We start from the raw sequence: 230,686 nt of genomic DNA on the forward strand, positions 1-230,686 counted from the left end.
CGATACGATCTCTATCTACGCGTTTACCGTCCTCGAACGCGATTACTATCGGTTCGGCGCAGCGACGTTCTTCGGCAGTGCCGGGCGACTTGTCGTGACACTCGGGCTTGCCGGCGGCACGCTCGCGTTGCTGTGACCAGAGCGTCGCTCCCACGCCGAAACCAACCCCCTTTTGACCCGTCGGTGGCACACGAACAGGTATGAGCAACGACGAGTTTCCGACGGACCAGCCGGCGGTCGTGACCTGTGGGTTGCCCTACGCAAACGGTGACTTGCACGTCGGCCACCTCCGGACGTACGTCGACGGGGATGCGCTGTCGCGCGCCCTCCGACGGATCGGCCAGCAAACGGCGTTCGTTTCGGGATCAGATATGCACGGCACGCCAGTAGCAGTCAACGCTGCCGAAGAAGGCGTCGCACCGCGAGAGTTCGCACTTGACTTCCACGAGACCTACGCCGAGACGTTCCCGCAGTTCAACATTGAGTTCGACAACTACGGACACACAGACGATGAGACCAACGTCGAACTCACGCAAGAGTTCGTCCGGTCGTGGGTCGAAAACGACCACGTCCACGAGAAGGAGATCGAGGTCGCATGGGACACGGAGGAGGACCAGCCTCTCCCCGACCGCTACGTCGAGGGGACCTGTCCCTACTGTGGGGAGCAGGCCCGCGGCGACGAATGTGACGAGGGGTGCCAGCGCCACCTCGAACCCGGCGAAATCGAGGACCCGGTGTCGACGCTGACCGGGAACCCCGCCGAGTACCGCACCCGCGAGCACAAGTTCCTCCGCCTCGCTGACTTCCAGGAATACCTCCAGGGCTTCCTCGACCGTCTAGAGGGGACCGACAACGCCCAGAACCAGCCCCGCGAGTGGGTTGAGGGCGAACTACAGGACCTCTGTATCACGCGGGACATGGACTGGGGCGTCGATTATCCGGAGGATGTCGACGGCGGCGACGAACTGGTGCTGTACGTCTGGGTTGACGCGCCCATCGAGTACGTCGCCTCGACGAAACAGTACACCGAGCGCGTCGGCGACGACGAGTACGACTGGGAAGCGGTCTGGAAGGTCGACGGTGAGGAGCACCACGGCACCGAGTGGGACAACGAGTGGGCCGACGACAGCGGCGAGATAATCCACGTCATCGGCCGCGACATCATCCAGCATCACGCGGTGTTCTGGCCCGCGATGCTTCGCGGCGCGGGGTACAACGAGCCCCGGTCGATTCTGGCGACCGGGTTCGTCGGTATCGACGGCAAGGCGCTGTCGACTTCGCGTAACCGCGCCGTCTGGGCCGACGAGTACCTCGACGCTGGCTTCCATCCCGACCTGTTCCGGTACTACATCGCCACCGGCGCACAGATCGACACCGACGTGGACTTCTCCTGGGACCGCTTCCAGGAGCGGGTGAACGGCGAACTCGTTGGCAACGTCGGGAACTTCATCTACCGGTCGCTGCTGTTCGCGGAGCGCAACTACGACGGGACGCCCGACACTGCCGTTAGCGATGACGTGCGCGGGCGAATCGAGGACGCGATTACGGACTTCGAGACAGCCGTCCGAGAGTACGACATCCGCGAACTGGCCGAAATCGCTATCGAGCTCTCGAACTACGGCAACGAGTACATCCAGCGCAACGAGCCGTGGAACCTCGTTAATGACGACCCCGACCGGGCCGAACAGGTCATCCGCGACTGCGTCCAGCTGACCAAGGCTGTCGCGGTGCTCATGCAGCCCGTGCTGCCGGGCAAGGCCGAGCGCCTCTGGGGCCAGCTCGGTGAGCAGGGCTCCGTCGCCGACGTGACCCTCGATAGCGCACTCGAATCACCGCCGGCTGAGTTCGGCGAGCCTGCGGAACTGTTCGAGCAGGTCGAGGACGACCACATCGAGGCACTCAACGAGGAACTGCAGGAGCGAGTCGAGGAGGCAAGCGACGATGCAGATGGCAACAGCGATGGCGATGACACAGATGAAGGGGACGACGGCGACGTGGACACCGCCGACCTTCAGCCACTCGTCGAGGACCGCATCAGCTTCGAGGACTTCGAGGGCGTCGACATGCGCGTCGGCGAGATCCGCAGCGCCGAGCCGGTCGAGGGCGCGGACAAGCTCTTGCGTCTGGAAGTCGATATCGGCCACGAGGTCCGACAGGTCGTCGCCGGCCTGCGACAACTCCACGACGCCGAGGAGCTTCCCGGCACGCGCGTCATCCTGCTTGCGAACATGGAGAAAGCCGAGCTGTTCGGCATCGAATCCAACGGGATGGTGCTGGCCGCCGGCGACGAGGCGGACCTGCTGACGACCCACGAGGACGCTCCGCTGGGGACGCGCATTAAATAACCGCAGTCGCCAGCGCTTTTGTAGTCACGGCACGTACCGCGGAACATGGATGACGACGGGGCCGCACGAGACGATGCGGCCGCTACGGGTGACACGTTCACCGAGGAGTACGAACTGGCGACAGACGCCGACGTGATTCGGGTCGAGGACGACCCCGACAGTGACGCCGCCGACGAGGAGGGCGCAGTCGCCGGCTCCTTTGCCCCGGACCTGGAGGTGACACCCGACGCGCCGAAGCCCGAAAATGTGGTTTTCGTCGCACTGGGGGTCTGCATCGCTATTCTCGCGCTCGGGCGGATGTTCCTCGGAGCGGAGATGTACACGCCGTCCACACTCGGTGGCGTGGTCCTGTCCGTTGCGCTCGGCACCGCAGTACTGTACGGGTTCTTCGTCCGGACAAGCGACGCGTGAGGCTGCACCGATGCCTGTGGCGTGTCGCACCTGACCCCGACACTTAATCCTGCTCCGACACTAGGTCGGGGCATGGTGAACCCGCTGGCGATAGTTGCCCCGCTGCAGGCCGAACCACTGTTAGGTATGTCGCTCTCCATTCTGCTGTTTCTGGCCGGCGCGGGCCTCATCGTGGGCGAAGCGCTCGCCCCCGGGACCCACTTTTTCGTGCTCGGCGTGGCCCTGCTGACAGCGGGGCTGGTCGGGCTGTTCATCCCAGCGAGCCTGGGTATCCTCGCGCCACTCATCCTTACTGTCGTCGTGCTTGCAACGACAGCGGTCACGCTCTGGGGATATCGAAAGCTCGATTTCGCTGCGCCAGGCCGCGGCCAGACGCTCAGTTCCGACTCACTTACCGGCCAGTTCGGAACCGTTACCGAGCGCGTGACCCGGAGCGACGGCGAGGTCAAACTGGAAGACGGCGGTTTCAATCCGTACTATCAGGCTCGCAGTTCTGGCGACCCCATCGAGGAGGGGACAGAAGTCATCGTCATCGACCCCGGCGGCGGGAACGTTCTGGACGTCGAGCCGGTAGGGTCGGGGGCAGATGAAATCGACCGCGCGCTCGAACGTGACAGAGACCGGAGCGATGCGGACACTGAACCGGAACGAGAGTCCGAGCGGGCATAGGTGTGCAATTCGGTAGTTTGTGACATGGACACCGAAGCCTTTTCATTGCGCGCTCCGGAGTTCTGATTGTCATGTCCCCCGCGATAGCACCGCTACAGCCTGGAGGACTCATCGGCTTCGTTACCGTAATCTTCCTCCTGATCGCCATCGCGCTGGTGTATTCCAGCGTCGTGATCATCCGCCCGTACCAGAAAGGTGCCTACACGGTCCTCGGTACCTACCGCGGCGTCCTCGACCAGGGGATTCACTTCATCTATCCCTTCGTCTCCGATGTGACGCGGTTCGACATGCGTACCCAGACGCTTGATGTGCCACGGCAGGAGGCTATCACCCGCGACAACTCGCCGGTGACCGCCGACGCCGTCGTCTACATCAAGGTGATGGACCCGAAGAAGGCGTTCCTCGAAGTCGACAACTACGAGCGTGCCGTCTCCAACCTCGCCCAGACGACCCTCCGTGCCGTGCTGGGTGACATGGAACTGGACGACACGCTGAACAAGCGGGGCGAAATCAACGCCCGAATCCGGAAAGAACTCGACGAACCCACCGATGAGTGGGGTGTCCGTGTCGAGAGCGTCGAGGTCCGCGAGGTCAACCCGTCCAAGGACGTCCAGCAGGCCATGGAGCAACAGACCTCCGCCGAGCGGAAACGCCGTGCCATGATCTTGGAAGCCCAGGGTGAACGGCGCTCCGCCATCGAGACGGCGGAAGGTGACAAGCAGTCTAACATCATCCGTGCCCAAGGTGAGAAGCAGAGCCAGATCCTGGAAGCCCAGGGTGACGCAATCTCGACCGTCCTGCGTGCGAAATCCGCCGAGTCGATGGGCGAACGCGCTGTCATCGACAAGGGAATGGAGACGCTGGCCGAAATCGGCCAGGGCGAATCGACGAAGTTCATCCTCCCACAGGAGCTCACTTCGCTGGTGGGCCGCTACGGCAAGCACCTCCAGGGGTCGGACGTCAAGGAGAACGGCCACTCGCTGGAAGCGCTTGACTTCGACGACGAGACCCGCGAGATGCTCGGTCTGGACGATATTGAGAAGATTCTCGGTCAGATCGATGAGGAAGCTGAGGTCGATGTCGAGGCGATGGAAGAGGAAGCCCAGAAAATCAAACAGGGGCAAGACAGTGGCCTCGACAACGCTGACGACGTCATCGAAGAGATGGACGCCGAGATAGACGGCGATTCGGGCACGACGGACGTGGCCGGCGGCCCCGACGACACGACGCGAACGTCGGAAGTCGACAAAGACAACTAACTGAGAATCAGGCGAAGACGTTTTATTACCGACCCACCTTTTCGGTAGCAATGACACGTGAGGGCGACGTTGACGAGGACAAGCGAGCGACGCTCCGTCGCTTCGCTGCCCTCGGTGCAGCGAGCCCGTTTGCCCGCTTTGGCGACAGCGGGAGCGAGAGCGATGCGCCCGATGCCATCGCCGGGTACGTCTCGGCACACCCCGGGACCCACTTCTCGAAGCTTCGCGACGACCTCAAACTTGGGACTGGTGAGGCCCAGCACCACCTCCATCGACTGGAAAACGAGGCCGTCGTTACCTCACAGAAAGATGGCGACTACCGGCGGTACTTCCCAGCCGGCCAGTTCTCCGAGTTCGAACAGGTAGCGCTTGGTTACCTGCGGCGATCGACGGCCCGCGGGATGCTCGTCACACTCCTCCGTCGCCCGGACGTGACGGCGTCGGAACTGGCCACCGAACTGGACGTTTCACGGCCGACAGTGAGCAACTACGCCGCCGATCTGGAGTCAGCCGGGCTCCTGTCCAGAGCAGACGGGTACGCGGTTACTGAGCCAGAGACCGTGCTGACGCTACTTATTCGGTATGCCGACTCGTTCGACGACGATGTCGCCGCGCTGGCCGGCGAGGCCGACTCACTGCTGCGATACGACCCGTGACACCTGCGTCGGTACTCTGCTCGCTATGGGTTCGCTTGCGTCTGTGTCGCCGTTACATCTCTTTGTCGACACCAGTAATTTCGAACCTTGCACCACCTGATTCGCTGTCGGTCACACTGATATCCCAGCCATGGACGGCGGCGATATCGGCCACGATTGCGAGGCCAAAGCCAGTGCCTTCAGACGCAGTCGAGTAGCCCGCCTCGAACACCGTTTTTCGCTCGTCTTCGGGGATGCCTGGGCCGTCGTCAGCAACGTAGAAGCCGCTGGCGTCGTCGATATCACCGACAGTAACCGTTACTCCGCTGTCGTTCTCAGCCCCGCCGGACTGTCCCGACCGTCCTATCGAGCCATGCTCCATGCTGTCTTGCTGCACCTGAGAAGGCAGGGATTCCGACCCGTGTGCTATGCAGTTCCGAAACAGATTCCCAAGCAGCCGCCGCAACCGGCCGGGATCAGCAAGGACGATGCTATCAGTATCGGGCTCCAAGACCGCGTTCTCCGTCTCGATAGTCTCCCAGCAGGCAGTTGCGGCGGTTCGCAGGTTGACAGGCTCGGTGGTCGTCGCCTCGCGGCCGTCCCGTGCCAGCGTCAGGATATCGTCGATAAGCGTTTGCATCCGTTCATGAGCGGCATCAATGCTGTCTAAGTGCTCGTTGGTCACTTCCTGCTGGGCCAACTCCAGATGGCCCTGTGCAGTCGTCAGTGGGCCCTGCAGGTCGTGGCTGACGACGCTGGCAAAGGAGTCCAGCCGCTCGTTCTGAATGCGGAGCCGGCGTTCGCGCTCCTTCTGTTCGGTGATGTCCTGGAAGAAGCCCCGAACGGTCCGCTTCTCCGCGCCCTCGACGCGTTTGCCGTGGGTTCGGACCCACCGATGATCACCTGTCGCAGTGATGAGTCGGGCCTCGATATCGTACGGTTCCCCGTCTTCGAGTGCCGCATCGACGGCGTCCGCAACCATCTCCCTGTCTTCAGGATGATAGAAGGACAGCCCGTCCTCGACTGTCGGCTCGAAGTCGTCGCCGACCTCGTGGATGCGGCGGGTGCCCTCTGTCCAGGTCAACATCCCGGTTTCGTCGAACTCCCAGGCACCGAGGTCACCGAGCTCCTCAGCCCCGGCGAAGAAGTCCCGTAACTTGGCGAGGTTTTGTTCATGCTCAATGCGCTCTGTGACGTCCTGACAGTGCGAGAAGATAGTGACAACATCGCCCGAATCGTCGGTGACGAGTCGGTTGTGCCACTCGACCATGATACACTCGCCGTCTTTCCGGACGTTCTGATCAACGCTATGATAGCCGCCAGCGGCCTCACTGAGTTCGGATGTAACCTGGGCGACGTCGGCGTAGCTTTCGTCGCTGACAAATACCTCCCACGTTTCCCCGACCAGTTCGTCCTTCGTGTAGCCGAAGATATCTGTGAGGGTGTCGTTGACGCGGATGATTTCGAAGTCCTGAGTATACTCAACGAACCCGAGCGGCGACTGGTCGATAAACAGCGAGAGCCGGTCTTTACTCGCTTCGAGGGCGCGCTGTGACCGGTACTGTTCGACGGCGTTGACGATCCGGTTCGCGAGAAGGGCGTAGTGGCTGGTGTCGGATGTTTTCTGTAGGTAGTCAGTGACACCTGCAGAGATAGCGTCACTGGCGACGGCTTCGCTACCACGGCCCGTGTACAGAATAAACGGGAGGTCAGGATAGTCCTCGCGGACGGATTCGAGGAAGTCGATGCCATTCTCGCCCGGCATTTCGTAGTCAGAAACGATACAGTCAATTGCCTCCGTTTTGAGCAGACGCAAGCCTGCTGTGGCACTCGTTGCAATCTCAATATCGAACTTGACCCGCTCTCGCTTGAGGAACGCCGCTGTCGTCTCTGCGTACTGTCGGTCGTCGTCGACATGAAGCACCCGGATGGCGGAACCAGCCTCGCCCATTGATGCGATTGACTACGGCCTCAATGGTTATCAATATAGACATTGTATTTTTCCTATATTTCCTGAGGTATCAAGGTAAAGCGGCTGAACCGAAGAGTGAGCGACGGCACCAACTGTTCTCTACGCAGGCCCACATCGGGCCTGTGTGGATGGTCTGGTGGAGGTCCCGATGTATCCGCGTCGGAGTCAGTGCTAGTTCAGGCTTCAACCATCCACGTTGTCGAGGAGGAGTAGCCCCACTTTTCGACGGCCAGATCGTGGTCGCCGTCGGCGATGGCGGTCATGTTTGTGCCGACTTCCTTGGCCGAGAGGCCGAGTTCGTCGCCGATAAGTCGGGATTTGAAATACGTCTGGTCGTCAGCATTGGAACGGAGATACTCCAGAATACGTCGCTGCTTGTCCGAGAGCGGACTGTCGGGGGCTTGTGCGGTGGCGCTCATTAGTACAGTTACTAGCAGTACCGAGACACCCTTATTGGATTTGGTACAGACGGTTAATGGCTCGCCTTCTGGCGGTTTTCTTTCACTCGAAGTGGGGATACTGCCGCGAATTGGGCCACGCGACGGCCGGTTGGTACAGGCGGGAAACACCGTCCGTTGCTCGTCGTCGCCTCGCAGTTTGGACGGCAGCGGTCGCTCGCTCCGGCAGTTCTTTAATAATGGGCTGTTTTGTGGCCGAACGGAGGTATATCACATTGGAAATCTCGGATCAACTGCTGTGTCTGTTCAGTGCCGATATCCGCGACGAGGGGGACCGGTATGTCGTTGAGGTCCCGCGTCGAGAGATCGAGACGGGCGCAGTCGACTCAGGCAGCACCTACCGCGTTGCGCTCATCTCCGCAGATGAGGGGACAGAGACGGATGAGGAGACGGTGTCAGACACGCCGCCGGACCAGCCACAGCCGCCGGTCGAACCGGGTGAGACGCGCTACGTCGAGATCGAAGATATCGGCAAGCAGGGCGACGGCATCGCTCGCGTCGAGCGCGGCTACGTCATCATCGTTCCGGGAGCCGAAATCGACGAACGAGTCAAGATCGAAGTTACCGAGGTCAAGTCGAACTTCGCGGTCGGCGAAATCATCGACGACGTGTGACGCTACTCGTAAGGGCTGCCATCGGGGCGCTTTGCCCCTTCGGAGTCGTGAACGACGACCTGTCCGGCTGATGGATCGACAGGTCGATAGGTGTCGCGGACGCCAATTGCTTCCGTCAATTCTCGAACGGCGCGTTCTTTGAGCGCTGCGGCCAACTCTTCGGCGTCGGATCTGGAGATGTCCCGGCCGAGCCCCTCACACTCGTGGGCCCGGACTATCCCTTCTTCGCCGACGGCTTCGCCCATCGGCTGGCTCGTCCCGCCGAGCGCGACGCTGAACGGGTAGGTCCGGCAGATAAGCGGACGGTCCCCGTGGACCGTACAGGCACCTGTGCCGTCGTCGCCCTCGGCGTAGAAGGTACAGTCGCCGCAGTCGTCGGTCTGGAGCGCCCACTCGAACGTCTCACCTTCGGGGCCGTCCGGCCCGTCCGCCAATCCGTACGGCATCGGCCGGGCAACGTCGCGGAAGTCGTACTCGCCGGCAGCCTGTAGCTGCCGAATCTCGTCAGGAAACACCGTCGCAGTGTGGGGTTCAGCATCGGTTTCGGCCGAATCAGCGTTTTCGCCAGACCCATCAATGGGCCCGCCAACCTCGTCGGTACTCTCTCCGCCCTCGCCACACGCCGACTCGGCCTTGCAGCAGGCTCCACAGCGGGTGCATTCGAACCCGATAGTCTCGATTGCGTCGGCCAGTTCCGACTCCTCAAGGGCACGGGCCCGTTCGAGTTCGGTTTCCAGAGAGTCCACAGCCCTGATAGCGGGCCGATGGGCAAAAAGGCGTCACTCCGCTGCATTCGGTGCGGCTCGCTCACTGTCCCATGAGATAGCACCCTCGACAGCCAGTTTTTTAAGATGGGTCAGCACCGTCCCGCGTGCCAGATCGCGCACGCCGGTGAGGTCCTTCTCGTAGGCGGCTTCGAGGATTTCATCCAGCGTAGCGGCCCCGTCGTGGACAGCGTCTCGAACACGCCGTTCGCGCTCCAGTCGGTGGTTGATGAGTCGTGCACAGGTCTCCCGCGGCGTCTCGATACGCGGGCCGTGGCCCGGTAACAGCACGTCGGGGTTTCTGGCGTGGAGTCGCCGAAGTGACGCGAGATAGGCCCGAACGTCGCCCTCGGGTGCGCCGACGACGACGCTACCCTCGGCAACGGCGAGGTCACCGGAGACAACGGCTCCATCCGTTCCGAAGGCGACGTGTTCCGGCGCGTGCCCCGGCGTATCGATGACGGTCACTGGGCCGGTGTCGGTTGGAATTGTCGTCCCGCCGCTGAACAGTCTGTCGGGGGTAACGCCGGTCGCGGCTTCGAACGCGCTCGCCCGACCGCGATGCGCCCAGACCGTTGCGCCTGTCTCTCTGGCATAGTGTGCAACGGCACCGGCGTGGTCAGGGTGGTGGTGCGTGAGTGCAATGTGTGCGAGGGACCGGTCGCTGAGAAGCGAATCGAGCGCATCGTCGGTGTCTGGAGGGTCCACGAGAAGAGCCGCCTCATCGCCGCAAACGTATGCCGCCGTGCTGCCGGTCGGTGCCCGTGTCGGGACGGACACATCGGCCCGGTGCCAGTCCATACCGATGGGTCAGACCGTGAGGAAATAAACCTGTTTGCGTGCGTCGGTGAAACTGTACCGCGAATCAACCAGCCCGGACTCCTCCAGCCGGTTCAGTGCATATCTGACAGTGCGATCCGGGAGCAGTGAGCTCTCGGCTAAGTCTCCCTGTGACAACGGGGCATCGTCTTCCAGTACCTTCGCAACGAGCTTCGCGCTCGGCGGGAGTTCCCGTAGGGTGTCGCGGAACTCCTCGTCAGTGAAAGGTGCTGGTGCAGCGTTTTCAGTTAATGCGCTCATAGTGGTTGATATTCAAGACTTACTGGTAAAACTTGGCTATATCCATGACCAAACAATACAGATTCTATGAAGTGTTTAATGTTCCCTTATACATGGCCGCCATCGTGCGGTTCTCGTCTCTATCCGAAAATCACACCCAGACCTATCAGGGTAGCGAGTGCGACCGGAGCCGGCATAGTGGGAAAAACAGTCTGGCAGACGAAAGGGGATTCCAGTATCGTTTTATCCCCCGAGGGGTGAGCAATACACCGTGAAAGGGCAGGAGTGGTATCAGGCCGACACCGTGGCCGAAGAGTACGAGGCCAAGCGGTTCTCCCGTGGCGGTCGGCTGATCGACCGACGAGAGAAACAGGCCGTCCTCAACGCAATCGGCCCCGTGGCCGATAAGGACGTGTTAGAAGTAGCTTGCGGGACCGGACGGTTCACTGTGATGCTGGCCGAGCGCGGCGCGAACATCACTGGACTGGACATCTCAGGACCGATGCTCCAGCAGGGCCGTGAGAAGGCACAGGCGACCGGTGTCGATGACCGCGTCGAGTTCATGCGGGGCGACGCCGCCCGACTCCCGTTCCCGGACAACCATTTTGACACTGTGTTTGCGATGCGCTTTTTCCATCTGGCGGACACGCCGGCGGCGTTTCTCGCAGAGATGCGCCGCGTCTCGAAGGAACAGGTCTTCTTCGATACGTTCAACCGGTTTTCGACCCGATCGATATACAACTGGGCGCTCCCGATGGGATCGCGGCTCTACTCGCGCTGGGAGATCGACCGCCTGTTAGACGGGGCCGGACTGGAACTGACTGACGCGAACCACGACTGGCTGCTTCCGTACGGCTTCTACCGGAAGATTCCGAACGAACTGGCCGCCTCGTTCCGGTCGCTCGATACGGCGCTCGGCGGCACGCCGCTCGGCGAAAAGCTGGCCTCGGTGTCGTACTGGAACACCCACGTATGACATCCTCCCTGGCGTGAACGCCGGGGTTTCCTCCGTGAGAGCCTCAGTCGGTCTAACACTCGCCAGAGGCAACATTCCCGTCGCAGTGGACGGTACTCGGGTCTGTGCGCTGTTCTTTGGGACTATCCCTCGCGGGAGAGCGTGGCAACTCCGACCAGTTGTGGTCGTCCCACTCGAACCGCACGGGCCGTGCCATCGGCCTGACTGCTTGTTCTGTGTGCCGCTCTAAGAACGTCTCCGACGCCGTGAGGTCGGCGTGGCCCTCAAACCCACACGGACAGGTGAGCGCGTCCTGATGCCGCATCGTTCGGTCTGTTGAACCGCACTGCGGGCACTCCTGACTTGTCCACGCCTCTGACCGGACCTCAACAGAGATGCCGTATTCCTCGGCGGTACAGACCAGTCGTTCGGTAAACTTCTTGAACGACCAGAAGTTGTGGGTCTTGGCGTTCGTCTCGACCGACCAGTGCGTGTCCAGTGCGTCGGTCAAGCCACCGATATACACCGTGTTCACGCCCTCGGCGTACAGTCGATCCAAAAGGTCACGACACAGTGCTTCTTGAGCGTGGTCGCGGCGACGGGTTCGCTTGCGGTACAGCCGCCGGATACGCTTGCTACTGTATCGACCCCTACAGAGTTTCGACTGCATCCGGGCGATTTCTTGCGTCGTCTCACGGAACCGCTGGAATAGCTTACGACCTTCGTACAGGTGTTGCTCGCCGGTCGTTGTAGTACAGGCAACGAGGTTGTTCGCACCAATATCCAGAGCGGCCGTTTCGTCGGCCAGTGGAGTGTCCCGTGCGTCGTCAGAAACAGTCACGGGCTGCGAAGCTCGGAAGGTGCAATCAGTCTCGTCGTACCACAAATCCAACCGGCCATGGTTGTCGTAGTCGGGCCAGTTCGGGTTGCCAGCGATCTCCAGCCGGAGCCGACCAGTGTGATCGTATCGGTCTTTCAACTCACTCCCAACCAGTATCTCAAGTCGAGAACGGTCGCCCCACTCGACGGTGTATGCATCGTTGCGAATAACACCTTTGAGAACACGCCCATCATCTTCGTTGTCGAGGCGAATCTTCGATTCGCCGACCATTGGAAATCTTCGATTTCCAAGACCACGGAAGCCCGGCGGTTCCGGGTGTTCCGTGACCGACGTGTTTGACTCATCGTGGTACTGGTCTTTCAGTTTGAAGAACCCGCGCCACGTTTCGCTGTTTTTGCGTATTACCTGTTGGGCGGTGGACGCACCAAGCACGCCTTTGTATTTGCCTTCGAGTCGGCCAGTATCGGCGTCCCATGCACCCTCGTCCTCGAAACCGTCTTCGTCGTTGTACCGCATGAGACGCTGGTAGTTGACTTCGTTCCAGAGAGCGGCGGAGGCATCCAACAGGTCCCGTAGCAGTTGCTCTCCATCATCGGAGAGAGGTCGCACAGCGAACGTGTTGGTGCGCTTCATCAACCATTTCCAATATGTCTTCTTGGAACTTGAACATCAGCCAACCACGGTGAAAGTAAAACTCAATCAGCTCGTGGGAGACTCAAGACCAGCAGTGACACAATGGTTCTCACCGGAGCTTACGCGATTCACGCCCGCCGTGAACAGCGTGGCGTCAGAGACGCCACAGGTAGACGGCGCGAAGCGCCGTCGACGGCGGTACTCTCTCGCTGGCAAAAGGTTGCCGTCCGTCTCCCGCGACTTTTAAGCGCCTTCGCCGTCCTATCCAGAGGTATGGATATCTCGGTAGTGGTCCCGACGTTAAACGGCCGGGAGGAGCTGACCGGCTGTCTGGACGCACTTACCGAGCAGGTCCCCGATGCCGAAGTGATTGTCGTCAATGGCCCGTCAGCCGACGGGACAACGGGTATGGTCCGCGATCGGGACGACATCTCTATTCTCGTCGAAATCGCCGATCGCTCGGTGACGGTCGCCCGCAACGCCGGGATCGACCGAGCCACAGGGGACGTTATCGCGCTCGTTCATCAATCACTCTCAGTCGAGTCTGGCTGGGCTGACGCCGTGAAAAACGGGCTTTCGGGGGCCGCACAGGCTATCACCGGGCCGACACACCAGCAACTGTGGGCCGGGATGACGACCGAAACGGAGGAGACGCGGACGATAGCCGGCCGCGACGTGACGTACTTTAATCCCGGCAACGTCGCGTTTGATGCCGAGGTGGTGGAAGCGCTCGACGGGTTCGACGAGTACCTGAACGTCGGCAGCGCCCGGGACTTCGCACACCGCATGGCTGCCGGTGAGTACGGCGTCGACTGGAGCACGGAAATGTGTGCCAGCCGCGAGTTTGAGGCTGATGGCGGCATCGCAGAGACCGACTGGAACTGGAAGTACCGCTCGCTCGCCTACCGGCTGGTGAAGAACTACAACGTCCGGCCGACCGTAGTGCGGCGAATCCTCAGTCACGCGGTCGGTGATGCGAAGGACGCGCTGGTCGATGTCGTGCGCGGGGAGACGACGCCGTCGCAGTGGCTCGGCACTGGGCAGGACGTGTTCGGTGGCGTCGGCTCCGGGGTCGTCGACGGGTTCCGGGCACGCGTGACCGACCGGACGGCTCGCCGGAATCCGAACGGTCGCTCCGCGCGCACGAACCGCGCGGTGACCGTGTACGACTGGCGGTAGCTAGGGTTGGCGGTAACCGATACTGGCCGCAACCGTTCGACTGAGGCAGGAGTGCCGATAGTTAGGGGGCCAGCGCCTCGATGACGCGGTTTGGATTGTTCGAGAACACCTTCCGCATCGCGTCTTCGGGGACGTCCAGTGTCAGAATCTCCATCACAGCCACGTTCGGGTGGACGCCGGGGACGCCGCTCCCGAAGAGGACGCGGTCGGGATGTTCTAAAACTGCCCGTTCCATCGGCCCTCGGTAGCGGACCGCGCTGGTGTCGAGATACAGATTGTCATGGACCTCCAGCAGGTCGATGGCCCGTTCCATCAGGTCCTTCCGGAGCGGGTGCGCGCCGAAGTGCGAGAGGATAACCGGAAAGTCGTACGCTAACAGCGACTCGGCGACGGCTTCGGGTTGGAACCTGTCGCCGCCGTGAACGATGACGGGCAGCGACACCGACTCGAGCTCTGCGAGCACGTCCTCGTCTGGCAGCCCGTCGGTCGGCGGATGGAGCTTGAAGCCGTAGAACCGGTCGTCGTATGCGTACTGTTCGATATCAGCAGGCGAGGTGTGTGCCTCCGTGCGACTACTTGCGAGGTTGCGAAGCGTCGAACCGGGGCCGGTCCCCGGGTCCCGAGCACCGTTGACTCTGGCGAAGGCGACCATCGGTCGTTCGACGGTCATCCGGGCGACAGCGTTGTTCGCTTTCAGATACGAACCGTCCCGCTCACCAGGAAAGACGACGGAGCGGACGACACCGGCCTGGTGCATCTCCCGCTCCAGTTGCTCCGGGTCACCCATGCCGTCTCGGGGCCGGCGATGCTCGTCGGGCTCCAGCTGTGCATGCACGTCAACGACCCGAAACCCGTGCTCCAACTCCAACATCTACTATACGGTCTGTATACCCCCATGCTAAAAGGTGTGCAGGTCGGGCCTGGATTACGGGGACAGCACGGCGCTGTCACCCGACAAGCTGTCCGCAGTGTTAGAAAGATTTATATAGAACCGCTTGCCTTGTCTTAAGTGAGGTTCAACACATATGTCATCTGGCCAGCGACGCATGGGCGGCCAGCCTCTTTTCATCCTTGATGAGGACGCCCAGCGCACACACGGGAAGGACGCACAGTCATCGAACATCTCCGCCGGAAAGGCCGTAAGCGAGTCCGTACGGACCACGCTCGGTCCCCGCGGCATGGACAAGATGCTCGTCTCCGACGATGGTGATGTGGTCATCACTAACGACGGGGCGACCATCCTCTCCGAGATGGACATCGAACACCCCGCGGCCCAGATGATCGTCGAGGTCGCCCAGACACAGGAGGACGAAGTGGGCGACGGAACGACGACAGCGTCCGTGCTGGCCGGGGAACTGCTGACGAAAGGTGAGGACCTGCTTGACGACGATGTCCACCCGACAACAATCGTCGAAGGGTACTCCGCCGCGGCCGAACTCGCACAGGACGCGATCAACGAGCTCGTCCTCGATGTCGACCTCGACGACGAGACGCTCGTCGAAGTCGCCGAATCCTCGATGACCGGTAAGGGCACCGGTGACGTCGAGGCCGGGGAACTCGCTGAAGTCGTCGTCGACGCCGTCCGTCACGCCAAGAGCGACAACGGCGTCCGCCGGGACAACATCGAAGTCCACACCCAGACGGGTGCGGCTTCCTCCGCAACCAAGCTCGTTGAGGGCGTCATCGTCGACGAGACAGCCGTCCACGACAACATGCCGACCTCGGTCGAGGACGCGTCCATCGCGGTCATCGACACCGAGCTCGACGTCCGCGAGAGCAACATCGACGCTGAGTACAATGTCTCCAGCGTCGACCAGCTCAACGCCGCGCTCGACGCTGAAGAGGGCGAACTGCAGGGCTACGCCGAAGATGTCCTCGAAAGCGGCGCTGACGTCGCGTTCGTCACCGAGGATGTTGCCGACCGCGTCGCCTCCCAGCTCGCCAAGGAAGGCGTCTTCGTGGCCGAGAGCATCAGCTCCTCGACCGCCAAGGACATCGTCGAGGCTACCGGCGCAAAGCGCGTCGGCTCGCTCGAATCCCTTGACGAGGACGCGCTCGGCCACGCCGACAGCGTCAACGTCGAGAAGCAGGGCGACGACGACATGACGTTCATCACCGGCGGCGCGACCGCCGAGTCCGTCACGGTCATCGCTCGCGGCTCCACCGAACACGTCGTCGACGAACTCGAACGCGCGCTCAACGACGCGCTCGACACCGTCATCGCCGCGCTCGATGCCGGCGGTGTGGTTCCCGGCGCAGGCGCGACGGAAATCGCCATCGCCGACCACATCCGCTCCGAAGCGGCGTCCATCGAGGGCCGCAAGCAGCTCGCCGTCGAAGCGTTCGCCGACGCCGTCGATGTGCTGCCCCGCACCCTCGCGGAGAACACGGGCCTCGACGCTATCGATGCGCTCGTCGACCTCCGTGCAGAACACGAGAGCGAGGGCATCGCTGGCGTCATCAGCGAAGGCCAGACCGGCATTGTCGATGACCCCGTCGAGTACGGCATCATCGACCCTGCCGCTGTCAAGCGCGAAGCCGTCGGCTCCGCCACCGAGGCGGCGACGATGATCGTCCGTATCGACGACGTTATTTCGTCGAGTTAAGCGAGATAGCGGTACAGGCGCTCTAACCTGTTTTCTTTCGGCGAAACCGAACAGCGGTGCGACCGCCGACAGAGAAGACGCCGCTTACTCGTTACTGGGCTCGACGGACAGCGTCAGCGTCACATCATGGCCGTCAGCGAGCGCGTCGACGAGGCCCCGGTCCACGTCGCCGGCCGCGGCGTCGGCGTTGACCATCACGGTCCGGTCGTCGACGTAGTCGCTCGTCCGCAGGACGTGGCTACGGTCATTTTCGAAGGACAGGTCGGGGTGACCGGTCCCGGTCACAGTAACGGTCTGCTCGCCAACTTCGATAGTCGCTGTAATCGCCGCGTCGGCATCCTGACAGGCCGTTACGAACTCGCTGTCGAAGTCGCTGGGGACGCGGTCGGCCTCGATAGCGAGGATGCAGTCACCTGCAGGTGTCAGAAAGTCGTCGCTTGTTACTTCCAGCGTGCTGGCGTGTTCGCCGGAGACGTTCTCGTGGCCCTGTGCACGGATCACTTCCTTGAGTGTCATACCTCCCGGTCACTGCCGGGCGTACTTCAGCGGGACGACTCCGACCGGACGACGGTAACCGTCACCGCACCGCAGGCACATTCGTGGGCTTCGCGGCGGCCGGCCTCGGTCTCAAACACCAGTGCTGGCTCCCCGAGCGAGCGCTCACAGTGTTGGGCCTCGCAGGTCGGTGTCGCCGCCTCGTGCAGTTCGGCAATCATATCTGGATAGTAGGTGGCTACCTATGTCAAAGCGAGCCATCCCCGGAGTGAAAGTGAAAGTGAAGGCGTGGGGCAAAGGATATGCCGCCACGGAACGGGCCACAAGGTATGTCGCTGGAGTGGCGCGGCGCGGCGGTTGCGCCGGACGACGAGATGCCGTCCCCGGAGGCGTGGAAACCGGTATCGGTGCCTGGCCGGCCCGAACAGTTCGCCGGTGCCGAGGCCGTGGCCTACGAAACGACGTTCTCGGACCCGCGGGACGAGAGCGACGCACACGCCCTGCTTGTACTGAGCGGAACGTACGCGCACACACGCGTGTGGTGCAACGATGAGTTGCTCACCAGCCACGACGCCTACTTCGAGCCGCTTCGGGTCCGACTCCCCGAAAGCGAGGAGTACCGGATCGTCGTGGAGTGTCGCGCGCCCGAGGACCGCTTCGGCGGTTTGCACGCGACTGACCAGCTTCCGCCGGAACGCTGTGTCCCGGGCGTTTGGTGGGACGCGACCCTTGAAACCCGACCGGACCCATGTGTGAGCGAACTCTCGGTCCAACCACAGCTGTCGGAAGCGGACGTAACCGACGCGTCGGTGGACGTGTCGGCGACCATCCTGACTGACGAGCCACTTGACGACCGGATTACGCTCTCGCTTCGGCCGGAGGGTGACGTTCGTGGCGGCGGGATGATGGACCGGGCCCGCGTCTCGACCGACGAGGAGACGACGACGGTGGCCTACACGATGGACGTGCGCGATCCGTCGCTGTGGTGGCCCCACGACCGCGGTGAACAGTCCCGCTACGTGCTCAGGGCAAAACTCGGCGACGACGAGCACTCGGTGACGACGGGACTCCGTACCGTTTCGTACGACGGTGGCCTGCGGGTCAACGGCGAAGATGTGCCGGTTCGCGGCGTGACGCTGCTGGACCCGACCGCTGAGGACGTCGAGCGGGCCGTCGACGCCAATGCAAATCTGGTTCGGGTACGGGCGCAGGGGACGCCGCCCGAAGTGGCCCGGACCTGTGACGACCACGGCGTCCTGCTCTGGCAGGACCTCCCGTTGTCAGGCCCCGAGCCGTTCGACACTGAGCGGGGCACTGCCCTCGCGGCTCGGCTCAATGCGACCTACGCACAGCATCCCAGTTTCGCGGCGGTCAGTGTTCACGACGAGCCAGTGACTCCGTACGCTGACGGACTGGGCTCCGGGTTCCTCGACAGGCTTCGCTTCCGGTGGCGTTCTTGGCGTACCGGCTACGACAGCACGGACGCCGAGTCGGTGTCGTCGGCTGTCGACTCCGTCCCGACGTTCCCGGTCGTCGGCCCGCCCGGAATCGACCCCGATGCGGTCACGTTGTACCCGGGGTGGCGGTACGGCGATGCAGCAGACCTCCCATGGCTCTATTCCAGATTCAACGTCAGCGATGTCGTTGCCGGCTTTGGCGCCGGTGCGCTGGGAACGCCGGACCCAGGCGATAGTCCCGGATTCGATAGCGCCTGCCACGACCGCCACGTTGACGGTGGAGTTGAAGCATCACAGGCGTATCAGGCCAGTGTCGTCCGCGGGGTTGCTGAGACGCTCCGGCGACGCAACGCACCGCTCGTCATCGTTGATAGCCTCCGAGATGTCGGTGACGCCGGCATGGGTCTGCTCGCCGCTGACGGGACCGAGAAGGAGGCATTCAGTGTTCTCGCCGACAGCTACGAGCCCACGCAGGTGGTGCTCTCGAATGCAGCGCCCGGCGAGCAAGATATTGTTGTCCTCCACGACCGTCCAGAAAAAGCGGACCTCACCGTCGAATGGGACTGCAACGGAAACCGCGAACAGGCCGAACACACGGTCGGCCCGTTTGCCCGCGTCACCGTCGACACACTCATTCTTTCAGCCGATGACGATGTGACGCTTGCCGCCACCGACGGCCAGACTGTCGTGAAAAACGAGTACCGTATTAGCGAGTAATACAGGTGCGTGATATACCATGGAAAATCGGTGCGATAGCGACCGTCTCACCCCTGAAATATGGCGTGTGAGAGGTTGACGCGGTATTCAATGCACCGGAATGTTTAAACAATATCCACCTCTATTTGTAGACACCAGAACGCTTCCGCGTTCAGGCAGTATCGCTTTCAGCCCAACATGAGAGGGAACCCTTGTTATTGGTGTCAGCCCCTCAGTAGTGGGCCGACTGTCTGTGCTGAAGCGGTGATGGCATAGAGGATTCAACAATGGCAGACTCGATAGACGAATCAAAGAACGTTACAGTAACAGAAGAGGATCTTGAAAACAAATCGAAAGGCGAGCTTATCAAACTCGCCGGCCAGCTTCGTGACCGACGAAACGAGCTGAACCAGATGGCATCCGAGCGGGCCTCTGCCCGCGACGACCTGAACGCGAAGACTCGCGAGAAGGTCGACGAAGCCCAAGAACACCGCGAGAAGCGCGACGAGCTCAACGAGCAGGTCCAGGAACACAAAGACCAGCGTAACGAGCTCAATGCGGAAGCGAACGAGCTGTTCGACAAGGTCGACAACCTGAAAAACGACCTCGAACTCGACGAGGGGACGTCAGTCGAACAACTCAAAGAGGAAATCGAAGACCTCGAATTCAAGCAACAGACCGAGGTGCTCTCCTCGGAAGACGAAAAGGAGCTCATCGAGAAGATCGAGACCAAGCGCGAAAAGCTCCAGGAGAAACAGGAGAAGCTCGATCAGGGCGGCGACCTCGAAGAGCTCAAAGAGGAAGCGGAAGAGGTCCGCTCGGAAGCCTCAAAGCACCACCAGAAGGTCACGGAACTGGCCGACGAGGCCCAGAAGCACCACAACGAGATGATCGAGGCCTACCGCGAGGCCGACGAGATCCGTGACGAGGCCGACGAGAAGCACGAAGAATTCGTCGATGCCCAGGAAGCGGCCGACCAGCATCACGAAGACTTCGTCCGCGTCCAGAAGCGCCTCCGCGAACTCGACAAGAAGGAAGAAGAGCAGGAGCGCTCCCAGCGCGAGGAGAAGCAGGAAGCCGCTCGCGAGGAAGCCGAGGAGATTTATCAGAAGTTCAAGGAAGGCGAAACCCTCGACACCGAGGACCTGATGAAGCTCCAGAAGGCCGGCAAGCTGTAAGTCTGTAGGATTTTCTCTCTGTTTTTACTGACCATAGATGCATCACTCATTCGGCCTGCTCCAGCTCGGCGCGCTCTCGCTCGTCCCGACAGCCCTCGGTGGGGTCCTGTTCGGCCTCGCACTAGCTGCGCCGCCAGGCCCGATGAACGCCGTTATCGCCGAGGAAAGCGCCTTGCGGGGCTGGCGGGCCGGCTTCTTCGCCGGTCTCGGCGCGATGACCGCTGACGCCTGTTTCCTCGTGCTCGCCGTGCTCGGTGCCGCCACAGTCATCACCGAGACGCCGGGCGTTCAACGCGTGATGGTCGGTGCCGGCGGGCTCCTGATGCTCTGGTTTGCCTACGGCGCAGTTCAGGAAGCCAATACAGTCGTTACCGAGGGGGACTCGTCAGTCACGGCTGGGGATAGCCGTGGCTTTCGCAAGGCCCTCGTCTTGGCGCTGACAAATCCCTATCAGGTCATCTTCTGGCTCACCGTCGGCATCGGCCTCCTCGAACCCGGTGTGGTCGACGTGTCGTCGTACGTGCCTGCGGTCGGGACTGACACGCTAACGATACAAACCGGTCATCCGGTGCTATTAGGTGGGTTTTTCGGCGGTATCGGCCTCTGGATTACGGGGTTTCCGGCAGCGATTGTTGCTGCGAGAACGCGTATCGAACGGCTCGCACCGCTGATCGCGTGGGTCAGCGCCGCTGTTCTCGCCGGGACTGGCGTCCTGTTCCTGCTACGAGCGCTATGAGTCGCCCATCCCGGTCGCCACGTCGTCAAGATCGTCTTCGACAGCCATATCCGCGACTTCCATCGTCAGCCACTCTTGGAACCAGCGGGTCCGCTTGAGTCGCTGGTGGACGATAGACTCTGCTGTGTCGCTCTCGACGCGTTCGCGTGCGTCCTCACCGCGTTCGATGACACGGTCGACCATCTCGGCTGCGTCCATGTGCGTCCGGGACTCATAGCCCATACGCAACAGCATCAGGGCGGTCCCGTTCGCGCCGACCTTATCCAGGATATCCGCCTCAATGAGACACTGTACTTCTAGGGCAGGTCGTCCAGCGGCCCCTGGTACGAATGGACCTCAACGGCGGAGCAGACCTGTTCGATAAACGATTCGGGGTAGTCACCGTGTGCCCGCAGATACTCGCGTGCGATCCGAGCGCCGGCTTCCGCATGGAGGTCTTGCTCGGCTTCCAGTTTTGCGATGTCGTGAAACAGCGCTGCCACGCGAGTCACGTCCACGTTCGCCCCCTCCTTGCGGGCGATTTTTGTCGCGATGTCGACGACGTTGAGGATGTGGTTGAAGCGGTACTCCGCGGAGTGCCACGGGTACCAACGCATACGGCCGCCCTCTTCTTCGTTTTCGACACTCGCCGCGAGATAGTCGTGGACGAATTCCTTCATTTCCTCGAACGCGTCGGCTGAGACAGGTGACTCCCTAATCTCGACGCCCACAGCACCACCTCCGGAGACGGATTTCGATATTCATCTTACACATATAGACGTACGTTCGACTCTTTAGCGTTACGACAGGGAGAACGGCTGCCACACCTGGCATTTCTGGATGCAAACAGTGTCACAAAACCGGTCTTCGGAGCAGTTGTCTGAGCGGCGGACAGCCACCCTCACTGTCCCCGATTCCGTGTCAGTAGGACCGCTGTTGGGCGACAGTCGCGACTGGTTCTCAGCGGCTGGGAACATTAGTCTGGCTTTTTACAGCTAATAGATAAATCGACACATATGCCTCTCCAGCTACTTCACATGCCCGTCGGCGACGTGTCGATCGTGACCCACGCGATCAGCGAACACGCGGTGACTGACGTGCTCGTCGGCGTCGGTATCGCCCTGTGTCTGTTCGGACTGTACTACAAGCTGATACTGCTCCCCGCGAATAGACAGGAATCGTCACAGCGCCCGGGGGACAGTCGCCGCCGTGATTACAGGTAGGCGGCGTCCCAGCGCATCGGCTTGCGAACGTTCCCGCAGTTGTCACATTCGATGCGGCCCATTGAGTCCATCGCGTTCGCCAGCGTCTCGCAGTTACTGCAGAAGTAGCCATAGCGATCGCTGCCTTCCTCTGTGACGTGGACCACGTGGAACGGCGCCATCGACCCGGACTCGTGGTTGTTATGATCGACATAGACTGTCCGACCATCGCCAGTTATCCGCTCACGACCGAGTTCGTCTGCATCGGTGTAGAGGTTCTCGACGTAGGTCCGTCCAGCGATGTCGACTTCACCCGTGCCAGCGCGTTCGAAACCGCGGTCCTCGTAGAAGTTGTTGCCTTCGACGTTGTCGGCCAGCACGCGCCCCTGGAGTGTCTCAGCGCCGCGGTCATGGAGTTCCCGGTGGGTCTCATCGAACAGCGCTGACCCGATCCCCTCGTCGCGGTATGCCGGGTCGACGTGCAACCAGAGAATCGTCCCGATACTGTCGCCCGACAGAACGCTCTCTGAGAGGCCGACCACCTGCCCGTCCTGTTCGCCGACGAGAATCAACCGATTACTCTCTTCACTGAGTATTTCGTTGATACGATCTTCGTCGTACCACTCCTCGATAGCGCTTGTAATCGCCTTCGGTCCCAGCGAGTACGACGCCTCTAACGAGCGACGCGCCACGTCACGGATAGCCGGCCGGTCCGACGGCACTGCCTCCCTGATTTTCATATGCCACTAGTTGGCACGGAACATCATAAAGATACAGCTCGGTGTCAGAATTTGGGACACTCGTTGGGCTATTCATGCGAGGGCGCTACAGTTTGTGACCTTGGCTGGGACGTGTCTGTCCACTACCCACTGCTATCGTTGCTCCCCCGAAGAAATGCAGCCGCTGTTCGTGCTCTGTCATCAGATACTTCGGGCAGATTCGAAGCATGAGGACTCGAATCTGCTCGTCCTTTGGGTTCAACCGCCGGGATATCTGCTGCTCGCGAGTTGTTTGCGGTAGAATAGTCCCGGGCGGATTCGAACCGCCGTCAAGGGCTCCAAAGGCCCTTATGATTGGCCACTACACCACGGGACTGCACTCACTGTATTCGGAATAATCGACGGAACGCACTTGAACGCTTCGAGAGCGAGCGGTCAATCGCTGGTGACTTCGGCCTCTACTTCGAGGAGGCCACAGACATCACCCTCGGGGTCGAAACAGTCGGGACACTGTGGTTTACGGTCGATGATCGTATCGAGGCGATCAGCGACTGTTTCGTCGATGACGCCCTCCAGTTGCTTTGCCTCGGCTCGGAACTCTTCGACCTCGAGCACTTCGATGAGGAACCGCTCGATGATACAGTAGTTCTGGAGCGCCTCACGAGCCTGTGCGATACCGTCATCAGTGAGATCGACACCTTTGTACTTCTCGTGGTTCAGCAGCCCCCGGTTTTCGAGTTTGCCGATCATCTCGTTGGCACTCGCCGGGCTGACATCAAGCATATCAGCCACGTCGCCAGTGGATGCTGGACCGTCTTCTTGTTGCTGCGTGAGATAGATCGCTTTCAGATACTGGGCCTGCGTGTTCATTGATAGTCCTCCATCAGGTCAGTCACGTCTTCGACACCCGCCGCCTCGTCCTCGCGGATATCCGATAGCACAGCAAGCAACCGCTCGCGGTCGATGGTGAATGTCACGTCCGATGCCTCGATTGCTTCGATGAGGTCGTCGTAGAACTTGTACGCCGTCTCCTCGTTACAAAGCTGGTCATACAGCACGCCATCAAAGTCCTTGTCGGCTTCGTACTGGGCCTCGACCAGCATCTCGATTTCTTCGAACGGGACAGTGTCCGCTTCGAGGTCGTCGATGAGCGACTCCAGTTGCCGGCGGTGCTCAGCTGACTCCGTCTCAGCGTGTTCGAGGAGGTCGAGTACCGCCTGCTCGTGCTCACCGCTCGTTTCCTCGGCGTGCTTGGCCGACCGTGCCTCGACGACCTCTTCGAGGACGATGCCAATCTGTAGCAGCCGGGCGAGCTGATGGTCGGACGCCACCGGCTGTGTGAGACTCACGGCAACACCCCCACTCGGCGCTGTGCTGCGGTCATACACGTAGTTCGGGGAGGCCCGGACTTAAGCGGTTCCCTGTCGCCGAGCCGGCGTATCCGACTCAGTCACGGCCACCGTTCCCCTTCCCGGCTACTGCCTGTCCATCTCAACACTGTCAGCGACTGCCGAATTGTCAGTGATGCAGGTCTGCGGCCTAAAAGCGGATTGTCTGTCACCACGAGTATCTGCTCACTCACGAGAATACCGTCGGAGAATGGCTCCAACGGGGTGGGAGAAGCAGACGATTACTCTTGGAGACGGCGGGAAAGTGGACACTCCCAAGCCGTTGTTCGTGCGTTACCGCTCACTCACGAAGCCGCTCGTAGATCAGCTGGTCGAGGTCCTCGCGGAGTTCGTCGACCTGCACTTCTTCGAGTACCGGGACATAGAACCCTTCGACGAGCATGTTCTTCGCTCGCTCCGGGTCGACACCGCGGGAGGTCATGTAGAACATGTCCTCTGCGTCGACCTGCCCGACCGTTGCGGAGTGGGAGGCCTCGGTGTCGTGGTTGTTGATGATGAGCTTCGGCGACGCGTCGGCCTCGGAGTCGTCGGAGAGCATGAGCGTGTTCTCACGCTGGTACGACGACGTGTCCCAAGCTTCGCGTCCGACATCCTGAACGCCTTCGTACACCGAGCGGGCGTCGTTGTCGAGGACGCCGCGGGTGACGAGATCGGCGATGGTGTGCTCGGCCTCGTGCCAGACACGCGACGCGATGTCGAAGTGCTGGTCCTCGTGGCCGAAGAACGCACCCAGAATCTGTGATTCGGAGGAGTCACCCAAGAGTCGGGTTTCGACGTTGGACTTGGTCAGGCGGGAGCCGATGTTGCCGTCGATCCAGTTGACCGTGGCGTAGGTGTCGGCGTGGCCGCGCTTGACCTGGAAGTTGTAGGTCTCCTCTGAGAGGTTCTGGAGCGCGCCGTACTGGACGTAGGCGTTCTCCTCGGCGACGACCTCGACAATACCGGAGTAGTACTGATCAGCGTCAGTTGTCTCGCCGGTCCCCTGACGTTCGAGGATCGTCACTGACGAGGACTCCTCAGCGAGGACGAGCGTGTAGTTGAACAGCGACTGGCTGTTCATCGTCGTCCGGATCTTCACGTCCTCGGCGTCAACGCCCTCAGGGACGTAGACGACTGTCCCAGCCGAGAACAGGGCCGTCGACAGCGCGGTGAGGTAGTCTCGCTGCGGGTCAACGACGCTGCCGAAGTGGTCCTCGACGAGGTCCGCGTGCTCGTCGAGCGCTTCGCTCCAGGACAGCACTTCGACGCCCTCTGCGTCGACGCGGTCCTTGTCCTGTGCGTAGTCGAGCGGGTCGACCAGCGACTCATATTCGAGCGCGTCCAGATTCGTCCAGGTGCGACCCGGCGTCCGGATGACATCCGGCATCTCCAGATCCTCGAGCGCTGCGAGCGCGTCCTTTCGCGTCTCGAGCAGCCACTCGGGCTCGCCGAGATCGTCTGAAATCTGTTCTACCTGGGCCTCTGTGAGATTGGCGTGTACCTGCGTACTCATGGTTATCCGAGCGACCCCTCCATCTCAAGCTCAATGAGGCGGTTCAGCTCAACGGCGTACTCAATCGGCAGTTCCTCCGTAATCGGCTCGATGAAGCCGGCGACGATCATCTGCTTTGCGTCGTCGTCGTCCAGTCCGCGGGACTGGAGGTAGAAGACGTCCTCGTCGCCGATCTTGCCGACGGTCGCCTCGTGGGCAACGTCGACCTTGGACTCCTGAATCTCCATGTACGGCATCGTGTCCGACGTGGACTCGTTGTCGAACATCAGCGCGTCACACTCGACGGAGGTCGAGGAGTCCTCGGCTCCGTCAGCGATGTGGACGAGACCGCGGTAGTTCGTGCGGCCGCCGTCCTTCGCGATGGACTTGGACTCGATTGTGGACTTCGTTTCGGGTGCGTTGTGATATACCTTCGCGCCCGTGTCGATGTCCTGCCCCTCGCCAGCCATGGCGATGGTGATGTGGTTGTCCGTCGCGCCCGGACCCTTGAGAACGGTGGAGGGGTACAGCATCGTGGCCTTCGAGCCCATGCTGCCTGAGACCCATTCCATCGTGCCGTCGGCCTCGCAGATGGCGCGCTTGGTGTTGAGGTTGTACGTGTTCTTCGACCAGTTCTGGACGGTCGAGTACTGAACGTGGGCGTTCTCCTTGACGAACACTTCGACGCCGCCGGAGTGGAGATTGAACTCGGAGTACTTCGGGGCGGAACAGCCCTCAATGTAGTGAACTTCGGAGTTCTCCTCGGCGATGATGAGCGTGTGCTCGAACTGGCCCATGCCGTCGGAGTTCATGCGGAAGTACGCCTGCACGGGCATGTCAACCGTGGTGTCCTCGGGGACGTAAACGAACGACCCGCCGGACCAGATAGCGCCGTGTAGCGCCGCGAACTTGTTGTCGCTCGGCGGCACGGCCTTGGTCATGAAGTACTCTTTGAGGATGTCTTCGTGTTCCTGGACAGCCTTGTCCATGTCACAGAAGATGACACCCTTGTCTTCCCAGCGCTCCTGCATGTTCTGGTAGACGATCTCGGACTCGTACTGTGCGCCGACGCCCGAGAGCGCGTTCTTCTCGGCTTCCGGGATGCCGAGCTTGTCGAAGGTGTCCTGGATCTCATCAGGGAGGTCATTCCAGTCGTCGACCCCGCCGCGGGTCTCGATATCGGGACGGATGTACGGAACGATCTCGTCGACGTCGACCTCGGAGAGGTCGGGCGCGCCCGGCCAGCCGTCCGGCATCGGCATTTCGTGGAACTGCTCGAGTGCGCGAAGGCGGCGCTCGAGCATCCATTCCGGCTCGTCCTTGTCTTCGGAGATGACCCGGATGGTCTCCTCCGTGAGGCCCTTCTCGGCTTCGAAGGCGGACTTCTCCTCTTTCTTGAACTCGAAGCGCTTCTCCGTGTCGGTTTCTTTGAGGTGGTCTTGATCTGAACTCATAGTGTGTGTAGTGTTATCGCTGTGTACGGAAGGGCGTTACGCGGCCTCGTAGGCTTCCTCTCGGACCCAGTCGTATCCCTCGTCTTCGAGCTTTTCGGCGAGTTCAGCGCCACCGGAGGTGGCGATCTGGCCGTCAAGCATCACGTGGACGTGGTCGGGTTCGACGTAGTCGAGGATACGCTGGTAGTGGGTGATCTGGAGGATGCCCGCGCCCTGCTCGTCACGGAGCGCGTTGATACCGTTGGAGACGTCCTGCAGTCGGTCAATGTCCAGCCCGGAGTCGATCTCGTCGAGCACGGCAACCGAAGGCTCGAGAATCGCGGCCTGGAGGACTTCGTTTTGCTTCTTCTCGCCGCCCGAGAAGCCAGCGTTGAGATACCGGGACGCGAACTTCTCGTCCATGTCCAGCTGCTCCATCTTCTCCTGGAGGATTTCTTGGAACTCGGCGACACCGATTTCGCCTTCTTCGACGTTGCCCTCCATCGGGGAGGTGTCGTAGCCGGCAGCGTCCTCGTTGGTGTCGCCACCCTCTGCGTCGGCTTCTTCTTCCTCGTCGTCGTCCTCGAAGAGCTCCTCGCGCTCTTCGAGCTTGGCGTTGAGCGCGGTGCGGAGGAAGTTCACCATCGTGACACCTTCGATCTCGGCCGGGTACTGGAAGCCGAGGAAGATGCCGAGCGCGGCGCGCTCGTTCGGTTCGAGGTCGAGCAGGTTCCAGGTTCGGAGATCCTCCGGGATCTCTTCGTCACCGAACTCGTCTTCTTCGAGGTGGATGAGTACTTCGCCGTCGGTTACCTCGTAGGCAGGGTGGCCGGCGATGATCTTCGCCGTTGTGGACTTACCCGAGCCGTTGGGACCCATCAGCGCGTGGATCTCACCGGACTCGACTTCGAGGTTGACACCGCGGAGAATCGTTTCACCGTCCTCTTCTGCGACTTCTGCGTGGAGATTGTTGATTTCGAGTTTCGCCATAGGTATCTCTTAGGTCAACCGAAAGAAGGTACGTTTCACCCATGAAGCTTTCGCATTGCCGTGAACTCAAATTCAGTATATAGAAACAATATTTCTTACAGCAGTAAGCGCCCGCCTGCTGTTGGTTACATGAAACTCCCGAGTCCTGTCTGTTCCTGCCCGGATTTGACCTCCTCCCAGGAGATGTCCATCGCCTCCAGAATGCGGGCAATCGGCCCTTTCAGGGTCTTATCGAGCATCTTGTCCCAGTCGATTTCGAACTCTTCGGGAATCTGGTCTGCGTACTCGAAACAGATCACGTCGGGGTCTCGCCGGAACTCGCCGTACAGCGGGTCCCGCTGGGGGTCCAGACCTTCCTCTTCCTCGATACGCTGGAAGAAGTCCGAGTGGACCCGGTCGAGATACAGCCGCTTCGGTTTGGACCCGCTCTGGAAGTTCGTCCCTAGGTAGGAGGTTGGCGTACTTCGCGCCCCGCACCTGCGCGGTGTCGGTGTCGTAGTTATCGAGTTTCTTCCCGATACCGCCGGGGATACCTACATCGTCGTAGTTGACATTGCCGTCCTGATAGTCCTCGATGACGTCGCTGACGTACTGCTTGATCGACTCGGCGTCCTCGCCGCGGACGATGCGGTCGATGACTTCCTTCTGGACCCGTTTCGTGATCGGCGCGATATCGGACCGCTGGTATTCGAACCCGGTGATATCGATGTCGTCGACGTGTTTGCCTTCTTTCCAGACGATGTTGCCCGCGTAGCGCTTCTTCTTGCCCGCCTGGAAGAACCGCCGGTAGAGCTTTTCGAACTCTATCTGGAACCGGTGCTCACTCGCGTTGAGCCGCTCCATCGCGAATTCGTCGTAGGAGTCATTGATCGTCTCCTCCAGTTCGAATCCCTTCTGGATGGTCGCGGCGACGAGTTCGAGTTCGTCGTCACCCATCTCCGGGTGTTTCTCGCGCATCTCGTCGGTGACCGTCGCGTCCCCATCGACATCCTCCGGGCCGATATCCCCGAGCTGGAGCATGACGGAGTCAGTGTCGCCGTAAACGACCTCGTACCCCTCGTCGGCGACGACTTCGTCGGTGTAGTCGATGACCTCCCGACCGGTGGCGGTGACCGCCGCGCCCATTTCCTTGTCGTATAGGCGGAAGCGGTCCCACCCCAGAACGCCGTACAGGCTGTTCATTATCACCTTCACCGCTGCTTGCTGGCGGTCGAAGCGCTCGTACTCCGGATTGTCTGGGTCGAAACTGTTTCGCTGTTCTTTCTTCTCCTCGCGTTCTGAGAGGAGTTCGTCGACCATCTCCCGGATGACGCCGTCCGGTTCCTTTCGGAAGTGGGTGCCATTAGGTGCGCGGTAGGTGTCGCCGTCGTAGATCTCCGGATCAACTTTCGTCTCCGGACTGGCGTTGGTCGTCACCATGCACATCGGGTACAGCGACTTCAGGTCCAGCACGGTAACGTTCTCGCGGACGCCCGTGATGGGGTCGAACACTGCGCCACCCTCGTAGTCCTCGCTCTCCTGTTGGCCCTTCGAGGGCAGTGCGAACTCGCCGTGGAGCTTGTGGAGGACGTACATGTCGACAGCGTCGCCGGGGGTGGTGGCGTCCTCGAGCTTACACCCGACGAAGGTACGGACCTCGTCCCAGAAGTCGATGATATCCTGTTCGCGGTCGAGTTCGACACAGAGCTCCACGTCCCGGAGGTTGTACTCCAGCAACTGCTCGGGGTCCTGTTCCCAGAGGTCGCCGATGTCGCCGGTGTAACGCTCCTTGCCGACGCCGAGTTCTTGTTCGCCGACGGCGTCAAGCCGGTAGGATTCGAGTTCGGTGAACTGCGTTCGCTTGTAGGCATAGAGGAGATCGAAGACGACACGGCCTTTGATATCGGGGCCGCCCCAGCCTGAGCGCCAGACCTCGTCGACCCGCGAGAGGCGGTCTATCTGGAGGTCGAAGTCGTGGTTGTAGCTCTGGAGTTCCTCCAGTCGGTCGAGAAAGTACGGTGCGTCGAAGTCGTCGAAGTTCCAGCCTGTCAGCACATCCGGGTTGGTGTCAACGATGTAGTCGACGAAGGCTTCCAGCATGGCCTCCTCCTCGTCGAAGACGCGCACGTCGGCCTCGAAGTCCTCCCGGATCGGGTCGTAGCCGGCCAGCGCCTCGGGACCGTTGACGCCGTCGGGGGACTCGTACAGCCAGACGATGTACTCGTCGCGGTAGGAATCATGCGAGGTGAGACAGATGATCGGTTCCTCGCCGTCCTCGGGGAACCCCTGTCTGTCGTCGACCTCGATGTCGAAGGTGTTGACCCGCGGGTCGGCGTGGGCCTCGACCGGCTGAATCTCCTCGTGGTGGACTTTCAGGCTGTCATCGTCGAGTTCGCGGGCGGGGACACGAACGCCACTCGTGATGTCCTTGTCGATGAGCAGGCGGTTGGGAAAGAGAATGTCCGCCTCGTAGTGGTCGAAGTCGTCACGGATCTGTCCCACGTCGCGTGGTGTCTGGCCGAATATCTTCGTCAGGCGCTCGCCCCGAATCGATTCGTAGGGTTCGCCAGCGTCGGCTTCTTCCCAGCCGGCGATGCTGTCGTACTGCCGGAGTTCGTGCTCGGTGACGCTGTCGGTCGGCGCGTAGAAGTAGGGTTGGAAATTGAAGACACGCGCGTGGACCGGCTCGTTGTCGTCGGTGCGCCCGAAAACGTGGACGACCGGGAACTCGTCGTCGCCCTGCCCCTCGATAGTGTAGTCGACCTGCGTGACGACGAACTCGACGGTCTCCTCAACCGGTGGGAACTGGCGCTCGTCAAGATCGACGACGCTCGTTCCGCCGGTGTCGCTCCCACCGTTGCCCGCGATGGCCGCCGCTTCGTCGGCGACCGGGCGATCCTCCTCCGCGTCTTGCTCGAAGTCCCCCAGCGTGCCCTGGGTCCCGTCACTCATTCTTGGCCATGCTTCGAGATGCCGCATAAAAACACCGACGGTCGACGGGGTATTGCCACAGGCAGAAAGTATATGCCATCGAGTAACATACCCAAGTTTGACGGCCAATGTCGCACCACGCATCCCCCCACGGCGAGGCGGATAGGTCCGAAGAACTGCGGTCGGAGCCGGCGCTCCCGGACGCCATCCAGACGACCGAGACCTACGAGACCGAGGAGGGGACAGTGTTTTACGATGCAGAGAACCCTCTGGCGTGGCTACAGACTGATACGGCGCTTACCTTACAGGAGATCGCCTGACAGGAAGTACTTTTAGCGTCCACACGTCGTAGCTAGTGTGATGGATATCCCCGGCGAGGACGACCCGAACGAGAGCGGCGGTGTCCTCTCCGAAAAGAGCGAGTATGAGCCCGAAGAGTTCGACCCGGAGAGCCTCGGGCCGGACGTGCCATCGCCGTCGGGCGGCGATTACGACGGCGACGCCACGGGACTGTTCGTCAAACTCGTCATCGTCTTCAACGTCGCGCTGCTGGCGCTCTCGCTCGGCCCAATGCTGGCCTACTTCGAGGGGCAGGTCGACCTCGGAATCCGGATCTTTCTCGTCGGCGTCATCGCCTTCGGCTACGGAACGTTCCGGTACGTCCAGTTCGAGCGGGAGCGTAAATCGGACGACGAGGACGAACCAACCGAGACAACGAATACCCAGCCCGACGGCACGGAGTCAAGCGACCACAACGGCTAACCGGCCCGATCAGCTACGAACAGCCATATGCGTACTGTGCGGGACGACGACGGCACGCGCTACTTATTGCTGAAGGAGTCCACCGAGTCAAGTCTGGTCCGGAACCCCGAAACCGGCGAACAGCAACACCTCCCGAACGCGACTCTCGAACCCGTGGATGGCGAATCACCGCTGGCTACAGCCGCCGAAGCGGTTCCCGACGCCGCTCGTCGCGTCCTCACAGCGGCCCACGACGACCGGGCACTTGGCCTGCTTGTCGAACTCGATGAGCGTGGGCCACTCTCCGTGGCGGAACTGGTTTCGGCCTACGACCTCTGTGAGAGCGACCTGCACGGCTTGCTGGCCGAGTTCCGTGCCGCTGGCCTACTCGTTGAAGCCACAGTCCACGGCCAGCGAGGCTACGACACGACTGAAACAGCCAGCGATGGGCTGGCACATCTCCTCGACTGAGACCAGTTCAGCGTCGTGGCTGTGGTCAGGCTAGTTCCGCGACCGTTGCTTCGACCCGCTCGACCCGCGAGCGGTTGGTCGTGGCGTCTTTCTCGACGCGGACGAGGTCGTCTGCCGCACCGACGAGTTCCTCGTCATGGCTGACCACGAGAATCTGCTCGACGCCGACCTCATCGCGCATGTACTCGACGAGGTCGAGCAGTTGCGTGACGTGCCCCGAGTCGAGGAACACCGTCGGCTCGTCGAGGATGAGTGGGGGCATCGGCGCGGCTCCCTCGATGCCTTCGGCGAGCAACCGATAGATCGCACACCGAAGGCTGAGGTTGAACAGCGCCCGCTCGCCGCCGGAGAGCTGTTCGGGCTCCAGCGGCTCGCCGTCCTTCTGGTACACCGTCAGCTGGTACTGCCCGTCAAGTTCGATGTGGGAATAGGAGTCGTTCTGATACACCAGATCGAACGTCTGATTCAGCATCCGTTCGAGCGTCTCGACGTTGCGCTGGCGCAGTTCCGCCCGAAGTGTGCCGTACATCTCCTGTAGCTCCTCGGTCTCCTCGTATAGCGTTTCGAGTTCCTCCAGGGTCGCTTCGAGGTCTTTACGCCGGTCCCGCAGGGACTCTAGTTCCTCGATTTCGTTCGTGACGCCACCGATAGCGTTCTGGAGTTCGTCGCGTTTCTCGCGTTTCTCTGCCAGTGCCTCCGCTGCCTGGTCGATGTACTTTTTCGCCCGCTGCTTCTCGCTTCGAGCCTCTTCGATGCGTTCCTCGTCGAACGACTCAGCCAGCTCTTGCTTGCGCTCGCGCTTCTCTGCGAGCTGGTCGCGGCGCTGGTCGTTCAGTTCGGCCTGCTGACTGCGCTTCTCGCGCAAGCGTTCGATGTCATCAGTGCAGTCGCCGATCTTCGCAAGCAGGTTTTCGACCCGCTCTAAGCGCTCAATCGACTGTTTGACCTGCTGGCGCTCTTGATTGCATTCGGCGACGATCGAGCGACAGTCCTCGGCCTGCTCGCGGGCTTCGGTGGCCTTCTCGCGCTTCGTCTCGGCCTCGGACTCGTGGTCCGCCGCTTCCTCGCGGAGCGTCTCGATGCGCTCCTGATCCGCGTCTAGCCCGTCTTCTTTCTCCTCGACCAGTTGCACGATGTTCGAGCGGTTGTTCTCAAGCGTCACCAGTTCGTCCGCGGTCTCGACCAGTGCCGTCGCCGCCTCGTGTTCTGACTGCAGGTCCGACACCTCCTCGCGGGCATCCGCGAGCATTCCCTCCAGCTCAGCGATCTGTTCGCGGTCGTCCTCGATGGAGTCGACGTGTGGCGACTCGGCCACGTCCTGTCCGCACTCGGGGCACTTGCCGGCCTCCAGCAGCGCCTCCGCCTCGGTCAGCGCCTCGCGCTTGCTCTCCAGTTTCGTCTCCAGTTCGGTCACCCGCTGTCTGGCGTCTTCGAGGTCACTGGCGACTGATTCTTTGTACGACTGTGCCTCTTCGCGGTCAGTCGGCGCGTCCTCGAACCTGGCTTCAAGCTCGGCGATCTGGTCGTCGATGTCGCTGATCTGCTCCCGCCGCTGGGCGATGGTCTCTCGCGCTGCTTCGATATCTGTTTCCAGTTCGCCGGCTTCCTCGCGCTTGTCCTCGGCTCGGGATTCGAGGTCAGCAGCGCTCTCGGCCAGCGCGTCGGCAGTGCTGCTGTGTTCTTTCGCGTCGACGCGCTGGTCCTCGATTCGGCTCTGCAGTTCATCGTCGCGGGACTGTAGTTCGTCGAGTCGCGCATCGACAGTTTCGGGGTCCGTCTCCGAACTGTCGAGGTCGGTTTCGGCCACCGTTTCCGAGAGGTTCGCCTGCAATGTCTCCCGACGGTCCTGCAGGTCGCTGATCTGCTCTTTGAGCCCGGTTCGTTCCGTCTCCGTCTCGGTGATGGTCGTCTCCAGTTCCTCGATGTCGTCTTCCAGCGCCGACAGTTCCTCGCGTTTCTCCTCGTACTCTTCGAGGACGGACTCGGCCTGCGTGAGCGTCTCCTCGGCAGTGGCCTTCTGATCCTCGATATGCTCGATTTCGTCCTGCAGCTCCGATTCCTTCGTTTCGAGGCCGTTCAGGCGCTCGTGAAGGTCTTTCTCTTCTTTCTCCTGAATCTGATCGTCGAGTTGTGAGAGTGCTCCCTGTTTGTCGTCACGCACGCGACCGACGCCGACGCGGGCGTCGCTAGCACGCTCGCGGTACTCCTCCAGCTTTCCCAGTTGCAGGAGGTCATCGAGCATGTCCTGGCGGTCGCTGGGGGAGGCGTTAATGAGCTTGTTCACCTCGCCCTGCCGGACGTAGGCGCAGTTGACGAACGCCTCGCTGTCCATCCGCAGGAGTTCAGTGATGCGTCGGCGCACGTCGCGCGCTCCTTCGTAGTTCCCTTCAGGTGTCTCCAGTACACACTTCGCTGTCGTCGGTTGCGCGCCGGTCGCGCGGACCCGGCGCGTGAGGTGATAGTCGCCGCCGGCGTGGGAGAACCACAGTTCGACGGTACAGTCGTCGGCCCCGATGGTAACCACGTCGCCAAGGTTCTCATCCAGCGCCTTCGAGCCGTACAGCGCGAAGAAACAGGCCTCAAGCAGGGACGACTTCCCGCTCCCGTTGAGTCCGTGGATGACGGTCACGCCGTTATCCAGACGCAGATCGGCATCGTCGTAGCACTTGAAATTGGATAGCTTGACACGCTGGAATTTCATTGTCGACCCTCCATTACAGGAACTCCTCGACGCTCGCCTGGCCGTCGTCATCGGCCCCGTCCACCGGTGCCTTGTCGTCGGCCTCGTTCACCGCTGCTCCGTTCTCGGCGTCGTCCTCAGCTGTGTTTGCGTTCGCTTCCGTGTCGGACGCGCCATCACTCGCAGCCGTTTCTGTGTCGGCTGCGAGGGCGTCCGAATCCTCGGACAGCAGTTCACGCACGTACCGTTCGACCTCGTTTTTTACGTTCGCGTCGGCGACCTTCGAGGCGCGGATGGTCTCGTCGATATCGTGGGCGGCCTCGCTCAATCCGAGGTCGCGGATGCGCTCGGTGACGGCGTCGTCGGGGTCGGCGAAGCTGATATCCGTTTCGCGCTCCTCGGCCGTTATTTCACGGTGGTCAGTGACGCGTGCCACGAGCGCCCCCCGGTCGAGCGCGAACGATTCGACGCTGGCCGGGGTCACCGGGTCGCCGTCGCCGCTGATGGAGACGATGACCACGGCGTCTTCCAGATCGTGCTGGCCGACGCGGCTCCGAACACGCTCGACCCCTTCCTCAGGGCCGAGTTCCACGTCGACAAAGACGAACTCGCGGGTGTCGAGGCCGCGGCGGGTGATTCGGACCTCGTCGTCGAAGGTGACGATGTTGTAGCCGCGGTCCTCACGTTCGCTCGCACTCGCGCGCTCGGTCGACCCACAGTAGGTGACCCAGGCGTCTTCGACCTGCTGTTTACCGGGGTCGTGGTTGTCGCCGAGCAGCATCGCGTCGAACTCGACCGACGACTCGGTCAGAATTTCTTCGGCGTCCCAGTCACCGTAGTCGAAGGGCTGGAACAGGCCGTGGGTGACCAGCGCGGCGCTGTCCGCGTCGTGTGGGGCGAAGTTGTAGTCGAGGTCGTCGCGCTGCGAGCGCGGGACGAAATCGAGGCCGTAGAAGGCAGTCTCGCCGATGACGGTCGGCTCGTCGCTCAGCCGCGTCGCCAGGCCGAGCGACTCGTACAGGTCGAGCCACTGGGCGTCGCGTTTGGCCTCGTGGTTGCCCACGACGGCAAGGAGCGGAATATCGGCTTCAGAGAGTTCTTCGAGAACGGTCAGCGTACCCATGATGTCGGTCAGGGCTGGGCGGCGGTCGTGGAACAGGTCACCGGCGTGGACAACGGCGTCAGCGTCGTCCGCGATGGCGTCTCGGACCACCTGCCGGAACGCATCAAGGAAGTCGTCCCGTCGGTCAGGGACGTTGTACTGCTGATACCCGACGTGGGTATCGCCGGTGTGTATCACCCGTGTCATTTGCCCACCGGTAAGCCAGCGCCACCTAAAGAGGTATCGTGACCGGAGTGAAAGTGGTTGACGGCAATACAGTCGACGCGGTTGCTACGACCCATCGCTGGGTCCCGCTGCGGCGTCCCGGTACCGCCGGAACGCTCGCAAAGCCGCCCGCCCCTCGTCTGCCAGCCCGCTCACCTCGTGTTCGGCCTGCGCGACGGCCGCTCCAAGTCGCCCGACGCCGAACGTCTCGACGAAGGCGACTGCGTCGTCTAAGTCGTCAGTTGCCCGAGTCGCTCGTTCGATGACCGTCCGGTAGTCAGCGTCGCCGCCCGTCTCATGGGTCCCCATCCGGCCTGCGCTACTACCGCCCTCCCGGTCGGCTACTCGGGTAGCCCCGTCCCCGTCGTCGCTGTTGTCACCCTCCTCGTCAGCGAGTGCTGCGAGTGCCGCTTTCACCTGGTCGCTATCGGCCATAGAACGGCGTGGTCTCGGTATCCGATATAAACGTTTGCCGACTCCGGGTCAGGTACTGGCGCGTTCAAGACAACTACTCAGTTCGAACTGGTTGAAAAAGCTCACAGTTTAGTGAGGTGATGCTTTTGCTAGAACTAACGGCCCAGCACCGGTGCCACTCGATGAAAAGCCACTATCGGATTTCACCACCATGCCGCTACGCAAATTCCGCTCCGACGAGGAAGCACTCTCGTCAGTCACAGTCGTCGCGTTGCTTATTCTGGTAACCCTGCTCATCTCCCTCGTCCTCGCGCTGTTCATCCTCGGCATGAGCGGGTGAGGCGGGGAAGCACCGTCTGGCAGTGGCCGACGCGTTTCCCGTAGTACGCCGTCCGAGCGTTCAAATACTAGCACGGGACCAGCGCCGGGCATGACAGATATCGAAACACTGGCCGAACGGCTCCGTACGGTCGAACGCGCGGTCACGGATGGAACGACGGAGTTCCCGGAAGTAACGAACCTCGCAGAACTGGAGAACCGCATGGACACCGTCGAGCAGCGTATCGACGACATCGACGAGCGGACGGCCGAGATCGAAGCGGCCACGCAGGCCCTCCGCGGCTACGTGGGGAACATCCGCACGGTCAACGAAGACATCGAACAGCGCGCCGACGCGGCACTGGCGGCAACTGACAGACTAGAGGATCGGCTCGACGAGGAGCTGTCGTCGCCGTCAGCATCTGGCCCACAAGCGGCGGGGACCGACCAGTTACGGGCGGAGACGGCACAGGGCCATCCAGGCTTGTCAGATAGGGGCGACCACACAGAAACGAACGCCACGACCGAGGAACCAACCGATTTCTCCGCCATCACCGACGGCGGTGATCCCGACGACGAGACTCCTGATGCGGGGATCGTCGGGCGCATCCGCGCGCTGCTGTGATATACCGGCTGGTCCTCGCTGTCGCGGTCATGACCGCACTTGTCGGTGCAACAGCGCCGGCACTGTCGACGGCCCGAGCGGATGCAACCAGCGGCACGATGGAGCGTCAACTGAACGAACTGGGGGCCGAATTGACCACTTTAGTCGAGACTGACGACGCGACGGTGAACGGCGACGCGCGGCGCGCAGTGGAGATACGACTCCCCCAGCGGACCTACACGAACGCCGGCGTCAGTCACCTGCAGTTCGCCGAGCGGGCCGGTGTCAGCGTCGCGACTTGGACAGTCGAGTCCCGGAAGCAGACCGAGCGGCTGGTGGGCATCCCGATCCGACCGACAGCGGGGACCGACCGACTCGAAGAACCCGGTACACATCGGCTCGTGTTCGTGCTGGCGCGGTCGGATGATCAGCGGATACTGCGGTTCCATCGGTTTAAGTCCGAAGCCGCGGCGAGGCGTAGCCATGCGTGAGTGGCTCTTTGGATCATCGACAGCGCCTGAGTGTCGCTGTGAAACGGCCATTGAGGGCGGTCGACTGGTGGTGACAGCGGGCGAGTGTCCGGGCGGCGGCGACCTCGCCGCGTCGGCTGACTGCCGGGCGACAGTCATCGATTCGCTCTCCTCGGCCAGTGTCGATACTGTCATCACGGAGCAAGCAGGACAGGAGCGAGTGTACAGCAATCGAGCGGCAGCGGTGCTCACCGCGGCTGGCCGGTTCGCGACCAGAGTCGCCTCGCTTGACGACCGCCTTGGAGACCGTGCCCGCCGCGACCCTGTCGCTGCCGCCGCGGAGGCAGTCGGGAGAGCGGGGCCGGTCGCTGACCTGGCGGCGGAGACCGGGTTGGCGGTCGCCACAGAAGGCTTCGATACCAGTGAGCAGGCGCTCACTGCATACACTGGGCCAACGATTAGCGATGCCCGTGTCGGGGCAGCGCCACCAGCGGATTCGGCGCTCCGGGACCAGCAAACGCTCCCGACAGAGGCCGTCGTTCGGCGATACGACACGCACGGCGACCAACTACCGATGTATCATATCGAGCCCCGCGAACAGCGGTTCGACGCGAACACGATGGAGACGCTTGTCGAAGCGTACGAGCGAGTCGCGACCGCTGCCGTCGACGGCGGCTGTCACCCGTACGACGCAGCTACCGCGGTGGCCGACGATGGCTCGACGGCAACCGCTGTCGGGGCTGTACTGGAGAAGCACACGGGCGGGCTCGGGATTCTTGAAGATATCTTCGCCGATCAGCGGGTGTCAGACGTGTTCGCGACAGCCCCGGTGAGCAACACCCGGCTCCGAGTGCGTTGTGACGGTGAAACCATGCGAACGAATGTTCGCCTGACGCCGTCGGGCGCGAACACCCTGGCGTCGACGTTCAGACGGTCGAGCGGCCGAGCGTTCTCGCGAGCGAATCCGACGCTCGATGCGACAGCGACGGTGGCTGACCGGCAAATTCGCGTCGCCGGTGTGAGCGAACCGGTCAGTGACGGCCTCGCTTTCGCCTTTCGCGCCCACGACAGCGACGTGTGGCGGTTGACTGACTTCGTCGAGAACGGGACGATGCCGGCCGCCGTTGCCGCCCTGCTCTCTGTCGTCGCGGAGCGAGGCGGGGCCTGTCTTGTCGCCGGCCCTCGCGGCGCGGGCAAGACGACGACACTTGGGGCGTTGCTCTGGGAGATCCCCCACGAGGTCCGGACCATCCTGATCGAGGACACACCCGAGCTTCCGGCGTCGTCCCTGCAGTCCGACGGACGGGACGTGCAGGCGCTTCGAACCGCCAGAGGAGATGGGCCGTCGATCGACGCAACAGAGGCCCTGCGGACCGCGCTCCGACTCGGCGACGGCGCGCTCGCCGTTGGAGAGGTCCGCGGCGAGGAGGCGGGCGTTCTCTACGAGGCGATGCGTGTCGGTGGCGGCGACGGGGCCGTCCTCGGAACGATTCACGGCAACGGCCCCGAAGCCGTTCGGGAACGACTGGTGTCGGACCTCGATGTTCCCGTCCAGTCGTTCGCCGCGACGGACCTCGTGGTGACGATGGCTCCGCCCACGTCGGAACACGGCCGCGGTATCGCATCTGTCGCAGAAATCGTTTCTCACGGTGACGATGTCACTTTTGAGACACTCTACGAGCGCGACGGGTCGACAGTGACGGCTACCGGCTGTCTGGAGCGGGGTAACAGCCGTCTGGTGGCGGCACTCGCCACGCCAAGCGAGTCCTACGCCGAGGTACTCGACGCTATCGAGACACGAACCGAACGATTCGAGGAGTCGGTGGCTGTCGAGACGCGTGCGAACGAGCCGCCCGCAGACGAGGTCCAGCCGTGAGCCACGCCAGCGGTTCAGACGACTCCGGTGATGACGCGAACACGCCACCAGTTACACTGCTCACAACCGCGCTCGTTGCGGCCTGCCCGGGCACTGTCGAGGTGCCAGAGGACTACCGGCGGGCGTGTCGGCTGCTCTCGCTGTCGGTCCCGCCAGAGACGGTGCTGGCTGCCAGTTACGGCGTCGCACTGTATGGCTCTCTGCTCGCCCTGCTCGTCGCTGTAACGGTGACCGGATCGCTGGCGACGACTATCAGCCTCGGATTCCTCGCCCTGTCTCTGGGTGCCGCGGCGCTGGGACGGTACGGCATCCCCTTCGCGGCAGAGGCGAAGCGTATCCGAACGCTGGGGGCCGCGCCCTCGCTCGTCACGACGCTGGTGCTCGGTGCGACGCTGTGGCCCAGCGCTGAGCGGGCGGCGGCGTTCGCCGGACGGACTGGAAACGGCCTGCTTGCCGAACGGCTGGACTACCACCGGCAGCGAGCCGCAGGCACGCAACGGAGCGGTCTGGGAACGTTCGCGGCGTCATGGAGCGACCGGTTCCCAGCGCTCGAACGTGCAGTTGGGCTGGTCGAGAACGCGACGGGGGCTCCAGCCGAAGAGCGGCCCGAAGTTCTCGAACGCGCGCGGCGATATATTCTCGATGGGACACGCGACGAGATGGCGGCCTTCGCGGCCTCACTCCGAGGTCCGGCGACCGGGCTGTACGCGTTCGGTGTTCTCCTGCCGCTGGCGATGGCGTCGCTGCTGCCTGCCGCCGCTGCCGCGGGTGTCCCAGTGACCGCCCCTGTGCTGATCGGAACCTACGGCGTCGTGTTGCCCGCCGCGCTGCTGGTCGCCTGTTGCTGGTTGCTGGGCCGGCGACCGGTCGCGTTCCCGCCGGCGACAATCCCACGAAGCCATCCGGACGTGCCGGCGTCGGCACTCCCGTCAATTGTGGTCGGCATCGTCGCCGGAATCGGGGGGTGGCTCCTTGCCGGCGCGCTCGTCGCCGCGTGGGCGTCTCCTATCGGCGCACTCGGGGCCGGCGTCGGAAGCGCGCTCGTCAGCTACTACCGACCGGTCGCCGAGGTCCGCGACCGTGTCACCGACATCGAAGCGGGGCTCCCGGACGCGCTGTCGGCTGTCGGTCGACGACTGGACCGCGGCCAGTCGGTCGAAGCCGCGCTCGTCGAGGCTGTCGACGAGGTACCCGAACCAACCAGCGCTGTCATCGAAGCCGCCGCCGCCCGACAGGAGCATCTCGGAACCAGCGTCTGGGGGGCGTTTCTGGGTCCCGGCGGCGCGCTCGCTGATGTTCCGAGCCATCGAGCTCGCCGAGTGGCGACGCTGCTGGATACAGCCGCAACAATCGGGCCACCAGCGGGAGCGTCCGTGACGACGATGGGTGAGCATCTGGACGCACTCCGCGACATCGAGCGCGAGACGCGTCGTGATCTCTCGCAGATCACTGAGACGCTGTCGAACACCGCCGCACTGTTCGGGCCACTGATCGGCGGCGCGACCGTTGCGCTGGCTGGGTCGATGGGGGGCGGCGAACAGTTCGCTACCGTTCCGGGTGCGCTGCTGGGGCCGGTCGTCGGCTGGTACGTGCTTGTGCTGGCTGTTTTGCTGACGGCGCTATCGACGGGCCTGCACCGAGGTCTCGACCGCGCGCTCGTTGGCTACCGAACCGGCCTAGCGCTCCTGTCGGCTACAGCCACTTACCTCGTCGCCATCGTCGCCACCGGGCTGCTGGTCTGAGAGTTTAAATTGGAGAACGCGGCCAGGCCGTTCCATGTTCGAAACGCACGTCGATACGCTGTATCTCTGGGTCGGCCTGGGAACAGTGAGCGTGGCCGTTCTTGGCGTCGCCGTCGGCCTCCCGACGACCGCACCGCCGGACGCGACGGAGACGGCGGCGACTATCGATTCGGTCACCACCAGCCCCGTAGGATCCGTTGCACACCGACGGCTCATCGCTGCAGAGTGGGTGCTTACCAGCCGAGAGATCCGCCTCCGCAACGACGGCGGGTCAGCCACCGCACGACTGATTCGATCGGTTGTCCCGGCGCGAACCGACCGGCTACAGGCTGTGGTGAACGGGGAGCGGCCGCAGGCGGTGTACGATTCGCCCGACGCTCTCCGTCAGGACACCCGCCGGGCTCGGACCGCGGACAACGGGTGGCGACCGGCTCCAGACCGGCTGACCGTCAGGCACGTCGCCTGGGGAGGGACCGATGTCACCGTCGTCGGATAGAGGCACGACCGAACCCGTCGCCGCGCTCGTTGCCGTTTTCGCCGTCACGCTTGGCGTGTCGCTGTATGCCGGCGTGGTAGACCAAGCGTTCGGCACGCTTGACGACGACCGCAATATCGCCACGCCGACCGCCGATGCCGTGGAACAACGGCTCTCGTCGACCGGTGTCGTTCAGCCCGAGGGAATCGACAACGCGCTCGATGCGGTTCCGGCGAACTACCACGGGAACGCGACCATCACGGCGACGACCGGCGAGCGATGGAGCGGTGGCCGGGAGTCACCGAGCAACGCCGACACCGAAACCAGAACGGTGAGCGTGCGGGTCGGCCCGGGGGCAGTCCGCCGCGGAACGCTCACCGTGCGGGTGTGGCGATGACCCGAGCCATGAGTGCCGTCGCCGACGTAACGGTGTTTCTCCTGCTCGTCGGTGCGGCCGCGGGGACTCTCGTGAGCGGTGTCGGGGTCGAGAAGCCGGCAGCGACCACAAACCCTGCGGCTGACCAAGCCTCGACGCTGGCAACGAGTACCGCAAGCGTCGAGTATGATTTGCTCGTCCCACCGTCAGAGCACCGCAGGCCACCCGACCACGCTGAGAGACGGCAGCGGACGAGTCACGGGACCATCGCGGAACTGCTCGGCGAGGCGGCGATGGGCGGCGTCACCGTCGACGGCGAGCGACTGTCGAGTGCCGGCACGGACTTCGAGTCACAAGTCGCTGCGGCGACGCGTGACAGACTCCACAGCCGCGGGCATCGAACGTCCGTCCGCGTCACCTGGGCACCGTATCCCGATGCACCAGTCAGAAGTGAGTACCGCGTCGGCGACCGACCGCCGGACGCTGTCGGCGTTCGAGCGGCCACGGTGACGGTCCCGAGCGGGATGGGGAACGTCTCGGAGCCGGCCCGCGAAGCGGCGGAGACAAACGGCTACGACGGCGTGGCGACGGTCGTGGCCCGCAGTGTCGTCAACGGCCTGTTCCCGCCGACGCAGTCGCGGTACGCCCTCCGTGGCGATTACCCCGCAGACGTGCTGATGGCCACGCGGTACGAGCGCATGGCCAATCTGACAGGGACGAGCGTTGCCGTTGAGCGACAGTCAACGGTCGAGATGAACCGCGACCTGACCGCGGCGCTCGCTGTGCGGCTTCGGACCGATATGCGGTCGCGGTACGACTCGCCAGCGAATGCCGCCCTCGCCGTCCGAACGAGCCGTGTTCGCGTAACTGTCAGGACGTGGTCACCGTGAGAGACGACACTCGCGGCCGAGTTCCCTTCGCGTTGCTCGGCGTTCTCCTGCTGGTGAGCAGTCTCACGCTGGCCCCAACATTCGTCACCGAGCCAGCCCCAAGCGAGACAGCGGTCGAACGGGCGTTGAATCAGGCCACGTCGGAGACGCAGGTCGCCGTTCGGGACGGCGTCTCGACGGCTGGCCAGCAGGCGGCTGCGAACCCAGTCGTTACGCCAGCCGACACACCCACTGGTTGGGTTCTGAACGACTCGACGGCGTTTCGGGACGCGCTCAGAATCCGCGCTTATCTGCGGGTCGCGAACCGACTGGAACGCGTCTCCGGCCGAAGCGGTGACGTGACCGTGACCGCCAGCCTGCCGGCGGTTTCTAACGCGAGCGACCTCCGGGCAGCGAAACACCGTGTCTCGGTTGAACGCGCTGGGCCGAACAAGACCGCAATGCGGGCGACGGTCGAAGATATCGTCCTGACGGTTCGGCGCAACGGAGCGGTGGTCTCAACGCGACGGGTTTCGTCGACCGTCGTCGTCCCGACACAGGCGCTCATGCTCCACGATCAGGTATCAACCTACCAAACGCGTCTGAACAACGGCCTGGGCAGGCCGGGACTGAGCCGGCGGATGACAGCCCGGCTGTACCCGATGGCGTGGGCGAGAGGGTACGCGCAGTACGGTGGAGCTGGCATCGAAAACGTCGTCGCGAACCGGCACGTCTCGCTGGCGGCAAACGGCGCACTGCTCGGCGTCCAGCGGTCGACCTTCGGCCGGAGCGACCCGGCTGGTCGCCGTGCACTGAAAGAGGCAACAGCGGTGACCGGGATCAAAGACATCATTCGGGGCAGCAGGGGAACCGTTGTCTCCAGCGAAGTAGTCGGCAAAGCCCAGTACAAGCCGATCAGTCAGACACCGCCACGTCCGAAGTCCACGGCCAGTCCGAACTCGACCGATTCGATGACTGTCGGCGTCAACGAGACGGCCGACACCACGTTCCGGTCCGTCACCAAGCCGTCAGCGCTCAACGAGACGCTTGAAGACGCATACACCGTCGAGGTAGCGCTGGAAACCGACAAACATCGACTGGGGGAGGGCCGCCGGGAACGCCGCCGTCACCGGGCACCGGCTGGACACTGGTCGCCGACCGGACGACCACCGCTACGGAGGCAGTTGGGAACGCCAGCGGTCGCGTCGTAACGCCGGACGGCTGGCATACCTTGGAGACGTTCAGCCGGACTGTCGAGCGCCAGTACACGCGGACTGCCATCTGGCAGAACGGGTCGGTGCGTCGGCGCACGGCGGCGTCAAGTACCGTGCGATATCGCGTGACTGTCGCCGTCGTCGGCCGCCATCACGGCCGTTCACCGGCACCGAACCGCTCGATTCGGACTTCCCACGACGCCAGCGGAAGCCCGCTGAACGGGTCGAACCTCGCCGATGTGGAGCCGAAAGCGATGGACACGTTCGTTGGCCACGCCGGGGGTCGGGACGAGGTCGCCGAGCGAGTCGTCGACGACAGCCTGAGCCGGACGGAGGCGACGGTGACGGCCGACCGACCGCCAGAACTGCATGACTGGGTGTACCGGGACCTGATGGACCTACGGGAGTCAGTCCGCAACACGACCGTCACCGTCGAGCGCGGACGTGTCGGGACCTTCGAGACGAATCCCCCACAGGAACTCCGGGAACGGGTTGCGCAACGTCGTACCACCCTCGCGGCCGTGCCGGACACCTACGACAGCGCGGCCCAGAAGGCACGCGTCGCGGCCCGGCTGACCTATCTGAATGCGGTGTCGGCGGAGTTGGACAGGCGGGCCACGGCACGGGATGACAACGAGAACCGAGTCGACGCACAGCTAACGGAACGCACCGAAGGGTCGCTGCGTGACCTCCGGAAAGGATTAACCGCGCGCGAGACGCCCGTACCGCGGTCACGTCCGGTGCCAGTCGGTCCGGCCGGCCCCGTCAGAACACGGGTCGATACACAGACGCCGTATTTGACGCTGGCCGAACTAAACGAGAGCCAATACCGCGCCCTCGACGGACGAGAGCACCCGCTGGTAGCGCGGAACGTGAACGTGTTCACGGTCCCCTACGGCGACGCCGCCGACGCCGTCGTTGGCGGTGCGTTCGAGAGTGGTGACAGGGTACGCCTCGCAACGGCAGCGAACACACTCGCGGCCGCAAACGAGACCCTCGAAACGGAATCGAACACCACGCTCGCTTCGGAACGCGACGCACTCCAGCGGGAGGTTGCGGCGGCCAACACGGAGATGACGACGACGCTCTGGCTGGCAGTCTCCCAGCACACCGAGGCTGAACAGGACGAGAGCAAGGCAATTGTCACTGAAGCGATGTCGCCGTGGGAAACATCGGCGGCCCGAGCACTGGCGCTGACCAACGGCTCCGCTCAGGAACGGGTCGCCCGTGTCGCCGGTGCCCGGCTGAACCTCACACGGGTCGAACGCGACCGCCTCCGCCTGCGGCTGCTCTCGGTCGATACACCGGCGACCAGACCAACACTGGGGTCGACGAACGGGACGGCCTCGGCGGTGCGGTCTGTTGCGAAAGCCGAACTAAGTAGCGCCCTGGCAAGTGCCGGCGAACAGAAGGCACAGCAGTTCGCGAAGAAGCGGCTCGGGACGGACAGGCTCCCGGCGGGCCTCCCGCTGGCACCGCCAGTTACCCCCTGGTACGCGACGGCGAACAGAAGGCACAGCAGTTCGCGAAGAAGCGGCTCGGGACGGACAGGCTCCCGGCGGGCCTCCCGCTGGCACCGCCAGTTACCCCCTGGTACGCGACGGCGAACATCTGGTGGGTGACTGTCGAAGGCGAGTACGCACGGTTCGCCGTCGCTGCGAGTCATGGCCCGCCGAGCGAGCCCGGCGCACGGACTACCTATGCGCGTGACGGGCACAACGTCACGGTCGACGTGGACGACGACGGCACAGGCGAGCGATTGGGCACCGCCGACCGCATCTCGTTCCGAGCCGAGACGGGCATTGTCGTCGTCGTGCCACCCAAACCGCGCGGAGTCGGTGACAAGGGCGGCAACGCTGTGGAGGAATCGAGTGGATGGCCGGACGCAGGTTCCTGACCCCGGGCCGCATAACCGAAGTAAAATACCCCGGGGCCATACCGATGCCCATGCTTCGAGGCGAGTTTCCGGACGCTGGCGAGCAGTCCCCCGAAGAGTTACTGGCGGCCTACGGCACCGTGCTGGCCGAGACAGTCGAGACAGTCGGCGTCGAGGAAATCGTCGCCGAGACCGGTTTCGACCAAGCGACAGTGGCAGCGTTCGCCGACGGCGATATTGCCGACCGGACGCTTGATGAGGCGGTCGCTGTGCTGGCGACTGGGCCGAACCGGCCGGACGCCGACGCACTGCAGGCCGAAGCGCAGGATATCCTCCTGATGGGGATGACAACGGCTGTAATGGACGTTGAATCCCTCGCCTCCGGCATCGACGATGAACTGGAGCCAAAGGAAATTCAGCAGAAAATCGAGGGCAGACATCCGGTGACGCTGGCCGAGTACGCCCTCCTGCACAGCCATATCGAGGGGGAAAAGCGGTGACGGAGCGCGTCGCCATTCTGGGCTGTGGCTACGTCGGTATCGAACTCGGACGACAGTTGCGAGACGACTACGAGGTCGTCGGCGTTCGCCGGTCCAACGGCGGTATCGCAGCTATCGAGGACGCTGGCTTCGAGGCGGCCCAGGCTGACGTAACCGACTCTGCTTCGCTGTCTGCGGTGCCGGACGCCGACTGGCTTGTCTTTGCCGCAAGCTCTGGCGGACGGGGAGCCGAGGCCGCCCGCGAGGTGTATGTCGAGGGGCTCCGGACGGCTGTCGACCACTTCTGGTCGCGGGCGGACCCGCCCGAGCGATTGGTATACACCTCCAGTACCGGCGTCTACGGCGACCACGACGGCGCGTGGGTTGACGAGGAGACCGCCATTGACCCACAGACCGAGAAGACCGAAGTGCTGGCCGAAGCGGAGCAGGTCGCCCGTGAGCGTCCTGTGGAACACGGCGGCCACGGTACAGTCGCCCGCTTTGCCGGCCTGTACGGCCCGGGTCGCTACCGACTGGAGCGGTATCTGGAGGGTCCGGTGACGGCCGGCTACCTAAACATGGTCCACCGGGCCGACGCGGCCGGGGCCGTGCGCCATCTGCTGACCGAGGACCACCGCGAGGAAGTCGTGCTGGTCGTCGACGACGAACCCGTCGAGAAGTGGGCCTTTGCCGACTGGCTGGCCGAACAGTGTGATGTCTCGTTCCCGCCGAAACAGACGACAGAGGAACGACTTGCCGACGATAGCCTCTCAGAGACCGCAAAGCGCCGTATTCAGACGAGCAAGCGATGCTCGAGCGACCGGCTCCACGAACTGAGCTATGAATTCGAGTACCCGACATTCCGGGAGGGATACCGCGACGCCGTCCGAGAATACCGGCAAAATTAGCTGTATAAGGGGCGAACTTTATTACTGATAGGCTGGCGAAGGGCGTGGTATGACACGCGTTGCCGCCGGCGGACTCCAAGTCGACGCCGCCGCGGCGTTCGCTAGCGAGAATCCCCTGTTGATCGCTGGTGTCGCTGTGGCCCTCCTCGTCCTTCTCGGTGTCGGTGTCTGGCTGCGTCAGTATCTCAGCCGAACGCCTGGTGAACGACTGCGTCGGACGCTGACCGACTACGACCGGATTTCGGTGCTGATGCACCCAAACCCGGACCCAGACGCGATGGCCTCTGCCCTGGCCGTCAACCAACTCGTCGCCGGCACCGATACGTCGGCGTCGCTGCTGTACCCCGGAGAAATACGCCGCCCGGAGAACCGGGCCTTCCAGACGGTGCTTGATCTTGATTTCGACCACATCGAAACTGTCGAGGACATCGACAGGGAGGCCGTCGTCCTCGTCGACCACAACACGGCACGCGGCTTCCCCGGTGCCGAAGAGGTCGAGCCTGTCGCCGTCATCGACCACCATCCCGGCAACGGCAGCGGCAACGAGTTCACCGACATCCGATCCAATTACGGGGCCTGTGCAACCATCTTCGCGAGCTACTTCAATCAGTTGGAGTTCGAGTTCAGCGACACACAGGGGACCGGGAGTATCGATATCGACGCGGCACCGGCAGAAACCGTCCCCTGTGCACTGGCAACGGGGCTGATGTACGGTATCCAGTCAGATACCCGATCACTGACAAACGGCTGCAAGTCCGAGGACTTCGCGGCCGCCGCATACCTCTACGATGGGATGGACAGCGACCTGCTCAACCGCATCGCGAACCCCCAGGTCGACGCAGAAGTGCTTGACGTGAAATCCCGGGCCATCGGGAGCCGAGAGGTGCGAGCGCCCTACGCGTTCAGCGATGTAGGCGAGGTGTCAAATACGGATGCGATTCCACAGGCGGCGGACGAACTGGAGACGTTAGAGGGCGTTTCGGCAGTCGTCATCGTCGGCGAGAAGGAGGGAACCATGCGCATCGCCGGGCGCTCGCGGGACGACCGCGTCCACATCGGCCGGGCGATAGAGGCCGTCGTCGACGATATCCCGATGGCCGAGGGTGGCGGCCACGCGCGGATGGGCGGCGGGAAGGTCCCGGTTGAGCACATGGCCGGCCTCGGCCCCAGCGGCGGTGTTTCCCGTGAAGACTTCCGCGAACGGGTGTTCGATGCGATGAGCGGCGAACTGTAACGGGCGACCTGTGCGTGGTCGCCGACCGGGGTGAATCTCTGCCCTTTTGTTACTACCCGACCAACAGCTGGTATGGCCACACGGGAGGCGACCTGGGCGTACCGGGACGACCACGACGAGTTCGCACGCACGTTCTACCGCCGATTCGGCGACGGCGTCGTCTCCAGTATCGGCGTCGGCACGTACCTTGGTGACCCAACCGACGAGCGGGACGCGAGCTACCACGACGCCATCGTCACGGCGCTCGAATCCGGCATCAACGTCGTCGATACGGCGATAAACTACCGCCACCAGCGCTCCGAGCGCGTCGTCGGCGACGCCGTCGCGGACGCCGACGTGGACCGTAAATCGATCGCTGTTGCGACGAAAGGTGGGTTCATCCCATTTGACGGGGAGCGCCCGGCTGACCCCGGCGCGTTCGTCCGGTCGGAGTACCTCGACACTGGCATCGTCGACCGCGACGACCTTGTTGCCGGCCAGCACTGTATCGCACCCGCCTACATTGACGATCAGGTTGACCGGTCGCTGACGAATCTCGGGCTGGAGACCATCGACCTCTACTACGTCCACAATCCGGAGACGCAACTGAAAGCGAACTCTCGCGAAGCGGTGTACGACCAGCTGGAGGCGACCTTCGAACAGTTGGAGGAACGGGCGGCGGCCGGCGACATCAAGCACTACGGCGTTGCGACGTGGGAGGCGTTTCGCGTGGCCGCTGACCACGACAGCTGCCTCTCGCTGCCTGAGGTCGTTGAACGCGCACGCGCTGCGGCAGAGACGGTTGGCAACGCGGCAACACATCTCCGTGCGATTCAGTTACCGTTCAACGTCGCGATGGCCGACGCGTTCACGGTCGAGTCCCACGACGGCGCGGAGGGGCCACAGTCGGCGCTGTGGTTCGCGCACGAGGCCGGGCTAGACGTGTTCACCAGCGCATCCATCATGCAGGGGAAGCTGGCCGCGTCGGTCCCGGACGATGTCGCGGCGAAGCTTTCGGGCGAGACGAGCGCACAGCGCGCTCTCAACTTCGCACGCAGTGCGCCGGGCGTGACCTGCTCGCTGGTCGGCACGGGGTCGGTCGAACACGCCCAGGAGAACGTCGATGCGGGCCGATACGAACCGCTCGGTGCTGATGCGTTCGACGCCGTCTTCGAATAGCTAGCTGAGTTCCTTCCACTTGCCGTCGCACTCGGGGCAGACGCGCACCTTCCCGACCTCGTCCGGGTCGTTCTCCGTCGCAAGCGGCTCGTCACAACTGGTACAGGAGAGCCGTCCGTAGTTGTCCTTCTCGACGTCGCCGGCTCGGAGGGCCTTCCTCACTGAGTCCATACCTGCCAGTGTGCTACCCGCGTGTAAAAACCCCGTGGCGGCGTTCCGGAACGTTGTTCAGGTTTTCCAATCTATCACCGGTCGTGTCACGCCGCCGCATCTTTGGCTCGCTACTCGGAATGGTGTTCTGCATCAACCTCGGCAGGGTCGTCTTTGCACCGCTTATCGAGCCGATTCGGGCGACAACGGGCGCTTCCGATGCGACACTCGGACTGCTCGCAACGATGGCCTGGGCCGGGAGCGCCCTCCCACGGCTTCCCACTGGGTTCCTGCTGACACGGATATCGCGAGCAAAAGCCATCTTCGGCTCCGGGGTCGTGTTGACGCTTGGAACGACGTTCACCGCGTTCGCGTTCGACCCGACGCTGTTACTCGTCGGCGCGTTCACCATGGGGCTTGCGAGCGGCGTTTACCTGACCGCGGCGAACACGCTGGTCAGCGAGCTGTTCCCGGATCGACCCGGTCGCGCACTCGGACAACACGGCGTCGCCGCCCAGCTCGCTGCTGTCGGCGCGCCAGCACTGATCTCGTTCGTGCTCGTCGTCGGGACGTGGCGAACTGCGCTGCAGGGGATAGCTGTCGCCGCGGGAGTGGCAACCGTCGCGTTCACGCTCATTGCGAGACGCTCCCAGCTGCCAGACGCCGGGAGCAAAGACCGCGACCTCCTCGGCGCGGCACGTGCCCAGTGGCACATCATCGTCACTAGCGTCGCAACCATCGGCGTCGCGGGACTGGTCTGGAACGGGCTGTTCAATTTCTACGTCACATACGCCACGAGCGTCGGCCTCACACCCGGCCGGGGGCGGACGCTCCTGTTGCTCGCATTCGGCGCCGGCGTGCCGGCCTTCTACGTCAGTGGTCGTTTAGCTGACCGGCTTCCGTCAATTCCGTACCTTCTGACGATGCTTGCGGCATTTACCGGCTGTGTGCTGGTGTTGCCGTCGCTGACCGGGTTCTGGTCGCTGGCCGCGTTCAGCGTCGTCGTCGGTTATGTCATCCACAGTATCTTTCCGGCGGTGGACGCATACATGCTCGGCTCGCTCCCGGACCGACACCGTGCGAGCGCCTACGCCACCTACGGCGCGGGAATGATGGTGATGCAGGCTCCCGGGAGCGCGATCGTTGGGAGGCTGCTCGACGCCGGCGTCACGTTTCCGACGCTGCTTCGCGGCATGGGGATTGCGTTGCTTGTCGTCCTCGTCGCGATGGTGTCGCTGCACCGCAATGGCCGACTGCCGAGCGCAGCCCGAGCCTAAAGGCTGAAGCCACTCGGTGCCGCGACACCTGTATGGACCTGCAACCGGACGAGCTGGCTGGCGTCGTCGACCTCTTCGGCTCGCTCACCAGCGCGGAGCTTATCGACGCCTGCGGCGAACTCGCCTTCAAGCAGGGCGTCGACGCCGACCCGGACGCGATCGCCACGGCCATCGACGACGCTATCGACTCGTATCACCTCGTCGCCGTCGATGACCACGCCGTCGACACCGATGAGACGCTGCTGGTCGTCGGCCCGGTCGCATTCCCGACCCTGCCCGACGGCGCGGCCGACCTCCCGCACATCATGGACGTGCCGGCCCGCAACCTCGCGCATGACGCCGTCGTCGAGGCCGTCAAGGCCCGCTTCCGGGAGGACGCGGTGATGGCAGTCAAGAACGGTGACGAGGACCGCGTCGAGACACTGCTTGACGTGAGCTACGACATCGAAGCCTGGGAGAATGTCGAAATGGACGGTCTCCGGGACCGACTCGACGACGTGTGAGCCCGGCGCCCCGATATCCCACACGATTAAATCAGACATTTCGAGGGAGCGAGCCACCCGAATTAAGACGGTCCGCCACCTACGATATGCTATGCAGTTTGACCGGGTCGCGGCCCACGAGCCAGTTGTCGTGGACGACGAGCCACAGAAGGCGGCCGTAATCGCCCCGGTTGTCACACGACCTGCGGGCGAGGCGATACTGTTCACGAAACGCGCTGACCACCTGTCGGACCATCCCGGACAGATGTCGTTCCCTGGCGGCGGCCGCGAGCCTGAAGATGAGGACCTGCTGCGGACTGCGCTTCGAGAAGCCAACGAGGAGATCGGGCTCGACCCACTGGCGGTCAATGTTGTCGGCCGGCTGGACGATATCCGAACCATTACACGCTACTCCGTGCGCCCGTTCGTCGGGCGGATTCCGGACCGTGACTATCTACCCTCGGACGAGGAAGTCGCGGAGATAGTCTCCCTACCAGTGTCGGAGCTGACGGATCTGGGCAACTACGAGTCAGAGCACCGCGACCACCCCCACTACGGCGAGATACGGCTCCATTTCTTCTACGTCGACGGCTACACCGTCTGGGGCGCGACGGCGCGGATGCTCGTCCAGTTGCTCGAACTCACGACCGACTGGCGGATGCCGCCCGAACCTGACCGGTACATGGAGTCAGACGACGACCTGCCGCCGAGCGTGCGCGACGAAGCTGAGTGACAGAGCCGGCTGGAGTGGGTCCGAGAGCGATAGGATTTTGCGACCCGGTGTCGTTGGTGGCGTACTGGATGACCACGCTTACCGGTGCGACACTGGCGGCCGCCGGCATCGACGCGGTGGCGCTCAAGCCAGCGGAAGTAGACGTGTCGCGAGCGACTGGCCTCGACGTTGAGACGCTCGCAATCGATTACGAGGGAGCGGCCCACGTTCCGGAGCCGGACACCATCGAGCGGCTATCGTCGACCGCCGATGTACGCGTCACCGCGCCGGTCCGGGCCGATGGCTTCGACCCGTTGGGCGATGACAGCGGGTTCGACGCGCTGCCGGCAGGTGCGGGACACGTGCTGGTCGCCGGCCACAGCGCGTATCTCTCAGAGGATGAGGCTGCGCGGGCCGTCGCACCGCGGTTACGGGCGGCCGTCGACGATGCTAACAACCCGTGGGTCGGCACCGAGGGCATCGAACGCCTCGCGCTGGCGGTTGGCGGGACGCAGTACGAACTTCTCTCGCGGACGACTGCTCGCGACGTTCAGACGCTCCGGACGGCGGGGTTCGACGGTTCGATTGCCGTTTACGCTCCGCTAGTGCTCTCGGATAGCGAAGACGCGATGCTCGACGCCGTTGGCGACTACGCGGCCCGACGCGGCCCAGTTCGGAACGCACTGCCCGAGGGCGTGCCGACAGACAGCCGAGCGACGGGTCGGGCCAGAGACGTACTCAAACAGGCTATCCGCGACTACGCGCTCGTCGGCTCCGTCGAGACAGTCGCCGAACGAACCGAGCGACTCCACGACATCGGTGTCGACACGATTGTCGGCTACCCGGCGCGTGGACTCGACCCGTTCCTCTCGTAAATGAACGTCGCCATCATCGGCGGTGGGGCCCTCGGTCTGTCGACCGCGCTGGCACTGGTTCGCCGCGGTGCATCGGCCACGGTATTTGAACGTGACACGCTTGGGAGCGGCGCGAGCGGCCGGGCGGCCGGCCTCTGTTACGACGCGTTCGCTGACGACGTGGACGCCGCCGTGGCCGCGGACGCGCTCGCTCGCTACCGCGAGATGGACCTGTTCGAACCACAGCCCTACGTCTGGGTCGCGCGCGGCGAGAGCGGCGCCACGGCCGTCCGCGAGCAGATCACACAGATGCAGAAAAACGGCGTCGCAGTCGAGGCGCTCACACCGGCGGAACTCGGCGACCGCTACCCTGCACTCGATACCAGCGGCATCAAGATGGCTGGCCTCGCCCGCGACGCCGGCGTACTCGATCCGGACAAGGTGGTGGCGACATTGGCAGAGCAGGCCCGCGAAGCGGGTGCAACCATCGAAACGGGTACCTCGGTCTCGCTCGATTCGCCGGCAACCGTCGAAACAGCGGACGAGACTCGGCCGTTCGACGCGGTGGTCGTCGCGGCCGGCCCGCAAACGAAGCCGCTCGTCGCCGATGTCGGCGTCTCGCTCGCACTGGAAGCCTACCGAGCGCAGGCGCTCGTAACTGACCCGGTCGACGCCACCCTACCCTCGTTCTACGACGCGACGCGGGAATTCTACTGGCGGCCGAAGGGCGACGCGCTACTGGTCGGCGACGGCGCACACGAGGTCGACCCGACGGACTGGAACCCGGACGCGGACGCCGAGTTCGTCGCTCGGAGCCTCGACCGGGTCGACCAGACGGCGGCGCTCACGCCAGCCTGTGACCGAGCCTGGGCCGGCCTGTGTACGGCGACGCCCGACGGCGCGCCGCTGGCCGGGCAGGTCGCCGACGGGCTCTGGGTAGCCACTGGCTGGCAGGGTCACGGACTCATGCGCGCACCGGCTATGGGCAGCTATCTCGCTTCAGACGTTCTCAATCACCCGAATCCACTCTCAGAACACTTGCCCAACCGCGTCGACCCGACACGATTCGATGGCTCCGAAGAATTCGCCGCGCTGGACGACCCGACGCGTGACTGGGACGATTGAATACGTTGTAAAAATGAGTATACAGAACGCTCAGGCGTCGTCGTCTTCACCCTCGTCGGCTGATTCGGTCACGTCTTCGACATCGGCCGGTTCGCTGTCTGCACCCGGTTCGGTCCCCCCAGCAGTCCCGCTGTCGTCGGTTGCAACGCCGACATCCGTTGCCTCGCCCTCATCGTGGTCCGTGTCGGCTTTCGGAACGCGAACGTGGAGCGTCCCGTTACTCTTGAGCGTGGCCTGTGCCGTTTCCGGGTCAACGGCGGCATCGCTCGGCAGTGTGACGCTCCCGTCAAGTGCGAGTCCGCGGCCCGGGTAGCGCATTTCGAAGCCATCGTAGAAGTCGCGGAAGCGGTCGATACGGACCTCAACACGGTCGTCGACGTACCGGACCTGGATGTCCGACGCCGTCGTGCCGGGTGCGTCGAAAACGACGAGGTAGGCGTCGTCCGACTCCAGCAGGTCCGAGGCCAGCGGCTTGTTTTCCTGAACCCGGCCGGCGGCCCGCCCGATGTTCTCGAATATCGCGTCGCTGATAGATGAGCCGATGTCTCGCATCATAGTTCTACTTCGTCAAGACAGTCCGTCCCGCCACAGTACGGGCAGGAGAACGCCGCGAGTTCGACATCGTCCGGCATATCGTACGTGTAGTGCATCTCGAACATGTCGAGTTCGCAGCTGTCGTCCGTGCAGACGACCTCCATAGTGGCTGGCATACTATTTCGTTGGTCCGTCGGGGACAAACCCCTTACGGACGGGGCCGGGGTTACCCCGTCCTGCCAGTCCCAACATTGATGCCGTCACCGGCGTACTCGGGTGTATGAGTGAACGCGTCCTCGGGGTGGATTTCAGCGGCGCAGCGACCGCTGGCGACGCGCTCTGGGTCACCGAGGCGATACCGACGGAAGACGGGCTGGAGATTCAACGGTGCTACCGCGGGACCGACGAATGGGGCCGAGACCGCGAGGCGGCCCACGCCGGCCTCCTCGACCGCATTACCGACGACGATGTGGGTGCTGTCGGGCTGGATTTCCCGTTCAGTCTGCCACAGGAGCTACTTGATGCACAGTGTGGGGGGACCTGGGACGGCTTCGTCGACTGGCTTGCAAGTGGCAGCGGCCCGACCGACCCGGGGTCGCTTTCGGAGGCCTGTCGCCACACCGCCGAGATGGCGACCGGCAGCCGTGACCTGCGCCGGGAGACGGACTTCCGCCGCGGCGCACTGTGCCCTTACACGAACCGGACCCGTAGCATGACCTTCTACGGTGTCCGGGACGTGCTCGGGGAACTGCGAGACGACGAGACGACAGCCGTCGTACCGATGCAAAGCTGGAACGCCGACACGCTCGTGGCCGAGGTGTACCCCGCCGCGACATTCGGCTGGCTGGGCTGTTATCGCGAGGGGTACAAGAACGTCGACGACCCCCGACAGCGCCGGGAGGCAAACGTCGCGGCGGTCGAAGCCTGCAGCGTCACCGCCAGCGACCACCGCGACACCTACCTCGGGAACCACGATGCGCTGGACTCGCTGGCTGCTGTCGTCTCCGCAAGCCGATTGGCCGATGGTGCAAGACCGCCCGCAGAAGGCCCACAGAGCGAAGGCTGTATTTACGTCTGACGACGCAGTGGCGTCACTGTCTCCGGGTCGAAGCCCGGCATATATCAGTTTCCGGCCCAACTACCGTCTATGCCTGACGACCAGGGTGGCTTTGAAGGCGTCCGTGAGAACGTCGATGGCCACCCAATGGTCAATCTTGTCGGCTACGCCACGCCCTATTGGCTCCGGCTGCTCATCGGCATTCTGGCGGCATTCTGTACCCGATTCGCTCGCCTCGTGCCGCCGATAATCGTCGCTGCAGCCATCGACCGCGTCGTCCTCAACAGCGGCAAGCCGGGGTTGCTGACCGATGCCGGCCTATTGCCGCCCGGCGAAATCACTGGTGAAGCCGCCCGAATCGCCTTCCTCCAGCGGCTGGTCGCCATTGCGGCCATCGCCTACCTGCTTCGCTCGGCGACGCGCTTTGCCTCCAGATATCTTCTCCAGTCGAGCGCACAGAAAATCCAGCGGGACCTCCGGAACGACACCTACGACCATCTCCAGCATCTCTCGCTGTCCTTCTTTGCGAACCACCAGACCGGCGGGATGATGTCGATACTCAACAGCGACATCAACAGGCTGGAGTCATTTCTGAATACGGAGTTCCGTCAGATGATTCGAGTGGTCGCGACCGTCGGTGGCATCGCGGTCATCCTCTATCGGTACTCTCCAAAACTGGCGCTCATCGCGCTCGGACCCGTCCCACTCATCGGCATCGCCAGTGGCTTCTTCCTCACCTGGATTGAGCCGAAATATCGCTCCATCCGCCAGACAGTATCGCGGCTCAACACCCGGCTAGAGAACAACCTCAGTGGCGCGCCAGTCATAAAGGCGTTCGACCGCTACGACTTCGAGCGCAAACGGGTGACCGACCAGAGCCAAGAGTATCACGACCAGAAAGTGGCTGCCCTGCGCATCCGGCGGGCCTTTTTTGCCGGCCTACGGCTGCTTACTGGGATCGCGTTCGTTCTGATTCTGTATGTCGCCGGGATGGACTTCATCACGAATCCTGAGAGCGAAGCGGCGCTGTCTACTGGAGCGTTTGCCCTGTTTTTCCTGTATATTCGTCGGCTGTACTCGCCAATGCGTCGAATCGGGCGGTCCGCAAACAAGTACCAGCTCGCCAAATCCAGCGCCGAGCGCGTGTTCGGCCTGCTGGGTCAGGAGCCCGAAGTCACCGACCCCGAGGACCCATACGAACCTGCTGGCATCAACGGGTCGGTCAAATTCGACGACGTGACCTTCGGCTACGGCGACGAGCCGCCGGTCGTCCGCGACGTGTCGCTTGACGTGCCTGACGGCGCAACCATTGGCCTTGCTGGGGCGACTGGAGCCGGCAAATCTACGCTGTTGAAACTGGTGCCACGGTTCCACGACGTGGATAGCGGTGCGGTGAGAGTGGACGGCGTTGACGTGCGCGAATACGGCCTCCAGAGTCTCAGAAGCGAAATCGCAATTGTCGAGCAGCAGCCGTACCTGTTCTCGGGAACAGTCGCCGAGAACATCGCCTACGGTGACCGCGAAGTCCTCGACGCCGAGCAGTCGGGCGACGAGGCGCGGGGGAGTAGCTGGGAAACCGCACGTGACCACGTCCGCGACGCGGCGGAAGCAGCACAGGCCCACGATTTCATCGAGGACCTGCCGGATGGGTACGACACGCAGATCGGCGAGCGCGGCATCAAACTCTCCGGCGGCCAGCGGCAGCGTGTCGCCATCGCCCGTGCCCTGCTGAACGACCCCGAAATCATCATCTTCGACGAGGCGACCAGCGACGTGGACACGGAGACGGAGGACCGCATTCAAGAGAGCATCGAACAACTGGTCGCGGACCGTACCGCCTTCGTCATCGCTCACCGCCTCTCAACGATTCAGGACGCGGACCGCATCGTCGTGATGGACGACGGCAAAATCGTCGAACGCGGTAGCCACACCGAACTGCTCGCAGCGGACGGCGATTACGCCGACCTCTGGCACGCCCAGGCCGACGACCGAACGGTCAGTGCCGACGACTGAGACTGGTTCTGTCCGGCCGCTTTTGGTAGAGAATTAGTATCGGTGGTGCGACCGAATGCGCTGCAACGAGATAGTTACTTGGCTCGTTAGAGCCCGGCCATAGCAGCCAGCGTGGCCGCCAGTCAAATGCACGTTAGCTCCGTTTTGGGTCTGCTGTATCGGCGTTTGGTAACGATAGCCCTGAAAGAGACAGTGTCACATATGCGTTACAGAGATATTATCGCTCGTTTTAATACACACAAGTTATTAGGTCGGCGTAGACGTGACATCACTCACTCTTGAACCGTTGACGTACGAGGACATCCCGTCGGAGCGCCGTCCGGGGGTACTGCAGGCGCTGGTCCCCGTACTCGGTGTCGTGCTGTTCCTCGGCATCGGATCGGGATATCTAAAGCTGGCCCCACACGGGCCGCTGCTCTGGAGCATCGTGCTGACTGGCGCAGTCGGCAAATACTGGCTCGGCTACTCGTGGGACGACCTCTACGAGGGTCTCGCGGACAGTCTACTAATGGGGCTACAGGCAATTCTCATCCTGTTCACCATCTACGGGCTCATCGCGACGTGGGTGAGCGCAGGGACCATCCCCGGGCTGATGTACTACGGGCTCTCCATACTGACGCCGGACGTGTTCCTGCCGGCGACGGCGCTGCTTGCGATGGTCGTCGCGTTCTCCATTGGGTCATCGTGGACGACAGCCGGCACGCTCGGCGTGGCCTTCATCGGCATCGGCTCCGGTCTCGGTGTGCCAACGCCGATGACTGCCGGTGCCATCCTCTCGGGTGCCTACGCGGGCGACAAGCAGTCGCCCCTCTCGGATACGACGAACCTCGCGGCCGCTGTGACGAACACCGACCTCTACGACCACATCCGGGCGATGCGCAACGGGACTGTGCTTGCGTTTGGCCTCTCAGTACTGCTCTACGCTGCGCTTGGACTGCGTGCCGTCGGTGAAATCCCGACCGGGCGTGTCGCCGAGATACAGGGTGCGCTTGCTGGGAGCTACGAACTCTCAGCGTTGGTGCTCCTTCCGCTCGTTGTCACCTTCGGGCTGGCGCTGTACGGAATCCCGGCGCTCCCGACACTCGTCGCCGGGGTCTTTGCCGGGGCCTTCACGACCATCTTCGTGCAGGGCCGGTCGTTCACTGCCGCCTGGACCGTCTTTCTCGACGGGACGGCCCCTGAAACGGGGACAGCGCTCGTGAACGACCTGTTGGCAAGTGGTGGTATCTCGGGGTCGGCATGGACGATTGCCGTCGTCGTCGCAGCCCTCAGTCTCGGTGGGCTGCTTGAACGGACCGGCGTCCTCGCCGTGCTCGCACACCATCTCGCGACCGCTGTCCGTGGCCAGCGCAGCTTGGTCATTGGGACCGGCATTTCGGCTATCTTCGTCAACGCCTTTTCGGCACAGCAGTACATGAGCATCGTCGTCCCCGGCCTCACGCTCCGGAACCTCTATGACGAGTACGGTCTGTCCAGCGACGACCTCTCACAGGCTATCGAGTCCGCCGGAACCCCGACCGGCGCGCTCTTCCCGTGGCACGCCGGTGCCGTCTACATGTCTGCGGTCTTCGGGGTTGGAACGCTTGCATACGCCCCGTACTACTTCTTCGCGTTCCTCTCGCCGTTGGTCCTGTTTGCGACGACGCTGTTCGGTGGGCGATACGACGGGTCCGAGCAGGCTGATTCGGTCACGTCATCCGCTGTCGCCGACGACTGAGTTCGGCTGCCTCTGGGCGATTGCTGTCACCGCATCATCCCCTCCAGAAGTGCTGCCGGCCTACACCCGTTCGACAGTGAGATCGTGGTTCTCACAGAACGTTTCGAGCCGCCGCCTGATCTTTCGAGCTTCCTCGGATTCACGACCGCCCGCATTGGCTGTCAGTCCGTATCCACCGCCACCAGCGATGATCGTCACCTCGCAGGTTGTCTCGTTTATCGGCTCCATCACGGTCGTTGCCTGCACCTCGGTAAGTTCCATACGGTAGTGGTTCTCCGTGACCGCGACGACAAACCCGTTGCCGTCATACAGCTCGCGGTTCTCTTCGTCGATGTCATGGAACGCTCTGGGCAGCGTGCTTGCGTCCTCGCCACGGACCGTGAATTCGACCCGTTCCATACGAAGCCATGGCGTGGGCTGGGAGAAAGTGATTTTGAACCGGGGGTAGCCATGGTTCTGACTGCGTTTTCTTGAGCCCACACCTGACTGTTTATGTCGCCACGGCTGACCAGACACGGTTTTAGGCATCGAACGTCAAGCGAGGGGTATGACTGACCCCGAGACGCTCGACGTGACCATCGTCGACGGCTACGTCGACGAGCCCGCACACTTCGGGGTGCCGCCGTACATCTCGACGTACCCGCGGTACGCTGCCGGCGCGCTCGTCGATGCCGGCGTCCCCCAAAAGCAAATAACGTATCACACTATCGACGAACTCCGGGAGGACAACGCGGTCTGGCGAGACATCGAGGACGCCGACCTCATGGTGTACGTCGGCGGCATGACCGTTCCCGGCAAGTACGTCGGCGGGACCCCGGCGGAGCCCGACGAAGTGCGCGAGCTGGCCTGGACGGCCAACGGGACCTCGATCATGGGCGGCCCGGTCCGCTTCGGCGTCGGCGAGGCCAACGAGGGTGCGAGCGAGACAGCCCGCGATGACCTCGATTTCGACTTCCTCGCCATGGCGGACGTGGAGGCTGCGGTCTACGACCTCGTCGACTCCGGTCTGGAAGGGTTCAACGACCGGTACCGGGATATCGAGGAGGAGACACGCTGGGCACGTTCCGGCGCGTTCGTCGTCGAACAGCACCCGAACCACCCGGAGTACCTCATCTGCGAAATGGAGACCTCACGGGGCTGTCCGTACCGGTGTTCCTTCTGTACGGAGCCGATGTACGGCAACCCGGACTTCCGGCCGCCAGAAAGCGTCGTCGACGAGGTCGACGCCCTCTCGGACCGCGGTGTGAAGCACTTCCGGCTTGGCCGGCAGGCCGACATCCTCGCGTACGGCGGTGACGGCGAAGCGCCGAACCCCGACGCGCTCCGGCGGCTCTACGGCGGTATCCGCGATGTCGCGCCGGATTTGGAGACGCTACATCTCGACAACATGAATCCCATTACGGTTGTGAAGTGGCCCGAGAAGGCCCGCGAGGGGATTCGAATCATCGCCGAGCACAATACGCCCGGCGACACCGCCGCGTTTGGCCTGGAGTCGGCCGACCCGAACGTGATGAGCGACAACAACCTCAACGTCACCGCCGACCAGTGTTTCGAGGCGGTGAAAATCGTCAACGAGGTGGCCGGCTGGCGACCCGGAGGAGAGAAAGACACCGCTCCCAACTTCAGCGACGACGCCGCCCGCCGGCTTCCGAAGCTGCTGCCCGGCATCAATCTCGTCCACGGACTGAAAGGCGAGACGCGGGAGACCTTCGAACACAACAAGCGATTCCTCCAGCGGGTGTACGACGAGGGGCTGATGCTCCGGCGGGTGAACATCCGACAGGTGATGGCCTTTGAGGGGACCGACATGGCCGATACCGGCGCGGAGATTGCCAAGGACCACAAGCAACTGTTCAAGCAGTACAAACAGGAGGTCCGGGAGACCATCGACAACCCGATGCTCCAGCGGGTCGCGCCGCCGGGGACAGTGCTGCCCGATGTGCACCTGGAGTACCATCAGGACGGCAAGACCTTCGGCCGTCAGCTCGGAACCTACCCGCTCCTCGTGGGCATTCCGGGCGAGCGCGAACTCGGCAGTGTCGTCGATATTGCGGTCACCGATCACGGCTACCGGTCGGTTACCGGCGTCCCCTACCCGCTGGACCTCAACAGCGCATCGATGAACGAACTCACTGAGATTCCCGGCATCGGCCGGAGCACTGCCGGTGACGTGGTGGTGAACAGACCCTACGAGTCGGTCAGGGACATCGACATCGCGTCCATCGAGCGATTCGCGACCACCCAGTCGCAGGAAGGCGCTGACTAACGGCGACTCTGGTCCCATCAGCGCATCGAACGGAAAGTACTTTTCACTCCGGAGATGACCAAGAGCGTATGACTGCGGTCGAGGTGAGCGTCGTTCTCCCTGCCTACAACGAAGCAGACACCATCGAGCAGACAGTGTCGACAACACTCGAGACGCTCGCCTCGTTTCTCCCCGAAGACACGTATGAGGTCATCGTCGCAGAGGACGGCTGCTCGGACCGCACGCCCGAAATCGCGACCCAACTCGCGAACGAGGACAGCCGGGTCCGACACGTCCACAGCGACGACCGCCTCGGCCGCGGCGGCGCGTTAGAGTACGCCTTCGATCAGGCTGCCGGCGAGACCTTGGTATATTTCGATACGGATCTCGCGACGGATATGTCGCATCTCGAAGAACTCGTCAACGCCATCCGCGTCGACGGCTACGACGTGGCGACGGGCTCACGGTGGATGCCCGAAAACCGAGCTGACCGGCCCGCAAAGCGTGGGATTCCGAGCTTCGGCTACAACACGCTCGTCCGGACGGTCCTCCGCTCGGACCTCAAAGATCACCAGTGCGGGTTCAAGGCTTTCGACCGGCAGGCACTGGAAACGCTGTTGCCCCTCGTTCAGGACGAGCACTGGTTCTGGGACACGGAGCTACTCGTCAGGGCTCAGCGCAACGGCTACCGTGTAACGGAGTTCCCTGTGGACTGGACACCGAAGGGCGATTCGAAGGTCGACATTGTCCGGGACGTGTTCGGTATGGGGAGCCAGATACTCCGGACGTTCTGGGAACTGTCAATCAGCCCTAGGATCTCTCGGGAGGTATCGCTCGGTGCGGGCACAATGCTTGTCGTCATTGCCCTCCTGTTGATGACGCAGTATCTCGACCCCGACCGAGTTCTTGCGGAGATGGCGGGCGCAGCACCGGAAATCGTCGCGCTGAGCGCTGTCGTCTACGCCATCTCGTGGCCGGTCCGGGGCATCCGCTACCGGGATATCCTCGTCTCGATGGAGTATCGGGAGCGATGGGGCTTCCTGACGGGCGCGATATTCATCAGCCAGACCGGGAACCTCGTGTTCCCGGCACGAGCCGGTGACGCGGTCCGGGCGTACGTGATCAAAGCCCGCCGTTCGATTCCGTATCCCTCCGGGTTCGCATCGCTGGCCGTTGAGCGGGTGTTCGACTTGTTGACGATAACGCTTCTCGCCGGCGTTGTCATGATCGGGCTGGCTGTAACGGGGTCAGCCGAGCAGTTGCTAACGGCGCTGACGGGCGATACCGTTGGCGGCGACGCAGCCAGCAGCGGACGGACCGCCGTGGCCGTGGCCGGTGGTGTCGGCCTTGCGGCCATCGGAGCGGTGGTGGCTATCGTCGCCAGTGCGCGGAGCGACCGGAACCTCGTTCGAGCGGTCATCGGCCGGCTGAGCAGCGACTCCTACGCCGACTACGTCGCCGGCATCATCGAGGGGTTCGTCGGCGACGTGCAGACGGTGGCCGCTGATGGGTCGGCCTTTACGCGTGTGGGTGTCGGAAGCCTCCTCATCTGGACGTTCGACGTGATAACGGCCCTCATCGTCTTTGCGGCCTTCGGCTACAGCCTGACGCCGTCGCTGGTGGCCGTTGGCTTCTTTGCGGTCAGCGTCGGGAACCTCGCAAAGGTCCTGCCGCTGACACCCGGGGGGGTCGGTCTTTACGAGGGGGCATTCACCGTCATTGTTGCGTCGCTGACGCCGGTCGGCGTCGCCGCGGCTATCGGCATCGCTATCGTCGACCACGCAGTCAAGAACGTCGTCACCATCATCGGCGGCGTCGCGTCGATGGCCTGGCTCAACGTCTCGCTGACGACGGCGGTCGAAGAGTCTCAGTCCACAGACGCTATCGAACCGGAAACGAACGACTGATCGCAGTTCTGACGCGCCCCACACTCCGTCATGACTGGGATTGCGCTGGCAATACTAGGACAGTCCAACAGCACTCTACTGGGACTGCTCTTCCAGCTATCAGCCACCAGAACGGTGTATTTCTTTACGAATATTATAAATAAGGGCTACTTTACTAACAATGTTTAATATAGTAGTTAATATTATATAATGTGGAAAGCTATGCAGTTCTGCTATGTTTCAACGTAGCATACAATCGAGCGAACCGGACAGGCAAACGCGACGCAGTTTCCTCAAGGCTTCGACCGGTGCTGTGGCATCAGTAGCGGCACTCGGTGCGAGTGGTTCTGTACGGGGCGGCAAATTCGGTGGTGATGACGGAGAGTACACAACTCCAGCGGAGTTCCCGCTCGTTTCGACGCGTGATCAGTTCACTGACGATGGTACACTGAAGTCTGAATACACAGAGACTGAGTACGAAACAATCGGGAACTGGGATTCTAGCCGGGCCAGCGACGATACGGAACTCGTTATCTTCGTCCACGGCTGGAGTCTCGGGGAGACGGATGCCAGAAACGCCGCCTACACCTGTCAGGTCGGGCTTGAAGAGAACGAATACGACCAGTTCAACGTAGGATTCACCTGGGATGCTGACAAGGGCGACGGCATCGGCTGGTACGAGGGTGTCGCCATCGCCAAACAGAACGGTCCAAAACTCGCACAGTGGGTTGTCGACCACAACGACAGCAGTGGGCTTCCAGTCCGGGTAATCGGACATTCGCTCGGCGCAAAGGTGGCTGTGGAAACGGTGGCGTCGCTTCACGAGCGTGGCCGTGAGGATGCAGTCAAGTCGGTGGCGTTACTGGGCGGCGCTATCGGTGAATCCGTCGTTGAGGTCGACGAGACATACGGCGAGTCAATCGAGTACGCAACCACGTCTTTCGATAACTTCCGTAAGGATGACGACGCGGTGCTGGGGACTGCATTCAGTACTGCCGAATGGGCGGAAGCGGTCGGTGAACAAGGTATTCAGAGTCCCGAAGACGCCCCCGAGAACTACACCGATTACGATGTAACGGAGTCTGTTGCCGACCACAATTCCTACTACGAGCCCGGTGAGGGGTGTATGCCCGCTGTCGTCGAGACGTTGCAGTAGGAATGATAGCGAAGGGGGTCGGCGCTAACTATTGGATGCGATTATAACCGGGTTGTGGGAAATCAGTCAAAAAGACCCGAGAGCGATTATATGAATGGTCATGCGATCGATGCACAAACATGGGTTTCGTGACGTGTATCGGTGGTCTCGATAACAATACCGGAATGCTTTAATCACTTTCGTTCGAATACAGTGTTACCGACTGCCTCCGGGTTCTGTGATGTCTCCCACCCGGTGAGCACCCGCCTTCGCAACCAATGAGTGAACACACACGGACGCGACAGCAGCGTGAAGAACAGACGACGGAGTCGACGGAATCGGAAAGCACAGCGTGCCCGGAGTGCAGTGGCTCGCTCGTTATCGACGACGAACACGGCGAAACAGTCTGTGAGGACTGTGGCCTTGTCGTCGAATCCGATGAAATCGACCGCGGCCCCGAGTGGCGCGCGTTCGACTCCAGCGAGAAAGACGAGAAATCCCGCGTTGGCGCACCGACGACGAACATGATGCACGACAAGGGGCTGTCGACCAACATCGACTGGCGCGACAAGGACGCCTACGGGAACTCCCTGTCGGGCAAACAGCGCCAGAAGATGCAGCGCCTTCGCAAGTGGAACGAACGGTTCCGAACCCGCGACTCCAAGGAGCGCAACCTCAAGCAGGCGCTGGGCGAAATCGACCGGATGGCCTCCGCGCTCGGCCTCCCCGAGAACGTCCGCGAGACGGCCAGCGTCATCTATCGGCGCGCACTGGACGAGGACTTGCTCCCCGGTCGCTCCATCGAGGGTGTCTCGACGGCCTCCGTCTACGCTGCCGCGCGTCAGGCCGGTGTCCCGCGCTCGCTCGACGAGATCACGGAGGTCTCCCGGGTCGAAAAGAGCGAAATCGCCCGCACCTACCGCTACGTCGTCCGCGAACTCTCGCTCGAAGTGCGCCCCGCCGACCCCGAGAGCTACGTCCCGCGGTTTGCCTCCTCGCTGGAACTATCCGATGAGGCCGAACACCGCGCCCGTCAGCTTCTCCAGAACGCCAAGGAGCAGGGCGTCCACTCCGGAAAGTCGCCGGTCGGCCTCGCCGCCGCTGCAGTGTACGCCGCCGCCCTGCTGACCAACGAGAAGACGACGCAGGCCGCCGTGTCTGAGGTCGCTGACATCTCCGAAGTCACTATCCGCAACCGGTACCACGAACTGCTGGAAGCCGAGCAGGACCTGCCTGTCGCGTAAGCTCGGTATTTGCGTCGCATCGCTGTGAGGGCTGTTTTTGCCATCCGTTGTCACACGCAGAGCGTGTACTCCGTCGACCGATAACCACAAGACTAGAGTCATCTCATCCGCTGGGACCGGTATGGAGACGACACACCGGGTTCGAACCGGTGACGCCCGCACACTCGAGTGTCCCGACGACAGCGTCGAACTGGTAGTCACGTCCCCCCCGTACCCGATGATCGAGATGTGGGACGACATCTTCACCGAGCTGGACCCCGCCATCGGAGCGGCGCTGGATGACGGAGACGGGGACCGGGCGTTCACACTGATGCACGACGTACTCGATGCGGTGTGGGCCGAGATAGAGCGCGTGCTGGTTCCCGGCGGCATCGCCTGTATCAACGTCGGGGACGCGACGCGATCTCTGGAGGATGGGTTTCGCTCCTATCCAAACCACGCGGAGATAACCGACCGGCTGACCGACCACGGACTGCGCGCGCTGCCCGATATTCTGTGGCGGAAACCGACCAACAGCGGCGCGAAATTCATGGGCTCAGGGATGGTGCCGCCGAACGCCTACCCGACGCTTGAACACGAACACATCCTCGTGTTCCGTAACGGGAAGCGCCGCCGCCTCGAACCGGGCGCAGACCATCGCTACGAGAGCGCCTATTTCTGGGAGGAGCGCAACGAGTGGTTCTCCGACCTCTGGGAACTGCCCGGCGAGACGCAGGACCTCGATGACGGGCTTCGGGACCGCTCGGGTGCCTTCCCGCTGACCGTGCCGTACCGACTCATCTCGATGTTCTCGGTGTACGGCGATACCGTACTCGACCCATTCCTTGGGACCGGGACGACGACGCTGGCGGCGATGGTCGCCGGCCGGAACTCGGTGGGTGTGGACCGCGACCTGGACCTGTTGTCGGCGCTCAAGGAACGGGTCGCCACTGCCCCGGAGCGTTCTCGAACCATCGCTCAGGAACGTCTCGCCAGCCACCGCTCGTGGGTAGAGAAGCGGCGTGCTGACGGAAAGGAGCCAGGCTACGAGGCCGAGCAGTACGACTTTGCCGTCAACACGAAGCAGGAACAACGGATCCAGTTCTACGCGGTCGACACCGTTACAGAGACCGATGACGGCTTCCGGGCCGTCCACGAGCCGGTCGAGTAAGCGCGGCTTTTTCTGCGGCTCCGTCGAAGCCGACCTATGAACTTCGAGTCATTCACCCTGCTCGCTGCCACCGACGACCTCGGGGTGGAGCCGGCCGCCCGCGCTGACGCCGACGGGTTGGAGCTACGGATGGACTTCGCCGACGAGCCGCTGGCACAGCTGGACGCCTACGACGGTGAACTTCCGGTACTCGTCACGAACCGGCCGACGTGGGAAGGCGGCGAGGCCGCCGACACCGCGGGTCGCCTCGACGTGCTCGAAACCGCGCTCGACCACGACGCCGTGACGGCTGTCGACCTCGAACTCGCAGCGCTGGAGGGAGCCGGCGACCACGACGCCGGCCGCGTCGCCGACGTTGCCCGCGACCACGGAGCGTCCGTCGTCATCTCGACGCACAACTTCGAGTCGACACCTGACCGTGACGCGATCGTGAATCGACTCGAACGGGCCTGTGCTCGCGGTGACGTTGGGAAGATGGCGAGTACGGCTCAGTCGCCGGACGACGTACTGGCGATGCTCGGGGCAACCCGCGAACTGACTGCCGACGGCGAACAGGTCGCCACGATGTGTATGGGTGCAGCCGGTCGTCACTCCAGAGCCGTCGCCCCGGTGTACGGCTCCCGCATCGGCTACGCACCGGTCGACCCCGCTGACGCGACCGCTCCAGGTCAGTACGACCTCGCGACGCTCCGGACGCTGGTCGGACAGCTACAGAGCGACGCCTGAGCCAGTATCTGCCGTCACGGGGCTTTCGTCCGGACAGTGATCCTTCGGAAGATATAGGGGTATGCGAGATAGATTCGCCGAGTATGACTGACAAAGGACGCAAGCGGCCGCTGCTGGCCGTAGTGCTTGCGTTCATCTTCCCTGGGTTGGGCCACTTCTACCTCCGTAAGTGGGTACGGGGACTGCTGTGGCTCGGATTACTGTTCATGCTGTCTGTGGTGTTCGTCGCTACTGGCGCTATCGACCCAGTCACCCAGCTAAGCCTAGAGGCTATCTCATCGTCGTATCAGTCCAGACCTACCGAGGTGACAATCGGTTCGGTCGTGATCACGACGCTCAACGTCGTCGACGCCTACTGGGTGGCAGTCAACGAGAACCAGACTCAAGAGGTCGAAGCTGGCATGACGTGTCCGAACTGCGGCAAGGAACTCGACGAAGACATCGACTTCTGTCACTGGTGTACGACGCAATTGGAACCGATCGAGGCGGATCAGCAGTAACCTTTGGGTTGCGGTCAGCCCCGAACTGAGTCGGCTTATTTTTCGATGATGCTCTCTTCAATCCGCTCGCCGAAGTGCGTCGCCGTGTCCTCGTGGTGAATGAGGATTTCGTCGCCGGGTTCGAGGTCCGTGACAGCGGTTCGCCCGTCCTGAGTGTGGACCTTGATCGTCTCGGCGTTCTGGAGCAGCGTCTCGATGCGGTCGCCGTCTTCGGTTTCAGCCTGAACGCGGAACATCGGGCGCTTCTCGATTTTCGCGCGGCCGACGATGGCCTCACGGGTGCGTCCGTTCGCATTGACTATTTGGACCTCGTCGCCAGACTGGAGTTCCGAGAGGTACTTCGTGCCACCGTCAGGCGTTCGGACGTAAGCGTGGACCGCACCAGCGTTGACTCGGAACGGCCGAGAGGCGACGTATGGCGACTCAGCCGTCTCGGCGTGGACGAAAAAGAGCCCACGAGCCATCGACCCGACAAGCATCCCCTCATCGTGTTCCATCAGGCTGCCCGTGTCGATACAGACGCGGTCAGCGGAGCCGGTCTGCTCGATGGCGGTGACCTGGGCGTACTCTAGGTCGAGCGACTCCCGGCCCATCTCGTCACGGACTTCCACTGTCTTGCGGATTTCGTCGACTTCGTCGGTGTCCAGCAGGACGCCGTCGGCCCCCAGTTCCAGCGTCTCATAGGCCGTCCGGGCGTCCTCTGCGGTCCGGACGCCGGCGATGAGGTCCGTCTCCTCGCCGACGCGGGCGATGAGGTTTTCGAGCGGAATGATCTGCCAGTTCTCGCCGATGACAATCGTGAAGTCAGCCTCGGCGGCGACCGCTTCTGCGAAGGCCTCGTAGTCCTCGTCGAAGATGCGGACGTAGCCGCCGTCGGGGGCAGCCCCGTTCTGCCGCAACGTCGAGAGGTCCGCGGAGCCGGAGAAATCGGACGGAAGGTCGACCGTCCCGTCGCCTTCGCCGTCTTTCCCGACGATGGTCGCATCGGCCTCTGAGTCCTCCGCCTCGGACTCCATCACGTGGACATCGCCGTTGGTGAACGCGGCGATGTTTATCTCGCCAAGTTCCGAGACGCGGTCGACGTCTTCCTCATCGACCAGTACCCAGTCGACGCCGGCCTCGATACCGGCGGTGATCCGGCGTTTCCGTGTCTCCCAATCGCCGACCTCGCTGTCGGCTTTGAGCCAGACGCTTCGAGTCATACGCCCACGTCCGCAACGGTGGGGCTTGAACGTGGCGGAACCCGGGTCGGCCTGTCAAGTGACAGACGGGGAAGGGATATGCGCACGGCAGGCGATATTGGTTGGATGTCCTGATATTGGAATCTTGAGGGTGCAAGATTTGTTATTTGTTCCAAACCATCGTAATTAATTGTTGGCCAGTGGACTTATCAATGAGCCTTACTAATAAAGTATCTACATAATACAATCCAGCTACAGATGGTTACTAACCATGTCTACACAATTGCCGGGGCGAAAGGGGGGATCGGAAAGACGACGTCCAGCATCAACCTCGGCACACTGCTGGCGAAGGCCGGATACTCGACCGTCGTCGTGGAGATGGACCTTGCGATGGCGAACCTCGTCGACTTTCTCGATGTCGACATCGACACCGACGAGGATGCGACGTTTCACGACGTGCTCGCCGGCGAGGCGGCAGTCACAGAGGCGATGTATGAGACTGACGCTGACCTGTCAATCGTGCCGAGCGGGACCACGCTCGAAGGGTACGCGGACACCGACCTCGACCGACTTCCCGGCATCGTCGAAACCCTCCGGTGGCACCACGACATCGTCCTGTTGGACACCCCGGCAGGACTGAGCAAGGAGACGATTCGGCCGCTCAAGCTCGCCGACGACGTGTTGCTCGTTTCGACACCGCGAGTGGCGTCGATACGGAACGTTTCGAACACGAAAGAACTCGCAGCGCGGGTCGAAGCGCCGGTTCGGGGCCTCATTCTCACGAAATCCGGGACGGGCGCGTCGCCGGGTGCCGATGAAATCTCGGAGTTCCTCGATGTCGAACTGCTCGGCCACGTGCCGGAAGACGACGCCGTCCCGCACTCTCAGGACAGTGGTACACCCGTCGTTCGGAACGCACCCAGCAGCAGCGCTGCGATAGCCTACGAGCGGATCTCGGAGCGGCTCGTCGATACGGAGAAGGCGTCAACCGCCTCCACGGCAGACGCGGCCAGTCTGGGAGAACTATCCGACTTGGACGACCCAGAGCCGACGACCCGGCCAGCGGAACAGCCACCACAGCGGCACATCCACGGGACAACGGACGGCGGCAAGACAGTCCACCCATCGGACGCAATCAGGGACAACAGCGACCTGACCGGTCCAGCACCAGCCAAGCAGGACAGGGCGGGCGAGCCGCCAGCGGAGGACATAGCTGAATCGACCGATCTCGGTAAGCCAGCCACTTCGGAGGCGGACGCCGAAGACGAAGCCGAAACCACGTCGATAATCGACGGGACTGATCTGGTGGAAAGCGAATCAGGACTGGTCGACGGGCCGGAGCAGGATGCCGACGCGCCGGAACAGGAAGCCAGTGACTCGCCGTCGGACGCTCCCAGCGAGAGCGATGCGGATGCCAGCGACGGAGACGAAGCTAACGGTTTCGGCCAGAGAATGCGGTCACTGTTTGGCTTTTAGGCCTCGACGGCCAGTCCGGCCTCGCGGAGCGCTTCCTCGGTGGTGGCGTCGTCGTGGACAACGGCGGAGACGGCACGGGCAATCTTCTCGGGTTCGTCGTGCTGGAAAATAGAGCGGCCCATCGAAACGCCGGAGGCCCCAGCGTCCATCGTTCCCCGAACCATCCGGACGGTGTCCTCGTCACTCCCCTTCGAGCCGCCAGCGATGACCACCGGCAGCGACGTAGACTCGACGACGTGCTGGAACGTCTCGGCGGAGCCGGTGTAGCCGGTCTTGACGATGTCCGCGCCCAGTTCCTCGGCCAGTCGGACGGCGTGGCCGACGGATTGATTGTAGTCCTCGTTCTCGGCGTCGATGTCGGGGCCGCGGGCGTAGGCCATCGCCAGCACCGGCAGGCCGTACTGGCTGGCTTCGGTCGTCAGTTCTGAGAGCTCTTCGATCTGTTCGGGTTCGTACTGACTGCCGACGTTGATATGGAACGAGACGGCGTCGGCCCCGGCGCGGATGGCGTCTTCCACCGTCCCGGTGGTCCGCTTGTCCTGCTCGTCCGGGCCGATAGTAGTAGAGCCATTGAGATGCGTGATATAGCCCGCGTCGTTCTTGTTCGGATGGACGCGTCCGGCGATGCCACGCTGGGTGAGGACGGCATCCGCGCCGCCGCTGGTAACCGCATCAATCGTTGATTCGATGTCTTTGAGGCCCTTTACAGCCCCCATTGTGATGCCGTGGTCCATCGGGATGATGACGTATGTGTCGTCTGTCCCGATACGTTCGAGTCGTGCGCGTTTTCCTGCAGTCATGTTATGAGACAGTGTGGCAAGTACGATTATGTGCGTTCCGGTTGCGGTCGTTCTGCCGCTCCCCGGAGCGCGCCCTCTTTGAGTTCGCGAGCCTTCGCTTCGAGCCGGTCAGCCACGGTGTCGGTCGAATCGCCGTTCTCGTGGCCCTCTGCGACGATATCGACCAGTGCGGAGCCGACGATGACGCCGTCAGCGCCAGCGGACACAATTCGCTCGGCGTGCTCGCCGGTCTTGATGCCGAACCCGACGGCCTTTGGCACGTCCCAGTCTGAGAGGCGGGCCAGCGAGTCCTCGGTAGCGTCATCTACGTCCTCGCGCGCGCCGGTGACGCCCAGACGGGCCTGCACGTACACGTAGCCAGACACCTGTTCGAGCATCCGTTCGAGCCGGTCGCCCTTCGTCGTCGGCGCGACAATGAACACCAGATCGAGGCCGAACTCGTCGCAGGCCGTCCGGAGCGGGCCGGCCTCCTCTCCGGGCAGATCCGGGACGACGAGGCCTTCGATGCCGACCGCGGCGGCCTTCTCGACGAACGGTCGCGGACCTTCGCCCTCGCCATACTGATAGATGAGATTGTAGTAGGTCATACACACCAGCGGCACGTCCACGTCGAGGTCCTCGACGAACTCGAAGAAGCGGTCGGGTGTCATCCCGGCTTCCAGCGAGCGGACGATAGCGTTCTGGATGGTCTTCCCTTCCGCGATGGGCTCCGAAAAGGGCAGGCCGAGCTCGATGACATCTGCGCCGCCGCGGACCAACGCCTCGACGTATTCTAGCGACGCCTCGTAGTTTGGGTCGCCAGCTGCGAGATAGGGGACGAAAGCAGGCTCGTCAGCGAAAGCGCGTTCGAGCCCCATCAGAGGCCACCCCCGCCGACCCGCTCAAAGATAGACATATCAGGCGCGATATCGAGGTCGCGTTTGCTGGTTTCCTCGATAGCTATTTCGAGGTCCTTGTCACCGCGGCCGGAGACGTTGATGATAACAGAGTCACCGACTTCGTCGTGGTGCTCTTCGAGGTAACCGAAGGCATGGGCTGTCTCCAATGCCGGGATGATACCCTCGTCCTGAGAGAGGCGGTGGAACGCCTCCAGCGCGATGTCGTCGTCGACGTTGACCGGCGTGACGCGGTTCTCGTCGACGAGATGGGCGAGTTCCGGGCCGACACCGGCGTAGTCCAGCCCCGACGAAACGGAGTGGGATTCCATGATCTGGCCATCCGAATCCTGCAGGAGCTTCGTGCGCGCTCCGTGGAGCACGCCCTCGTCACCAGTCGAAAGGGTCGCGGAGTTCGGTGCGACGCCTTCCTCCTCGTCGACCTGCAGCGAGGAGCCGCCGGCCTCGACAGCGTAGAGGTCGACATCAGTGTCCTCGACAAAGTGCGCGAACATCCCCATCGTGTTCGAGCCGCCGCCAGCACAGGCCATCACGGAATCGGGCAGGCCGCCCATTTTCTCGATAGCCTGCTCGCGGGCCTCCTCTGAAATGACCGCCTGGAAGTCCCGGACCATTTTCGGGAACGGGTGCGGACCGACGATACTCCCGATGACGTAGTGGGTGTTCTCGACGGTGGTCGCCCACTCGCGCATCGTCTCAGAAATCGCTTCCTTGAGCGTGCCCCGGCCAACGGTGACGGGGACGACCTCCGAGCCGTTTATTTTCATCCGGAAGACGTTGGGGCGCTGTCGCGCGATATCGGTCTCGCCCATGTAGATCTCACAGGGAATATCCAGATGGGCCGCCGCCATCGCTGTCGCGGTGCCGTGCTGGCCTGCACCGGTCTCGGCAATAATCCGCTCTTTGCCCATGTACTTCGCCAGCAAGACCTGCCCGAGCGCGTTGTTGAGCTTGTGTGCGCCGCCGTGAAGCAGGTCCTCGCGCTTGAGGTACACGTCGGTGTCGTACCGGGCCGAGAGCTGGTCCGCGTACTGGAGCGGCGTTGGTCGGCCGCCAAAGTCGTCGAGCCGCTCCCGGAACTCGTCCATGAAGCCATCCTCGTTTTCCAGCACGTACCGCTGGTAGGCGTCGGTCAGCTCTTCGATAGCTGGCATCAGCGCCTCTGGCACGTACTGTCCACCGTACTCGCCGAACTTGGGGTCGTGTGCGTCGTCAGTACTCATGTGTCTGTAGTTGTTGTCTCAGCTGCATCAGTGTTCGCGCGTGTCAGTCGCCGCGTGTTCGCTTCTACGTCCGTCGCCGCGTCGTGGTCCATGATCGCCGAGCCGATCAGCAGGGCGTCCGCACCGGCGTCGCGCATCCGCGTGACGTCGTCCGCTGTCTGTATACCACTTTCAGCAATGAGTGTGACGCCCTCGGAGACATCTGGTGCGACAGTTTCGAACGTTCCGAGGTCGACCGCTAGCTCGCCGAGGTCGCGGTTGTTGACGCCAATGATGTCCGCGCCGGCGTTGAGCGCTTTCTCGACCTCTGCCGCGGTGTGAGCCTCCACGAGGACCTGAAAGCCGCGCTCACGCGCGGCCGTGAGGAGGTCCGCGAGGTCGTCAGTTCCGTCCGTTTCGAGAAAGCGGACGATGAGCAGGATCACGTCTGCTTCAACGACATCCAGCTGGTTCTCATGGAGGATGAAGTCCTTCCGCAGGATGGGCACGTCGACAGCCTCGCGAACCCGTTCGAGCGTCGCCGCCGACCCGCCGAAGTGGTCCGGCTCCGTCAGCACCGAGAGCGCCGCCGCGCCGCCCTCGACCATCTGTTGTGCGAGGGCAACCGGATCGTCGGTCCGCTCGCCGTCCGCGGTTGGGCTGGTGGGCTTGATTTCGGCGACGACCGGCGTCCGCCCGTCAGCCGCCGCCGCGTCGAAGGCGTCGGGCAGCGAACGGGGAGTTACCGATACCCGGTCTCCGCCGCCACCGCGCTCCCGCGCCGCGTCGAGAATCGACTGGACCGCTGGTGCTATCTCCTCACTGTCGTCCATTACTGAACACTAACGTACAGAAGTGTACATAAGAGTTGCCCTATTCTCCCAGAGGGAGCGAGACACGGCGGATACTGCTTGCTGTCAATCAGACCATAGTTCTATGAAGGCTCACGCAGGATGTTCACACATGTCGTTCCAGACGTCCATTCGGCCCGCCGAATCAGTGGATATCGCGGATATCCGCCGAGTCGCTAGGGCAACGTGGCATACCGTGTACGACGATATCCTCGGGACAGAGACAGTGAAAGAACACCTCAAGGAAGGGTATGCGCCGCCACTGTTGGAGCAGATGATTGAGCTCGAAGAGGTCGGTCTGTTCGTCTCGACAGCCGACGACGACGTGGTGGCGTACATGAGCTGTGGGATGACGGACGCGACCGGCTTCGGTGATCTCGACCTGTACGTCCACCCGGACTACTGGGGGAAGGTATCGGGACGGAGCTGTTGCATCGCGGCGAGCAGCACTTGCACGAACTCTCCGTCCGAAAAATCCGTGATGAAGTGCTGGCCGAGAACGAGGTCGGGAACGCGTTCTACCGGAGCCACTTCGAGAAAGTCAACGAGCGGACGACCGAGGTCGGCGGAGAGGAACACCCAGTCAACGTGTACGAGCGGCGACTGTGAATCGCCTCGGGACCAAGCCCGGGGCATTCTCTTTGCATTCTGTAAACGGCGAAAAAATGCGACAGGCCCGCGTCAGCGGTACTCTTCCATCCCCGTCGACTGGGACGGACTGAATTGCGGCGGCGCGGGCTCGGCTTCGCTGACAATATCCTGTTTCGTGCTCGACCGGCGGAACTGTGACGGGGCGCGTTCCACGTTGCTCATTTCGCTCGGTGAGCCAGCGGCGTCTGCTCTGAGTTCGGTCGGCGGTTCGACCTGCTGGGACTCACTGGCTTCGGCGCCTTCAACGGAGACGCCCTCGCCCTGGTCTGAGATAGTGATCGTAATTTCCATCGTGAATCACCGCGTCACGCTGTATTTGACGTCGCAGTCGACCGACCGGCTGGACCACTGGTTCTCCACCTGAACCTGGTAGTAGACCCCGCTGGACGTTCTGTACGTCGATTGGACGCTGGTACTGACCCAGTCACCGTCGTTGACCGGCTGACCGACGAAGTCGACGCTGTAGCGGTCTGCCCACGGCCCGCTCCAGCGGTTGATGCTCTGGCTGGGGTTGAGCGACACCCGGAAAGCGGTCCCCGTGATGCGCATGTCGTCGGCGTCGACGAGGTCCTGAGAGGTCACTGGCGTGAGCTGGCCGTGCTCTTCTTGGACGTTTGCCATCGGAATGCCCAGCGTGATACTACTGCTCCCGGCGAACAGGAGACTCGTGCCGTGGAGCCCGTCTTCGCGCTCCATGCCGATGAGGCTCCCGCTGTCGCCACCCTTGGACATCGCATTGAACACGTCACAGTCGACCATCTTGGCGACGCCGTGGCTGTACCGGACGTTGAAGTTGGCGTGACGGGCGGTGCATTTCGCCTGGGTAACGCCCGTCGTTCGGCCGCTTTTGGTGTGAATCGCTCCGATTTCAGCGTCGGTAAAGCCTCGCAGGTCTTCGTGGAGTTCCCAGATGTCCGTCTGCAAGTGGTCGGGCGTGACCTCAACGATTGCACTGTCCGTCCGGTTTTTCGGGAACGGGGAACTGGTGTCGACGTCGATGACGTTGAACCCCAGCAGCGATCCGATTTCGTCGTCCGGAGCGGTGCCGCCGTCGTACGGGCCGGGTTGGAGCACCATGTCGCCGCGGTTTGCGCGGCCGCTGTCTGCAGCGACGTGGGAGTTCGTGAGGAAGACAAGCTTCTCGTCCTGTGTTCGGAGCGGTTGTGTGCCCAGCGTCCCGGCGGTGATGTCCGGGTGGCCGACGGAGACGCCCGCTGGGGCCGGTCGCCAGCGTCGCGTCCGTGACAGCGAGGCCGGAATCTCTTGGATTTCGGCCCTGTCGCGCCCTTCGAGTTCCATCGGTGCTTCCGGCGCGGTGAGTTCGAGTTCAAGCGCTCTGATTTCGCCCGACTCCTGAACGTCTGTTTTGTACGTTTCGCCGTCGATTTCGACTTCCTTCGGAATGACCTCGTTATGGTCGAGATCAGCCTCGGAAACCTTCCGTTCGACAAACACGATGACCGACTCCGTCTCCTCGTCCGCCTCGCCTGCCCGCTGTTTCGGACCAATGCCTGTCCCCGTGACGTTCGGGAACGTCTCGAGTTCGTCCTGTGTTTCTGTCGGTACTTCGGTTAGTTCGAGTTCCATCTGTGGTCTCCCCTGTACTCATCCCGAGTAACCAGCTGGCGGTCGGTACCGGGGGGTTCGGGATGCGCTCCAGTTGTGCGTATGCTGACTTCATGGGTGATGGTAGCAGGCGTCGGGATGAGTAGATTAGTATTTAATCTAATATGTATTAAAATTGTGTGATTATTGTACTCAGCTCTCGAATTGGTCGCGGTCGGGAAGGCAAACTCTCCATAATTTATCAATCCTCGGTTAGTACGATTGGATTAATCTATATTTTATCTTACTTTTCCAGGCCCAAGCTGGACCGATAGAGTTCCGACAGCACGAGAATCCCGTATCAGCCATGCCCCGCTAGAGTGAAGATTATCACTGCTGGAACCTGACGTAACCGCGTATCGAGTCACCTTTGTGTATTAGATTTACCATTATCACCGAAATACGCGGACTGCGGGCCAGTGTTCTTCATTCAAACTTCGAAACGTTGGACCATGCGTGCCCGCTCGGCCTCACCGATTCAACCGACCATTACCTATCATGCAAACTACCAGTGTCTGACGTACAGTATATAATACTTCTTATATTTTTACGCGGCTGAAATTGTACGCTAACTAGAGAAGAAAATTGCTATTGTTATACTGATACTTCTTCTTTTTTACCAATTTATTGGTACTTATATTGCCATACACTTGCGGCGGATAGTTGCCCTGATACGCTCTGGTCTGGACGGTGGCGGAGGTGCGTTCACGGTCGCTCGGGCGCCACGTGCAAGAGACTCACACCCGCTCGACAAACGTGTAACAGCGTTTAAGCCGCTGAAACCGCTTCGTCGGTGCAATGAGCTACAAGATCGGACTCGTCGGCAAGCCCTCTGTCGGCAAGTCCACGTTTTTCAATGCGGCGACGATGAACGATGTGCCGGAGGGCGCGTACCCGTTCACGACAATCGACCCCTCGATGGGCGAGGCGTACGTCCGCGTCGACTGTGCGGCCCCGGAGTTCGAACACACCTGCACGCCCAACCACGGCTACTGTACCGAAGGTGTGCGGTTCGTCCCGACGAAACTCGTCGACGTGGCCGGCCTTGTTCCCGGCGCACACGAGGGGAAAGGGCTGGGGAACCAGTTCCTCACGGACCTCAATGAGGCCGACGTGCTCGTCCACGTCGTCGACTTCACCGGCGAGACGGACCTAGAGGGTGAGCCCACCGAGGACCACGACCCGCGCGAGGACATTGACTTCCTCGAAGACGAACTAGACATGTGGTATCTCGATATTCTGAGAAGGGCATCGAGCGCTACCGCTCGGGCTACCACGGCGAGGACAAGGCCATCGAGGACGACCTCGCCGAGCAGATGTCGGCGTTCAAAATCAACGCCGACGAGATCAAACAGGTCGTCCTCGCGCTGGATCTTGAACTAGACCCTGACACCTGGGACGACGAGGACAGGGAGGCACTCGCTCGGGAAATCCGCATCCGGACCAAGCCGATGCTCATCGCGGCGAACAAGATGGACACCCCAGCGGCGCAGGAAAACTGGGAGCCAATCACCGAAGACCCGGAGTACGAGCATCTCACATTTGTCCCAGTCTCAGCCCACGCAGAGAAAGCGCTGAAAAACGGTAACGAGCAGGGCGTACTCGACTACCGGCCCGGCGACGAGGAGTTCACCGTGACGGCGGACCTGCCCGAGGAGAAGGCAGCGGGGCTGGAACAGATCCAAGATTTCGTCACCGAGTTCGGCGGCACGGGTGTCCAGCAGGCCCTCGAAACCGCGCTGTTCGAGGAACTGGGAGCTATCGCGGTGTTCCCCGGCGCTCGCAAGCCACAGGAAGACGGTACCTTCCTGCAAGACTGTTTCGTCCTCCCCGACGGGTCGACCGCCGAGGACTTCGCGTACTTCCTGCACACCGACATCGGCGATGGGTTCCTCCACGCGCACGACGTGCGAACCGAGCGACAGATCGGTGCTGACACCGAACTCGACCACCGCGACGTCGTCGAAATAACGACAACGAACTGACACTGGAAGATTCACCGCTGATACTCCGGGGGTGTGACTTTTGATAGGTTGGGGTGAACGCTTCACATGCACCCGAAAAGGCCTATTTTCGTCGTCTGTCTGGCTCCTGTCTCGAGGCGATTTCGATGACGACGGATGATTCGACAGGCCCACTTGGCCGACTCATGCTTGCGGTCGGTACTGTGCCGATGGCAATTGAGCCGTACCTGCCGACACCGCTTCGTCGGACGTTCAGCGCCCGTGTCTTCCTGCTGGCAGCAATGTCAATTGTGGGCGCACCGGCGCTGGCTGTCGTGCTGTTTTCCTCCGTGACAGCCGCCGCGATATTCATCGGGTTTGTCGTCGCCGTGACCGGATTTCTGGGCTACTGTGAGATGTACCGCGCGATAATCGAGATCAACCGAAAGGCAACAGCAGTCGACAACGGGCAGTACGACATCGACTTCGGCGTTGACCGGATCGACGAAGTCGGGGACGCGTACACAAAGCTTGAACGGGCCGCGACCTCGCTTGGCCAGAACATCCAGGAGGCAAACGAAGCCCAGGAGCGCGCCGAGGAGGCGCGCGAAGCAGCCGAAGCGGCCCGTGAAACTGCTGAGTCCGAGCGCAGCGAGATGGAAGCATTGAGCAGTCACCTCGAACTCAAAGCGACACAGTACCGAACGGCGCTCGACGACGCGGCCGCCGGCAACCTGACCGCCCGCGTCGACACTGACAGTATCAGTGACGCTATGGCGGCCGTTGGGACCGCGATTAATGAGACGCTGGCTGCCCTAGAGACTGCCATCGGCAGCGGCCAGTCGACTGCGACGGGTATCGCAACTGGAAGTGAAACCGTATTAGCCGACGGGCAGCAGGTCCGTGACGAGACACAGTCCGTGGCAGACACCGCATCTGACATCGCCGACGGGGCAGAAACCCAGCGCCAGCAGCTAGACGATGCGGCGAGTGAACTCAGTGACCTCTCGGCGACTGTTGAGGAGATGGCGTCGTCCGTGGCTGAAATCGCTGACCAGAGCAACACTGCCGCAGACCTGGGCCGAGACGCCCAGCGGTCTTCGTCGGAGGCCCAGAGCGCCGTCGACGAAATCCGACACTACTCAACGAGCGCCGCGGGCGAGGTCCAGCAGCTCGACGACATCGCCGAAGACATGGCCGAGATCGTCGAAGTCATCGACGGCATCGCCGAGGAGACGAATATGCTGGCCCTGAACGCCTCCATCGAAGCCGCCCGTGCTGGCCAGGCGGGCTCGGGCTTTGCCGTTGTCGCGGACGAAATCAAACAGCTTGCGACCGAGACACAGGCCGCCACCGGCGACGTGGAGGACCTCATCGGATCGCTGCGGTCTCAGGTCGGTACGTCCGTCGACGCCATGGAGACGATGGAGGACGCTGTCGACCGCGGCAGCGACACTATCTCTGAGACCATTACGACACTTGAAGACGTGGTTGACGCCACTGTCGATGTCAACGGCGGTATCCAAGAGATTGACCGGGCGACCGACCAGCAGGCGACCAGCGCACAGGAAGTCGTGCGGATAATCGACGACATCAACGACATTGCCGGAGAGACCGCGACCGACGCCCGTGGCATGGCTACGACAGTCGACCAACAGGGCCAGACCGTTGCCGGGATGGTCGACTCGGTAGAGCGGTTCGCCGACGACGCCGACACGCTCCAGGAGGAACTCTCACAGTTCGATACAGCCGGAACTGACGGCGTGGACACGCCGGCTAGCTCCGGATCCGCAATGAGCGACTGAGACAAATCGGTAACCAGTGTCCCAACAACCCAGCCTGACAGCCTTGCGCCTACAACAGGAGGTGGGCCAGCAAGGCAATGATGGCGACTTTCTTGACGAGAATAACACCGATAATCAGTTGCGTCGTCGAGAGCGCCCGGACGCGTTCGATGCCCCGTCGGACGAACGCGGGCGACTGCGCCAGTTCATCGACCAACAGCCGCCACTCCGCGCGGAACGTCTCGGCCGCCGACCCCTCGCCGTCAGTATAGGCGGCCTCCGGCCGCGGCAGCCACTGTGAGCCGGTGTATTCGAGTTCGACCAACGACCCCTCTAGATGACTGGCCTGCTCGAACTGTAGGCCGTTGGCTTCACAGAGTCGCTCAATCTTGGCGATGTCGCGGTCGCTGTTCAGGTCATAGCGCCGCTGTATCGCGTCGGTCGCCCAGTCGAACTGGAACTGACAGACGAGTTCGCTCTCGCCGACCCACACGTCGACGATTTCAGCCAGTTCGACCGTGCCGGCCGTCTCTTTCCGCTTCCGATGGAGGTGCTCGTACTCGGCGAGGGACTCCGTCTCGGGCATACTTCTCGCTATGGGTGTTCGACTGACGACACTATACGTTTTCTCCCGCTGGAATCATTGGACTCCACGACCGAGGCGAAATGAGGGCCTGCCAACGACACGGTCAGAGGTCGACCGGACAGCCGTTGATTTCGCCGCCACGCATCCCCTCGGCGAGCCAGTAAACAGAAAGGGTCAACACCACGAGCGCAAGCAGCGCGAACTCCAGCCCGTCCAGCGGCAGAAACAGCAGCGAGGTCGAGACGCCAAGCAGCGACAGCAGCCCCAGCAAGACCGCCGACCCACAGGCCGCACAGCCCGCGCCGAGCGTTCCGAGGACAACGCCCGCGACGCCCGCGCCACCCTGCTGGAGGTCGAGGCCGTGCTCGCGGAAATGGTACGCCACCAGGCCGATATCGACACCGGTGAGGACGGCGACGACGACCAGCAGAATCCCCTGTGCAGGGTGGAACGACGTGCCGATGAATGGGTACAGTTCAGCGAGCACGCGCAGTCGGCTGGCAAGCGGGAGCGACCCGCCAACTACGAGGTCAAGCACCAGCGGGACGTTCAACGAGACGACGAACAGCGTCAGCGAGACGCCGGCAGCGATCACGGCGACCACCGCATAGACCGGCAGCGTGAGCACGAGCCTGACTGTCCGACCCATGAGTCGCCAGTCGCCGCGCGTCGTCGGCAGTCGGAGCCCGCGTGCGATGCTCATCCGTCGCGCTCTCCCAGCGCCTCCGCAATGAGGTCGTAACTGACGCTCCCGTTGACCTTCGTCACGAACTCACCGTCCTCGAACAGCAGAATAATCGGCGTCGTCTCACCCAGTCCGGCGTCCTCGGCCGCCTGGATATCAGCCTGTACAGCGTCGTCGTGTGTCCGCTCCCGCGCGTCACGTGCGACCGCCTCGCCGTCTACCGCCGTCTCCTCGGTGAGAAACGTCGCCGTTCGGTCCAGAACGTTGTCCGGGTCGAACGACGACTGCTCGGCGAAGTAGTGATCGAACAGCGCCCAGTACGCCTCGCTGTCGCGGGCGAACGTCGACTCTAGCGCCTGTGTCGCCGGCTCACCCCAGGGGTAGATGACCGGGTAGGTCCGGACGACGTACGCGCCTTTGCCTGCGTCCACGATGTTCTCCCGAATGTCCGGCAGCGTATCCTCATGGAAGCGACGACACGTGGGACAGGAAGGGTCCTCGAACGCTAGAATGACGTGGCCCCCCAGTTCACCGCGGCGGGGCTGGGCGTCGAGGTCGGCGGCTGCCGGGTGGTTATCGACAGATTCGGCGCTGTCCGCCTCGCTACTGCAGCCTGCGACTGCGCCGACGACACCCACCCCGGAAAGTGTGAGAAAGCGTCGTCTGTTCATACACGACTGGTTGGCCCGCGTTGGTTTAGCGTTTGTTCCACCGTGTGGCCACGATGAGTAACCGTCTTGTCGCCGGCGGCGGTATCATCTGGCGGCCGATGACGACGACCCACAGGGCCGAGCCGGGGTGACTCCCCGTTAATGACGAGCCCTATGAGTGCCGAGGCCAGCTTTCTATCCATACATTTGCGAGGAGAAGTGAACGAACGCCAGAGAAACCAATCAAGGGATAGAGACTCTATCTGGCATCTAACCTCAGTTGTCATCTCGTGGCTAGTAGCTATCGAAACCCACTGCTAACAAGCGAGCGGCCGACAGGATTCTAACCTGCCGTGAATCAAGGAAAGCGAATGGATTTGGTTGCGGGTTCTATTTCGACCTCACCGCCGATTGGAATGGGACACGTCGGATACGTGTGTCCGAACTCGCAATTGAAAACAACAGGTGCGTTCGGATTGTACGTTTCGAGGACATCAGCAATCGTGTCGCGCTGGCGCTCTCGATACTCCACTCGCCAGTCTTGTGGGTTTTCTTCGGCGTGTGAGCGCGCGCAGGCGCGTCCGACAAGCACACTGTCGAATCGTTCGAGAAGACCCCGTTCGCCGAGTGCCCGGAGGTTCGCACCGACGACGGCCGGGTCAGGGATCAGTTCACTCGTCTCCAACGCAAGCACAGTGCCATTCAGCGCCTCGGGAGCAGGCAGGTAGCGGTCGGCGAGGAACTGCTCAACGAGGACTGCATAGCAGCCGCCCCAGATTCGACCCGAGACAGTCTCTTCACCACCACGCCAGATTCGGCCATCAGATTGTTCGATTTCGCGCGTGGTTTTGACTGACTCCGGATCTTCCCAGTTGCCGGACTCATCAGTAAACACGTCCGCTTCGGTCCACTCGCCGACAGAATCCTCGAAAAGCACACGCCGCAGGTACTCTTTGGTGTAGTCAAACATCTCGCCATCCATCGCGTATTCGAGCAGGGTGGAGCCGCCGTAGTACGAAACGATCCCGTGATTCCAGAGAAACAGAGCCAGATTCGTGTTGTCTGAGTACCCGTAGAATCGAGTCGGGTGCTCGCGGAGTACGTCCCCATCGAGATACGGGAGCATCGTGATCTGGTCGTGGCCTCCGATATTAGCGATCACGGCCGAGATGTCCGGGTCCCGGAAGGCGTTCATAACCTCTTCGGCGCGCGCCTCTGGATTGTCCGCAAGCCACTCCGGGTCGGCGGTCGCGGTCGGATACTCAACTGGGTCAAGGTCGAAACCCTCGCGCATTCGTTCAAGACCAAGTTCGTAGGTGAACCGCGCGGACTCGGGTGCGTTTGATGCCGGTGCGACAACCGCGACCTGCTCACCGGGTTCGACAGGGGGTGGAGTAAGGAACTCAGGCACGGCTGGCATCTGTAGACCTGATTATATATTTCTTATCCAGCCATGTGCCTAGCATCAAGAGAGCGAGGAGACTGGGAGGACAAGCACGAGTGCGAAGCTCGGGATCTCTTTGCAACTGTACGAATGAAACGTCGAAAAGGTGTCATTCAGAGATACACAGCAGGTCTCACCACAGAAAACGGATGAATGCAAGATATACATCTTGTATCTTGCACAGCACGTCCGCACAGAACCCAGAAAGGACCGCTTCACTACCTGCGGTAAGAGCAGCGACGTTGTTCACTCAAACCTTAGAGCACATACGAGAGGAGTAGCCAAGACGCTACTGTCCGAGTTTGACGTCGCTGTCGACGAAAGCCAGGAATCCCGAGACCGCTGATCGACAACGGAGCAGCCACCGGCTGCCGCTCGGAGCGGTCCTGTACACACGACTTCCTGTACCGGTCCGCTACGTGTGTCAGTCGCGACGCGGGTTCGCTTGGTTACATGTGTCGGCCACAACGCTGCACCGACCCCAACGGTCGGTTTCGGCGCGTGAGAATTACCAGTATGCCTTTATTTTGTTCGGCTGAGCAACACACATGAGCGTCATCTGTGAATTCGAGTTGCAGTCCGCAGATATGCCACTGTGTGCGGTTGCTGCCGAACTGAACACCCGACTGATCGTCGACAACGTCGTCTCCGGCACGACCGACGAGCCGGCACTCGTGTTTTCCGCAACGGGCGTCGACCCGGACGCGCTCGAATCGGCGTTGCTCGGCGATGAATCAGTCGTAGAGTTCGTCGCCATGGATTCGGATATCGTCGAGTCACGGTATCGGGTCGTCCTCGATACGGATTACGTCGAAATGTACACCCAGCTCGTCGACCGGCAGACGTATCCGATGGGTGCGCTCGTGACCGAGCACGGGTGGAAGGTGAGCACGCAGTTCGCCGACCGGGCGGACCTCGAAGCGTTCCGGGACACCTGTCAGTCTAGCAGTGTCGCGTTCCGTCCGCATCGGCTCTGCGAAACGGAGCACGGCGGCGACAACTACGGGCTCACCGCCCCACAGCGAGAGGCACTGCTGGCAGCCCACCGGCTGGGGTATTTCTCCGTTCCCCGCGGGGCAGACCTGACAGAACTTTCAGCGGAGCTCGACGCGACGACATCCGCGATTTCGGAGCGCCTCCGTCGTGGTACGGACCAGCTGATCGACCACACAATCGCCAGCTCCGAACAGTGACAGCCGGCTAGCCGGAGTGCGGCTACTTCGGTGAAATATCCGCTCTTATAAATTGCTGTACATATGTTGGCAACGGTTAGGGCTGGGACTTACGTACCACTACATGACGGTGACTCAAAATGACCATCCACCAGCACCCACACGTCACTGACTGCGAAGCACACTTCGTCGGGGGCGGTATCGCCTCCCTGGCTGGCGCGGCGTTCCTCGTCCGGGACGGCAATATGCCCGGCGAAAACATCCATGTCTACGAAAAGCTGGACGTCGTCGGTGGCGCGATGGACGGCGCTGGCGACCCGGACGAGGCGTACCTGATCCGGGGCGGGAGGATGTTCAACTACCCGGCGTACGAATGTACGTGGGACCTCTTTGAGTCCATCCCGTCGCTCGAAGACGATTCGCGCTCGGTCAAAGACGTGATGGACGAGTTCAACGAAGCGCACCCCTCGTACGCGAAAACACGGCTGATGCACGAGGGCGAACGGATCGACGCGGGCGAGTACGGACTGACGCGACAGCACCGGCAGTCGATGGTTCGGTTGCTCCTCACGCCCGAACCGCGACTCGGTGACACGCGCATTGAGGAGTGGTTCGACGAGTCGTTCCTGGAGACGAACTTCTGGTACGTCTGGGCGACCATCTTCGCGTTCCAACCGTGGCACAGCGTCGCCGAGGTCCGGCGCTACATGTACCGGTTCCTCCACGAGTTCCCGCGCCTGCACACTATGGAGGGCATCGACCGGACGAAGTACAACCAGTACGACTCGATGATCCTCCCGCTCCGGCGCTGGCTCGAAGACAGGGGCGTCTCCTTCGAGTACGGCCACGAGGTGACGGATATGGACATCGTTCCGTCGCGGACGGGGCGTACCGTCGAGCGGCTCTACTGTGAGACCGACAGCGGAACCGAAACGGTCCCCGTCGAGCCGTCCGACCTCGTGTTCGTGACAAACGGGTCGATGACCGACGGCTCGTCTATCGGCGGGATGGACGAGGCCCCCGAACTGAACGAGACCGGCGCGTCGTGGGAGCTGTGGAAGTCCATCGCTGAGGACAACCCACAGTTCGGCAATCCGTCGGTGTTCGCGGACAACGTCACGGAGACAAAATGGGAGTCGTTCACCGTTACCCTGCACAACACCGAGCTGTTCGACCACATCGTCGATTTCACCAACGAGGAACCGGGCAACGGGCTCGTCACCTACCTCGGGTCGAACTGGCTGTTGTCGACGGTCGTCGCCGCCCAGCCACACTTCGCGAACCAGCCGGACGACGTGAAGGTATTCTGGGGCTACGCGCTGTTCCCGGACCGCGAGGGGAACTACGTTGAGAAACCGATGTCCGAGTGTACCGGCCGCGAGATCCTTCAGGAGCTGTGTTACCACCTGCAGTGCGAGGAACGGCTCCCGGAGATACTCGACGACGTGACCTGCATCCCGGCGATGATGCCGTTCATCACGGCGCACTTCCAGCCCCGGGAACCCGGTGACCGGCCCGATGTCGTTCCGGACGGGTCGAACAATCTGGCGTTCCTCGGACAGTACGCCGAACAGCCACGGGACGTCGTGTTCACCGTCGAGTACTCCGTCCGGTCGGCGATGACCGCCGTCTACGAGATGCTCGACCTCGATCAGGAGGTACCTCCGGTGAGCAAACACTACCGAGAGCTCGGTGTCATCGCGGACACTGTTCGCGCCGCGTACCGCTGAGAAGCAAGGGCGGTACGGGCGAGGACATTCCAGTGTTTTAGTACGGTGACAGCGATGGGTGTGTATGCACACACCGACGCGCTCCGCCCGGAGGGTGCGATGGTAAACCTCGCGCTCTCAGCGGCGCAGCTCCTCGTGGCGCTGGTCCTCGTGGGACTGAACGGCTTCTTCGTCGCCGCCGAGTTCGCGTTCGTTCGCGTTCGCGGCACATCGGTCGAACAGCTCGCTGACGAAGGCCGGGCCGGCGCAGGCTCGCTTCAGGCAGTGATGGCGGACCTGGACAACTATCTCGCGGTGACCCAACTCGGGATTACGCTCGCCTCGCTGGGGCTGGGATGGGTCGGTGAGCCCGCCGTCGCAGCGCTGCTTGAACCCGTCCTCGCTCCGGTACTGCCCGAGAGCCTCCTCCACGTCGTCGCGTTCGCAGTTGGGTTCACAATCATCACGTTCCTCCACGTCGTCTTCGGCGAACTCGCGCCGAAGACGTTCGCCATTGCCCGGACTGAGCGGCTCTCGCTGTTGCTCGCGCCGCCGATGAAGCCGCTTTACTATCTGTTCTATCCCGGGATCGTCGTGTTCAACGGCTCGGCAAACGCCTTTACGCAATTGCTGGGAGTCCCGCCGGCCTCGGAGACAGACGAGACGCTCGGCGAGCGTGAGATCCGCCGGGTGCTGGCTCAGTCCGGCGAAGAAGGGAACATCGATGCGGCCGAGGTTGACATGATTGAGCGTGTGTTCGACCTTGACGATACGGTCGTCCGAGAGGTCATGGTCCCGCGACCCGACGTTGTGAGCGTCCCAGCGGACGCCACGATGGCAGATATCCGGGGGGTCGTTCTTGATGAAGGACACACCCGCTATCCGGTGGTCGACGCCGACGATAGCGACCAGATTGTCGGGTTCATCGATGTCAAAGACGTGCTGCGGGCCGGCGAGGAAGGCAACGAGACCGCGACTGCCGGCGATATCGCCCGCGAGATACCGGTCGTCCCGGAGACGACAGCTATCAACGACCTCCTGTTACAGTTCAGGCAAGACCGCCGGCAGATGGCCGCGGTCATCGACGAGTGGGGGTCGCTGGAGGGCATCGCGACAATCGAAGACGTGGTCGAGGCCGTCGTCGGCGACCTGCGCGACGAGTTCGACGTTGATGGCCGCGAACATGCCATCCGCAAGCAAAGCGACGGGAGCTACGACGCCGACGGCGGCGTGCCGCTGTCGACAGTCAGTGAGGCTCTCGGTGTCGACCTCGACAGCGACGCGGTCGAAACCATCGGCGGGCTGGTGTTGAGTCAGCTCGACCGCGCCCCGGAAGTCGGTGACGTCGCCGAAGCGGCCGGATACGTGTTTGAGGTGACAGGCGTCGACGGCACCCGAATCTCGACGGTCGAAATCAGCGAGAACGACGCTGACGACTCGCCATCGGCCGGGTAAGCGACCGCTCAGAAGAACTCGCCCAGATAGACAGATTTGGGCTCGAAAACGTCCGTGAGCGGATCACGGACCGAGTCGTCGTGTATCTCCAGCCCGGCCAGACGTGCAGCGGCGTCGACGCCGTGCGTCCCGACGGCCAGTTGTGAGAGCGTCGCAATGTCGACGGCCACATCGGCTTTCGAGTCGCTGGCTGGAAGCGGGTCGACCGTCGCAGTGCCGCCGTTCACTGACAGCCGGAACAGGCCGTCGTTGCGGTCAAGCAGCGGGTCGTTGACCAAGAGCGTACAGTCGAGGTCGCCCCCGGGCCAGTCGAGGCGTTCGAGGTGGCATACGTCCGTGAGCCGAACCATCGGCCCAGCCTCGACCGTACAGTCGACTGCGCCAGGGTCGTCGACGCGATGGAGGAGGTCAGTGTCAGGCGGTAGCTGGAGCGTGACGCGCTCGATCTGTGCGCCGTGATGCCCGAGGAACGCAAACAGAGCGCGGCGGGCCTCCTCGTCGACAGCCGCGAAGTTCGAAACCGAGAGCGTGTTGTCAGCATCGTCCGCCACGGTGTACACGACGTACCCCTGAAGTTCACCGTCGCGTTCGTAGCCGTAGCAGTACGGGACACCGCCACCGTCCCAGTCGGCGAGAGTCCGCTCACGCCACCACGCTTCCGAGCGCCGGAGTGAGAGCGCCGTCCCGGCGGCTGCAGCGGTCTCGACCTGACGGAGCCGCTCCCAGTCGCCGGCGTCAAGGCTACTCATCTGTCCGCCAGTGTCGTCGTCCGGGAGCGCCGATGGCGGCAGGTCGAAGCGGCGATAAGTGTTCGCCGTCCCCCAGCCCAGACGGTGATAGAACGGCGTCGAAAACGGCCAGAGGGTGACGAACCCGACATCGGATTCGCGGTACGCAGACAGTGCATGTCGGCAGAGGTCGGCGGCGAGCCCCTGTCCGCGGTGTTCGGGTGGCGTTGCAACCGCGCCGAGGCCACCGACCGTCGTCGCCGCGCCGCGAACAGTTGTGTCGAGGAAATACAGCTTGCAGACGGCCCGGAGGGTGTCACCGTCGTAGAGGCCTCGCTGGTCGAACAGCGACGGCGGCCAGTCGTCGTCTGAGTCTGGGATTACAGGTCCCTGCCTAGGCGCGAACGCGTACTGAAGTATCCGCTGGCAGGCTTCGCGGTCAGTCGTCGGGACGGGGCGGAATTCAGACATACTGTCCCGGGTGTCCGCCAGCTACAGAAAGCTAGTCATCTGCGGGTCGGCGTCGCGGTCCTTCGGAAGAGTGGGTTGTCACGGCACGTACCAGATACCACGGTCCCGGTCAAGGAGCGACCCGACGACGATGTGCGGGAGCGCGACGATGCTGATGAACATACTCCAGAACGCCACCGCGCCGGGGAGCAGATTGCTCGTTCCCAGCGGGTTCGGGAACGCCCAGTAGACGGCGACGAGGACGCCGAAGGTGGCCAGTGCCCCAACGATGAGGACGATCCAGGCGCGCAACGCAACCGTTGAGGCGTCCGCGCCGCCGAGCAGGTCCCAGCGCTCGTCGCCGACCGGCTCTGTCTCGACGGACGCCGTCCGCGCCACCTGCCGGGCGGAGTACCAGAACGGGAAGTACAGGCCAACGGCGACGAGGACCGGGACAGACGCGAAGAATACCGCAAGGAGCAACGATTCTCCGGCGTCGATAAGCCAAGAGCGGCCGCCGCCGCGGACGTAGCCAAGCACGATGTGCGCCGTTAGTGCGAGCCCGTAGCCCGATCCAATGACGAGCCGGGTCGTGTCGAACGCCCCCGCGTACGACGAGAGTGCGCCCGGTTCGACGAGGCCGACCATCAGCGAACTGAACGCGTGAAACGTCTCCGGCCAGAACACGATGGGGACGAGCATCACCGCACCGCCGCGGACGGCCGCCGCCAGCCAGCGCTGGAACCGGGTCTGCAGGTGGTCGGTGCCGCTCGTGGCTTCCAGCACCTGCAGGCCGCCGAGGCCCCCCTTCGCCATGGCGACGGTCAACGCCAGCGCGAGGCCGGCGACTGGCGCGGCGAGGAACAGGCCGACGAACCCGCCGATAGCCGCCAGATACACCGCGACGTACCGCCAGCGAAACGAGGGGCGGCGGCGACGGAGGTTCTCGAAGTGCTCGTACCCGCCGTGGGGAAGGTTGAGTGCGACCATCCCGACGAGGTACACCACCATCTGTGCCCGGAGCGGAATTCGGACCTCGGCAGCACCGAGGAGACCGAAAATGACAGCAAGTACCAGCAGGCTCGCCCGCGAAAGCAGGAGCGACGGATGGCGGTCGGTGTCCCGATGCCGCTGCCAGACGGACCCCAGGCTGGTCGTGGGCATATCGCGAGCCTAGGGAAAAACTCACAATAAACGATGCAAGCGATTCCAGCGAACTGGGAACAGACCGCTGGTTTGAATCATGAGATGTCTGTTGTGAAGCGCTGGGAATCCGAGGAATCCTTTTTCAGGCGTAGTCGTTAGCAACGGCTATGCGTGATGGTCTCCCTCACGACCGGACGGTGACCGTCGTCGGTGGCGGCTTCGGCGGCCTCTCGGCTGCGTGCTATCTGGCCGACGCCGGGGCCGGCGTGCGACTGCTCGAACGCCACGATCGCCTCGGCGGCCACGCGGGCGTCCTCGAACGCGACGGCTTCCGGTTCGACACCGGCCCGTCGTGGTACTTGATGCCCGACGTGTTCGAACGCTTCTTCGGGCACTTCGACCGCGAGCCGAGCGACTACTACGAACTGGAGCGACTGGACCCCCAGTACCGGGTGTTCTGGAAGGACGGGGACCGCGTGACGATGCGTCCAAACCGCGAGAACGCATACGAGGTGTTCGAGTCCTACGAGGACGGGGCCGGCGACGCGCTGGCCGAGTATCTCGAGCGGGCCGAACAGAACTACGACCTCGCGATGGACCGGGTCGTCTACGAGGGCCGCGAACGGCTGCGTGACTACGTCGACACCGACCTCCTTCCGCTCGCGCCGCGTGCGCGGCTGTTCGGCTCGATGGACGACTACGTCAGTCGCTACATCGACCACCCGAAACTCCGGCAATTGCTTGAATATACGCTGGTGTTTCTCGGCGGCGCGCCACACAACACCCCGGCACTGTACAGCATCATGAGCCACGTCGACCTGAATATGAACGTATTCTACCCGGAGGGCGGCATCGCGGGCGTCGTCAACCGCCTCGGGTCGCTGGCTCGGGAACTCGGCGTCGACATACAGACTGGAACTGAAGTCCAACACATCGCCGGAGAGGCGGGGGCGTTCGAACTGATCACCGAGGACGGCGTTGTCGCCTCCGACCTCGTGGTCAGCAACGCCAACCCCGCCTACACCGAACAGAATCTGCTCGATCCCGCTGCGCGCGACCATGACCCGGATCACTGGGACGACCAGACCTACGCGCCGTCGGCGTTCATGCTGTATCTCGGTGTCGAGGGCGACGTGGACCCGCTGGCCCACCATTCGCTGGTCCTGCCGACGGACTGGGACGACCACTTCGAACAGATATTCGACCAGCCGGCGTGGCCCGACGACCCCGCGTACTACCTATCGGTCACGTCGAAGACCGACGAGACGGTCGCTCCCGACGGTCACCACGCTGTCGTCATCTTGGTCCCCATCGCGCCGGGGCTGGACGACGGTCCCGACATTCGTGAAGAGTATCGGGAGTTTGTTCTCGACGACCTCGCCGAACAGACCGGCGTTGACCTTCGCGACCGCATCGTCGTCGAAGAGACGGCGTGTGTCAGCGAGTTCGCCGAGCGCTACGGCGACCCACAGGGGACGGCGCTCGGACTGGCACATACCCTGTTCCAGACCGGGCCGCTTCGTCCCAGCCATCGCGCTGGCCTCAACGGCCTTTACTACACCGGAGCCTACACGACGCCCGGCATCGGGATGCCGATGTGTCTTATCAGCGGCGAACACACCGCCCGGGACATCATCGAGGACAGCCCGTTCGAGACGAAACAGGACCGCTCGGCCTCGACGGCGGACTGACACCGCCCGCTCGGCGGGCAGTTTGCGTGAACCGTCTGACTCACGACGTGATATCGTGGCACACCACGGCGGAGCCTCGAACAGTTTATTGTCCCGCTTCAGGTAACGGTGGCATGGAGAAGCTCCGCGAGTCGCTACACGAGGCCCCGATCATCGACAAGGATGGATACTCCTACCTGGTCCACCCGCTCAGCAACGGCGTGCCGATGCTGGAGCCAGAACTCCTCCGCGAGGTCGTCGTCGGCGTGACACGGGCGGCCGACCTCGACGTGGACAAGATCGTCGCGCCGGAGGCGATGGGCATCCACATCGCGACCGCACTCTCACTGCAGACGGATATCCCGCTCGTGGTCATCCGCAAGCGCTCCTACGGGCTTGAGGATGAGGTCCCGCTGCACAAGACCACCGGCTACTCCGAATCGGAGATGTTCATCAACGACATCGAGGCGGGCGACGACCTGCTCATTGTCGACGACCTGCTCTCGACCGGCGGAACGATGGCATCCATCTGCGAGGCGCTCGACGACATCGGGGCGGACATCTCGGATATCGTCGTCGTCTTCCGGAAACAGGGCGACTCAGCGCTCGACAACACCGACTACGATGTGACCAGTCTGCTCGACATCTCGGTCGATCAGGACGGCGTGACTATCCACGACTGAGAAGGACTGCTGTCCCTGTTTACCCCTGCTCGACAGCGGCGGCCATGTGCTCACGGGCTTCCTCGGGCGTCATCCCGCGAACGCCACACGCACAGGAGAGGAGTTCGGGGTCGGTCAGGTCGTCGACCTCTTCGGCGCTGGCCCGGTCGAGCGCGTCCTCGTCGGCGTCGTAGTCGAACGTCACCCGATATGTGACCTGTGCCACGCCCTCGATCTGGTGGGACTCGTCGGGGTCCGGATTCGCGATAGCCTCGGCGTGCTCTTCCTGCATTGCGGACTTCCACTGTTCGAGGTTCGCCTCGGGGTCCGAATCGTCAGGCATACGCTGGCTGTCGGCGGCAGGACTGAAAAAGCGAGCGCTGGCGATCCGGTCAGGCGGGAGCCGAGCAAGAGGTCGGCTCTCGGAACGCTTTTTCGGCCGGCAGACGCTGGCTTTCCTGTGGTCGACTCCCGATCCGTCTCCGACCGACCTCGGCTCCTGTTGGCCGCGGCGACTGCCGTCGCCACCGTTGCGACGGCCAGTAGCCTCTATCTCTCGCTGGGTCTCGGGCTGACACCCTGTCGGCTCTGCTGGTATCAGCGCATTCTGATGTACCCGCTGGTGGTCGTCCTCGGCATTGCCGCCGCTGAGCGCCGTCCCGGCGTCGTCCGGACGGCGCTGTCGCTTGCGGTTCCGGGAGCCGCTATCGCGGCCTATCACTCCTGGCTGCAGGTGAGCCAGACGACCTGCGGAATCGGAGCGATCAGCTGTGCGCAGATCCAGTACCGGGTGCTCGGCCTGACCGTCCCGAACCTCTCGCTGATGGCGTTCGTGCTGGTGACCGGCCTAGTCGTCGTGGCCACCCGACTGTCTGGCAGTCAGTCCTGATTCGCGGGAGCGACAGGGCCAGTGAGCGACCGATACCGGACAGCCTTCGCCGGGACCGCGCCCCTTTTTCGGGTTGCCCGACGTGGCTCCGATATGGAGTACACCAGACTCGGTTCGACCGGAACGACGGTTTCACAGCTGTGTTTCGGCACCTGGCGCTTCGGCCGGGAGACGGGCGGCGTCGTCGAGACCGACCGCGAGGAGGCCCACGAACTGCTCGATGCGGCGTGGGAGCGCGGCATCAACTTCATCGACACTGCCAACGTCTACGGCAATCCAAACGGGACTAGCGAGGAGTACATCGGCGAGTGGCTCGACGACTACGACCGCGAGGACTTCGTCATCGCCTCGAAGGTGTACTTCCCCTTCGACGGCCGCGGCGAGCCCGGTCCCAACGACTCCGGCCTCGGGCGCAAGCACATCCGCGCCCAGATTCAGGGGACGCTGGATCGCCTCGATACGGACTATCTCGATCTCTACTACATCCACCGCTGGGACGAGCACAGCGACATCGAGGAGACGCTGTCGACGCTCGACGACCTCGTCCGTGCGGGGAAAATCCACCATCTCGGTGCGTCGACGATGGCTGCCTGGCAGTTGACCAAAGCCCTCTGGAAGAGCGATGTCGAGGACTACGAGCGCTTCGAGGTGACCCAGCCGCTGTTCCACGCCGGCTACCGCGACGACGTGAAAGACTATCTCGATGTGTGTGCCGACCAGGACATGGCTGTCTGTCCGTACTCGCCGCTGGCCGGCGGCTTCCTCACGGGCAAGTACGAGCGCACGGACGACGACGACCCGACGGCCTTCGAGGGACCGGAGGGCTCCCGGGGCTCGCTGTCCGACCGCTTCGAGGACTTCTACCTCTCCGAGCGCGGCTGGCACGTCCTTGACGAACTCCGAACTGTCGCGGACGAACTCGACGCCACGCCCGCGCAGGTCACGCTCCGCTGGCTCATCGAACAGCCGGACTTCACCTGTGTCCCTATCGTCGGCGCTCGCACCGTCGACCAGCTCGACGAGAACGCTGGCGCGACGGACATCTCGCTGTCCGACGACCAGTTCAACCGGATTGTGAGCGCCCGCTACGCAGAGGACGGCGAGCGCTGGGGCCACCGGGCATAATCGGGAGACGAACTGACAGAACCACGCTATCGTCGGAGCACTCCACCGCCACCCGCAGGGAAGTTCGATCTAATTGCGACCGGATAGGATTCCCGGCCGACTGCTGATGGGTCTATGGCGCTGATTTGCTGGCCCTGTCACCAGAAACAGTCCCTGTTTCAGGTGCAATCTCACCGAACAGCCAGACTGCTCCGCCAGCGACAAGAAACAGGCTGCCAAGCGCTGCAACTGTTGTTGTTGCCGTGGTTGCATCCGCCAACGTCCCAGCAGCAAGTGCCAGCGGCGTCCGGAGCATCATATGCAACATCGACACCGCGGAGAGCAACGTCGCCCGTCCGACCGCCTCGACATGGTCGTTAATGTATCCGTTAGCGATCGGCTGGATCAGCGGCTTCGCGGTTCGCATCGACGCGAACGCCGGGAGTGCCACAAGCGCGAGCCACAGCGGTACCACGAGCGCGACAGCCGTCAGAACTGGCACGACGACCACGGCTCTGCGGACGCCGAGACGGTCCTCAATTGTGCCGGCGTAGTAGCCGCCAACGGATGCCACTGCTGTCAGGGCGGCGTACAGCACGCCCAGTCCGAGCGCAAGTGTCGCGCCGGCCTCGCCTGCTCGTGCTGCCGCGGTCGGAACACCTGTGGGAACCTGAACACCGATAGCGGCGGCGTACGGCCGCAGCGTCTCGACCACCATCGGCTGGATGTAGGTGTGTGAAACGCCCAAAACAGCATAGAACAATCCAATGTACAGGACCAGTGCGCGGAGCGGCGGCTGAGCCAGATACGTTCGGATGACAGAGACGGCTTCGAGTGGATCGAGACGGTCGGCGGAGCGACTGTCACCACCCCGGTCGGCGTACTGGCGGTTTTTGGGCAGTGAGAGCAGGGCAAAGAAGCCGAGACTATTGAAGCCGACCGCAGCAACGAACGGATAGGTTGGATGCAGCCCATACAGCAGACCACCAACAACCATTGAGACCGCTGCCGTCCACTTCTGTACTGCGTCACCCCGGCCGCGGATATGGCTGAACTGCCCGCTATCGAGCCGCTCAGTGAGTGTATCGTACAGCCACGCATCCATGCTCCCTGAACGTAAGGTCAGTGCCAGCGCCCACAGTGCATAGAGGAAGCCGTACCAGAGGAATCCCGAAGCGAGAACGAAGCCTGCGAGAGAGGTAACGGTGAACAGCACGCTGAGAAGGAGGCTCGCCCGCCGCCCGAGCCTGTCACCGACGTAGCCTGTTGGAATCTCGCCGACGACAGATAGCCCTGAGTAGATTGCTGAGAGGGCACCGACCTGTGTGAAGGACAGCGTTCGCAGGAGAAACAGGGTGAAGATAGGAGTGATAAATCCGACAGCGATCGTGGCACGGTATAAATAGTACCGGCGCACTAACCCACGGTCAGATACCGGTCGGAGCATACGGACCCTGTCACTTTCGATAGACTAAGCTCCTTCCAGAAACGTAGTTACGTTATATTATTGATATAAGAGAGTACGTATCAGCATATATCGATAGCACCGACAGTATACTGTAGAGTTCGTCAGGCGGTTTCGGATGGGTCGACGACCTCATCAGCAGCCAGATATACACCGACCTGGTCACAGTGGCCCGCCAGCGGGCACGCATCGGGGTCATCCAGACAGGCCGGTTTTCTGGCCGAGCAGTACTCCCTGCCGAACTGAATCATCGCGGTATGCCCGAACCCGCACTTCTCCGCGGGCACATCGCGCTCCAGATACTCACGGGCGGTCTCGTGGTCGGCGTCGGCCGGGGCCAGTCCCATCCGGCGGGCGATGCGGTGGACGTGTGTATCAACGGGGAATACGCCGCCGCGACCGCCTGCAAATAGCAGGACGCAGTCGGCGGTCTTCGGGCCGACGCCGTTCATGTCCAGCAGTGTCGACCGCACCGCCTCGGGGTCGCTTTCCCTGACGAATTCGTCGAAGCCCGATTCGCCGCCGTACTCCTCGCAGATACGCTGTGCCAGTGTGATGATGCGCTCGGATTTCTGGTTGTACAGCCCGGCCGAGGAGATGGTTTCAGCGAGTTCGGGCTGGTCGGCGTCGGCCAGCGCGCGGGCAAGGTCAGCATCGGTGCTACCATCGCTTGCAGCCCCGCCATCACTCCCATACCGCGCCATCAGTTCGTCATGGGCTGGCTGGCTCGCCTTGTCGGAGGTGTTCTGACTGAGAATCGTCCGGACAAGACACTCGAAGGCGTCCCGGCCGCCGTAGGTCTTCGTCCAGTACAGTTCGCCGAGACGGTCCACGACGGCTTCGGCTCGCGTCCCTGCCGTTTCCGGATCGAACGTTGCCGACTGGCCACCGCCAGCGGTCCCGCCGCTGATGTTCTCCGCTGGCTCCTCGTCGTGCATGTCCAGTAGCAGGGCCGGCGGACCCAAAACGCCTGCCCCGACCCATTCACATGACGGCGACGCCGCTTCGTCGCCATCACTTTCCTCGTCCGCAGTCCGATAGAAGAGAATGACTGACTGTGGTACCGGTCTGGGCCGAGCGTCGGCACAGATGCAGGAACAGATAATGCGTTCTTGTACTCTCCGGACACCATCCGCTGAGAGGTCCGATGGTTCCAGAGTGGTCCACAGCAAAGGACCTGAAATGGGGCGTCCTTGGGGCAGACGCCCACGGGACAGACACGAAAACTCGTGGCGTGCGGCGACGGGCTATGCCCACGGTGGTCGTCGCCGCGAAAGATGGTCGAAGCTGACAGGTCAAGACCCGGTCACGTCCTGGCACTCACCTCCTGTGGGGCGGCGTTTGCGCGGACGACAGGGACGGCAGCACCCGACTCGCTACGGCGACAGATGTCCCGCCTCGACGTGGCCTGTTCGTCCGGCATACAATTGTTTAGGCTACCCTAAAACACAAAAAGCCATCGGTTTCTAGGCGAGCCAAAAAGAGGGAGACGATTACTCCTCGACGATAACGGTGCCAGCCATCCCCGCAGCCTCGTGCGGAATACAGACGTAGGCGTGTTCGCCGGCCGTCTCAAATGTGTGAACGTAACTCTGGCCGGACTGAACGGCCCCCTTGCCGTTCTCCCACCCTTCGCGTGCAGCCGACTCGCTTTCAAACCCGCCGGAGGCCCAGTAAGTCGCATCCTCTGGGAGGTCATCCGCAACAGCGGTGACCGAGTGCGCTTCGCCACCGACGTGTTCCCAGGCGACTTTGTCACCGACGCTGACGGTGAGTTCCGCCGGTGCGTACGCGACGGCCTCCATGTCAACGACGTGGTCGGCGTCCTCGGGAACACCTTCAACAACGTTCGGGCCGCCGGACAGTGACGACTCGGTTTCCTCGGACTCCTCGCCGCCGTGGCCGCCGGACCCGCTCGGGGCGCTGTCGACAGCACCGACAACGGCGAACTGTCCGGTTCGCGTGGCATCCGCCATCTGCGTCGGGTTGGCGTCGCCGTTCGTCAGTCCACGCGAGAAGTCGTTCAGTGCCCCCTCGAAGTTCTCGTAGGCGTCGTGGTCCGCTTCCTCCAGCATCTCGTGGACCCGCGCCTCCTCGAAGGTCGCGAAGACGTCCTGCACGACGTCCGTCGCGGCCTCCCCGTTGCCGCCGGCGCTCCCAGCGATGGCGTACGCCGCCGCGATAGCCTCGTCGTTGAATGCCGTCGCCGCGGCGGTGACGTCCCCGCCGTCATCGGCCGCGGAGCGAATGTCCGTAAGCGTCGATTCGAAGCTCTCGTAGATTTCCTCGTCGGCTTCCTCCAGCGCCTCGTGGAAGCCTGCTGCGCCGCTCTCAAAGTGAGCAAAGGTGTCCTGAATGACGGTCGCCGCGCGGTCGGTTTTAGACAGCGCCGCGAGTCCGGCCGCGTCGAAGGCCCGTCCGATCATGTAGTCCGCTTCCGCCCCGCTGGCGACAGCCGTCGACAGGGCCGATTCGAAGTCAAGCAGGGCTTGCTGAACCCCGTCGTGGTGGGTTGCCACGGCATCACTGTCGTCGTCCTCGTAGGCCGACTGGAGTGATATGAGGTGCTCCTCCTCGAAGCGGTGGTAGAGGTCCTCGCTCTCGTGTTCCATCGTCTCGTGGAAGCCGAGTTCGTTCTCCTCGAAGCGGGCAAACACGTCCGAGACGATGGTCGCCGCGCTGTCGGCGTCGCCGAGGCGGTACAGTTCGCGAGCGTCCGCGATGCGGGCACGGAAGAACGCTGACTCCAGCGCCGCGCGGGCGTCCTCGCCGCCGACCAGTGCTTCGATTCCGGCGACAAGGTTCGTATCGACCGTTTCGGTGGCTCTGTCGATACCGTCCGCGTTACCGTTCCCGATGGCACTGGAGAGGTCGTCTAACCCACTCTCAAAGGCCTCGTAGGCTCCGCCGTCACCCTCCTCAAGCGCATCGTGTGCGCTCGCTCCCTCGAAGTGAGCGAAGACGTTCTCGACGGCGGTCGACGCTGCATCGGCCGCGCCGTTGGTGGCGAGCCAATCCGCGTCGGCGACGCGGGCACGGTAGCTGTTCAATGTGACCGTGTGCGCGTACGCCCGTCCGGGACCGCCGGCGGACGCGAGCGCGGCCGCATCCCAGCCACGGGCCTGCATCGTCGCGAGGTGGCCTGCGCCAGCGACCGATGCTTGCTGGACCAGCGCATACGCGCCCGAAACGGTCGCGTCAAGCGCGGCCCGGGCCTGTTCAGTGACGCCGCTTGCGTCTTCACTACCTGCGGCGGAGCCGATTCCATCCAGTGCGTTCTCGAAGGCCTCGTAGGATTCCGCGTCCGCCTCCTCGAGCTGGCTGTACACCAGCGCGTCCTCGAACGCAGTCATCGTCTCCTCCGCGATAGCGGCGGCCCCCTCGAAAGCGCCCAGCGTCCCAGCCATGGCGGCATTGCTCGCCCGACTGCCCAGCAAGAGCAGGTCCAGCACTCTGGTAGCCTGCTGTCCGGCAGCGGCCTGCTGAGCCGTCTGGAGATGGCCTGACGCTTTGTCCGCAGCCGACGCGGCTCCGGGCACATCGCCCTCGGACAGCGACGACTGGACCGTCCCGAGAGCATCCTCGAACCCCTCGTATGCTGACTCTGACGTGGACTCAAGCTGTTCGTGGGCACCGTACTCACCGGACGCACCTTCGAACCGGGCGAAAATGTTCTGTGCGACGGTCGCTCCGGCACCGGGCGCACCGGCCCGCCCCAGAGCGACGGCATCGTACAGCCGTGCCCGGTATACGTTCCATTCAGTCGCGACAGCGGTCATCGGCCCGACCGAAACGCCGCTTTCGCCGCTCTCGTCTGTTCCTGCGGTCGCTGCCTGTTCTGTCGTTTCGGTGTCCGCTGACGCCGTGTTCGAGTCGGACGACCCCACCCCTGGGCAGCCAGCAAGCAGTCCCGTCGCAGCGATCCCCACCGTCTTCAGCAAGTCACGTCTCTGTGGCATACGCTTTATTAGGGATGCCTAAAAGACTTAAGGCCACCGATCTTTTGGTATCCCTAAACCACCAGACAGTAACGCATTATCACAGCGACAGGTCCACAGTACCCCCGGTACTGACACCGAACGCGTCGTCGCCACGACCGCGGTTGACGGCGAGTTCGACGTTTCCGTGACTGCCAACGGTGACGAGTCGCTGACCCCGGTCGACGCCAGCGTAGGCTCGGTGTACTGGGGCCTCAGTATCGCCGACCGCCACCGTCCCGCCGAACCGATCCGCGAGGACCTCGCCGGGAATGTTCGTCACGGCGTTCCCGAAGTCATCGACGACGAGCACCTCGCCGGTCGCTCCGTCACCATCGACTGTGGCCGCCGGGAACCGGAGGTCGACGTAGTCGTCGGTCGGGGTGGTTTCGGGCCGGGTTTCGATGGCATCGACGCCAGTGTCGTGGACGGCCGCCGCGGCGGGCGCAAACACGTCCCGCCCGTGGAAGGTCGTGCTCGCGGGGTCGTCGTAAGCCCAGGTGAACACCTCGAACGCATCTGTGGCGTCGTTTTGGTTTTCGGCTGAGTTCGCGGGTAACCGGCAGGAGGACACCGTTGTCAGGCCCCACGAGCGCGTGGTCGTCCGCACGGACGACCAAGGCATCTCTGTCGGTCCCGACACCCGGGTCGACAACGACACAGTGGACTGCCGGCGGGAAGTACGGGAGCGTCTGCGTGAGCCAGAACGCCGCTGCCCGCACGTCCTGCCGTGGGAAATCGTGGGCGATATCCTCGATGCGCGCGTCCGTGGCCTGACAGATGACGCCCTTCATTGCCGCCGGATAGGGCGATCCGAAGTCTGAACTCAGTGTAATCATCAGTCGTTGAGGTCATCGAGCGACTCGGGGACCGGTTCGCCTGTGGCGGCGTACCGTTCGAGCGAGTCACTGTCTGAGACGTGCTGGAGCCGCTTGATGCCGTGGATCTCCTCGATAACTTCCACAACAGATGACGGGACCCGGTCGCGCCAGGACTCGTCGTCGATCATCCGCTGGCGAATCTCGCTGCCCTCCAGCCGGTCGCGGTCGAACATTGGGGACTGGCGGACTTCGATGCCGGCCTCCTCGAACAGGCGGACCACCAGCGGATTGTTCGAGTACGCCACGTCGAAGTCCGGACACATACTCTCGACGTGGCTTACCCAGACGGCGTTGCGGTTGATGTCCTCAAGGGGGACGACATATGTCGTCAGGTCGTACTCCGCGACGGCCTTTGTGATCATCATGATCCGCTCACCGGCCGTAAAGGGGTCGTGTGTGGTGTGTGAATCGTCGGCGCTTCCGATACCCAGAACAAGCTCGTCGACTTCCTCCGAAATCCGCTCGACCATCGAGTGATGGCCGTTGTGGTAGGGCTGGAAGCGACCGATGTAGAACCCACGCATATTCCCCAGTGGGTGTGGTGGTTTGATAAACCCGACGACGCGGTACTGCCGGAATACAATCCCTCCAATTCGGGCGCTGTACTGCGGTTTCAGGGTGTTGCAACAACCGACACGGGGAGAAAGTATATCAGTCGACAGGCCTTCCATGAGTATGTTAGCAACGTTTGTATGAGCGACAACACCGACACCGACGCGACTCCCGACCCTGACCGGGAGGCATCCGACGCTGGGGAGGAAGAGGCGTCGACCAACGGGGCCAAACAGGACCCCAACGAACCCGCCTCTGAGCCCTCGGCAGACGAGCCATCCGACCCGTCCGAGGACCGATGGGCCGGCGAGGGAGAAACGTCCGAAACGACACTCGGAAGCGATGTCCAAGTTGACGGCGAGTCTGAACTGGACGGAGACGAGGAGAATCTCCTCGGCGGTCTCGAAATCGAGTCGACCGCCGACATCGAAGTGCCAGACCGACTCGTCGACCAGGTCATCGGGCAGGACCACGCCCGTGACGTGATCAAGAAGGCGGCCAAGCAGCGCCGCCACGTGATGATGATCGGCTCCCCCGGAACGGGGAAGTCGATGCTGGCGAAGGCGATGTCTCAGCTGCTCCCACGAGAGGAACTGCAGGACGTTCTTGTCTACCACAATCCCGACGACGGCAATGAACCGAAAGTACGCACTGTCCCCGGCGGCAAAGGGGAACAGATTGTCGAGGCCCACAAGGAGGAGGCCCGCAAGCGAAACCAGATGCGGACCTTCCTCATGTGGATCATCATCGCCATCGTCATCGGCTACGCCCTGATCCTCGTCCAGCAGGTCCTGCTGGGGATTCTCGCGGCCGGTGTCATCTATCTCGCATTCCGCTACGGTTCGCGCGGCAGCGACGCGATGATTCCGAACCTGCTGGTCAACAACGCCAACCAGAAGACCGCGCCGTTCGAGGACGCCACGGGCGCCCACGCCGGTGCGCTGCTGGGCGACGTTCGTCACGACCCGTTCCAGTCCGGTGGGATGGAGACGCCGAGCCACGACCGCGTCGAGCCCGGCGCGATCCACCAGGCCAACAAGGGCGTGCTGTTCGTCGACGAGATCAACACGCTCGATATCCGCAGCCAGCAGAAGCTGATGACGGCCATTCAGGAGGGAGAGTTCTCCATTACGGGCCAATCCGAGCGCTCCTCGGGCGCGATGGTTCAGACCGAGCCAGTCCCCTGTGACTTCATCATGATTGCGGCGGGGAACCTCGACGCGATGGAGAACATGCACCCCGCGCTGCGCTCCCGTATCAAGGGGTACGGGTACGAGGTGTACATGGACGACACCATCGAAGATGACCCCGAGATGCGACGGAAGTACGCCCGGTTCATCGCCCAGGAGGTCGAAAACGACGGGCGGCTCCCGCACTTCACCGAGGAGGCCGTTCAGGAGCTCATCCTGGAGGCCCGGCGTCGCGCCGGCCGAAAAGGCCACCTCAGCCTGAAGTTCCGTGACCTTGGCGGACTGGTCCGCGTCGCTGGCGACATCGCCCGCGCCGAGGACCGCGACCGCACCGAGCGAGCGGACGTGCTGCAGGCCAAACGGCGCTCCCGGTCCATCGAGCAACAGCTCGCGGACAACTACATCGAGCGCCGCAAGGACTACGAGCTCACCGTCAACCAGGGCGACGTGGTCGGCCGCGTCAACGGGCTCGCCGTCATGGGCGAGGACAGCGGTATCGTCCTCCCTGTGATGGCCGAGGTCAGCCCGTCACAGGGCCCCGGGCAGGTCATCGCCACGGGACAGCTCAAGGAGATGGCCGAAGAGGCTGTCCAGAACGTCTCGGCGATCATCAAGAAGTTCTCTGACGAGGACATCTCCGAGAAGGACGTTCACATCCAGTTCGTGCAGGCCGGTGAAGGCGGCGTCGACGGCGACTCCGCCTCTATCACCGTCGCTACCGCGGTTATCTCCGCGATAGAAAACGTCCCAATCAAGCAGAACCTCGCCATGACCGGCTCACTGTCGGTCCGGGGTGACGTGCTCCCGGTTGGCGGCGTCACACACAAAATCGAGGCAGCCGCCAAGTCGGGCCTCGATACGGTCATCATTCCTGAAGCGAACACGCAGGACGTGATGATCGAGGACGAGTACGAGGACATGATCGAGATCATTCCGGTCTCGCACATCTCAGAGGTCCTCGAGGTCGCACTGGCTGGCGAAGCCGAGAAGGACTCGCTGGTCGACCGCCTCAAGTCCATCACGGGCAAGGCACTCGACCACGAGGTCGGCCGGCAGGGCGGCAGTCCAAGTCCGCAATAAATGCCCGAGTGGGCCGCATTCGTCGGCCTGACGGGGTTTCTTTTAACCGCGCTTCTCGGTCTCGCACGGCTCTCGCAGGGAGCCGTCCGGTCCGATGGCGGCGTCTCGTCCACAGTCGACGGCGTCTCGATGGCCGACAGGGACCCGACTATCCCGCGGTTCGAAACCCAACGGGCGGCGGCCCAGCGACAGCAGATGCGCGACACGCTCGCCCCGAGCGATGTCTCGACAGGGGCGTTGCTTGCCAACGTCGCGTTCACACAGGGGCTGTTCGGCGTGCTGCTGGTCGCCGGCGCGTTTTATTTCGAAATCCCCGCTAGTGCGTTCGGCATCGCCAGTGACGCACTTTCGACAGGGTTGCCGGCGATGGCCATCGGTATCGGCGCTGGGATCGGCTTCTGGGTCGGGAACGAGGGCGCCGCTGCGCTGGCAGACGGTTTCGGCGTCACCTTCGACGAGTCACTACGGGAACTGCTCGCCCCGGATTCGGCCGTCGGCTGGGTCATCCTGCTGGGCGGGGTCCTGCCGGTTATCGCTATCGTCGAGGAACTGCTCTTCCGGGCGGCGGCTATCGGCGTCCCCGTGTCCGGCCTCAACGCACCGGCGTGGGCGATGGCCATCGTCGCCTCCGTCGCCTTCGCACTGGGCCACGGCGCACAGGGCCGGGTGGGTATCGTCGTTACCGGCACGCTGGGGTTGGCGCTCGCTGGCCTGTTCATCGCGACAAACAGCTTACTCGCAGTTGTCATCGCCCACTACTTGGTCAACGCCCTCGAGCTGATTGTCCACGAGGGGTTGGGCGTTGACCGGCTCTGGGCCTAAAGGCCCTCAATAGCCCGGAGCTTTTGCTCGACGGGCGGCGGCGCTGCGCTTGGCCCGTCCCGAACCCGATGGTCCGGAATCAACAGCGGCACGGGGTTTGCGGCCAGTGCCTCCCGGACCTGTGCGATGTCGTCCTGCTCGTCAGCGTCCAGATCCGGTGTCATCTGCGCGACCTGTGCAACGGATGCGTCCTCGCCGTACGGAATCTCTTGGACAGCTTCCAGCACGATTCGCTGGTCCGTCGGGACCGTGAGGCCGACTGTCACATCCGCGAAGTCGTCTTCAACCCCCTGAAGATACTCCGCGATGCGGTCGAGCAGCGTGTGGTCCTCGCCGGCGTCGGCCTCCGGCTGGGACGGAAACGACAGCGAAATGATCCGGTCGCCGGCTTCTCCAAGCTGGACGTACCGGTCGAGATACGACGACTCACGGGCGTAGATTCCTGCGTCCCCGGTCGGTGCTTCCATACTATCGCTGTCGGCCGGTCGCCCCTTCAACATTCGGCATCGGTGTTCGTCAGTCTTGAACCGAGAGCACAGTGGGGTAGTCGGAAATGAGTCCGTCGACGCCAGCCTGGACCAGTTCCCGGGCCTGATACCACGTGCTGACTGTCCAGACGTTCAGGTCTCGGTCTTCATCGTCGGCGATGTCGACGAGGTCGATGTCGCTCAGGTCGGACTCGGTGTACTCGCCGTCGTTGAAGAAGGACGTTCCCTGAACCATGTTCCGGGGGACGTTCACCGCGTCGCAGTCATAGCGGCGGGTGACCTCCAGCCCCTCCTCGATGCTGTCCCAGAAGAGGAAGGCGACGGGGACCGAGTCGTCGTAATCACGGACAGTCGCAAGCGCCGCCTCGTAGAACGACGAGACGAGAATATCGTTGTCGTACTCGCTGACGAGGTCGAGCGCACGTTCGGTGTAGGGTCGCCACAGTTCTCGCTGCGTCGACAGTGTCTGGTCCGACAGCGACTCGGCGAACGCGAGGTCGTCGCTCCCGGGATTCTTGAACTCCAGATTGACCGCCACGCTTGGCGGGATCGCCTCCATGACCGTTTCAAGCGTCGGAACCGTCTCCGCCGTACCGAGGACGGTCGCACTGGTCACAGTGTCCGCATCGGTCTCGAAGACAAGTCCCTCGGTGTCTGTCAGCCCGCGCTCGCCGCCGTCGCGTTCGGCCAGTCCGTTGTCGTGGAAGGTAACGAGCGTGCCATCGGCGGTCGGCACGACATCGACCTCGACCATGTCCGCGCGCCGGTGGGCCGTTTGTGTTCCCGGCCCGCCAAACGAGGCCGCCTCAACCGCCAGTTCCGTGTTCTCCGGGTAGACGCCGGCGAACCCGCGGTGGGCGATGAGCGTTGTGTCGTCGGTCATCTCCTCGCCCTCCGTTTCGGTGGCGTCATCGGTGCCTGACTCGCCGCCATCTGATTCCTGTGCTGCTGTACTCCCCGCAATCCCGGAACTCGCCAGCGTCGCCGCTGTCCCTTCAACGAATGTCCGTCGACCGATGTACTGTGACATACTAAGTACCGCTGCCGAGCGGTCGTGAAAGACCGTTTATATGAGGAATATATTCCTCTCAGTAGATGTGTCCCGCAACGGCCGAGTCTGTAGCCGCCTCCGCCGAAGTGATCACGCTTCCGTACTGTGTCGTTCACGGGCCGCAGCCACGACCAGTGGGAGTGTAATCGTCGCGTCAGCATACACCGAGACATTCCGGGCGTCCTTTTCAAGTTTCCCCCACGAACGGGCCTCGTCGAGCGTTGCGCCGGAGAGACCGCCGGTGTTCGAGGGGTCCATCGTCAACTGGACGGCGTAGTCGTAGGCGTCGGGCGAGACGAGCATCGTCTGGAGGACATAGTTCTTCGGGACGCCACCACCGACGACCATCGCACCGGCGCTGTCGGCCTCGTAGGCGATGTCCGTGATGTCGGTCATGTCCGCCAGCGCGTCGACCGTGAACTCGCTGGTCTGGGAGTACATCCACGCTTGCAGGCCCAGCACGGAGTCTTGGAAAGCCGGGCAATACACCGGCACGTCGTTCTCGTAGGCCGCCGCCAGCACACCAGCGTCCTCGGGCACGTCCTCGCGCTCGTTGACTTCGCTGTTGGCCCGACCGAGTTCCTCCGTCATGCGCTGGATCGAAACCGCTCCCTCGTCTTCCAGCGTCGAGAACACCTCATCCCGGAGGTGGTTCTCGAACAGGGCGAAATGCTCCTGCGGGAGGTAGACGTTGTAGATACGGTCGACGCCCTCGTCCCGGAGCGTCTCGTCGTGTTCGCGCTCCGTTTGCCCTTCGGGCGTCACCTCGCCGTGGTGGTGCTTACCGCCGATGGCCTCGATGCTGTCGTGGGTACAGTTCGCGCCCGTGGTGACGAGTACGTCGATGTGACCGTCGCGGATGAGTTCGCTGACGATCGCCCGCATCCCGGTCGGGACCATCGCGCCGGCGAGTCCGAAAAAGGTCGTCACATCTTCGTCGAGCATCTCGCTGTAGATATCGACGGCCTCGTGGATGTCGCTCGCACCGATGCCGGCCTCGCCGTAGCTGTCAGCCAGTTCGCCGACCGTCATTCCGGCCCGGACTTCCGCGTGCCCGATGGGGTCGTGATGGAACGTCTCTCGCTCGTCGGTGTGGTCGCTCATTGCTGTGCAGTCGAGCGCGGGCGGGTTTCAACGTCGTGGTTCGCCACGGTGGGTACGGGCCATACATTGGTTGCTCGTCACATACCGCCACTGAAACGGAGGGCTTAGACACCCCTGCGTTGGATGGAACGCTATGGATACCACTTCGTTTCGGCGCGGCGTTCGCGACGTTGCGCCGCTTCTGCTGGGGATTATCCCGTTTGGCCTCGTTGCCGGCATCGCGACCGTCAACGCCGGGCTGGGGCTGCCAGCCGCAGTCGGGCTATCCGTAGTCGTCTTCGCCGGCGCATCACAGCTCGCGGCGCTGGAGCTGCTCGGACAGAACGCGCCGCTAACGGTTGTCGTCGCGACGGCAGTCGTCATCAACCTCCGATTGCTGATGTACTCGGCATCGATCGCGCCGTACTTCCGGGATTTCACCGACCGATGGAAAGCAGTGCTTGCCTACGTGTTGACCGATCAGGCGTACGCGCTGTCGGTCGCGAGCTACCGGTCCGACAGCGAGACGGACCGGAAGTGGTACTACCTCGGCGTCGCTGTGACGCTCTGGGTGGTGTGGCAGGTTACGACTATCGTGGGAGCGCTGCTCGGCACTGGCGTCCCGGACGCCTGGGGCCTCGAATTCGCTATCCCGCTCGTCTTCCTCGCGATTCTGGTCCCGGCAATCGAGGACGCATCGACCGGGGCTGCTGCTGTCGTCGGTGGAGCCATCGCTGTCGTCGGCGCTGGGCTCCCGCTCAACCTCGGATTGCTCGTCGCGGCCGGCGTTGGCATCACCGCTGGTGTTCTCACCGAGTCCGCCACGGGAGGGACCGATGGCGACTAACTACGGTCCGGTTGAAATTGCCGGTGTCATCGCTGTCATCGGCGTGTTGACGTACGCCTGTCGGCTCTCCTTCATTGCGCTGTTCGGTCGGCTCGACGAGATTCCGCCGGTCGTCGAGCAGGTGTTGCGGTTCGTCCCCGCCGCTGTCCTCGCTGCGCTTGTCCTCCCGTCGTTCGTGACACTCGACGCCAGTAGTTTCGCCACAGACAAATTCGTCGCCGGCGCGCTCGCAGCGGGTGTTGCCTGGCGGACCGAGGACGTGTTTGCGACGATGGTGACTGGAATGGGCGTCCTCTGGGCGATCAGGTTCCTGCTGTAGTCAGCTCAGTTCTAGCGAGGCCCCACAGCAGTCCGACCGGTACTGCTCGTGTTGCTCGACGAGCTTGCAGTCCTGATAGCGACGGGCGGCGAGACCACCACACGCCTCACAGGTGAGGACGTGCTTCGGGTCGGTGAAGGCCGGACAGTGGACATCAGTATCGAGGTTCGCGGCCCGCTCCCGAAAGGCTCGGCCGTGGTCGGTCGTCCCGTCGCGCTGGTACTGCTCGACGTGGATGAGTTCGTGGCGCAGCGTCGCTTCCCAGGCGTCTCTGTCGAAGGCCGAAAAGGCGTCCCAGGTCAACGACACCGTACACGGGAGCGGGCGGCCGTCGCTCCCGTTGACGCTATCCCAGTCGTACTGTTGGCCGACGGTGGCGTCGTCCAGTTTCGGCCGCTTGACCGCGGCGGCCCGTCGCTTGGCCCGGTGAGACACGTCCCAGTCGACGAGATCGAACCGAACCGAGATGCCCTGCTCGCGGCGGACTCGCCGGCAGTACTGTCGCGACCAAGCGATAAGGTCCGTATCTGACATAATACCCTCGAACGAAACTCCCTCGTCCATCGCCTCAGAGCCCGGTCGGACAGTCGATGTAGGTCGTCTCCAGCCCCCAGTCCTCGACGACGGTCTGGAGCGACTGGACGCCGAACGTTTCGGTCGCGTAGTGGCCAGCGAGAATGACGTGCATCCCCTGCTCGCGCGCCTCGTGGAAGGCCTTCTGTTTCCCCTCGCCGGTGATGAGCACGTCGGCGTCCGTCTCGACAGCCTCTTGCAGCCAGTCGACCCCGCTGCCGGTGACAATGGCGACATCTTCGACAGTCGATGGGCCGAAGTCCAGAACCTGAACTGGCTGGCCGCCAGTGTCTATATTGCCTTCGAGCGAACCTGCGAGTTCGGAGACCGTCTGTGGCTCTGCAAGGGTCCCTTGCTGGCCGATATGCTCGCCGCCCATCGAACCGAACGGCGCACGGTTGTCGAGGTCCAGCAGGTCAGCAACACCGGCGGCGTTACCGAGCGATTGATGGCCATCAAGCGGAAGGTGAGCAGTGTACAGCGCGAGGTCGTTGTCGATCAGCGGTGCGACGCGGCGGTAGTTGGTTCCGGTCACGCGCTCCATCCCGCCCCAGACGATACCGTGGTGCGTTACGAGCAGGTCAGCGCCCGCCTCGTCGGCGCGGTCGATGGTCTCGACGGCCGCATCGACTGCGAAGGCGACGTGCTCGACCGGTTGGCTCGCCGGCCCGACCTGGAGGCCGTTCGGACTGGCGTCGATATCGGCGTAAGCCTCAATATCGAGTCTATCGTCAAGACGTGCCGCAATGTCTCCGGCGTTCATAGCGCGGGCTTCGAGATGGCCGGTGGTATGCTTTTCTCTCCCAGCGTCTGGCTACCCGTCCGATTCGACCAACTGGTCGTTCGCTTGCCCGATGAGGTCCCGGTCCACCGCGGCATCGATGATGGCGTCGAACTGCTCCCCGTCGATATCGTAGGCATTGACCGCAACCTCGCGGATTTCCGCGCGGTCAACAGGCATCTCACGGTTCTGGAGCAAGCGCATGACCTTGTTGTACTCCAGTTTTGTCAGCGAAGGGCCGTCATCGCTGCCATCGTTGTCGTCGCTGTCCGAACCACGTTCGGTGTCTCCGCTCTCAGCTCCGGCCGCCGAATCACTCGACCCAGTCAGCTTCACTGTCTGCCTGTCCGTGGTGTCCGCCGCTGCCGCGTTCGTCGAATCGGACTCCGCAGTCGCGTCCGCCGTCTCCGGTGACTGCGCCGACTGCTCTTGCCCCGCCGCGCTCGCGCTATCGTCGCCCAGCAGCGAGCCATCATCGGCCGGCTCGACCACACTGTCGGTGGTTACCGGCTCCTCACTCGTCTGCTCGTCGGTCGTTGGCGTCCCGGATTCGTCCAGCAGTCCCGGCGGCTCGGAGGTCCCAGCATCGCCAGCCGTTTCCGCTGTCTCGCGGGCGTCCGCCTTCGCCGCCTCGACGGCCGGTTCGACGATCGTTGCGAGCTTCTCCCGACAGGTCGAGCAGAGGACGACAGTCCCCTGTTTCTCGGCTTCCGGGTCCAGCGATTTCGGGATAATCGGATATTCGGAGAGCGAAACATCGAGCGCGCCGCCACAGAAATAACACGACGATAGCTGGTCCATGCTCGAAAAAGAAATGGTCTGTTCACTAAAAGACTACTTGCTGTGTCGGATGCCGAGCAAGTGGCGACGGCCACGGCGGTCCGAACAGCACTGACACTGAGCCATTGTTTACGATGTACTATACTGAAAACACCTATTTATCCAAGAACACCCGAACCAGTTCTTCGACTTCGTCACCGGGCTCTAGCCACGGCGTGTGGCCGTGTCCCGGGAGTTCGTGGAACTCGGCGTCGGACATCTTTTCAGCGACGGGACGGCCCACGGCTGGCGGATAGAAGGCATCCTCCGTCCCCCAGACGAACTGCGTTGGGCAGTCGATCCGAACAATTTCGCTCCGGATATCAAACAGCGGGTGGGCGCGGCCGTACGATCCCTGTGCCGTCGCCAGCGACCGCTGGCTCTCCTGACGCCCGGGCAGGTCCTGTCCGGCAGCGAGCAGTTCGTAAAACACGGACGGGATGGACGAGTCGTCGCCAACGTTGACCCGCTGCATCGACTGCCTTGCGTTCTCGACCGGGTCGCCGCGGTTGAGCAACCACAGCAACGGGCGGTTGAGGCCACAAATCGTCAGCAGGCGAAACAGGAACGGGAGGTCCCGCGAGACGCCGCCCGGCGCACCGACCAGTTGCAGTCGGTCCACGCGGTCGTGGTCGATTGCGAGCAGGAACGACTGGAGGCCGCCGTGAGAGTTGCCGACCATGTGGGGCCGGTCAATCCCAAGGTCGTCGAGCAGTTCCAGCAGGTACGTCACCAGAAACGACCGGAGGTCCCGGCCCTGGTAGCTTGGAGCGGCCGAAAGGCCGAGGCCGGGTCGGTCGGGAGCATACACGCGGTACTCGTCGGTGAGCGACGGGAACAGGGGGAGCCACGTCGCCGCTGGCGTTCCGACGCCGTGAAGGAGGAGGACGGGGTCGCCGTCTGGGTTCCCACCAACCAGATAGTGAACCCGGCCCACGGTATCCGTCTCGGTCACTCTTGACTCGACAGCGAGGTCGTAGTGGTCGGCGAGGCGGGCCTGAGCGTCCGCGTACCGTCGCTCGGCTGGATGGGGCCAGTCGTCCGGCGACAGCGCGCGACCCTCGGGAACTGTGGTACCGCCACTCATAGGTGGACTGTCCAGCGCCGGGCGTATCAGTGTATCGTGGCTCACGATGAACAGAGCGGATTATGTCTCCATGAGACACATATAGCTCCGCCACCTCGCTATCGCATGGAGAAAATCGAGGGCACTATCCTTGCCGGGCGGTCGTTCGAGCCGGTCCACGGCACCATTGTCGTCGAGGATGGGTACATAACGGCCATCGAGGAGACACCGGCCCGCGAGAGCGACCACAACCGCATCGTCCTGCCGGCATTCGTGAACGCCCACACCCACGTTGGCGACTCCGTTGCGAAGGAGGCGGCTGTCGGACTTGGCCTGGAAGAGGCAGTAGTACCGCCAGACAGTCTGAAACACCAGCAGATCGCAGCGGCCGACGACGAGACGCTGATTGCCGCGATGCACCGCACACTCCGGTTCATGCAGCGAACCGGTACCGCAGCGTTTCTCGACTTCCGGGAGTTCGGCGTCGACGGCGCAAACGCGCTCCGCGAGGCCGCTTCGGGGCTCGATATCGAGGACTTCATCTTCGGAAGCGACGACTCCGCGGTGCTTGACATAGCTGACGGGTTCGGTGCCAGTGGCGCGAACGACGACGATTTCACCACCGAGCGGGCCGCTGCCGAGGAGCGCGCGGTCCCGTTTGCTATCCACGCCGGCGAACCGGACGCCACCGATATCCACCCGGCGCTGGATCTGGAACCGGAGTTGCTGGTCCACATGGTCCATGCCGAGGCGGAGCACCTCGAACGGGTAGCCGACCAAGACGTCCCAATTGCTGTCTGTCCCCGTGCGAACCGTGTTCTCGGGGTCGGCCGACCACCAATTGAGACGCTGCTTGAGTACACAGACGTCGCGCTCGGGACGGACAACGTGATGTTGAATGCCCCATCGATGTTCCGTGAGATGGAGTACACCGCGAAGACGTTCGACCTCCCCTCGCGGACGGTGCTCCGGATGGCGACGACCGCCGGAGCCGAGGCAGTGGGGCTCGACTGCGGTGTCATCGAACCCGGCCGCCGGGCCGCGCTACTGGTCCTCGATGGTGACTCGGACAACCTCTCGTCCGTCGCCGACCCAGTCGACGCAGTTGTCCGGCGAGCGTCTCCACTGGATATTCATCGTGTTATCTGCTGAAGCGGACGGCAGGAATGGACCCGGATATATTTTCGATTAGCGCTGGTCCGCGTGGGCGAATACGAACGCCCGAAGGAGTTTCGCGGCCAGCGTTGCTGCCTGTCCGTCGTCGCGGTCGTTGACCTCGACGACGTCGAAGCCGACGGCCTGTGGTGCGACGGCCCGGACCACGTCGTGCATCTCGCGTGGGTCGAGGCCGAACGGCTCCGGCGTCCCGGTGCCTGGCGCGAACCCGGGGTCGGCGGCGTCGATGTCGACAGAGAGGTACACTTGCTCGTCGTCGAACGCGGGTGACCAGTCGGCCACGTCTTCCGGCGGAACCACGGTCACGTCGTCTTCGCTCGCGCGGTTCCATTCGGCCTCCGAGCCAGTGCGTGCGCCCAGCACGATTGCCTCGTCGGCCACCGGGAGCGCGTGGCGGGTCACTGTCGCGTGAGAGTACTCGTCGCCGGCATAGGACTCGCGGAGGTCCAGATGCGCGTCCAGACAGACGAACACGTCCGGTTCGAGCGCGCGCACACCAGCGACCGAGACGGTGTGTTCGCCGCCGACGACGAGTGGGACAGCCTCGTCGCTGTTGAAATCCGAGAGGGTCCCCTGAAGGTACGTGAGGTACTCGCCAACGTCGGCTGTGGGACCGATGTCGCCGTGGTCGTAGACGGAACACTCAGTGAAGTGCTGGTCGGTGCGGTGGTCGTAGTCGTCGAACTGCTGGCCGAATTTGCGGACGCGGGCCGGGCCAAAGCGTGCGCCAGGGCGAAACGATGTCGATGCGTCAAGCGGCGCACCCACGAGTGCGTAGTCGGCCGCCCCGCGGTCGACCCCCGCACCGGGAAACATCTTACGTGCGGGTAATCTTGCGCTGCTCTTCGTACTGGAGGTACTCGATTTCGTCGTCGGGCTGGAGGTCGATATCCTCGGGGACGCGCATCGTGAACGTGTCGTATGTGTCGAGGTCCATCACCTGAGCGTCGTTGCCGTCAGTCGAGACGACTTGGCCCTGCTTCCGGTTGACGATCGGGACCCAGACCTTCGCGTCGACGGGCTGGGACAGCGAGCGCTTCTTCCCATCGAAGACACCCTTGGCATCGATTCGGGCCTTGGCGCTGCCGTGCTTGCCCGGCTTGGCCGTGCTGTAGGAGTTGATCTTACACGGTGTGTCCTCGATCATGACGTAGCTTCCTTCGTCGAGCTCTCGAACTTCGGTCTGCTCTCTTGCCATACCGCCGGATTACCCCTGTTTGGGTATAAACGGTTTGGAATGCCTCAAGCCAGACCCGTCGCGACTCCCGCTTTATAGCTGCGTTCGCCTGAGATGTGGGTCACACCAGCCCAGAACCCCCCGACAGCAACACTACCTCTCGCGACCGTTTCCGCCCTACCCCCACAGTTCAAGTGAGCTTGCACTAACCACACAGGTGTGGCACTCTCGTTCGACCTGTTCGGGACACTCGTCACGGCAGACCGGCCGTCGGAGCCGTGGGATGCCGTTGCGGCAGCGCTTTCGGCCCGGTCGGTTCGGGTGCCGGACGACTGGGAGGACGCTTACCGCTCGGCCCATCGCGAGTATGACCGTGGCCGGGAAGCGCCGCTGGACGAGCACGTTCGGCTGGCGCTTGCCAGCCGCGGGGTCGAGGTCACGGAGGAGACAGCGACCGAGGCCGTCCTCGACGCGTTCGACAGTCCGGTGACGGTCCGCGACGGGGCCATCGACGCGCTGGACGCCGCAGCACAGCGAGGCCCGGTCGCTATCTGTTCGAACTGCAGCGTCTCGGGGCTGGTCGAGCGAACGCTGGAACGAGCAACCATCGAAGCCCGGAGCGACCACTCCTTCGACGCCGTCGTCACCAGCGTCGACTGCGGCTGGCGGAAACCCCATCCAAATATCTTCGAGTCGACCGCCGACGCACTCGACGTGGCGCTTGCCGACCTCGTCCACGTCGGTGACGACGCCCGGACGGACGGCGGCGCGGGTCGGGTGGGTGCGCGGTCGATTCTGCTGGACGACCATTCACTACCGGCGATAGCCGAACAACTCCGCGAGGGGGAACTGTGCTGAGCGCGCTGGCGGTAGCCGTCGCCGGGGGGCTGGAACTCGTAATCGGTGAGCCGCCGACCCGCTTGCATCCCGTCGCGTGGTTCGGACGGCTCGTCGGGACGGTCGACCGCGAGTGGGACCACCCGCTCGCGGTCGGAACGCTCGCCGCGACCCTGTTGCCGCTCGGAGTTGCTGTCGTCGTCGGTGGCAGCGTCGCACTCGCTGCCACCCGCGAACCGCTGGCCTCCGTCGCACTCGCCGGCCTCGCGCTGTTCCTGACCACGAGCCTCCGCAGTCTTCTTTCGACTGCACGGGGTGTCATCGCTGACAGTGACGCCGACCTCCCTGCTGCTCGGGACGGACTGCTCGCACTCGCTGGCCGCGACGCCGGCGCGCTCTCTGCGGGCGAGGTCCGGAGCGCCGCCGTCGAGAGCGCGTCTGAGAACCTCGCTGACGGGCTCGTCGCGTCGCTAGCCGCGTTCGTCATAGGCGGGCTCCTCGCCGCGAGCGTCGGCCAGCCACCGCTGCCCGTCGCTGCCGGGACGGCGACGTGGGTCAAGGCCGTCAACACGATGGATTCGATGCTGGGCTACCGCTCGAAGCGCGTCGGGACGCCTGCGGCCCGGCTCGACGACGCCGTGATGTGGCTCCCAGCACGGGTGAGCGCGCTCCTGCTCGCCATCGCCTGCGGGTCGCCTCAATCAGTGGCCCGCGCTCGGTCCTGGCTGGACGGCGTCCCGTCGCCGAACTCCGGGTGGCCGATGGGGACGGCCGCCGCGGCGCTCGACGTTCGACTCGAAAAGCCTGGCGTGTACGTCTTGAACCCTGCGGGAGGCCTCCCTGACGTGGCGACGGCCAAGCGCAGTGTGACGCGGGTCGGTGTCGCCGGGGTGCTGGCGTACTTGCTGGCTGGCCTTGGGGTGGTCGCGTGGTTCTGACCGCGGTCCGGGGTGCGCTCGGGTTCCTCTCGCGACTCCCGGTCGGCCACAGCGAACAGGCGTGGGAGGCCTTCGTTGGGACGCCGGCGGCGTTCCCGCTGGCCGGCTACGTCGTCGGCAGCCTCGTCGTGCTCCCGTTTTTTGCTGCTGGCCTGCTCCCGGCCCCGGTCGTCGCCGCGGCGTATCTCGGAAGCGTCGTCTTCGTCACCGGCGTTAACCACGCCGACGGCCTCGCTGACCTCGGGGACGCCGCCGTCGTCCACGGTGACCCCGAAAAGCGCCGCGACGTGATGCGGGACACGACTATCGGCGTCGGAGCCGTCCTCGCGCTAGGGACTGTCCTCCTCGCGCTGGCACTGGCCGCGCTTGCCGTCGCCCGGCTCCCGCCGCTGGTCGCCGTTTCGCTGGTCCTCGCCGCCGAGGTGGGAGCGAAGCTCGCCATGGCGACGCTGGCCTGCGTCGGCCGCCCGAGCCACGAAGGGTTCGGCGCGACGGTTATCAACGGCAACGGCCCGCGCCACCTCGTCGGCTCACTCGCTGCCGCGCTTCCGGCGGCTGTTGTCGCCGTTCCCGCAGCCACGGTCGCAGTTCTCACCGGCCCGCTGCTGGCGCTTGGCATCTCGGGCTGGGCCGACCGCCGACTGGGCGGCGTTAGCGGCGACGCCTTCGGCGCGGCCAACGAACTCGCACGCGCCGCTGCGCTCCACGCCGGCGTCGCCGCGTGGTCGCTGTTCGGTAGTGTCTGGTCGTGGTCGTTCGTCGACTGGGGGGTGCTCACGTGGACGCTCTCGTGATGTGTGGCGGGCGCGGGACGCGGCTCGATACCGAGGTTGAGAAACCGTGCTTCCGCGTCGGCGGTGTTCCGATGGTCGAGCGGGTCGTAGACGCACTCGAAAGCAGTTCCGTCGAGAGAATTATCGCCGCAACGTCGCCCAACGCACCGGAAACGCAGTCACATCTGGACGGTCCGTGCATTGAGACGCCGGGCGAGGGGTACGTCGCGGACCTCGACGCGGCGCTGAACGACGACAGACTCTCCCAGCCGGTTCTGACCGTTGCGGCGGACCTGCCGCTACTTGACGGCGAGATAGTCAACCGCGTGCTCGACGAGCATAGCGGGGGCTCGCTGTCAGTTCTGGTCCCGGCCTCGCTGAAGCACGAGCTTGGCGTCAGCGACGACACGACGTTCGAACGCGACGACCGAGAAGTCGCCCCGACAGGCGTCAACGTCGTCGGCAACGGCCCTGACGACGCCTGGCTCACGCGGGACCGACGTGTCGCAGTTAACGTCAACACGCTCGCTGACGCGCGCGTGGCGGAACAGTGGCTGTAACCACAGACAGTGGACACCGCGAAACTTTCTCCACACCGCCCGCCGTAGCCCCTGTCAATGGACCCTGATTCGGTCGAGGGCTTGCGGGCGAGTGGCGGCGATGGACCCGGGGACGCCATCGGTCCGGACGGGCGCGTGCCACACGGCAGCAGCGACGACCCAGACCTACTGGATTTCAGCGCGAACACGAACCCCCGCGTTCCGCCGGGCGCCGCGGAGACGTACCGGGAGGCGTTCGACGCAGCCCGCTCGTATCCGGCGGACGACTACCCCGAGTTCCGCGAGGCCGCGGCGTCCTTTGTCGACTGCGACCCAGCGCAAGTGATACCCACGGCCGGCGGCCTCGAAGCCATACGGCTGGCGATTCAGACGACGGTCCGGACGGGCGATAGCGTCCTTGTTCCGTACCCTAGCTTCGGTGAGTACGCCCGTGAGGTTCGGCTTCAGGGCGGGACGCCGGCGTTTGTCCCACACGACGAACTGCTGGCCGCCGACCCGGACGATCACGCGCTTGCCATCGTCTGCAATCCGAACAATCCGACCGGCGAGACAGCAGACCCGGCGGCGCTTCGGGCCTTCGGCGATGACTGTCTCGACGCCGGGACGACGCTACTGGTCGACGAGGCCTTTCTTGGGTTCACCGACGAGCAGTCACTGGCCGGACGTGAGGGCGTCGTCGTCGCACGCTCGCTGACGAAACTGTTCGGGCTCCCTGGCATCCGGATGGGCTATGCTGTCGGGACGGGCGACGTTGGGGACCGACTCACCACCGCGCGACGCGCCTGGTCGATGAGCGCCGCCGCAGCCGCGGTCGGCACACACTGCTACGGACAAACTGAGTTCGTCGCTGAGACGAAGGCCCGCGTCGCCGACGAGCGAGCGCGGATGCGGGAGCGCCTCGACGACCGCTTCAGCGTGAGCCCCTCTGATGCGCCCTTCCTCCTGCTGTCGGTCAGCGACGCCGACAAGTCTGTTGACGACATTCTTGGTTCGGCCCGCAAGGCTGGTATTGCCCTCCGAGACGCCCGGACGTTCCGCGGGCTAGACTCGCACATCCGCGTCGCGATCAGAGCCCCCGAAGAAAACGACCGGCTGCTGGATGCGCTGGATGTTTGAGACGACCGTCCGGGACGGTGTCTGCCAAGTTCGCCGCGAGGGAGCCCGCTGGCTCTCGACGGCGTGGGACGGCGGCTACAGGAACGCCGATGCCGTCTACAACGTCACCGTACCCGAGGGGTTCGAGCGGACCGATCTCAACGATTACCGCGCCGAGCGGCTGTCCGGGGTCGGCTTCACCGTCGGCCCGGCGCTACTCACTGGTGTCCACATGGAACACGCCCGTTGTGCCCGGAACGGGCCGGTGTCGGTGCTGGCGACGGCTGGCCTCTCGAACCCGGCTGCGCTGCCGATGTCAGGAGAGGATGAAGCGGCTGACGGCGACAGGACAGTGTCGGACCAAGCAGACAGCCCTGATTGGCGGCCCGGGACGGTCAACCTCGTCGTCGGCGTCGACCGAGAACTGGACGACGGCGCACTTGCGACGCTGCTCGCTACCGCCGTCGAGGCGAAGGCTGCGACGCTGCTGGATGCAGCCGGCGTCCCCGGAACTACCTCGGACGCGGCCATCGTCGGCTGTGTCCCGAGCGCCGAGCGAGCACCCTTTGCAGGGAGTGCGACTGAAATCGGGGCCGCTACCCGCGTCTGTGTCCGCGACGCTATCAGGGCGAGTCTGGCCGCCCGTTACGGTGGCGACGCCCTGCCGACCGTCGACGGCGCGGAGTACGGCGTCGTCACCGACCGGGATACCGAGGTTTTCGAGCCGTGAAAGGACAGTGTGTCACACGACAGTCCCGCAGTCCAAACGGCTAAACAGAATCCAGTCGAACAGACGGGCATGACCGACAACACGGCCGGCCCGACCGCCGAACCAATCGAGCCGAGCGCGCCCGAGGAGTTCGGACTGGTGCAGGTCTGGTGGGGCGACGGCAAGGGCAAGACGACGGCGGCGTTGGGGATGGCGACCCGCGCCGTCGGTCACGGCTACCGCGTCCACCTCCTGCAGTTCATGAAAGGCGGGACCAGCACCGTCGAGGACGTGCGCGGTGAGTACAACGCTATCGCCGCCCTGCCGGGGTTCTCCTACGAGAACGCCGGCCACTACGGCTGGCACGGCTTCCTCGACGGGAGTGAGGACGACGAGCACGAGGCCCGCGCGAGAGGAGCGCTCGACCGGGCACGAGAGATCATTCAGGCCAGCGCCGACGCCGACCTCTCGACGCCACAGGACGCCGACGGCCCGCCGGAGGAGGGAGTCAATATGCTCGTCCTCGACGAGGTTCTCTACGCCGCGAACCGCGGGCTCGTCGACCCCAAAGACGTGATTGGACTTATCGAATCCAAGCCGGACGACCTCGAACTCGTCCTCACGGGTGGCCACGAGCGGCCAGAATTCCTGACTGACCACGCGGACCTCATCACCGAGGTCAGCAAGGAGAAACACCCCATCGACGCCGGTCAGGGCGCGCGGAAGGGCACGGAGTTCTGAACGCAGTATCCCGAACAGCGCTACCGTTCGTCCAGTAGATCGTCGACGATCTCGCGGGCCGCTTCAACGTGGTTGTCTGCGATGGCGTCGTCGGTGCTGTCGACGTGTGACAGAATGTGGTCGACGGTCGCCAGCCGCTCGGCCAGCACGTCTTCGGGGAGTTCACCGTCAGCAATGTCGGCGGCGACGGCTTCCGCCTCCCCGAGCCAGCGGCTGGCCGTTCGTTCGACCGGCCGCTCCCCGGTTTCGGCGAGGTGTCTGTGCAACGCCTGAAGCCGTTCGTCTGTCACAGAGGGAACTCGGCAGGCCGGGACAAAGAACCTCTGCCGAATCACTGATGTTCACGGCGGCCCCAGCACTGCCCGATGGCTCAAACGCTGCTGGTCGCCGGGACGGCCAGCCACGTCGGCAAGTCGACCGTTGCGGCCGGACTCTGTCGCTATTTGGCCGACCGTGGTGTCTCGGTCGCGCCGTTCAAGGCTCAGAACATGAGCAACAACGCCCGGGCGACACCGGGCGGCGAAGTCGGCGTCTCACAGTACGTGCAGGCCCGCGCGGCCGGTGTCGCGCCGTCGACCGACCACAATCCAGTGCTGCTGAAACCGCGGGGCGACGGCGAATCACAGCTCATTCTGGACGGCGAGGCAGTCGGCCACTTCGAGGCCCGGGGCTACTACGACGAGCACTGGGGTGACGCGCTGGACACGGTCCGCGCGGCCCACGACCGACTCGCGCAGTCCCGCGACGTGATTGTCGCAGAGGGCGCGGGCTCCATCGCCGAAATCAATCTCCACGACCGCGACCTGGCGAACGTTGAGACGGCGCGCTTCGCCGACGCCGACATCCTTCTCGTCGCCGACATCGAGCGCGGCGGCGTGTTCGCGTCGCTCGTCGGGACGCTTGAACTCGTCCCCGACGACATCCGCGAGCAGGTGGCCGGCGCAGTCATCACGAAGTTCCGTGGCGACCGCTCACTGCTGGAGCCAGGCATCGAGGCGTTCGAGGACCGGACCGACGTCCCCGTCCTCGGCGTAATTCCCTACGACGACCCGGGCCTCCCCGAGGAGGACAGCGTCGCGCTGCCGCCGGTCGGCGAGCGGTCCGTCGTAGGCGACGATGACGGTGTTCCCGACGGTGAGAGCGTCACCGTCGCGGTCCCGCGGCTCCCGCGAATCTCGAATTTCACCGACCTCCAGCCGCTCGCCCGCGAATCCGGCGTCAGGGTCGCGTACGTCCCGCCGGACGCCGCTCTCGACGACGCCGATGCGGTGGTCCTGCCGGGGAGCAAAAACACCGTCGACGACCTGCTGGCGCTCACTGACGCCGGGTTCGGTGACTGCTTCCGGGCGTTCGACGGGCCCGTCGTCGGCCTCTGTGGCGGCTACCAGATGCTTGGCGAGGCGATCACGAACGCCGCAGTCGAAGGGACCGGCGACACGGACCGCGTCGAGGGGCTTGGCTTGCTCCCGGTGACGACGGCGTTCAGCGAATCGAAGACGGTCGAACACGTCGAACGGACCCTCAGCGGCGTCGGCCCGCTTTCTGGGGCAAGCGGGACCGTCGAAGGCTATGAGATCCACATGGGCGATTCGAAGCTAACGGGTGCAGCAGCCCGCCCCTTTGACGGCGACGGGGCGGCGACCGATAGCGTTCTCGGGACATATCTCCACGATCTCTTCGCCAACGACACTGCCAGAAATGCCTTCGTGCGAAATACGTTCAAAAGTGCTTGCATTGACCTTCCAGCGGCAAGCGAGCGCGCTGACGGCGACCCCTACGAACGAGCGGCCGGTCTCATCACCGACCACGTCGATCTGCGACCACTCGGACTTCCCGAGTGATGGCTGTTTGGTACTCTATTAAATTCCAGAAATTTATATACAGCTAGTCCGCAATATTCTCCAATGGTCGAAGTGTTCGCGGTCGCCAGTGGGAAGGGCGGGACTGGCAAGACGACGAGCACCGTCGCCCTCGGGATGGCGCTGTCCGACCGCTACGACGTGACGGTAGTCGACGCCGACACAGGCATGGCGAACCTCCTCTTTCACGCTGGCCTCTCTGACGCAGAGACGACGCTGCACGACGTACTGGCCGATAACGCACCCGTTGAGGCAGCCACATATGACCGGTTCGGGCTGACCGTTGTCCCCTGCGGAACGAGTCTGGACGGTTTCAGGCACGCCGATCCGGATCGCCTTCGAGACGTGGTTGCGACGCTTGCAGAAGACACGGACATCATCCTGCTGGACTCGCCGCCGGCGCTGGACAGCCGGACCGCAGTCCTGCCAATCGTGCTTGCCGACCGCATCGTGGTTGTCCTCCAGCCGACGATTCCCGCCATCTCGGACGGGCTGAAGGTTCAGGAGTACGCGACGACCTACGACACGGACGTAGCCGGGCTCCTGTTCAACAAGGTCCGCGAGTCCGAGTCTATCGAACAGGTCTCGGAGAAGACCGAGCGGTACTTCGACGGGCCGACACTCGCGTCGGTCCCCGAGAGCGAGCGGGCCCGGGAAGCACGCCGTGCTGGCCGGCCGCTCCTTGCCCACGCCCCCGAATGTGAGGCCGCGACAGCCTATCAAGCGGCCGCCGAGGCTCTCACGATACAGAACGGGACAGCCGCCGATGCCGCCGACCGGTTCCAGAGCGCCGTCATCCCCGAGTCACTATGAAACTCCCCCGCGGCCGACTCGACAGGTCACGCGTCGTCACGGACCCGCGGGACACGCTCGCTGACGTCCTCAACCGGGAGCTGACCGGCTACGCCGTCTTCGAGTCTCATGAGACACTCCTGCTCGACGGCGAAGGGCGGGGCGTCATCACGTTTACCGACGGCGTCCCCGTGCTGGCCTACCACACCGGGACGGACCGCAGCGGCCCACCGGCGCTTGCAGACCTCGCGATCCCTGGCCCGTATCACGTCTCGCTGTACGCGCTCGACGCCGCCGACCTCGAATCGGCTCACGAGGCAGCCGACCTGCGAGTCCCGCCCGGGATGCCCGCCGAACGGCTGGGCGGCGACCCGGCACTGGCCGACAGTACGCGACGAGCGGCCCCCGACGAGCGGCTGTCGACAGCGGACGACGACGCGACAGCAACTGAGAACGGAGCCACGGAACAGAGCGCTGTCGAGGCATTCCTCGACGATACCGAAAAAATCGAGGCCATCAAACAGCAGGCACGCTCAGAGGCCCGCGAACGCGCCCAAGAGTGGGAGTTCTGAAGGGCTCGCTTGGATAAAGCTCGAATACACCCGCTGACGCCATCGGTCTGCTTTGCTACAGGTCTTCAGTGTGTCCGTCGCACCAGGTCCCAGTCTCACTCGAAAACGAATCGTCATGACAGCCTCTCCAGATTATTGGAGCGATGTACTGGTATATATCGACCCCGAGATCGGCACTATCCGGTCGGAATCGACACCACTCAATATCAGTCTGCTCGGACCGGGATCCACCACACCCGCGACCGTCCCCCGACTTTCTTGCTCGTGATATCTGTCTCTGATTCGAGGTCGTGGAGTTTGTTCAGCGCGGTCCGGCGCGAACAGCCGAGTCTATCCGCCACCTCCGACGCCGTGAGTGGCTCCGCGTAATCGTTTCGATGTTTGAACACCTCGATAACATCCGATTCAGTGTACTGGATCTCTCGTCCAGGCGGAGACATACTTCTGTCAACGATTGCCACACACTTATACTGTCGGCTATTATTTCATTCTGGGTGATAGTATAGAAACACAGCCTACTGTTGTCGCAAAACGTTCACGAACGTCAGAGCACAGAGGCAGGAAAATCAGGTCTATTACAGGGCCCGTAACATGTGTTCGTACTCGAAACAGTTACAGCGAATAAGTATAGGCTCCTCCCGTCTATAGCCTGTTTCGGGGATACGCCATCCCGACCTCCAGTGCTGGGGCGCGACCAGTGCTCCCTTCGGCCCTTCCATACTAGCGCATTATGGGTTAGACAGGACCGCTGCAAGCGGTTGTGACCGCTCTCTGTATCGGTCGAACACCGTCTCAGCCCAGCGATACACTGCCGTGGCATCAGACTCCGCTATCGCTCGGACGTTATTCCGGTCGTCGTAGGCCGCCAGACAGACTCGCGAGCGGTCCAGTGCGAGACCGATATCGAGCGTGGTGTCGTGGACGTACATGTCGATGTTCTCGTGTTCGAGACCTCGCTCCAGTGCGTCCGAGAAATCGGACGCAGACCGTTCGAGGACGCTGTGGTCGATAATGAACTCGATATGCGTCCCCGTTTCGAGCAGTTCCACCGCGGCGTCGTTGAATACCGACGTTACAATCGGCGAGATTGCCCGAACGTCGCCATCAACTTCGGCCAGCCAGTCGGTGAGCCGATTAATTGCGGCCAGAGGGTTCTGTTCGGAGCTCGTCGTGAGACAATCAGGGTCTAGCAGCTCCACCGGGAGGTCTGCTGCGATAGCGCCGAGATGGGTGGCAAGCGGACCGGCTGCCCGAGCCTGGTCGATTTCGCTGAGAAGCGTGCTATACTGGTCGAACACTCGTTTCCCAGTCACTGTGAGTTGATACTTTCCGTCCCGCTTGACGACCCACTGACGCTCGGCGCAGCCCGCGAGTATCCGCTGGATCGTCGTTCGGGTCGCATCCACCGTATCACACAAATCGGCTGGCCGTGCCGGCCGCTCCCGGAGCTGGGCCAACACCGCGAACCGTTGTGGTGACCCAGTGAGGAACTGGCAGTCCTCGAAAGCGGTGTCGTCCGGACTCTCCACCATTGTACACGTGTGGGTTGGCGACCGTCTTAGCCTCTTTGGCGTTTGGCAACACTAGGCAAGTTTTGAAACTACTCGTCGCCGAACGAGTCAAGACTGGCCTGAGTTCCGCCGCTTTCCGCGCCGCTTGCGGCATCCGTCCCGTGTTCCGCGGCGATGCGTGCAGCGGCTTCGCGACCGCCGGAAAACGAGGCGCGACGTGCAATCGTTGGGTCATGCAGGGCATCAGCCGCATCGGGACGTACTGCCTCGTACCGCCTGTGGAACGCCTGTCGGGCCGCGTCATAGTCGACGACCGGGTGCGGATAATCATCGCCGATGTCGACGCCACAGGACGCCTGTACGTGGACTGGCGTCTGCTCGGGCCGGTCGAGGTACTCGTCAGGGAGCGACTCGAGTTCGGGCACCCACTGGCGAATGAACTCGCCGTCCGGATCCTGGTCGCGGACCTGCTTGCGGGGGTTGTACAGCCGAAGGGCCGGTTTGCCGACCAGCCCACACTGGGACTGCCACTGCGTGTAGTTGATCGCTGCCGAAGCATCGATGAGATGGTGGTAAAACCAGTCCGCGCCGATCCGCCAAGGCTGCTGGAGCAGGTGATAGTAGACTGAGGCACACATCGCCCGCATCCGGAAATTGAGCCAGCCCGTCTGTTTGAGACACCGCATCGAGGCGTCGACCATCGGAAACCCAGTCTGTCCGTGCTTCCAAGCATCCACCAGATCGGGATCGTACTGCTCCGCGTTGAACCCCTCGAGCACCGGATTCACCGCCGTATCGAGCCAGCCAGCCCAGTCTTCGAGTTTCTGCTCGTAGTGTTTGTTCCAGAACAACCGCGAGACGAACATCTCTTTCCCGCGGCCGTCAGGTGCGTGCTCGTCGATGTACTGGATGACCTGTCGCACGGAGAGACAGCCAAAGGCGAGATACGGCGAGAGCCCGCTGGTCCCGTCGCGCGCGTCCACCGGAGCCGAAATGTTTCCCGGGTAGTCGTTGATCCGCTCGGCGAACGCCGACAGACGCTCGCGGGCGGGGCCGGTCCCACCTTGAGGCACCCCGGATTTCGACGGCGTGAGGCCGTACTGATTCTCAATCGCGTCGACGCCGAAACCGCTATCGAAGCTTCGAGAAGTAACTGTCCCCGGGTCCCAGTCGTACTGGTCGGCGGAGAACCACGCCGACACGTCGTCCTGCCACCCCTCGCGGGTCTCTGTCCGGTCGCGAACCAGCCCGTCACCGTCGACGAATGTCACGTCACACTGTTCTCGCACACGGCGGTCCCGTTCCCGGCCGTAGCGTCCCGTGGGAACGGCCATCGTCACGATATCCCAGCCGGCCTCGCGGAACCGCCCCAGTACGTCGACCGGGTCCCCATGGGCGTAGGTGAGCCCGCGACCAGTCGCGGTGTGATACTGGTCTGAGAGGTCGGCCAGACAGTCGTGCAGGAACTGGATGCGGCTGTCACAGGCGAGGCCGTCTGTGCCGTAGAACGCCGGGTCGAACACGAACAGCGGGAGCACGTACTCGGATGCTGCAGCCCTCGCTACTGCAGCCTGGTCACGAATCCGAAGGTGTTCGCGGTGCCAGACGACCGTGCCGGGCTCGTCGTCGGCAAGCGTCGGAATCGCGTCTTGCCGTGGTGCGTCCAGCGTCGCTTCAGACTCTAATCCCGCCATACGCGCTATTAGTTCAGTATTGGACCACAGACACCACTGTCTTTCGTCTCTCAGGGCCGCGTCGCTCAAGACAGAAATCATGATTGCCAGAGCCGAAAAGCCGTATCTGGCTACCAGAAGGATTACACCGCGAGACCCGCGCTAGTCAATAATGGAATTCGAGTCAACACGTCGCCGATTCATCGAACTCGCTGGGGCGAGCGCAACAGTGTCGCTCGCTGGCTGTAACGCACTCCAAGGAGGCGACAGCGATGGACCGAACACGGGTACAGGGTCGCAAAGCCAGAGCGCGGACGCGGACTCTGCGACGGTGACGGTCGTAGTCGAACCGGACCAGACGCAGTTGCGGGAACGACAGCAGGAGATCCAATCCGAAATTCAAGCAGGGAATCTCACACAAAGCGAGGCACAGGCGGAATACCGCACCGCACAGGAGAACCTAGCTGAAGACGCAATCAGTTCTTTCGAGGAGCGTGCGACATCTGAGTTCGATCTCACTGTCGATGATTCCGTTTCCCAGGCGGGTGCACTGTTGGTCAGTGGTCCGCCGGCCGGCCTCATCGGTACCCTTTCAATCGAAAGTGTCACTGGTATCCTCTCGCAAACAACGTTCGAGGAGATCCGGTCGCAGGTTCGAACTGAAACGCCGGGCGCGACGGAGTGACGCTTACAACGGACCGTCTCCCGATTTGCGGCGAGAGGTGCAATTTTTTTGCCGGGCTCTCACCGTGAGGACTGACCGCTGGTTTCCAGAATTACGGTGACGGTGGTTTCGCCCCGTTCAGTTGTCGTCGTCACATCGAAGCTGACGGCGAGAACGTGTGTGCGGCCCACGCGGTCCTGTGCGACAACGCCACGGTCGGCGGTACAGTCCCCAAACTGGCGGTCCGGCCCCGACGGGCAGTTCACGTCTTTCCACTGCCGTGCCGCAGTACCGTTGTAGGTTATATTGTAATGGATACCGTCCTCAATGCGGGACGTTTGGAGACGGTCGAGCCGAGGTCTCAGTCCAGTGCGAACCGCGGTCACTGCCGAATCGTTCGCTGTCCAGGCGTACTGGCCCGGGATGGACGCGCTCTCGGTTGCGACGGCTCGCTCAAGAACCCGAAGCGCGTCAGCCGAGGGGTTGTCGTGGTAGTCGGCCGTCGCCCGAACGTCGTTGTGATACCCCAGTTGCAGGGACGCAAAGAGAATTGGGACAAGTGCGACAGCTACGACCGTGGCCGCAACAAGGACCAGCTGTCCGCGCCGCGTCATGCGTACCACACGATAATTTGGACACTCCCGTGACCCGTCGGTACAGTTGCAGTCCCAGTGCTGACACCCTGTGGTGTCGGCGTGCCGACCGCCCCGTGTGGTGTTTCGACCCGGAAGAGAACGTTGTCGGGCAGGATGCGGGCGACCCGGTTCGAAAGCGCGTCCTGTTCGCGGTCGAACGCCGTCGGACTCGACACAATCTCCTGCAGTCGCGTCGCTCCGCTGTGTCGCGGCGGGTCGTTAGCGAGGAGTGCCGCCGTATCCGAGGCGTAGGCGTCGAGTTGGGGCTCCCGGGTGTCCGGCACCGGTGTCCCCAAGGCAAACCCGAGCGCGACGCCGAGAATCAGCACTGTCCCAAGCGCAACTTCTACGAGCGACAGCGGCAGTTGTGCCCTATGCATCGACAGTCACCACCAAGGTTTCCTTCGTCGAGCGCGGGGCGTCATAGCTGATGCTCACGTTCCCGGGTTCGAGGCGGCCAGCCCGCTGGAAGCGCAGCTCCGTCGTCTCGTAGGGCACCAGCGGGACCTCGTAGCTGCCGTTCAGCCCGCTCCGGTTATGCAGGACGACCCGGTCGTTAGCGCGGACCGTCCAGACGGTCGTGCCGGCTGGTGGGTCGATAGTTACTGTGGCCTGTGCACTCCGGCGCGGGAGCGTCACCGAGTCGGTCGTCGTCAGGTCGGGCGTGAGTGTTCGTGGTTCCCGAGCCTCGACCACGACGAGACGGCTAATTCGCGTCCCGCTGTGAACCGTGCCGCTGCGTGCGATTCTCTCGTCAGCCAACTCAACGCTGACCGCATACTCACTGGCCGGCGCTGCGCTCCGCTCCAGCGCCGCCCGGTCAAAATCGTCAACCCGGGACTGATTGAACACGTTGCTCCGAGCGGCTAGCGGTCCGTCCGCCGCAACGAGTCGGTCTGCAATCGCGGCGGCGACCCGTCGTTCGTCGGGGGTCCTGTCCGCGCCGGCAATCGCGGTGTCGGCCATCGCGACACCCAGGCCAGTGACAACAGTCAGTAATACAAGCGCGATTCCAAGCGCTGGTAGCGACGTCTGAGCACGCGGCCCGTGGTCAGGGAGCCAATGCATTTCGGTCATCGCTTCGCCTCCAGTGTCACTGTCAGGCTTCCCCGTGTTCCGGAGACGACGACCACAGTCGGACTACCACTCTGCCATTCACCTTTGAGGGTATCGACTCTGTCGGGCAACAGCGGCTGCGCTCGGCCACCGATTTCAGGGTCAGGATGGTCAAGAACGAGAGCATCCCCATCGGTCCGGACGCTGTATCCCATACCGTCAATGGTGTCCGGCAGCGACACCCGGACAGTTGCAGAGACGGCCCGAGCATCTGGCGGGACAGCCTGCTCGACGCGGGCCGTCGCTTCTGCGAGCGTCCGGTCACCGAGTTCCGCCCCGACGGCGGATTGGTACGCCGGGACAGTGCCACCGTACAGCGTGGTCGTCACTAATCCGATGTACAGCAGCACGATCCCCATGCTCAGTAGTTTCTCGACGACCGTGCTGAGCGCACGGTTATCCATGGCCTACCTCCGTTCGCATGTCGTGGCGGACCAGATACAGCGTCCGGCGGCCTGAGAACGTCGCCACGACGCTCTGGACGCCGTCGCCGTCGATGTCCCTGACTTGTGTGGTTGCACCGACACGCTGGAAGTATTCGGTGAACGGCCGGGGTGTCTCCGTCTCGATAGCCACGCTGTAGTTGTCGGCCGGGAGCCGTTCACGTTCGTGGCTGACGTTCTGCCGGATGCGTGCGGAGACGCTGCCTGTACCGGACACTGTGCCGCCGCTGGCGTTGACAAGCGGTGCGCCGACGATGACCGCCGTGTCGTCCCGCGTCGCCGTCACCGGTGGGTCCGTTTCGAGCCACGCGTTCCCCGCTGTCCCGCGCACAACGCTCCCGGCGAGAAACCGGACGGGGTTATTCCCCGACTCGTACACCATCGCATCGACCGGGACCGTTCGCCGGACCCCGGAGTCATTGAGAACGCGCAGTTCCCGCTTCACGGCGGTCAGTCGTCCCTCAGTAAACCGAACACGAGCGGTGTGTTGGCCCGTCTTCTCGACCGGCCGCAACGCCGTCTCGAACGTGTTGGCAACGCGAGCCTCGTCGGCGGTCGCCGTGTGGCCGTCGACGACGGTCCCGACGACAGCTGTTAGGCCACCGAGCGCGACGACGGTCAGCCCAAGCAACAGCACCACACCGACGACGTGTGACTGGGCGCTGGTGTCGGGGTTCAAATCAGACCAGCCCCCGCGAAGACAACGTAGGCGATGAGTACCAACCCCGAGGAGTGCAACAGCGCTTCGTACACACCGCGACTCGCCGTGCCGGCGAACCAACCGCAGGCCAGCATCGTCGCCTGCGTGACGACGTAGAACCGGTGTTGCTCTCGGGCTGGCTTGATCGCAGTTGGGTCGAAAGCGATGTTCGCACCGCCTGAGACGGCGGATAGTTGCGCGAAGCTATCGAGGACGTATATGTTGACGGCGACGGTGATGCCGATGACGAGCAGCGCCGTCGTCCAACCGACGGCAACGTAGACGAGCAGGGCTGAGCGGATTGATTTGCGCAGATGGTAGAGTTGCCCGATCTCTGTCTGGAGCGTTTCGAACACGTCCTCCGCATCACTCCCCGTATCCAGCGCGCCGACGACCAGCCCGATGGTCTGTTCAGCCATCGGCGTGCCGACGCGGTCGACGAACTGGTCCAGTGCCGCGGCACGGCGGTCGGCCGCGGCGTCACCAGGGCTATCACCGAGCGAGAGCGTGAACGCGAGTGACTGGACATCGCTAGCGAGCGCGCCGAGTTCCACATCGTCGGCAACGCGTCGGACTGCTTCGGGAAACGGGCGGCCCAGTGCCACGTGGCCGGCGACGGCGTGAACGAAGTCCTGAATCTCTCGGTCCTTCGCGTCGTCCGCTCTGGCCCGGCGGACCGTTACCACACCGACAGGGACGCCGACGGTGGCATACGAGAGGAGCGCGACGTTGACCGGACGGTAGCCAAGTGACCAGAGGCCTGCCGCGACGACCGCACCCAGCGGCGCGCAGGCGAGGAGCGCGCTCGCAGGGTTCGACGGAATCGTTGCGAGTATCGCGACGGGGCCGTCCGGCAGGCTGTAGCTCGGTGCGGCCGTGTTCCGTGGTCGGAGCGCGGCGACGACGAAGGCTGCCAGCAGACCGGTGGCCATCACGAACGCTGCACTCCCGTAGACGACGATGGCGCGGACGGTCGTCTCTCCCAGCGGCGTCGAGACCGGTTCGGAGAGGCCAGGCGCAAGAATACCCATCACAGTGACAATAAGTACCACGAGCGCAGGCAGCACCAGCAAGACGACGAACAGTTCGGCGAGTAGTTCGAGATAGCCGGTCGCCCGTTCGTGCTGTCGGCTCTGTTCGTGTGAGAGCAAGCGCCCTTCCATCTCCAAGTATCCCTCCAGCGCCTCGGCGCTCTGGTTCGCGTGTTCGCGGAACTTCAGCAGAAACGGCGCAAGCAGGTCCCGCGAAGGCGTCTCGCTGGCGACCCGCTCAATACCGGTGTCGAGACTGCCGGTGAGAATCCCCTGATTGAGCGCGCGCCGGAAGGCGACTGCCGTTTCGCCGTAGGCGTCCTGTTCAGCAACGGCGCGGAGCATCTCGCGTCGGTCGTGCGTTCCAGAGGCGAGGACTCTGAGGTATCGGACTGCGCCGGGAAGCGTGGCTGCGATGTCCGCGCGCCGCGCGCTTGCGACCCACGAGAGATACCGGTTCCCGGCGACGAACACGCCCCGTTTGAGCGTGAGTCCAGCGATGGTTCCGAGGACAGTGGCCACGAGAAGTCGAGGGACTTCCGGTAGCGCCAGTCGGTTGATAACCGGGAGGCTCTGCTGGAGTACCGCGACGAACGAATTGAATGTCTCCGGCGGCACAAGCATCGCTGCCGTGGCGGTTCCGACAACGCCCACAATGAGTGCCAGCCACGAGAGCCCGTACACCCTGGCAACGTAGACGCCGAAGCCGGCACTTGGATAGGCGGCCCGGTAGCGGTCACGCGTGCTTGCGTGGCTGTCGTCCTCGGCGTGGTGGGCGAACAGGGCGTACAGACCCCGGTCGAGCAAGCCGAGCGTCCCACCGCCCTCAGTCGTCACCCGTACCGACCTCCAGTTGCGGATTGTCGGGGGTGCCGGCCTGCCGCCGCAGTCGCTCGACAGTCGCTGCCTCGTTCGTCTCCAGATCGGCCAGAACGCCGAACAGGTCGTCGAAATCAGTCAGTCCCTCCTGCACGAGGTACTGGACGTAACGGTGGCGACGGTGGAACGCGTCTTCGACGGCCGAGACCGGTTCGTCACGGAGAGCCGAGAGTCGGTCGAAGATACCGGTGTCGACCTGCCGCCGGTCGTCGCCGAACTGCGGGTGGTCGTAGGCGAGTTCAAAGCTCCCGTCGGGCCGTCGCCAGCAGACGGAGTTCCAGTGGATAGTCGTGCCGTCCTTGTGTATCGTCCCGCTCCGATCGCTCCCACTCTCGACGACAGACGGATCGTCCACGAACTCGACTACGTCGCCGACGTAGCGCTCTCCATCGACGTGCCGGGGGAACACGACGAGGTCGATTTCTTTGAGCAGGTATGTCGGCACGCCCTTCTCGATAACACGGTTGACCAGCGATTCGATGTCGCCGGCGTGAGTCGTCCCGATAACGCCGTGACCAGTGTTGAGCGTTTCAGCGAAGGTTTCGAACGATGCGGCGGTGTTGATCTCCGCGATGACCTCGACATCCGGGTTGAGATAATTACATTGCGTCATCAGATCGGCCATCGTCACGCGGCGATGGTCCTGCTCGTGGTCCCGAGTAGTGAGCGAAACGCCTGTCTCGTGAGGAATCCGGACCTCACGCGACCCCTCGTCGATACTGATGGGGCGGTCCCGATACGGGATAAACGGCATATGCGCGTTCCATATTCAGAATCTACTAGTAGTCGTTATCAGGTCGAAAACCGCTAGCTTGGAGCGGATTGGCCGTTCGACCCTCTAGGCATATGATATTACTGTGGGAGTCTGCTGTATACAGCGCGCGTATCCTGCACGCAGTCACGTCCACCTTTCAAGCAAGCGAACTGGTCAGCACAGGGAACCGATAGTTCGGTCGGAGAGGTGCCACTGATTACGTGAACCGAAGATATTTGTCGGAATTCCGTGCTCACTGTCGGTACACTAAGGATGGGTGCCGGCGGTCGTTCTGGTAGTGCTGGTGGTTACGATGCTTCCGTATCTCGGGGAAGTAGTGTAGTACTGGCCGCGGATTCCATAACTGGCGTGCTGTCGGCGAACTAGTGGAAGCTACTATATGCTGGAAGTGACACTCGAAGGTATGGCGATTCCGGTACAGGGTGATCTCCTCCAGCAGCAGACGAACTGGAAGCTCATTCGGTTTGATGAGGAGCGCGATGACTTCATAAAGCGTCCGCCGTACCAGCGGAAATCGGTCTGGAGTGTCGGCGACCAGCGCAGCCTCATGGAGAGCTTCCTGCGGAAGCTCTACATCCCGCCAATCGTTCTACGTACGGTCCAACATGAAACCAAACAATACTACGAAGTGATTGACGGGCAACAACGCATTACCGCTATTCAGGATTACTTCAACGACGAATTTGAGCTTCCAGAGAACGACGCTCTGTACCGGTTTGATGAGAAGTACGATACGAATTTCTCCGGGAACTCCTATGAGGAGTTGAACGATGAAGAACAACAGTACCTTGCGCAGGCTTGCACCATTACCGTAGATACGCTTCAAGGTATTAACGATCCAACCGACAAACGTCATCAGGAATTGGCGACGCAAGTGTTCTGGCGACTCCAACAAGGTGAATCTCTGAACAATCTTGAGGAAAACCACTCGAAAATATACAGCCCGGTCAGGAACTACATCGTCACCCGTGCCGACGACATCAAATTCGACATGGATGCCTACACGAGTCTTGACCACAACCCCGACCGGCACGACTTTTTCCCCCTATTGAACTACGGGAATAACCGTCTGAAACATCTCGGGCTGCTCGCACGGTTCATCCTCATCGAAGTTGATAACGGCCCAACCAAAATCACCGGGCACCGCGTCACCGAACTGTTCGACTGCAAAACCGAAGGCTTCCGCCAAGACGAGCCACAAGAACAGTTCAAGCAGCGCGACCCGATCCAGCGCGTTGACCAGATGCTGAATCTCCTCTACGACATCTACTCGGATGCGGTCATGACTGAAGATGACGGGAGTGTCGTCTACTTCGACAACGAGTATTTTATCATCAGCCTCTACACGCTGATTCGCAAGTTGGAATTCGGAAACTACCGGTTTAACACCGGGCACTATGAGGCTGTCCGAGAATTTACACGAGACTGGTACAACCGCTTCGAGAACGAACCAACCGACGACGACGCAATCATGCGGTTCAAGGCGAACAGCCAACAGAACGCCGACGCCGTCTCCGCACGCCACTGGATCATCACGAACGAGTTCTGGAAGAGCGACCCGAGCGTCACCGAGGTGGACGACCAACGACTGTTCTCACACAGCCAACGCGTCGAGATATTCCTCCGTGACGACCGCATCTGCCAGGAATGCCTCGAAGAAGAGAAACAGCAGCTGGACGACGATGAGGACATCGCTGTGGCGCGTGACCGGGCGCGAGTTGACTGGAGCGAATGGGACGCTGACCACGTCGTGATGCATGCTGAAGGTGGTGACACAACCGTCGAGAACGGGCGTGTGTGTTGTCCAAATCACAATCGGCAGGAAAACATCGCCGAGTGAGCGCTCCTCACAGCCCAAAGGGTACAGAGCAGTCTAAGAGATTAGTGAGAGTGCAGTAGTGTGTGGTATGTGCCGGTTGACTTATTTCTCAGTACATCAGTTAGACAGTATGGTTCGTCCTGACATCGTCGGTCTCATGGGGTGACTATGTCCCGGTTTTGGAGCCACTTTGTCGGGTCACTGTTCAGCCGGCAAGCCATCTTTGCATACGCGAGTGGTAGTGCTGTCACAACGGCTATCTAGTAGAAGATCAGTATGGTGGCCGCACAGCTGGAGAGGGAGCCTTGCCGGAAAGGCGTTCCATATTCAGATATTACCTAGCAGATGACCCGGTGACAAAATCGACGTACTGCGACGTATTTTTGCGAAGAATCTCGGTTCGATACGATACATCACCTATCCCATAGGGGTTTCTGAGTGACACCATGCAAAGTTCGGAATGGCGTGTTCCAGTTGAACAAATGGGGTGGCCAATAGTTCGCGTGTACGCGAGAGGGCTTGGGGCAGCACTCATACGTATCATGCGCTCCCAAGATTTATTTGGGTGGGCTAATTACTCATGAGATGGGTCCCAAGTCTGCCAATGGCCAAAGACGAAAACTCAACCCGCAAAGACGAAGATCAAGAACGGGATCGAATAACAACCACCGTCAATCCAAAAACCAAAATGAGCCTCAAAGAGGGTGAAGGGCCGATGGGCGTACAGATCGATAAGTTAGTTAACGACGAGTCTGAGATGGATTTCCACATCGTCAATACAAATGCGCAACATCTCAAAGACGACGGTACGAAAATCTATCAAGCAGGAACGGTTGTGACATATGGCCCCGAGAAATTCGAACAAAAGCTTACAAATATCAATCCCGGGGACGGAATCTTCTCTTATGTCAGCAAGGGGGAAGTGAATTATTCAGGGGGATTCAAAGCGTTCGGCATCACTCGTGCACCATACGATGGGGTTCCAACCGAAGGCGATGCAAGAATTTACCCAAATGACGGTCACGCATATGAGTATCACGTCCCCGTCACTTGGCTAGCAGTTCTTCCAGACGGTCGGGCGGTTACAATTCCCGAGAAACGTCGGTTTGTTGGTGAACAACCCACGGACACGAAAATAACGGCCCGTGACCAAGACCTTCGTCAGGGGTGCCGGCTACTTGCTGAAGTTATGCTCGGGCGATCCGGTTATCCACTAACCTGGTAGCCACCAATCCACTGATCGCCTACACCCCATCATCGCTACGCGGCTAGTAGTTGTCAGGTTTGGTAGCCGAATTACCCTTCATTTCAGGAGTGCTGAAGGTGACATTGTCGATGGGATCCCCCACGGCAGTGAGAAACGCATTGAGTGGCTCGGCCTGGCTGCGACCCCAAAGTGGGCCGTACGCATCCCACTCATCAGCTAACCGGACGACAACGGAGCTGTTCGTCCCTTCAGCAGTGTCGCTTTCATATATTTGGTACACACGGAGTATATCAAGAACGACAACCTCCCCATGCTTGTCGTGTTCATAGACTGTTCCGGCCTCGATATACATACCACCCCCTACAGATTCTTATGATATAATCAATCGGTCTTTTTGCATTCTTCTTCAATCTCTGGAAACACATTGGAGGTCCACGGAATACAAATTCTACATTGACAAATCGTTATACATTGGGTCTATTACGGAAACCGAGATATCAATTAAACCGGCATCTTCAAACTTCTTGTCGGTCTTATGAATATATGGCTACTCTCCGGAATAAGACAACAGAAGATGGATCGATCGTTAGATGGAAGCCCCATCCAGATCATGCGCGACCGAGTACGTATCAAGTCACGCTAAGCGCCGTTCGACTACTTAGAAAGATGGGATATTCTGCTCCCTCACCAGGCGATGAAGTCGAAATACCACGAGATGTCTGTCGACCACTCAGGGTTCTAGGTGACCTTCATTTCAAATCTGAAACCCCGGGTGAAGTTGAGCTTGGTGGTGTTTCAAAGGTGACAAAAAAATCAGTTGAATCTCTTTCTGATGAGCAACAAGATATGCTTTGGTCTTATGTTGATTCTCACGCCTATGTTGGCGGAAAGGCTCAAGATCTTTTACCACGTAGTTCTAACTCATCATCACCAAATAAAAAGAACGCACCAGCGAACAAACCCCAAAAGACAGACTACAAGCCGTCCGAAGCAAATCCTAACTTTCCGGGAATTATACCCTCGAAAAACGTCCATATCGGACAGATTAATCGATTCAGCAACAACGGCAATGCGATGTTGGAACCACGAGAGGGCCGAGAACTCAATATCGGTTCACTCCCGAGAACCACGGAGGGCAAAATGACTATTGGAGGCCAGTATGCAGAGAGTCTTGCTTACTGCCTCACCCCTCAACTCTGGACCGGCAGTTACCGACATAAATTTCAGGATGATCTCGATGACCTTGGAGAGTATACTGGTCTTAGCGGATTGAACCAACTTCTCGGAATCAGAAATAAAGACTCACCAGAGAACCTATCAGAGTCCGATGTTTCCGTCTATATCAATATCATTGGTGATGGGTTTGGAATTGGTTTCCAGGGTCCGTGGAGTATCGTGATTTTGAGTGACCACCTCAAAGGTCACCAAGAAATCAGGGTCGAGATTGTAGACGATCATGAGGATATCTTAATTGCACGCCCAATTCCTCTCAACGAAGATTCAGAACCCGTTGGAGTTGGAGGTGAAATTAAAATTTCAGTAGATGATATCAGTGGTGACTATATTTATGGGACCTGCGGCCCACGAGTTGTCAAAGTCCAAAGAACCTCTTCACAACCAGACAAGTCACTGAGAGCAGCAATTACCGAGACCAATGGAGAACGAATTGTCGCCTCAGTTTCCGCTCTTCCGGAATCCAGTAGACCCACAGAAGACGAGGTCGTCACCTTCCATAAGGGTGTACTCGCTGAATATCCTGATATCCCTGTTATTACACCAGCATCGCTTCCAGATATAGATACTCACCTGTCACTTGTTGTTGTTAGTGTTGAAACAGATGGTGTGCGGGTAGAAGTACCGAAAAGAACCACTCATAGTACACTGTCTATCGGAGAAGAACTCTCTATAAAGGTAAATACTTGGAATGGGGGTATCGGTATAACCGACTATGAAAATATACCTGTTCAGATTGAAGGGGGACGACCACTCCGAGAAATTCCAATCAGGACTAAAATCACCGAATTCACCAAGGGTTCTGTGAGGGGTAAATTCCTACGAGCTGATGTTTCAGATGATTCTACAGAAGATGTTGATACCCTGCTTGAACGTGGTGCTGAGATTTTGCAACTTGGGGATCATGAAGAAGCAGCGACTGTCTTCGCTAATGCTGTAGAACTCTCTCTCTCAGATAATAGCTCACAATACAGCCGAGCTCGCCTACACGAAATTCTCGCAGTGTGTGAGTGTATTAAGGACAAGGAGGGGATGAAATCCGCGGTAGACTTCTTGAATACGATTGAAGCCAGCTCTGATGAAATAAATGAGCCGATTAAAAATCAAATTGATGCATATAATCGTATTCTTGAGGCCGATTGTCTAATAAGCGACGCAGCAAAATCGTCTGATAGCGTCACTGCGACAACTCATCGCAGGGATGCAAAGCATCTCCTTACCGAGGCTGCTGAGTTACTGATCAAGAGCGAGACCGATTTTGATATCCCGGCACAACCTGTTATTAATAGAATTTTAGCCCACGCTGCCGACAGATTGTTAATTACACCTGATTCAGTTACTCAGTATTTAGACTCAATCTCTGTAAACTATTAGGGCTCTTCCTATTGGTCCAAGAGAGCTACTGAAACCATCTCTGATTGAGGGTTTCAACAAGACTGAGATTGTAGAATCCGCAATGAACTTATGTACGGTGGGCCGAGCGCGAAGCATCAGAATTGGGCATGTTCCAGAGAAATATTGAACTTGAAAATATTCTGACGATAGGTCTGTTCAATGAGTTCGTAGTTTGGGTGCAGGTATTCATCGATGGCGTCAGGGAAGTCATCAATGGGTTGGACTCGGTCTCCACGCAGATACTGGACTTGTTCGCGTTCTAAACCCTCAGCGAGTCTCCAGAATGAACTGAACCAGTGACGTCCGTAGTGACTGGTGACTGGAGCACAATCATCTGTCTCCGAATATTCTGGATGGAACGCTTCCTTCCACTCATCATTGACTCCTTGGGGAGTCATTTGCGTAAATGTCCTCTTGGATAGGAATACCCACGGCTCGTCAACCTGTGGACGGGTCAGCAAGTGTCGTAGTAGTAACCAACGTATCTCATCGTCAATAGGGAGAAGACGGGGATTTGAGGATTTGTTGCCACTTCGGTCGTGGGGGATATACATAACATCACGCCGCTCTCCGAGTGCTGGATGTGTTCCGAGTTCCGGATACTGCTTTTGCAATTCCTGGTGGCTGATATGGATCTCTGAAATGCGGAGATTACAGACCTCTCCAGCCCGGATTCCTTCTTTCAGCTGAGTGCCAGTAATTGCCCGGCGACGTATATTGCTAATATGACTCGAGAAGGTCATAGAACGAAAATTGGTTTTGTGATGCCGTTTGAATCCAGCAGAGCCGAGTATGGTAGGAGTTCTCCCTGTCGTAACGCTAAAGAGTCGAACGGACCTTCTTATTTGTAAGATGAATACCGGAACCTATCGCCGGAGGTGTCGTTGTGGGCGTCGAGATTAGGGAGTCACCAGTCTCGGACGAGGCGTTCGACGCGATGCAGGAGTTCGTCCACGACTATCTGGCTGCCAGTGTCGAGAGCGAGGACGAGGGCGGCCGGATGCGCTGGTACCCCTGGCACTCGGCGGAGTACCGGTTCAACCACATCCTCAACGTCGTCGACATTTCGGCCACCATCGCCGAACGTGAGGGCGCAAACGTGGACGTGACCCGCGTGGCGGCATTGTTTCACGACATCGCAAAATTGGAGGCCGAACAGGACGTCCACGCGGAGGCCGGCGCCCGCATCGCCCGGGAGTATCTGACAGCACACGGTGACTACCCCGAATCGTTTATTGAACAGGTTTGCACAGCCGTCGAGGCCCACTCGTACCAGGGGCCGCTGAAGGACCTGCCTCTAGAAGTCCAGTGCCTCATTGAGGCGGATATTCTGGATAAGGTTGGTACCAATGGGACCGCCCTGATACTGTTGCGCATGGGCTATGAGTCCCGGACGCACATGGATGCGGCCGAGATGGTCGATCGCGTCATTGAGCGCGGCGAGGACGCACGCGAACGCGTCGAGAGCGACACCGCTGAATCCATCATTCACCAGCGACTCAAGCGGACCCGCTGGTTCCAAGAGTGGTTGGAGATGGAAGTCGCCGAAATGGCCGTCGAAGAAGACCTTGACGACGTGGCGACCGGGATGGGCGACCCATAGCATTCGCAGCAGGAATAGCCCGCCCCAACGAGAACGGCGACGCTGGCTCACCCATGTCCGCCTGACAAACAGCATTCTGAGCCCCGAAACCAGTGTCTTTAGCGGTGTTCAGCAGTCCGGTATAGCTCAGCCAATACGTGATTTCGTGCCTCTTTAGATTGGTCTTCTGATTTTGTTACTCTGATAATATATTTCCAGATGGATAAAGCGCGAGTAGTCAGTGATTCCTACCAAACCAGACATAATGACCCTGGTACTTATGAAAATCATACTCGGACCGTGGTACGTCTAATGAGAAAGTCCCTAAACCAACTTCCGAGCCCAACTCGCCGGACGCAACAATATTGATGGGATTGGCGTCAGTAGAATTACACGAACTTATACTGACTATGTCCGGAAAGTCTCTTACCTGTCAGTGGAGTGTCCAGGAGTAAGTGACAATCCTTCCCTCTCATTGGAGGATGTGAATACAGACGGTCTATAGCCTGCTACTTTGAGTCCAGCAGATTGGCAAGTATTTAAGCGGGTAGGGAGGGAACGCAGTTAATAACATATGTCCACGGTTCAAAAAGGAAAGATTGCTGACATTACAACCGGGTTTGATGTTCTAGATTACCTCGTAGAAGAAGATGGATTAAATTACGGTGAATTTGTTAGTATTCCTGAGGGACTCCGCCGGGATCAAGGCACGAACAACTGGTACGAAGCCCATCTCGTCGATTCAAATGGAAACGGTGTAATTCGCTACATCGAACTTGGACAGAGTAGTGATTCCCCATCATTTAGCGATTTAAAAAAGCACCTCAAACAGCAAGGCAACACAATCGATGAACTCTTTGTGGTCATTGCGTCCCGAGAAGCAGACGACGGCCCGCTAACCAGCCCGATATCTGACGACCTCACATTCCTCTATATTGCAAAGCAGTTCTCCTCAGAAGATGTCGAATACACCTTTGATCTAAAGTACTTCACCCCGGACATCACAGACATCAAGCCGATTTATTTAGATTTCCTTGACAATCTATATGTAACTCCTGGACAGAACCGGAATTCAATCGCAGCTGACGTTGAAGACACGTTCTCTGTTCGTGAAGTCACAAACACGTTCTACGAGCAGTTTGGAGAGATATTCCGAGAAGATCTGCAAGACGCAATCACCGGTCTGCCCGACCCGGACAAGAACCTAAATTCGTATACACGGATGGTCGTGAACCGTGTCTTATTCTTATTATTCGTTGAAGAGAAACGCTGGCTCAACGACGACAAAGACTACATCGAGAACAAATACAAAACGGCTCGTGACGACCCGGATATGCATGTCTACCACGACTTCTTCGAGCCACTATTTTTTGATGCCCTGTGCGACCCTTCACAGGACACATACGACTTCCTTGGCCGCATTCCATACTTCAACGGTGGATTGTTCGAGCAGAAATCCATAGAGGAGGATGTCTCAATCGAACCGGCGTTCTTTGACTCACTACTTGATCCGACTGAAACCGAACACGGTGAGCCGAACGGCTTCCTTCGCCGGTACAAATTCTCGCTCAGTGAATCAAACCCGAGCGAGCAGGAACTGATTGTTGACCCCGAATTCATCGGCCGTATCTTCGAAATGTTCATGCTGGAGGCCGAAAGGGAAGAAAAGGGCACGTTCTACACACCAAAACCAATTACGGAGTATATGGCGAAGAATGCGTTGAAACAGTACCTCTTGGAGGATTTCAGCGCACACGAAGACACAGTCATCAATCTCGTGGGGAACCACACCACACCGTCCGGAATTGATAACGAGACGATTCGCAACATGCGGGAGAAGCTCATGAGCGTCCAAGTGGTTGACCCGGCTGTCGGGAGTGGTGCCTTCATAATTGCCATGAGCGAGGAGCTGGTGGCAAGTGTGGAAGCCCTGACTGCCAGCCTTGACGATGATATAGACCGGTTTGAGCTTAAGCGACATTTCATCCGTGATTCATTGTATGGTGTCGACATCGACAGCGGAGGTATCGAGTTATGTAAGTTCCGCGTCTGGTTGTACCTCATTCAGGACCTCCGCATCTCGATTGATGACTTCACCGAGCAGAACGACCGTTACGCGCTCCCGAACCTCGGGTTGAAATTCTTCGTTGGGAATAGTCTTGTTGGCGACTACGAACCAACCGAGCTACGCGATACGCTTTTAAACGGTCAGTATCAGGGTAGTCTCTCCAGTGATTACAGTGAAGACGGGCTCATCAATCAAATAGCCACGCTCCGGCAAGAGTACGTCAATGCTCACAGTGAAGAAAAACGGGAAATTGACGCTGAATTGCAGCGTCTAACAAATGAACTTGATAAGAAAATCAGTTGGGAGTCCTCAGACCACTGGATGTCAGACGTCGTTGATGATCTTGACAACGGCAGCCCGTTCAAATGGAGTATCAATGTCCCGGAAGTCATCTTGGAAGGCGGGTTCGATATCGTCATCGGGAATCCGCCCTACAAGGGCGGAACAAACCCGGGTTACATGCCGTCGCTCAGCAGTTTCTACGAGGAACGCCGGGATGAATATGTGAAGCCGGTACGGAAGATGGTGTATGATCGGTATCAGAAGTTCGTCTTCCGTGGTGAGGAACTCGTTCGTGAGGGCGGGGTATTCACCTACATCGTGAATTCAACTTTCCGCACAATCGCCACGAAGACATCTACCCGAAACTTATTACAGGCGAACAAATTACAGGAGTTGCTATTCACGAACATCGACACGTTCGATGCAGCCGTTAACGCAGCAATTTTCACCTTACGACACACTGACGCGAAAGAACAAAACTATCAGATGAGGTATGTTAACGGGCTGGAAGCTCCGATAACTAGTTACAGGAATCTCATCCACATTCCAGCCCCAACGGGGGATGATATGATCGAACGCGTGACTGACTCTGATGATCTCGCGGCCTATCATACGCCGATTAGCACGTACCGGAAAAGTATTCGCAACAGTTTCTTTGAGCCGGGTGATATGGAAATGAGTATTTTTGACCAATACATCCAGCCAGCGGCGAATCTGATTGATGAATGGGAAGAGGAACTCTACGACGTTGATCGCCAACAAGAAAATCTTGATAAAATCAAAAGCCAGCATCTTGACGAGCTAGAACCTGGTGATGTGACATTACTTGGGCTTATCACATGGGGCGGCGAAGGCCTGAAATCGGACGATAATGAAGAGCATATGGCATATCTTGATGGAACAAGAGGAGCTGAGAAACTGAAGGAACGAAATGATGACTTCACGTACATCGAAAAGAACGATAATACGTACAAGTGGTTGAGTCGGGTTGTCCGCGAGTCCGATACGATAGCAGCAGCCAATCTCACAGACCGGGAAAAACATAAAGGGATCACTGACCCGGACAAGAACAAGTGGGTGAAGATAGAGAAAGGTGCGTCCAAGGACGATATCTATTACAAAGACGATACGTACTACATCGACTGGAGCCGCGATAGCCTGAAGAAAATCCACGACCGCCGAAATGCGCGACTTCACCTTCCATACTTTGCCGAAGACCGTGACCACACTGAAGCCGACGAGAGCGAGTTCTACTACTTCCGACAAGCTGTTTTCGCTTCTCGCGGCGGTGCAGGGAAATACAAAACCAAGGCCCGATATATCAACAACGCTGTAGTCGATTCCAGTGGCGTTGTCCTCGTCCCAACGACCGATCACACACCAGCAAAATACTTACTCGCAATCCTGAATTCAGAGGTAACAAAATATGTCCTCTACCACTTCATCAATGGGACACTTAACGTTCAGGTGTCTGATATGAGGGTCATCCCGGTCCCCCTCCCTACAGATGAGCAATTGGAAGCTGTTATCGATGGTGTTGATAAAGCAATTGCTGTTCAAACGGGGAAGAGCGATCGAACGCTCGATGACGTGCAAAAAGAAATCGACGAAGAAATTGCCAATATCTACGGCCTGGACGTCGAATACATTCCGCGTTGGTATTAATCGTTTAAATCCTCTGGTAATCCAATCCCTATGCCCGATTCACCGACTCCAAATCCGACCGACGACCCTGAACGAGAGGATGGCTCGCCGGACTGGACATCGTACTCCGATGTTTTAGACAATGAGACGTTCACTGTTAGTGACCGGGTGAATGCGCTTGCACCGCGCGCGAACACTCTCGACATCGCGGTTGGATACTTCTACCTCGGCGGCTTTGACTTGGTAAAGGACAATATCAAAGACACCGAAGAGGTTAGGCTCATTATCGGCACACATACATCCAGCCAGACGGTCAAAGAGCTGAAACGCGGGTTCAGTGAGAATTTAAATGAATTCGACAAGGAGGACGCTGAACCTGGAGTCAAGCGTCTATACGAGTTCATTCAGCTTGGGCAAGTGGATGTTCGGATCTATAATAAAGCGCGTTTCCACCCGAAGCTCTACCTGTTTAAGAACTCACCAAATGACGTTGACTTAGGTCGGGCGATTATCGGATCGTCAAATATGTCGGCAAGTGGGCTGCAGGGGAACGTCGAATTAAACGTCGAAAAAAAGGACAACGCTACGATTAGGTACCTCGAAAACTGGTACGACGAGTTATGGGCCGCCGCAGATGAATTTGATACTGACCTGATGGCCGATAGAATAGAGGACTCGCAGTTCGGTGACGCTGTCTCTGGCGGTGGTGACACGCCGCCCACACCGCCCGTGGTCGAAGGTCCACCAGTTGCCGACGTTAATACTATTTCCCCATATGAAGCAACTAAGCGCTTCATCGTCGAACAGTTCAGATATGAAGTGGATGACGGGACATTTCTGGAGGATATTCGTGGTGAATACGAAGAACAACTCACTGCATTCCAAGATGATGCGTTCCGAGCAGCTCGCCGACCGCTTGACAAGTACAACGGGGTGATTCTTGCTGACAGCGTCGGTCTTGGGAAATCGTACATCGGTGCACCACTCGTCAAAGAATACACGACATCGCTCGATGAGGTACTGGTCATCGCCCCAAACCGGCTAAAATCGATGTGGATGAACGACCTATTAGACGAAGATGACGGTGAATTCCCGACACGCGCCGATAAGACGTTCCTGAGTTTCGCCGGGCTATCTAGACTAAGTGAACAGGACATCCAGCGCCTGCAGAATGTAGACCTAGTACTGATCGACGAGGCTCACAACTTACGAAACACCGGGACACAACGGTATGCGAAACTTCAATCGATCGGGCGACGCGGGAAGAAATTCGTCATGCTGACCGCAACACCGATTCAGAACTCTGTCCGTGACGTTGAGAATGTCGTGAAAGTCTTTGCCGACGACGATGATTTCGACATTGAGTTACATGGCCGTACACCGTCTGACGCGTTTCGTGAGTATGATAACCTCAGCAGTCGAGATGACCTCTCCACTCACGAACAGTCGCAACTCGATGAATTAGAACAAGATATTGAATCTATCCTGCGAGAAGTCGTTATTTCACGTGACCGCCGGTACATCTTAGACGAATACGAAGAGATCACGATTGGTGGTGAGCCAATCAAAGTTCCTGACCGCATTCCACGGCTCGTCACGCCGGATGATCCAAGGCTTGATGACTTGTATGCAGAGATCATCGAAACGATTCTCGGACCGGAAGATGCCGATACTGGCGGACTGAACATCCCGTATGTGAGTGCCGATCGATACGATGCTGACGGCGATGAGGAAGAAGAGCTCATCGTTGAGTATCAGAACGCGAGTGTATTGATGCTGATCAACCTGCTAAAACGTCTAGAAAGCAGCTTCGCAGCATTCGAAGATTCCATTGACCGATTGATTCAACGCGAAAGGGTGACCCGGCAAATTGCTCGCGGCGAATTAAGCGACTCGAAAACGCGAGAACAAGCCGTTGAGCAAATCAGAGCAACGTTTACCGATGACTTCGCTAAAGATATTGACTTTGACGACGTCACCGAAGCAATCGGTCGCGTCAGCGGTGACAAACGTCAAGAAATTATCGAAGATATTGACCAAGACCTAATCGCACTTAAGGATTTGCGGGATAAGGCACAGTCAGTCTTGCAGACAGAAAGTGACGACGGGTTGCGTGATGCGAAGGTCATGCGTCTCCAATCTATTCTTGACCGGGAACTAGAGTCTGAGAAAGTACTAGTATTCAGTCAGTATGTTCCGACTGTCTATCACATATTTAAGCAACTGACGGGAGAAGACCCCGATAGCACACAAATCGCAGCCGTGGACGGTCGTGGAGGCGACCGGACTGTCGCGTACGTACATGGGGGCAAGCATTTTGACGAATCACTGGTTAAGCGGTTCGCTCCGCGAGCTCAAGACGCCGACGTCACCCCGGATGAAGAGATTGACATTCTCATAACCACTGACGTGCTTGGCGTCGGGCAGAATCTCCAGGATTCGCGGGTGCTTGTGAACTACGATCTTCATTGGAACCCGATGAAGATGGAGCAACGCATTGGTCGAATCGACCGGATCACCACACGCCACGATGAACTTCTCATCTACAATTTTGTCCCCACAGGCAATTTGAAGGAACAACTCGGGCTGATGGACAGGATTCAAAAGAAGATTCGTGACATCGCGCGAACGTTCGGTCATGCAGCCCCTATACTGGATACGGCAGAAGAGCAGGTCCACAAGACCATGATGACGTACGAACGGTTAGACGAAGACGGCGCGAACTTCGGTGACGACCGGTTAGAAGGTATCGGGTCAAAATACGATGATCTGCGAAGTACAGCCCGAGCCTTCTGTGAGGAACACGGCATCGAAATTGGGGAGTTAGAAGAAACATTGGAGGCTGTTGAAGGCCGTGAAGAGCCACAATACTTTGTGTTGCCAGAGCAGACCGACACAGGATTCGTTACGCTTGTGTCACTTGTATACGACTCTGGGCGAAAAGAGTGGCAAACGACCATCTTTGACGAAGACAACCTGCAACGAGATGAGGTCGCCGGACAGATGATCTTCGCTAATTTCCCACGTCGGACAACAGACGAAATAGAGATTTTCAACATAATCGCATCTGCAGATCCAACGCGCTACAGCATCCCCGAAGACGTGTTTGGTGTCGTGTCATCATTCACTGAAGATATTAGCTCCACAAGCACGTGGCAAAACGACATTCTTCAACGGGATGCGGGCGAAAGCCGGACAATAACGCGAGTGAAACGGTTATGCCAGTCTGTTCTGGATGCTGAGATGGATCTCGGTGTTGAAGACGAAGCAGAGGAGATAATCGAAATGATCTCTGACCGGGAGATGAGCGATTGGGCAGAACAACAGATTGAGACGATTCACCGCCGACGCCGGCGGTATGGGAGGGTTGGCACCATAGAGCGGTTACATCATAAATTAACGGCAGAGATTGAACTAGTTGAACCAGAACAAATAACGGATGTAGATGTCGCACTGACCGGAAAAATGGCTCCAACGATTACCCAACAAGAAGGGACAGACGAGTCGGATGAATGACTGTCTAGTGTATAATAACCATGGGTAGCTCTCCATCGAATCGTTGTGGTTACACATGGCCAGCCGATCACAAAATAGGCGACAAACCGAATCAGCAGAGTTGTTGCTGGCGAAAAAACTCTTCGGCTGAAGCCGACCGTTGTGTGCTCCACATTGATTCGGATGAAACAACAAAGTCTATACATAAAATCCAGGAGGCCCGAGCATCGGACGCAATACGAAACCAGAACTCGCCCTATCAGGAGTTACTTGACGGCGTAAATTTGCATAGCGGTAAATTCAAAAATAAAATAACACTTGAGAATGTCGCTTTGCGCGATAGTGATTTATCGGATGCTGATCTCTGCAGGGTGGAGCTCAAGGACTCTGACCTCACTGGCGCAAACCTCTCAAACACTAACCTGTCTGGTGCAGACCTTCTCCAGACGGATTTTTCTAGTTCGAATCTTACGGGGGCAAATCTCCCCGAAGCATATATGAGGGACACCAACCTGACCGACGCAAAGTTCAGGGATGCAAATCTATCCAATGCGGAGCTTCAACGTGCAGACCTGATGAACGCGGTGCTTAGGGATACCGACCTTTCCGACGCAGTGCTCAGAGATGCCAACCTATCTGGTGCGGATCTTCTGAGTGCTGACCTCCCCGAGGCGGACCTTTCGGGTGCCGACCTTTCTGATGCGTACCTCAGGGAGGCTGATATTTCTGGCGCGTATTTGTCGAATATTGACCTTTCCGACGCGAACCTCAAGCATGCCGACCTTTCCAGCGCGAACCTCCGGCATGCCGACCTTTCTGGTGCGGATCTACCAAATGCTGATCTCTCCCATGTGACCCTATCGGATGTTGTACTTTCAGACGCGGATTTCAGAGGCGCTGACCTTTCCGGTGCCGATCTCTCGGACGCAGATCTCTCCGACATGAATTTCTCGGATACCCAATTTTCGGATGGAAATCTATCGCAAGCTGACCTTTCCGATACTGATTTCTCAAACGCCGACCTGCCCAATGCTGTCTTTCAGGGTGCTATTATTTCCGGCACAGATTTCTCAAATGCTGACCTCTCCGGCGCAGATTTCTCAAATGCTGACCTCTCCGGCGCGAACCTCCGACATGCCGACCTTTCTGGCGCGGATTTCTCAAATGCTGACCTCTCCGGAGCGGATCTCAGGGAAGCAAACCTAAATAATTTATCTGTGAATGGGGGGACGATCGGTGGTCCTCTGTACGAGGGATTCAATGCTGACAAAATCAATTCATCCTCCAGGTTTTCACTCGGTTTTAGACAGCTATACGGAGGTTCCGACTTTGACGCAGGTGATTGGGACAGCACGGCACAGGCTTACCACAATCTCAAAACAGCGTTCAATAACTACGGTTTAATCGGTAAAGCCCGTGATATACATGTTAGGGAACGCCGTGCCCGAAGTCGTGAGGCGAAGGCCGTAGGAGGTTGGCGTGCCAGAAATTATTTAGGATCTCTCCTCTCCCGGATTTTCACTGGTTATGGCGTCAGGGTCAGAAATCTCCTAATTTGGATGGTGGCGTTGTTTGGGATTTCGACGATAATATACTCGTATGTGGGCGTCAGGCCAACACCCTTAGAAAATATCCTTTTCAGTGTCCTTGCATTCACAGTTGCTCCCCCATCGCCGCTGCCATCTAGTGTAGGAGCACAAGTTATTGTTATGTTCGAAACATTCTTTGGAACACTTTCTATCGTACTGTTGGGTTACATTCTCGGTAATCGTGAGCGGTTCTGATAATCTGTGATGCTATGCGGTTTGATTAAGACCCGTTTGAGCTAATGCCACTAACCTGACTTTGTTGAAATTCGCATATTTTGACAGATTCTACATCCCGAAATACCGCTTCATTATTCTACGTAACCAACGTGACTCCAGTGCGTCTTCGCCGAGTTCTTCTCTAACCATCTCATCATACGCTTCCTCTAATGTTAGCTCATCAGATACTACTCTATTCATTACTTCTATCCCCATCTCCGAACCCTCCTTAAATTCCCCTCGGATGAAGCTGACTAAAATCATCTTGTGAATGTACTGTTCCTCGTTTAGCAACATCCTGTTCCAGTGGTTCATGAAAACGAGGATGCTCGGTTTCGGGTTTTTTGGGTAGGGTTTGGAATCGGCATCAGGCATATTGACCGAGTACGCGAGGCTACCGACTACCATTGAGCGCATATATACAGGGATCGATAGCAAGATTGAGTAGATGCCAATGAAGAACCCTATACCGGCAGTGTTTAGTTAAGCGTGAAAGGTGAGGCGGACAGATTTCTTGCTGCCTATGCCAGAAATCAGCCGCCTCAGCGGAAATAGAGAGTGGGTTGATTTGGATTTTGTGGAGCGCGAGCGGACACCCGAGCCAGCGATGGCGCTGGGTATTCAATCGCACGTTGCGGGGCTGTCACTGTCGAATACCGTCGAATTACTCGATTGCCTGAGTGTCCAACGCAGTCGAAAAGCCATCCACGACTGGGTCCAGAAAGCCGATCTACAGCCAGAATCCGGGAAAGAACCAAATCAAGTCGCGCTCGACGAAACAGTGATTCGGATCAACGACAAGCAATTTTGGCTGTACGCCGCCGCCGATCCACAGACGAACGAACTGCTTCACGTCAGGCTGTTTACGACGACTACTACCGCTCTTACCGAAATATTTCTCCGTGAACTGCGGCAGAAGCACGATGTCGAAGCTGCCGTCTTTCTCGTGGATGGCGCTCAACACCTCCAAACCGCACTTCAATGAGCAAGGCTCCGATTTCAGATACGTCGCCACGGAAATCGGAACGCTGTCGAGCGAATTTTCCGAGAGCTGAAGCGTCGAACGTCGTCTTTTTCGAACTGCTTCAGCCACGTCGAACCGAAAACAGCCGAAAAATGGCTCCAAAGTTTCGCTCGCTGGCACAATGCTCCAAACTAAACACTACCGTTCGGATACTACAATGACAAGACAAACGAAGAGGTGCTTGCCGGTATGTACGACCGGCTCTCAGATGGTGGCGTTCTCCTACTTGAACTGGCGAACAAAGAAGGGGTGTTGAGTAACTTCGATACTGACGGTGTTTTTCCACTTGACAGTCAGGTGTACATTGAAACACGTGAGTGCGATCCCACTGACTCTCGAATGCAGAGTACGTTTCGGGTGCTTGATGATGATAGCGAGGAGTACCGTGGAAAATTCTCCTTTGTGGTGCGAATGTACGCGCCAATTGAATTGAAACAGATGTTCATGCGAGCAGGATTCGAAAATATTCGACTCTACGCCTCTTTTGACCGAACTGACCTTGCGTTTGATTCTCAGCGTTTGGTGGTGGCAGGTCAAAAGTCCCGATAAAAGATGTCGTTGTAGTCAGCGTGACTGTACGAGGGCGCTGACCTAATTGACCGTCTAAACAAGGCCCCTTTTCTGTATTTACCGTTCGAAACAGGCGTGCCGACCGTTCTATGACACCCTACACGCATATTAGTATGCGACTTCTTGGATACACCCTCTATTTTACACAGTTCGGACTACTTACCTTTGCGGAAGGAAGATAACTATGATCTCTCTGGACCGACTGGGTTAGGTCACCGGGTTCTCCAGAAGAAATACTAGTAGTTATCAGATGACGTGACCGCACACCTGCAGAGGGATGTCTCGGGGAACCGCGTTCCATATCTGCAAATCACTAGTAGATGGTTCGCTAAATTCGTCGGTGAGAGAATGACCTCGGTATCGAACGCGTCACTCCTCGTTGTTTTCTTCCGTGCCTCTTCGGATCGCGCCTCTATGCTGCTGGGCAATGGGGTCAGCTCCTTTATTAAGCGGTTTCGTCTCCCCTTGTTCGGAAGACATCTCGTCGATGAGCTGTTCCATGTGTTCGATAATCTGTTTGGGGTTGTCCTCGGGCTCAACGACCGCTTTGCCGTCTTCTTCGCGGATGGATACTTCTGTCCCAGCAGTAATCCCGAGGTCTTCCCGTATCTCTTTCGGTAGGACGATTCGCCCCTTCGAATCCACCTTGGCCATATCACACATAGAGTGGGAATTGATATAGCCGTTTTTCCATAGAGTGTTAATAAGGTCTAGTCTAAGTAGATAAATCGATTATCAATTACTGTTAGCGGCAGTACTTCCTGCTTCAATGACGCGCTTTGCAGATCTAAGCGTCCCTACGTGGAGCGCAATCTCTACAGTCGTCCGTGATGTCTAACGCCGCTTTTATTTCTCTGCCTATCTCAAACCCGGAGGCGGAACAGGATTGCTTAGGACCCACAACAGTTCCTGAAAGCGATTTCCGCAGGCTTCATTGCTTGCGAATTCGGCTACAGAGAGGCCTTCGACAGAACAAATTGCTAACTTCTAGAATGTTTGGAAAAATTCATGCCTTTAACCGTGGTTTCAAGCAAACATCTTGGTAATCGATATAGTGTAAGATCCACAATACTAGCTAACAATCGCTTGGAGAGCTATCGAGCACAGCTAGATGGCGGAGATGGAGAGGCGACCGAGCAACTATACGATGACCTCAGGAGGCCAGATTACAGAAACTTCTAGTCTGACTCAGTCCAGCTGAGTATGCTTGAATCGGATATTGAGTTTGAAGATATGTTTCCGATACGGCTCTTCTATGAGAGCATAGTTTGGATGCAGATAGTCGTCGATTGCACTGGGAAATTCGTTTAGTGGCTGGACGCGATCCCCCCTCAGATACTGAACTTGTTCTCGTTCCATCTCTTGAGCAAGTCGGCAATAGGAACTGAACCAGTGTCGACCATAGTGGCTCGTGATAGGCGCATTTTGGTCTGTCTCTGCATACTCTGGGTGGAAGGTCGTCTTCCATTCTTTATTAACTCCTTGTGGGACCATCTTCGTGAAGGTGCGTCTGGAAAGGAAGGCCCAAGGTTCATTTACCTGCGGTCGAGTCAGCAGATGACGGAGTAATAGCCAGCGAAGTTCGTCGTCTACTGGGATGAGGCGGGGATTCGAAGATTTGTTTCCATCTCGATCATGCGGGATATAGATCGCGCCTTTGTGCTCTCCGAAAGCTCGGTGAGTACCCAACTCTGGATACTGGGTCTGTAACTCTGAGTGACTGATGTTGATATCTGAAAGCCGAAGGTTGCAGACCTCACCTGCACGGAGGCCTTGCTTCAACTGTAAACCGATAATCGCCCGACGTCGGATGTTCGCAGTTTGGCGGAAAACACTCCGGAGGTTCGATAGCGAAAGTACATAGTGATCCTTTTTCTGGCTTTTACCCAGTCGCGTTTCCTTACGAGCCAGTGTGAACGGATTCCAGTCTGGTGGATGTGGAAAGTTGGATTTCTCCTGCCAATATTCATATGCTTGAGTTAGTCTCGATAGCTTTCCCTTGATGGTCTGTGGGTTATTCGCGTGAACATCCCGGCGCCACTCAATGAACCTCTGGACGTGTTTCGGATTTGGGCATGCAGGGTGACGATTTGCAGTGATCGCTTGGATGTGCTTTCGCCATTGTCGGTATGTACGTCGATAGTGGTCTAGCGTTTCAGGATCTTCAATCGAATCTCGGTTGTTGAGGACATTGGCGATGAAATATTCGAACGGGTCGGGAAGGTCCTGAAACTGATCACTGTATTGGGCCAGTGGGTCAGTTTCTTGATTAAAAGCCGAAGCGAATTTTTTATCGACTTCATCAGTCTCCAATCTATCTGAGGCAGTAGTTCGACTCTCATCACCACTACCCACGGCCAACCACCTCGGGGCGGTTATCGATACGGTACATCCAAATGTCGTGTGTAGCCTCGTATTCGATTGCCGCTAAGAGGAGGGGATTGTAGAGATGCGGATGTCGGTAATTCTCTTTCAGATAGTCATAGAACCTGTAGATTCGAACGAAGTAGTGTTCATAACAGGTACGCAGGCATCGATCTCCATTCAGAAGATGTTGGGACCAGGCATCTACATCTTCTGGTGTTGCGAGCGCGTGGTGCCTCCCACACTCAGTCATATGTGATAACCAAGATTTTTCGGCTTTGTGAGCCGCTTCTTTCATATGATCCGAATCATATTTTTCGAGTAGAACTTCGTCTCGGTACTGCTTCCAGGTGTCTTCATTCTGGTATTGAACAGTATAGGTTTCGAGTCGATACCGCGAGGGGATTTGTTCATACTCCTGAAATGGCCCTGCGAACTGTTCCGGCTTAGTTCCCTTTCGACGATTCATGTTATATCTCGAAATCTGTGGCAGGCCTGCATTTACTCAGGTTTCTATGGAATAGTAGCGGCCGTCCCGTTTCTCGATTAGTTCTCCCTCAAGCGCGTCCAGATGACCAGCGACTCGGCCGGGGACAGTATTAGCGACCTGCTGTATGATTTCGGGAGAGGTCACTCCCGAATTCGATTCCACAAAAGAGCGAATATCGGCATACTCTGTCTGATGCAGTTGACGCTCAAGTTCCTGATTCCTTTGGCGCTGTCGCTCAAGTTCTTGATGAAGCTCTGCGTGTTGCTGTCGGAGCTGTCGGACTGAATCACTAGTAGTTTCCTGAAAATCGACTTGCTTACGCCCAGCTTCCACCATCCGAATGATGTACTGACTAATGGCTAAATCAAGTGAATCTGCATGGTCCCTCCAGGAATTATAGAGAGACTCCGGTGGATAAGTCGTCGCAACGGCTTTTTCATCGGTGATATCTGGCATTGATGATTGAGGAGGCAACTTACTTTATCTTCCCGAGATTAGCTCGGGTATTTAGCTACGTAATCTATCACCCATTGAATAGACTGATCGTTATCCCTGATTTGCTGTTTCATCTTTTGGAGTTCCTTTAACATCGATTGTACTGTTTTGTTGATCAATTTGATACGCAATGTGGGAAACTTCATTCACGGAGATTCCAAGTAGTTCAAGATCTGATGGAGAAAGATAGATACAGACACCCGCAATATTATCGTTATATGTGCTAATACGAGCACGACGTTTCTTCAATTGACCTCTATCGTCTCTTTTTAAAATTCTAGGTGGAGTGTCTCCCATATAAAATAGAAGTTACAGTGTTGTTTTGAAATTCACATGAGAATACTCGAGATGATTTCTCTCTTTCCAACTAATGACTTTCATACCATTTGAAGATACATAAGAACTCATACTATTCCGTAATTTTGATGATCTGCTCATTAATTTCCTTGGACTGATTTTAGTATAAACATACGTAAAAAGGCAGTGGGTACTGAATGGTCATTTGACGCCCAAAAGAGGAGACTTGAGTGTCTGAGATGGTCATTCCGTGACCATCTTGCAGTTCTGATATATCTATATTACCAGCCCAAATATATAATTCGAGACAGGTAAGCATTAGTAAAAGAATTACTATAATTCTATCTATGGTTGACTTTCGTTATCATTATCGTGAAACAGATCTCGTATCTGTTCTTCGTATTCAGACTCAGAGAATGAATAATGTTCTTCTGTTGTCGATAAGTTGTCATGATCTAACGCATCACGGCGCGCTTTAGAAGAAAGACCAGCCTCCTCAAGTAGGTGAGCAAATGTATGTCTGAGTGTATGAGGAGACACACGATACTGACGCCGAACCCCATTCTCTGTATTATGATGTCTCTTTTCTGCTTTACTGAATTCCCTCTCTGAAACCACACGCTGGATCCCGGCTTTATTTGATGCATCGTGAATAATGTCCCAGAGTGATTTATTGCTGTTTAATTTTTTATCAGTTCTTGACGGGAATAAATAGCCGCTATTTTTAGATGAATATGCCTTACGCTCAACCCTTATCCATCGCTCCAGTTGCATCGCTAATTCATCAGAAATTGGGATATTTACAGAACCTCCACTTTTTGTGTTCTTAACGTCAATCATGTTGGACTGTAGATCAATCTCAGACAATTTCATTAAACGTAGGGCTTCATTTCGTGCACCGACTTCACCACCAACTACGACCAATAATTTGTCACGGAAACAATTGGTTGCTTCACACAGCTTTTCTAATTCAGTAATCAGTAGTGGTTCTTGATCGGGAAGTGTTGGTGTATTAAAGTCTGATGCGCTTATATTGTCGAGCAGGAACAAATCTAATTCGGGCTGTGTCTCCTCCTTGAGGCGAAGAAACTCGTACAGATTTTTTATTGATGTGAGATCATTGGATATTGTTTTCTTAGAAAGATTTTGTTCAGCTCGAGCCCCCAGATGGTCCTTTATTTCCATAATGGTAACCTGATATGGGGAGAGACCCTCTCGATCGAGATACCGTCCGTATTGACGCAAGTTCGTCTCATAGCTCTTTGCCGTGGATACCTCTACATTTGAATCGACAATCGTGTTCAAGTACTCATCTGCTACTTCCATACCTGTGTCAAATGAGTGGTTTTTTTCAGACATTATTTTTTGATTTTGTATTCAACTGTCTCATCGTTGGATTCTTTTTCCATCAGTTCTTTTTCAATAAGTGCCTCAGTTGCTTTTTGAGTCTCTAAAACACCGTAATCAACAGCTTCCACTAATTCAGCCAATTCGAGCTTTCCTTCGTCGAGCAACACTGACTGCACGCTACGCTGGACTGAAGCCGGGTTTAATTTGGACTCATTTTGAGTTTTCAACTTTGCAGGTGGGGGTCCCGTCATTCTGGTTTTGTCATCTGGGTCCTCAACCGCTTGGCGCAATTCGTCAATTTCCCGTCTGAGTTCTTCTAGAGTGGACAGCATCTCTTTCCGTCTCTCTTGTTCATCCAGTGAGGATTCATACGACTGCACCGCACAGCGAATAAATCCACTTACATTGCTTGAATGATGGTCTTCAGCGAGTTCGATCAATCGTTTATCAAAGTCAACAGGGAGCGAAATTCGTCGACGGGTAATTTCAGTCATTGCTGTTTAATTCCTGACGCCTGTTTCTCTCGTTTTTTGTAGCTGTGGCTTTCAACGCGTCTCCTCTCGATGGAGTCTGAAACTTCTCGTTGTTCCATGAGTTTACTTGATAGTCTTGATTGATGCCCCGACAGTCAGACAACAGGCGTGTCTACTCAGTTAACTTATTACCACAACTAATCTGCAATTGCGCCCGTATATTCAACCGTCGTGTTGCCTGCTAGTTGTTACCGTGACTGCGTGGCAATATTGTTATGGTTTGCTTGACATATAGATATTGCGATCTGGCCAGTATATAAAGAAAACAAGCGATCGCTCTCACATCTGGCGATCTGATACAGAGGAGTTGTAATAACTACAATCTGCTGAGCTACAGATTCAGAGAAAATAACATTAATTTAATTTGTTGAAAAGTTCATCTTCTAAGCTATGTGAGTGGTATAGCTTATTTTCGTGGTCAAGTTATAGATTTTACTTCCGTAGTACTAATCGAGTGCTTAGCTAATCTATACCACTTTTTATACCTTGATATGGAATGTCCAAATAATGCAAATCCGCTGAATTTCAGATCTGAGGGACTGAAGCTTATTTAATCCGTAGAAGGCGTTCTCTTCTGAGCTATCGGGGTGGTGTGAATTTTTGCCGGATTGGTGCAAATTTGTCGTCCCTTCGGTGAGTGTAGCCCCGAGTTGTATCTAGACTCGTATGATTAGCGACCAACTGCCGATAAGAAATATCAACGCCGGCATCTGCAAGGAGTGTGATGAACGAATGGCGGAGCACATGCGGCGTTACACGGTACCACTGTCGTGTATCTACCTCTTCTCTTTTTGTTCTAACCTGTGACTCCCCAATGACTTCCTGTAACCCAGCTTGGTCAGCTGCATCACGGATAATTCTATTCAGACTACTGTTCGTTTCAAGCCTCACACCATGCTGACTCGGAAACAGATACGGGCTTTCCCCCGAGTTCGCGTATCCCCTCCTGTGATGTTTTAGCCAGAAGTTTAGTTCGTATGCTAAATCATCACTCATCGGGACATCGTATGGTTTTGACCCCTTCGGGTTGGGTATGTGGATTTCCAAGTTGTCAAAGTCAATGTCGGCTATTCGGAGCTCACGGAGATCCGAATTTCGAAGACCAGTCTCAACTGCGACCACGGCAATGAGCCGATTCCGATAAGAATCAAAGGCATCAAACAATTGTCTCAACTCTTCTCGGGACAATGCTTCTCGTTTGATTGGTTCCGGTGTCCGGTAGCGACTCACATCAATCTCAGTCAATCGCAATGGCTCCAGTGAAAGTTCATCTCCGACTTCCGTTCTGAGTCGAATGTATCGGTACATTTCTGAAACAACCGATACTTTCCCCTCAATCGTCGATTGGCGATTCCCTGTCCGAACGCACTCTTCTACGAACTCTAAGACATTATTGAACGTTGCATCCATGACTGATGTCCCGCTATCGTGAAGAAACAGAACATAGCCACGGAGTTGAGACTCGTAGGTATCTTTGGTACTTGCTGCCAACTTTAGCCCCGTTGCGTGCTGTAAGTATTCTCTGGCATGCCCGTCTGGTACCTGGATATTGCTAATGTCTTGGTCTGATGTCACCGCTCTCCCTCCCTATTCCGAGAACTGTTACTCCGGCCAGCAAGCCCGAATCGCTGTCGTCCGTCTCTTGTAATGACCACTAACCCTCTGTCGACTAATCGAGACAAGTTTGGCTGAAGGTGTGCTGGGGTCAGTTCTGTTTGTTCAAGTATATCTCCCAGACGTAGTGGGCAATGAGCATTCTCTAAAATCTCAACTATGGAGGACATCTCATCTGTCAGTTGGATGCCACACAAAATCGGTTGAGAGTCCACGTTTTGTTTTTCTTCAGCTGTCTCTACAGGAATCTCATCAAGCTTAGATTGCATCTCTTGAACGGTATGCTCCACATTCTCCAACTTTCGCTGTACCTGCTGGAGTGCAAATTGTCCTTCTCCTTCGAGGATTTGGCGATGGCTCTCAATTGCAGCACGTAAGCAGAGACTCACGTTCCCTTGGTAATGCCGTGCAGCCATCTGCTGCAACGTGAGGTCAAGAACCTCAGTGATCGTGAATTTTCGACGAATGAATGTTGGATCTTCATCTGTCATTGGGGCTCACCGATACCCGTTCCACCGAAAGCAGTGAGTGTGAGGTGACTACTAGCGAGAATCATAGCGGTACCCCCTCAAGCGAACCCGCAGGAATCAACCGATAGGCTTTTCGCCAAACTTCCCAGACTCGCTTGACTGTTCCTGTAGGCACGATACGCTGTTGATTATCGTCAGTTATTCGTGGACCCTGAAACTCCTCCTCAGTAAGTCCATAGTCTCCAAGAGATTGCCCGAACTGAGACTGTAACTGAGACTCAACATCGACGTGGGTAAGTCCACGAAGCGAAGGTATTTCGATGTCGGTTGTCATCAAACAAGTCCGAAGACGCTGTAAAGTGGCTTGATCAGTAGTAATAAGGAGTGTATCTTCATAACGGTGGTCTCGCAATTCACCGAGAAGATCATCAAGAAGATCGCATTGCGAGTGAAATTGCTTCCCTGATAGACTTGCTGCTGTCGTCCTCACCAATGATTCCGGATTTCCGACTCCGAGTTCCCAGTACTCGATTTTTTTGTCGGAGTTCCGTGAATCTCGGTGTATCTCGGAGTGCTCGATCCGGCCAGTAATCAAGAATAACCAGCTCTCTCTGAGATCATCGAGGTGTAGCCAACTATCTTGAGACATTGTAGTCTCCTGAACGTAGTTGATCGTCTGGTTCCGGTCCACGAAGCAAGCCTATGGAATCGGTTTCAAAGCATGTCGGACACTGCGGGGGATGTGTCACATCTCCGTTCCATTCTACCGAATCCCAAGTGTATGTTCTATCGCATCGAGTGCACTCCCAGTCGTAGACGCCGTATTCGTCCGCCAAGTCTTCGTGCTCAAAGGCAATTGATGGTGTTAATCTCGCATCTGCATGGGATTCAAGATAATTAACCAGCTTTTCATATGGATACCCTGAGTACCGCGTCAAAAGTCCAGTGGGTCCACAATTAGAGGGGTGTCTATGCCCCTGTCCACACCGTTCATGATAAGCGCAGAACTCACACTCCCAGTCACTTTCAGGCTCGTCGGGAGGGAGTTCGTCAGAGAGACGGTAGTGGGTGTGTTCAGCTGCCCACTCGAGGACTATGTCTTCCCAGAATTCTGGATCGAACTCAATGTGAAATATCTTGACGTCCATTGTCTCCCTACTCGCATACATGATGACTCCATTAGTCAGATCGATGTCGTACTTTTCTGAGAGTCCGACCATGTACGCGTGTATCTGAGCGAGGTGGGCCCGGTTCGGCTTGGTCGTGTTCTCTACAGAAGATTTGGTCTTAATTTCTGTCGGGAGGACTGGAATAGCATCTACATCAACGATAATTGGGTCTGTTTCGCCTTTGATTTGTAACTCGGCTCCTTTGATTTCTACTCGGAAATCTACCCAGACAGAGTTCTGGACGTAGGTTTCTGAGTCTGTAACCGCACGCTCAAGAAACGGGAAGGCGATATCCTCTTCGAACCTCGTCCCGAACCAGAAGATTCCCTCAGGATCAGACCTTTCCTCGGGGGCGTTGCACTGCTGGTAGAACACCTTCCGATGGCACTTGAGTAGCCTGCTCGGACTATGTCGCTCGGGCTTAGGAATGGATGCCGGTCCATTGAAATACGGTGTTCCGTTCTCGATGTTCTCCCTGTACTGACGTTCGTCATACCACTCGCGGAATCGGTCTGGTGATAAGACATCACGTAATCTTTCTATCTGCGTTTCTGAATCGGAGGCTGGCTGCTGTTCTGTTTCCATGGCTGTTACTGGTGGCCGTTCCCTTCGGCCACTACTATTTCTGCTGAGGATGTCTATCGGTTTGCTCTATGAGCGATTGCGATTACTCTACTCTTTGCTCTCATTAGACTGTTCAATGAGTGCTGAAAATACATGGACGGTAGGAGTGTTCGTATCAATCAGCAATGCTGCGAGATCGAAATTGACAGCTGGTCTGATAACCTGTCTCTGGGAGTCATAGATGATAATCCCCGCATCCGAAAGTGTGGGTAGATGGGTCTGCGAGAGAGCATTGTAGGCATTTCGATATGGTTCACCAGTAGCCTGCCGCTCGGGAACGCCCAATTCAACAGCGGCTATTTTACGTGCCAACTCTCGTGTCGTGAGCCTCTGGTTATCAGCTTCTTTCAAAAATTGGATAGCATACCTTCGGCGTGCTGCGCGAAGGGCATGATATAATGAAGAGATGAAATCGTCTAGCTTGGAGATGTCTGGCATGATTGGCTGATTGTGGGCCCTTCTTGTGAGTCAGGCATGTCAATAGTTGACTGTTCTATCTTCAACCACAAAAATCTATGTCTATAAATATGGTATACTATGTCCATAGGTAGGTTTCCACCTGTCCTTAGGTTTCGTTTTTCTGTAGTAGGGAGTAGATGAGGCCTCGGATAGAGTGGATGACACAGGCGGATGAGCGTATTCTTGAGTTTCTACAGGAGAAAGACATTGTAGCGTCGCCTTCGGTCATTGCGGCTAACATCGACTATACTGGAGAATACATTTCCCGGCGATGTCGTAAACTGGAGGATGCAGGTCTTTTACAACGGGTAGATGCCTCAAATTACCGTCTTACCAATCTCGGTTATCGATTTTTGACCGGAGAGGTCGACGCAACTGAAATAACACAGAGCGGCGGGTCGGAAAACGTGTGAATGGACCCCTGTATTTTACTAAAGTGGAGAGAATTAACCGGGATTGCTTAATCATCGGTACTGCGATTATTACTACGCTTCCTTATTTCACTCTACTGTCGAGGCAGTTGGCGTAGGTGTTGATATTAGGCATTCTTGTGTTGCCAGATGAATATATAAATTGACCTTCTTCTGAGTGGGCCGTAAACAGGACGATCTTCTCGCTATCCGCCAAAGAAGTCAGTCGGTCAGCCCTCCCATTGCTTACCACAAAACACGATACACCTCGCCTTGAAACGAAAGGTAACGAGATAGTATGCCGCCCTCGAATAATCAAGACTCGATGAGTTATGATGAGGATGCAGGACGGTTCCGATTTGGAGCTGATTTGAAAGCCAACATCGAAGAGAAGCTTAGTGAGGTCTCTGATGAGGCGTATGATCGACTGTTAGATCTCGTCCGGCTTGAGCCCACTAGCAACTCTAAACTGAAGAACCAGTGAGACATGGCTTCGGGAAGTGAGGTTCAGCAGTATCTGGAATCGGAACTAAACCCGTTCTATTACAGGGGGATAACAGTTACATCCGCGTGACAAAAGAGGCGAAAGATTTTGTCCGTAAAAATAGTGGTCTGAACCAGTACGTGACAGAAGAGTCAGACAGTTCCGAGGATGTGTCAGAGAACATCCGCAACCGAAACCTGTTGATGGATCTGGTTTCGGTAGCGCAGAGCCTCGGCCATCTACCGGACGAGGATGAAATTGAGGCCAATTCTAACTACTCTGCTGACCGGTTTCGTGATGAGTTCGGAGGCTTGTTTAAGGCTTGCCAAGAGGCAGGCATTGTTCCGGACTACGTGACGAAGGAAGACTACACAGAAGTAACAGAAGCGAAGAAAGAGCAGGAAGACGCAGAATCTGGGGATGAAGAGTCGGAGTCTGAACCGAGTGGTCCTTCGGAAGCAGAGCTGATTGAGGAACTGCAGTGGGTTGATGAGGAAGTTGAGGGGATTCCGTATCCAGCGGATATGAATGAGTCCGGTGCCTTTTCTGCCCATGATTATCAGGAGGCGTTCGGGTCGTGGGATGATGCGCTGGATGCTGCAGGTATTGACAAAGAGGAGCAGTTGCTGGAGGATATGCGTTTAGTGGCTAAGCCGGATTAGTAAAATCATCTGAGCAACATTCAGTGTGCAAGTAAAATACAAGTATTAACGCTTGGGTGTTAAGCCATATGACAGCATCTGGTGTAGCGGCGGATTACGACGAAAAAGTTTTTTCGAGACTACAGCAACGACGGAAACAAACACTATATGATGCCCTGAGTCTGTTTGAATCTGGAGATTCAGCCAAGTCGGATTACCAAATTGAGGGACTCCAACGTGCACTCTCCTCCAAGTATGCAGAAGAGACGCGCGAATGGCTGGCAATTTATGATAGATTTGATGACGAGAACGTCAGCATCGATACCACAATCCGATTTCTTGCCGAAGAGTATGAAGTGAACTTTGAGGAAGAAGCACCAGACTCCAAGTACCAACTTGCTCTTCAGGTTCTTCAAGAGGACCTTTCAAGTGAGGTTGACCACATAGTGGTCGGGTCTAAGAATCAGAAAGGTATCTTCAACGAAAACCTACACCTTCGATGAGAACCTTCCATTAGAGGGGATAGAAGACACTGTTACGGGATTCCACCAGCAGTGGAACTCTGACGACCAGAACAAGGCAGTACGAGTCCAAATTGAGGAATCAGGAACTGACAGTGTCGTACTCCATATTACAGCCGAGCGTGGTATTCAACCACGCAAGGTTCGTGTTTTTCAATTTCGGGAAGATGACGACAGTGAAAAGCCTGCCGAGCCAGAAGTCACTACGAGAACATACCGCGCCGTCAAGTCGAGCCGTGTCTACATCGATGCAAGAGGGGAAGACACCACGATAGTCCTAACAGATGGGAAGCAAGGTTGGAAGCAGATTCTGAACGTGCTCTTCAGTCAGGCTTTTGAGGTAGATGATCTCGTGGGCAAACTCACCACAAAGCAGGTCGAGGCAGCGGGAGAGTTGGAGGAGGATGCTTCCGACGTAATCCAAAGATCAGATGATCCGATTGAACAGACTCGGAAACTGATACGGAATCATGCCGACCGGGCGAAAGAACGGGTCCGCGACGCTGATTCACTTCCACCGGACAAACAGGAATCTGTCATACAGTGCTTGGAGACCATCGAGTATGACGGCTCTCAGGTAATTGACGACCCCTCGGTGGCCGCAGAAGAATTCTCGTTAGTCGGTCGTGAAGGACTAGAGGCCATTTTCGATAGAGTTGATCAGATGCGCGATAGTTTCCTTGATCTTCTCGCTACCGCTGATGACAAAAATGCCGCTCTAGTTCTCTCCATCGACAACCGCAACGTAGCAGTTCGGAGTGGAGATTACCGTCCGACGGATAACGCTCGGCTATCCGACGATGCGCAACTCGCTCTGAGATACTTCTTCGATGAGGAAGATGTTGTATGAACGGGACCTCTTTAGATGACGTAGCTGAGGCGATTGATTTGCGGCTTCGAGAGGGAGAAATATTAGAAGAGACACTTCCTTCTTCGCTTATTGGGACCGGGTTAGTGGATGCTAAGTTGAAATCTCCTCAACGTTGTCCTGAGTGCAGAGGGCAATTACGGAGTAAAAAAAAGGATGAGTCGGAGCGGGTTTTCAGAACGCGTTGCACTGGTCAGTATGGCGAAACACACGAGGAAATAGTCCCGTTTGAAGAATGGAGGTTCTTCGACCTGCAATGGGAACCCGTGATGCAGAGAGTTGTCACGGCGATAGACCGTGATTTGGACCATATTGAGCCTCAAAGCCTGCCAAGTTCGGTACATGGGGTAACAGAAGATGGGCTCCGAGTCTCAGTAATTGGCGGACGGAATCCTAAGCGGGAAGCGACAAGTGTCTACATATATGCGCTACGAGAGGACCAGCCTACGCTGCTTCTCGTTCCCGATTCGGAGGTTGATTCATACCTCGAAATGCAGTCGTTGTTCACGACTGGTAGCTTGGTCTACACCTTACCCCTGTCAATGTTGGGGGGCGATTCCGAGTATCTCGAAGACCCGGTTGAGGCCATGGAACAGATTCAGGCACTTGAGGAGGACATTGCTCAGGATTTAGCCAAAGACTCACACAAGGTTGTTGGGCGGATCCATTCGAACCCGCGATATATGCTGACAGAACTCAATCACATGCGGCTTCTTCGAGCAAACAAAGAACTCCCTCAGAGCTCAGGCACCCGGCTTGAAGAAGTTGGACATGCGGCGCTCTCCACTCTGACGCCTACGTATCCAGACGCTGGTGGTGAAGATGATCGCGGTGATGAGCTTCCTGATCTGGTATTCAAAATTACAGATATCGCTCCAGATCCTGACGACAAGTACGCGACTGTGGGAGGCGTCGTTGATGCAAAGTCCGGGGATGATGCTGATTTCGGTAGTGAGGAAACAGATGGCAAGCATACCAAGTATTTGAGCCGTGCGAGAAGAAATTTAAGCGTAGAGCATATCTCGCACGTCTTTATTGTGAACGAGATTGACGGAAAGAAGGATATCGAGTTTTTCGACAAGATGGACGAGTTCTACAACCCGAACGAGAATCTTGTAATCTGGTATGTTGATGCGCTAGCGATGCTACTCGAAATGGCTCTGACAGCCAACATACGGAACGAGTTGCAGCTCATCGGTGGCGACTTCCAGAAAGTGTTCTACCCGTTCTTCGTGACCGATGCGTTCAAACAAACGAGTGTCAGCGGAATCACGCGGGAAGTTGGACAACAAGTCGAGGATGGCCTTGGAAAGGTTCAGAAAGAGTACAATGAAGAGTACGGGGAGCGCCCTCGACTACACGTCATAACCACCGACGTCGTTGAGGAACGGATACGGAATTTCAAAGACTCTCGCGGTGAAGTAGAGGAAGACTTGGCAGAGTATTTTCGTGAACCATCCCTCCTCTCTGAGGGGTACTGACCTCTCTCGGATTTTTCTGCTGAAATTGTCACAACTTCATATACTGTGGCCCAATCACAATTGACAGTCCAGGGGTCGCTCCGAATCTCAAGTGGAGTCGTCGTCGATATCGAGAATCAATTTTGATCCGGCTCGCTCTAGCCAGTGCGTTTGGACCTGGGTATCAGCATACTCGATAAGAATGTTCCCGCTGAATTTCATGAGTTGTTAGTTGAGAGTTGTGACGTACAATCCTACCGGTCACTGAATTGTATAGATAATTCTATATTCTGTTGAGCATCCCATGGTTCTGATGCGGTTCAAGCCTTCTCATACTATTACTTCACTTGGGCCTATAGCCTGAATGTGTCGTCAGTCTCGTGTATCTGTCTCAGAAGATTCACGCAGTAATAGTTGATAGCAGGGAATGACGCACTTCTGGGGAAGTAGGGTTTTAACTGATCCAACTGTGTATTTCCTAAGTGGTAAAGTGGCACCAAGCACGATGAAGCCAGACGAGTTTCGAGAGTGGTCTGAAGAGATCACTGATCGACAGTTCGAACAGGTGGTGGGCCACATCTATGATGAGTTGGGGTGGGACGCCCGGGTAACGCAGAGTAAGAAGGATGGTGGGATGGACGTCAAGTTGTATAAAAATGAGAAGCGCCAAGTGGTGTCAGTAAAGCAGCAGGTCGAGGATAAGTCAGGTATCGCACCCATTCATCTTCGGGAGATCGTTGGAGTCGCAGTCAGAGTAAACGCGACAAAAGCGATCTTGGTTACAAACGGTCAAGGAAGCAATCGGACTCAAGAAGAAGAGAAAATTTACCGGAACCACTCAGATATGGATGTTGAGCTTGTAGAGCTCATGGACCTCTACGAAATGGTCGTACAGAATAATCTCTTCGAAGTCACAGAAAAGTACGATACAAGCCTCCGCGACAAAGTGAATAGTCTACTTGACGACCCCTCTTAACCTGAATCGTAGACTGCTTTCGCTTCCTGCCATTCTTCTTTCTTTGCGTCAGGCGCTCCTCGCTCGATAATCACTGGTTTACCATCATCCGGAATCATGTGAAGAGATCCATCTTGGATTCTAATATCCACGACGTCTGTGTCAACCGGATCAATCCCCAATTGAAGAAGATCGGTGGCGGTGAGATGAATGCCCGTCCCAACCGGCGTTCCGTCACGGTGTCGAGTGATTCTTGCAGACCGTACGATCTCCTTTTCACCCTCGTCCTCAGACATTCTTTGGCTCCTATTCGGCACCTGTCTCGTAGTCCCCATACAACTCACGTCTTCTGCGTAATATCGACAAATATGACTGGGTACGACTCTTCCTCTAATGAACTTTGGAGTCTATCTGTGGACTCCAAAGTTCAAGTGGCAGTAGGCCAGTGTTGCTTATAAAGAGGGTTTGTCAGATTGAGTGAGTACGCAAATTCCCAAGTTCGGGCCAAAGTCTGGGAGACACCAGACCAAGTCGAATCACTCCGCTCGGCATGTTACGCAACTGGTGCAGAATACCTCTAACAACGCAACGAAGCCCTTGTGACGACGATGTACGACACTGGGCACCGGGTAATTGAACTTGTTCAAACCGATATCGAACTCCTGCGGAGCAACAACTCAGAACTCTACCTTGCCACGCAGAAGGATAACCTAACCAAAGCTCTCCACCACCAGTGACCCTCGAACTCGCCGACGACACGACAAGACTGCTCTCAGCGTATCTCACCAACCGATGGAAAGACACGCCAGCCCTCTTCCCATCACGATCTTCAGAGCGCATCAGCGAACAAGGCGTGCGGAATATACTTCACAAGATCGCTGAGGAGGCAGCAATTCGGCCCTACAAACTCGATGGGAGTAGAGGCGACCCAAGCGACGTCACACCTCATGCACTACGGCACGGCGTTGCTTATCGAATGATGAACGACGAAGACGGAAACACGCTGTACGACGTCCGCAATCGACTTCGTCACCGAAATATTCAGACTACCGAGAGAGTCTACGACCACCTGCTGAAGGTGTGAGTGATCGTTACGAGCCCACCCCGCATCAACGAAGACACCTCACGACATCAGCGAGTCACGAGCGCACGCTGATGAAACGCAACTCCAGTCGTATTGTAACTACACCATCGCCGTCCACCGATCACCCCTCTGTTACGAAAACAGATACAGATGTAATCGGTCGAGTCGCTTATCTTAGAGAGTAATCCTGTACTGTGTATTTATAGAAAACCCTCTGAGAGGAACAGGATTTACTCGCCAGCGATGACTCTATTGTGATACGTAAGATGGTCGTCGCTGAGTTCGTGGGGATCTGTGATGTCTAACTGGGTTCCGTCGACGGCGTCCTCATAGGTGTGCGTCACACGGTACGTCTCTGGATCGACGGTGAGCCGGCCGTAATCGAAATCAGCGTGATGGTTCGGACAGAGGACGAGGATATTCTCGGGTTCGTCGGGCCCATCATGCGGGCGACCGAGCGGCCGGATATGATGTGCTTCGGCATACGGATCTCCGTCGGGACCTCGGCGGGAGGCACCGCAGATCTGGCACGTGTGGTCGTACATCCGCTTCATATCGTGTGCAAGGTCGGTGTTACGGATCACCCGGCTCCTCGTCGTTTCGACGCGCTCCGGGTCAGGAGTCGCCAAGTCCCGGGCGGGTTCCTGCCGGTCAGCGTTCTCAGCACTCTCTAGCCGGACAATCTCCGCAGAACTCAGTTTACTTAGCCCATCGTCTTCTTCCACACCAGACTCTAGAATATCCTGAACTGCCTCGACATCGGTGACCAACGCGTCCACAGGCGGGTGCGAACAACGGAACGTTACGTGGCGCTCGATGGTCCTCGGTGAGCAGTCATACTCTTCAGCAATATCGGCGACTTCGGTGTCCGGACTAGCGCGATACGTTTCCCGGATAGTCTGGCACTCCGTCGTCGAGATGTCCTGACTCCGATCAGTCGGTTCTCGCGGCGGCACATCGACCTCGTGTGTACACTCTCCGTTGACGTGCGCGAGTACAACCTGATACTCGTGCTCGACTGTATCAGCGTAAGCCAACACGCTCTCAGCATCTCGAATCCCACGACGGAATTGCGCACACTCATCAGCCGTCACTCGATCCCGCCTAAGAATATCCTCCTTTTCCACTGTCGGCGCTTCCACAGTGGTCTCGTGAGAACACGCCCCAGTAAGGTGTCGGACGAGCGTCTGCCAGCGACGACCAGTCGAAGCTTGGAGCGCTTCGATAGCCTCTCCCGCAGCATACCGATATCTGAGATCACGACACTCGGCGGTAGACACGCCGTGGGTCCGACCGCGTGAAATCGGCGGTTCCTCGCCACCGTGTGAACACTGCCCAGTCAGATGATCGTGAACCACTCGACGCGACAGCTCCTCTTCGACCGACAGTTCGTACGGAGTTTTCCCATCCCGGTACGCCACGCGCCACTCCTGACACCGCTGCCCCTGCACCTGCTGTTCTTCAATCGTCATCGGTGAACATCCTGTTGTATTTACTGATCGTCTGACTCCCGACACCGAGTTCCGAGCTCAGATCGCCAGCAGTTAATTCTTCGCCGTGCGCTTGGGCCACACTAAGATACGCGCCACCGACAATCCCTGCAGCACTAGCGCTGGCTCCAACATCCGCCCCGGTCGAGAGCGCGCGTGCATCGTCAGCATACATGGCCGGGTGCTCGGAGAACGTTGTCTGCAGCGTCGTAATCGCCTCGTCAACCGTCTGGGGTGGAAGCACGTCCACCGGGACGTTGTCAGCCAACTTCAGGAACGATTTGTAGTTCTTCCGAATCGACATATTGGTCTTATTCACGAAGTCGGAGATCTCGTGTTGACGGACGTCAAGCTCGTGTTTCTTAACGACGGCATACAGGATCGCCCCGGCGACAGTCGTCGGTGCGCGCCCACTGTGGAGATTGCGGTCTTTCCCGCGTTCAAGCAACTCGAAACATTCCGCCGTTTGCTCCTCGGTGAACCCGAACTCCTCGATGCCGTCATCAAGGTACGTATCCGGCTCAACCGGTGTTGGCTGAATCTCCAGTTCAGCCATCAACTTCGCGCTCAGATGCTGGATGTTCTTTTGTGATTTCCGAGCCTGTTCGGCGACGTCCGGGAGCGAAATCGGTTCGTCCTGCCGAGTACACGCGAGATGAAAACACGCACCGACGACACTATCAATCGAATCATAATCATACCCAGACCGGAGGACATCACCGCCCAACCGAATCCCGTCAATCATTGTGTCCTCTGCAGCGTCGAGCGCCTCACCCATCCGCTCGATCTCGGTCCCAATATAGAACAACACCGAGCGTTCAGAATACCGAGCCTGCATCAATCTCCAAATAACAGCTCTGGTTCATGTAACCTTCGCTGCAAAGAGGCGTATTCGGGGACTATCTGGCCGTCTCAACAAGACTGGGAGCTGCAACGAGAGAACGAGTTGCTTCCCAGCAGGTCGCCCCCTCAACGCGCACTCTCGTTTCAAGACCGAACCGAGGTGAGCGCAGTCGCGCCAAAACTACCACACTCAGTCACGCCGAGCAGATCGGGCTCTCCTTCTGCGAGACGGATCGTGTTGTATGGTGCGAGGCGGTTCCGGAGTTCTTCTGGGATTGTCCACCCGCCCCACGTTGCCTGTGTGAACTGCGTTTCCGTGACAGCGTAATGATTTGCGCTATCATGGAGAGTCGGATAGAGTGTATCCTTCGCGGCAGCGAGCACAGTCGGTTCGGTGAGTGTAGCGGTCATTAGATCAATCCCAGCTATGGAAGTCGCTTGTTGCTTCTCCAACGAACTCCCCGTCAGCGTTAAGTGAATATGCTGCCCGGATTTGACTCTTACCGAGCTGGTTGCCTGCGGGATCTCCGGTTAACACTCTCTTTTCACCCTTCACAATCCAGACAAGCGATAACCCTTCATTCTCTAACTCACCGCGAATGCCATTCTCTGCGGCAAGCATCGATAAGGAATCTACTCTCCCCATCAAACCCTCTGATTCAGAGATATCGGCTACCCGAATTGGAGCTTCCGTATCCTGCGTAAATTCTCTCGTATCTATGATCCATTCTAAATCCAGTAATTCACAGAGATACGGAGACGGGGCAAACATCCCGTATTTGCCCTGAATACTGCAATCATATTCCGCCTCTCAAATCAGGTCCAGCGTGGTGTTCTCCGTATCAACCGGAGCACCTCTAATTGCGTCACCACTCTCTTCCCACCGATCTTCGACTACGGGATGCCACGGATATTCTCCTCTAAGAACCTGGGTCACCTGACCGAGAGACACCAAGTTACTCTCAATCTCACCACTCTCAATCCAATCACTTCTAATCCAATCCAAAAGAGGCTCCTCGTCATCTTCGTTAACGAAAACAGATTCAACCCAAACAACAGTTTCCCGCGTTATACTTGATTCAGGACTCTCATCCGCTCTCCACTTATACGTACCATTTAATGACAGCCACTGCCCACTATCCACAGAAACTTCAAGTAGATCTGTTAGTTCCGGGAAATCCTCGTGATTTGAGATCCACTCATCAAGTGCCACCTCATCAACACGGCAGTCAAAATCAACAACGTTGTCTAGAGATCGCTCCGGTTCGGAAACAGGATCCAGAACAGATGGGTCGATATCCCTCCGGAAATATGTCCAAGGACCGTTGTACGGAGTTCCTTTTCGAGAATCAGAGAAACCACAGTTATCCGTAACCCAGGCAACTAACTCATGGTACGCGATCCACCGGTACTTTTTACTGAATTTCTCAGGCTTCCTATTCCCCATTCTCCCATGGAAGCCTCTGTTGACGCGGTCATCGAATTGTCCAAAGTTGTCAGGGGTCCAACCGAGGTCAAATACTCGTTTAGTTATCCAGCGAAGAGCCTTATCACAAGGAAAGTCAAACCCATGGACCTTGCCAGCACTATGATTACTACCAACGATATACCGGGCAAAATCACTCGATCCTCTACCCTCAAAATCAGATCCCACTAACCCCCACCAGAACCGCGCATTTACATCCGTTTCAGACTCCTTAAGACAGGTCTGAACTTGCTCCTGCAACTCCTCCGGTGAAGGCACCTCAATAGAAAACGAACTATCGTAAGGCGGTCTCACCTTCTCCATGTCCACCTCGAAATCACCGATCCGGTAATCCGCTAATTCAATTATTCCTCGTGCATAGTCCCTTGCCAGCAGATGCGGAATAGGGTCGTTCTCAGAGAATTGTACCTCAAATACCGTATTGGCAATTTCACCTACTGCATCGTGGTCCTTGTTACGGAGGACGGCACCATACGCAGCTGCATAAACACGCTCCAAGATGTACGGATCACTTACGCCTTGGAAGCGTTCGATCAATTCAATAAACAGGTCAATGTCGGACCCTACGACATTGACCATTGCTTTAGTCGCACGGTCGCGGACGAACCGGTTAGGGCAACTGAGGAACAGGGAAAGAGTGAGTGAGATCAGACGCTTCGATTCGCGTGACTCAACCGGGTTGTTCTCCAAGGAGAATCCCCAGTTTACCAAACGGAACACCTCAGAAGTGTCATCTCTCCACTCCTTGTGAAGGAACGTAGACCAGTTGAAATCACGTTGAGCCACTTTTTGACCCATATGAACTTGATAGAGATATTCTGCATTCATCGGGTGGTCCGGGCTGGTGGCTAATGTAATAAGAACACGCCATAACTCATACAAATCCTCTAAAAGATGCATCTCTTCCCATAGATACTCTTCAATATTCTCTTTCAACTCATCGTCAGAATCCGTTAGTGACTGAGGATGTCTCCACCCCAAGCTCTTGATAAACGGGTTTAGAACCTCCTCTGAATCAATATACGCGAAGACTTCGACGCCCTCCTGCTCAGGAAGATGAATTGCAAATGCCTGGATCAAGCCAGGATACTGCTCAGGGCTCTCAAAGATCTTCTGTAACTCCTCCTCTTCTGCAAGTGCCTGCTCAAAGTCACCGTCCACATATAGCTCTAAGTACTGCTGCGCCAGCATATGATCCGCAAATTTGTCGTAGGAAAATCTGACTGCTTCACTCATATCGTCCCCAATCGGATTAACGACCTCCGAAATCACACCTTCACTCAAAATATTCCCGTAGAGGCTCTCAGAGTAGGATGTACCAGAAAAGATATTGTCGACGATTTCTTTCGCCTCCTCTTTGGGTAGACGCTTTGTCCCTTTTCCTCGCTCTGCCATTTCTCTAGCTAATGCTTCGACGGATCGCTTGACCAGGTTAGCGCGGGGGTCATAATCCAATTGCCAGCGTAGCCGCTCATTGACCCCGTCAATATAGCCCTCAAAGATCTCACTCAGACCCTCTGGACCATGGGATACCCGGCTCTTCCCCTGGTTTTCCAGATTCTCACAGAACAACTTCAAGAACAAAGGAACTCGGAACTCACGTTGGAGAACAGGAATCGAGGAATGCTCAATGCTGTGTTCATCAAAGAACTTCCGCACCGCTTCATATTCGACCTCGTGAAATCCGTAATGCCGGGACTCCACTAAGCCATCACCAATGCTACTGGGGATAACTAGATTCTCATACCCTAACCGGCAGCTGACGCACAGCCCGATGTGCGGATAGCTTTCAAGCTTTTTCAGTAAGCCCGGAAGCCGACTATTCCAAATCCGTGGATCAGGACTCTCATTCAGGGCGTCAATCATTAGCAGGGACCGGACACCGCGCGACTCCCCAAAGGAATCTAACGCACCCAGAAATTCTTCAGTAGTACAGTCTAACCCTAAGCGTTCAATTATCTGTGACCAGATACTCCTGTTAGTGAAATTCTCTCCTAAGATTAGAACGGTGGGGTGACCGTTCTCCATTCGCCTTTTAGCTACGTTACATAGCAGGTGGGTCTTCCCCATACCGGCGTCGCCGAGCAGCTTCAGTCCTGCTGTTTCTGCCACCTCCAAATCACTGGTTTCGACAAAATTCTTGAAATTATAGACTTCACTCCGAAGCTGGCGGAAAGAGTAGGATGTATAGTCATCTGAAGTATTTTCATTCCCTTCTTGGCTTTCCTCCTGCAACTTTTGCAGTGCAGAATCCAAATCCCAAATTGCATCATGAGCAGTCTCACTTACATCCTGCAACTCTGAAATTGGGATCTCCTTTTGGATCTCTTCAATATCTTCAAGCAGAACGGGAATCTTCTCAATAGCGTCACGCAGGTCAAGGAATGCCTCTTCATCAGCTTCTTTCAATCTCTCAATCGAAGTTTCTGTGAACAAGTCTCCTACTTTATCATCCAGCTCTTCCAAACGCTCCTCAACATCTTCAACAAAACAGGGGGTCCGACCTAATGGCTCGAATATATCTGCGCTTCCGGTATCCACGTGAAGCTCCGGACTATACCGGTCATTAGCATTTGAGATCGTCACCTCCAGTTCTTCACTCAGCTTGGGTTCTGTGAGTTGTTCCGAATCAAACCAGAAGTAAAGCCGACCTTTGTGCTTTTCCTCGCTTAAAAACTCGTAGAGTTGTGACTGACCCCAGAAAACGAACTCAACATCCATGTCGCGTTCATCAGTCCATCGCTCCCACTTTTCCTTTCGATCATTCCACTTTTGCAGAGCGGTCTTTCTTCTGCCGTCGTCGTCTGGACTATGCGGTCGATCACAAGGGACGCATACAAAGTACCGGCTTAGGTCGTTATACGTATCTAATGCCTTCTCAATTGAATCATCGATCTGTGACAGACTACTGCTGTCAATGCTGTCGACATATTTGGCTTGCCATCCCCAGACCTCTCCCTTGGGAGATTCCCACTTACATTCAATCCCTGCATCAGGATCATCAAGACGTGTATACTTCCAAGAATCGGAGACCTCTCCGAACTGATGTGCTATCTGGCTACACAGTTCTTCAAACCCCTTCCTACGCGAGTCCTCAACCGGTCTAATATTGCTAAAGTCTACATAGATACTCATGGAGGTAACCTGAATTGATATTGTCGGCAAACCTTTTCTCTTCAATGGGTATAAAAAGTCCGACCGTCAGTCAATCACACTTCTAAGAAAAGAGGGTGTGCTGACTCTGTCAGAAATCCTCGTCCCGCCAGAATGGAACAAAATCCACGGTGCAGAGTGGCGACCGCTCGCCACGGAACTCAGAGATCAGTTTGAGAAGATGGGCGTGGACGGGATGGTAGAAACGCTGAACCAAGTCTTGGCCGCAGACCAGGAGCAAGAATGGGACGACCCGTTCCTATACCTTGATCATCAGTGATCCAGTATTACGGAACTTCATCTACGACATCGCGTAGGCCATCTGGACTGGACCAGGCGAAGCATTGCTCGTGGAGTTCGAAGAGACGGAATTCGTTGAGGTGAACCCAGCTGTATGAGACAGGTGCCTGTTTGTCATCTTCTCGTTCCTCTAATCGGTCGATGAGGTCGGGTGTTGTGAGGCTAATGCCGTTCTTGTTGGCTGCGGTGATGAGTGAGTCAAGCTCTTCTTCGGTAGCCGCTTCGTCGAGATCGTCGTTGAAGTAGATCGTCGCGGCAGCGGTGACGACGTCCGCTTCCGTAGCGAGGTTCGGTTCGGTCATCCACGCGTAGTCCCGCGGCAGCACGTACGATTTATCGAAGTATGGTGTCGTGCTGATTTTCCCGAGTTCGGTGACTTCGCCCCCGGCATCCTGTTCATACACAGCGACGATAGTATCGGCATGCGCGGCGAGGAGAGTGAATCGGATGCGAAAGACGGGGAGCCGGTCGATATCCAACTCGGAGAGATCGGCCATCAGGAACGGGTACGTACCGAGGCGCCTGTCCAGTTCGTTCTGGACGATCCGGAGTCGTCGAAGGTATGGGTCGCGGTAGCTGCCGAGGATGAAATACGAGTCTTCGGGAGTGTGAAGGTGTGAAAGTTCTCGATTGGCGAACCCCAGTATTTCGGATGTTTCGTGAGGTTCTAATTCGAGACCCTGGAGCGCGTCGTTCACGCTCTCCATGATTTCCGCTGCATTCGGAGGCGGGCTGGGGTCAGCCATACTGTGTGCTCCTTAGGGAATGAATAAATAGGTTGCTTACCAATATGGCTAATTCGCTGATTGACCACACCAGTTGATCCAAAGTATTATTCGCGTCGCCGAAGTATTCTCAAGTGAGACCATGAGTGATGCGCCTGCCGCGGAGGGCGGCGGCCCGTTCGAAGAGCAGCGGCAGATCTACGATCTCCTGTCCCAGGAGACGCGACACTTGATCCTGCAGTTCGTCCTTGGCCATCCGGAGCATCTCCCATCACTTGATGAATTGGCGTACATGATGCCGAAGAACAAGGCCGCAGTCAGGGACCAGCTTGAGGTCCTTGGTGACAGCGATATCATCGACTGTTATCGGCACTCGCCGAATGAGGACGCACGCGATCTCCCCAGTCAGTTCTACGGCCTGACTGAACACGGTGTAGAGATTCTCTACGAGTACAATTATCTCCGTGGCCTCCCTGTCGCGCGCGCACTCTACGACAACACGCGCCTGTCAGAGAAAGCCCAACGGCACCGTGACGCACCGCGTCCGGAACTTCCAGATACAGTCAGAGACGCGCTCACGATTGACGAGGATGACGACACAGATTTCGACCGCTTGGAACGGTATATCCGAGAGCGAAAGGGGAACACACACAGCGTCGACGATCAGGTAAGCATTGCAAAGGCGTTCTACAACGCGGAGATCGGTCCCGAGCAAGAGGGGATCAAGCGAACGGAGCTACTAGACTCGCTCGATATCGACATTGAGTACCAACCACGAACGGTACTGAATCACCTTGTTGATACTGGAGTGCTTGCTCAGACCGCGCCGCCCGGACCAGATGTCTTTGCGATTAGCGAGCGGCTTGACGACATTGTGAATGGGCAGGTGACTGAGGAAGCAGAAGTGAATCTGGATGCGCTGATCGCGCATATCGACGACGAACTTCAGGTCACAGCGCTTTCTGAAGACGCTGCAGAGCGGGACGGTCCGCAGACTCGGGTGTCAGCACCGTCTGTCGCCGTCGCTGACGGTGCTGGTCGAACAATTCGAAGTATTCTGGCTACGGAGTTCGGTATCGAGCCAGAACAGGTCATAGACTATCTTTGGTCCGATGACCCAGTGGAGCGACTCAATACGGCTGTCGAAGCAATTGAATCCTCTGAGGAAGTCACAAAATCGGAAGACTACGGGCAGATCGTGTTCGTTCGACCGGCGTATCGCTACCGGCTGACCGAACAGGCGATAAATCTCGTATAAGAGGATTCGTTTCTGTTAGTCCACGTGTGATGACCGGTGACGAGCCTTAGAGACCCATACGTGGGCCACGAACGATAATCAGGCCGTCCCCGCTTGCTGATTAGGACAAGCCTTGTTGGCTGTATGTAACTCCGAATTAATGGAGAGTGTGTGATGTTGTTGATTCCCCCAGAGAAATATCAGTGGCAATATCAAGGCGAATAGGTTTATAAACTCTAAATCCCTCGTAATTGCGTAACTTGTTAACTGCATTGTTTTTGAACTTGGGACATAAAAATGAATAAGAAAACAATCGATTTGTTCAACAGGTTGAATAAAGACTCACTGGCCGATACAACTGCACAAATAAACAAGCTTCCGAGCCCCGGAGAATATAAAGAAACGATTGAACAGGAGTTTTAGGAGTATCTCAGCGACAGTTTTCCGATATTGTCGGGCTACGCTTATTTCCGGACTCACTACTAGTAGCTTTCAGGTATACGCGTTCATAAGGGTCGTTTTGCCGGCTCCGGTTGGGCCCGAAAAGAGAATGACACCGTGGGATTCATACAGGAGCCACAGTAGCGCGACCAGTTCCGTCGGCAGTGAATCGCGCTGTACCAAATCGACTGGTGTCATCGCATCGCCCGACTGTTTCCGGATCGAGATGTGGGGACCACCTTCGCTGATAGTCGGCAGGGCAACGGCACAGCGGATGGTGTCGTCGGCGTCGTGGAGGCCGTCGCCGTCGGGGTCGATGTTGACCTTCGCGCTCGGGTTCGAGGCGTTGAGTTCAACCCCATCGTCGGCGGCCAGTTGTGTGACGACATTGACGAACGCCGCCTCCGAATCGAAGGAGAGATTGGTCGGGACGCGGCCGTCGTGGCCGAGGTTAGCGCGCGGGAGAACCTTCACGCGTTCATCGACCCGGTTCGCCTCGATGTCCTCGAGCGTGTGGTCTCGGATCGGGACCGTGAGCTTCCCGTAGCCGACCAAGTCCCGAAGCACGTAGTACAGTAGATCATCGAGGCGGTCGTCGGCGAACCGGTGATCGACCGGTGGCACAGCCAGATCGAGTTCGGCCAGCGCCGAGCGTAGCCGGTAGCGGGCGGCGCCGACCCACTCGGTCGTGTTGCGGACAGTTAGCTGCCGAGCGAGCAGTGAGTGAGCGCGTTCCCGGACGAACTCGACGCGGTCTTCGACGACGCCGTTGACGCCGGTCTCCCAGACCCGCTCCTTGCACACCTCGATGAGTTGTTCGTCGCCGGGGAGCAGGTCAGGCTCTCGGACCGCGTACTTCGTCGTGAACGGGTCGGCACCGAGGAGATGCTCGCGGTAGACGACGACCGGAATCTCAAACCCCTGAAAACGAACCGTATGACGCTCAACACACTCGCTCGCGAAGCGGTTGAGATACGCCGGGTCCGGTCCGAGGTCGGTCTCGGCCGGGGCGTAATCATCGGTATGGACGACGACACCGTCATCGGTCACGTCAGCGACGTCGATGCGAGAATCCAATGCGTACGGGGTCAGATCATCGAAACACGCCAGCGACGAGAGCGCGTGGTACTCGATTCGGCGACGGCTCGCTGGCGAGGCATCGACCAATCGGTCGATGACCCGACGGTGTTTCGCGTCGAACCCCCCGTTCATTCGTTCCACTGCCCCCTCACGCGTCCGTGGTCGCTCGATATTCGCGCCTGCGAAGTGTGACTCGACAGTCGACAGTGCGTCAGCTTCCGACGCTGAAAGTACTGGATCACGGACATCGTACCGGAACCCGCTCCGTCCCCGTCGAACGGTCGCGACGACGCCCGGGTACACCTCGTCTTGCTCGCGAACGTCCGGCGCGTACCAGGCGTCGGCGGCGTCCGGTGGCATCGGTGCAGGGACCACCGGTGCGGTCTCCGTGCCAGCCTGTGCAGTCATACGCGGCTTTAAACTAACCATTGTACTTAAAGTTGTAGACTTTGTTTTGAGGAATTAAATAAAAATATAATTCTCCGAGTAGAGAATTTCGGCGAGAGTACAGACCATAGAAATGCTCTGTCAGCAGAAAAGCATACGAACACAATAGGGCCCTCTGATAACATCAAAAAATCGCTAATTAGGATATCTGAACCTACTTTTGGGTCCGCTTTCTCTCATAACTCGGTGTTTCGAGATATGCACCAGAATTATCATAACTGCGCCCCCGGATAAGTCACTTGGATGAAAGAAACACAGCTGACGGGGAGCAGTGATCGACCAGAGTCGACACCCACCACACGACGACGGCTCCTCAAAGGAGCACTTGGTGCAGGGGTGACCGCGGCAGCGGTTCCAAGCCTAAGCGGCATCGCGGCAGCCCATTTTCCGGTCGAGATCGCGATCGAGATCCAGCCCGAGAACACGGAGAACTTCATCGACCTGTCGGAACACGACACCATCACCGTCGCAGTCACGCAGTCGGAGTTCGTCAACAACGATGGAGACAGCGAGACGTTCGACCCCACTGAGCGGGCCGTCCGCTATCGGTTCGGTTCGCGTCTCGCACTGGAAGGCGGCGAGGGTGCTCGACCTGTCGACGACGGCGAGATCAGGGAGTCGGACGGCGATGCTGCGGACGGCCAGTCGTCACTCGTGCTCACGTTCCCAGTCGATGAGATGGGGCTCGACGGTGGCGAGGAGACAGCATGGCTGTACTGGGAGCGGGACGAATCAGGAGAGCACGGCTACGCTGGCTTCGATTCCGTGCGAGTGTATCGTGGACATCCCAGGGGCAGCGGCCTGATCGAACAGCTCCAGCGGTTGCTGGGAGGTGAGACGGCGTCCAGTTCTGACTAAGCGTCTGCAAACCCAGAACAGTGCTGCCAGCGTGTGTCTGTAATCGCTATGCTGGCGACTTTATACGTCGAATCCGATGGGACGCTATGGCCATCGTTGCAGAAATCCTCCTCGCGGACGAGACCCTTCCGTTGGTTGGCGTGGCGGACTCGGTTCCAAGCGGCGAGCTCTCGATTTCAAACGCCGTCGGCCTTGAAGACGGAAAACTGCTGCTTACGGTTAGCGTCGACGCTGACTCCCGTGACGCCTTTGAACAGGAACTGGACGCACAGCCACACATCACCGACGCGGCGAAAATCGGACAGATGGCCGATGGCTGGTTCTACAAGGTGGTCGTCGACAACGCGTCAAGTCTTATCGCATCACACGACCCGGCGGAGTTCGAGGGCGTTGCGATGGACGCGACGGTCACCGGCGAAGGGATACGGGAGCAAAAGGTGTTCTCCGACTACGACGCGTTCAGTGCGCTACAGGACCGGTGTGCGGTCAACGATATCCCGCTCGAACTGCTGAACATCGCTTCAGACCCCGAGAACCCTGGCGAGCGCGACCAGTTCGGGCTCACGGACAGGCAGTATCGGGCAATGTCCGTCGCCCTCTCTGCGGGGTACTACGACTCACCGCGTCGGTGTTCGACGGCGGACCTCGCCGACAAGCTCGATGTGTCAGCCGCCGCGGCGTCCGATCTCCTGCGCCGAGCCGAAAAACAGCTCATCAGTTCGACGGTCGGCCCCGACCAAATCCGGGACGCACTCGCCCAGTAGCCGTTCTCCTGTTCGACCGCGTCTTCCCTGCCCACATATAAATGGGCTTATCAGTAAGCAAAGCACGCTCGTTGCTGTCGCAGCTACTGAACACCGATGGCAGACAAACCTGAGACAGACGACGATCAGAGTACACAACGACTTGCAGGCGACGTTGCGATTATCACGGGCGCGTCATCGGGAATTGGTGAGGCCACTGCCGAGGCGCTCGCTGACGCAGGCGCAAGTGTTGCGCTCGCGGCACGCCGCGCTGACGAACTGGAGGCCCTTGCGGACCGAATCGAGTCATCCGGTGGGGATGCGCTGGTTGTACCGACCGACGTCACCGACGAGGACGACATCGACTCGCTGGTCGAGGCGACGACCGACGAGTACGGTCGCATCGACATCCTCGTCAACAACGCCGGCGTAATGCTTCTCGAACCGTTGGAACGAGCAGACCGCTCGAACCTCCAGCAGATGGTCGAGGTGAACCTGCTCGGGTTGATGAACCTCACCCATGCGGTGCTCCCAGTCATGCAAGAGCAGGAGAGCGGCCACATCGTCAACGTCTCCTCCGTCGCAGGACGCCGCGCATCGGCCGATTCGAGCGGCTACAACGCGACGAAGTTCGGCGTGAACGCGTTCACTGAGGCCGTCCGGCAGGAAGTGACGACACAGGGTATCCGGACGACGGTTATTGAACCGGGTGCTGTCGATACGGAACTCGCAACACACGTGCCGGACGAGCAGGTGCTGGAACGGTTCGCAGAGATGGACCTCCCGATGCTCCACCCCGACGACATCGCTCGCGGCATCGTGTACGCTACGAGCCAGCCCGCCCGGGTGGACGTGAACGAACTCCTGATCAGACCGACCGGCCAGGATATCTGAGACGGCCACTGCTCTCATCAGACGCAATGTAGCGATAGTCGACTCGAAACGCCGTCTCTGCTGTTTTTACTGGACGCGCGACCGACGGCACTGACCGCTGGGACCAGCCGTTAGCTGCTCGAAACGGTAGGACAGTCACATCGTGGTCATCTCCATCGTTTGAGAGGGAGGCTGTCACTGAAACGGGACGCACAGTTGTCGAAACGCCCGGTATCGGAGGACCCTTACGTCAGCTACCCTAACCATATACATGGCAATTGAGACGGATGTCCTCGTCGTCGGTGGTGGCGCGACCGGCGCTGGCGTCACTCGTGACCTAGCACTCCGCGGTGTCGACGTGACACTCGTCGAGCGTGACGGTCTGACAAGTGGCACCTCCGGGCGCTCGCACGGACTGCTGCACAGCGGTGCCCGCTACGCCGAGGCGGATCAGGTCGGTGCCGAGGAGTGCATCACCGAAAACCGGATACTCAAGGAGATCGCCGGGGAATGCATCCGTGACACCGGTGGGTTGTTCGTCCAGCTTGCCGGAGACGACCCTGACTACTTCGAGACCAAGCGGGCGGCCTGCGAGGAGATCGGTATTCCCGTAGAGACGCTGGACGCCGACGCGGCCCGTGAGCGAGTGCCCGACCTCGCATCGGATGTCGAGCGCGCGTTCGAGGTTCCAGACGCCGTCATTTATCCGTCGCGGCTCGTCGCCGCGAACGCCGCAGACGCCCGTGACCACGGCGCAACGATACACCCACACGCACCCGTGCAGGATGTACTCGTCGAGAACGGGCAAGTGGCTGGCGTGCAAGTCGGCGGGACAGTCGAGGACACCATCGAGGCCGACTACGTCGTCAACGCGACCGGTGCCTGGGCGGGCGAGTTCGCCGCGATGGCCGGCCTCGACGTCGAGATGCAACCCACGCGAGGTGTGATGGTCTCGGTCGAGTACGACGACCTCGGGCCGGTGCTCAACCGCTGTCGGGACCCTGACGACGGCGATATCGTCGTGCCACACGAGAGTGAGGCCGTCCTCGGAACGACGAGTGTGCCTGTCCGCGACCCGGACGAGTACGAGACGGAGCAGTGGGAAGTCAAAGAGAGCATCGAGGAATGTGCGGCGATGCTGCCCTCGGTCGCGGACGCCCCCGAAGTTCGGACCTGGTGGGGTGTCCGGCCGCTGTACGCGCCCGACGAGGCGGAGCGCGGCCGCGGCATCTCGCGGGGCTTCTTCCTGCTCAATCACGCCGACGACGGCGTCAAGAACATGGCGAGCATCGTCGGCGGCAAGCTGACCACCTACCGGCAGATGGCCGAAGCGACGGCCGACCTCATCTGTGACGACCTCAGCGTCGACGCCGTCTGTCGGACTGCAGACCAGACACTCCCGAACGTCGACGATCCGGCGCAGTTGGACGCGCTCGTGGCCGAGTTCGACGGGCAGGGCCCGACTGACGAAGACGTGGTAGGGTCAGCGTAACCACGCCTATTGTTGCCCTGACCCAAGCCGGGAAAGAGGACTATCGGCTGACTGTACCGTTATAAGGGTGGCAGCCGCACATGCTCTCATGATAAACGAGACCGTACGGCAGATCGAGGAGATGGAAACACAGAGTTCCTCGATTGCCGCCGTGAAAGCCGCCAAAGCACTCCGCGAACTAACAGACCGCGAGTGCCACACGGTCGAGGACTTCTGCCGTGTCGTCGAGCGCAACAGCAGCGCACTCCAGCGAGCGAACCGATCGCACGCGCCGCTATACACCACACAGCAACGGATCGTGACGGATCTGAAAGACGCCGACCTCGACTCTGTCTCGGCGGCCAAGAAGCGATTACTCGACACAATCGACGAGGTCGTTACGGAAATCGAGACCAGCAAAGATCGCGCGGCGGAGCGAGCGGCGACGCTCATCGACGACGGCGACGTGCTGGTGACACACGAGAACTCCTCGACGGTGATGGCGACGCTCATGGCGGCGCTGGACGACGGCAAGGAGTTCCACCTGTACGCGAGCGAGTCCCGGCCGCATTTTCTGGGCCGTCGAACCGCTCGCCAGTTGGCTGACCGGGACGGAGCCGACGTGACGCTCATCGTCGACGGCGCAGTGGGCCACTATCTCTCGGAGGCCGACCGCGTTTTCGTCGGCATGAACTGCCTCATCGACGACGTGGTGTACAATCGTATCGGAACACTACCGCTGGCCGCGACGGCTAACGAGATGGATGTTCCTGTGACCGTCGTCGGAACCTCCTCAAAGTTCATCGGCAGCGGCTTCTCCTTCAGGAACACATTCAGGCAGGGTTCGGACGTGATGCTCGAACCGCCGGAGGGATTCGATATCGGCAATCCGGGCTACGACGCGACGCCGACCCGCCTGCTCGATACGGTCGTCACGGAGGACGGCATCCTGCAGTTCTGAGGGGCCTCAGCGGATTGTTCTATCAGTGACGCGTTGAAGTCGATCGGCGATGTCAGTATCAAGCGCAGCTTCGGTCACCCGCCACTGCCAGTTCCCGGTCGCCGTGCCGGGGACGTTGAATCGGGTGTCACTACCGAGGCCGAGCAGGTCCTGCATGGTCGTCATTGCAACGATTGCGTTCGAGTTCCACACCGCCTCGATGAGGTCCCAGTTAATTTCCTCTCCGTCGGTGCCGAGATTGTACTGGAGGCAGTCGCGCTGGCGGTCCGCGAGGTCCCGGTAGTAGCCGATGATGGTGTCCGTATCGTGGGTCGATGTGTAGCCGACGGCGGATTCCGGGTAGTGCATCGGCTGGTACATATGCCCCTCTTCGCACCAGTCGGCGTACTGCGGCACGCGCATCCCGGGGAAGCCGAACTCGTCCCGGAGCGCGACGATGCTCTCGTCGAGAAAGCCCAGGTCCTCGACGAAAAACGGGAGTTCGCCGAGCCTGCCTTTGACCGTCTCGAAGAAATGCGCGCCGGGGCCGTCCCGCCACTGTCCGGCGGCCGGGTCGTCCGCTTCGGCCGGAATCGACCAGAACTCGTCGAAGCCCTTGAAGTGGTCGATGCGGGCGATGTCGACGAGGTCGAACAGTCGCTCGAACCGGTCGACCCACCAGCCGTAGTCATCTGAGCGGAGGGCGTCCCAGTCGTAGACGGGATTCCCCCACCGCTGGCCGTCGTCGCCGGGGTTGGGCGGAACGCCGGCCACCTCAGCAGGATGGTGGTCGTCGTCGAGTCGGAACACCTCAGGATACGCCCAGACATCCGCCGAATCGAGGCCGACGTAGATTGGCAGGTCACCCACGAGACCGATGTCCCGGTCGGCCGCGTACTCGGCCAGCGCCTGCCACTGACTGTCGAAACACCACTGGACGAACTTGTGGTAGCGGATGTCGTCGGCCAACTCGTCCTGATATCGCTCCATGGCCGCTGGCTCGCGCGTTCTGATATCGTCCGGCCAGTCCATCCAGCCGACATCGTCGAACTCGGCTTTCAGCGCCGTGAACAGTGCGTAGTCGTCAAGCCAGCCGGCCTCGCGCTCACAGAACTCGGTGAACGACTGCTGGTCCGCGTCGCTTGCGCTCTCGTCGAAGGCGGCGTACGCGTCTCGAAGCCGGGCTTCCTTGAACTCGGTTACGCGGTCATAGTTGACGTGCTGTCGTGAGAGGTCCTCGGGCGGTTCAGTGTCGGCCTCCGTGAGATAGCCGCGGTCGGCGAGGTCCTGCAGGTCGATGAGCAAGGGGTTCCCCGCGAAGGCGGACGAGGACTGATACGGGGAATTCCCGTGGATGCTCGCCGTCGGACCGAGCGGGCAAAACTGCCATAGCGACTGGTCCCCCCGGTCGAGGAAGTCGACAAACGCCCGCGCGCCGGCACCGAGGTCACCGATGCCGTGTGGCCCCGGAAGCGACGTCAGGTGGAGAAACACGCCACTCTGCCGTTCGAATTGCATACGCATCTGTTGCCCTGACAGGCATTTCAATGGGCGGGGTTTTTCGAGGAGAGGGGCGAGGTCCGGAGGAGCGCCAGCGTGTCCGTGTCAGGACGTTGCGGCGGGGTACGCAAACATATATATTGTATCCATTTGATGCTATGACGAGAGAGTCAGTTACAGAGATGCCACCGAACGTTCTGATGCTTGGCTGGGGGTTCCCACCCAACATCACCGGCGGGCTTGATACCGCTATCGGGGAGCTGTTCGAACAGCTCGAACCGAGAGACGACGTCGAGTTCGAGCTGGTGTTGCCCGCGGAGTACGCGCCGCCGGACCGCGACGGGATCCACGGCGTCTCGACAGGAAGCGGTGACATTATCACCCGCATTGGTCGCCTGGCTGGAGAGTTTGCCGACAAAGCGGCCGACGCCGACATCATCCACACGAACGACTGGTTCGGCTACAACCCCGGCTCGCGGGCTAAATCGTCACACGATGTGGAGTGGATTTCGACGTTTCACTCGCTATCGGCGGACCGGAACGTGACGCCACCACAGCGTGAGGTCGAAACAGAGCAGCGGGTCGCCAACCGCTCGGACCACGTCGTCGCGGTGAGCAAGTTCACACAGCGGCGGATTCGCGAGCAGTACGACGCAGACTCGACGGTCATCTACAACGGGTTCTCGTCGGTGGAGCCGACGGGCCGAGATATCAAGGCGGAGCTCGGTATCGACGGGAAGATGCTGTTTTTCGTCGGTCGACACACCGACCAGAAGGGGCTGTCGTACCTGCTGTACGCGCTCTCAAAGCTCGGTCGGGACGACGTGAGCCTCGTACTCGGCGGCTCGGGTCACCTCACCGAACAGCTCGAACGGTTCGCGGAGCTGCTGGGAGTCGAGGACCGTGTCTACTTCCCGGGGTATCTCCCCCAGTCGGAACTCGGGGACTACTACAACAGCGCCGACTTGTTCGTCTCGCCGTCGCTGGCGGAGCCGTTCGGCATCACCATCGTCGAAGCGCTGTCGGTCGGGACGCGCGTCGTCGCTTGCGAGAGCGGAGCCGCGGAACTTCTCAACGAAGACTGCGTCATCGAGGTCGAGCCCGATTCGGACTCCATCGCTGGGGGAATTGAGCACGCGCTATCGCTGTCGACGCCGATTGAGTACGATGTTCGAACCTGGGGCGAAGTCGCTGACGAGCACGTTGAGTTCTACCACGAAGTTCTGGATGAAGCCTGACCTGCGGCCCCGAACTCACCGGAGAAAGCGAACGTCCGTGACCGGCTCCGGGTGGACGATCAGATAGCCGTCAGCGGTCGGCTCCAGCCCCGTCACAGATGTTGTGTCCGTTTGTGTTCGGTACGGGCTATCGGCGGTTCCGTCAGCCGACTGGTAGGGGCTGTCGTACGGTGTCTGCCTGTCCTCCGGCGGGCGGTCGAAATCTTCTGGCGGCAGGTATATTTTCTCGCCCGATTTCGAGCGGACCACGACAGCCGTGTCGCGGTCGCCCGAGACATCAATTCTGGTCCGGCCGTCGTCGATTGTCATCTCGAACGTGACTGGCTCCGTTTCTGTTTGTGCCATGTTATCTGGTAGCTTGCGTACGGCGAGTAAACGGCGCTGTGTCACTTAGTCCTTCGCCAGCGGTGCGATGGCTGGCGGTGGACCGCCGTGAGTCCTGCACTCGAACAGCGGACCCGTTGTCGTGAGCCATCAGCGGTTGATGATGAGCGAGCCCGACATGTTGTACCCCTCGACGTAGACGTCCTCGCCGAGGATCGTTTCGTCGAGGTCGCAGTCGTGGACCTCGGCGTCCGGGAAGACGATGGTCCGTTCGAGGCTGCTGTCGGTCACTTCCGCCCCGGCCATCACGTGGACGGTGTCACCGATTTCGGAGTTCTCGACGGTCGCGTCGGGGTGGATGAGCGACCCGCCATCGAGTTTCCACTCGACGGTCTCGAAATACGAATCTGGCGTCCCGATGTCGAACCAGACATCGTCGAAGGTGAACGCGGACACCGGCTCCTGCTGTTGCAGCCAGTCAATGTACCAGCCCGGTTCGTCGGGGTTGTTGTCGCCCGAGAGGTACTCCTCGAAGCGGAGCGATTCAGCCGGGAAGGCGTAGCAGGCAATCGAAACAAGCGTGCTCTTAGGATGGTCCGGTTTCTCCTGAAAGTCGACGACACGGTCGCCATCGAGTTCGACGAGCCCGTAGGATTTGGCTTTCTCCCGCGAGCCTACGTCGTAGGCAGCAAGTGCCGGCCCGTCGCGCTCCTCGAAGAAGTCAAGGAACTCCGAGGGGTCGAAGCCGATGAGGTTGTCCCCGCCGATAATAAACAGGTCGTCGTCGATACCTTCGCGGTCGATCAGTTGTGCGAGCGCGCCGACGACGCCGAACTTCTCGTCTTCGTCCGCCGTGCTCTCGATGGAGAGTTGGACCTTTTCGTAGCCCATCTCGTCGATGTGGGCCTCGAACTCGTCGGCGAAGGCCTCGTTCGTGCTGAGATACGTCGTTCCGATTCGCTCGTCGTCTTCCAGTGACTGGAGAACGCCGTCGATAACCGTCGTCTCACCGACCGGGAGTAGCATCTTTGGCCGACGCCGAGTGATCGGCCACAGACGTGTCGCGTAGCCGCCAGCTAGAACTATCGCGTCCATATCCCACAGTCAGACCCGAATTATAAAGTGGTAACTACTTGTTGGCGGCTCTAGAGGTTGAGCTGCCAGACGGTTGTCCCGGCAGTGACCAGATCCTCGTCATCGGCGGCGGCAACGATTACTTGATTCTCACCGGGGTCGACGTCGACTGCGACCTCGAATTCACGGTCATCAACGGGAATGTATGTGATGTCGGCCGGCGTCTTGACGACAACACAGACACCGGTCGTCTCGCCGGAGACGACCAGCTCGTTCCCACGGAACTGCGTATCGACGCGGAGCGCGGGGCTGCGGTCGGGCGTGTGCGCCCGCCGCTCCCGGTAGCGGTCGTCGACGAACGCGGGCGTCTCGACCGGCTCGCCGGCGCTGATGCCGTGAGCCAGCCGCACGTACTGGGCCATCGACCACGCCAGCGGCGTCGCCGACCCGGTCCCTTCGGCGAACTCCCAGTCGTACTCGGTCGCGTGGCCGCGGTCCCAGATCTGTTCGGCGATCATCCGGCCCGAGTTCGCCACGTCCTGCATCATCCGGAGAGCGTTCTCCGGGGGGATGTCCGGGTCGTCACGGTGGAGTTCGTACTCGGCGCGCTCGCCGGTGAGTAGCGGCCAGAGGCGGCCCTTCCCCTTGTGTTCGACCGTCCACGGCGCGCCCTGGTCGTCCCGGCCGCGTTCGCCGTATCCGTCGCCGTTGTACCGGTAGAACCCGGGCGCGTACTCCGTGTCGACGCTGATGGTGTCGTCGACTTCGACGAGGGAGTTCCGGATCGTTTCGTCGTCGTCAGGCTTGATACCCAGCCGGACGAGTTCGAGGAAGCCGCCGTCGATGATGTTGCGCTCGTCCAGCGTCGGACCGTCGTTGGCGAGCGTCCGGAGGTGGCCCATTTCGGGGTTCCCGTCGAGCGTGATCCGCGTGTAGTAGGGCGTGTTGGTGTGGCGCTCGGTCCCGGTCTCGGTCGCGGTCCAAGCCTCGACGTTGTTCGCCCACTGGTCGGCCAGCGCCAGCCAGACGAGCGCGTCGGCCTCGTGGCCGGTGTCGAGGGCGATTTTCGCCGCACACGCGAGTCCCGCGATTTCGGCCGCAATCGAGGACGGCGAGAAGCCGGCCTCCTCCTCCCAGCGCTCCTGTGCGGTCTCAGGGCCATGGCGGACGACGTACTCGGCCGACCGCCGGACGTTCTCGTAGCTGTACTCGACATCCTCGAAGTCGACGCCGCTCTCGGCAAGCCGATAGGCCATCACCTGCGGGAACGAGATGTTGTCCATCTGCTCGCCGCCCCAGCGGGTCGTCCCGTTGACGTAGGTGTTCTGCGGAATGAAGCCGGCGTCGTCCTGCTGGTACTCGTAGATATACTCCAGCTGGTCCGTCGCGATGTCCAGCGACCCGATGGCGTCGAACACGCTGAACACCTGATACAGGTCCCGGGACCAGACGAAGTTGTAGCCGTAGCCCTTGGGCTCCTCGGCGTGGACGGCCTCGCCCCACGGCACTGACGGCGAGGCGATAGACGCTCCGTGGTAGGTCTTGTCCTCCACGGCCAGAAGCGTCATCAGCGCGGTTCGGTACTGGTTCGCCAGCGCGTCGTCGTCAGCGACCGAGTCCGGGAGTTGCTTGTCCGACAGGAAGTCGGCCCAGCTGTCAGCGTACTCGGCACTGACCGTCTCGTAGCCGCGGTCGAGCGCACCGTCGGCTTCGCCCAGCGCGGCGGCGGTGTCAGCCTGTCGCGCGAAGCCGAGCGCGACCGTGTCCCTGACTCTGGTTCCCGAGTCCAGCCGACCGATGAGGACGAGGTTCGTCCCGTCGATGGATTCGACCGGGTCCGGGAGGTCACCGTCAGAGTACAGTCCGTCGAGGTGGTCGCTACCAGCCGCGCCGACGGTTGCCCAGTCGAAGCGCCCGGCCGCGGCCATCGCCACAGCGACGGAGTAGGCGTCACCGTTCTCGTCGACGAGCAGGTCGTTGTCGGTCTGGTCGGTGTAGGCGCGGGGGTTCCGGCCGACAAGGTGGTAGCTCCCGGGCTGGCCGTATCTGATGGCGCGGTCCTCCGTGATCGTACTGGTAAGCGCGATGTCCGCGACGGAGAACACGTCGTAGGATTTGTCGTCCGCTGAGCTGAATGATACGTCGGCGACGATGGCGTCGTGTTCGGGGTCGGTCGCGTAGTCGACGGTGAGCGTCCACTCGTGGCCTTGGCCGTCGCCGGTCTCGGTGAAAACGTGGCGATAAAGCAGCGCCTCGTCGTCGACGGGTTCGACGCGTCGCCTGACGCTGTCGTCGGTCCGTCGGTTTTCGCGATGGGTCCGGACGGCGTAATCCGTCTCGTCCGTACACCGGACCAGAAAATCGAGCGTCCGCAGGTTCATCAGGTCCACCTGCGGGTAGCGAGCCTCCGTCAGTGCGCCCTCGGTGAGCGTGAACCAGACGCGGGAGGGGTCCTGCTCGTCGTGGTCGGCGACGGTGCCGACGCCGTACTTCTCCCCGGTCGTCCAGGTCGGGCGCTCACTCGGCCCCTCAGTCCCGGCCGATGTCGTGGGGAGCGCGTTTAGCTCACCCAGCCGTGCGGTCGCGTGAAGCCGTAACGCGTGGGACCAGCCAAGCGGCGTCGCGCTGTCGAGAGCGCCGTCGTCGAAGGCCTGTTCGGCGAGGTAGCCGGCGTCGGTCGTGAGTGGGCCGTCCTCCTCGAGCAGTTCGTACAGGTCGCTCGCGCGGTCAAGGTAGGCGTCGCCGCCCTCGTCGCGGTCGTTCAGCATGTCGCCGACACGGGCGGCTGCGAGGGCCCCCATCGCCGTCGTGACGGTCCAGACCTTCTCGCTGTCCTGATGACCAGTCCGCCAGCGGTCGCCCTCGTAGCGGGCCAGTCCCGCGACCCGGCTCTCTGTGGGGTTCCGGAAGAGCGTGTCAAGCGTCGTGCTCACATGGTCGGCTAGACGAGTGAGGTGCTGGTCAGAGAGCGTCGTCCGCTCGACGTTGTCGTACTCTTGTAGCGCGTCCGCGAGGTGGAGCCCTGCAGCGTCGATACGGTGGTCCGGCGTCCCGTTTGTCAGCCCCATCACGTACACGCCCAGATCACTGTCCCAGAGCGTATCCAGCCCGTCGAGCAATCGCTCGGCTGCCGCCAGACTCCGCTCACAGACCGACTCTGGCATCGGGGCACGACCCACCGCGGCGAAGGCCTCGATGAACGTCGCAGTAGTATGGGTGAACTGCCCGATTGAGTCCTCCCAGACGTTCTGACACGGCTCGGGCAGGTCGTTAGCCGCAATGTCTTCAATGAGCGTGTCGACGGCTGTCTGGATCGTTTCCCGAACCATCGCCGTCAGTTCGGCGTCCAGCTTGCTGCGATGTGTTCGCAACAGTGTCGCGAGGAAGGCAGTGACAGTCGCGGTCTGGTCGGCCTGATACTCCGGCGATTCCGCGTTGTGCTCAACTCTGGCATTGGCCCACCCCGGCGCGATAGCCCCGGTGTCGGCCCAGACGCGGTGGGGCCACCGCCCGTCGGAAAGCTGGCTATCACAGAGGAACTCTGCGCTCTCAGTCAGCATTTCTACGGTATCGATATCGAGTCGGTCGCCGGCTTCGAGCAGGTGCCGGGAGACCGAGGCGTCATCACGGAACCAGACGTACCCGTAGCCGCCGGAGTTCGCATAAAACGGGTCGAACTCCGGGGCAGCGATGCGACCGCCGGTCGGCGAAGACAGCAGGTCGAGCACCCGCAGGTCCATGCGTATCGAGTCCGAGCGTGGCATGGATTCAGTCACGTCGATGCGCGTTCGTTCCCGTCCAGCCTGCCGGAGGTCGTCAGACGTCGTATGCTCCGTCACGCAATCAGCGAGGTCGAGCAATGCCGTCTCCCGGTCGACCTCGTCGTGGTTCGAGAGCTGACTGACCAGCGTCGTGTCCTTGCTGCGTCCGGACCGGTCAAGCGGCGCAGTCACGAGGAAGTCGCCGGTGAGTCGAGTCTGGTCGCGTCGCTCGACCGGCTCCGACCGCGGGAACTCGATCGGGCTGTCCTCGAGTATCTCAGCGAGGCGTTCCGGCCGCTGTCCGGCGACAGCGTCCAGCCCGGTCGACGAGGCGAGGTAATCGTGCTCTCGCCGGTGGTACACTTCCAGCACCCGCGAATTGTCGGGCCCGGCATCCTCGTGAATCAGCGAGCCGACGCCGCTGTCGCTACTGTCGGGGGCCAGTGTGACGAACGCTACGAGCTTGGCGTCCTGAGGCACGGCTCCGCGCATCGCGACGTGCGTGACGTGTGCCCGCCCCAGCGTCAGGTCGTACTGGTGGACCGTGAACGACCCCGCGTCGTATTCGGTCTCAACGAGCCGCGTCTCGCGGTAGTAGTGCTGTCTGATCGTCTCCAAGTCACTGAACCATCGTGTTTCGTCTCCAAGCATAACCCCAAGGCGGGAGCGGTCGATACCGGAGAGCCCGGAGAGCGAATCGGAATAGTCCTTCAGCGTGCCGTCTTCGCCGACGTGTACGAGTCGGTCACCGTGCCCGGAGAAAGAGCCTGAAACAGTCCTGCGCTCCTCTGGAAAGCGCTCATGACGAGTCCGCTTGTATTCGTTGAGCGCTGTCGAAAGCCGCATACACATCAAAGCAGACCACTCTCTATAAACTCCTGTGGTTCGGACAAATTAGTGATACTTCGGGGGGATGACTGCGTATCCCGGAAAAGCGAGGCTGTTGCTGTTGAACGGACCCACCAGCGTGGATTACTGATTCAGGTCGCTCTCGGCAGCCGGAAACACGCCCACGCTATCGACTGTGACGGTCGCATCCCCATCGCCAGCAGACCCACGGTGCTCCCCGGACACGAGGTCGGTGTCGTCGGTTCCGGCCGGTAGCCCGACCGTCGTCGGTTCGCTGCTGAAGTTGAGCACTACGACGGCCGCGTCCTCCGCAGTCGTTCGTGCGTACGCGACGACGCGGTCGGACGGCCCGTCCCGGACCTCGTACGGGATTCGGACGAGGTCCCCGTCGGCCGACAGCGCCGGCTGGTCGTGTCTGGTTGCCGAAAGCTCACTGACGAACGACTGGAATGTCTCGTCGGCGTGGTCCCACGCGAGGTCGTCGCGCCGACCGCGCTGGCCGAACTCCTGGCCGGCGTACAGCAACGGCGCGCCCGGGAGGGTGAACAGCGCCCCCGCGGCGGCCTCGGCGGCGTCCCGTCCGTAATCGACGATATAGCGAGTCTCGTCGTGGTTCTCAGCGTACAGCATGAACGACGCGTGCTCGGGGAAGCCGATCTCCGCCCGCCCCTCGATGGCACTGAGGACCGCCTCGGCATCGCCGCCGCCGCCGACCTGCCGGAGCGCGGCGTAGGTCGTCGAGTCGAAGTGCATGTCGAACAGCCCGGCCTGGAAGTCGGGGATGTACGGGATGGTCTCGTCCAGAAGCAGGAACTCGCTGTCGCGGTCCTTGCAGTAGTCGTGGATCTCGCGCCAGAAGCTGTTCGGGACGGCCCAGGCCATATCACAGCGGAACCCATCGACCAGCTCAGCCCACTGGGCAACCGCATCAAGCAGGTGCCGGCGGACCGGCAAGTGATCAAACTTGAAGTTCGCGATGTGCTCCCAGTCGAAGTACGTCTCCGGTTCGGTGTCACTTCGCCACTCGTACCACTCCCGATAGTCGGCGTCTGGCCCTTCGACGGCGGATTCGAAGTAGGGGTGAGTCCGCGCCGAGTGGTTACACACCAGATCGAACAGCACCTTGAACCCGCGGTCGTGGGCCGCCTCAATGAACCGCTCGTAATCCGCGCGGGTACCGAGGTCCGACGCGATTTCGAAGAAGTCAGTGATGTTGTAGCCGTGGGGCGCGTGGTCATTCTGTAACACCGGCGTGAGCCAGATAGCGTCGACGCCGAGCGAGTCGAGATAGTCCAAACGGTCGATAATCGCGTCGAACGGCGATTCGTCGCTCTCGCCGGCGAACGTGCGGACGTAGATCTCGTAGATGACCGAGTCCTCGGCCCAGGCCGGCGCGTCGTACGGTCGTCTGGCAGCGACGCCCTCGCCGCTCGTCACCACTTCAACGCCGTCCCCGTCGCGAGTAAACTCAACGGCGTCGGGCACGCTGTAGCCGTGGTCTCCGACGGCAACGGCGTGGATGCGGGCGCGGTCCGGGAGCGCGTCCAGCGGAATCCGGAGGGCCGTCCCGTCCCGGGTCACCGCATCGGCGTCGATGTCGTCACGGTCGTCCAGCAGGAACTCGACGGCGAGGTCGCTGGCTGTCTCGGTCCCCTCGGGGTGGGGGCTGCAGTCTGCCCGAACCACGGCTTCGTCGCCCTCAATCTCTGGCCGCAACGTCAGGCGGGGCTGCCCGCCGCCACCGCCTCCGTCGCCGCTGTCCTCTGCCGAGGTGTACTCGCCGCTCCCGCTATGACCTGAGCCACTGCGACCGCTGGAGACGCCGCCGCTGTGACCGCCAGAGCGGCCGGACGTGTGTGTGTCACTCGGCTGGAGACTCCCCGGAAACGCGCGCACAGTGAGGTCGTGTTCGCCGTCGGGTGCGGTGAGTCGGACGACGTATGTGCCCGGCGCATCGGGGATGAGATGCTCGACCGGGTCGTCGCCGAGCGATACTGTTGATTCTTTCGGTGCCTGCGTGAGTCGCCATGTGTAGGTCGCCGACGGGTCCGGGTTGCGGGGCGCGAGTTCGACCTCGTCACCCGTCGCCACGAACCGCGGCGGTCCAGGATGGTGCATAGGTTCACTGCGATTGACAGTGTCTTTGTACTTGGGGTAGCCGCGAGCGTCCCGCCGCCGGCAGCACCGCTTTCTGGCTACGGTGTGTACCGTCCCTGTGCCCAGCTACCGACGCGATGCCGGGTTTGCCCTGCTCTGTGGACTGGTGCTCGTCGCGTATCTGCGCCGGGCCGGCGCACTCGACACGCTCTGGGCCGAATCCGCCGTCGCTGTCGGGGTAATCGGCGCACTAGGTGTCGAAGCGTTGTTCGTGCTCGACACACCTGTGGCGTCGCTGTGGGAGCGCCGCGGCGTGCGGACGGCTTCGGCAGTCGCGCTTCTGGGTGTTGCTGGCGGATTCGCAGTCTTTCTGGGTCCAGCCGTCGTTGCTGCGGCATGCTGGGGGCTCACAACGTACTTCGGTATCCTCGCTGTGAGTCTGTGGTACCGATAATCGTTCGCCCCTCCAAAGAACAGTCTGTGAGCAGCACTAGTCGATGGTCTTCCAGCAACTCTGTTTAGGACGCCAGATAGCGACAGGTGACACCGACGTATATTGATAGTCGCATATATAGCACATATTTTCCCCAACTTAGGGTTAGTAATCCAAATTTGGACCTACTTTGACTGACACGTAACTATATCTTCGATGTTACCGCCAAAATACGTCTATATCCTGTGTCTTTCTCGGTATATATTCACCTATCAAAAATGTATTTTCAAGATAGGAGAGGAGATACTAGATAGGGGGAGAAGCAGTCCGTGAGTAGCATTATGTCGAGGAATTTGGGTATAGGTGTATCTCCCAAAGACGATCCGACTTGTCCGCCACGAGTAGCGGGTACTCAGTCGTCGAATAACAACTGTACTGGTATTAGATTTCACCGAGAATCGGACAGTCCACAGGGATAGCGGCCGACCGGGCTGTCGATACCACAACCAGAGCGGTTACTCGTGAGCCAGGTTGACCTCAATGACGTTAGCAGCCTGTTGCACCGTGTCAATGAGCTGTGCCTTGCGGCCCGGCGACTGCAACCGGTTGATTGGTGCGGTGATGCTGATGGCGGCCTCGCGGCGGTCGCCGGTATCGATGGGAACCCCGACACAGCCGGTCCCGTCGACCCGCTCTTCGGTGTCGTCGGCGACGCCGCGTTCTCGGATCGTCTCCAGTTCCGCGAACAGCGTCTCGCGGTCTGTGATGGTGTTGTCCGTCTCGGCCGGCAGCCCACGGGTATCGATGATTTCCGTGACCCGGTCGTCGTCGAAACTCGACAAGAGCGCTTTGCCGATGGCGGTCTTGTGGAGGTGAATCCGCTTCCCGAGGCGCGTATCGAGTGCGACTGCCTGGTCGCCGCTGGTCGTGTGGATGTAGATGCCGTAGCCCTGCTCTTCGATCATCAGGTTCGCCAGTTCGCCGGTCTCAACGGCCATCCGTCTAACCTCGGGCTTTGCGACCTCGTAGATGCCGTCGTAGCGCTGTGCCATGCCGCCGAACTCTCGCCACCGGAGCCCGATTCGGTACTCGCCGTCCCGTTCGACGACCAGTCCCTCGTCTTCCAGCGTCACCAAGTGTTTGTATATCGTGCTCTTGGCCGGCTCCAGCGAGTCAGCGAGTTCGACCAGCGTCGCACTCCCACCGAGGTCTTTGATACCCGAGAGTACCGCCAGCGAAGTCTGCGTCGCCCGGACCGAGTCCGTTTTTGCCTGTGTCATTAGTCATCAGTTCTGCCGCCGCTCGAATAAAATTGCCGTATCGACTGTGACAACCGCTCTGCGGTAGCTTCCGGGGCAACACGTACGGCAGAATGTGCGTCATCGAGCTTTTCGACCGGCACAGGTATTCGAAAAGACGAAACGGAAAATCGGGTCACTGGCGCGAAACCACCGGTCGAAGTCGCCGGGGGCTCCCTAATGTGGCGACCGAACGGCCACGAGATACCGACAGACCAGTGTACGCCGTTGACCGTTGTGTCGTCCGAGCGGAGAAGTAATGAAAGGTAACATAGCATAGATATTTCGTATTTTCGAATCTGCTGAGAGACGGTGGAACGACCGCTCTCGTTGATGTTTCGGTCGATGGTGGACGGTAGATTTAAGCGGCTCCGTTGGGTTTTTTGAGATGAGTTATGAGTGTGACGCGACACTACGACCGCGAGTTCGTCAGAACGTTCTTTACCTCGCCGACAGCGGTGGACGGTGAGGAGGATTCCGCGAAGATGCTGCGAAGCGCCGGCCAGCTCCGCGGCCTGCAGGCCCCGGATGTCTGGGTCCCGGACAACGAAGACGCGACGGCACCGAACATGCGCGCTGAGGGTGTCGAGAACATCATCGACGTCGTCGCCAACCAGGGCGCTGAGTTCCCCGGCGAAATCCACCCACGCGTGGTCTGGCACCGCGAGTCGCCGTCGACCCGCTATCAGGGCTTCCAGCAGATGCTCGAAATCACTGATCCCGAAAACGGCGCGGTCGAGCACATCGACGGTTTCGTGATTCCGGAGGTTGGTGACATCGACGACTGGAAGAAAGCCGACGAGTTCTTCACCATCATCGAGAACGAACACGGGCTCGAAGAGGGGAGCCTCTCCATGTCGGTCATCGTCGAGAGCGGCGAAGCCGAACTGGCGATGGGCGACCTGCGAGACGAGATGGGCAAGCCCTCGAACAACCTCGAACGCATGTTCCTGCTCGTCGACGGCGAGGTCGACTACACGAAGGACATGCGCGCGATGACGCCCACCGGGGAACTCCCGCCGTGGCCCGAACTGCGCCACAACACCTCCCGGGGTGCCAGCGCCGCGGGTCTCATCGCCGTCGACGGCCCGTACGACGATATCCGGGACGTCGAGGGGTACCGCGAGCGGATGCAGGACAACCGTGCGAAGGGGATGACCGGCATCTGGTCGCTGACGCCGGGCCAGGTCGTGGAGGCGAACACGGCTCCGCTCCCGCCGAAGACTGGGAGCTGGCTCCTCGAAGCCGGCGGTCAGGAGGTCGAACTCGAGGCACAGGACGGCAAGCAGGTGTACGACGGCGACGACCTCTCGCTTGAGGCGGTCGGCGACGGCGGCTACGTCCTGCAAGCAGGTGGTGAGCGACTCGAACTGGACGACGACGAACTCACCGAGGAATTGCTCGACCGCACCGCCTACATCCCCAGCATGAACGACATCGTCGACTCGATGGAGGAGTTCGAGGCCGCAAAGGAGGCCGGCAAGGGAGCTATCGCGATGACCCAGGCCGCCACGCTGGTCATCAACGGCGTCGAAGTCGACATCAGCAAAGACCGGATGTGGGACGAAGCGACCTATCAGGCTGCCCAGACGCCCATCACGCTGTTCCAGGACGTGTACGAGCACCGGCCGGACCAGCACGAGGAACTGAGGAGATGTACGGCGCTGACATCGTCGAACGCGCCACGGCTGTCGGGAACTGACGGGCGCATCCCGTTTCGTCACTCGAAACGCCGTGGGCGCGGTTCAGTCTTCCAGCGGTTCGATGAGTTCGACGTGATGGCCGTCGGGGTCAGCGACGAAGGCCGTGTACGCACCGGCTTCCGGCTGTGGACCTGGCTCTTTGACGACACCGTGGTGGTCGATTCGCTCGACCGTCGCGTCGACGTCGTCCACGCCGAGTGCGAGGTGGTCCCAGCCGGACCCCATCTCGAAGCTCGTCTCCCCGTTCGTTTCCGATAGTTGCAGTTCGACACCATCGTCGTCGGTTACGTAGTAGTTCGTCGTCTCCCCGTCCGGCGTGGTGAACTGCCAGGACTCCTCGAAGCCGAACTGCTCGTAGAACGCGATCGATTCTGTGGCGTCGGCGACGTTCAGGCACATGTGAAGTATGCTTGCACTGGCCATACATCGCTTCCAGTGCCCTCGGGCAAATAGCTGGCGGGCTACGCAAAGCGAATTGTGACCGCATGCCACAGACTTTAATGATTATTACCCCTGAATGCTCGTATGGCGATCGAAAATGTCGAGGACACCTGGTCGGCACAGGAACTGGACCTGAATCGGCCGGATGTTGACGCGTATCGGGACCTAGCGGAAGCGCTCCGTTCACGCGTCACTGGTGGGGTTGAGTTCGACGAATACGCCCGGATTCTGTATGCGACGGATGGGAGCATCTACCGTGCCGAACCGGCAGGAGTCGTGTATCCGACTGATATCGACGACGTGCAGGCGGCTGTCGAGGTGGCGACGAGCCACAGCGTCCCGATACTGCCCCGCGGGACCGGGTCGTCGCTCGCCGGGCAGACCGTCGGCCCGGGCTGTGTCGTCCTGGATATGTCTCGACATATGGACGATATCCTCGATATTCGGCCGGATGAGCAGACAGCGCACATCCAGCCTGGTGTGGTGCAGGACGACCTAGATGACACGCTGGCCGAGTACGGCCTGAAGTTCGCCCCGGACCCCGCGTCGTCGAACCGCGCTTCGGTCGGCGGCGGCATCGGGAACAACTCTACCGGCGCACACTCGGTACGGTACGGCATCACCGACGCCTACACTGACGCGGTGAAAGCCGTCCTCTCTGACGGCTCACTTATCCACGCCCGCGAGGTCGTCATCGACTCGCCAGAGTGGGACGACATCGTGAGCAAGGACGACCGTGAGGCCGACATCTATCGAACGGTCCGCGAAATCGTCGAGGAGAACGCCGAGGAAATCGAGGACCGCTACCCGGACCTCAAGCGCCGGGTGTCGGGCTACAACCTCGACCGTGTCATCTACGAGAACGACGACGGCGAGCGGGTGCTGAACCTTGCGAAGCTATTCGTCGGGAGCGAGGGGACCCTCGGGGTCATCGTCGAGGCCGAACTCTCGCTGGTGACCGTCCCCGAGGAGACTGCCCTGGTGTTGTACTGCTTTGACACGCTGGCGGACGCGATGCGGGCCGTCCCGGTCGCACTCGACTACGGTGTCAGCGCGGTCGAGCTGATGGACGACGAGGTGTTCAGGCTCGCAGCCGGCTCCGACGGCTACGCCGAGTATGTCGACCCGATTCCCGACCGGGCGGCGGCCGCACTGATGCTCGAATACGACTCAGAGTTGCACGACGACTTCGAGGCGGCCATCGCGCGGACCACCGAGCGGTTCCTCGATAACGGAGCGGCCTTCGACGTGGTCGAGGCCTACACCGACGCGGATCAGGCCGACCTCTGGAAGCTCCGGAAGGCGGCGATTCCGCTCCTGATGTCGATGGACGGCGACCCCAAGCCATACCCGTTCATCGAGGATGCGACGGTCCCGCCCGCCGAACTGGCCGAGTACGTCGAGAAGTTCGAGGAGGTGCTGACTGACCACGACACCTCCGCTGCATACTTCGCTCACGCTGGGTCCGGGACGCTCCACATCCGGCCGATTCTCAATCTGAAAGAGGAATCCGGTATCGAGGACATGCACTCCATCACCGACGACGTGACCGACCTCGTGCTGGAACACAACGGGTCGTTCTCCGGCGAGCACGGCGATGGGATGGCCCGAACAGAGTTCACGCCCAAGATGTACGGCGAAACGCTCTGGGATGCGTTCAAACAGGTCAAGACGGCATTCGACCCGCAATGGTGGATGCACCCGGGCAACGTCGTCTACCGCGAGGGACCGGATGACATCGGCCCCGACGCCGACCGTGGTGTCGGTGCAGATATGCGGGAGAATCTCCGGTACGGGCCCGACTACCAGTCTCTGGAGCCACAGACGACGCTGGACTTCGAGGACGAAGGCGGCTTCTCGGAGCTCGTCGAGCTATGTAACGGCTGTGGGACCTGCCGCCAGACCGACGGGGACGTGATGTGTCCGACCTACCGCGCCTCAGAGGAGGAGGTCCAGACGACGCGGGGCCGGGCAAACCTCCTCCGGTCGGCTATCAGTGGCGACCTTGACGAAGACGAAATACACTCCGAGCGCTTCCAAGAGGAAGTGCTCGATCTCTGTGTCGGCTGCAAGGGCTGCAAGAGCGACTGCCCGACCGGTGTCGACATGGCGAAACTCAAGACCGAGCTGAAACACCAGCACCACGAAGCGGAGGGGACCAGCCTCCGTGAGCGCCTGTTCGCCAACATCGACACCGCCTCGAAGATTGGGTCGGCGCTGGCCCCGGTCTCGAACTGGGCGACGAACATCCCTGGCGCGCGAATGGTCATGCAGAAACTGTTCGGCATCGCGCCCGAGCGCGAACTCCCCACCTTCAGCCGGGAAACGCTCCGTGGCTGGTTCGACGCACGCGGTGGCTCAACTGTCTCACGGGCCGAGGCCGACCGCAAAGTCCTGCTGTTCCCCGACACGTACACGAACTACTCGTACCCGACGGCCGGCAAGGCCGCCGTCGAAACCCTCGAAGCCGCAGGCGTCCACGTCACCATTCCGGACAACACCGCGCCGTCCGGGCGAGCGGCGTACTCCACTGGGATGCTGGACCTGGCTCGCGACCGAGCCGAGACAAACACGGACCGGCTGTCGGATCGCGTCGCCGAGGGCTGGGACATCGTGTTTGTCGAGCCTTCCGACGCCGTGATGTTCCAAGACGAGTACCGGGACTTACTCGACGGGTCGGCAGTATCGCAGGTGGCCGACAGCGCCTACGGCGTGCTGGAATATCTTGATACGTTCCGACTTGACGACGCGCTGCCGGTCGAGGACCGATCGCTCGGGGCCGCTGGCGCGGTCAGCTATCACGGCCACTGTAACCAGAAGGGGACCAACAAGGACCATCACGCCGTCGGCGTCATGCGCCGCGTCGGCTACGAAGTCGACCCGCTGGACTCGACGTGCTGTGGCATGGCCGGGAGCTTCGGCTACCACGACGAGCACTACGACCTCTCGAAAACTATCGGGCGGCTGCTGTTCGACGAAGTCGATGAGAGCGATGGTGACCGCGTCGTTGCGCCGGGCGGCTCCTGCCGCTCGCAGTTGGGTGACCGCGACGGCGTCGACGAGATTCCGCCCCACCCTATCGAGGTCGTCGCCGAGCGCGTGCCGGACAGGACGACCCCGTAGTCACGCGGGGACACAAAAATTCACTGGGCGGTCTCGGCAACAGGGGCGGCCATCGCGATGGCTGGACGTTCGTTCCCCGCCCGAAGCCGACTGGAGCACAACAGCAGCGATAAGCTAAGCACCTGATGCACTTGCTTGCGCTGTCGCGGTCCGAATCCGATGATATCGCCACCTGCTGGCCGGAGACAACGGTTTTTTCAGGCTGGTCATCCACTGCTGCATTTACACCGATGGGAAGTACCGCGCCTTCCCCGTGTTTTATTACTATATTTAGATTTTCTGGATCCATATTATCGAAAACACATCTAGAAATGTATTTATGTTAAACAATATGCCCCATACACTCGTACTAAGTGTATATTGGTTCGATGTGGCATAATATAATCGTGTATATTCAGAATACAGCTCTACTTTACCTCTCACACTGGCACGGGTTGCAGTCCTGTCTGAGCCACAGCGGAGCACAGCGACACAGTTCAGTCAGAGAAACGGATGTACAGTTGTTAGAAATTGTTTCAGGAGCATGACGGGGGCGCCGATATCGATGGGTCACTCCCGGGTAAACGACGCTGTCCCGTCGGGAAAGGCAAGCGACTCGAAGTCGGTGACTTCGGCGGCGGCTGGTAACTCATCGACAAGCGGCTCGGAGACGTGGAGCGTCGAGAGGTCCTGTGTGGTCTGTATCCAGACAATGCGGACGGTGTCAGGGTCGTAGCCGCCGAGCCCGGACAGCGCCGTCCGGATGGCGAACTCGTCGTCCGGCGCAACGAGGGGGAGCTTCGCCTTTGCCGTCGACCCGCTGGTGAGCGCGTTCGCGTACGTCTTCTGCAGGTCCAACTGGTCGAGGGCGGCCTGTCGGGTGATGTCAGCCAGCCCAATGCCGTTGCCGTTGCCCTTCGTCGCCTCGGTGAGTCCACGGGCGTACAGCAGCTTGATCGACGGCTCGTCGGGGTCCGGCGCGTTGAGAACGCGGTAACGGCCGATAACATTCGTGTCCATTCCCGCGCCGGAGACGTCCTTGCCGAGTTCGTCGACGACGAGCAGGTCGATGTCGTTGACCGGGAGCGTCGCCATCTCGTCGTAGGCCTGTTCCAGCAGCGCTGGCTCGCGGTCGGTGAACGAGCCCGCCGGAATCGCTTCGACGTGGGCCGTCTCCTCGTGGAAGTTCTCGACCAGCGCCACGCCGCCGACCAGCGGCAGCGCCGACTCGACAACCGGGAGTGCGGCTTCCAGCGCCTCCACGTACCCCTCCTTGATCGCTGTTGAGTGGAACGCCTTCGCGCCGTGTTGCTTGCCCAGCCCGACGACAGTCATCTTCGCCAGACCGCTCTCGATGCGGCCGCTGTAGTTGGTGTGGGGCTTCACCCGATTCACGACGACGACGGCATCCGCTTCCTGTGCCGCCGTCGAAACGTGGACCGGAAACGCTGTGTCACCGACAGTGACGGTGTCGACCTGTGCAGTGTCCATCCGGGCATCGATGGGGGCATCGAGGCGCGACTCCGTGACGCCCAGACTCTCCAGTACTTCGCGCTGTCCCTCCGGCGTTGCTCCGCCGTGACTCCCCATCGCCGGGACGATGACCGGCTCGAAGCCCCGGTCGCGGACAGCTTTGACGACAGCCTCGGCGATATCATCGATATGGTGAATGCCGCGGCTGCCGACGGCAACGGCAACGGTCGCGCCAGATTCCAGCCCATCGAAGTCGAGGCGGTCGAGTTCGGCCCGCGCCGCGGTCGACGGGTCGTCGACGGCGGCCGTCTCCGGCTCGTACTGGACGCGAGCGAAGTTCGGCAGCGGCTGTGGGTCAATGAGGGCGTCCACATCGCCTCGGTCGGGGAAGTTCATGTCAGAATATTATCGGCAAGCCATACAAAAACTCGGGTCACGCAACTCTATCGTGGCCGGGGACACGAACGGTCAGAAGCCCCTGTAGCGACAGGCTCCAGAGGATGCCGCTTTCAGTCCTGCAACAACAGCCGGACGGCGTCGGAAAGCTGGCCGACGCGAGCGGCGTGTTCGAAGGATTCCTCGCGGATACCGTTCGTGACGAGCGCGAATCCGACATTCAATTCAGGGTCGCCCCACCCGAACGAACTCCCGAGGCCGGCGTGGCCGAACATCCGTTCTTTGCTGGCGGCCCCGAACATATCGGCGGCCAGCCCGCCGGTCCAGACGCCGAGTCCGTAGCGGGCCGGGCGCGACAGCGTGCCGTCGGATTCGGTTTCGGCGTGGGTCGTGGTCGCCTCGTCAACGGTCGCTTCGGTCAGCAGTTGCGTCCCGTCCAGCGACCCACCGTTTGCGAGACAGGCGTAGAACCGGGCCATGTCCCGGGCGGTGCCGATGCCGTTGGCTGCGGGAATCACCGCCCGATGGGTCGCTTCCTGATTGAATGCGGCGGCGTACTCCGTAGCAGGGTCTTCGAGCCCTTCTTCGACGTCGTGACACCGCTCGGACGTCTCGTAGCCGGCCAGGGTCGCAACGGTGTCGGGCTCGTTGTCCCGCAGACCGATGCCGGTATGGTCCATCCCAAGCGGCTCGAACACGTGCTCCGCAACGTACTCCTCGGCCGGCTGGCCGCTACAGCGCCGGATGAGTTCGCCGACCAGCCAGCCGTAGTTGATTGCGTGATACGCCGGGGTCGTTCCGGGCTCGAACACGGGCTCGATATCTTCCATCGCCGCGACAACGGCATCCCAGTCGCCCCATCGCTCGGGCTGGTCGTCGAACTCGCCGAACGGGATACCGGCAGTGTGGCTGAGCACCTGCCGGACAGTGATCGATGCTTTCTGTGTGCCGTCGTCGGCAAACTCGGGCCAGTGTTCGACGACCCGGTCATCGTAGTCGAGTTCACCCTGTTCGACGAGTTGGTGCAGGCCGACGCCAGCGAACGGTTTCGTACAGGAGAACAGGAGGTGGCGCGTCTCGGGCGTCGTTTCGTCACCGTCGGGACCTGTGGAGCCACCGGCGAAGTCGACGACAAGGTCGCCGTCAACGTACACCGCCAACTGTGCGCCGTGGTGCAGTCCGACATCGAGCTGTCGGTCGAACTGGGCCCGAAGCTGTTCGATATCGTCCGCGCTAATCTGTGACATGGTCTGTGTTGAGTCCGGCCACGTAATAGAAGTTAGGTTCGGGTGCAAAATCGAACAGCGGATAGCTACTGGTTGCGTTCGGGCTGCCGAACTATCATAGTCAATTGTGCGAAACGTTGATCACACTGAGAAGTCACAATTCCGTATGCTCGAAAACAAGAACGGAACGTCCGAGGTGTCGACAACCCGGACATCGTTCGAGATTCTGGGGCTGATTCGGGACGCGAGTGGCGCGACAATCGCAGACATCCGGGCGGAGACGGACCTCGCAAAGAGCACGGTGTATCGGCACCTCAAGACGCTGCACGACATGGACTATCTCGTTGAGGAAGACGGGGAGTACCGGCTGTCGCTTCGGTTTCTGCAACTCAGCGAACCACCGCGGATACGGCGGCCAGGCTATCTCGTCGCCAAGCAGAAAGTCATCGAACTGGCGATAGAGACCGACGAGCGAGCCCTGTTTCTGGTCGCGGAGGGGTTCGAGGGCGTGTATCTGCACCGGGCCGGCGGCCGGAATCCGCTCCAGAGCGACACAATGATCGGCAAACGCCGGCCGTTGCACGCGCTCGCCTCAGGGAAAGCCATCCTCGCGGAGTGGACTGACGAACACATCGAGGAGTTCGCCGAAACCGCGTCCCTCGACGGGCTGACGGCGAACACGATTACCGACCGGGACGCGCTGCTCGAGGAACTCGAACAGATCCGCGAGCAGGGCTATGCGACCAATATGTCCGAGCACATGGATGGCCTGCGGGCGGCGGGCGTGCCGGTGTACAACCACGAGGACGACCTCATCGGCGCGCTGAGTGTCTTCGGCCCGAGCGGCCGGGTAAGCCAAGAGGACATCGAATCGACGTACCCCGATCTGCTGGAACGGAAAGCCAGCGAACTGAAAATCGACCTCACGTACGATTGAGAAGTGCTGTTTCACGCCGACGGGTCGTCCCACATACCGGAAGGTATCGGACAGCCGCCCTACTCGAAGGCCGGGATGCCAGTCAGGTCGTGTCCGAGGATTAGCGAGTGGATGTCGTGAGATCCTTCGTAGGTGTAGACGGTTTCGAGGTTCGTCAGGTGCCGCATCGGGGAGTAATCGGCCGTGATGCCGTTGCCGCCAAGCATCTCGCGGGCCACCCGTGACTGCTCGCGGGCCATCCGCGCGTTGTTTCGTTTTGCCATCGACACCTGTTCCGGACGGAGGTCGCCGCGTTCCTTCAGGTCGGCGAGCCGGTGGGCGAGCAGCTGGCCTAACGATATCTGGGTCGCCATCTCAGCGAGCTTCTCCTGCTGGAGCTGGTAGCCGGCGATCGGTTTGCCGAACTGCTCGCGGTCGGTGGCGTACTCATGAGCAGTCTCGAAACAGTCCATGGCGGCTCCGACCGTCCCCCAGGCGATGCCGTAGCGGGCCTGCGTGAGACAGGACAGCGGTCCTTTCATCCCCTCGACACCCGGCAGGACGTTCTCCTCGGGGACGCGGGCGTTCTGCAGGCTGATCTCACCGGTAATCGAGGCCCGCAGTGAGAGCTTTTCGTCTATCTTGTTCGTCGTCACGCCGTCACGCTCCGTTTCGACGAGGAAGCCCCGCACAGGGTTGCCATCGGCGGATGTGACTTTTGCCCAGACCACTGCGACGTCGCTGATTGGCGCGTTCGTGATCCACGTTTTCGAGCCGTTCAGGACGTAGCCGTCGGCGTCGCGCTCGGCCGTCGTCTCCATCGCTGACGGGTTCGAGCCGTGTTCGGGCTCGGTCAAACCGAAACAGCCCACCCGCTCGCCACTGCCGAGTGCTGGCAGCCATTCCTCCTTCTGGGCGTCGCTACCGTAGGCGTGAATCGGGTACATGACGAGCGCGCCTTGCACGCTGGCCATCGAACGCAGGCCGCTGTCGCCGGCCTCCAGTTCCTGCAACAGGAGGCCGTACGCCGTCTCACTGAGCCCCGGCAGGCCGTACCCATCAAGATTCGGGGCGTAAAATCCGAGTTCACCCATCTCGGTGATGAGGTCCGTCGGGAACGTGCCGTCGATCCAGTGTTGCCCGACGTCCGGCTTGACTTCGTTCTCGACGAACTCCCGGGCTGTGTCACGGACCATCCGCTCTTCCTTGCCGAGGTCGCCTTCGAGACCGAGGTAATCGATCATATAGGATCTGTGGCCGGGGTTCAATTAAGCGTTTGCCTGCTGCCAAAGTGGTAAAAGTCCGTGGCGCTGTCGATACTATGGAATGTCACAACCAGATAGCCAGACGGCGTGGGACCGACTGTACATCGACGGTGAGTGGAGAGACGCTGGCGCATCTGAGACGATTCCGGTGACTAACCCCGCGACAGGCGATGAGTTCGCGGCGGTACCCGCCGGAACGGAGGGCGATGTCAACGATGCCTATCAGGCAGCCGATGCGGCCCAGTCCGACTGGGCGGCGCTGTCGCGCGAGGAGCGCAACGAGTACGTCCAAGCGATGATCGGGGTGATGCAGGAACGACTCGACGAGATCATCGAACTGCTCGCGACGGAGTCGGGCAGTGTTCAGGCCAAAGCAACTGCTGAGGCCAACTTCGCAATGGCGGACTTCCAGAGCGCACTGGAGATGGTCCCGCCGGAAGAAGAGGTACGTGATTCGATGTATCACGAGGACAAGGACCATCACATCGTCCGCGAGCCCGCTGGCGTCGTCGGGATTATTTCCCCGTGGAACTTCCCGCTGCACCTCACGACACGAGCGCTCGGCCCCGCGCTCGCGCTGGGGAACACTGTCGTCATCAAGCCCGCAACAGACACGCCAATTACCGGCGGCCTCCTGCTTGCCGACATCGCCGAGGAAGCCGGCCTCCCGGACGGCGTCGTCAACGTCGTCACGGGCCACGGCTCCGACATCGGCGACCGGATGGCCGGCCACCCGACCGCCCGCGTGATGTCGTTCACCGGGTCCACGGCAGTCGGCAGGTCCGTGGCCAGTCAGGCCGGAGACGCGCTCGCCCTCCCGGCGCTTGAACTCGGTGGAAACGGACCGTTCGTCGTCACTGAGGACGCCGATATCGAGGCGGCCGCCAAGGCCGGCTCTGTCGGCGCGTTCGGGCATCAGGGACAGGTGTGTATCTCGATTAACCGCCACCTCGTCCACGAGGATGTCTACGATGAGTACGTCGAGAAGCTCGTCGAACACGCGGAGTCGCTGACTATCGGAAACCCACTTGACCAGGATGTGGAGTTCGGTCCGATCATCAACGAGAGCCAGGTCGACCAGCTCACCACGTTCATCGAGCAGACTGTCGATGCCGGCGCGACGCTGGAAACAGGTGGCGAGGCGGAGGACCTGTTCCTCGAGCCGACCGTCCTCTCAGGGTGTACCAACGATATGTCCGCGGCATGCAACGAGCACTTCGGCCCCGTCGCCCCGGTCATTCCCTTCGAGTCCGACGAGGAAGCCGTCGAACTCGCCAACGACACCGAGTACGGCCTCGCTGCGGGCGTGTACAGCGATGATATCGAACACGGCCGGTCCATCGCCGACCAGATCGACGCCGGGATGGTCCACGTCAACGACCATCCGATTCAGGACGAACCCAACGCCCCGTTCGGCGGGATGAAGAACTCCGGCCTCGGCCGGTACAACGGTGAGTGGATCATGGACGAACTGACCGAGACCAAGTGGATCTCCGTCCAGCACGAAGAGCGCGACTACCAGCTGCTCTGAACTGTCGATAGCGCCGTCAACGGCGTTGTGGAAATCTATGGTGGCCCCGTAACGCCTCAGAACTCGTCGATAACGGGGATGCCGACCGTCTCGTACTCGCCCATCGACGAGAGGGTCGCCGGCACGTCTTCGAGTGCAAGCGTCTCACCGACAATCTTTGAGGGGTTGAGCGTCCCGGCGTCGATGAGCCGGAACAGTTCGTCGTAGCGGATCGGCGGCATCCCGTAAGAGCCGTGGAAGTCGATTTCCTGCAGGGTCATCGTATCCACTGGCAGGGAGATTTCCCCGGCCTCTTCGTCAGTCGTGAGTCCGACCTGCACGTGGGTGCCCTGCTTGTCCAGCGACCCGACAGCATTGCGACACGTCTCCGCGATACCCAACGCGTCGATAGCCACATCGGCCCCGCCGTCCGTGACTGCATGAACCTCACCAGGAACGTTGTCCACCTCGGCAGCGTTGATTGTCGCCGCCGCGCCGAGGTCCTGTGCCCGGTCGAGTTTGCTGTCCTGCACGTCGATCGCAATCGGTTCGGCCCCCAGCGCATCGGCGATATGGACTGCCGAGAGTCCAACGCCGCCACAGCCGTGGATCGCGACGGCGTCGCCCGGCCTGAGATCCGCCCGGTCAGTCAGCGCGTGGTACGCCGTCATGAACCGACAGCCGAGCCCAGCCATCTCGGTGAAGTCGACCGCGTCCGGCAGCGTGACGCAGTTGAAGTCAGCTTCGCGAACAGGGAACGCCTCGGCAAACGCCCCCGGTGCGGCGTCGAGGAAGCCGAGCGGCATCGATGTCTCACAGATGTTGGCGTGCCCGCGCTGGCAGTACTGACACGACCCGTCGCCGAGGTGGAACGGAACTGTGACGCGATCTCCCTCGGAGAACTGTTCGACGTCCGCACCCACGTCGGCGACGACCCCGGCCGGCTCGTGACCAAGAATCTGCCCGGGACCGGTCTGGATGCCGAACCATTCCCAGTCCCCCTGCCAAGCGTGCCAGTCGCTCCGGCAGACCCCGCAGGCTTCGGTCTCGATGACGACTTGGTCCGGCTGGGGCTCCGGATAGGGCACGTCCTGAATCGTGAGCGGTTCGCCGTGCTCCTCAATGACAGCTGCTCGCATACCACAATCATCACAGGGGTATCATAAATATTTATTCGCGATTGGGGCTGTTGTGGCTGGAGCCGTACGATGGCTGCACACTACCGAGAACGCCGCCGTCGATAGTGTGTCTGACAGCCAAAAGCTCCGCCACGCTTCAGCCGAATTACGTCGCCGGGGCGTTCTCGGCGACGGTTTCGATGACCGACTCGTCAACGTACTCGTCACGGAGCGTCTGCTTGGAGAATTTCCCGGTCGCACCCTTGGGGATCCCATCGACCAGACGGATGGCGTCGGGGACCCACCACGACGGATAGGACTCGGCGACGAGGTCTTTGATTTCCTGACGGAGCGCGGCTTCATCGGACACAGCGTCGCGTGTGACGACGAACGCGGCAGGGCGTTCGTCCCACCGCTCGTGGGGAACAGGGACAACTGCGGCTTCGACGACTTCGTCATGACCCATAACCGCGTTTTCGACCTCGACGCTGGCGATCCACTCGCCGCCGCTCTTAACCAAGTCATCCATCCGGTCGACCACGTCGACGTACCCCTCCGGGCTCACCCGGACAATGTCACCGGTTTTGAACCAACCGTCGTCGGTGACGGCCTGTTCGGTCGCGTCGGGAGCGTTGTAGTACTCCTGTGTGACCCACGGGCCACGCATCCAGAGTTCGCCCAGCGACTCGCCGTCCCAAGGCACTTCCTCGCCGTCGGTGTTGACGACTTTGAACTCCAGCCCGGCAATCGGGAGCCCCGCGGAGTGGCTCCGCAGGTCGAACAGTTCCTCCTCCGGCAGGTCCGTCATTCCGGGCTTGGGCTCGTAGGCGTGGGTGACTGGTGATGTCTCGGTCATGCCGTAGCCGGAGATGAGGTCCACATCGAACTCCTGCTTGTAATCTTCCATCAGTGACCGCGGCGTCGCGGACCCGCCGCTGGTGAAGTACCGAACCGAGGAGAAATCCACGTCGGTGTCACGGGCGTACTCCAGCAGGTCCATGAAGACGGTCGGGACCGCTGCGGAGACGGTCACGTCCTCTTCGTCAATGAGCTTCGCTAGATCCTCGGCCGATGGATTCGGCCCGGGGAGGACCGTCTTAGCGCCGGCAGCGATAGTCGTGAACGGGCGACACCAGCCGCTGACGTGGAACATCGGGACGTACGTTAGCTCCACGTCGTCGGTCTTGATTCCGGCCTGACTGGTCATCAACGACATGACCTGTGTCCAGTACATCTTCTGGGTGTACTCGACGCCTTTCGGCTTGCCTGTTGTCCCGGACGTGTAGCACATCCCCGCCGGCTGGTCCTCGGGCAGTTGCGGGAAGGAGTAATCGGGGTCGCCGTCGGCGATGAACGATTCGTAATCGACGACTGGCCCCAGCGACGTTTCGGGGACGGTGTCGCCCATCACGATGTACTGCTCGACGGACGCGAAGGCCTCCTCGTCGTAGGCACCTTCGAGCTTTTCTAGCATGACGGGGTCGACGATGAGGATCTCGTCCTCGGCGTCGGCTACGATGTGCTGGATGTGCTCGTCGGGCAGGAGGAGGTTAATCATGTGGACCTGTGCGCCCATGCAGGCGACCCCGTAGTAGGCTTCCTGGTGCCAGTGATTGTTCCAGGCGAACGTCCCGACTCTGTCGCCGCGTTCGATGCCCGCCTGTTCGAGGGCAGAGGCTAGCTTCCGTACGCGTTCGGCGTAGTTCGCTATCGTGTACCGGTGAATCCCCTGATGTGTCCGCGAGACGATCTCGCTGTCGGGGAACACGTTCTCGCCACGCCACAGGAATGACCGGAGGTTGAGTGGTGCACCACCTGGCATACTCCGTGTCAACACACACCGATATGTTAAAACTAGCCCTGCTATCTGTGGTGGCCTGTGGCGTGCCATCTCCATTCGTGGCCAGCGCTGACTGAAACTGTAAACCAGCGGTAAATTTATACCGGGGCCGTGTGAAGCGACCCCATGCAGCTACCACAGAGGGATATCCGATGAGCGAATCCGTACTGCTCGCCATCGACGACGGCATCGCCACGCTGACGCTGAATGAACCGGAGATGCGGAACGCGCTCACACAGCCTGTGTACGACGCGCTGGAGCGCCACCTCGACACTATCGAGACAGCGTCCGATGTTCGATGTGTCGTCATCGAGGGCACTGGCGAGTCGTTCTCGGCCGGCGGCGGCATCGAGGGGATGAGCGAGCGGCTCACGAACGACGACCCGACCGACGACGCCGTCAGCGAACTGGCCCGGCGGACCCGCGACACCATCGCCAGAGTCGTCGCACTGCCGGTCCCGACCGTCGCGAAGGTCGACGGGTCGGCCGTCGGGGCCGGCGCGAACCTCGCGATCGCCTGTGACATCCAGCTGGCGAGCGAGTCGGCCAGCATCGGCTTCGTGTTCCGGCAGGTCGGCCTCAGCGTCGACGCCGGCACGTCGTATCTGCTCCCACGAGTCGTCGGGACAAACGTCGCAAAGGAACTCGTGTTCACCGGCGAGATTCTGGACGCCGAGCGAGCCACGGAACTGGGCCTGTTTAACCACGTCTACGACGCCGAAGCGTTCGAGTCCGAAGTCGCGGCGACTGTCAGCCGCATTGCCAATGGGCCAACCATTGCCCTCCGGCATTCCAAGCGGCTGCTTCAGGACGGTCTGGAGAAGTCTTTCGACCGCGCCCAGCGCGACGAGGCGACGGCCCAGGGCATCGTCTTCGAGACAGTCGACCACGAGGAGGGTGTCGAGGCGTTCCTGACCGACCGCCGGCCAGAGTTCGTCGGACGGTGAACACGACCCCCAGCTTTTCATGATACCGAACCCAATCAGCGACCATGACTGAGCACAGCAGCGACTACTACCAGCGGCTGGTCGACGAAAGTGCGCTCGAAGAGTTTCTTACGAGGGAGATAGGGCCGGTCGAGACGTTCAACGTTGCGCGCCACGAGCAGGGCCACTCCAACGAGACGCTGTTTGTCACCTGGGGTGACCGTGAGCTGGTCGTCAGGCGGCCCCCGCCGGGCCAGACCGCCGAGACAGCCCACGACGTGTTGCGGGAGTATCGCGTCATCGACGCACTGCAGGACACAGCCGTACCGGTCCCGCCGACGGTGACGGCCTGTGACGATCAGTCGGTCATCGGCAGCGATTTCTACGTCATGGCCCGCGTCGAGGGGACCGTCATCCGAGACGACGAGCCAGCGCGCTTCGGGAACGACGACGCCCGGGCGGCAGTCGGCACCGAGCTGGTCGACACCCTCGCGGCTATCCACGAGGTTGATACCGAATCCGTCGGCCTGTCAGACCTCGGTCGTGCAGACGGGTATGCGAAGCGGCAGGTCGCGCGCTGGGGGAAACAGCTGGCCTGGGCGTTCGAGCGGACGGCCGAATCCCGCACTGTCCCTGAACTGGAGCGGGTCGGCTCGTGGCTCCAGGACGAGTGCCCTGACGACCATCCAGAGACGCTGGTTCACGGCGATTACAAGCTCGACAACGTGATGTTCGGCCCCGGTGACGACCCGGACCTCGCCGCCGTCTTCGACTGGGAAATGGCGACGCTGGGCGACCCACGGGCCGATCTCGGCTGGCTGCTCTCGTACTGGCGTGACGCCAAGGACCCCGAGCCGGAGATTCCCGACCTCGCGATGGAGTTCATCGAAGCACCGGGCTACCTGACCCGGACGGACCTGGTCGACCGCTGGGAAGCCCAGACCGGCCTGACGTTCGAACACGAGCGGTTCTATCGGACGCTCGCCGTGTACAAGCTCGCCGCCCTCGGTGAGATGTTCTACCGCCGCTATCTGGAAGGCAACGCTGACGACCCGTTCTATCCATTGATGGAGAACCGTGTCCCGGCGCTGGCCGACCGTGCGATTCGGATTATCGAAGGCGACGAACCGCTCTAACAGAGAAGATATAAGAGCCGATTTGCGTGTCGAAGTCCCGGCAGATGGCAGCAACCCCATACACAGCTCGCCGGGGGCTTTCTGGCTGGTAATAATCGTCGACGTATTGCGACACAAAACGGACGCTAGGGGGATGATTGATATGTGTTGCAGCAGACACTACGCGTATGCCAGCTGATCAGGCAGAGATAGCGACAGTGGCAGTGCTCGGTGCGGGAACGATGGGCCACGGTATCGCCGAGGTCACGGCGATCGCCGGCTACGACGTCGTGCTGCGTGACATCGAGGCGGACATCGTCGAGGACGGCTACGAGGAAATCGAGTGGTCGCTCGAAAAGCTCGCCGAGAAGGGGCGACTCGACGAGGACCCCGACGACGTGGCGGCGCGGGTCGCGACGACGACCGATCTGGAAGCGGCGGTGAGCGACGCGGATCTGGTCATCGAAGCCGGCCCGGAACAGCTCTCAGTGAAACAGGACATCTTCGAGTCCGTCGACGCCGCAGCGCCCGAAGATGCGCTGCTGGCGACGAACAGCTCCTCGCTGTCCATTACGGAGATCGCCGCAGCGACGGAGCGGCCGGACTCGGTGCTGGGACTACACTTCTTCAATCCGCCGGTGAAGATGGACCTCGTCGAAGTCATCTACGGTAAGGCAACGACCGACGAGACAGCCCAGCGCGGCTACGAGTTCATCGAATCTCTCGGCAAGACGCCGATCTACGTCCGCAAGGACGTGCGTGGGTTCGTCGTCAACTCCGTCCTCGGGCCGTTCATGAGCGAGCCAGCCTGGATGGTTTCGGCGGGCGAGGCGACCATCCGGCAGGCCGACGCCGCGATGGTCCACGAGCGGGGCTACCCGATGGGCCCGTTCGAACTCGGCGACCTGACCGGCATCGACATCGGTTACCACGTCCGGACGGAGGCCGGGAGACCGGTGCCGCCCATCATGGCGGAGAAGGTCGAAAACGAAAACCTCGGCCGCAAGACCGGCAAGGGGTACTACGACTATGACGACGGCGGCGGCCCGGAGTACGTCCCCGAGGATGCCGAGGGGTTCGACCACCGCCGCGTCGAAGCGGTGATGGCGAACGAGGCCGCAAAGCTCGTCGGCGACGACGTAGCGACGGCAGAGGCCATCGACACGGGGATGCGACTCGGGGCGGGCTTCCCCGAGGGAACCTGCCGCCGGGCCGACGACATCGGCCTCGACAGGGTCCTCGAAAAACTCCGGAAGCTCCACGACGAGCACGGCGACGACCGCTACGAGCCGGCGGAGTACCTTGTTGAGCTCGTAGAAGCCGGCCACACCGGCACGGAAGCGGGCCGGGGCTTCCACGAGTACGACACCGGCGACGGCCCGGGCGACTACCACACGATTAACTGGGAACTCGATGACGATGGCCTGCTAGAAGTGGAACTCGACCGCCCATCGCGAATGAACGCTATCAGCGAAACCCTCGCGGACGAGGTCGTCGACCTGCTTTCGTCGGTTGACGAGGACGATGTCCGGGCCGTCGTGTTCGAAGGGGCCGGCGACCGCGCCTTCTCTGCCGGAGCCGACATCTCCGGCTTTGCGGACCGCGACCCAGCACAGACCTCAGAGCCGACAGCAGTGTTCACGACGGTCGCCGAGTACCCCCGGCCGACACTGGCGCGCATCGACGGCTACTGTCTCGGCGCGGGGCTGGAACTCGCCCTTGCCTGTGACCTCCGGCTAGCGACGACCGACTCGGAGTTTGGCTTCCCCGAAATCACGCTCGGCCTGCTCCCCGGCGGCGGTGGGACACAGCGTGCGATCCGAATGTTGACCGACGCCCGAGCGAAAGAACTCGTGTTCCGCGGCGAGCACATCTCCGCCGAGCGGGCGGCCGACTGGGGACTCATCAACCGGGCCGTCGACGCCGACGAGTTCGATGACGTGGTCGAAGAGTTCGTTTCGGACCTCGTTTCCGGGCCGCCGATTGCTCTGCGGAAGGCCAAGCGTGTGATGAACGAAGGAGCCGACGAGAGCCTCGACGCCGGCCTCGAAATGGAGAGCCAGGCCTTTGCGCTCCTGCTGACGACTGACGACGTAGCGGAAGGGACGGCGGCCTTTGCGGCCGACCGCGAACCGGAGTTCGAGGGAGAGTAGCGACCGTTGCCGCTGACGGCCCTATCCTACTCGCGGTAGCGACGCACTGGCTCCAGTTCCTCGCTGTCCACGTCCTCGAAGGCCTCGCGGGCGATGGTCCGAAGATGGACCTCATCGGCCCCGTCGACGATGCGGAACGTCCTGACCAGTTCATAGAAGTCCGCCAGCGGGAGGTCCCGGCCGATGCCGTTGCCGCCACAGAACTGGACAGCAGTGTCGATGGCGTCCTGCGTCGCTCGGGCGGCGAACACTTTGCTCATCGACACCTCGACGCGGGCTTCCTTGCCGGCAGCGATGGCGTCAGCGGCGGCCCGGACCAGTGCCCGCGCGGCCTGAATCTGTGTCTCCTGTTCGGCGATTTCAAACCGGACGTGCTGTTTGTCGGCCACGGAGTCGCCGAAGGCCTGCCGCTCGGTGGTGTAGGCCTTGGCGATGGACAGCGCCCGCTCAGCCATCCCCGAGAAGCGCATACAATGGGTGAGCCGCGCCGGGCCGAGCCGTTGCTGGACGTGCTGGAAGCCGTTGCCTTCCTCGCCCAGCAGGTGTTCTTCGGGGACGCGAACGCCGTTGAACTCGATTTCGGCGTGGCCCTTCGGGTCGCCCTGGCTGCCCATATGCGGGACGTTCCGGACGATGTCCACGCCGTCGGCGTCGGCCGGGACGATGAACACTGAACACCCCTCATACGGGTGTACGTCCTCGTCCGTCCGAGCGAAGACGAGCAGAATATCGGCGTCAACGCCACCGGTTGTCCACCACTTGTGGCCGTCGATGACCCACTCGTCGCCGTCTTTCTCTGCAGTGGTTCGAATCATCTTCGGATCGGAGCCCGCGCCCTGCATCGGCTCCGTCATTGCAAAGCCCGACTGTATCTCGCCTTCGACGAGTGGGTCGAGGTACTCCGATTTCTGGAGCGCCGTCCCTTGCATCTCCAGCAGATGCATATTGCCCTCGTCGGGCGCGTCGACGCGCATCGCAATCGGGCCAAGGAGGCTTCGCCCCGCTTCCTCGAATGTCGGCAACACATCACGGAAATCGTAGCCCATCCCGCCGTGTTCCTCGGGAATTTGTGGGGCGTACACGTCGTACTCCCGTGCGGCAGCGCGGAGGTCGCGAACTGTTGCATCGGAGATAGCCGTCCCGCCCGCGAGCTCTCGCTCCCGCGGAATGACGACCTCGTCCATCAACGCTCGGGCACGCTCGGCAAGCGCAGTCGCGGCCTCGGAATCGGTGAACGATATCATGGCACATTCTCGCTCTCGCACGTCGTCATCATAAGTGTTGGAGCACAGCGAACGAGTGGTCGGTCGTTTATTTTCCAGAGCTGTGCCCTGGGACACCCATCACGATGCACCCACGGACTCAGAGCGTCGGCGGTAGTTTCATACCCGGGCCAGTCCAAGCCGCTGCCGTGAGCGAGAGTCCAGACGTCGAGGCCGTCTTCTGGGACATCGGGGGCGTGATCCTCCGGATGGCGTCCGTCCGGGCGGCCCACCGCGAGTTTGTCGACCGCCTGTGTGCGGAGTACCCGGCGACTACAGATTCAGACGCGGCCCTCGAACGATGGCGGGATGTTCTCGGAACGTACTTCGGCGAGCGCGAGGGGACAGCGTTCCGGCCAGCCCGCGAAGGCTACCGGCGGGCAGTCGATGAGATTCTGACAGTCAGTCCCGAGGAAACCGAGTGGGAATCACTGTTTCAGGAAATCCGTAACGAACAGGTCGAGCCCAACCCCGACGCCGTCGCGGCCATCGATGATCTGGCAGACGCGCCGCTCCATCAGGGCATCATCAGCGATGTGGACGACGACGAGGGTGAGCAACTCCTTCGGACCTTCGGCGTCTGGGACGCGATGGATTCGTACACCGCCTCGGAGTCCGTCGGTCGAACCAAGCCGGACCCGGCGATGTTCGAAACGGCTCTCGGAAAAGCCGGAGTCGAACCGGCACAAGCTGTGATGATCGGTGACCGCTACGAGCACGATATGGACGGCGGAACACGGGCCGGGCTGTGGACGGTTGCCTACGGGGCCGAGGACGGACCCGCCGTGGATATCGCCTTCGACGACCTCCGAGAGCTGCCGGACTGGCTTGGCGTCTTGGAGTGAAACTGCGGCTTCGACCGTCGGTACTGGAACTCCCAGCGCTCAGATATCAGGCGTCTCTTCGAGCCGTGGGACACCGGCGGCGGTGATGGTCTGGCCAACGATGTACGACGACGCCGGGCTGGCGAGGAACAGCGCGATGTCGGCGATTTCCTCCGAGAGGCCGATGCGGCGCTCGACGGCCTCGCGGTCGATGTTGTCGGCGCTGACGCCCATCTGTGACTCCACGCCCGGCGTGGCGACGAAGCCCGGCGCGATGCAGTTGATGCGGATGTCGCGGTCAGCCCACTCCGCCGACAGCGTCGACGTGAGATTGCTGACGCCGGCCTTTGCGGCCCCGTAGTGGCTCATATACGGTGCGCCCTGTTCTCCGGCGACGCTGGAGAGGTTGATGACCGTCCCACCGCCGTCCGTGGCTAGCGCGTCCCCGGCCGCCTGCGTGCAGTGGTAGGTCCCGTGGAGGTTGATGTCGACGATGGTTTTCCAGCCGTTCTCGCTGATGTCGTCGAACCCGGACATGAAGCTCGCGCCGGCGTTGTTCACGAGCACGTCCAGTCCGCCGAACTCGTCGACGGTCGCTTCCACAAGCGCCTCGACGGCCTCGCGGTCTGTCACGTCGCATTCGATAGCGACCGCTTCGCCGGGCCGGTCGCTGTCGTTGATTTCGTCGGCTACCGGTCCGACGTTGTCCTGTTCGCGCGAGCAGACAACCACATCGGCCCCGTCGGCCGCGAACTCCTCCGCGATTGCCCGGCCGATGCCGCTCGATGCACCTGTGATAATCGCCCGCTGATCCTCCAGGCGAAACCGCTCTGTGTGTGGCTTTGACATCGCATCGAACATCTCGGGCATCCGCAATAAAGCTACGTCCTGAACGCTCTCTGCCGGGTTCCGTTGAATATAGTTGAACAGTCAGAACAGCCTGTAGACGCTGTGTTTCCCTGTGGTGGTGTCGCGAGTAACCGGCGAGCCCCGGTAGGATTAACACCGGTGCGGGACACGGTTCCGACGTGTATGTCCAGCAACAGTAGCGGACCGCAGTCCCGGGACCGGCGGGTACGAACGCGGCAGTGCCGACTTGACCAGCAACCGAAGCGCCGTTCCACGGCCGCTTGCGAGGGCCAGTAAGATGACCGGCGAGTTCGACGCAGTCGACGTTGGCGATAGCTTCACCACCTCGGGACGGACTATTACCGAGGCCGACGTGGTCAACTTCGCGGGTGTCAGCGGGGATTTCAATCATCTCCACACGAATGCCGAGCGGATGGCCGACTCGGGGTACGGCGAGCGTATCGCCCACGGCGCGCTGGTGTTTTCGGTCGTCACTGGCCTCCTATGGCAGGCCCGCGACGAGGCCGAAAAGCGGCACATGGTCGCGTTCTACGGCATCGACCGGCTTCGGTTCATCAAGCCGGTGTTCCTAGGAGATACCATTCACGTCGAGGCTGAGATTGTCGACACGGAACGGCGGGACCACCCGGTTGCGACGGGCGTCGTCCGGACCGAAGTCACCGCGCTGAATCAGGCCGACGAAGCTGTTTTCTCGGCCGAGTTCCTGACGCTCCGTCGGTAGGCCGGCTGTCGAATCAGTGACAGCGTCGGCAGTCCGTCTGTCGCGGCCTCACAGCACGCGGTCGGCGATGATGTTCTTCTGGATCTCGCTGGTCCCCTCGTAGATCTTGGTGATGCGGGCGTCGCGGTAGTACCGCTCGACGTTGTGGTCGGTGACGTAGCCCGCGCCGCCGTGGACCTGAATCGCCGCGTCGGCCAGTTCGTTCGACGGGGGTGCAAGCGACGATGCAATCGCCGGCTACGCCGCACAGGTCAACATTGAGGACGCACTCAACGACAACCATAGCACCCTGCATCACGCCGATGTTCGCTGCCTCGAAATTGAGAAAGCGCTGGCAACAGAGCCGGACCTCCTCTTGCTCGATGAACCCTTCCCGGGTTGAACCAATCGGAGGTCCGGCAACTCTCCGAGCAGTTCGAATCGTTCCGCGAGGACCACGATGCCATCCGGGCTGACCTGAAGATGGTGTATGATCTGTTCCCGCGGCTCGATGATCGTCGGGACCAGCAGGCCAGACCATGAGCGGCGGCGAGCAGCAGATGCTGGCCATTGGACGGGCACTGATGGACGACCCGGAGCTACTCGTTCTCGACGAGCCGACGCTCGGGCTGGCCCCCGTTATCATCGACAACATCGGTGACGCTATCGAGACGCTGAACGACCAAGTCCAGACACTCCTGCTCGTCGAGCTGAACGCTACGTTCCCGCTGCGCCACGCCCACCGGCTCTCGCTGCTGGAATCCGGCCGGGTCAAACTCAGTAGCTCCGCGGCGGAGTTTCAGGATAACGACTACATCACGGAGGCATACGTCGGCATCCACTGAGCGGGCGCTGGTGAGGTAAATGAAGGGCATGGTACACCATGCCTGTCGCCGGCTGGCAGTCCCGCAGTCGCGGTTCGCTGCCGATAATTCACATTTTCGAACACGTGCTGTGACAGTGGGAGCGGCGGATGGCCACCTACCGACTACAGCGCCCCGCGAAATATGCGCATCTGTTGCTGTACGCGCGTGCTGGTATTTTCCGCATCACCTTGTTCCATCGTCGGCAAACGCAAAGCAACCGGAAACAAACACAATCGAAGCGCTGTCGTTCCGTATGCTGAAACTGACGGTGTTCCACGACACCGTGGCTCGCCCGGAGCCCGGTCCAGCGCGAGAGACAGGAGACTGTTCAGTATAGAGTGATAATAACCGTACTTTTGTTATCCAGGCGGAGAAGAGCGGGCAGCCTGCCTCGTTAACCGTGTGTCGCCTCTCGTTCGATTTATCTGAACCATTAGCACAGAGCAGTGCATCTTCGATGAAGTGTGCGATTACCGAGGCTATAGTACCAGACTCGGCCAGAGATGCAAGTCCAAATAAGCAATATATATCGAAGTAATTTGGAACTACGAGGCTCGATAAGATTTTTTATTTTTATACCCACGTATTGGTTTCCAGACTTGTGAAGAGTATATCTCAATTCTAGCTTATAGAGGTATATGGGGGCAACACAATGATATCCATACAACTCGGTTTTGCAGTGAAACAGCCGTCAGATGGGGCTGTTGTAAGAGATATGGAAACGCATTTCTACAAGTGTGCATATATTTGCTGCCATGGGAGACGAAGACGACATCGAAGGCGAGGCCGTGTCAGTATCGATGGAGATATCGGGGAATTACGACGAAGTTATGTCGAAACTGGCGACAGAAGATGAGGGATCGACATCGCTCGTCTCACTACTCGACGACCTCGAACAGTTGCTCGACACGGTGGTCCGGATGGACGGTGGGACACGCAGCGCAATCGCCCAGCAACTGCCCGAGGATATGACCGTCTCCTTCGACGCGCAGGCAGTCGTCGACACGCTTCAGGTGCTCGAACGCTACGACCTTGTTGTCCTCGAAGGCAACACCTGGAAGCCAGGCCCGAAACTCACCACCGAAGAATAAGGACCACTTCGGCGGACCCGTCGTGGGCCGACTCGTTTCACACCAGACCGGTGTCGTGATGTCCCACGACCCAGCCAGTAGCGGTTGGCTAGTCCGTCGCAAACGGACAGTAATGGCCGAAGTCGACAACCGTAAGACCCGCCAGTGTACCAGTTGCGGTGTTCAACGACGACGCATGTCGGTCGGTGTGGACAACGTTCAGTAGCGGCCTCCTGCTGCCCAGTTCACCGACGGTCAGCAAATAAAGAGCTATATAACAAATATCGGATGGCGCGGAGCACTGTCTGCGAGCACATTGGGTGCTCGTACTCTCCCGACGCCCACCGTCTCATGCTCCCCTGTACGGGACGGTTTCACGCCGGGTTTGCCCACCCGGCATTGGTCTTTGATACGCCCATTACACAACTGCAGGTCCTGAGCCGGGACCGCAAACCGCGTTGGCAGCCCGAAACTGGCTGTGACACCAGCTATCTTGTGGCTGACAGGCCAGCTTTCGCATGCAGGCCGCACTCTCGTGGACGAACAGGCAGTAGCAAAGACCGTAATGTCACAGCCCCTCACTGACGCAGCACATCTGAGCGAGCGGGAACGCGAGTGTCTGAAACTGTGTCGAGAAGCAGTCGACGTGTGCGAGTGGTGTGCCGACGAGTGTGCGGAACTCGACGGCATGACCGAGTGTATTCGGCACTGTCATGACGTGACGGACGTTGCAGCCCTCCACTGCAAGCTCCTCGCGCGAGGGTCATCACACCGAGAAGCGATGGCCGGGCTCTGCGCGACAGTTTGTCGGGAGTGTGCCAAAGAGTGTCAGCAGCACGACCACGACCATTGCCGTACCTGTGCGGAGGTCCTTTCAGAGTGTGCTGAGGCCTGTGAAGCGATGGTCAAATAACGGCGACCGACGGCACGAACGAGCAACACGGTTTGTCACCGCCTCCCCGTTCGGGCTCGAATGCAAAAACAGTCGTAGCACGATACCCCGGTTTCTGACCGTCTGTCTGTTACAGGTCCGTGCTGAGACGGATCTGATCCTCGGTGATGGTGTCGACGGCATCAGTCTGCAGCGGGTAACCGTCATCGGCGTCGGTGTCTTCCCAGCCGAGTTTCGTCAGGAGTGTCGTTTTCAGCCCGGGATCAGGGTCAACGTAGGCGGTGCCGTATCTGTACCCGCTGACGATGCCGATTTCGTCGCCGGTACTCGTGACAACTGTCTTGCCGACATCGTCGTCGGTCAACTGGATCGTAGACATTGCAGTCGTCGCTACCGGCGGGACGCGCATCACCGACGTGCTTGCACACGCAGCCGCCAATCGGGCGGCGAAACGGTCACGTGGCCACCGACCCGTAATAGTCAACGGAAAGACATACTAGCGTGCCACTCCCAGTTCGGGTATCTATGCCCACCATCGTCTCCGGGACGGTTCCGGCCAGCGACCTGGCGCTCAATCACTCGCTGGAACAGTTACCGGAGTTGCAGTTCGAAATCGAGCGGATCGTCACGAGCGGTGACGACGCACTCATGCCGATGCTGTGGGTCCGTGGGAGCCAGCGCGAGGACATCGAGCAAACACTCGAAGCGGACCCCTCCGTTGACAACGTCGAACTGCTGGGCGACTTTGAGGACGAGTGGCTGTTCAGGATGGAGTGGATCGACCACGTCGACCTCATCGTTCAGATGCTCACTAACTCAGAGGCGACGATTCTCGATGCCGTAGGCCAGGGAACGGCCTGGAAACTGCGCGTACTGTATCCGCGGCGCTCGCTGTTCTCCAAGACACACGACTTCTGTGCAGAGCACAACCTCGCCTTCGAGGTCTCCTCGATCCGGGAACTCGACGAAGACCCGGCGGGTCGCTACGGACTTACGTCGGCCCAGTACGAGATTCTCGCCGAGGCGTCCGACCGCGGCTACTTCGAGGTGCCCCGCGAGGTAGATTTGTCAGAGCTCGCCGACGCGCTGGGTATAACACACCAGGCAGCCTCCGAGCGGCTCAGACGCGCGACCGACGCCCTTGTCGAGGACGTGCTGTTTGTCGATTTCGACTGACGCACGGACCGTGCATCGTTGCCGGCGCTACGTTTCCCCGCTTGAAGACCGACGGCGGCGAGAGAGGTAGACACCGAGTACAACGAGCCCGAAGGCCAGCGTCCGGCGAGACCGGAGTCGACTGCCGGAGCCTGAACGCGAGCCGACCGGTTCGTCGTCCCCGCCAGACGACGCCGACTGGTCAGCGTCTGTGCTGTCCGACGAGTCCGCTTTGGCGTGTCTCTCCGGAGTCGCGGCCGCTTTTCCAACTTCAGCGTTTCCGTCCCCGGTCTGAGCCGCGTCCGCGAGTACCTCCTGTACCGCTTCCTTGACCGGTCGTTTGATGGCTTGTTCCGCGCTGGACTGCAGACGCCCGGCGACCCGGGGCCGCAGTGACGATGATTCGCTCATGTGGCGACTGGATAGACCGGAGGAACCAGAAGGAAGCTACTGCCTGCCAATGCAAGACTCGACGCGGCCGCCCACAGATGCTACCAGTCCAGCGTCGCATTAACGACGACACCGAGCAGCAACACGATGGCAGCCAGATACAGCGCCGTGACGAACAGGAGCAGCGCGCCGAGGTAGCCGTATGCCGCGTACTGACCGGCAGTCCCAGCGTAATAGAAAAATCCGACCTGGATGGTGATCCAGCCCGCCGCGGCAAACAGCGCTCCCGGGGCGACGTGTGTAAGCGAGGTTTCGACGGGTGGCAGAACGTAGTATATCGGGACGAACGCGATAACGAGGGCGGCAAATGCAGCGAGGTTGCCGACCAGCATCGGATACGGGACCTGAAACTGGACGTACGTGAGTGCGACGCTAGTGGCCGACAGAAAGACGACAGCACCGAGGAGCACGCCCATTACGATTGCGCTGCGGACGAGTCGAGCCAGCAGCGATATCTCCGCGACTTCGCAATACACCTGGGTAAAGGCGACGGAGAGGCCGCGGAACACCTTGCTGCCGCTCCAGACGACGAACACCAGACTCAGGGTTCCGGTCGCCCCATGGCCGCGCGTGTTCTCAAGCAACTCTGTCAGAATCATCTGACCGTTCTCTGAGAGGACCGTCCGAAGCAGTTCCAACAGCGTCGCGGTGCCCCCAAACGTAGAGAGCACAGCGAGCAAGAGCGCGAGGAGCGGGACGATCGACGCAATCGCATAGTAGGCGATGCTGGCTCCCATAAACGGGACGTTCTCATCGCGGGCCCGCTGAACGATCTCGTGTCCGGTTGCGATACCGCTCATCGGTATCTGGGGCGCGTTCCAGTGATGGTGACTGTGATCGATAGCTGGTCGGGGCTCACAGTACATGGGTCGCGAGCCACGGGAATAGAACGAAAGCCTGCGATGGCAGGTATTGTGTGAGCCGGTGTCCGCCGCGGACTGATTGGCAGTTCCGGTGTGGACCACAAGGTCCGAGAGGTGTCTGACACCTTCTCATATTCTGATACGAAGATAGCCGATAAATGTCTGAATCCATATGTTTTCTATTGCCAGAATGATCAGATACAGTATATGAATTCGGGGACTTCAGCGTTGTTCTAGATGGAATTCTGAGACATATTTCGCTGCGTCAGCCGTTGTTTACCGTTGTCAAAAGTATATGCAATCGTAAACTTTCATCCAGCGGCGACTACCAGCGATGGTGGACGTCGTCGAAGACGTACTCTTCGTAGCTGTCCCGCACCGCGCCATGAACCTGATTTGAGAGCGGGTCCATCTCGCTGACCGCCGCGTTCGCCCGGACGTGGTCCGGCGAGGTGGAGCCGGGGATGACAGTCGACACCGCATCGTGGTCCAAAATCCAGCGTAGCGCCATCTGAGCCATCGTCATCCGCTCGGGGACGTGCTCGCGGAGTTCGTCGACAGCGTCAAAGCCCGCGTCGACCGGGAGGCCAGCGAAGGTCTCACCGCGGTCGAACGCCTCGCCCTCGATGTTGAAGTTCCGGTGGTCGTTCTCGGGAAACTCCATGTCCCGGGAGAGCTTCCCGGTCAGGAGCCCGGAAGCCAGCGGGACGCGGACGATGACACCGATGTCGCGGCGCTTGGCTTCCTGAAAGAATAGCTCCGCGGGTCGCTGACGGAACATATTGAAAATTATCTGGACCGTTTCGATTTCCGGATACTCGATGGCTTTCAGCGCTTCCTCGACGCGTTCGACGCTGACGCCGCAGTGAGCGACTTTCCCCTCGGCTTGCAGCCGTGAGAGGGCGTCGAACGTCTCGGGCTGGTAGTAGGCGTCAGTCGGCGGACAGTGCAGTTGCAACAGTTCCAGTGTATCAGTCCCGAGGTACTCACGCGAGCGGTCGACGTGCCCGGAGAGGTTGTCGTAGTTGTAGCGGTCGGCCGTATGTGGGTCGAGCCGGCGGCCGGCCTTCGTCGCGACGGTCACTTCGTCGCGGACCCCGCGTTCGTCGAGCACGTCTGCGATGCGCTGCTCGCTGAAGCCGTCACCGTACACGTCGGCGGTGTCGATGAAATCGACGCCAGCGTCGAGCGCGGTCCGGATCGTTTCCCGACCCTCCTCCGCCGAGACGTCGCCCCAGTCACCACCGATGTTCCAGGTCCCCAGTCCAACGTCTGTCACGTCGTACCCTGTCGTCCCTAGCTGTCGTCGGTTCATGGACGACCGTACCGTCGGCGGTCACTTGGTGGCTGTGGTACGCGGCAACAACCTGAAAAAAGGGCAGTGTAGCCCGATAGCAGGCAGTCCGGTGGACGTGCCAACGTGGACGCCGGGGGCTACGTGAGCCACTTCGTCCGGCGGATGTCGTACGCACCGCAGTCCGGACACGAGTGGTACTGAACGTCGAACGACGCCTGGCACACCAAACAGGTGTATCGGCGTCTCGGTTCCTCCCCAGGGGACGCAGCGTTATCGAACAATCCCATCGACGACCACACGCCAGCTTAGCAGTACGAGAGTAAAAACAGGGTAGATTGTTCACACCTTTCACACCAGTGGCGTCTGGCGATTGTGATTATGGAGTAGGGTAGTGGCAGCTGGTGACTGACAGCATAGAAGTGATAGTTAGTCCGTATTTTGCGGTGGGAGAGTGACACTCCCAGCAGAAATGTAGGGCATCCTCTGACTAGAGAGTCGTGACCGCGGATTTTAATGCCCAGTCACCGGGTAACAGACGATATGGACGAGGCACCCGCTGTCGGAGAGCTGTCACCACCAGACCGGACGCTGATGGGCCCCGGCCCGAGCGACGTACACCCGCGCGTACTCAAGGCGATGAGTACGCCGCTGGTCGGCCACCTCGATCCCTCGTTCATCGAGATCATGGACGAGGTCCAGGACCTCCTCCGGTACACGTTCCGGACGGACAACAAGTGGACGATTCCAGTCTCCGGGACCGGGTCCGCGGCGATGGAGGCGGCCATCGGCAACGTCGTCGAACCGGGCGATACGATGCTTGTCCCGACGAACGGCTACTTCGGCGACCGGATGGCGAGCATGGCCGAGCGCGCGGGCGGCGAGGTCGTCACCGTCGACGCCCCCTGGGGCCAGCCGCTCGACCCGGCAGCGGTTGAAGCGGCATTCGACGACCACAGCCCGGACGTGTTCGGGTTCGTCCACGCCGAGACCAGTACCGGCGTCCTCCAGCCGTCGGTACCCGAACTCACAGACATCGCCCACGCAAACGACGCGCTGGTCATCGCCGACAGCGTGACCTCGCTTGGCGGCGTCGAACTCCGCGTGGACGAGTGGGGCATCGACGTGGCCTACTCCGGCCCGCAGAAATGCCTCTCCTGTCCGCCGGGCGCGAGCCCGCTCACGCTTAACGACGACGCGATGGACAAGGTCCTCTCCCGCGAGTCCGAGGCCCGCTCGTGGTATCTGGACATCTCGCTGCTGGAGGGGTACTGGGGCGATGAGCGCGCCTACCACCACACGGCCCCGATCACGAACGTCTACGCGCTCCGTGAAGCGCTTCGCCTCGTCGCCGAGGAAGGCATTGAAGAACGCTGGGACCGTCACCTGCGCGTCGCTGGCGCGCTGAAAGCCGGCGTCGAGGGCATGGGGCTGGAGATGAACGCCCCGGACGACTTCTGGCTCCCGAGCCTGAACACCGTCCGTGTGCCCGACGGCGTCGACGACGGCGCGGTCATCCAGTACCTGCTGGACGAGTACGACCTCGAAATCGCCAGCGGACTGGGCGCACTGGAAGGCGACATCTGGCGCATCGGCTGCATGGGCCATTCGGCCCGCCGGCAGAACGTCAGCTATCTGCTTGCAGCGCTGGGCAATGCGCTGGGTGAGCAGGGCGCGGCCGTAGACGTGGACGCGGGGCTAGCCGGCGATGAGCGAGCGCTTCTAACGCCACGTCAAACCGACACCCGCAGTTCGAGGCGAGATTCTGTCGGGTCTATCTTTACCACCTCGTGGCTCCCGATTTCTGCTTTGTTTCGAGACCTGTGGCGACTGCCTCAAGCACATCACAATAGTATGGTTCACGCTATCCGACCAAGCTGGTCACGCAGACTGGCTTTCTTACCCTGCGGGAATATATATCATGATTTAATTCACCTTAGCTAACATATCTATGTGTGATGTACAGTGTACTCATACCCGTCGACAGAGACGAAGCGCGCGCGTCGAATCAAGCGAGCTATGTTTCACGGCTCCCGGATGCCACTGAAACCGTCGAGGCAACAGTGCTCTACGTGGTTCCCCCGGATGAATTCGCCGACGCTGCTGAGGCGGAGTTCGATGACATAGACGCCGCCGTCCAGGCAGCCGACCAACTGGAAGCGGCCGGTATCTCCGTGACTCGGATGGTTGATGACGGCGGCGTCGCCCAACAGATCGTCCGTACCGCGACCGAACTGGACAGTGGTGAGATTGTCGTCGGCGGACGCAAGCGATCGGGCGTCTCGAAAGTCTTGCTCGGCAGTACTGCACAGGACGTGTTGCTCTCGGCCGAAAGCCCAGTCACAATCACGGGCGAGAGTGTCGTGCTCGGGGAGGGGATACGGCAGGTACTGGTCCCAGTCGATACGAGCGAAGAGCGAGCACGGAACCAGGCTAAATATCTTGCTTCTCTTCCCAACGCTCCCGATTCAGTCGAAGCAACGGTCCTCTTCGTGTTCCCACATCAGGATTACAAGGGCGCTCCATCTCACGACTTCGAAGAGGTCGACGCCGCTGTCACTGCTGCGGAGCACCTAGAAGCAGAAGGGATCCCCGTCGAACGGGTCGCCGTCGGCGGTGAAGTCGGACGGAAGATACTCGACGCCGCAACGGACCGCGATGCCGATAACATCGTCATGGGCGGACGCAAGCGGTCGGGGATCGCGAACGTCCTCCTCGGGAGCACCACGCAGGACATCATGCTCGCTGCCGAACGCCCGGTTACGCTCACCGGCTGATGACCTCTAGTCAGCCGGATGGTGCAGGGTCGAAAGGCAAGTCTGTCCTCGTTTGAACACTCTGAACGGCGCTCAAATCGGCTCGGTGAGTGTGCCTTCCGCTTACAGTCTCACTATGTTCGATGATTCGAGGAAAACCAAGTCCGCCCTCCCCGATTTGAACGGGGGACAAGTCGATCTACAGTCGACTGCTCTACCAGTCTGAGCTAAGGGCGGTCGACACCCGAAAATACCCCGCCGTCTGGACTTAAGGGTTGTTATTCGCAGAGGGTTCGGCGAACGGTCACACGACGCGAGGTGACACACTGGACCGTGTCAGACACGTCTGACCCGTTCTCCGATGCTCTGATAGACGGGTCAAACCAGTCTACGAACCGAATCCGAGCAAGAAGCTGTATCGCGTCATGCCGGTAGCTGACGGGCGTCAGACAGTGCGGGAAGATTAAAATACCATCATGTATAATACTCTCACCGAGTCCGATGAGTAAAATAACGTTCCGTGCTGACGATGACCTCATCGACCAACTCGAGGCGTTCGACGCCTCGAAGAGTGAGGTCATGCGCGAGGCGCTCCGGGAGTACCTCGGAGACGCGTCACCGTCAGCGTCGGACCTATCGTCGTCGTCGTCGGAGTCCGTAACCGACGCCGAGACGATCGACGAACTCATCGAAGAACGCGTCGACAGCATCATCGCCGACCGGCTGCAGACGCGACGCCAACCCTCGCAACCACAGGATGTCAACGTAAACATCTCGTTAGACGGCGTAAGCACAGGGGCAGCGGACGCCGAAACCGAACGACGGCGCACCGCTGACCGAGGAGCGAGCACCGAGGGCGAGCGGTCCCACGACGAAGTTCAAACGTCTGATACGAGCAGGCGTAAGACAGAAGCGGAAACACGAGACAGATCCGACACGGAGGAACGTAAGACGTGCGCGCAATGTGGTGAGAATATAGGTTCTGACCACGTTTACTGCCCGAACTGTGGTGAGAAGGCGTCCCGCCGGGTGTTCTGTGATTGCGGTGATGAGCTCCGGTCGGACTGGGGTTTCTGCCCGGGTTGTGGTAGACGAACGCCTGCGGCGGATGTACTTGACCAGACCTAAACTAGCGTTTGCACACGTTACACGCCCTCAAACGCCGTAAACGGGAAAGTGTATGACACTGCCCGTAAGTTTTAATACATCAGGGTCAGTGGTTTATTCTGCGTAAGACGGTCGTCTTACACAGCGATGAACGCGGGGGGATGCCGCCCTCGTACTGCGGTTTCGCTGTGTAAACACTCGTGCGGGTCGTAAACAGATCCCGTCCGGGCCGTCTTACCCAAGGGGAAACTACCAAACATGGAGCGTGTGACACTACGGATTCCGAAGCAGCAGATTGAAGAGGTCGAACAGATGGTCGAGACGGGCGAGTACCCCAATCGGAGCGAAGCGATTCGCTCGGCGGTTCGGGAAATGCTCGCCGAGGAAGGCTCCGAGCAAGCCTCCGAAAAGAAGCGGTCCTGGGCCAAGGTGTAACGATGCAGGATATCGTTAACGAGGCCCTCGAACGCGACGAGCAAGAAAAGAAGAAGATGTCCGACGAGGATGTCGACGGGTTCGGCGACCCGCGCATCGTCATCGTCGGCTGTGGTGGCGCCGGCAACAACACGGTCAACCGCCTGTACAACATCGGCGTCGAGGGCGCTGACACCGTGGCCATCAACACGGACAAACAGCACCTCAAGATGATCGAAGCCGACACGAAGATTCTGGTCGGCAAGTCCCTCACCAACGGCCTCGGTGCCGGCGGTGACCCGTCGATGGGCGAGCGCGCCACGGAGATGGCACAGGGGACTATCAAGGAAGTGCTGGGCGACGCTGACCTCGTGTTCGTCACCGCCGGCATGGGTGGCGGAAC

Annotated in this window: 207 protein-coding genes, 2 tRNA genes and 13 pseudogenes (2 of these 222 cut by a window edge); 117 read left to right on the top strand and 105 right to left on the bottom strand. The window is 60.4% G+C overall.

Annotated elements, in window-relative coordinates; genetic code table 11:
* The 6 genes from ACODNH_RS06290 to ACODNH_RS06315 all read left to right on the top strand — a co-directional run.
* Positions 1–136, top strand: the 3' portion of a protein-coding gene (locus ACODNH_RS06290; protein WP_306708481.1) for a YqaA family protein. Its footprint begins 449 nt before the window's first position; 136 of the gene's 585 nt are visible here — the last part of the coding sequence; its start codon lies beyond the left edge, outside the window; the stop codon is at positions 134–136.
* A 64-nt stretch (positions 137–200) separates the two neighbouring features.
* Positions 201–2,345 (top strand): methionine--tRNA ligase, encoded by a 2,145-nt coding sequence (gene metG / locus ACODNH_RS06295; RefSeq protein ID WP_306708483.1) that lies wholly within the window; start codon positions 201–203, stop codon positions 2,343–2,345.
* A gap of 45 nt (positions 2,346–2,390) precedes the next feature.
* The gene (locus tag ACODNH_RS06300; RefSeq protein ID WP_306708485.1) at positions 2,391–2,756 is read left to right on the top strand and encodes a DUF7312 domain-containing protein; all 366 of its coding nucleotides are present in this window, start codon (positions 2,391–2,393) and stop codon (positions 2,754–2,756) included.
* A gap of 72 nt (positions 2,757–2,828) precedes the next feature.
* The gene (locus ACODNH_RS06305) at positions 2,829–3,425 is read left to right on the top strand and encodes an NfeD family protein (protein WP_306708487.1); all 597 of its coding nucleotides are present in this window, start codon (positions 2,829–2,831) and stop codon (positions 3,423–3,425) included.
* Between the two features lie 71 nt (positions 3,426–3,496).
* Positions 3,497–4,684: an SPFH domain-containing protein gene (locus ACODNH_RS06310; protein ID WP_306708489.1), complete on the top strand. Its 1,188-nt coding sequence runs from the start codon at positions 3,497–3,499 to the stop codon at positions 4,682–4,684.
* 50 nt (positions 4,685–4,734) lie between these two features.
* Complete coding sequence (locus ACODNH_RS06315) at positions 4,735–5,340, top strand: winged helix-turn-helix transcriptional regulator (protein ID WP_306708491.1); 606 nt, start codon at positions 4,735–4,737, stop codon at positions 5,338–5,340.
* A 52-nt stretch (positions 5,341–5,392) separates the two neighbouring features.
* Here the strand turns inward: ACODNH_RS06315 and ACODNH_RS06320 are convergent, their stop codons facing one another.
* Together ACODNH_RS06320 and ACODNH_RS06325 are read right to left on the bottom strand one after the other, a co-directional pair.
* A complete protein-coding gene (locus ACODNH_RS06320; RefSeq protein ID WP_306708493.1) occupies positions 5,393–7,270 on the bottom strand; it encodes a PAS domain S-box protein in 1,878 nt (625 codons plus the stop codon).
* 197 nt (positions 7,271–7,467) lie between these two features.
* Entirely contained in the window at positions 7,468–7,710 is a 243-nt protein-coding gene (locus tag ACODNH_RS06325; protein WP_306708495.1) for a DUF7123 family protein, read from the bottom strand.
* 254 nt (positions 7,711–7,964) lie between these two features.
* On the opposite strand from ACODNH_RS06325, the gene ACODNH_RS06330 reads away from it, so the two are divergent.
* On the top strand, positions 7,965–8,363 hold the full coding sequence (locus ACODNH_RS06330; protein ID WP_306708497.1) for a TRAM domain-containing protein: 399 nt from the start codon (positions 7,965–7,967) through the stop codon (positions 8,361–8,363).
* A 2-nt stretch (positions 8,364–8,365) separates the two neighbouring features.
* Here ACODNH_RS06330 and ACODNH_RS06335 read toward each other — a convergent pair whose 3' ends face one another.
* From ACODNH_RS06335 to ACODNH_RS06345, 3 genes are read right to left on the bottom strand one after another with little or no spacing between them, the layout of a single operon-like run.
* Positions 8,366–9,109: a YkgJ family cysteine cluster protein gene (locus ACODNH_RS06335; RefSeq protein WP_306708499.1), complete on the bottom strand. Its 744-nt coding sequence runs from the start codon at positions 9,107–9,109 to the stop codon at positions 8,366–8,368.
* A gap of 33 nt (positions 9,110–9,142) precedes the next feature.
* A complete protein-coding gene (locus tag ACODNH_RS06340; protein WP_306708501.1) occupies positions 9,143–9,928 on the bottom strand; it encodes an MBL fold metallo-hydrolase in 786 nt (261 codons plus the stop codon).
* A gap of 9 nt (positions 9,929–9,937) precedes the next feature.
* Positions 9,938–10,207, bottom strand: a complete 270-nt coding sequence (locus ACODNH_RS06345; protein ID WP_007188815.1) for a MarR family transcriptional regulator — start codon at positions 10,205–10,207, stop codon at positions 9,938–9,940.
* A gap of 250 nt (positions 10,208–10,457) precedes the next feature.
* Between ACODNH_RS06345 and ACODNH_RS06350 the strand changes: the two genes are divergently transcribed.
* On the top strand, positions 10,458–11,162 hold the full coding sequence (locus tag ACODNH_RS06350) for a class I SAM-dependent methyltransferase (RefSeq protein ID WP_306708505.1): 705 nt from the start codon (positions 10,458–10,460) through the stop codon (positions 11,160–11,162).
* A gap of 52 nt (positions 11,163–11,214) precedes the next feature.
* On the opposite strand, the gene ACODNH_RS06355 is transcribed toward ACODNH_RS06350, so the two are convergent.
* Positions 11,215–12,615, bottom strand: coding sequence for an RNA-guided endonuclease InsQ/TnpB family protein (locus ACODNH_RS06355; protein ID WP_434531121.1), 1,401 nt, complete (start codon positions 12,613–12,615; stop codon positions 11,215–11,217).
* Positions 12,616–12,888: 273 nt separating this feature from the next.
* Here ACODNH_RS06355 and ACODNH_RS06360 point away from each other — a divergent pair, with 273 nt between their 5' ends.
* Positions 12,889–13,794, top strand: a complete 906-nt coding sequence (locus tag ACODNH_RS06360) for a glycosyltransferase family 2 protein (RefSeq protein ID WP_306708509.1) — start codon at positions 12,889–12,891, stop codon at positions 13,792–13,794.
* A 61-nt stretch (positions 13,795–13,855) separates the two neighbouring features.
* On the opposite strand, the gene ACODNH_RS06365 is transcribed toward ACODNH_RS06360, so the two are convergent.
* Positions 13,856–14,665, bottom strand: a complete 810-nt coding sequence (locus tag ACODNH_RS06365) for an amidohydrolase family protein (protein WP_306708511.1) — start codon at positions 14,663–14,665, stop codon at positions 13,856–13,858.
* A gap of 175 nt (positions 14,666–14,840) precedes the next feature.
* Between ACODNH_RS06365 and thsA the strand changes: the two genes are divergently transcribed.
* Complete coding sequence (thsA, locus tag ACODNH_RS06370) at positions 14,841–16,400, top strand: thermosome subunit alpha (protein ID WP_306710432.1); 1,560 nt, start codon at positions 14,841–14,843, stop codon at positions 16,398–16,400.
* A gap of 84 nt (positions 16,401–16,484) precedes the next feature.
* Here the strand turns inward: thsA and ACODNH_RS06375 are convergent, their stop codons facing one another.
* On the bottom strand, positions 16,485–16,916 hold the full coding sequence (locus ACODNH_RS06375) for a DUF371 domain-containing protein (RefSeq protein WP_434531122.1): 432 nt from the start codon (positions 16,914–16,916) through the stop codon (positions 16,485–16,487).
* A gap of 26 nt (positions 16,917–16,942) precedes the next feature.
* On the bottom strand, positions 16,943–17,116 hold the full coding sequence (locus ACODNH_RS06380) for a hypothetical protein (protein ID WP_434531123.1): 174 nt from the start codon (positions 17,114–17,116) through the stop codon (positions 16,943–16,945).
* A 108-nt stretch (positions 17,117–17,224) separates the two neighbouring features.
* Between ACODNH_RS06380 and ACODNH_RS06385 the strand changes: the two genes are divergently transcribed.
* From ACODNH_RS06385 to ACODNH_RS06395, 3 genes are all read left to right on the top strand, one after another.
* On the top strand, positions 17,225–19,069 hold the full coding sequence (locus ACODNH_RS06385) for a hydrolase (protein ID WP_306708518.1): 1,845 nt from the start codon (positions 17,225–17,227) through the stop codon (positions 19,067–19,069).
* Between the two features lie 266 nt (positions 19,070–19,335).
* Positions 19,336–20,226 (top strand): coiled-coil protein, encoded by an 891-nt coding sequence (locus tag ACODNH_RS06390; protein ID WP_004957913.1) that lies wholly within the window; start codon positions 19,336–19,338, stop codon positions 20,224–20,226.
* A 37-nt stretch (positions 20,227–20,263) separates the two neighbouring features.
* Positions 20,264–20,962, top strand: coding sequence for a LysE family translocator (locus ACODNH_RS06395; RefSeq protein WP_306708520.1), 699 nt, complete (start codon positions 20,264–20,266; stop codon positions 20,960–20,962).
* Here ACODNH_RS06395 and ACODNH_RS06400 read toward each other — a convergent pair.
* Positions 20,957–21,672 (bottom strand): annotated as a pseudogene (locus tag ACODNH_RS06400) (HD domain-containing protein). The gene ACODNH_RS06395 and the pseudogene ACODNH_RS06400 overlap by 6 nt on opposite strands.
* 285 nt (positions 21,673–21,957) lie before the next feature.
* On the opposite strand from ACODNH_RS06400, the gene ACODNH_RS06405 reads away from it, so the two are divergent.
* Positions 21,958–22,164, top strand: a complete 207-nt coding sequence (locus ACODNH_RS06405) for a hypothetical protein (protein WP_434531124.1) — start codon at positions 21,958–21,960, stop codon at positions 22,162–22,164.
* Here ACODNH_RS06405 and ACODNH_RS06410 read toward each other — a convergent pair.
* From ACODNH_RS06410 to ACODNH_RS06445, 8 genes are all read right to left on the bottom strand, one after another.
* A complete protein-coding gene (locus ACODNH_RS06410) occupies positions 22,155–22,883 on the bottom strand; it encodes a GNAT family N-acetyltransferase (RefSeq protein ID WP_306708527.1) in 729 nt (242 codons plus the stop codon). The genes ACODNH_RS06405 and ACODNH_RS06410 overlap by 10 nt on opposite strands.
* A gap of 282 nt (positions 22,884–23,165) precedes the next feature.
* Positions 23,166–23,238, bottom strand: a tRNA-Gln gene (locus tag ACODNH_RS06415).
* Positions 23,239–23,297: 59 nt separating this feature from the next.
* Entirely contained in the window at positions 23,298–23,732 is a 435-nt protein-coding gene (locus ACODNH_RS06420) for a metal-dependent transcriptional regulator (RefSeq protein ID WP_306708529.1), read from the bottom strand.
* The gene (locus tag ACODNH_RS06425) at positions 23,729–24,211 is read right to left on the bottom strand and encodes a ferritin-like domain-containing protein (protein WP_306708531.1); all 483 of its coding nucleotides are present in this window, start codon (positions 24,209–24,211) and stop codon (positions 23,729–23,731) included. Before ACODNH_RS06425 ends, ACODNH_RS06420 begins: the two co-directional genes overlap by 4 nt.
* A 340-nt stretch (positions 24,212–24,551) precedes the next feature.
* Positions 24,552–25,763, bottom strand: a complete 1,212-nt coding sequence (gene sufD / locus ACODNH_RS06430) for a Fe-S cluster assembly protein SufD (protein WP_306708533.1) — start codon at positions 25,761–25,763, stop codon at positions 24,552–24,554.
* A gap of 2 nt (positions 25,764–25,765) precedes the next feature.
* Positions 25,766–27,196, bottom strand: a complete 1,431-nt coding sequence (gene sufB, locus ACODNH_RS06435) for a Fe-S cluster assembly protein SufB (RefSeq protein ID WP_306708535.1) — start codon at positions 27,194–27,196, stop codon at positions 25,766–25,768.
* A gap of 36 nt (positions 27,197–27,232) precedes the next feature.
* On the bottom strand, positions 27,233–28,165 hold the full coding sequence (locus ACODNH_RS06440) for an ABC transporter ATP-binding protein (protein WP_306708537.1): 933 nt from the start codon (positions 28,163–28,165) through the stop codon (positions 27,233–27,235).
* Positions 28,166–28,393: 228 nt separating this feature from the next.
* Positions 28,394–31,096 (bottom strand): DNA-directed DNA polymerase, encoded by a 2,703-nt coding sequence (locus ACODNH_RS06445; RefSeq protein ID WP_434531125.1) that lies wholly within the window; start codon positions 31,094–31,096, stop codon positions 28,394–28,396.
* A gap of 107 nt (positions 31,097–31,203) precedes the next feature.
* On the opposite strand from ACODNH_RS06445, the gene ACODNH_RS06450 reads away from it, so the two are divergent.
* The 3 genes from ACODNH_RS06450 to ACODNH_RS06460 are packed head-to-tail and all read left to right on the top strand — an operon-like array spanning position 31,204 to position 32,287.
* Positions 31,204–31,395, top strand: a complete 192-nt coding sequence (locus tag ACODNH_RS06450; RefSeq protein WP_004517169.1) for a DUF7331 family protein — start codon at positions 31,204–31,206, stop codon at positions 31,393–31,395.
* A gap of 40 nt (positions 31,396–31,435) precedes the next feature.
* Positions 31,436–31,837, top strand: a complete 402-nt coding sequence (locus ACODNH_RS06455; RefSeq protein WP_306708545.1) for a DUF7322 domain-containing protein — start codon at positions 31,436–31,438, stop codon at positions 31,835–31,837.
* A gap of 27 nt (positions 31,838–31,864) precedes the next feature.
* Positions 31,865–32,287: a DUF7346 family protein gene (locus tag ACODNH_RS06460; protein ID WP_306708547.1), complete on the top strand. Its 423-nt coding sequence runs from the start codon at positions 31,865–31,867 to the stop codon at positions 32,285–32,287.
* Positions 32,288–32,312: 25 nt separating this feature from the next.
* Here the strand turns inward: ACODNH_RS06460 and rad50 are convergent, their stop codons facing one another.
* The 3 genes from rad50 to ACODNH_RS06475 all read right to left on the bottom strand — a co-directional run bounded on the left by rad50 (position 32,313) and on the right by ACODNH_RS06475 (position 36,729).
* Entirely contained in the window at positions 32,313–34,988 is a 2,676-nt protein-coding gene (rad50, locus tag ACODNH_RS06465; RefSeq protein ID WP_306708549.1) for a DNA double-strand break repair ATPase Rad50, read from the bottom strand.
* Positions 34,989–35,001: 13 nt separating this feature from the next.
* Positions 35,002–36,276, bottom strand: a complete 1,275-nt coding sequence (gene mre11, locus ACODNH_RS06470; RefSeq protein ID WP_306708552.1) for a DNA double-strand break repair protein Mre11 — start codon at positions 36,274–36,276, stop codon at positions 35,002–35,004.
* An 84-nt stretch (positions 36,277–36,360) separates the two neighbouring features.
* On the bottom strand, positions 36,361–36,729 hold the full coding sequence (locus ACODNH_RS06475; RefSeq protein ID WP_306708554.1) for a hypothetical protein: 369 nt from the start codon (positions 36,727–36,729) through the stop codon (positions 36,361–36,363).
* A gap of 151 nt (positions 36,730–36,880) precedes the next feature.
* Here ACODNH_RS06475 and ACODNH_RS06480 point away from each other — a divergent pair, with 151 nt between their 5' ends.
* The 14 genes and pseudogenes from ACODNH_RS06480 to ACODNH_RS06545 all read left to right on the top strand — a co-directional run bounded on the left by ACODNH_RS06480 (position 36,881) and on the right by ACODNH_RS06545 (position 50,307).
* Entirely contained in the window at positions 36,881–37,048 is a 168-nt protein-coding gene (locus tag ACODNH_RS06480; RefSeq protein WP_306708556.1) for a hypothetical protein, read from the top strand.
* A gap of 90 nt (positions 37,049–37,138) precedes the next feature.
* Positions 37,139–37,651, top strand: a complete 513-nt coding sequence (locus ACODNH_RS06485; protein WP_306708557.1) for a DUF7310 family coiled-coil domain-containing protein — start codon at positions 37,139–37,141, stop codon at positions 37,649–37,651.
* Positions 37,648–38,121: a DUF7311 family protein gene (locus ACODNH_RS06490; protein ID WP_434531126.1), complete on the top strand. Its 474-nt coding sequence runs from the start codon at positions 37,648–37,650 to the stop codon at positions 38,119–38,121. Before ACODNH_RS06485 ends, ACODNH_RS06490 begins: the two co-directional genes overlap by 4 nt.
* Positions 38,114–39,976 (top strand): ATPase, T2SS/T4P/T4SS family, encoded by a 1,863-nt coding sequence (locus ACODNH_RS06495; RefSeq protein ID WP_434531127.1) that lies wholly within the window; start codon positions 38,114–38,116, stop codon positions 39,974–39,976. Before ACODNH_RS06490 ends, ACODNH_RS06495 begins: the two co-directional genes overlap by 8 nt.
* On the top strand, positions 39,973–41,718 hold the full coding sequence (locus tag ACODNH_RS06500; protein WP_434531128.1) for a type II secretion system F family protein: 1,746 nt from the start codon (positions 39,973–39,975) through the stop codon (positions 41,716–41,718). Before ACODNH_RS06495 ends, ACODNH_RS06500 begins: the two co-directional genes overlap by 4 nt.
* A 34-nt stretch (positions 41,719–41,752) precedes the next feature.
* Positions 41,753–42,214, top strand: a complete 462-nt coding sequence (locus ACODNH_RS06505; protein WP_306708565.1) for a DUF7283 family protein — start codon at positions 41,753–41,755, stop codon at positions 42,212–42,214.
* Positions 42,195–42,590 (top strand): DUF7285 family protein, encoded by a 396-nt coding sequence (locus tag ACODNH_RS06510; protein WP_306708566.1) that lies wholly within the window; start codon positions 42,195–42,197, stop codon positions 42,588–42,590. The genes ACODNH_RS06505 and ACODNH_RS06510 overlap by 20 nt, the downstream gene beginning before the upstream one ends.
* Positions 42,587–43,459: a DUF7284 family protein gene (locus ACODNH_RS06515; protein WP_434531129.1), complete on the top strand. Its 873-nt coding sequence runs from the start codon at positions 42,587–42,589 to the stop codon at positions 43,457–43,459. The genes ACODNH_RS06510 and ACODNH_RS06515 overlap by 4 nt, the downstream gene beginning before the upstream one ends.
* A 53-nt stretch (positions 43,460–43,512) precedes the next feature.
* Positions 43,513–45,977: pseudogene (locus ACODNH_RS06520) on the top strand (DUF7286 family protein); the annotation flags it as partial.
* Between the two features lie 164 nt (positions 45,978–46,141).
* The gene (locus ACODNH_RS06525) at positions 46,142–46,549 is read left to right on the top strand and encodes a DUF7286 family protein (RefSeq protein WP_434531431.1); all 408 of its coding nucleotides are present in this window, start codon (positions 46,142–46,144) and stop codon (positions 46,547–46,549) included.
* A gap of 50 nt (positions 46,550–46,599) precedes the next feature.
* Positions 46,600–47,028, top strand: a complete 429-nt coding sequence (locus ACODNH_RS06530) for a DUF5791 family protein (RefSeq protein WP_306710434.1) — start codon at positions 46,600–46,602, stop codon at positions 47,026–47,028.
* Positions 47,025–47,915 carry an SDR family oxidoreductase gene (locus tag ACODNH_RS06535; protein ID WP_306708572.1) on the top strand — a complete coding sequence of 297 codons (891 nt, stop codon included), beginning with the start codon at positions 47,025–47,027 and terminating at the stop codon, positions 47,913–47,915. Before ACODNH_RS06530 ends, ACODNH_RS06535 begins: the two co-directional genes overlap by 4 nt.
* Positions 47,916–47,964: 49 nt before the next feature.
* A complete protein-coding gene (locus tag ACODNH_RS06540) occupies positions 47,965–49,149 on the top strand; it encodes a DHH family phosphoesterase (RefSeq protein ID WP_434531130.1) in 1,185 nt (394 codons plus the stop codon).
* Positions 49,150–49,221: 72 nt separating this feature from the next.
* The gene (locus ACODNH_RS06545; RefSeq protein WP_306708575.1) at positions 49,222–50,307 is read left to right on the top strand and encodes an aldo/keto reductase; all 1,086 of its coding nucleotides are present in this window, start codon (positions 49,222–49,224) and stop codon (positions 50,305–50,307) included.
* On the opposite strand, the gene ACODNH_RS06550 is transcribed toward ACODNH_RS06545, so the two are convergent.
* Positions 50,308–50,478, bottom strand: coding sequence for an HVO_0758 family zinc finger protein (locus ACODNH_RS06550; RefSeq protein WP_004517187.1), 171 nt, complete (start codon positions 50,476–50,478; stop codon positions 50,308–50,310).
* 119 nt (positions 50,479–50,597) lie between these two features.
* On the opposite strand from ACODNH_RS06550, the gene ACODNH_RS06555 reads away from it, so the two are divergent.
* The 5 genes from ACODNH_RS06555 to ACODNH_RS06575 all read left to right on the top strand — a co-directional run bounded on the left by ACODNH_RS06555 (position 50,598) and on the right by ACODNH_RS06575 (position 54,907).
* Positions 50,598–51,734, top strand: coding sequence for an MFS transporter (locus ACODNH_RS06555; RefSeq protein ID WP_306710436.1), 1,137 nt, complete (start codon positions 50,598–50,600; stop codon positions 51,732–51,734).
* 32 nt (positions 51,735–51,766) lie between these two features.
* On the top strand, positions 51,767–52,237 hold the full coding sequence (locus tag ACODNH_RS06560; RefSeq protein ID WP_306708578.1) for a DUF7109 family protein: 471 nt from the start codon (positions 51,767–51,769) through the stop codon (positions 52,235–52,237).
* Between the two features lie 91 nt (positions 52,238–52,328).
* A complete protein-coding gene (locus ACODNH_RS06565) occupies positions 52,329–52,949 on the top strand; it encodes an NUDIX hydrolase (protein ID WP_306708580.1) in 621 nt (206 codons plus the stop codon).
* A 68-nt stretch (positions 52,950–53,017) separates the two neighbouring features.
* Positions 53,018–53,803 (top strand): DUF7388 family protein, encoded by a 786-nt coding sequence (locus ACODNH_RS06570; RefSeq protein WP_306708582.1) that lies wholly within the window; start codon positions 53,018–53,020, stop codon positions 53,801–53,803.
* On the top strand, positions 53,804–54,907 hold the full coding sequence (locus tag ACODNH_RS06575; RefSeq protein WP_306708584.1) for an NAD(P)/FAD-dependent oxidoreductase: 1,104 nt from the start codon (positions 53,804–53,806) through the stop codon (positions 54,905–54,907).
* A 30-nt stretch (positions 54,908–54,937) separates the two neighbouring features.
* Here ACODNH_RS06575 and ACODNH_RS06580 read toward each other — a convergent pair whose 3' ends face one another.
* Both ACODNH_RS06580 and ACODNH_RS06585 read right to left on the bottom strand, forming a co-directional pair.
* On the bottom strand, positions 54,938–55,462 hold the full coding sequence (locus tag ACODNH_RS06580; protein WP_306708587.1) for an Hsp20/alpha crystallin family protein: 525 nt from the start codon (positions 55,460–55,462) through the stop codon (positions 54,938–54,940).
* Complete coding sequence (locus tag ACODNH_RS06585) at positions 55,459–55,617, bottom strand: DUF7559 family protein (RefSeq protein WP_004517194.1); 159 nt, start codon at positions 55,615–55,617, stop codon at positions 55,459–55,461. The genes ACODNH_RS06580 and ACODNH_RS06585 overlap by 4 nt, the downstream gene beginning before the upstream one ends.
* A gap of 104 nt (positions 55,618–55,721) precedes the next feature.
* Between ACODNH_RS06585 and ACODNH_RS06590 the strand changes: the two genes are divergently transcribed.
* The 3 genes from ACODNH_RS06590 to ACODNH_RS06600 all read left to right on the top strand — a co-directional run bounded on the left by ACODNH_RS06590 (position 55,722) and on the right by ACODNH_RS06600 (position 60,228).
* Positions 55,722–56,519 (top strand): DUF429 domain-containing protein, encoded by a 798-nt coding sequence (locus ACODNH_RS06590; RefSeq protein ID WP_306708590.1) that lies wholly within the window; start codon positions 55,722–55,724, stop codon positions 56,517–56,519.
* A 69-nt stretch (positions 56,520–56,588) separates the two neighbouring features.
* Complete coding sequence (locus tag ACODNH_RS06595; RefSeq protein ID WP_434531131.1) at positions 56,589–58,511, top strand: ABC transporter ATP-binding protein; 1,923 nt, start codon at positions 56,589–56,591, stop codon at positions 58,509–58,511.
* A gap of 262 nt (positions 58,512–58,773) precedes the next feature.
* Positions 58,774–60,228 carry a Na+/H+ antiporter NhaC family protein gene (locus ACODNH_RS06600; RefSeq protein WP_306708594.1) on the top strand — a complete coding sequence of 485 codons (1,455 nt, stop codon included), beginning with the start codon at positions 58,774–58,776 and terminating at the stop codon, positions 60,226–60,228.
* A gap of 60 nt (positions 60,229–60,288) precedes the next feature.
* Here the strand turns inward: ACODNH_RS06600 and ACODNH_RS06605 are convergent, their stop codons facing one another.
* A complete protein-coding gene (locus ACODNH_RS06605; RefSeq protein WP_306708596.1) occupies positions 60,289–60,627 on the bottom strand; it encodes a hypothetical protein in 339 nt (112 codons plus the stop codon).
* 148 nt (positions 60,628–60,775) lie between these two features.
* On the opposite strand from ACODNH_RS06605, the gene ACODNH_RS06610 reads away from it, so the two are divergent.
* The 7 genes from ACODNH_RS06610 (at position 60,776) to ACODNH_RS06640 (ending at position 69,114) form a co-directional block, all read left to right on the top strand.
* The gene (locus tag ACODNH_RS06610; RefSeq protein WP_306708599.1) at positions 60,776–62,494 is read left to right on the top strand and encodes a radical SAM protein; all 1,719 of its coding nucleotides are present in this window, start codon (positions 60,776–60,778) and stop codon (positions 62,492–62,494) included.
* A 68-nt stretch (positions 62,495–62,562) separates the two neighbouring features.
* On the top strand, positions 62,563–64,380 hold the full coding sequence (locus ACODNH_RS06615) for a flippase-like domain-containing protein (protein ID WP_434531132.1): 1,818 nt from the start codon (positions 62,563–62,565) through the stop codon (positions 64,378–64,380).
* A gap of 292 nt (positions 64,381–64,672) precedes the next feature.
* Complete coding sequence (locus ACODNH_RS06620) at positions 64,673–65,515, top strand: DUF726 domain-containing protein (protein WP_434531133.1); 843 nt, start codon at positions 64,673–64,675, stop codon at positions 65,513–65,515.
* 257 nt (positions 65,516–65,772) lie between these two features.
* Positions 65,773–66,738: a transcription initiation factor IIB gene (locus tag ACODNH_RS06625; RefSeq protein ID WP_004591241.1), complete on the top strand. Its 966-nt coding sequence runs from the start codon at positions 65,773–65,775 to the stop codon at positions 66,736–66,738.
* A gap of 121 nt (positions 66,739–66,859) precedes the next feature.
* Positions 66,860–67,888: a DNA-methyltransferase gene (locus tag ACODNH_RS06630; RefSeq protein ID WP_434531134.1), complete on the top strand. Its 1,029-nt coding sequence runs from the start codon at positions 66,860–66,862 to the stop codon at positions 67,886–67,888.
* 36 nt (positions 67,889–67,924) lie between these two features.
* Positions 67,925–68,614 carry a type I 3-dehydroquinate dehydratase gene (locus ACODNH_RS06635; RefSeq protein WP_434531135.1) on the top strand — a complete coding sequence of 230 codons (690 nt, stop codon included), beginning with the start codon at positions 67,925–67,927 and terminating at the stop codon, positions 68,612–68,614.
* An 83-nt stretch (positions 68,615–68,697) separates the two neighbouring features.
* A complete protein-coding gene (locus tag ACODNH_RS06640; RefSeq protein WP_306708610.1) occupies positions 68,698–69,114 on the top strand; it encodes a DUF6677 family protein in 417 nt (138 codons plus the stop codon).
* 35 nt (positions 69,115–69,149) lie between these two features.
* Here the strand turns inward: ACODNH_RS06640 and ACODNH_RS06645 are convergent, their stop codons facing one another.
* Positions 69,150–70,316, bottom strand: a complete 1,167-nt coding sequence (locus ACODNH_RS06645; protein WP_306708612.1) for a 3-dehydroquinate synthase II — start codon at positions 70,314–70,316, stop codon at positions 69,150–69,152.
* Positions 70,317–70,553: 237 nt separating this feature from the next.
* On the opposite strand from ACODNH_RS06645, the gene ACODNH_RS06650 reads away from it, so the two are divergent.
* Positions 70,554–71,771, top strand: a complete 1,218-nt coding sequence (locus ACODNH_RS06650) for a P-loop NTPase (RefSeq protein WP_306708615.1) — start codon at positions 70,554–70,556, stop codon at positions 71,769–71,771.
* Here the strand turns inward: ACODNH_RS06650 and ACODNH_RS06655 are convergent.
* Genes ACODNH_RS06655 through trpC form a run of 4 tightly spaced genes read right to left on the bottom strand, consistent with a single transcriptional unit; the run spans position 71,768 to position 75,502 of the window.
* A complete protein-coding gene (locus tag ACODNH_RS06655) occupies positions 71,768–72,571 on the bottom strand; it encodes a 2-amino-3,7-dideoxy-D-threo-hept-6-ulosonate synthase (protein ID WP_306708617.1) in 804 nt (267 codons plus the stop codon). The genes ACODNH_RS06650 and ACODNH_RS06655 overlap by 4 nt on opposite strands.
* Before the next feature lie 26 nt (positions 72,572–72,597).
* The gene (gene trpA / locus ACODNH_RS06660) at positions 72,598–73,428 is read right to left on the bottom strand and encodes a tryptophan synthase subunit alpha (RefSeq protein ID WP_306708619.1); all 831 of its coding nucleotides are present in this window, start codon (positions 73,426–73,428) and stop codon (positions 72,598–72,600) included.
* Positions 73,428–74,690, bottom strand: coding sequence for a tryptophan synthase subunit beta (trpB, locus tag ACODNH_RS06665; protein ID WP_306708621.1), 1,263 nt, complete (start codon positions 74,688–74,690; stop codon positions 73,428–73,430). Before trpB ends, trpA begins: the two co-directional genes overlap by 1 nt.
* Positions 74,687–75,502: an indole-3-glycerol phosphate synthase gene (gene trpC, locus ACODNH_RS06670; protein WP_306708623.1), complete on the bottom strand. Its 816-nt coding sequence runs from the start codon at positions 75,500–75,502 to the stop codon at positions 74,687–74,689. The genes trpB and trpC overlap by 4 nt, the downstream gene beginning before the upstream one ends.
* A gap of 130 nt (positions 75,503–75,632) precedes the next feature.
* Between trpC and ACODNH_RS06675 the strand changes: the two are divergent.
* Positions 75,633–76,129: pseudogene (locus ACODNH_RS06675) on the top strand (GNAT family N-acetyltransferase).
* A 72-nt stretch (positions 76,130–76,201) separates the two neighbouring features.
* Here the strand turns inward: ACODNH_RS06675 and ACODNH_RS06680 are convergent.
* Together ACODNH_RS06680 and ACODNH_RS06685 are read right to left on the bottom strand one after the other, a co-directional pair.
* Positions 76,202–76,462: a hypothetical protein gene (locus ACODNH_RS06680; protein WP_306708627.1), complete on the bottom strand. Its 261-nt coding sequence runs from the start codon at positions 76,460–76,462 to the stop codon at positions 76,202–76,204.
* Between the two features lie 6 nt (positions 76,463–76,468).
* Entirely contained in the window at positions 76,469–77,758 is a 1,290-nt protein-coding gene (locus ACODNH_RS06685; RefSeq protein WP_434531136.1) for a hypothetical protein, read from the bottom strand.
* An 816-nt stretch (positions 77,759–78,574) separates the two neighbouring features.
* Here ACODNH_RS06685 and ACODNH_RS06690 point away from each other — a divergent pair.
* Together ACODNH_RS06690 and ACODNH_RS06695 are read left to right on the top strand one after the other, a co-directional pair.
* A pseudogene (locus ACODNH_RS06690) lies at positions 78,575–79,761 on the top strand (redox-regulated ATPase YchF).
* A gap of 125 nt (positions 79,762–79,886) precedes the next feature.
* Positions 79,887–81,524 carry a methyl-accepting chemotaxis protein gene (locus ACODNH_RS06695; protein ID WP_306708634.1) on the top strand — a complete coding sequence of 546 codons (1,638 nt, stop codon included), beginning with the start codon at positions 79,887–79,889 and terminating at the stop codon, positions 81,522–81,524.
* A 49-nt stretch (positions 81,525–81,573) separates the two neighbouring features.
* On the opposite strand, the gene ACODNH_RS06700 is transcribed toward ACODNH_RS06695, so the two are convergent.
* From ACODNH_RS06700 to ACODNH_RS06715, 4 genes are all read right to left on the bottom strand, one after another.
* On the bottom strand, positions 81,574–82,089 hold the full coding sequence (locus tag ACODNH_RS06700; protein WP_306708636.1) for a hypothetical protein: 516 nt from the start codon (positions 82,087–82,089) through the stop codon (positions 81,574–81,576).
* A 103-nt stretch (positions 82,090–82,192) separates the two neighbouring features.
* The gene (locus ACODNH_RS06705; RefSeq protein ID WP_306708637.1) at positions 82,193–82,792 is read right to left on the bottom strand and encodes a hypothetical protein; all 600 of its coding nucleotides are present in this window, start codon (positions 82,790–82,792) and stop codon (positions 82,193–82,195) included.
* Positions 82,789–83,445: a DsbA family protein gene (locus ACODNH_RS06710; RefSeq protein ID WP_434531137.1), complete on the bottom strand. Its 657-nt coding sequence runs from the start codon at positions 83,443–83,445 to the stop codon at positions 82,789–82,791. The genes ACODNH_RS06705 and ACODNH_RS06710 overlap by 4 nt, the downstream gene beginning before the upstream one ends.
* Positions 83,446–83,782: 337 nt before the next feature.
* A complete protein-coding gene (locus ACODNH_RS06715) occupies positions 83,783–84,844 on the bottom strand; it encodes a S66 family peptidase (protein ID WP_434531138.1) in 1,062 nt (353 codons plus the stop codon).
* Between the two features lie 572 nt (positions 84,845–85,416).
* On the opposite strand from ACODNH_RS06715, the gene ACODNH_RS06720 reads away from it, so the two are divergent.
* The 3 genes from ACODNH_RS06720 to ACODNH_RS06730 all read left to right on the top strand — a co-directional run bounded on the left by ACODNH_RS06720 (position 85,417) and on the right by ACODNH_RS06730 (position 89,204).
* A complete protein-coding gene (locus ACODNH_RS06720; RefSeq protein WP_434531139.1) occupies positions 85,417–86,061 on the top strand; it encodes a helix-turn-helix domain-containing protein in 645 nt (214 codons plus the stop codon).
* A gap of 119 nt (positions 86,062–86,180) precedes the next feature.
* Positions 86,181–87,770 carry an oleate hydratase gene (locus ACODNH_RS06725; protein ID WP_306708645.1) on the top strand — a complete coding sequence of 530 codons (1,590 nt, stop codon included), beginning with the start codon at positions 86,181–86,183 and terminating at the stop codon, positions 87,768–87,770.
* A 54-nt stretch (positions 87,771–87,824) separates the two neighbouring features.
* Positions 87,825–89,204, top strand: coding sequence for a hemolysin family protein (locus ACODNH_RS06730; RefSeq protein ID WP_306708647.1), 1,380 nt, complete (start codon positions 87,825–87,827; stop codon positions 89,202–89,204).
* A gap of 8 nt (positions 89,205–89,212) precedes the next feature.
* On the opposite strand, the gene ACODNH_RS06735 is transcribed toward ACODNH_RS06730, so the two are convergent.
* Positions 89,213–90,403, bottom strand: coding sequence for a GNAT family N-acetyltransferase (locus tag ACODNH_RS06735; protein WP_434531140.1), 1,191 nt, complete (start codon positions 90,401–90,403; stop codon positions 89,213–89,215).
* A gap of 78 nt (positions 90,404–90,481) precedes the next feature.
* Positions 90,482–91,546 carry a Brp/Blh family beta-carotene 15,15'-dioxygenase gene (locus ACODNH_RS06740; protein ID WP_434531141.1) on the bottom strand — a complete coding sequence of 355 codons (1,065 nt, stop codon included), beginning with the start codon at positions 91,544–91,546 and terminating at the stop codon, positions 90,482–90,484.
* A gap of 149 nt (positions 91,547–91,695) precedes the next feature.
* On the opposite strand from ACODNH_RS06740, the gene ACODNH_RS06745 reads away from it, so the two are divergent.
* The gene (locus ACODNH_RS06745; RefSeq protein WP_434531142.1) at positions 91,696–93,219 is read left to right on the top strand and encodes a phytoene desaturase family protein; all 1,524 of its coding nucleotides are present in this window, start codon (positions 91,696–91,698) and stop codon (positions 93,217–93,219) included.
* A gap of 113 nt (positions 93,220–93,332) precedes the next feature.
* Entirely contained in the window at positions 93,333–93,881 is a 549-nt protein-coding gene (gene hpt, locus ACODNH_RS06750; RefSeq protein ID WP_306708656.1) for a hypoxanthine/guanine phosphoribosyltransferase, read from the top strand.
* Positions 93,882–93,900: 19 nt separating this feature from the next.
* Here hpt and ACODNH_RS06755 read toward each other — a convergent pair whose 3' ends face one another.
* Positions 93,901–94,203 (bottom strand): hypothetical protein, encoded by a 303-nt coding sequence (locus ACODNH_RS06755; RefSeq protein ID WP_306708658.1) that lies wholly within the window; start codon positions 94,201–94,203, stop codon positions 93,901–93,903.
* A gap of 117 nt (positions 94,204–94,320) precedes the next feature.
* On the opposite strand from ACODNH_RS06755, the gene ACODNH_RS06760 reads away from it, so the two are divergent.
* Together ACODNH_RS06760 and ACODNH_RS06765 are read left to right on the top strand one after the other, a co-directional pair.
* A complete protein-coding gene (locus ACODNH_RS06760; protein WP_306708660.1) occupies positions 94,321–94,749 on the top strand; it encodes a disulfide bond formation protein B in 429 nt (142 codons plus the stop codon).
* 93 nt (positions 94,750–94,842) lie between these two features.
* Complete coding sequence (locus ACODNH_RS06765; RefSeq protein WP_306708662.1) at positions 94,843–95,874, top strand: aldo/keto reductase; 1,032 nt, start codon at positions 94,843–94,845, stop codon at positions 95,872–95,874.
* Between the two features lie 112 nt (positions 95,875–95,986).
* Here the strand turns inward: ACODNH_RS06765 and ACODNH_RS06770 are convergent, their stop codons facing one another.
* From ACODNH_RS06770 to ACODNH_RS06790, 5 genes and pseudogenes are all read right to left on the bottom strand, one after another.
* The gene (locus tag ACODNH_RS06770) at positions 95,987–97,300 is read right to left on the bottom strand and encodes an MFS transporter (protein WP_306708664.1); all 1,314 of its coding nucleotides are present in this window, start codon (positions 97,298–97,300) and stop codon (positions 95,987–95,989) included.
* Between the two features lie 122 nt (positions 97,301–97,422).
* Entirely contained in the window at positions 97,423–98,256 is an 834-nt protein-coding gene (locus ACODNH_RS06775) for an endonuclease III domain-containing protein (protein WP_306708666.1), read from the bottom strand.
* 555 nt (positions 98,257–98,811) lie between these two features.
* Positions 98,812–101,277 (bottom strand): DUF5059 domain-containing protein, encoded by a 2,466-nt coding sequence (locus ACODNH_RS06780; protein ID WP_434531143.1) that lies wholly within the window; start codon positions 101,275–101,277, stop codon positions 98,812–98,814.
* Between the two features lie 79 nt (positions 101,278–101,356).
* Positions 101,357–102,134: pseudogene (locus ACODNH_RS06785) on the bottom strand (SAM hydrolase/SAM-dependent halogenase family protein).
* Positions 102,134–102,700: a nicotinamide-nucleotide adenylyltransferase gene (locus tag ACODNH_RS06790; RefSeq protein ID WP_434531144.1), complete on the bottom strand. Its 567-nt coding sequence runs from the start codon at positions 102,698–102,700 to the stop codon at positions 102,134–102,136. Before ACODNH_RS06790 ends, ACODNH_RS06785 begins: the two are co-directional and overlap by 1 nt.
* Positions 102,701–102,868: 168 nt before the next feature.
* Between ACODNH_RS06790 and lonB the strand changes: the two genes are divergently transcribed.
* Together lonB and ACODNH_RS06800 are read left to right on the top strand one after the other, a co-directional pair.
* Entirely contained in the window at positions 102,869–104,998 is a 2,130-nt protein-coding gene (lonB, locus tag ACODNH_RS06795; RefSeq protein ID WP_306708674.1) for an ATP-dependent protease LonB, read from the top strand.
* Positions 104,999–105,820 carry a CPBP family intramembrane glutamic endopeptidase gene (locus ACODNH_RS06800; RefSeq protein WP_306708676.1) on the top strand — a complete coding sequence of 274 codons (822 nt, stop codon included), beginning with the start codon at positions 104,999–105,001 and terminating at the stop codon, positions 105,818–105,820.
* Here ACODNH_RS06800 and ACODNH_RS06805 read toward each other — a convergent pair.
* The 3 genes from ACODNH_RS06805 to ACODNH_RS06815 form a co-directional block, all read right to left on the bottom strand.
* Complete coding sequence (locus ACODNH_RS06805; protein ID WP_306708678.1) at positions 105,817–106,320, bottom strand: MGMT family protein; 504 nt, start codon at positions 106,318–106,320, stop codon at positions 105,817–105,819. The genes ACODNH_RS06800 and ACODNH_RS06805 overlap by 4 nt on opposite strands.
* A 16-nt stretch (positions 106,321–106,336) precedes the next feature.
* Positions 106,337–107,338: a glycerophosphodiester phosphodiesterase gene (locus tag ACODNH_RS06810; protein WP_306708680.1), complete on the bottom strand. Its 1,002-nt coding sequence runs from the start codon at positions 107,336–107,338 to the stop codon at positions 106,337–106,339.
* Positions 107,339–107,449: 111 nt separating this feature from the next.
* Positions 107,450–108,463, bottom strand: a complete 1,014-nt coding sequence (locus ACODNH_RS06815; protein WP_306708682.1) for a deoxyhypusine synthase — start codon at positions 108,461–108,463, stop codon at positions 107,450–107,452.
* 133 nt (positions 108,464–108,596) lie between these two features.
* Here ACODNH_RS06815 and ACODNH_RS06820 point away from each other — a divergent pair, with 133 nt between their 5' ends.
* Entirely contained in the window at positions 108,597–109,289 is a 693-nt protein-coding gene (locus ACODNH_RS06820; protein WP_306708684.1) for an AzlC family ABC transporter permease, read from the top strand.
* A complete protein-coding gene (locus ACODNH_RS06825) occupies positions 109,279–109,608 on the top strand; it encodes an AzlD domain-containing protein (protein WP_306708686.1) in 330 nt (109 codons plus the stop codon). The genes ACODNH_RS06820 and ACODNH_RS06825 overlap by 11 nt, the downstream gene beginning before the upstream one ends.
* Here the strand turns inward: ACODNH_RS06825 and ACODNH_RS06830 are convergent, their stop codons facing one another.
* The 4 genes from ACODNH_RS06830 to ACODNH_RS06845 form a co-directional block, all read right to left on the bottom strand.
* Positions 109,609–110,172, bottom strand: coding sequence for a transcription elongation protein SprT (locus tag ACODNH_RS06830; protein WP_306708687.1), 564 nt, complete (start codon positions 110,170–110,172; stop codon positions 109,609–109,611). It lies immediately after the preceding gene.
* A 4-nt stretch (positions 110,173–110,176) separates the two neighbouring features.
* Positions 110,177–110,944: a Nif3-like dinuclear metal center hexameric protein gene (locus tag ACODNH_RS06835; protein WP_306708689.1), complete on the bottom strand. Its 768-nt coding sequence runs from the start codon at positions 110,942–110,944 to the stop codon at positions 110,177–110,179.
* 51 nt (positions 110,945–110,995) lie between these two features.
* A complete protein-coding gene (locus ACODNH_RS06840; RefSeq protein ID WP_306708691.1) occupies positions 110,996–111,763 on the bottom strand; it encodes a hypothetical protein in 768 nt (255 codons plus the stop codon).
* Between the two features lie 133 nt (positions 111,764–111,896).
* A complete protein-coding gene (locus ACODNH_RS06845; RefSeq protein ID WP_306708693.1) occupies positions 111,897–112,868 on the bottom strand; it encodes an alpha/beta fold hydrolase in 972 nt (323 codons plus the stop codon).
* 105 nt (positions 112,869–112,973) lie between these two features.
* On the opposite strand from ACODNH_RS06845, the gene ACODNH_RS06850 reads away from it, so the two are divergent.
* Positions 112,974–113,999, top strand: coding sequence for an amidohydrolase family protein (locus ACODNH_RS06850; protein ID WP_306708695.1), 1,026 nt, complete (start codon positions 112,974–112,976; stop codon positions 113,997–113,999).
* Positions 114,000–114,035: 36 nt separating this feature from the next.
* Here the strand turns inward: ACODNH_RS06850 and speB are convergent, their stop codons facing one another.
* Positions 114,036–114,839 carry an agmatinase gene (speB, locus tag ACODNH_RS06855; RefSeq protein WP_306708697.1) on the bottom strand — a complete coding sequence of 268 codons (804 nt, stop codon included), beginning with the start codon at positions 114,837–114,839 and terminating at the stop codon, positions 114,036–114,038.
* 1 nt (position 114,840) lies between these two features.
* Complete coding sequence (locus ACODNH_RS06860; protein ID WP_306708699.1) at positions 114,841–115,221, bottom strand: translation initiation factor IF-5A; 381 nt, start codon at positions 115,219–115,221, stop codon at positions 114,841–114,843.
* Between the two features lie 198 nt (positions 115,222–115,419).
* On the opposite strand from ACODNH_RS06860, the gene ACODNH_RS06865 reads away from it, so the two are divergent.
* The 7 genes from ACODNH_RS06865 (at position 115,420) to ACODNH_RS06895 (ending at position 120,853) form a co-directional block, all read left to right on the top strand.
* Positions 115,420–116,058 carry an HAD family hydrolase gene (locus ACODNH_RS06865; protein ID WP_434531145.1) on the top strand — a complete coding sequence of 213 codons (639 nt, stop codon included), beginning with the start codon at positions 115,420–115,422 and terminating at the stop codon, positions 116,056–116,058.
* The gene (locus tag ACODNH_RS06870) at positions 116,052–116,975 is read left to right on the top strand and encodes a CobD/CbiB family cobalamin biosynthesis protein (protein ID WP_434531146.1); all 924 of its coding nucleotides are present in this window, start codon (positions 116,052–116,054) and stop codon (positions 116,973–116,975) included. Before ACODNH_RS06865 ends, ACODNH_RS06870 begins: the two co-directional genes overlap by 7 nt.
* Complete coding sequence (gene cobS, locus ACODNH_RS06875; RefSeq protein ID WP_434531147.1) at positions 116,966–117,769, top strand: adenosylcobinamide-GDP ribazoletransferase; 804 nt, start codon at positions 116,966–116,968, stop codon at positions 117,767–117,769. The genes ACODNH_RS06870 and cobS overlap by 10 nt, the downstream gene beginning before the upstream one ends.
* Entirely contained in the window at positions 117,769–118,308 is a 540-nt protein-coding gene (locus ACODNH_RS06880; RefSeq protein ID WP_434531432.1) for an NTP transferase domain-containing protein, read from the top strand. Before cobS ends, ACODNH_RS06880 begins: the two co-directional genes overlap by 1 nt.
* A gap of 57 nt (positions 118,309–118,365) precedes the next feature.
* Complete coding sequence (locus ACODNH_RS06885) at positions 118,366–119,424, top strand: threonine-phosphate decarboxylase (protein ID WP_434531148.1); 1,059 nt, start codon at positions 118,366–118,368, stop codon at positions 119,422–119,424.
* On the top strand, positions 119,417–120,133 hold the full coding sequence (locus ACODNH_RS06890) for an adenosylcobinamide amidohydrolase (RefSeq protein ID WP_306708709.1): 717 nt from the start codon (positions 119,417–119,419) through the stop codon (positions 120,131–120,133). The genes ACODNH_RS06885 and ACODNH_RS06890 overlap by 8 nt, the downstream gene beginning before the upstream one ends.
* 69 nt (positions 120,134–120,202) lie before the next feature.
* Positions 120,203–120,853 carry a cob(I)yrinic acid a,c-diamide adenosyltransferase gene (locus ACODNH_RS06895; protein ID WP_306708711.1) on the top strand — a complete coding sequence of 217 codons (651 nt, stop codon included), beginning with the start codon at positions 120,203–120,205 and terminating at the stop codon, positions 120,851–120,853.
* Positions 120,854–120,873: 20 nt separating this feature from the next.
* Here ACODNH_RS06895 and ACODNH_RS06900 read toward each other — a convergent pair whose 3' ends face one another.
* Positions 120,874–121,143: a hypothetical protein gene (locus tag ACODNH_RS06900; RefSeq protein WP_434531149.1), complete on the bottom strand. Its 270-nt coding sequence runs from the start codon at positions 121,141–121,143 to the stop codon at positions 120,874–120,876.
* 75 nt (positions 121,144–121,218) lie between these two features.
* Here ACODNH_RS06900 and ACODNH_RS06905 point away from each other — a divergent pair, with 75 nt between their 5' ends.
* From ACODNH_RS06905 to ACODNH_RS06915, 3 genes are all read left to right on the top strand, one after another.
* On the top strand, positions 121,219–122,694 hold the full coding sequence (locus ACODNH_RS06905) for a cobyric acid synthase (RefSeq protein WP_434531150.1): 1,476 nt from the start codon (positions 121,219–121,221) through the stop codon (positions 122,692–122,694).
* Positions 122,695–122,757: 63 nt separating this feature from the next.
* Entirely contained in the window at positions 122,758–123,525 is a 768-nt protein-coding gene (locus ACODNH_RS06910) for a P-loop NTPase (protein WP_306708716.1), read from the top strand.
* Positions 123,522–124,076 carry a hypothetical protein gene (locus tag ACODNH_RS06915; RefSeq protein WP_434531151.1) on the top strand — a complete coding sequence of 185 codons (555 nt, stop codon included), beginning with the start codon at positions 123,522–123,524 and terminating at the stop codon, positions 124,074–124,076. The genes ACODNH_RS06910 and ACODNH_RS06915 overlap by 4 nt, the downstream gene beginning before the upstream one ends.
* A gap of 206 nt (positions 124,077–124,282) precedes the next feature.
* On the opposite strand, the gene ACODNH_RS06920 is transcribed toward ACODNH_RS06915, so the two are convergent.
* The 3 genes from ACODNH_RS06920 to ACODNH_RS06930 all read right to left on the bottom strand — a co-directional run bounded on the left by ACODNH_RS06920 (position 124,283) and on the right by ACODNH_RS06930 (position 127,281).
* Complete coding sequence (locus ACODNH_RS06920) at positions 124,283–124,516, bottom strand: HTH domain-containing protein (protein WP_004515058.1); 234 nt, start codon at positions 124,514–124,516, stop codon at positions 124,283–124,285.
* Between the two features lie 288 nt (positions 124,517–124,804).
* On the bottom strand, positions 124,805–125,608 hold the full coding sequence (locus ACODNH_RS06925) for a helix-turn-helix transcriptional regulator (protein WP_434531152.1): 804 nt from the start codon (positions 125,606–125,608) through the stop codon (positions 124,805–124,807).
* 68 nt (positions 125,609–125,676) lie between these two features.
* On the bottom strand, positions 125,677–127,281 hold the full coding sequence (locus ACODNH_RS06930) for an FAD-binding domain-containing protein (protein ID WP_434531153.1): 1,605 nt from the start codon (positions 127,279–127,281) through the stop codon (positions 125,677–125,679).
* A gap of 151 nt (positions 127,282–127,432) precedes the next feature.
* On the opposite strand from ACODNH_RS06930, the gene ACODNH_RS06935 reads away from it, so the two are divergent.
* The gene (locus tag ACODNH_RS06935; RefSeq protein ID WP_306708727.1) at positions 127,433–127,945 is read left to right on the top strand and encodes a hypothetical protein; all 513 of its coding nucleotides are present in this window, start codon (positions 127,433–127,435) and stop codon (positions 127,943–127,945) included.
* Positions 127,946–128,004: 59 nt separating this feature from the next.
* On the opposite strand, the gene ACODNH_RS06940 is transcribed toward ACODNH_RS06935, so the two are convergent.
* The 7 genes and pseudogenes from ACODNH_RS06940 to ACODNH_RS06970 form a co-directional block, all read right to left on the bottom strand.
* On the bottom strand, positions 128,005–128,538 hold the full coding sequence (locus ACODNH_RS06940) for a DUF7261 family protein (RefSeq protein WP_306708729.1): 534 nt from the start codon (positions 128,536–128,538) through the stop codon (positions 128,005–128,007).
* Complete coding sequence (locus ACODNH_RS06945) at positions 128,535–128,939, bottom strand: DUF7262 family protein (protein WP_306708732.1); 405 nt, start codon at positions 128,937–128,939, stop codon at positions 128,535–128,537. The genes ACODNH_RS06940 and ACODNH_RS06945 overlap by 4 nt, the downstream gene beginning before the upstream one ends.
* Entirely contained in the window at positions 128,932–129,636 is a 705-nt protein-coding gene (locus tag ACODNH_RS06950) for a DUF7263 family protein (RefSeq protein ID WP_306708734.1), read from the bottom strand. Before ACODNH_RS06950 ends, ACODNH_RS06945 begins: the two co-directional genes overlap by 8 nt.
* Entirely contained in the window at positions 129,633–130,079 is a 447-nt protein-coding gene (locus ACODNH_RS06955) for a DUF7266 family protein (RefSeq protein WP_306708736.1), read from the bottom strand. Before ACODNH_RS06955 ends, ACODNH_RS06950 begins: the two co-directional genes overlap by 4 nt.
* The gene (locus ACODNH_RS06960; protein WP_306708738.1) at positions 130,072–130,797 is read right to left on the bottom strand and encodes a DUF7289 family protein; all 726 of its coding nucleotides are present in this window, start codon (positions 130,795–130,797) and stop codon (positions 130,072–130,074) included. The genes ACODNH_RS06955 and ACODNH_RS06960 overlap by 8 nt, the downstream gene beginning before the upstream one ends.
* On the bottom strand, positions 130,794–132,686 hold the full coding sequence (locus ACODNH_RS06965) for a type II secretion system F family protein (protein ID WP_306708740.1): 1,893 nt from the start codon (positions 132,684–132,686) through the stop codon (positions 130,794–130,796). The genes ACODNH_RS06960 and ACODNH_RS06965 overlap by 4 nt, the downstream gene beginning before the upstream one ends.
* Positions 132,676–133,497, bottom strand: a pseudogene (locus ACODNH_RS06970) (ATPase, T2SS/T4P/T4SS family); the annotation flags it as partial. The gene ACODNH_RS06965 and the pseudogene ACODNH_RS06970, both read right to left, overlap by 11 nt.
* 385 nt (positions 133,498–133,882) lie before the next feature.
* Between ACODNH_RS06970 and ACODNH_RS06975 the strand changes: the two are divergent.
* Both ACODNH_RS06975 and ACODNH_RS06980 read left to right on the top strand, forming a co-directional pair.
* Entirely contained in the window at positions 133,883–135,343 is a 1,461-nt protein-coding gene (locus ACODNH_RS06975) for an HNH endonuclease family protein (protein WP_434531154.1), read from the top strand.
* Positions 135,344–135,926: 583 nt separating this feature from the next.
* Complete coding sequence (locus ACODNH_RS06980; protein WP_434531155.1) at positions 135,927–136,547, top strand: hypothetical protein; 621 nt, start codon at positions 135,927–135,929, stop codon at positions 136,545–136,547.
* 43 nt (positions 136,548–136,590) lie between these two features.
* Here ACODNH_RS06980 and ACODNH_RS06985 read toward each other — a convergent pair whose 3' ends face one another.
* Positions 136,591–136,881: a hypothetical protein gene (locus ACODNH_RS06985; protein WP_434531156.1), complete on the bottom strand. Its 291-nt coding sequence runs from the start codon at positions 136,879–136,881 to the stop codon at positions 136,591–136,593.
* A gap of 314 nt (positions 136,882–137,195) precedes the next feature.
* On the opposite strand from ACODNH_RS06985, the gene ACODNH_RS06990 reads away from it, so the two are divergent.
* Positions 137,196–139,136 carry a hypothetical protein gene (locus tag ACODNH_RS06990; RefSeq protein ID WP_434531157.1) on the top strand — a complete coding sequence of 647 codons (1,941 nt, stop codon included), beginning with the start codon at positions 137,196–137,198 and terminating at the stop codon, positions 139,134–139,136.
* Between the two features lie 116 nt (positions 139,137–139,252).
* On the opposite strand, the gene ACODNH_RS06995 is transcribed toward ACODNH_RS06990, so the two are convergent.
* Positions 139,253–139,900: a tyrosine-type recombinase/integrase gene (locus ACODNH_RS06995; protein ID WP_434531158.1), complete on the bottom strand. Its 648-nt coding sequence runs from the start codon at positions 139,898–139,900 to the stop codon at positions 139,253–139,255.
* 143 nt (positions 139,901–140,043) lie between these two features.
* Here ACODNH_RS06995 and ACODNH_RS07000 point away from each other — a divergent pair, with 143 nt between their 5' ends.
* From ACODNH_RS07000 to ACODNH_RS07015, 4 genes are all read left to right on the top strand, one after another.
* A complete protein-coding gene (locus tag ACODNH_RS07000; RefSeq protein ID WP_434531159.1) occupies positions 140,044–140,760 on the top strand; it encodes an HD domain-containing protein in 717 nt (238 codons plus the stop codon).
* A 553-nt stretch (positions 140,761–141,313) separates the two neighbouring features.
* Positions 141,314–144,754: an Eco57I restriction-modification methylase domain-containing protein gene (locus ACODNH_RS07005; RefSeq protein WP_434531160.1), complete on the top strand. Its 3,441-nt coding sequence runs from the start codon at positions 141,314–141,316 to the stop codon at positions 144,752–144,754.
* A gap of 30 nt (positions 144,755–144,784) precedes the next feature.
* A complete protein-coding gene (locus ACODNH_RS07010) occupies positions 144,785–148,249 on the top strand; it encodes a helicase-related protein (protein ID WP_434531161.1) in 3,465 nt (1,154 codons plus the stop codon).
* A 143-nt stretch (positions 148,250–148,392) separates the two neighbouring features.
* Entirely contained in the window at positions 148,393–150,012 is a 1,620-nt protein-coding gene (locus ACODNH_RS07015; protein WP_434531162.1) for a pentapeptide repeat-containing protein, read from the top strand.
* Positions 150,013–150,102: 90 nt separating this feature from the next.
* Here ACODNH_RS07015 and ACODNH_RS07020 read toward each other — a convergent pair whose 3' ends face one another.
* Entirely contained in the window at positions 150,103–150,441 is a 339-nt protein-coding gene (locus tag ACODNH_RS07020; protein ID WP_434531163.1) for a hypothetical protein, read from the bottom strand.
* Positions 150,442–150,556: 115 nt separating this feature from the next.
* Here ACODNH_RS07020 and ACODNH_RS07025 point away from each other — a divergent pair.
* Both ACODNH_RS07025 and ACODNH_RS07030 read left to right on the top strand, forming a co-directional pair.
* A pseudogene (locus tag ACODNH_RS07025) lies at positions 150,557–151,192 on the top strand (IS6 family transposase).
* 54 nt (positions 151,193–151,246) lie between these two features.
* Positions 151,247–151,606 (top strand): hypothetical protein, encoded by a 360-nt coding sequence (locus tag ACODNH_RS07030; protein WP_434531164.1) that lies wholly within the window; start codon positions 151,247–151,249, stop codon positions 151,604–151,606.
* 390 nt (positions 151,607–151,996) lie between these two features.
* Here ACODNH_RS07030 and ACODNH_RS07035 read toward each other — a convergent pair whose 3' ends face one another.
* The 10 genes from ACODNH_RS07035 to ACODNH_RS07080 form a co-directional block, all read right to left on the bottom strand.
* Positions 151,997–152,281: an AbrB/MazE/SpoVT family DNA-binding domain-containing protein gene (locus ACODNH_RS07035; protein WP_434531165.1), complete on the bottom strand. Its 285-nt coding sequence runs from the start codon at positions 152,279–152,281 to the stop codon at positions 151,997–151,999.
* A gap of 534 nt (positions 152,282–152,815) precedes the next feature.
* A complete protein-coding gene (locus ACODNH_RS07040; RefSeq protein WP_434531166.1) occupies positions 152,816–153,982 on the bottom strand; it encodes a tyrosine-type recombinase/integrase in 1,167 nt (388 codons plus the stop codon).
* Positions 153,983–154,496: 514 nt separating this feature from the next.
* On the bottom strand, positions 154,497–154,937 hold the full coding sequence (locus ACODNH_RS07045; RefSeq protein ID WP_434531167.1) for a hypothetical protein: 441 nt from the start codon (positions 154,935–154,937) through the stop codon (positions 154,497–154,499).
* A 90-nt stretch (positions 154,938–155,027) separates the two neighbouring features.
* Positions 155,028–155,273: a hypothetical protein gene (locus ACODNH_RS07050; RefSeq protein WP_434531168.1), complete on the bottom strand. Its 246-nt coding sequence runs from the start codon at positions 155,271–155,273 to the stop codon at positions 155,028–155,030.
* Between the two features lie 345 nt (positions 155,274–155,618).
* A complete protein-coding gene (locus tag ACODNH_RS07055) occupies positions 155,619–156,632 on the bottom strand; it encodes a tyrosine-type recombinase/integrase (RefSeq protein WP_434531169.1) in 1,014 nt (337 codons plus the stop codon).
* Complete coding sequence (locus tag ACODNH_RS07060) at positions 156,632–157,117, bottom strand: hypothetical protein (protein WP_434531170.1); 486 nt, start codon at positions 157,115–157,117, stop codon at positions 156,632–156,634. The genes ACODNH_RS07055 and ACODNH_RS07060 overlap by 1 nt, the downstream gene beginning before the upstream one ends.
* Before the next feature lie 618 nt (positions 157,118–157,735).
* Positions 157,736–158,731 (bottom strand): tyrosine-type recombinase/integrase, encoded by a 996-nt coding sequence (locus ACODNH_RS07065; RefSeq protein ID WP_434531171.1) that lies wholly within the window; start codon positions 158,729–158,731, stop codon positions 157,736–157,738.
* On the bottom strand, positions 158,728–159,261 hold the full coding sequence (locus ACODNH_RS07070; protein WP_434531172.1) for a hypothetical protein: 534 nt from the start codon (positions 159,259–159,261) through the stop codon (positions 158,728–158,730). The genes ACODNH_RS07065 and ACODNH_RS07070 overlap by 4 nt, the downstream gene beginning before the upstream one ends.
* Before the next feature lie 614 nt (positions 159,262–159,875).
* Positions 159,876–160,994, bottom strand: coding sequence for a CRISPR-associated protein Cas4 (locus ACODNH_RS07075; protein ID WP_434531173.1), 1,119 nt, complete (start codon positions 160,992–160,994; stop codon positions 159,876–159,878).
* Positions 160,995–161,081: 87 nt separating this feature from the next.
* The gene (locus ACODNH_RS07080; protein ID WP_434531174.1) at positions 161,082–161,471 is read right to left on the bottom strand and encodes a DUF7344 domain-containing protein; all 390 of its coding nucleotides are present in this window, start codon (positions 161,469–161,471) and stop codon (positions 161,082–161,084) included.
* A 158-nt stretch (positions 161,472–161,629) separates the two neighbouring features.
* Here ACODNH_RS07080 and ACODNH_RS07085 point away from each other — a divergent pair, with 158 nt between their 5' ends.
* From ACODNH_RS07085 to ACODNH_RS07115, 7 genes are all read left to right on the top strand, one after another.
* Complete coding sequence (locus ACODNH_RS07085; RefSeq protein ID WP_434531175.1) at positions 161,630–161,905, top strand: winged-helix domain-containing protein; 276 nt, start codon at positions 161,630–161,632, stop codon at positions 161,903–161,905.
* Positions 161,906–162,389: 484 nt separating this feature from the next.
* The gene (locus tag ACODNH_RS07090; RefSeq protein ID WP_434531433.1) at positions 162,390–162,476 is read left to right on the top strand and encodes a DUF5797 family protein; all 87 of its coding nucleotides are present in this window, start codon (positions 162,390–162,392) and stop codon (positions 162,474–162,476) included.
* Complete coding sequence (locus ACODNH_RS07095; protein ID WP_434531176.1) at positions 162,473–163,048, top strand: homing endonuclease associated repeat-containing protein; 576 nt, start codon at positions 162,473–162,475, stop codon at positions 163,046–163,048. The genes ACODNH_RS07090 and ACODNH_RS07095 overlap by 4 nt, the downstream gene beginning before the upstream one ends.
* 68 nt (positions 163,049–163,116) lie before the next feature.
* Entirely contained in the window at positions 163,117–163,530 is a 414-nt protein-coding gene (locus tag ACODNH_RS07100; RefSeq protein ID WP_434531177.1) for a hypothetical protein, read from the top strand.
* 334 nt (positions 163,531–163,864) lie between these two features.
* Entirely contained in the window at positions 163,865–164,398 is a 534-nt protein-coding gene (locus ACODNH_RS07105; protein WP_434531178.1) for a hypothetical protein, read from the top strand.
* On the top strand, positions 164,395–165,897 hold the full coding sequence (locus ACODNH_RS07110) for a hypothetical protein (RefSeq protein WP_434531179.1): 1,503 nt from the start codon (positions 164,395–164,397) through the stop codon (positions 165,895–165,897). The genes ACODNH_RS07105 and ACODNH_RS07110 overlap by 4 nt, the downstream gene beginning before the upstream one ends.
* A 484-nt stretch (positions 165,898–166,381) precedes the next feature.
* Positions 166,382–166,852, top strand: coding sequence for a restriction endonuclease (locus ACODNH_RS07115; RefSeq protein WP_434531180.1), 471 nt, complete (start codon positions 166,382–166,384; stop codon positions 166,850–166,852).
* Here ACODNH_RS07115 and ACODNH_RS07120 read toward each other — a convergent pair.
* Positions 166,849–167,127, bottom strand: coding sequence for a hypothetical protein (locus tag ACODNH_RS07120; protein ID WP_434531181.1), 279 nt, complete (start codon positions 167,125–167,127; stop codon positions 166,849–166,851). The genes ACODNH_RS07115 and ACODNH_RS07120 overlap by 4 nt on opposite strands.
* Before the next feature lie 177 nt (positions 167,128–167,304).
* Between ACODNH_RS07120 and ACODNH_RS07125 the strand changes: the two are divergent.
* Positions 167,305–167,915: pseudogene (locus ACODNH_RS07125) on the top strand (tyrosine-type recombinase/integrase).
* A 230-nt stretch (positions 167,916–168,145) separates the two neighbouring features.
* On the opposite strand, the gene ACODNH_RS07130 reads toward ACODNH_RS07125, so the two are convergent.
* The 5 genes from ACODNH_RS07130 to ACODNH_RS07150 all read right to left on the bottom strand — a co-directional run bounded on the left by ACODNH_RS07130 (position 168,146) and on the right by ACODNH_RS07150 (position 174,869).
* Complete coding sequence (locus ACODNH_RS07130) at positions 168,146–169,387, bottom strand: HNH endonuclease (RefSeq protein ID WP_434531182.1); 1,242 nt, start codon at positions 169,385–169,387, stop codon at positions 168,146–168,148.
* Complete coding sequence (locus tag ACODNH_RS07135; RefSeq protein WP_434531183.1) at positions 169,377–170,216, bottom strand: transcription initiation factor IIB family protein; 840 nt, start codon at positions 170,214–170,216, stop codon at positions 169,377–169,379. Before ACODNH_RS07135 ends, ACODNH_RS07130 begins: the two co-directional genes overlap by 11 nt.
* Positions 170,217–170,392: 176 nt before the next feature.
* On the bottom strand, positions 170,393–170,659 hold the full coding sequence (locus ACODNH_RS07140) for a hypothetical protein (protein ID WP_434531184.1): 267 nt from the start codon (positions 170,657–170,659) through the stop codon (positions 170,393–170,395).
* Between the two features lie 4 nt (positions 170,660–170,663).
* Positions 170,664–170,870 (bottom strand): hypothetical protein, encoded by a 207-nt coding sequence (locus tag ACODNH_RS07145; protein ID WP_434531185.1) that lies wholly within the window; start codon positions 170,868–170,870, stop codon positions 170,664–170,666.
* 189 nt (positions 170,871–171,059) lie between these two features.
* Positions 171,060–174,869: an NACHT domain-containing protein gene (locus ACODNH_RS07150; protein WP_434531186.1), complete on the bottom strand. Its 3,810-nt coding sequence runs from the start codon at positions 174,867–174,869 to the stop codon at positions 171,060–171,062.
* A gap of 97 nt (positions 174,870–174,966) precedes the next feature.
* On the opposite strand from ACODNH_RS07150, the gene ACODNH_RS07155 reads away from it, so the two are divergent.
* A complete protein-coding gene (locus ACODNH_RS07155; RefSeq protein ID WP_434531187.1) occupies positions 174,967–175,167 on the top strand; it encodes a hypothetical protein in 201 nt (66 codons plus the stop codon).
* 7 nt (positions 175,168–175,174) lie between these two features.
* Here the strand turns inward: ACODNH_RS07155 and ACODNH_RS07160 are convergent, their stop codons facing one another.
* Positions 175,175–175,933 carry a hypothetical protein gene (locus ACODNH_RS07160; RefSeq protein WP_434531188.1) on the bottom strand — a complete coding sequence of 253 codons (759 nt, stop codon included), beginning with the start codon at positions 175,931–175,933 and terminating at the stop codon, positions 175,175–175,177.
* Between the two features lie 121 nt (positions 175,934–176,054).
* On the opposite strand from ACODNH_RS07160, the gene ACODNH_RS07165 reads away from it, so the two are divergent.
* A complete protein-coding gene (locus tag ACODNH_RS07165; protein ID WP_434531189.1) occupies positions 176,055–177,170 on the top strand; it encodes a hypothetical protein in 1,116 nt (371 codons plus the stop codon).
* A 477-nt stretch (positions 177,171–177,647) separates the two neighbouring features.
* Here the strand turns inward: ACODNH_RS07165 and ACODNH_RS07170 are convergent.
* Positions 177,648–179,078 (bottom strand): annotated as a pseudogene (locus tag ACODNH_RS07170) (type II/IV secretion system ATPase subunit); the annotation flags it as partial.
* Positions 179,079–179,453: 375 nt separating this feature from the next.
* Between ACODNH_RS07170 and ACODNH_RS07175 the strand changes: the two are divergent.
* The 5 genes from ACODNH_RS07175 to ACODNH_RS07195 all read left to right on the top strand — a co-directional run bounded on the left by ACODNH_RS07175 (position 179,454) and on the right by ACODNH_RS07195 (position 184,023).
* Positions 179,454–179,975, top strand: a complete 522-nt coding sequence (locus tag ACODNH_RS07175) for a hypothetical protein (RefSeq protein ID WP_434531434.1) — start codon at positions 179,454–179,456, stop codon at positions 179,973–179,975.
* An 86-nt stretch (positions 179,976–180,061) separates the two neighbouring features.
* Positions 180,062–180,739 carry a helix-turn-helix domain-containing protein gene (locus ACODNH_RS07180; RefSeq protein ID WP_306708744.1) on the top strand — a complete coding sequence of 226 codons (678 nt, stop codon included), beginning with the start codon at positions 180,062–180,064 and terminating at the stop codon, positions 180,737–180,739.
* A 96-nt stretch (positions 180,740–180,835) separates the two neighbouring features.
* Positions 180,836–181,612, top strand: a complete 777-nt coding sequence (locus ACODNH_RS07185; RefSeq protein ID WP_306708746.1) for an SDR family oxidoreductase — start codon at positions 180,836–180,838, stop codon at positions 181,610–181,612.
* A gap of 250 nt (positions 181,613–181,862) precedes the next feature.
* Positions 181,863–183,083, top strand: coding sequence for an FAD-dependent oxidoreductase (locus tag ACODNH_RS07190; RefSeq protein ID WP_306708748.1), 1,221 nt, complete (start codon positions 181,863–181,865; stop codon positions 183,081–183,083).
* Between the two features lie 88 nt (positions 183,084–183,171).
* Positions 183,172–184,023: a translation initiation factor eIF-2B gene (locus tag ACODNH_RS07195; RefSeq protein WP_306708750.1), complete on the top strand. Its 852-nt coding sequence runs from the start codon at positions 183,172–183,174 to the stop codon at positions 184,021–184,023.
* Between the two features lie 6 nt (positions 184,024–184,029).
* On the opposite strand, the gene malQ is transcribed toward ACODNH_RS07195, so the two are convergent.
* Positions 184,030–185,520 carry a 4-alpha-glucanotransferase gene (gene malQ / locus ACODNH_RS07200; protein ID WP_306708752.1) on the bottom strand — a complete coding sequence of 497 codons (1,491 nt, stop codon included), beginning with the start codon at positions 185,518–185,520 and terminating at the stop codon, positions 184,030–184,032.
* Positions 185,521–185,684: 164 nt separating this feature from the next.
* Here malQ and ACODNH_RS07205 point away from each other — a divergent pair, with 164 nt between their 5' ends.
* Positions 185,685–186,740 carry a glycosyltransferase family 4 protein gene (locus tag ACODNH_RS07205; protein WP_306710441.1) on the top strand — a complete coding sequence of 352 codons (1,056 nt, stop codon included), beginning with the start codon at positions 185,685–185,687 and terminating at the stop codon, positions 186,738–186,740.
* Positions 186,741–186,755: 15 nt separating this feature from the next.
* Here the strand turns inward: ACODNH_RS07205 and ACODNH_RS07210 are convergent, their stop codons facing one another.
* The 4 genes from ACODNH_RS07210 to malA form a co-directional block, all read right to left on the bottom strand.
* Positions 186,756–187,085: a DUF7510 family protein gene (locus ACODNH_RS07210; RefSeq protein ID WP_005537614.1), complete on the bottom strand. Its 330-nt coding sequence runs from the start codon at positions 187,083–187,085 to the stop codon at positions 186,756–186,758.
* Between the two features lie 129 nt (positions 187,086–187,214).
* Entirely contained in the window at positions 187,215–188,159 is a 945-nt protein-coding gene (locus ACODNH_RS07215) for a sugar phosphate nucleotidyltransferase (protein ID WP_434531190.1), read from the bottom strand.
* 50 nt (positions 188,160–188,209) lie between these two features.
* Entirely contained in the window at positions 188,210–192,745 is a 4,536-nt protein-coding gene (locus ACODNH_RS07220; protein WP_434531191.1) for a glycoside hydrolase family 15 protein, read from the bottom strand.
* 126 nt (positions 192,746–192,871) lie between these two features.
* The gene (malA, locus tag ACODNH_RS07225; RefSeq protein WP_434531192.1) at positions 192,872–194,866 is read right to left on the bottom strand and encodes an alpha-amylase MalA; all 1,995 of its coding nucleotides are present in this window, start codon (positions 194,864–194,866) and stop codon (positions 192,872–192,874) included.
* A 97-nt stretch (positions 194,867–194,963) separates the two neighbouring features.
* Here malA and ACODNH_RS07230 point away from each other — a divergent pair, with 97 nt between their 5' ends.
* Positions 194,964–195,299 (top strand): hypothetical protein, encoded by a 336-nt coding sequence (locus ACODNH_RS07230; RefSeq protein WP_434531193.1) that lies wholly within the window; start codon positions 194,964–194,966, stop codon positions 195,297–195,299.
* A gap of 494 nt (positions 195,300–195,793) precedes the next feature.
* On the opposite strand, the gene ACODNH_RS07235 is transcribed toward ACODNH_RS07230, so the two are convergent.
* Complete coding sequence (locus tag ACODNH_RS07235) at positions 195,794–196,558, bottom strand: IclR family transcriptional regulator (protein WP_434531194.1); 765 nt, start codon at positions 196,556–196,558, stop codon at positions 195,794–195,796.
* A 413-nt stretch (positions 196,559–196,971) separates the two neighbouring features.
* Between ACODNH_RS07235 and aceB the strand changes: the two are divergent.
* Positions 196,972–198,278 (top strand): annotated as a pseudogene (gene aceB / locus ACODNH_RS07240) (malate synthase AceB).
* 43 nt (positions 198,279–198,321) lie between these two features.
* Here aceB and ACODNH_RS07245 read toward each other — a convergent pair.
* Positions 198,322–198,702, bottom strand: a complete 381-nt coding sequence (locus ACODNH_RS07245; RefSeq protein ID WP_306708768.1) for a VOC family protein — start codon at positions 198,700–198,702, stop codon at positions 198,322–198,324.
* A 102-nt stretch (positions 198,703–198,804) separates the two neighbouring features.
* Here ACODNH_RS07245 and ACODNH_RS07250 point away from each other — a divergent pair, with 102 nt between their 5' ends.
* Positions 198,805–201,843 carry an FAD-linked oxidase C-terminal domain-containing protein gene (locus ACODNH_RS07250; protein WP_434531195.1) on the top strand — a complete coding sequence of 1,013 codons (3,039 nt, stop codon included), beginning with the start codon at positions 198,805–198,807 and terminating at the stop codon, positions 201,841–201,843.
* A 549-nt stretch (positions 201,844–202,392) separates the two neighbouring features.
* On the opposite strand, the gene ACODNH_RS07255 is transcribed toward ACODNH_RS07250, so the two are convergent.
* On the bottom strand, positions 202,393–203,691 hold the full coding sequence (locus ACODNH_RS07255) for a DUF362 domain-containing protein (protein WP_306708773.1): 1,299 nt from the start codon (positions 203,689–203,691) through the stop codon (positions 202,393–202,395).
* A gap of 113 nt (positions 203,692–203,804) precedes the next feature.
* Positions 203,805–204,938 (bottom strand): serine hydrolase domain-containing protein, encoded by a 1,134-nt coding sequence (locus tag ACODNH_RS07260; protein ID WP_306708775.1) that lies wholly within the window; start codon positions 204,936–204,938, stop codon positions 203,805–203,807.
* A gap of 145 nt (positions 204,939–205,083) precedes the next feature.
* On the opposite strand from ACODNH_RS07260, the gene ACODNH_RS07265 reads away from it, so the two are divergent.
* Positions 205,084–205,854 carry an IclR family transcriptional regulator gene (locus tag ACODNH_RS07265; RefSeq protein WP_306708777.1) on the top strand — a complete coding sequence of 257 codons (771 nt, stop codon included), beginning with the start codon at positions 205,084–205,086 and terminating at the stop codon, positions 205,852–205,854.
* A 59-nt stretch (positions 205,855–205,913) separates the two neighbouring features.
* Here ACODNH_RS07265 and ACODNH_RS07270 read toward each other — a convergent pair whose 3' ends face one another.
* Positions 205,914–207,077, bottom strand: coding sequence for an acyl-CoA dehydrogenase family protein (locus ACODNH_RS07270; RefSeq protein ID WP_306708779.1), 1,164 nt, complete (start codon positions 207,075–207,077; stop codon positions 205,914–205,916).
* Between the two features lie 82 nt (positions 207,078–207,159).
* Here ACODNH_RS07270 and ACODNH_RS07275 point away from each other — a divergent pair, with 82 nt between their 5' ends.
* On the top strand, positions 207,160–208,629 hold the full coding sequence (locus ACODNH_RS07275) for an aldehyde dehydrogenase family protein (protein WP_306708781.1): 1,470 nt from the start codon (positions 207,160–207,162) through the stop codon (positions 208,627–208,629).
* 56 nt (positions 208,630–208,685) lie between these two features.
* Here ACODNH_RS07275 and ACODNH_RS07280 read toward each other — a convergent pair whose 3' ends face one another.
* Positions 208,686–209,747, bottom strand: coding sequence for a zinc-dependent alcohol dehydrogenase family protein (locus ACODNH_RS07280; protein WP_306708782.1), 1,062 nt, complete (start codon positions 209,745–209,747; stop codon positions 208,686–208,688).
* 145 nt (positions 209,748–209,892) lie between these two features.
* Entirely contained in the window at positions 209,893–211,548 is a 1,656-nt protein-coding gene (locus ACODNH_RS07285) for a long-chain-fatty-acid--CoA ligase (protein ID WP_434531196.1), read from the bottom strand.
* A gap of 170 nt (positions 211,549–211,718) precedes the next feature.
* Between ACODNH_RS07285 and ACODNH_RS07290 the strand changes: the two genes are divergently transcribed.
* The 3 genes from ACODNH_RS07290 (at position 211,719) to ACODNH_RS07300 (ending at position 215,760) form a co-directional block, all read left to right on the top strand.
* The gene (locus ACODNH_RS07290) at positions 211,719–212,513 is read left to right on the top strand and encodes an enoyl-CoA hydratase-related protein (protein WP_434531197.1); all 795 of its coding nucleotides are present in this window, start codon (positions 211,719–211,721) and stop codon (positions 212,511–212,513) included.
* A 44-nt stretch (positions 212,514–212,557) separates the two neighbouring features.
* Positions 212,558–213,628: a phosphotransferase family protein gene (locus ACODNH_RS07295; RefSeq protein ID WP_434531198.1), complete on the top strand. Its 1,071-nt coding sequence runs from the start codon at positions 212,558–212,560 to the stop codon at positions 213,626–213,628.
* Positions 213,629–213,795: 167 nt separating this feature from the next.
* Positions 213,796–215,760 (top strand): 3-hydroxyacyl-CoA dehydrogenase/enoyl-CoA hydratase family protein, encoded by a 1,965-nt coding sequence (locus ACODNH_RS07300; protein ID WP_434531199.1) that lies wholly within the window; start codon positions 213,796–213,798, stop codon positions 215,758–215,760.
* A gap of 26 nt (positions 215,761–215,786) precedes the next feature.
* Here ACODNH_RS07300 and ACODNH_RS07305 read toward each other — a convergent pair whose 3' ends face one another.
* Entirely contained in the window at positions 215,787–217,004 is a 1,218-nt protein-coding gene (locus ACODNH_RS07305) for an acyl-CoA dehydrogenase family protein (protein ID WP_434531200.1), read from the bottom strand.
* 167 nt (positions 217,005–217,171) lie between these two features.
* Here ACODNH_RS07305 and ACODNH_RS07310 point away from each other — a divergent pair, with 167 nt between their 5' ends.
* A complete protein-coding gene (locus ACODNH_RS07310; protein WP_434531201.1) occupies positions 217,172–217,867 on the top strand; it encodes an HAD family hydrolase in 696 nt (231 codons plus the stop codon).
* Between the two features lie 39 nt (positions 217,868–217,906).
* Here the strand turns inward: ACODNH_RS07310 and ACODNH_RS07315 are convergent, their stop codons facing one another.
* A complete protein-coding gene (locus tag ACODNH_RS07315; protein WP_306708796.1) occupies positions 217,907–218,716 on the bottom strand; it encodes an SDR family NAD(P)-dependent oxidoreductase in 810 nt (269 codons plus the stop codon).
* A gap of 277 nt (positions 218,717–218,993) precedes the next feature.
* On the opposite strand from ACODNH_RS07315, the gene ACODNH_RS07320 reads away from it, so the two are divergent.
* Positions 218,994–219,437 (top strand): MaoC/PaaZ C-terminal domain-containing protein, encoded by a 444-nt coding sequence (locus ACODNH_RS07320; protein ID WP_004591128.1) that lies wholly within the window; start codon positions 218,994–218,996, stop codon positions 219,435–219,437.
* 48 nt (positions 219,438–219,485) lie between these two features.
* Here the strand turns inward: ACODNH_RS07320 and ACODNH_RS07325 are convergent.
* A pseudogene (locus ACODNH_RS07325) lies at positions 219,486–219,638 on the bottom strand (acyl-CoA dehydrogenase family protein); the annotation flags it as partial.
* Between the two features lie 222 nt (positions 219,639–219,860).
* Here ACODNH_RS07325 and ACODNH_RS07330 point away from each other — a divergent pair.
* From ACODNH_RS07330 to ACODNH_RS07340, 3 genes and pseudogenes are all read left to right on the top strand, one after another.
* Positions 219,861–220,261: pseudogene (locus ACODNH_RS07330) on the top strand (ATP-binding cassette domain-containing protein); the annotation flags it as partial.
* 776 nt (positions 220,262–221,037) lie between these two features.
* Positions 221,038–221,373, top strand: coding sequence for a hypothetical protein (locus tag ACODNH_RS07335; protein WP_306708804.1), 336 nt, complete (start codon positions 221,038–221,040; stop codon positions 221,371–221,373).
* A 544-nt stretch (positions 221,374–221,917) separates the two neighbouring features.
* The gene (locus tag ACODNH_RS07340; RefSeq protein WP_306708807.1) at positions 221,918–222,265 is read left to right on the top strand and encodes a four-helix bundle copper-binding protein; all 348 of its coding nucleotides are present in this window, start codon (positions 221,918–221,920) and stop codon (positions 222,263–222,265) included.
* Positions 222,266–222,374: 109 nt separating this feature from the next.
* Here ACODNH_RS07340 and ACODNH_RS07345 read toward each other — a convergent pair whose 3' ends face one another.
* Positions 222,375–222,623, bottom strand: a complete 249-nt coding sequence (locus ACODNH_RS07345) for a PRC-barrel domain containing protein (RefSeq protein ID WP_369815292.1) — start codon at positions 222,621–222,623, stop codon at positions 222,375–222,377.
* A gap of 146 nt (positions 222,624–222,769) precedes the next feature.
* Between ACODNH_RS07345 and ACODNH_RS07350 the strand changes: the two genes are divergently transcribed.
* Positions 222,770–223,420: a helix-turn-helix domain-containing protein gene (locus tag ACODNH_RS07350; RefSeq protein ID WP_306708811.1), complete on the top strand. Its 651-nt coding sequence runs from the start codon at positions 222,770–222,772 to the stop codon at positions 223,418–223,420.
* A 27-nt stretch (positions 223,421–223,447) separates the two neighbouring features.
* Here ACODNH_RS07350 and ACODNH_RS07355 read toward each other — a convergent pair whose 3' ends face one another.
* The 3 genes from ACODNH_RS07355 to ACODNH_RS07365 all read right to left on the bottom strand — a co-directional run bounded on the left by ACODNH_RS07355 (position 223,448) and on the right by ACODNH_RS07365 (position 226,027).
* Positions 223,448–223,810 (bottom strand): hypothetical protein, encoded by a 363-nt coding sequence (locus ACODNH_RS07355; protein ID WP_306708813.1) that lies wholly within the window; start codon positions 223,808–223,810, stop codon positions 223,448–223,450.
* 80 nt (positions 223,811–223,890) lie between these two features.
* Positions 223,891–224,715 (bottom strand): YihY/virulence factor BrkB family protein, encoded by an 825-nt coding sequence (locus ACODNH_RS07360; protein WP_306708815.1) that lies wholly within the window; start codon positions 224,713–224,715, stop codon positions 223,891–223,893.
* Positions 224,716–225,037: 322 nt separating this feature from the next.
* Positions 225,038–226,027 (bottom strand): aldo/keto reductase, encoded by a 990-nt coding sequence (locus ACODNH_RS07365; RefSeq protein ID WP_306708817.1) that lies wholly within the window; start codon positions 226,025–226,027, stop codon positions 225,038–225,040.
* 522 nt (positions 226,028–226,549) lie between these two features.
* Here ACODNH_RS07365 and ACODNH_RS07370 point away from each other — a divergent pair.
* Both ACODNH_RS07370 and ACODNH_RS07375 read left to right on the top strand, forming a co-directional pair.
* Positions 226,550–227,732, top strand: a pseudogene (locus tag ACODNH_RS07370) (pyridoxal-phosphate-dependent aminotransferase family protein).
* A 232-nt stretch (positions 227,733–227,964) separates the two neighbouring features.
* Positions 227,965–228,783, top strand: coding sequence for a universal stress protein (locus ACODNH_RS07375; RefSeq protein ID WP_306710444.1), 819 nt, complete (start codon positions 227,965–227,967; stop codon positions 228,781–228,783).
* A 142-nt stretch (positions 228,784–228,925) separates the two neighbouring features.
* Here the strand turns inward: ACODNH_RS07375 and ACODNH_RS07380 are convergent.
* Positions 228,926–228,999 (bottom strand) — tRNA-Tyr (locus ACODNH_RS07380).
* A 264-nt stretch (positions 229,000–229,263) separates the two neighbouring features.
* Between ACODNH_RS07380 and ACODNH_RS07385 the strand changes: the two genes are divergently transcribed.
* The 3 genes from ACODNH_RS07385 to ftsZ all read left to right on the top strand — a co-directional run.
* A complete protein-coding gene (locus ACODNH_RS07385) occupies positions 229,264–229,890 on the top strand; it encodes a double zinc ribbon domain-containing protein (protein WP_306708821.1) in 627 nt (208 codons plus the stop codon).
* Positions 229,891–230,127: 237 nt separating this feature from the next.
* A complete protein-coding gene (locus ACODNH_RS07390; RefSeq protein ID WP_004515010.1) occupies positions 230,128–230,304 on the top strand; it encodes a ribbon-helix-helix domain-containing protein in 177 nt (58 codons plus the stop codon).
* A gap of 2 nt (positions 230,305–230,306) precedes the next feature.
* On the top strand, positions 230,307–230,686 hold the beginning of the coding sequence (ftsZ, locus tag ACODNH_RS07395) for a cell division protein FtsZ (protein ID WP_306708828.1). It continues 859 nt past the right edge of the window; the window shows 380 of its 1,239 coding nt (coding positions 1–380); its start codon is at positions 230,307–230,309; the stop codon falls past the right edge of the window.

Origin of the sequence: Haloarcula sp. NS06 (genome assembly GCF_051122755.1) — an archaeon.
In the GTDB taxonomy this organism is placed as follows: Archaea; Halobacteriota; Halobacteria; order Halobacteriales; family Haloarculaceae; genus Haloarcula.

Coding starts and splice junctions, on each gene's coding strand:
- metG (WP_306708483.1), top strand. CDS start 201: ATGAGCAACGACGAGTTTCCGACGGACCAGCCGGCGGTCGTGACCTGT.
- ACODNH_RS06300 (WP_306708485.1), top strand. CDS start 2,391: ATGGATGACGACGGGGCCGCACGAGACGATGCGGCCGCTACGGGTGAC.
- ACODNH_RS06305 (WP_306708487.1), top strand. CDS start 2,829: ATGGTGAACCCGCTGGCGATAGTTGCCCCGCTGCAGGCCGAACCACTG.
- ACODNH_RS06310 (WP_306708489.1), top strand. CDS start 3,497: ATGTCCCCCGCGATAGCACCGCTACAGCCTGGAGGACTCATCGGCTTC.
- ACODNH_RS06315 (WP_306708491.1), top strand. CDS start 4,735: ATGACACGTGAGGGCGACGTTGACGAGGACAAGCGAGCGACGCTCCGT.
- ACODNH_RS06320 (WP_306708493.1), bottom strand. CDS start 7,270: ATGGGCGAGGCTGGTTCCGCCATCCGGGTGCTTCATGTCGACGACGAC.
- ACODNH_RS06325 (WP_306708495.1), bottom strand. CDS start 7,710: ATGAGCGCCACCGCACAAGCCCCCGACAGTCCGCTCTCGGACAAGCAG.
- ACODNH_RS06340 (WP_306708501.1), bottom strand. CDS start 9,928: ATGGACTGGCACCGGGCCGATGTGTCCGTCCCGACACGGGCACCGACC.
- ACODNH_RS06345 (WP_007188815.1), bottom strand. CDS start 10,207: ATGAGCGCATTAACTGAAAACGCTGCACCAGCACCTTTCACTGACGAG.
- ACODNH_RS06355 (WP_434531121.1), bottom strand. CDS start 12,615: ATGAAGCGCACCAACACGTTCGCTGTGCGACCTCTCTCCGATGATGGA.
- ACODNH_RS06360 (WP_306708509.1), top strand. CDS start 12,889: ATGGATATCTCGGTAGTGGTCCCGACGTTAAACGGCCGGGAGGAGCTG.
- ACODNH_RS06365 (WP_306708511.1), bottom strand. CDS start 14,665: ATGTTGGAGTTGGAGCACGGGTTTCGGGTCGTTGACGTGCATGCACAG.
- thsA (WP_306710432.1), top strand. CDS start 14,841: ATGGGCGGCCAGCCTCTTTTCATCCTTGATGAGGACGCCCAGCGCACA.
- ACODNH_RS06375 (WP_434531122.1), bottom strand. CDS start 16,916: ATGACACTCAAGGAAGTGATCCGTGCACAGGGCCACGAGAACGTCTCC.
- ACODNH_RS06380 (WP_434531123.1), bottom strand. CDS start 17,116: ATGATTGCCGAACTGCACGAGGCGGCGACACCGACCTGCGAGGCCCAA.
- ACODNH_RS06385 (WP_306708518.1), top strand. CDS start 17,225: ATGTCGCTGGAGTGGCGCGGCGCGGCGGTTGCGCCGGACGACGAGATG.
- ACODNH_RS06390 (WP_004957913.1), top strand. CDS start 19,336: ATGGCAGACTCGATAGACGAATCAAAGAACGTTACAGTAACAGAAGAG.
- ACODNH_RS06395 (WP_306708520.1), top strand. CDS start 20,264: ATGCATCACTCATTCGGCCTGCTCCAGCTCGGCGCGCTCTCGCTCGTC.
- ACODNH_RS06405 (WP_434531124.1), top strand. CDS start 21,958: ATGCCTCTCCAGCTACTTCACATGCCCGTCGGCGACGTGTCGATCGTG.
- ACODNH_RS06410 (WP_306708527.1), bottom strand. CDS start 22,883: ATGAAAATCAGGGAGGCAGTGCCGTCGGACCGGCCGGCTATCCGTGAC.
- ACODNH_RS06420 (WP_306708529.1), bottom strand. CDS start 23,732: ATGAACACGCAGGCCCAGTATCTGAAAGCGATCTATCTCACGCAGCAA.
- sufD (WP_306708533.1), bottom strand. CDS start 25,763: ATGAGTACGCAGGTACACGCCAATCTCACAGAGGCCCAGGTAGAACAG.
- sufB (WP_306708535.1), bottom strand. CDS start 27,196: ATGAGTTCAGATCAAGACCACCTCAAAGAAACCGACACGGAGAAGCGC.
- ACODNH_RS06440 (WP_306708537.1), bottom strand. CDS start 28,165: ATGGCGAAACTCGAAATCAACAATCTCCACGCAGAAGTCGCAGAAGAG.
- ACODNH_RS06445 (WP_434531125.1), bottom strand. CDS start 31,096: ATGAGTGACGGGACCCAGGGCACGCTGGGGGACTTCGAGCAAGACGCG.
- ACODNH_RS06450 (WP_004517169.1), top strand. CDS start 31,204: ATGTCGCACCACGCATCCCCCCACGGCGAGGCGGATAGGTCCGAAGAA.
- ACODNH_RS06455 (WP_306708545.1), top strand. CDS start 31,436: ATGGATATCCCCGGCGAGGACGACCCGAACGAGAGCGGCGGTGTCCTC.
- ACODNH_RS06460 (WP_306708547.1), top strand. CDS start 31,865: ATGCGTACTGTGCGGGACGACGACGGCACGCGCTACTTATTGCTGAAG.
- rad50 (WP_306708549.1), bottom strand. CDS start 34,988: ATGAAATTCCAGCGTGTCAAGCTATCCAATTTCAAGTGCTACGACGAT.
- mre11 (WP_306708552.1), bottom strand. CDS start 36,276: ATGACACGGGTGATACACACCGGCGATACCCACGTCGGGTATCAGCAG.
- ACODNH_RS06475 (WP_306708554.1), bottom strand. CDS start 36,729: ATGGCCGATAGCGACCAGGTGAAAGCGGCACTCGCAGCACTCGCTGAC.
- ACODNH_RS06485 (WP_306708557.1), top strand. CDS start 37,139: ATGACAGATATCGAAACACTGGCCGAACGGCTCCGTACGGTCGAACGC.
- ACODNH_RS06495 (WP_434531127.1), top strand. CDS start 38,114: ATGCGTGAGTGGCTCTTTGGATCATCGACAGCGCCTGAGTGTCGCTGT.
- ACODNH_RS06505 (WP_306708565.1), top strand. CDS start 41,753: ATGTTCGAAACGCACGTCGATACGCTGTATCTCTGGGTCGGCCTGGGA.
- ACODNH_RS06510 (WP_306708566.1), top strand. CDS start 42,195: ATGTCACCGTCGTCGGATAGAGGCACGACCGAACCCGTCGCCGCGCTC.
- ACODNH_RS06515 (WP_434531129.1), top strand. CDS start 42,587: ATGACCCGAGCCATGAGTGCCGTCGCCGACGTAACGGTGTTTCTCCTG.
- ACODNH_RS06530 (WP_306710434.1), top strand. CDS start 46,600: ATGCTTCGAGGCGAGTTTCCGGACGCTGGCGAGCAGTCCCCCGAAGAG.
- ACODNH_RS06540 (WP_434531130.1), top strand. CDS start 47,965: ATGACACGCGTTGCCGCCGGCGGACTCCAAGTCGACGCCGCCGCGGCG.
- ACODNH_RS06545 (WP_306708575.1), top strand. CDS start 49,222: ATGGCCACACGGGAGGCGACCTGGGCGTACCGGGACGACCACGACGAG.
- ACODNH_RS06550 (WP_004517187.1), bottom strand. CDS start 50,478: ATGGACTCAGTGAGGAAGGCCCTCCGAGCCGGCGACGTCGAGAAGGAC.
- ACODNH_RS06555 (WP_306710436.1), top strand. CDS start 50,598: ATGGTGTTCTGCATCAACCTCGGCAGGGTCGTCTTTGCACCGCTTATC.
- ACODNH_RS06560 (WP_306708578.1), top strand. CDS start 51,767: ATGGACCTGCAACCGGACGAGCTGGCTGGCGTCGTCGACCTCTTCGGC.
- ACODNH_RS06565 (WP_306708580.1), top strand. CDS start 52,329: ATGCAGTTTGACCGGGTCGCGGCCCACGAGCCAGTTGTCGTGGACGAC.
- ACODNH_RS06570 (WP_306708582.1), top strand. CDS start 53,018: ATGACCACGCTTACCGGTGCGACACTGGCGGCCGCCGGCATCGACGCG.
- ACODNH_RS06575 (WP_306708584.1), top strand. CDS start 53,804: ATGAACGTCGCCATCATCGGCGGTGGGGCCCTCGGTCTGTCGACCGCG.
- ACODNH_RS06580 (WP_306708587.1), bottom strand. CDS start 55,462: ATGATGCGAGACATCGGCTCATCTATCAGCGACGCGATATTCGAGAAC.
- ACODNH_RS06585 (WP_004517194.1), bottom strand. CDS start 55,617: ATGCCAGCCACTATGGAGGTCGTCTGCACGGACGACAGCTGCGAACTC.
- ACODNH_RS06590 (WP_306708590.1), top strand. CDS start 55,722: ATGAGTGAACGCGTCCTCGGGGTGGATTTCAGCGGCGCAGCGACCGCT.
- ACODNH_RS06595 (WP_434531131.1), top strand. CDS start 56,589: ATGCCTGACGACCAGGGTGGCTTTGAAGGCGTCCGTGAGAACGTCGAT.
- ACODNH_RS06605 (WP_306708596.1), bottom strand. CDS start 60,627: ATGGAACGGGTCGAATTCACGGTCCGTGGCGAGGACGCAAGCACGCTG.
- ACODNH_RS06610 (WP_306708599.1), top strand. CDS start 60,776: ATGACTGACCCCGAGACGCTCGACGTGACCATCGTCGACGGCTACGTC.
- ACODNH_RS06615 (WP_434531132.1), top strand. CDS start 62,563: ATGACTGCGGTCGAGGTGAGCGTCGTTCTCCCTGCCTACAACGAAGCA.
- ACODNH_RS06625 (WP_004591241.1), top strand. CDS start 65,773: ATGAGTGAACACACACGGACGCGACAGCAGCGTGAAGAACAGACGACG.
- ACODNH_RS06630 (WP_434531134.1), top strand. CDS start 66,860: ATGGAGACGACACACCGGGTTCGAACCGGTGACGCCCGCACACTCGAG.
- ACODNH_RS06635 (WP_434531135.1), top strand. CDS start 67,925: ATGAACTTCGAGTCATTCACCCTGCTCGCTGCCACCGACGACCTCGGG.
- ACODNH_RS06640 (WP_306708610.1), top strand. CDS start 68,698: ATGACTGACAAAGGACGCAAGCGGCCGCTGCTGGCCGTAGTGCTTGCG.
- ACODNH_RS06645 (WP_306708612.1), bottom strand. CDS start 70,316: ATGACTCGAAGCGTCTGGCTCAAAGCCGACAGCGAGGTCGGCGATTGG.
- ACODNH_RS06650 (WP_306708615.1), top strand. CDS start 70,554: ATGGTTACTAACCATGTCTACACAATTGCCGGGGCGAAAGGGGGGATC.
- ACODNH_RS06655 (WP_306708617.1), bottom strand. CDS start 72,571: ATGACTGCAGGAAAACGCGCACGACTCGAACGTATCGGGACAGACGAC.
- trpA (WP_306708619.1), bottom strand. CDS start 73,428: ATGGGGCTCGAACGCGCTTTCGCTGACGAGCCTGCTTTCGTCCCCTAT.
- trpB (WP_306708621.1), bottom strand. CDS start 74,690: ATGAGTACTGACGACGCACACGACCCCAAGTTCGGCGAGTACGGTGGA.
- trpC (WP_306708623.1), bottom strand. CDS start 75,502: ATGGACGACAGTGAGGAGATAGCACCAGCGGTCCAGTCGATTCTCGAC.
- ACODNH_RS06680 (WP_306708627.1), bottom strand. CDS start 76,462: ATGGAAATTACGATCACTATCTCAGACCAGGGCGAGGGCGTCTCCGTT.
- ACODNH_RS06685 (WP_434531136.1), bottom strand. CDS start 77,758: ATGGAACTCGAACTAACCGAAGTACCGACAGAAACACAGGACGAACTC.
- ACODNH_RS06695 (WP_306708634.1), top strand. CDS start 79,887: ATGACGACGGATGATTCGACAGGCCCACTTGGCCGACTCATGCTTGCG.
- ACODNH_RS06700 (WP_306708636.1), bottom strand. CDS start 82,089: ATGCCCGAGACGGAGTCCCTCGCCGAGTACGAGCACCTCCATCGGAAG.
- ACODNH_RS06705 (WP_306708637.1), bottom strand. CDS start 82,792: ATGAGCATCGCACGCGGGCTCCGACTGCCGACGACGCGCGGCGACTGG.
- ACODNH_RS06710 (WP_434531137.1), bottom strand. CDS start 83,445: ATGAACAGACGACGCTTTCTCACACTTTCCGGGGTGGGTGTCGTCGGC.
- ACODNH_RS06715 (WP_434531138.1), bottom strand. CDS start 84,844: ATGCCAGCCGTGCCTGAGTTCCTTACTCCACCCCCTGTCGAACCCGGT.
- ACODNH_RS06720 (WP_434531139.1), top strand. CDS start 85,417: ATGAGCGTCATCTGTGAATTCGAGTTGCAGTCCGCAGATATGCCACTG.
- ACODNH_RS06725 (WP_306708645.1), top strand. CDS start 86,181: ATGACCATCCACCAGCACCCACACGTCACTGACTGCGAAGCACACTTC.
- ACODNH_RS06730 (WP_306708647.1), top strand. CDS start 87,825: ATGGGTGTGTATGCACACACCGACGCGCTCCGCCCGGAGGGTGCGATG.
- ACODNH_RS06735 (WP_434531140.1), bottom strand. CDS start 90,403: ATGTCTGAATTCCGCCCCGTCCCGACGACTGACCGCGAAGCCTGCCAG.
- ACODNH_RS06740 (WP_434531141.1), bottom strand. CDS start 91,546: ATGCCCACGACCAGCCTGGGGTCCGTCTGGCAGCGGCATCGGGACACC.
- ACODNH_RS06745 (WP_434531142.1), top strand. CDS start 91,696: ATGCGTGATGGTCTCCCTCACGACCGGACGGTGACCGTCGTCGGTGGC.
- hpt (WP_306708656.1), top strand. CDS start 93,333: ATGGAGAAGCTCCGCGAGTCGCTACACGAGGCCCCGATCATCGACAAG.
- ACODNH_RS06755 (WP_306708658.1), bottom strand. CDS start 94,203: ATGCCTGACGATTCGGACCCCGAGGCGAACCTCGAACAGTGGAAGTCC.
- ACODNH_RS06765 (WP_306708662.1), top strand. CDS start 94,843: ATGGAGTACACCAGACTCGGTTCGACCGGAACGACGGTTTCACAGCTG.
- ACODNH_RS06770 (WP_306708664.1), bottom strand. CDS start 97,300: ATGCTCCGACCGGTATCTGACCGTGGGTTAGTGCGCCGGTACTATTTA.
- ACODNH_RS06775 (WP_306708666.1), bottom strand. CDS start 98,256: ATGCACGACGAGGAGCCAGCGGAGAACATCAGCGGCGGGACCGCTGGC.
- ACODNH_RS06780 (WP_434531143.1), bottom strand. CDS start 101,277: ATGCCACAGAGACGTGACTTGCTGAAGACGGTGGGGATCGCTGCGACG.
- ACODNH_RS06790 (WP_434531144.1), bottom strand. CDS start 102,700: ATGCGTGGGTTCTACATCGGTCGCTTCCAGCCCTACCACAACGGCCAT.
- lonB (WP_306708674.1), top strand. CDS start 102,869: ATGAGCGACAACACCGACACCGACGCGACTCCCGACCCTGACCGGGAG.
- ACODNH_RS06800 (WP_306708676.1), top strand. CDS start 104,999: ATGCCCGAGTGGGCCGCATTCGTCGGCCTGACGGGGTTTCTTTTAACC.
- ACODNH_RS06805 (WP_306708678.1), bottom strand. CDS start 106,320: ATGTTGAAGGGGCGACCGGCCGACAGCGATAGTATGGAAGCACCGACC.
- ACODNH_RS06810 (WP_306708680.1), bottom strand. CDS start 107,338: ATGTCACAGTACATCGGTCGACGGACATTCGTTGAAGGGACAGCGGCG.
- ACODNH_RS06815 (WP_306708682.1), bottom strand. CDS start 108,463: ATGAGCGACCACACCGACGAGCGAGAGACGTTCCATCACGACCCCATC.
- ACODNH_RS06820 (WP_306708684.1), top strand. CDS start 108,597: ATGGATACCACTTCGTTTCGGCGCGGCGTTCGCGACGTTGCGCCGCTT.
- ACODNH_RS06825 (WP_306708686.1), top strand. CDS start 109,279: ATGGCGACTAACTACGGTCCGGTTGAAATTGCCGGTGTCATCGCTGTC.
- ACODNH_RS06830 (WP_306708687.1), bottom strand. CDS start 110,172: ATGGACGAGGGAGTTTCGTTCGAGGGTATTATGTCAGATACGGACCTT.
- ACODNH_RS06835 (WP_306708689.1), bottom strand. CDS start 110,944: ATGAACGCCGGAGACATTGCGGCACGTCTTGACGATAGACTCGATATT.
- ACODNH_RS06840 (WP_306708691.1), bottom strand. CDS start 111,763: ATGGACCAGCTATCGTCGTGTTATTTCTGTGGCGGCGCGCTCGATGTT.
- ACODNH_RS06845 (WP_306708693.1), bottom strand. CDS start 112,868: ATGAGTGGCGGTACCACAGTTCCCGAGGGTCGCGCGCTGTCGCCGGAC.
- ACODNH_RS06850 (WP_306708695.1), top strand. CDS start 112,974: ATGGAGAAAATCGAGGGCACTATCCTTGCCGGGCGGTCGTTCGAGCCG.
- speB (WP_306708697.1), bottom strand. CDS start 114,839: ATGTTTCCCGGTGCGGGGGTCGACCGCGGGGCGGCCGACTACGCACTC.
- ACODNH_RS06860 (WP_306708699.1), bottom strand. CDS start 115,221: ATGGCAAGAGAGCAGACCGAAGTTCGAGAGCTCGACGAAGGAAGCTAC.
- ACODNH_RS06880 (WP_434531432.1), top strand. CDS start 117,769: ATGTGTGGCGGGCGCGGGACGCGGCTCGATACCGAGGTTGAGAAACCG.
- ACODNH_RS06885 (WP_434531148.1), top strand. CDS start 118,366: ATGGACCCTGATTCGGTCGAGGGCTTGCGGGCGAGTGGCGGCGATGGA.
- ACODNH_RS06890 (WP_306708709.1), top strand. CDS start 119,417: ATGTTTGAGACGACCGTCCGGGACGGTGTCTGCCAAGTTCGCCGCGAG.
- ACODNH_RS06895 (WP_306708711.1), top strand. CDS start 120,203: ATGACCGACAACACGGCCGGCCCGACCGCCGAACCAATCGAGCCGAGC.
- ACODNH_RS06905 (WP_434531150.1), top strand. CDS start 121,219: ATGGCTCAAACGCTGCTGGTCGCCGGGACGGCCAGCCACGTCGGCAAG.
- ACODNH_RS06910 (WP_306708716.1), top strand. CDS start 122,758: ATGGTCGAAGTGTTCGCGGTCGCCAGTGGGAAGGGCGGGACTGGCAAG.
- ACODNH_RS06915 (WP_434531151.1), top strand. CDS start 123,522: ATGAAACTCCCCCGCGGCCGACTCGACAGGTCACGCGTCGTCACGGAC.
- ACODNH_RS06920 (WP_004515058.1), bottom strand. CDS start 124,516: ATGTCTCCGCCTGGACGAGAGATCCAGTACACTGAATCGGATGTTATC.
- ACODNH_RS06925 (WP_434531152.1), bottom strand. CDS start 125,608: ATGGTGGAGAGTCCGGACGACACCGCTTTCGAGGACTGCCAGTTCCTC.
- ACODNH_RS06930 (WP_434531153.1), bottom strand. CDS start 127,281: ATGGCGGGATTAGAGTCTGAAGCGACGCTGGACGCACCACGGCAAGAC.
- ACODNH_RS06935 (WP_306708727.1), top strand. CDS start 127,433: ATGGAATTCGAGTCAACACGTCGCCGATTCATCGAACTCGCTGGGGCG.
- ACODNH_RS06940 (WP_306708729.1), bottom strand. CDS start 128,538: ATGACGCGGCGCGGACAGCTGGTCCTTGTTGCGGCCACGGTCGTAGCT.
- ACODNH_RS06945 (WP_306708732.1), bottom strand. CDS start 128,939: ATGCATAGGGCACAACTGCCGCTGTCGCTCGTAGAAGTTGCGCTTGGG.
- ACODNH_RS06950 (WP_306708734.1), bottom strand. CDS start 129,636: ATGACCGAAATGCATTGGCTCCCTGACCACGGGCCGCGTGCTCAGACG.
- ACODNH_RS06955 (WP_306708736.1), bottom strand. CDS start 130,079: ATGGATAACCGTGCGCTCAGCACGGTCGTCGAGAAACTACTGAGCATG.
- ACODNH_RS06975 (WP_434531154.1), top strand. CDS start 133,883: ATGCTGGAAGTGACACTCGAAGGTATGGCGATTCCGGTACAGGGTGAT.
- ACODNH_RS06980 (WP_434531155.1), top strand. CDS start 135,927: ATGGCCAAAGACGAAAACTCAACCCGCAAAGACGAAGATCAAGAACGG.
- ACODNH_RS06985 (WP_434531156.1), bottom strand. CDS start 136,881: ATGTATATCGAGGCCGGAACAGTCTATGAACACGACAAGCATGGGGAG.
- ACODNH_RS06990 (WP_434531157.1), top strand. CDS start 137,196: ATGGGATATTCTGCTCCCTCACCAGGCGATGAAGTCGAAATACCACGA.
- ACODNH_RS06995 (WP_434531158.1), bottom strand. CDS start 139,900: ATGACCTTCTCGAGTCATATTAGCAATATACGTCGCCGGGCAATTACT.
- ACODNH_RS07005 (WP_434531160.1), top strand. CDS start 141,314: ATGTCCACGGTTCAAAAAGGAAAGATTGCTGACATTACAACCGGGTTT.
- ACODNH_RS07010 (WP_434531161.1), top strand. CDS start 144,785: ATGCCCGATTCACCGACTCCAAATCCGACCGACGACCCTGAACGAGAG.
- ACODNH_RS07020 (WP_434531163.1), bottom strand. CDS start 150,441: ATGGTAGTCGGTAGCCTCGCGTACTCGGTCAATATGCCTGATGCCGAT.
- ACODNH_RS07030 (WP_434531164.1), top strand. CDS start 151,247: ATGTACGACCGGCTCTCAGATGGTGGCGTTCTCCTACTTGAACTGGCG.
- ACODNH_RS07035 (WP_434531165.1), bottom strand. CDS start 152,281: ATGGCCAAGGTGGATTCGAAGGGGCGAATCGTCCTACCGAAAGAGATA.
- ACODNH_RS07045 (WP_434531167.1), bottom strand. CDS start 154,937: ATGCCAGATATCACCGATGAAAAAGCCGTTGCGACGACTTATCCACCG.
- ACODNH_RS07050 (WP_434531168.1), bottom strand. CDS start 155,273: ATGGGAGACACTCCACCTAGAATTTTAAAAAGAGACGATAGAGGTCAA.
- ACODNH_RS07055 (WP_434531169.1), bottom strand. CDS start 156,632: ATGTCTGAAAAAAACCACTCATTTGACACAGGTATGGAAGTAGCAGAT.
- ACODNH_RS07060 (WP_434531170.1), bottom strand. CDS start 157,117: ATGACTGAAATTACCCGTCGACGAATTTCGCTCCCTGTTGACTTTGAT.
- ACODNH_RS07070 (WP_434531172.1), bottom strand. CDS start 159,261: ATGACAGATGAAGATCCAACATTCATTCGTCGAAAATTCACGATCACT.
- ACODNH_RS07075 (WP_434531173.1), bottom strand. CDS start 160,994: ATGGAAACAGAACAGCAGCCAGCCTCCGATTCAGAAACGCAGATAGAA.
- ACODNH_RS07080 (WP_434531174.1), bottom strand. CDS start 161,471: ATGCCAGACATCTCCAAGCTAGACGATTTCATCTCTTCATTATATCAT.
- ACODNH_RS07085 (WP_434531175.1), top strand. CDS start 161,630: ATGAGGCCTCGGATAGAGTGGATGACACAGGCGGATGAGCGTATTCTT.
- ACODNH_RS07090 (WP_434531433.1), top strand. CDS start 162,390: ATGGCTTCGGGAAGTGAGGTTCAGCAGTATCTGGAATCGGAACTAAAC.
- ACODNH_RS07100 (WP_434531177.1), top strand. CDS start 163,117: ATGACAGCATCTGGTGTAGCGGCGGATTACGACGAAAAAGTTTTTTCG.
- ACODNH_RS07110 (WP_434531179.1), top strand. CDS start 164,395: ATGAACGGGACCTCTTTAGATGACGTAGCTGAGGCGATTGATTTGCGG.
- ACODNH_RS07115 (WP_434531180.1), top strand. CDS start 166,382: ATGAAGCCAGACGAGTTTCGAGAGTGGTCTGAAGAGATCACTGATCGA.
- ACODNH_RS07120 (WP_434531181.1), bottom strand. CDS start 167,127: ATGTCTGAGGACGAGGGTGAAAAGGAGATCGTACGGTCTGCAAGAATC.
- ACODNH_RS07130 (WP_434531182.1), bottom strand. CDS start 169,387: ATGACGATTGAAGAACAGCAGGTGCAGGGGCAGCGGTGTCAGGAGTGG.
- ACODNH_RS07140 (WP_434531184.1), bottom strand. CDS start 170,659: ATGACCGCTACACTCACCGAACCGACTGTGCTCGCTGCCGCGAAGGAT.
- ACODNH_RS07145 (WP_434531185.1), bottom strand. CDS start 170,870: ATGCTTGCCGCAGAGAATGGCATTCGCGGTGAGTTAGAGAATGAAGGG.
- ACODNH_RS07150 (WP_434531186.1), bottom strand. CDS start 174,869: ATGAGTATCTATGTAGACTTTAGCAATATTAGACCGGTTGAGGACTCG.
- ACODNH_RS07160 (WP_434531188.1), bottom strand. CDS start 175,933: ATGGCTGACCCCAGCCCGCCTCCGAATGCAGCGGAAATCATGGAGAGC.
- ACODNH_RS07165 (WP_434531189.1), top strand. CDS start 176,055: ATGAGTGATGCGCCTGCCGCGGAGGGCGGCGGCCCGTTCGAAGAGCAG.
- ACODNH_RS07180 (WP_306708744.1), top strand. CDS start 180,062: ATGGCCATCGTTGCAGAAATCCTCCTCGCGGACGAGACCCTTCCGTTG.
- ACODNH_RS07185 (WP_306708746.1), top strand. CDS start 180,836: ATGGCAGACAAACCTGAGACAGACGACGATCAGAGTACACAACGACTT.
- ACODNH_RS07190 (WP_306708748.1), top strand. CDS start 181,863: ATGGCAATTGAGACGGATGTCCTCGTCGTCGGTGGTGGCGCGACCGGC.
- ACODNH_RS07195 (WP_306708750.1), top strand. CDS start 183,172: ATGATAAACGAGACCGTACGGCAGATCGAGGAGATGGAAACACAGAGT.
- malQ (WP_306708752.1), bottom strand. CDS start 185,520: ATGCAATTCGAACGGCAGAGTGGCGTGTTTCTCCACCTGACGTCGCTT.
- ACODNH_RS07205 (WP_306710441.1), top strand. CDS start 185,685: ATGCCACCGAACGTTCTGATGCTTGGCTGGGGGTTCCCACCCAACATC.
- ACODNH_RS07210 (WP_005537614.1), bottom strand. CDS start 187,085: ATGGCACAAACAGAAACGGAGCCAGTCACGTTCGAGATGACAATCGAC.
- ACODNH_RS07215 (WP_434531190.1), bottom strand. CDS start 188,159: ATGGACGCGATAGTTCTAGCTGGCGGCTACGCGACACGTCTGTGGCCG.
- ACODNH_RS07220 (WP_434531191.1), bottom strand. CDS start 192,745: ATGCGGCTTTCGACAGCGCTCAACGAATACAAGCGGACTCGTCATGAG.
- malA (WP_434531192.1), bottom strand. CDS start 194,866: ATGCACCATCCTGGACCGCCGCGGTTCGTGGCGACGGGTGACGAGGTC.
- ACODNH_RS07235 (WP_434531194.1), bottom strand. CDS start 196,558: ATGACACAGGCAAAAACGGACTCGGTCCGGGCGACGCAGACTTCGCTG.
- ACODNH_RS07245 (WP_306708768.1), bottom strand. CDS start 198,702: ATGGCCAGTGCAAGCATACTTCACATGTGCCTGAACGTCGCCGACGCC.
- ACODNH_RS07250 (WP_434531195.1), top strand. CDS start 198,805: ATGGCGATCGAAAATGTCGAGGACACCTGGTCGGCACAGGAACTGGAC.
- ACODNH_RS07255 (WP_306708773.1), bottom strand. CDS start 203,691: ATGAACTTCCCCGACCGAGGCGATGTGGACGCCCTCATTGACCCACAG.
- ACODNH_RS07260 (WP_306708775.1), bottom strand. CDS start 204,938: ATGTCACAGATTAGCGCGGACGATATCGAACAGCTTCGGGCCCAGTTC.
- ACODNH_RS07265 (WP_306708777.1), top strand. CDS start 205,084: ATGCTCGAAAACAAGAACGGAACGTCCGAGGTGTCGACAACCCGGACA.
- ACODNH_RS07270 (WP_306708779.1), bottom strand. CDS start 207,077: ATGATCGATTACCTCGGTCTCGAAGGCGACCTCGGCAAGGAAGAGCGG.
- ACODNH_RS07275 (WP_306708781.1), top strand. CDS start 207,160: ATGTCACAACCAGATAGCCAGACGGCGTGGGACCGACTGTACATCGAC.
- ACODNH_RS07280 (WP_306708782.1), bottom strand. CDS start 209,747: ATGCGAGCAGCTGTCATTGAGGAGCACGGCGAACCGCTCACGATTCAG.
- ACODNH_RS07285 (WP_434531196.1), bottom strand. CDS start 211,548: ATGCCAGGTGGTGCACCACTCAACCTCCGGTCATTCCTGTGGCGTGGC.
- ACODNH_RS07290 (WP_434531197.1), top strand. CDS start 211,719: ATGAGCGAATCCGTACTGCTCGCCATCGACGACGGCATCGCCACGCTG.
- ACODNH_RS07295 (WP_434531198.1), top strand. CDS start 212,558: ATGACTGAGCACAGCAGCGACTACTACCAGCGGCTGGTCGACGAAAGT.
- ACODNH_RS07300 (WP_434531199.1), top strand. CDS start 213,796: ATGCCAGCTGATCAGGCAGAGATAGCGACAGTGGCAGTGCTCGGTGCG.
- ACODNH_RS07305 (WP_434531200.1), bottom strand. CDS start 217,004: ATGATATCGTTCACCGATTCCGAGGCCGCGACTGCGCTTGCCGAGCGT.
- ACODNH_RS07315 (WP_306708796.1), bottom strand. CDS start 218,716: ATGCCCGAGATGTTCGATGCGATGTCAAAGCCACACACAGAGCGGTTT.
- ACODNH_RS07320 (WP_004591128.1), top strand. CDS start 218,994: ATGACCGGCGAGTTCGACGCAGTCGACGTTGGCGATAGCTTCACCACC.
- ACODNH_RS07335 (WP_306708804.1), top strand. CDS start 221,038: ATGGGAGACGAAGACGACATCGAAGGCGAGGCCGTGTCAGTATCGATG.
- ACODNH_RS07340 (WP_306708807.1), top strand. CDS start 221,918: ATGTCACAGCCCCTCACTGACGCAGCACATCTGAGCGAGCGGGAACGC.
- ACODNH_RS07345 (WP_369815292.1), bottom strand. CDS start 222,623: ATGTCTACGATCCAGTTGACCGACGACGATGTCGGCAAGACAGTTGTC.
- ACODNH_RS07350 (WP_306708811.1), top strand. CDS start 222,770: ATGCCCACCATCGTCTCCGGGACGGTTCCGGCCAGCGACCTGGCGCTC.
- ACODNH_RS07355 (WP_306708813.1), bottom strand. CDS start 223,810: ATGAGCGAATCATCGTCACTGCGGCCCCGGGTCGCCGGGCGTCTGCAG.
- ACODNH_RS07360 (WP_306708815.1), bottom strand. CDS start 224,715: ATGTACTGTGAGCCCCGACCAGCTATCGATCACAGTCACCATCACTGG.
- ACODNH_RS07365 (WP_306708817.1), bottom strand. CDS start 226,027: ATGAACCGACGACAGCTAGGGACGACAGGGTACGACGTGACAGACGTT.
- ACODNH_RS07375 (WP_306710444.1), top strand. CDS start 227,965: ATGTACAGTGTACTCATACCCGTCGACAGAGACGAAGCGCGCGCGTCG.
- ACODNH_RS07385 (WP_306708821.1), top strand. CDS start 229,264: ATGAGTAAAATAACGTTCCGTGCTGACGATGACCTCATCGACCAACTC.
- ACODNH_RS07390 (WP_004515010.1), top strand. CDS start 230,128: ATGGAGCGTGTGACACTACGGATTCCGAAGCAGCAGATTGAAGAGGTC.